This is a genomic window from Streptomyces sp. TRM70350 (assembly GCF_019219825.1).
Taxonomy (GTDB): Bacteria; Actinomycetota; Actinomycetes; order Streptomycetales; family Streptomycetaceae; genus Streptomyces.
Map to the genome: position 1 here is coordinate 286,477 of NZ_JAHUXH010000001.1, position 225,208 is coordinate 511,684.

The window sequence follows — 225,208 nt, forward strand, 5'->3', positions numbered from 1 at the left end:
GGCCGCTATCTCGCCGGCGGACACGTCGACGGCGCGCTGGTGTTCTCCCTGCACCTCGACGACGCCCTGCCCGGACTGATCCAGGGCGCCGGCGTCCCGACCGTGTTCGGCGGGCGGCCCGGCTGGAGCGACGGCAGCCTCTCCCAAGCTCCCGGCTCCACTCCAGCAGGGGCGAGCCCCACCGCGGTGTACGTCGACAGCGACAACCGGGGCGGTGCCCGCGAGGCCGTACGCCATCTCGTCGGCCTGGGCCGCAGCCGCATCGCGCACATCGCCGGGGCCCTCGACCAGACGTCCGCGGTGGACCGGCTCGACGGCTTCCGGGACGTCGTGGCCGACGCCGACCCGCGGCTGATCGTCGAGGGCGACTTCACCCCGGCCGGGGGCGAGCGGGCGATGCGCGAACTCCTCGACCGCTGCCCCGACCTGGACGCCGTGTTCGCCGCCAACGACCTCATGGCCTCGGGCGCCCTGCGCGTACTGCGGGAACGCGGGCGGCGGGTGCCCGACGACGTCGCCGTGGTCGGCTTCGACGACATGCTGCCCATCGCCGAGCAGACCGACCCGCCGCTCACCACGATCCGCCAGGACATCGAGCAGATGGGCCGCCTGATGGCCCGCCTGCTGCTCCGCCGCCTGCGCCGGGGCCCCGGCGAGGCCGGGGCAGAGGCGGCGACCGGCGTCGTCCTGTCGACGACCCTCGTACGCCGCGCCTCTGCCTAGGCTCCTGGTCCGGCGGAACACGGGACGGGAACCCGTGACCCGTGACCCGTGACCCGTGACCCGCGACCCGCGATCTGCGGTCAGTCGGCCGCGGCCTCGATGAGAGAGAAGGGTGCGGCCTCCGTGAGCGGGGTGACCGATATGAGGGACAGGCCCGCGCGGTGGCACACGTCCTCGAAGTCCTCGCGGGTGCGCTCCCTGCCGCCCACGTTCACCAGCATGTTGAGGTCGCTCAGATAGGTGATTCCGCCATCGGCGGCATGGGCTTCCGCGTCGCTGTCGACGACCTCGGGCAGCACCGGCTCCACGATCAGGACACGGCCGCCGGGCGGCAGCACCTCGCGGCAGTGGCTCAGGATCGTGACCACCTGTGCGTCCGCCCAGTCGTGCAGGACACTCTTCATCAGGTAGAGGTCCGAGCCCTTGGGAACCGAGCGGAAGAAGTCCCCGGCGATCAGAGAACAGCGTTCCGTGAGCCCGTGCCGCTCCAGCGTCCTCGGCGCCTGGGCCAGGCCCTCCTTGGTGTCGTAGAGGACACCGGTGAGACCCGGATGTGCGGCGAGTACGCCGGCCAGGAGGGTTCCGTCCCCACCACCGACGTCCGTGACCCTGGAGAACCGGCCGAAGTCGAAGGCGTACGGCAGCACGGCGGCGGTCTCCCCGGTGGCCTGGCTCATTGCCGCGTTGAACTGCGCGGACAGGTCCGGGTCCTGGGCGAGGTGGCTGAAGAAGTCCGTGCCGAAGACGGCGTCGAACGCGATGTCGCCGGTGCGGACGCTGCCGTCCAGATGCTCCCAGGCGCGTATCAGCACCGGCTCGGTGAACACCCGCACGAACGACGTGAGCGAGTCGGGGCGCCGGGGGTCGAGGAGAGCGCCCGCGGGGGTCACCGAGAAGGAGCCGGGTGTGTGTTCCTCCAGCAGGCCGAGGCCGGTCAGGGCGCGCAGCAGCCGGAGCATGGGATGGGTTTCGGTTCCGGCGTCGGCGGCCACGTCGCCGGCCCGGCGTTGTTGGTCGCCGATCAGCTCAACGACCCTCAACCGGACTGCCGCACGCAGGGTCTGCGCGGCCATGCTGCCGAAGGCGAGCCGGACGATCAGGCCGCGCTCCGCCATGCCCGCTGCTCGGACATCGGTGTTCGCCACAGTGTCTTCCTTCCTTCGTTCGTCCGGTACGTACGCGAACCGGTGTGCACGGCCGCGTGAGGGGCCGGTCTCTTCGGTGCGTGAAAGGGCTAGCCCGCGGACGTCGCCCTCCCGGCCAGGGCGCCCGGCGTGCACCCGGCGAAGGCCAGCACGTCGCGGTGGAGATGGGCCTGGTCGACGTATCCGCACGCCAGGGCGGTGCCGGCGGCGTTCTCGCCCGCGCAGAGCGCTCGGGCGGCGTGGTCGAAGCGCACCAGCATGGCGGCGCGCTTGGGCGTGAGGCCGACCTGGGCACGGAACCTGGACCACAGCCGCTTGCGGCTCCATCCGCAGGACGCGGCGAGGTCGTCGACCCGTACCCGGCCTCGACGCGCCACGATGTGGTCCCAGACGGCGGCGACCTCCGGCGTCATCGACGGTGCCCGTGCGGCTCGCCTCGTGAGGTGGTCGTCCATCAGCGTGAGGCGTTCCTGCCACGTCGTGGTGTCGGCCAGTTGCTCGCGCAGGCGTCGCTCGTGCCGCCCCCACAGGTCCTCGAGACTGGTGACGGACCCGTCCAGTTCGCGCGGGGAGACGCCCAGCAGCGCATAGGCGGCCCGGGGCGACAAGCGCATCTCGATGCACTCGACGTGCTCGCCGCGGACGCGGGCCGGACCGGGCGACAACGGGGCCACGAGGCTTCCCAAGGGCCGGTGCCCAGCGGTGCCCTCGACGGTGAACGGGTCCTCCCCGAGCCCGATGACGACGATCACGGCAGGCTGAGGGAGCACCTGCATGTCCAGCCCGGCAGCGACACGGTCGCGGAATCCGGCCATCCGGACACCGTCGAGGGACGTGCCACCGAGGGGATGGGTGACTTCCCAGCCGTTCTCGGTATCGCGGTGCGTGGGGGCGGAACCCACTTCGTACCTGCGCATGCCTTCAGCGTCGCCGACTTCGGTGGTCCTGTCTTGGACGAATGTTCCGTGCACACGACCACCCGGGTCTCACCGGCAGCGGCGGGCGGCCGCGTGTCCGAGTCGCCTGATCCGACGCGCCCTGGAGCCCGGAGCCGGTCCGGCGGCCCCAGGCATGCCGGGTTCAGCGACAGCCCCCGGGTCGTGGGCGACGGCGGGTTCGGCGGACATGCCAGGTCGTGGGCGACGGCGGGTTCGGCGGACATGCCGGGTCGTGGGCGACGGCGGATTCGACGGACACGCCGGGCCCTCGCCGAGCCGGGCTCAGCGGACACGCCGGGCCCTCGCCGAGCCGGGCTCGGCAGGACCCGGCGCTGGCCGCCGACCCCAGGCTCAGCAGGACCCACGGCCCACCTCGCCGACGCCGGGCTCAGCCCTGCGGCTGTGCGCTCGTGATCACCGCGAAGCGGGCGCCGAACGGGTCGGCCAGCTTGGCGATGCGGCCCACGTCCGGCACGTCCATGGCCTCCATCCGGACCGTCCCGCCCAGCTCCCGCGCCTTGCTCACCGCAGCGTCCGTGTCGGTGACCTCGAAGTACGGCAGCCAGTAGGCGGCATCCTCCGAGGGATCCTCGTCCAGCGGGACCAGGCCGCCGAACATGGCGTCCTCACCCTCCCCGGCCGGGTTGACGCAGGTGTACGAGCCGCCCGGGAAGTCGACCGACGACGTCTCCCAGCCGAGCAGTGCGTTGTAGTAGCCGGCGGCCGACGCGATGTCCGGCGTGTACAGCTCCAGCCAGCACAGCGTGCCGGGATCGTTCATCACGTCCACGCCCTTGTTCAGCCCCGGCTGCCAGATGCCGAACGGCACGCCCTGCTGGTCGGCCAGGATCGCCATGTGGCCCTGACCCATCACGTCCATGGGCTCCACGAGCACCCGCCCGTGCGCCTGCTCGGCCGTCTTCGCCGTGGCCTGCGCGTCCGGGCTCTGGAAGTACACCGTCCAGGACGGCGGGCCCTGCTCACCGGTGGTCTGCATCCCCCCGGCGACGGTCCTGCCGTCCAACTGGAAGAAGCCGTAGCCGCCGGCCTCGGGTCCCGCCGACCGGAACTGCCAGCCGAAGAGACCGCCGTAGAAGTGGATGGCGCCGTCGATGTCGGAGGTGCCGAGATCGATCCAGTTCGGAGCGCCGTTGACGAAACGGGTGGTGAGCATCTTTGCCTCCCGGATGGGCCCGTTGCCTGCAGTGCCGAGTCTTGCATCGCCCACTGACAATCGCGTGCCGACCGGGCCCGGACAGTCACCGTCAGTGACAGCCGGGCGCCCTTCTTGTTCCCACCGCTCCCGCGCGCCGCCGTGCGCCCCGCCCCGCCGCGCGGGCATCATCGGGGCGGCCGGGGGCCCTGGACCGAAGCGTTGAGCGGGCGTTGATCGAACGTTTTTCACGCTTCGGCACGCTCTGGGGCATGCACTTCGAAACCATCACCCCCGCGGACACCGCCTGGCAGGCCCAGGCGCTGTGCGCACAGACCGGGGCCGACTTCTTCTTTCCCGAGCCGGGCAGCTCGGTGCGTGAGGCGAAGCGCATCTGCGGCCTGTGCGAGATGCGCACCGCCTGCCTCGACTACGCCCTGGCGAACGACGAACGCTTCGGCGTCTGGGGCGGCCTGTCCGAGAAGGAACGGCTCCAGCTGCGCCGTACCTCCTACTGATCAGCGGATCATCCGTACGGCCGCCGCCCGGTGCAACTCGCCGAGCTGGGCGTCCACCTGTGCGCCGTCGACACCGGCGGGATCACCGGCGAGTACCCGGCGCCGAGGAGGCCCCGCCCGTCGCCGACAACCGCGTCGACCTGGCCACTGCCGACACCATCGCGCAGAGCCTCGCTGGCGCCGAGCACCGCCTGGTCGGGGCCGCAGCGCAGACGCCGTAGGTCAGACCGCCCCCCGCGCCGCCATCCGCGCCTTGCGTGCCGCCAGCTTCTCGTCGAACTTCAGGGCCTCCGCGTCCAGCCCGTTCATGAACAGCCCGAGTTCCTCCTGGGCCTTGAGGCCCTCGGGGCCGAGGCCGTCGATCTCCAGGACCTTCAAAAAGCGCAGCACGGGCTGGAGCACGTCGTCGTGGTGGATGCGCAGGTTGTAGACCTCGCCGATGGCCATCTGCGCCGCCGCGCGCTCGAAGCCGGGGATGCCGTGCCCGGGCATCCGGAAGTCGACCACGACGTCCCGCACCGCCTGCATGGTCAGGTCGGGCGCCAGCTCGAAGGCCGCCTTCAGCAGGTTCCGGTAGAAGACCATGTGCAGGTTCTCGTCCGTCGCGATCCGCGCCAGCATCCGGTCGCACACCGGGTCACCGGACTGGTGGCCGGTGTTGCGGTGCGAGATACGGGTCGCGAGCTCCTGGAAGGCGACGTAGGCCACCGAGTGCAGCATCGAGTGCCGGTGGTCGTGCTCGAAGCCCTCGCTCATGTGGGCCATACGGAACTGTTCCAGCTTGTCCGGGTCCACCGCGCGCGAGGTGAGCAGATAGTCCCGCATCACGATGCCGTGCCGGCCCTCCTCGGCGGTCCAGCGGTGCACCCAGGTGCCCCAGGCGCCGTCGCGGCCGAACAGGGTGGCGATCTCATGGTGGTAGCTGGGGAGGTTGTCCTCGGTCAGCAGGTTGACCACCAGGGCGATTCGGCCGATCTCGGTGACCTTGGACTGCTCCTTGTCCCATGCCTCGCCGTCCTCGAAGAGGCCGGGGAAGTTACGGCCGTCGGTCCACGGCACGTACTCGTGCGGCATCCAGTCCTTGGCGATCTTCAGATGGCGGTTGAGCTCCTTTTCGACCACTTCCTCCAGGGCGTACAGCATCCGGGCGTCGGTCCAGACGGAGGGGCTGCCGAGGTGCGGAGAGGTGATCGTCACGGGTACTCCAGGGGGACGTGGGGCAAAGGGAAGTCGGGCCGGCGGGCGGCGCCGGAACCTACGGAATCGTAGGCTACGAAGCCGTAGGTTACGAAGCCGTAGGTTAAGGGCGCTGTAAAGACCGCTGTTCAGGCCCTCTTTCCAGGGACGCATGGGCGTGCCGCAAAGCCCCGGGACTCCCAGGTCCCGGGCGGGAACGGCGGTGGCGGCAACCGGTCAGGCGTACAGCTCCCGCAGCCGTACCGAGAGGCATGTCACACACCCTTCGAGTTTCTCGAACTCGCTGATGTCCACGGCGACCGGCGTGTAGCCGAGGTCCGAGAACAGCTCGGCGGTCTTCGGGGCGCTGGCCGCCATGAGCAGCTTGTCGCCGCCGAGCAGCACCACGTGCGTGCCGGAGGCCTCCGGCACGTGCAGGAAACGCCCGAACAGGGACGGCGTGTCCATCAGCGGGATGTGCCCGATCACGGTCCCGTCGGGCAGCGCCGTGACCGCGGACTTCAGATGCAGCACCTTGCTGACGGGTACGGCGACCACGCGCGCCCCCAGCGGCTCGAACGCGGCCCGCACCTGCTGGACGCCGGCGGCGTTGGTGCGGCCGCCACGGCCGACGTAGATCGTGTCGCCGATCTTCAGCACGTCACCGCCGTCCAGCGTGCCCGGCTCCCAGATCCAGTTCACCGAGCAGCCCAGACGGGCGACGACCTCCTCGACGCCCGCGGTCTCGTCCCGGCGGGACTCGGCGCCGGAGCGCGCTATCAGGGCGACGTTCTTGTACATCACCACGGTGTCCTCGACGAACACGGAGTCCGGGCAGTCGTCGGCCGGATCGACCTCGATGGTCTCCCAGCCGTGCGTGCGCAGCGCCTCCGCGTACGCCTCCCACTGCCGGACCGCGAGCTCGGCATCGGCCTTCTCCCGCTGGATGTGCGTCACCAGGCCTTCGGCGAGGCGCGGGCTGGGGCGGCGGACGAGGGCCTTCTTGCTGGGCACGTGCGGTCTCCGTATCGGATGGGGCGTTCTTGCTGGTCGCTGATCCGGTTACCCGGGTGTGGCCGAAACCTGACGGGAGTCGGCCATATCATGCAGGGTCATTGTCGGAGACGACAGCCGCGTGAGCCCGCCCGGGGCGATCACTTCGCCGACCCCGTCGCCCTCCGCGAGTGCTTCCCCGTGCACGGCCCGTCCAAGCCCGGCACGTCACCCGGCGAGCCATTCGGACGACTTCCCCGATCCCGAAGCGCCGGTGAACACGGTCAGCTGCCTGGATGAACTCGCTCCCGCACCGGAAGCCAGGCGGGATACCCGACAGCTTCTGGCGTGGTTTCCCTGAGTGCTCCCTCCAGCAGCAGCCACCGCGTGATCCCGATCGACTCCAGGAACGGCAGGTCGTGGCTGGCCACGATCAGCGCCCCCTCGTACGACTCCAGGGCCGTGGTGAGCTGCCGCACGCTCGCCATGTCCAGGTTGTTCGTCGGCTCGTCCAGCATCAGCAGCTGCGGCGCCGGTTCCGCCAGCATCAGCGCGGCCAGTGTCGCCCGGAAGCGTTCGCCGCCGGACAGCGTGGCCGCCCGCTGGTCGGCCCGGGCGCCCCGGAACAGGAAGCGGGCCAGCCGCGCCCGGATCCGGTTGTTGGTGGCGCCCGGCGCGAACCGGGCCACGTTCTCCGCGACCGTCAGCTCGCCGTCGAGGACGTCGAGGCGCTGTGGCAGGAAGCGCAGCGGCACATGGGCCGTCGCCTCGCCCGCGACCGGCTGGAGCTCCCCGGCGATGGTGCGCAGCAGCGTCGTCTTGCCCGCACCGTTGCGTCCGACCAGCGCGATCCGCTCGGGACCGTGGAGGTCCAAACCGCCCTCGACACGGGCGCCGTACGCCAGCTCCAGGTCCCGTAGGGTGAGCACGGCGCGGCCCTGCGGTACGGCCGTGTGCGGCAGGTCGACGCGGATCTCGTCGTCCTCCCGTACCGCCTCCACCGCCTCGTCGAGCCGTTCCCTGGCCTCGGCGAGCTTCTCCTCGTGCATGATGCGGTGCTTGCCCGCCGAGACCTGGGCGGCACGCTTCCTGAGCTTCATCACGGCCCTGGGCTCGCGCTTGTTGTCGTACATCTTGTTGCCGTAGCGCACCCGCTTGGCCAACTTCGTGTGCGCTTCGACGAGTTCGCGCTTCTGCTTCTTCAGATCGGCCTCGGCCACCCGCACCATCCGCTCGGCGGCCTCCTGCTCGATCTCCAGTGCCTCCTCGTACGCCGAGAAGTTGCCGCCGTACCAGGTGATCTCGCCGGAGCGCAGATCGGCGATCTGGTCGACCAGTTCGAGCAGTTCCCGGTCGTGGCTGACCACCACCATGACCCCCGGCCAGGCCGCGACGGCCGCGTACAGCCGCCTGCGCGCGTACAGGTCGAGGTTGTTGGTGGGCTCGTCGAGCAGCAGGACGTCCGGCCGGCGCAGCAGCAGCGCGGCCAGCCGCAGCAGGACGGACTCGCCGCCGGAGACCTCGCCGATGGTGCGGTCCAGCTCGACATGGCCGAGGCCGAGCTCGCCGAGGATGGCCAGAGTGCGCTCCTCGACGTCCCAGTCGTCACCGACGGTCTCGAAGTGCTCCTCGGCCACGTCCCCGGCCTCGATGGCATGCAGGTCGGCGATGCCGAGGGCCTCGTCGACGCGCAGGGCGGTGTCCAGGGTGACGTTCTGCGGGAGATACCCCACCTCGCCCGCGACGCGGACGGCGCCGTCGGCCGGGGTGAGGTCGCCGGCGATCAGTTTCAGCAGGGTCGACTTCCCCGATCCGTTGACGCCGACGAGCCCGGTCCGGCCGGGGCCGAAGGAGGCGTCGAGGCCGTCGAACACAGGGGTGCCGTCGGGCCAGGCGAAGGAGAGGGACGTACAGGTGATCGAAGTATGCATACGGGCCTCGCGGTTGCTTGATGCGGTCAGGGGCAACGCGTGTCGAGACACCGACAAGGCGGCGACCACCGTGCGGGGCCGTGGGGCCCAGGGACGGGGGGGAGAACGAGAAGAGCCCTGCTCCGCAAGGACGGCTCGAACGCCGAGGTCGCACGCGGCGTGCACACCGGACGGGTGTGACGCGGTGTCTCAGGACCTCAGACGAGCAACGTCCTTCTCCAATCGGCGGCAACAGAACCGCTGTACACCGTACGAGGGGCGCCGGTGGCTGTCAACGGATTAACGGGCGTCCGCGTCCAGGGCTCACCGGCACGTCGGAAGCGAGCGGGTCAGCAGGCGTCCCGCATCAGCTCGGCCAGGTCGTGGTCCAGGTCGAGGTGGGCGTGCTCCAGGCCCTCGGGCACCAGCACGCGCGTCGCCTGCAGGAACTGCCTCAGCTCACCCGAGCGGACATGCACGACGGCGGTGCCCTCGGGGGCGTGGAACTCCAGCACGGTGCGGTCGTAGCCGTACGGCCGCACGCGCACGTCGCCGTGGCCCTCGGGACCGTGCAGACCCGCCGCCAGCAGCTCCCGGGAGAAGGTCCAGCAGACCTCCTCGCCCTCCAGGGTGGCCTGAGCCGGGAACGTCATACGGATCGCGAACGGATCGGTCAGGTCGTAGCTCAGCGTCGCGGGGATGCTCGGCATCCGTGGCGCGGCGGCGACGAGGCGCGCCTCGACTGGCTGCTCGATGACGGTGGACATCGCCTTGCTCCCTTGTGGCGGCCGGACGGACTTCCGGTGATGAGGCCGGGCACTGGGTGAGACGACGGAATCGGCGCATCCGTGCACACGCCCGCGGGGTGACCTCCGTCACCAAGTTCTCCGCCTCGGGCAGGGCCGCGTCGCCCGTCTGGAGAGCTGGCCGCGCCCGGATTGCCGTATTCACCCACGATGGGGGTACTCGTTCGCCCAATGTGAGAGGAAGTGAGCGGACATGCCAAGTGGTTCGAGCCCCAAACGAGAACGGCAGTATGAGCACATCAAGAAGAGTGCTCAGGAGCGGGGCGAGAGCACGGGTCGCGCCAAGGAGATCGCGGCGCGCACGGTGAACAAGGAACGCGCCCGGTCCGGCGAGTCCAGGACCGCGAGCCGTACGTCCACCCAGGACATGTCGTCCGGCAAGCGCGGCGGCCAGCGGTCCGGCAAGGGATCCCAGGGCCCCACCTACGACCAGTTGTACGAAGAGGCCAAGCGGCGCAACATCCACGGCCGTTCGGACATGAACAAGCAGCAGCTGCAGCGAGCACTCGGTAAGTGAACCGATCCCGGGCGGCCCGTCCGGACGGGCCGCCCGGCCGCGTACCCTCGTCATCACCATGACGACGACGACCGTACGCATCCCCGAAGGCTGGCCCACCACCGAGGAACAGGCCCGCGCGGTCCAGGACGAGTTGCGCCGGAGGGTGGTGCTGGACGAGCCGGGGCCGCCGCCCGGCACGGGCCACGTCACCGGGGTCGACGTCGCCTACGACGACGAGCGGGACGTGGTCGCCGCCGCGGCCGTCGTGCTGGACGCGGCCACCCTCGACGTCGTCGCCGAGGCCACCGCCGTCGGGCGGATCTCCTTCCCGTACGTGCCCGGCCTGCTCGCCTTCCGCGAGATCCCCACCGTCCTGGCCGCCCTCGACGCCCTGCCCAGCCCGCCCGGCCTGGTGGTCTGCGACGGCTACGGCCTCGCCCACCCGCGCCGCTTCGGTCTCGCCAGCCACCTCGGCGTGCTCACCGGCCTGCCCACGATCGGCGTCGCCAAGAACCCGTTCACCTTCACCCACGCCGACCCGGCCCCCGCGCGCGGGTCGTCGTCCCCGCTGCTGGCGGGCGACGAGGAGGTCGGCCGCGCCCTGCGCACACAGGAAGGGATCAAGCCGGTCTATGTGTCCGTCGGGCACCGCGTCGACCTGGACACGGCCTGCGCCCATGTACTGCGCCTCAGCCCGCGCTACCGCCTGCCGGAGTCGACCCGCCACGCCGACGTTCTGTGCCGCCGCGCCCTGCGGGAGGCCACCACCGGCTGAGTCGAGGGATACCGCCGGGACCTTCTGAGTACGCGGATGAGTACGCGTACGGATGCCGGTGCCCCGCCATGATCGGCAGGCTGGGCCGCATGACGACGCACCGTGCCCCCAAGCCCCTCGCCCACCCGAGCCGTCCCGTCGAGCGTGCCGTGACGCTGGCGCTGGCCTTGGCCGTGCTGGCCGGTCTGGGCTGGATCGGCGGGATGATCTACACGTTGACGGAGTGGGCGATGTAACGCGGCTGGGGCTACTGGCTCGCCGCCGCGTTGGTGTGGGGGGATCGGGGTTTTGCGGGTGCCTTGCCTTGTCAGTGTGGCGGGATCGGTTTCCGGGTTGCCTGTCGGGTCGGTGTGGTGGGGTCGAGGGCCTTCCGGCTGGCGGTCACGTCGGTGTACCCGGCTCCGACTCCGGCTCGCCGCCGCGTCGGTGTGGCGGATCGGGGATTGCCGGGTCGCCCGCCTGTCGATGTGACCGGACCACTGGCTGGCGGTCACGTCGGTGTACCCGGCTCCGGGACTTCCGGCTCGCGGTCACGTCGATGTAGTCAGCCCGGGAAACACCCGCTCTCCGCCATGATGCTGTAGCAGCCCCCGGAATTACCGGCTCTCCGCCGCGACGCTGTAGCAGCCCCCGGAATTACCGGCTCTCCGCCGCGACGCTGTAGCAGCCCCCGGAATTACCGGCTCTCCGCCACGATGCTGCAGCAGCCCCGCAGCTACCGGCTCGCCGCCACCCGGAACGTGATCCCCGCCGCGCGCAGTCGCTCCAGCAGCGCGTCGCCCATCGCCACCGCCGTGGTGACCTGCCCGGCGGTCGGCGGGAGGTCGTCGCAGGCCAGGGACAGTGCCCCCTCGGCGAACATCTTCGCCGTCTCGCCGTACCCGGGGTCGCCGCCCGCGACCTCGGTGAACACCTTCCGGCCGCCGCCCTCGCCCACGAAGCGCACGGAGAACCAGCTCTTCGCCCGCTTCTCGGCGCTCGGCCCCTCCCCGGGCTTGAGCCGGTCGGACAACCAGCGCCGGACGGGCGGCAGTTGGGCGGCCGCCACGACCGCGCCGAGCGCCGCGACCCCGCCCACCGCGGCCGGCAGCCGCCGTACGGCCGCGTAGTGCCGGTACCGGAAGTCGGGACCGTACCGCTGAAGCGCCCTCGCCGACCGGCGCACGATCTGCGGGTCGATGGTCGGCAGCGGCAGCGCCCAGGCGCGCACCTCGGGGACGAACCGCGGTGCCCCGTTCGGCGTCGTCGCCCGCCGCCCCACCAGCCGCGGCTCGTGCCGGTGCCGTTCCCGCGCGGCGGCCGCCAGCTGCCGGGGCCGCGCGAACTGGTTCAGCGCGGAGGCGAACGTCCCGCCCGAGAAGGCCGCGTCGGCGGTCACGAACCCGTCCACCGTCAGCGGCACGCCCTCCGGGAGCTGCTGGACGGTGTAGTACACGCCCAGGTCGTGCGGCACCGAATCGAACCCGCAGGCGTGCACCAGCCGCGCACCGGTCTCCCGCGCGCGGGCGTCATGCCGGACATACATCAGGTCGACGAACTCGGGCTCACCCGACAGGTCGAGACAGTCCGTGCCGAGGTCCGCGCAGGCGGCCACGAGTTCCTCGCCGTACGTCACATAGGGGCCGACCGTCGTCGCCACCACGCCCGCGTGCTCGGCGAGCCGGCGCAGTGAGGCCGGTTCGGTCACGTCGGCCCGCAGCACCCCGATCTCCGCACCCCCCGGCGACTGCTCCCGCAGCCGTTCACGCAGTCGCGCCAGCTCCAGCTCGCTGCGGCCCGCGACGGCCCAGCGCAGCTCCTTCGGGGCGTGCGCCGCGAGGTACTCGGCCGTGAGCGTCCCGACGAAGCCCGTGGCTCCGAAGAGCACGATGTCGTACGGACGGTCGGTCCTCTTCGGCTTGCTCATGACACCCCTCGCTCCCGCAGCCCGCGCCGCTGTCGGTGGCTGAGGCTAGCGTGAGCAGTGCTGAGCCCGACGACGAGCCCGGAGGTGGACGGTGGCCGTGCCCAGGAACGCCCTGAAGAAGTGGGAGAAAGTGCGCGAGTTCGCGCTCGGGCTGCCCGGCGCCGTCGAGGAGTTCCCCTGGGGCGAGTCCGTCGCCAAGGTCAACAAGAAGGTGTTCGTGTTCCTCGGCGTCGACGACGGCAGCTACCCGCTGGGCATCACCGTCAAGCTCAAGGACGACACCACCCACGCCCACGCGCTGACCGCCCCCGGTGCCGAGCCTGCCGCTTACGGCCTGGGCAGGTCCGGCTGGGTGAGCATCCCGATGGAACCGAAGGACGCCCCGGCGGCGGAACTCCTGTGCGACTGGGTGGAGGAGAGCTACCGCGGCATCGCGCCCAAGCGCCTGATAGCGGAGCTGGACGGACGCTGACGCCGCACCGGCGTGGTGGTGCGGCCGACCGCCTGGCACCCTGGATTGTCTAAGCGCTTGCTCGTTCAGGCCTTGTGCCCACTGAAACACGTTCCTACCATCATTGGTGTTACACCAGTTGTGTCACAGCGACAGGGGGCTGGATGACCATGGCGAAGACGCCGCCACCGCACGGGGGCCCGCTCACCGGCGTCCGCGTGGTCGAGCTGGCCGGTATCGGCCCCGGCCCGTTCGCCGCCATGCTCCTCGCCGACCTGGGCGCCGACGTCGTCCGCGTGGACCGCCCCGGCGGCACCGGCCTCGCGACCGACCCCGAGTACGACATCACCAACCGCAACAAGCGCTCGGTGATCGTCGACCTGAAGTCCCCGGACGGCCCCGCCCGCGTCCTGGACCTCGCGGCCCGCGCCGACATCCTGATCGAGGGCTACCGCCCCGGCGTCGCCGAACGCCTCGGCGTCGGCCCCGACGCCTGCCACGCCCGCAACCCGGCGCTCGTCTACGGCCGGATGACCGGCTGGGGCCAGGAGGGCCCGCTCGCCGACCGCGCGGGCCACGACATCGCCTACATCGCGCTGACCGGCACCCTCGGCGTGATCGGCCGCCCCGACGAGGCCCCGGCCGTCCCCGCCAACCTGGTCGGCGACTATGCGGGCGGCTCCCTGTACCTCGTCGTCGGCGTCCTCGCCGCCCTGCACCACGCCCGTGCCACCGGCACCGGCCAGGTCGTCGACGCCGCCATCGTCGACGGCGCCACCCACCTCGCCGCGATGATCCACGGCATGCTCGCCGCCGGCGGCTGGCAGGACCGGCGCGGCGCCAACCTCCTCGACGGCGGCTGCCCGTTCTACGGCACCTACGAGACGGCCGACGGCCGGTACATGGCGGTGGGCGCCCTGGAGCAGCAGTTCTACGACGAGTTCGTCACGCTGCTCGGCATCGCCGACCAGGCCCCGGCCCGCAAGGACATCACCCGCTGGGGCGAACTGCGCGAGATGGTCGCCGCCCGCTTCAAGACCCGTACGAGGGACGAGTGGACGGCCGTCTTCGAGGGCAGCGACGCCTGCGTGGCGCCCGTGCTGTCGCTGCGCGAGGCCCCGCACCACCCGCACCTCGCCGCACGCGGCACCTTCACCCACCACGGCGGCATCACCCAGCCCGCCCCCGCACCCCGCTTCTCCGCCACCCCGACCGCTGTCCGGACCGGCCCGGCACAACCCGGCGCCGACACCGCGGACGTGGCCCGCGACTGGGACGTACCCGGCCTGACGGAGGCGAGCCCATGACGTCCCCAGCCCCCTCGAACGCCCCTCACCGAAAGGCCCTCCAGTGACGACCGAAGCGTACGTGTACGACGCGATCCGCACCCCGCGCGGGCGGGGCAAGGCCAACGGCGCCCTGCACGGCACCAAGCCCATCGACCTGGTCGTCGGGCTCATCCACGAGCTCCGCGCCCGGTTCCCGAGCCTCGACCCCGCCGCCATCGACGACATCGTGCTCGGTGTCGTCGGCCCCGTGGGCGACCAGGGCTCCGACATCGCCCGGATCGCCGCCGTCGCCGCCGGACTGCCGGACACGGTGGCGGGCGTGCAGGAGAACCGCTTCTGTGCGTCCGGCCTGGAGGCCGTCAACATGGCCGCGATGAAGGTCCGTTCGGGCTGGGAGGACCTCGTCCTCGCGGGCGGTGTCGAGTCGATGTCCCGGGTGCCGATGGCCTCGGACGGCGGCGCCTGGTTCAACGACCCGATGACCAACCTCGCGGTCAACTTCGTCCCGCAGGGCATCGGCGCCGACCTGATCGCCACCATCGAGGGCTTCTCCCGCCGTGACGTCGACGAGTACGCGGCGCTGTCGCAGGAGCGGGCGGCGACGGCCTGGAAGGAGGGCCGCTTCGAGCGCTCGGTCGTGCCGGTGAAGGACCGCAACGGCCTGGTGGTCCTCGACCACGACGAGCACCTGCGCCCCGGCACATCCGCCGACTCGCTCGCCAAGCTGAAGCCGTCGTTCGCGGACATCGGCGACCTCGGTGGCTTCGACGCCGTGGCGCTGCAGAAGTACCACTGGGTGGAGAAGATCGACCACGTGCACCACGCGGGGAACTCCTCCGGCATCGTGGACGGCGCCGCCCTCGTCGCGATCGGCTCCAAGGAGGCCGGTGAGCGGCACGGCCTCACCCCGCGCGCGCGGATCGTCTCCGTCGCGGTCTCCGGCTCCGAGCCCACCATCATGCTCACCGGCCCCGCCCCCGCCACCCGCAAGGCGCTCGCCAGGGCCGGGCTCACCATCGACGACATCGACCTCGTGGAGATCAACGAGGCGTTCGCGGCGGTCGTCCTGCGCTTCGTGAAGGACATGGGCCTGTCCCTGGACAAGGTCAACGTCAACGGCGGCGCCATCGCCCTCGGCCACCCCCTCGGCGCCACCGGCGCGATGATCCTCGGCACCCTCGTCGACGAACTGGAGCGCCAGGACAAGCGGTTCGGCCTCGCCACGCTGTGCGTCGGCGGCGGCATGGGCATCGCCACCATCGTCGAGCGCGTCTGACCGGCCCGTCCCAGATCCCGATACGGAGAAGCAATGACCGAGAGCACCACCATCCGCTGGGAGCAGGACGAGACCGGCGTCGTCACCCTCGTCCTGGACGACCCGGGCCAGTCCGCGAACACCATGAACCAGGCGTTCCGGGACTCCCTCGCCGCGATCACCGACCGGCTGGAGGCCGAGAAGGACTCCCTCCGCGGCATCATCTTCACCTCCGCCAAGAAGACCTTCTTCGCCGGAGGCGACCTGCGCGACCTGATCCGGGTCACCCCCGAGACCGCCCAGGAGCTGTTCGACGGCGGACTGGCGATCAAGCGCAACCTGCGCCGCATCGAGACCCTGGGCAAGCCGGTCGTCGCCGCGATCAACGGCGCGGCCCTGGGCGGCGGCTACGAGATCGCCCTGGCCTGCCACCACCGCGTCGCCCTCGACGCCCCCGGCTCCAAGATCGGCTGCCCCGAGGTCACCCTCGGCCTGCTGCCCGGAGGCGGCGGCGTGGTCCGCACGGTCCGCCTGCTGGGCATTGCCGACGCCCTCCTCAAGGTGCTCCTCCAGGGCACCCAGTACAGCCCGCGGCGCGCCCTGGAGAACGGTTTGGTCCACGAGGTGGCCGACACCCCGGAGGAGATGCTCGCCAAGGCCCGCGCCTTCATCGACGCGAACCCGGAGTCGCAGCAGCCCTGGGACCGGCCGGGCTACAAGATCCCCGGCGGCACTCCCGCCAGCCCGAAGTTCGCGGCCAACCTGCCCGCCTTCCCCGCCAACCTGCGCAAGCAGACGAACGGCGCCCCCTACCCGGCCCCGCGCAACATCCTCGCGGCCGCCGTCGAGGGCTCCCAGGTCGACTTCGAGACCGCCCAGGTCATCGAGGCCCGCTACTTCGTGGAGCTGGCGGCAGGCCAGACCTCGAAGAACATGATCCAGGCGTTCTTCTTCGACCTCCAGGCCGTCAACTCCGGCGCCAACCGCCCCAAGGGCATCGAGCCCCGCCAGGTCCGCCGGGTCGCCGTCCTGGGCGCCGGGATGATGGGCGCCGGCATCGCCTACTCGTGCGCGCGTGCGGGCATCGAGGTCGTCCTGAAGGACGTGTCCTTGGAGGCCGCAGTCAAGGGCAAGGCCTACTCCGAGAAGCTGTGCGCCAAGGCCGTGGCCAAGGGCCGTACGACGCAGGAGAAGGCCGACGCGCTGCTGGCCCGCATCACGCCCACGGCCGAGGTCCAGGATCTCGCGGGCTGCGACGCGGTGATCGAGGCCGTCTTCGAGGACACGGCGCTCAAGCACAAGGTGTTCCAGGAGGTCGAGCAGGTCGTCGCGCCGGACGCGCTGCTGTGCTCCAACACCTCCACGCTCCCCATCACCGCCCTCGCCGAGGGCGTGCAGCGCCAGGCCGACTTCATCGGCCTGCACTTCTTCTCGCCGGTCGACAAGATGCCGCTGGTCGAGATCATCAAGGGCGAGCGGACCGGCGACGAGGCCCTCGCCCGGGCCTTCGACCTGGTCCGGCAGATCAACAAGACGCCGATCGTCGTCAACGACTCGCGCGGCTTCTTCACCTCTCGGGTGATCGGCCACTTCATCAACGAGGGCGTGGCGATGGTCGGCGAGGGCATCGAGCCCGCGTCCGTGGAGCAGGCGGCGGCCCAGGCGGGCTACCCGGCCAAGGTGCTGTCCCTGATGGACGAGCTGACGCTCACCCTCCCGCGCAAGATCCGGAACGAGACCAGGCGGGCCGTCGTGGAGGCGGGCGGCACCTGGACCCCGCACCCGGCGGAGGCCGTCATCGACCGCATGGTCGACGAGTTCGGCCGCACCGGCCGCAGCGGCGGCGCGGGCTTCTACGACTACGGGGACGACGGCAAGCGGACCGGGCTGTGGCCGGGACTGCGCGAGCACTTCACGCGCGCGGGCGCCGAGATCCCCTTCCGGGACATGCAGGAGCGCATGCTCTTCTCCGAGGCGCTCGACACGGTCCGCCTGCTGGAGGAGGGCGTGCTGACGTCGGTCGCCGACGCCAACATCGGCTCCATCCTCGGCATCGGCTTCCCAGGCTGGACCGGGGGCGTACTGCAGTACATCAACGGCTACGAGGGCGGCCTGCCCGGCTTCGTCTCCCGCGCGCGGGAACTCGCCGAGCGCTACGGGGACCGCTTCACCCCACCGGCACTGCTGGTGGAGAAGGCGGAGAAGGGGGAGCGGTTCAGCGACTCACCCCGTTCCTGACAGGCTCTAGGTGAGCCATTCGCCCAGCTCCTCCTTCAACGACCGCTGGAAGGTCGTCAGGAGCGCCTGCACCACCAAGGGGTGCATGCGTGCGGAGAGGGACTTCGCGTCCCGCGTCCCGCGCTCCGACACCTCGCCGCGGAAGAGCTGGGCGAGCTCGTGAGCCGCGGCGCGTGAGTGTTCGATGAGGACCTTGCGCGCCGCCAGGATCGCCTCCTGGGAGAGCGGCACGTCCAGCAGCCGGACGCCGAGCCGCAGCAGACCGAGGTCGACGTCGTACGCGTCGTTGCTCCCGGGCCGGATCACGTCCATCGCGGCCAGCCGCTCGACGTCCCCGTCGGTCAGGGGCTGCCCCGCCCGCCGTTCCAGCTCCGCGCGCGTCACCGTCTCCACCATGTCCGGCGCCCAGGAGGCCACCACCGCCCGGTGGATCGCCAGGTCGTGCGCGCTGAGATCCGGCGCCAGCTGCCGCAGATAGCGCTCGATGGCCGCCAGTGTCATGCCCTGCCGCTGCAACTCCTCGATGAGTTCCAGCCGCGCCAGATGCTGCCGCCCGTAGTGCCCGACGCGCCGGGGACCGATCACCGGAGGGGGCAGCAGACCCTTGGTGCCGTAGAAGCGGACCGTGCGCACCGTGACACCGGCCCGGGCGGCCAGCTCGTCGATCGTGAGGGTCGGCTCCTCGGCGTCGGTCGTCATGTGCAGCAGTATCGCTGTCTCACCGGTGCTGTGAAACCTCGTACGCCGTCTGTGATGAACCGAAGGTGATTGTGGGGTGGCCATGCGATGACTGTGTGAGAAGCAACGCTCTGTGACATGGGCCACCGTCTGGGGGTCGATTCGTGTGGGAAAGTGCTGCCTTGGTCTGTGCCACGTCACGAGCGGGGTGCGGACCGAGTCACGTACGGACACCCGAGCGCACGACGCTCGGGCGCACCAGAGAGTGGTACCACCCGTGAGCAAGGACGCCGTGGACACGGCCAAGGTCACCGCCGGGAACGGGGCGACCACGACGCCCGCGGACGCGGGCGACGCCGGCTACAGCAAGGACCTCAAGGCCCGCCACGTCAACATGATCGCCATCGGCGGCGCCATCGGCACCGGCCTCTTCCTGGGCGCCGGTGGCCGCCTGCACAACGCGGGCCCGGCGCTCGCGCTGGCCTACCTCGTCTGTGGCGTCTTCGCCTTCTTCGTCGTCCGGGCCCTGGGCGAGCTGGTCCTGTACCGGCCGTCGTCCGGTTCCTTCGTGTCGTACGCGCGCGAGTTCCTCGGCGAGAAGGGCGCGTACGTCGCCGGCTGGATGTACTTCCTGAACTGGTCGACGACCGGTATCGCCGACATCACCGCGATCGCGCTCTACACGCACTACTGGAGCATGTTCACCGACATCCCGCAGTGGGTGCTGGCCTTGATCGCGTTGGCCGTCGTGCTGGCGGTGAACCTGGTCTCGGTGAAGATCTTCGGCGAGATGGAGTTCTGGTTCGCGATCATCAAGGTCGCCACGCTGGTCGGCTTCATGTTCGTCGGCATCTTCCTGCTGGCCACCCAGCACGAGGTGGGCGGCCAGACCCCCGGCCTGAACGTGATCACGGACAACGGCGGCGTCTTCCCGCACGGCCTGATGCCCGTCGTCCTCGTCATGCAGGGCGTGATCTTCGCGTACGCCGCCCTGGAGCTGGTCGGTGTCGCCGCGGGCGAGACCGCCGAGCCGCAGAAGGTCGTCCCGCGCGCGGTGAACTCGATCATGTGGCGCGTGGGCCTGTTCTACGTGGGCTCGGTCGTCCTCCTGGCCCTGCTGCTGCCCGGCTCGGTCTACTCGGCCGACGAGAGCCCCTTCGTCACGGTCCTGTCGAGGATCGGCGTCCCGGCGGCCGGAGACGTGATGAACCTGGTCGTCCTGACCGCGGCGATGTCGTCCCTCAACTCCGGCCTGTACTCGACGGGCCGTATCCTGCGCTCCATGGCGATGGCGGGCTCGGCCCCGAAGTTCACCGCCCGGATGAACCGCAGCCAGGTGCCCTACGGCGGCATCCTGCTGACCTGCGCGGTGTGCGTGCTCGGCGTCGGCCTGAACTTCCTCATGCCGGCCCAGGCCTTCGAGATCGTGCTGAACGTCGCCTCGCTCGGCATCATCAGCACCTGGGTGATCATCATGGTCTGCCACCTGATCTTCGTCCACCGCGCCAAGGCGGGCCTGGTGGAGCGGCCGCACTTCCGCCTGCCCGGCAGCCCGGTCACGGAGATCGCCACGATCGCCTTCCTGCTGGCCTGCCTCGGCATGATGTGGAACGACCCCGAGATCGGCCGCAAGACCCTGCTGCTCATCCCGCTGATCGCCGTCGCCCTCGTCGCGGGCTGGTTCGGCATCCGCCGCCGGGTCTCCCAGACGGTGGACCAGGAGCTGACGAAGCTCACGAAGTAGCAGGTCAGGGCCACTGTCAGTGGCATCGCCTACGGTGGCGTCATGTCGGAGATCAGGTATGTCCGGGGTGACGCCACCGTGCCGTCGGTGAAGGGCGTCAAGCTGATCGCCCATGTCTGCAACGACATCGGCGGCTGGGGCAGGGGCTTCGTCCTGGCCATGTCGCGCCGCTGGCCGGAGCCCGAGGCCGCGTACCGCGCCTGGCACCGCGACCGCGCCTCGAACGACTTCGGGCTGGGCGCGGTCCAGTTCGTCCAGGTCGAGCCGTATGTGTGGGTGGCCAACATGATCGGCCAGCGCGGCATCCGCACGGGCAGCAAGGGGGTCCCCGTGCGCTACGACGCGATCGACACTGCCCTCGGCCGCCTCGCCGACAAGGCGGCCGAACTGCACGCCTCCGTCCACATGCCCCGGATAGGGTGCGGCCTGGCCGGTGGGACATGGTCCCGGGTGGAGCCTCTCATCGCCGAGCGGCTGGCGCGGCGGGGCATCGCCGTGACGGTCTACGACCACGGGGAGGGCGGCAGTTGAGCACCGACACGGACGTCCTCGTGCTGGGCGGGGCGGGCGTGGACACCATCGTGTACGTGCCGGAGCTTCCGCTTCCGTACGCCGACAGTTACATGATCGAGGACGGCATCCGCACCCGCGCGGGCCAGACCGGGGACTTCGTCGCCCTCGGCCTGAGCTCGCTGGGCCTGCGCACGCACCACCTCGACCTGCTCGGCGACGACCCCGAGGGCGAACTGGTTCGCGCCCTGCACCGCGAGAAGGGCATCGCCCTCACCGCGATCCCGCAGCCCGCCGGCACCAAGCGTGCGGTCAACCTCGTCGCCCCCGACGGCCGACGCCTCTCCCTGTACGACACGAGTCGCTCGCACGCCGACGACCGGCTGCCCGAGGCAACGGTCCGGGCACTGGCCGAGTCGAGCCGCCACGTCCACGTCTCCATCACCCACCCCTGCGCCCACGCCCTGCCCGCACTCCGCGAGACCGGCGTGCCCCTCTCCACCGACCTGCACGACTGGGACGGCGAGACCCCCTATCACGAGCCCTTCGCCCTCGCCGCGGACATCGTCTTCCTCTCCGCCGCCCGCCTCACCGACCCGGAGCGCACCCTGCGCCGCATCGCCGAACGCGGCCGTGCGCAGCTGGTCGTCGCCACGGCCGGTGCCGAAGGGGCGTACCTCCTCACCGATGGCGACCTGATCCGTATCCCAGCGGTCCCGCCCCTCGCCCCCGTGGTGGACTCCAACGGCGCGGGCGACGCCTTCGCCGCGGCCTTCCTCTTCGGCCACCTGGGCGGCGAACCACCGCGAAGATGCGCCCTGTACGGCGCGGTGGCCGGCGCCCATGCGTGCACGGTCCCGTCCACCGAGACGGCCGCGACAGGCCGGGACGACCTCCTTGAACGCGCCGCCGAGGTGGACCACTGAAATGCAGTGAGGGCAGCCGCCCTCCCACTTGTTCCGCCCTACTCGGCGTGCCCGTGCTCATGGTCATGCACACCATTGGTCGCCGCGATCTTCTTCCACGACTTCGGCTGCTCCGGCGCCCCCTGAGTCCCCAGCGCCCGGGCCGAGATCGAGGCCTCCCGCGCCGCCGCCGCCCCCGGCTTCGACGGCTGGAACAGCCAGGTGTCGAACAGTGCGGTCAGCCGCTTGCCGGACAGGCGCTCCGCGTACTTCTGGAAGTCGGCGACCGAGGCGTTGCCATGGGCGTACGTCCGCGGCCAGCCCTTGAGGACGGCGAAGAAGTCCTCGTCGCCGATCGCGTTGCGCAGCGCCTGCAGGGCCAGCGCGCCCCGGTCGTACACGGCCAGATGGAACTGGTTCTCCGGCCCCGGGTCCCCGGGGCGGACCGCCCAGAACGGATCGTCCGCCGGACGCGACGCGTACACGTAGTCCGCGATCTCCTGCGCCGTCCCCTCGCCCTCGTGCTCGGACCACAGCCACTGCGCGTACCGGGCGAAGCCCTCGTTGACCCAGATGTCCTTCCAGTGGGACACCGACACCAGGTCGCCGTACCACTGGTGGGCCAGCTCGTGCACGACCACGGACGTGTTCGACCCGTTCGCGAACTGCCGAGGGCTGTAGAACGGCCGGGTCTGCGTCTCCAGCGCGTACCCGGTGGTGGTGTTCGGCACGTATCCGCCGAGGGCGTTGTAGGGATACGGCCCGAAGTAGCCGGTCAGCCAGTCGGCGATCTCACCGGTCCGCTCGATGCTGGCCCGGGCCGCACCGGCGTTGTCGCCCAGGTCCTTGCTGTAGGCGTTGATGACCGGAATGCCGCTGTCCGTCGTCGCGGTCGTGACGTCGAACTTGCCGACCGCGAGCGTGGCGAGGTAGGTGGCCTGCGGCTTGCTGGACCGCCAGCTGTAGCGGGTCCACCCCGCCCGCGAACTCGTCGACTGCAGCGTGCCGTTGGAGATGGCCTGCGTGCCGTCCGGCACCTGCACCGAGATGTCGTACGTGGCCTTGTCCAGCGGGTGGTCGTTGCTCGGGAACCACCACCACGCCGACTCGGGCTCACCGGCCGCGACCCCGCCGTCCGGAGTCCGCAGCCAGCTGGTGAAGCCGTACGCCTGCTTCGACGAAGGCACCCCGACGTAGCGCACCACCACGGTGACGGACGTCCCCTTGGCCAACGGTTTGCGCGGCGTGATCTCCAGTTCGTGCTCGCCCGAGGTCGCGAACCTCGCCTTCGCGCCGTTGACCCGTACCTCCCGCACATTCAGCAGGAAGTCCAGGTTGAACCGGGACAGATCCTGCGTGGTCCGGGCCAGCAGGGTCGCCGTGCCCTCCAGCCGGTCGTTCGCGGGCCGGTACTTCAGCCTCAGGTCGTAGTGGGAGACGTCGTATCCGCCGTTGCCGTACGCCGGGTAGTAGGGGTCGCCGATGCCCGGAGCGCCGGGGGAGTGGCTCGCGGCCGAGGCTGGGATCGCCAGCAGAAGGGAGGCCGCGGCGAGTGCGCCCGGCGTGGTGAGTCTGCGGTGCACTGAAGCTCCAAGTCGTAGGGGCGGGAGGACCGTGCCGGGCCCATTCACGCCCAGGCGTAACTGCCCTGTCCACAACAACCGCTGTCACGAGATCGCCATTCGGCCGACATACACCCGGACGCCCCAACGTCGCTTTCCAGCCATCAGCACAGAATGTGAGGGTCCCTCAGTCGACCCCTTCTGCACAGGAGTTGCGGACGGTACCGTCCGGCGCATGCCGAAACGCATGCGCTTCACGACCTGGAGACCGCTCGCGACGGCGGCCACCGCCGCCCTGACGGCCACCCTGCTCACCCCCGCCACGGCGCACACCGCGCCCCGCACGAGCCAACCCGTCCACTCGTACGACAACGCCGTCCGCGAGGCCGTCTGGGTGGACACCGGCCTCGACGGCGACGGCGACGGCAGGACCGACCGCGTCGCCGTCGACATCGTCCGCCCGCGCGAACCCGCCCAGCAGGGCCGCAAGGTGCCCGTCATCATGGAGGCCAGCCCGTACTACTCGTGCTGCGGCCGGGGCAACGAGAGCCAGCGCAAGACGTACGACGCCCAGGGCGATGTCGTCCAGATGCCGCTCTACTACGACAACTACTTCGTGCCGCGCGGCTACGCCTTCGTCGCCGTCGACCTCGCCGGCACCAGCCGCTCCGACGGCTGTGTCGACGTCGGCGGCCGCTCAGACGTCCAGTCCGCGAAGGCCGTCGTCGACTGGCTGAACGGCCGCGGCCAGGCCTACACCACCCGCACCGGCACGACCCGGGCCAAGGCCGCCACCTGGACCAACGGCAGAACAGGGATGATCGGCAAGAGCTGGGACGGCACCATCGCCAACGGCGTCGCCGCCACCGGCGTCGAGGGCCTGGAGACCATCGTGCCGATCGGCGCCATCTCCTCCTGGTACGACTACTACTTCGCCAAGGGCGCCCCGCTGTACGACTCCGGCCCCGACTGGCTGTCGAACTACGTCAACAGCCCCGACGCCCGCGCCAAGTGCGCCGCCGTCCAGCAGCGACTCGTCGACGGCGCCCCGCGCACCGGCGACTGGACGCCGCTGTGGACCGAGCGCGACCACGTCAGGGCCGCGAGCCGGGTCAGGGCGAGCGTCTTCCTGGTCCACGGCATGCAGGACCTCAACGTGCGTATGCAGCATGTCGGCCCGTGGTGGGACGCCCTCGCCAGGAACGGCGTCGAACGCAAGATCTGGCTCTCCCAGACCGGCCACGTCGACCCGTTCGACTTCCGCCGTGCCACCTGGGTCGAGACCCTGCACCGCTGGTTCGACCACGAACTCCTCGGCTATGACAACGGCGTCGACCGCGAGCCCATGGCCGACATCGAACGCCACCCCGACCAGTGGGTCACCTCGAAGGTCTGGCCGCCACGCGGCACCGACACCGTCCACCTGAACCCCGCCAAGGGCGACCAGCCCGGCGTCGGCACCCTCGGCCTGCGCCCCGGCAAGGGCACCGAGACCTTCACCGACGACCCGCGGCACAGCGAGACCGACTGGGCCTCGCAGATCGACCACACCACCCCCGACAAGGCAGGTTTCGTCACCCGCCCCCTCACCCGCGACCTGCGCCTGTCCGGCTCCTCCGAGGTCACCGTCACCGCGACCCCCACCACCCCCACGGCCCACCTCTCGGCCGTCCTCGTGGACCTCGGCCCCGCCACCATCCGCGACTACGCCGACGCCGCCGAGGGCATCACCACCCTCCCCGACCGCACCTGCTGGGGCCCGTCCACCACCGGCGACAGCGCCTGCTACAAGGAGACCCGGGCCAGGACGGCCGACGTGGGCCACACCATCGTCAGCCGCGGCTGGGCCGACCTCGGCCACCACGCCTCCGACCTGACGGGCCGCCCGCTCACCCCGGGCAAGCGGTACACCATCACCCTCGACCTGGCCGCGACCGACCACGTCGTCCCGGCGGGACACCGGCTGGCCCTGATCGTCGCGGGCACCGACAAGGACCTCATCGACCCTCCGGCCGACACCCCGACGCTCACCCTGGACCTGTCCCGCACCTCCGCCCGCGTCCCGCTCGTCGGCGGCACGGCGGCGTTCGCCCGAGCCACGGCAGGCAGCGCAGGCACCGGGACGGCCGGGACCCCGGCGCCGTACGAAACGCTCGAAGGGGTCGACGCCCCGCGCTCCGCCGAGCGCGTGCCCGGCCCCCGCACCACCGACTGACTCACCCGGAGGCGGCCGGATCGCACAGCCCGGCCGCCTCCTCCGCACACCCCCACGCCACGGTCACGCCCGCGCCCCCGTGACCGTAGTTGTGCACCAGCACCCGCCCGTCCGGCAGCGGTTCGCGCTCCAGCCGCACCGCGTCCCGCACCGGCCGCAGCCCCACCCGGTGGTCCAGCACCCGCGCGTCGGCGATCTCCGGCCGCAGCGCCGCGCACCGCCGTACGATCGCCTCGGCCACCGCCGGATCCGGCTCCCGCGACCAGACGTCCTCCTCCGAGGTGCCGCCCAGCACCAGCCGCCCCGGATGCGGGAAGACATACGCCATCTCGCCGGAGGCGTCCTTGGAGACGACCCAGGTGCGGATCCCGGGGTTCTCCACCACGACCAACTGCCCGCGCACAGGGCGTACGGACGCGTCCGGCACCAGCTCCCGCGCTCCCAACCCCGTGCAGTTGACCACCACCGGCGCGTCCGCCTCCGCGAGCGCCGACACCGTGCGCTCCTCCATCACGCCGCCTGCGGCCGCCAACCGCTCCCGCAGCCACGGCAGATGAGTCGACATGTCGACCAGCGGCAGCCGTGCCCACAGCCCCACGGGCCCGGTGTACTCCTCGGGCGTCGCCGCCCGCAGCCCCGTCAGCGGGCCCGCCGCCCAGGAGCGCGTCTCGTCCAGGTCCGTTTCGCCCATGACCCCTTCGACCAGGCGTACGCCGGTCACCTCGGGTCGTTCGGCCAGCTTCTCGTAGACGTCCAGCGAGCGCAGCGCCCACCTGCGCGCCGCCTCGGGCGGCTCGATGTGGTACGGCCACCACAGCGCGCCCGCAACCGCCGAGGTGGTCCGCTCGACGGGGTCCCGCGTCCACACCCGTACCCGCCGCCCACGCTCGGCCAGCACCACCGCCGTGGTCAGCCCGATGACACCCCCGCCGACGACGATCACATCGTCCTTCGTGTCCTTGTCCATGCCGGGACGGTAGCGGAATGTGTCATGCCGCGATCAGAGCGCCGTAACGGTGGGGATACTCTCCGTATGTCTGCCGCGTACGCGACCTTCGGCCTGGCACCGGCGATGCGGGCCGGTGGAGTTCTCGCAGACGGTGGCTACCAGGTGCACCGGGACTTCGTGGACTTCATCGTCGACGGGCGCCCGCTGCTGTTCCAGCTCTCGGACCTGGACGCCGTCTCCCCGCTCGCCTCCGACGTCCCGCCCGCCATCTTCACCGCGCAGGTGCGCAGCCTGTTACTGGAGGCCGAGGCGCCGCTGTCCGGCGGGCGGTACGTCATCTACGGCTGCCCCGAGTGCGCGGACCTCGCGTGCGGCGCGGTCACCGCGGTGATCGAGCGGGCCGACGACGACTACGTGTGGCGGGACTTCGCCTGGCAGACCGGCGAACGGGTCGACCTGGAGCTGAACGGCTACCAGGGCATCGGTCCGTTCCGCTTCCACGGCGACGAGTACCGCACGGCGCTGAACTCCCTCCTGGACGCCGAGGGCCCCGGCCGCCGCCGCGTCCTGCTGGTCGGCGCCCGCGTCGCCCTGCTCGCCAGGCTCGCCGCCGCCCTGCGCACCATCGGCATCGGCGCCGACATCACCCGCGACGCCGACCGAGTCCCCGCCGACGAACTGCGCGGCTACGGCGCCGTCGCCTTCGGCCGCGGGGTCGGTGAGGCGGAGCGCGCGGCCGTACGCCGGGCCTTCGAACGCGCCGGGGTGGAGGTGGCGTACGTCGACGGACTCGCCCCGATCGTCCCGTTGCTCGTCGCCCAGATCGAACACGCCCTCGACCGCAGCCCGGTGGAGCAGCGCCGCCTCACCCGCCTGGTCACCGCCGACGGCGAGGCGGGCGTCGAGGTCACCTCGACCTGCCGGGTACAGCTCACCGCGTACCGCCTCGACCGCCTCTCCCGCACCCACACCCACGAGCTCTTCGACGGCCTCCTGGAACCGGGCCACCACCGCATCCCCCTGGATGCGAGGGCCGTGAAGGGGAACGTGTACGTGGTGGCCAGGACGGCGGGGAGTGTCCTGGTGGAGGCAACGAGACGGTGAGAACCGGGCCCTGCGGCCAGGTCGGCCGGTGGGGCGCCGGTCCGGTTGTCGTGTGGGGTGGTGGGGGCTTCTGGGGGTGGCGGGCGCTGGTGGTGGTGATGACGCGTTGAAGGCCGTCCGGTCGTCGTGTGGTGGCGGGGACGTCTGGGGGTGGCGGTGGTGTGGTGGAGCCCGGACCGATCGTCGTGTGGGGTGGGGGCTTCTGGGGTGGCGGTGGGGTGTGGTGACTGCCGGTCCGGTCGTCGTGTGCGGGGGCGTCTGGTGGTGGTGGTGACGCGGCGAAGGCGGACGATCGTCGTTTGGGTGGTGGCGGTGGAGTGTGGTGACCGCGGGTCCGGTCGTCAGGTGCGGGGGCGTCTGGTGGTAGTGACGAAGCGATGAAGGCGGGCCGGTCGTCGTATGGGGCGGCGGGGCCCCTGGTGGGGGCGTTGGCGCGGTGAAGGCCGATCCGATTGCCATCCCCGCTGGCCGCAAGCGTGCTGGTAGGGACGGTGACGCCATGAACACCGGCGCGACCGCCGGGCCCGGCGGCCACTAGGATCGGCGGTCTGATGACTGCCACCCTCGTCGCCAAGAACCTCGCCGCCGGTCACGGCGACCGCGCGCTCTTCACCGGCCTCGACCTGGTCGTCGCCCCCGGCGACGTGATCGGGCTGGTCGGTGCCAACGGCGCCGGGAAGTCCACGCTGCTGCGGATGCTCGCCGGGCTCACCGCTCCCGAGCAGGGCGAGCTGCGCCTGTCCCCGCCCACCGCCACCGTCGGGCATCTGCCGCAGGAGCCCGAGCGGCGGCCGGGCGAGACGGTACGGGAGTTCCTGGCCCGCCGCACCGGCGTCGCCGAGGCCCAGCGGGCCATGGACGAGGCCACCCAGGCCCTGGTCGACGGGGCACCCGGCGCTGACGACGCGTACGCCACCAGCCTGGAGCGCTGGCTCGGCCTCGGCGGCGCCGACCTCGACGAACGCGCCGAGGAGGTCGCCGACTCGCTGGGCCTCGCCGTCGGCCTCGACCAGCCCATGACGTCCCTCTCCGGCGGCCAGGCGGCCCGCGCGGGCCTCGCCTCCCTCCTGCTCTCCCGCTACGACGTCTTCCTGCTCGACGAGCCCACCAACGACCTCGACCTCGACGGCCTGGAGCGCCTCGAACGCTTCGTCGGCGGCCTGCGCGCCGGCACGGTCGTCGTCAGCCACGACCGCGAGTTCCTCACCCGCACGGTCACCAAGGTCCTCGAACTCGACCTCACCCAGCAGCAGATCAACCTCTACGGCGGCGGCTACGCGGCCTACCTGGAGGAACGCGAGGTGGCCCGGCGCCACGCGCGCGATGAGTACGAGGAGTACGCCGACAAGAGGGCCGCCCTGAAGGACCGGGCGCAGATGCAGCGTGCCTGGATGGACAAGGGCGTGAAGAACGCCCGGCGCAAGGCGGGCAACGACAATGACAAGATCGGCCGCAAGTTCCGCAGCGAGGCCAGCGAGAAACAGGCCGCGAAGGCCCGGCAGACCCAGCGCATGATCGAACGGCTGGAGGTGGTCGACGAGCCGCGCAAGGAGTGGGAGCTGCGCATGGAGATCGCCTCGGCGCCCCGCTCCGGCGCGGTCGTGGCGACCCTGCGCGACGCCGAGGTCCGGCGCGGCGACTTCGTGCTCGGCCCGGTGTCCCTCCAGATCGACTGGGCGGACCGGGTCGCGGTCACCGGCGCGAACGGCGCGGGCAAGTCGACCCTGCTCGGCGCCCTGCTCGGCCGCGTCCCGCTCGACGCGGGCCACTCCGCCCTCGGCTCCGGCGTGCTGGTCGGTGAGGTGGACCAGGCCCGCAAGCTGTTCCACGGTCCTGAGACCCTGCTCGACGCGTTCTGCGCGGCGGTGCCCGACACCGAACCGGTCGAGGTACGCACGCTCCTGGCCAAGTTCGGTCTGAAGTCGGACCACGTGCTGCGCCCGGCGGCCACCCTCTCCCCGGGCGAGCGCACCCGCGCCGCCCTCGCCCTCCTCCAGGGCCGGGGCATCAACCTGCTGGTCCTCGACGAACCGACCAACCACCTCGACCTGCCCGCCATCGAGCAACTGGAGTCGGCCCTCGACGCCTACACCGGCACCCTGCTCCTGGTCACCCACGACCGCCGCATGCTGGACGCGGTCCGCGTCACCCGCCGGCTGGAGGTCGCCGACGGCAAGGTGACCGAGCGCTAACGAGGCGTCAGCCGCGTCGCCAGCTGCGGGTAGTCGACGACGAGGCCGTCCGCGTCGATGTCCAGCTCGCTGCGGAAGTCGCCCGAGGCGAAGCGCACCCGCCCGCCGCCGTCCGTGCGGGCGAGATGCGTGTAGGTCTGGACCGAGGGCCGTACGGCCAGCTCGGGCACCGACACCCAGGCCATCAGGAACTCCCGCTCACCGGCGCTCCGGTGCAGATCGTGCCGGAGCACGGGCATGGTGTTGGTCAGGGGACACAGCCCCAGATCGCAGTCGAGCGCCCCGTGCACCTGCGGCACCGGCTCCCCGTCGGCCATCCACTCACCCCGCCCGTCGTGCCGCAGATCGAGCGTCCGCGTCAGCTCCGCGGTCTCGGCGGTCACCCGGAGCCGCCGCGTCACGTAACCGTCGCCGGTTTCGAGTTCGTACGACACCCAGTACGGCTCCGGATCCGTCCCCACCGCCCGCCCCCGCGCCCGCAGGGTCTCCCCGTCGAACGCGGCCCAGGCGGTCTCGTACCCATGGCTCGCCATGACGTCCCAGGTCACTGCACGCGAAGTGGTCATTTCGCCACCCTACGGCGGGACGGGCGCCGGGCGTCTCGCCATGACACGGGCGCCCCACGGCACCCACCGGGCCCGGACCCCCGCAGCCTCGCGGAAGCCCGGGCCCGGCCGACGTCAGCCCCGTCCGCCCTTCTTGGGGTCGAGCAGGCCCGCGCGCCGCAGGGCGTCGGCCATCGCGCTGTTCGCCGGAGCCGGTGCCTGGCGCGCTCCACCGCCTCCGTGGCCACCGCGCCCGCCCTGCCGCTGCTGCGGCGGGCGGGCGCCCCGCTGCGGGCGGCGTTCGCCCGAACCCCGCTCCTGGGGCGCGGCCTCGTCGTCCAGCCGCAGGGTGAGGGAGATCCGCTTGCGCGGAATGTCGATGTCGAGGACCTTCACCTTCACGATGTCACCCGGCTTGACGACGTCCCGCGGGTCCTTGACGAACGTCTTCGACATCGCGGACACGTGCACCAGACCGTCCTGGTGAACGCCGACGTCGACGAACGCCCCGAACGCGGCCACGTTGGTGACCACGCCCTCCAGGACCATCCCCGCCTCGAGATCGGAGAGCTTCTCGACGCCCTCCTTGAAGGTGGCCGTCCTGAACGCCGGACGGGGGTCGCGCCCCGGCTTCTCCAGTTCCTTGAGGATGTCGGTGACCGTCGGCAGACCGAACGTCTCGTCCACGAAGTCCTGCGGCTTCAGCGAGCGCAGCACCCCCGTGTTGCCGATCAGCGCGGCCACCTCCTGGCCGGTGGTCTTCACCATCCGCCGTACGACGGGGTACGCCTCCGGGTGCACGCTGGACGCGTCCAGCGGGTCGTCGCCGCCCCTGATGCGCAGGAAGCCCGCGCACTGCTCGTACGCCTTGGGCCCCAGCCGCGCCACCTTCTTCAGCTCGGAGCGGGACTTGAACGGGCCGTTGGCGTCCCGGTGCGCCACGATGTTCTCCGCGAGCCCGGAGGAGATGCCCGACACGCGCGCGAGCAGCGGGGCGGACGCGGTGTTGACGTCGACCCCGACGCCGTTCACACAGTCCTCCACCACCGCGTCCAGCGAACGCGACAGCTTCACCTCCGACAGGTCGTGCTGGTACTGACCCACTCCGATCGACTTCGGGTCGATCTTCACCAGCTCGGCCAGCGGATCCTGGAGGCGACGCGCGATGGAGACCGCGCCACGCAGCGACACATCGAGCTCGGGCAGCTCCTGCGAGGCGAACGCCGACGCCGAGTACACCGAGGCGCCCGCCTCGGACACCATCACCTTGGTGAGCTTCAACTCCGGGTGCCTGCTGATGAGTTCACCGGCGAGCTTGTCGGTCTCGCGGGAGGCCGTGCCGTTGCCGATCGCGATCAGCTCGACCGCGTGCTCCTTGGCGAGCCGGGCCAGCTTGGCGATCGCCTCGTCCCACTTGTGGGCCGGGACGTGCGGGTAGATGACATCGGTGGCGACGACCTTGCCGGTGGCGTCGACGACGGCCACCTTCACACCCGTGCGGAAACCGGGGTCGAGACCCAGCGTCGCGCGCGTGCCCGCCGGGGCGGCCAGCAACAGGTCGCGCAGGTTCGCCGCGAACACGCCGACCGCCTCGTCCTCGGCCGCCGTACGCAGCCGGAGGCGAAGGTCGATGCCGAGGTGGACCAGAACGCGGGTCCGCCAGGCCCAGCGGACGGTGTCCGTCAGCCACTTGTCGGCGGGCCGCCCACGGTCGGCGATCCCGAACTTCCCGGCGATGATCCCCTCGTACGACGAGGGCCCCTCCGTCGGCTCCTCCGGCTCCAGGACGAGGTCGAGGACCTCCTCCTTCTCGCCGCGCAGCATCGCCAGGATCCGGTGCGAGGGCAGCTCGGTGAACGGCTCGGCGAAGTCGAAGTAGTCCGCGAACTTGGCGCCCTCCTCCTCCTTGCCCTCCCGCACCTTCGCCGCGAGCCGCCCACGCACCCACATGCGCTCACGCAGCTCACCGATCAGGTCGGCGTCCTCCGAGAACCGCTCGGTGAGGATCGCCCGGGCACCGTCCAGGGCGGCCTGCGGATCGGCCACGCCCTTGTCGGCGTCCACGAACGCGGCGGCGGCCGCGAGGGGCTCGACGGTGGGATCGCCGAGCAGCCCCTCGGCCAGCGGCTCCAGACCGGCCTCACGGGCGATCTGGGCCTTTGTGCGCCGCTTCGGCTTGTACGGCAGGTAGACGTCCTCCAGGCGCGCCTTGGTCTCCGCGCCCCGGATCCGCGCCTCCAGTTCGTCGGTGAGCTTGCCCTGCTCACGCACCGACTCCAGGATCGCCGTCCGCCGCTCCTCCAGCTCCCGCAGATAGCGCAGCCGCTCCTCGATCGTGCGCAGCTGCGCGTCGTCGAGCATCTCGGTCGCTTCCTTGCGGTAGCGGGCGATGAAGGGCACCGTCGAACCGCCGTCGAGCAGCTCCACGGCAGCCTTGACCTGCCGCTCCCGTACGCCGAGTTCCTCGGCGATCCTGCCTTCGATGGACCCTACTCCCAGGGACCCGGGTGTCGTCACGATTCCCGTACCGCCTTCTCACTTCGGGTTGCGCGGCAATTGTGGCAGGTGGCACCGACAACGGGGGACCAGGGCGGGAACCGGCGGGGCGGCGTGCGGGGCGGCGGCTCTCAGACCCGGCGCGCACCGCGCCGGCCGGACCCGGAGGCGCCGCCGAGCAGGCGGGCCACGGCCCGGAACGGCAGCGTCACGACCGTGGCGACGGCACCGCCGATCTGCCGCAGGACATCCGCGATGGCACGGAACACGTCAATCCCCTTTCGTCTTGCTCTTCGTCTCCCTGTGGACCAGGTGATCCGCGGGTACCGCGCCCGCCGCCGCTCATGCCAGGCGATGGCAGGAAAGGTGGGGAACCCGTCATTGCAGCCATGCCCGGGCTCGCGAAGAATCGCTCGTATGGCGCAGCGAACCGTTCTGGTCGTGCTCTTCGACGGCGTGCAGAGCCTCGACGTCTCCGGCCCGGTGGAGGTCTTCGCCGGGGCCGAGACGTACACCCCGGGGACGTACCGCATCCGTACGGCCTCCCTGGACGGCGGTCCCGTCCGCAGCTCCAGCGGGCTGACCCTCGTACCGGACGAGGCCCTCGCCGACGCACCCGACCCGCACACCCTCCTGGTCCCCGGTGGCAGGGGCACCCGCCGGCCGGACCCCCGCCTGACCGACTGGCTGCGGGAGCACGGGCCGCGTGCCCCGCGCCTGGTCTCCGTGTGCACCGGGTCGCTGCTGCTCGCCGAGGCGGGCCTGCTGGACGGCCGCCGCGCGACGACCCACTGGATGTTCTGCGACAAGCTCGCCCGCGACCACCCGGCCGTGGCGGTCGACCCCGACCCGATCTATGTGCGCGACGGACACATCGCCACGTCCGCCGGTGTCACCTCCGGCATCGACCTCGCCCTCGCCCTGGTCGAGGACGACCTGGGGCGGGAGGTCGCCCTCACCATCGCCCGCCACCTCGTGGTCTTCCTGCGCCGGCCCGGAAACCAGGCCCAGTTCAGTGCGCAGCTCGCCGCCCAGACGGCCTTCCGCGAGCCGCTGCGCGAGGTCCAGCGGTGGATCACCGAGCACCCAGCCGACGACCTGACCGTCGAGTCGCTCGCCGCCCGCGCGCGGCTCTCCCCACGCCACTTCGCCCGCGCCTTCCGGGCCGAGACCGGCATGACCCCCGGCCGCTACGTCGACCGGGTCCGCCTCGAACACGCCCGCCGTCTCCTGGAGGACACGGGCGACGGAATCGAGGAGATCTCCCGCGCCAGCGGCTACGGCACGCCCGAGGCCATGCGCCGCGCCTTCGTCAACGCGCTGGGCACACCCCCGGCCGATTACCGGCGCCGCTTCCGTCCGGCTCCCACCCCTTGAAGGGACAACCGATGCAGATCGCCATCGTCCTCTACGACGGCTTCACCGCTCTGGACGCCGTGGGCCCCTACGAGACCCTCGGCCGCCTCCCGGACGCCGAGACCGTCTTCGTGGCCGAACGCACCGGCCCCGTCCGCACCGACACCGGCAACCTCGCGCTCACCGCCGACCGAACCCTGGCCGACGTGCCGAGTCCCGACATCGTGGTGGTCCCGGGCGGCCCCGACCAGGCCCCGCAGCTGGCGAACGACACCCTGCTGGACTGGCTGCGCACCGCAGACGCCGGCACCACCTGGACGACGTCCGTGTGCACCGGCTCCCTGATCCTGGCCGCCGCCGGACTCCTCCGGGGACGCCGGGCGACCTCCCACTGGCTCACCCTGGAGCAGCTGAAGCCCTTCGGGGCCGAACCCACGGGAGAGCGGGTCGTCCTCGACGGAAAGTACGTCACCGCCGCCGGGGTCTCCTCCGGCATCGACATGGGCCTCACGCTGCTCGGCAGGATCGCCGGCGACACACACGCCCAGGCCGTCCAGCTGATGACCGAGTACGACCCGCAGCCGCCCTACGACGCCGGGTCGCCGCAGAAGGCTCCCGCGCACCTCGTGGAGATGTTCCGCGCCCAGGCCGCCTCAGCCTGACGCGGTCCAGGTGAAGCGCGGCTGCCGCCGCTCCAGGAACGCGGCGACGCCCTCCGCGGTGTCGCCGCCGTCGCGCATCTGCTCGGCCCAGTACGCGTCCCGGTCGGTGTGCCCGTCGGCGAACTCCTTCGCCGCGGCCTGCGTCAGCTGCGAGCGGCACACCAGCACCCGGGTGAACTCGGCGACCCGCTTGTCCAGTTCGCCCGCGGGCAGCACCTCGTCGACCAGCCCGGTGCGCAACGCCCGGTCGGTGCCGATCAACTCGCCGGAGAACAGCAGGTACTTGGCCGCGGCCGGACCCACCAGCGACACCAGCCGCCGGGTCGCGGAGGCCGGATACACGATCCCGAGCTTCGCCGGTGTCACCCCGAACAGCGCGCCCTCCTCCGCGAACCGCAGATCACAGGCCGCCGCGAGCTGCGCCCCGCCGCCCACGCAGTGCCCCCGGACCGCCGCCAGCGTCGGTTTCGGGAACGCGGCGAGCGCCTCCTCCGCCCGTACGGCCAGCCCCTGCGCCTCGGCGGGCGAGGCCCGCAGCGTGGAGATGTCGGCGCCCGCGCAGAACGTGCCGCCCTCACCCGTCAGCACCAGGGCCCGTACCCCGGGATCGGCCGCCAGGGCGTCCAGCAGCGGGGGCAGCGCCCGCCACATCGCGGCCGTCATGGCGTTGCGCTTCGCCGGATGGGCGATGACGACGGTGGCCACCGAGTCGGCGACGCGGTGCAGCAGCTGGGGCTCCATGCGCGGGATGCTAGCCGCACCGCCCGCTCCGTACGATCGACGAGAGGCCCCGTGAGAGGAGGCGGCCCGATGGCCGGACCCGCGAAGGACGAGAAGGCGAAACTGCGACGCGGCTTTGCCCGGCTGGTCGCGCTGGGCGTGCTGCTGGTGGTCGCCGGTCTCGTCGGGCTCGTCTACACGGGCGTCGCCACGCTGACGTCCATGCTGTTGTTCGGCTGGCTGCTGCTGATCGGCGGCGTGGTAGGCCTGCTGCACGCCATCGAGGGGCGCGGCAGCAACTTCTTCTGGCTCGCGGTGATCGTCGCGGCCCTGAACATCGCGGCGGGTGTCGTGATCCTGAGGAGCCCCGACGCGGCCGCCGACGCCCTGGCCATGTTCGCCGCCCTGCTCTTCCTGACCGCCGGGCTCTTCCGTCTGGTCGGCAGCCTGGTGGTGCGCGGCACGCAGTTCGGCTGGACCCTGCTGCTGGGCGCCTTCGACCTGCTGCTGGGCATCCTGGTGCTGGGCTCCTGGCCGAGCAGCAGCCAGTACGTCATCGGCACGTTCTTCTCGCTGGCGCTGCTCTTCGACGGCCTCGGCCTGATCGCCACCGGCTTCGGCGGGCGCCGGATCGTCGGCATGGTCGAGGACGCCACGGGAGTCGGCGACGCCGCGAACGGGGACGCCTCGAAACCCGTACAAGCCGAATAGTTCGCAAAGTCGGCATCGGCGGGACAGGATGCAGTCCCACACCTGACCGTGTCATACGCCAACGGTCAGAAGCGCTCGATAATCGCTGACTTGTGTTCAGCTCTCCGGCAGGGAGCGGCGCGTTACCAACACTCGACGTGTGGTGACAACCGAGCACAAGGGTGGCGACCTGACGATGGACGACCACGGGCGCGGGCCCGCCCCACGCCCCGAAGGCGGCACAGACGCACCCGTCGTGCCGAGCACGCGCGCTCCACTGCCGTACGAGGGCGTATGGCGGTTCACCGCCCCCGCCGTCGACGCCTCGGTCCCGCAGGCCCGGCACGCCGTACGGGATCTGCTCCTGCGTCAGCGGGTACCGGTCACGGACGACGTGGTCCAGGGACTGCTGCTGATCGTCTCGGAGCTGGTCACGAACGCCGTGCGGCACGCGGCGGTGCTCTCGCCGATGCTCGCCGTGGAGGTCGCCGTCGGCGCCGAGTGGGTGCGGGTGTCCGTGGAGGACAACCACCCCTACCGCCCGACCGCCCTGGAGACCGACCACGGCCGGACCGGCGGCCGGGGACTGCTGCTGGTGCGGGAGATCACCCGGGAGGCCGGCGGGGTGTGCGATGTCGAGCACACGACGAGCGGCGGCAAGGTGATCTGGGCCGCCCTGCCGCTCAACCCCGCCCGGCTGCCCTGAGGCTCACCAGCCCTCGGACGGACCGGTCAGCTCCCTGATCGCGGGACGGGCCGCGTCCAGCACCGTCATGAACCACGCCGAGAAGATGTCCTTGGCGTGCCGCTCCGCCAGCTCGTCCGGGGTGACGAACGCCGTCGCGTGCACCTCCTGCGGGTCCGGCCCGAGCGGGGCCTGCACCAGTCCGACGAAGAGGTGGTTGTACTCCTGCTCCACCAGGCCCGAGACGGGGTCCGGGTGGTTGTAGCGCACGGTGCCCGCCTCGGCGAGCAGCGAGGGGGAGACGCCGAGTTCCTCGTGCGTCCGCCGGGCCGCCGCCGCGAACGGGGCCTCGCCCGGGTAGGGGTGGCCGCAGCAGGTGTTGGACCACACACCGGGGGAGTGGTACTTGCCCAGCGCCCGCTGCTGGAGCAGCAGCCGGCCGTATTCGTCGAACAGGAAGACCGAGAACGCCCGGTGCAGCTGACCCGGTGGCTGGTGGGCGGCGAGCTTCTCAGCCGTGCCGATCGTCACGCCGTTCTCGTCGACCAGTTCCAGCATGATCGCTTCCGCGGTGCCGTTCGACGAGCTGTGCGTCGCGGTGGCAGGTGTGATCGGCATACCCATCCTTCGCCTCGTTCCTCGCGCCCCAGTCTGCCGTACGAATCCGGCACTCCCGGCACTTCCCGGCGCGTCGGCACCGGAAGAGGGGCCCGGTAGGTGATCGTGCCCGGCACGCACAGCCGGGAACCGTCCGGCACGGGCTGTGCGGGAAAGGACGGGGGCGCGCGCGGCACCGTTGCGCTCCGGGGCGCCAAGCCGGTCACACGCGGCCTCGACACGCGCCGCGTCGGCCCTCAGAAACCCTGCCCGGCGTCGGCACCTGCCGGTTTCGTGCGAGCCGTGTCGGCCCTCAACGCTCGCGCCCGGTGTGGGGGCTCGCCGGTTTCTCGCGCGCCGCGCAAGCCCTCGGCGGTCATGCCGCCCTTGGGCACGCCGGTTTTCTGCGCGGCACCCCGGCTTTCAGTGGTCGTGCCCGGCCGCGGCGTCCGCTGCATCCTTGCGCGCCGCGTCGGCCCTGAAGTGGTCGTTCCGGCCCGGCGCCAGCGGCCCCGTCGCACGCGACGCCAGCTTTCAATGGTCGTGCCCGGCCGCGGCGTCCGCCGCATCCGGCCTGCCGTAACAGCCTCAAGCGATCGTGCCCCGCCACGGCGTCGACGGCGGTCCGTCGCGTGCCATGTGGTGCCCTCAGTGGCACAGGCCCGCCTCGTGCTCCGCATGCCCGCCCGGCTCCAGCTGGAAGGTGCAGTGCTCCACGTCGAAGTGGTCGCCCAGGCAGCCCTGGAGCTCGTGGAGCATCTTCTCGTGCCCTGTCGCGTTCAGGACGTCGGAGCGGACGACGACGTGCGCGGACAGCACCGGCATACCCGAGGTGATCGTCCAGACGTGCAGGTCATGGACGTCCTCCACGCCGTCGAGCGCCAGCATGTGGGCACGCACCTCCGCCATGTTCACGCCCTTGGGCGCCGACTCCAGCAGCACGTCCAGCGTCTCGCGCAGCAGTTTCAGCGTGCGCGGCACGATCATCAGGCCGATGACCAGCGAGGCGATCGGGTCGGCGGCCTGCCAGCCGGTGGTGAGGATCACCACCGCCGAGACCAGCACCGCCACCGAGCCCAGCGCGTCGGCGGCGACCTCCAGGAAGGCGCCGCGCACGTTCAGGCTCTCCTTCTGGCCGCGCATCAGCAGCGTGAGCGAGACCATGTTGGCGGCCAGACCGATCAGAGCGAACACCATGGTCAGCCCGCCCTCGGTGTCGGCCGGCGTGACGAACCGCTGGATCGCCTCGTACAACACATAGCCGCCGACCCCGAGCAGCAGCAGACAGTTGGCGAGCGCGGCGAGGATCTCGGCGCGCGCGTACCCGAAGGTGCGGTTCGCGCTGGCCGGGAGGTTGGCGAAGTGGATCGCGAGCAGCGCCATGCCGAGACCGAGCGCGTCGGTCGCCATGTGCGCGGCGTCCGCGATCATGGCGAGGGAGTCGGCGAGCACACCGCCGACGATCTCGACCACCATGACGGTGAGCGTGATGGACAGCGCGATCCGCAGTCTGCCGCGGTACGCCGCGGCCGCCGTACCGGTGACCGGCGCGCCGTGCGCATGCCCGTGATCATGCCCAGCCCCCATGAAAAGCCGCCTCCTGTTGATCGGGTCCGGACCTCAGTGAACTACGGGTGGGGGGTATCCGGCAACGCGGCACTGAACACCGTTGTCATGTGCCCTGACCTGCGGAAATGAAGCGCAGGTCAGGGCATCGGGGCAATCACCGGCCGATCACCGGCCGTGGTGCAGCAGCCACCCCCGCCACGCCGACTCGACCATCTCGCGCACCCCCCGCCGGGCCGTCCAGCCCAGCTCCTCGGCGGCCCGAGCGGCCGAGGCGACGGCGCGCGGCGCGTCCCCGGGGCGGCGCGCCTCGACGACGGCGGGGCGGGTGTCGCCGGTCACCTCACCGATCAGCGTGACCAGCTCACGCACCGAGACGCCCTCGCCGCGGCCGATGTTCACGGTCAGATCGCCCGACGCGTCCGGGGCGGACAGCCGCCGGGCCGCCGCGAGGTGCGCCTCGGCGAGGTCGGCGACATGGATGTAGTCGCGAATGCAGGTGCCGTCCGGCGTCGGGTAGTCGGCGCCGAAGATCCGGGGGGCCTCGTCGCGGGTCAGCCGGTCGAAGACCATGGGGACCACGTTGAACACGCCGGTGTCGGCCAGCTCCGGCGCGGCCGTGCCCGCCACGTTGAAGTAGCGCAGGCACACCGTGGCGACGCCGTGCGCCCGGCCCGCCGCGCGCACCAGCCACTCACCGGCGAGTTTGGTCTCGCCGTACGGGCTCATCGGGGCGCACGGCGTGTCCTCCGTGATGAGTTCCACATCGGGGTTGCCGTAGACGGCCGCGGAGGAGGAGAAGAGGAAGCGCCTGATCCCGGCCCCGGCGACCGCGTCCAGCAGCGCCGCGAGACCGCCGACGTTCTCCTCGTAGTACCGGGTCGGCTGCTCGACGGACTCGCCGACCTGCTTGCGCGCCGCGAGATGCACCACGCCCGTCACCGCATGCTCGGCGAACAGCCGCTTCAGCAGTTCGCCGTCCCCGGCCGACCCCCGCACCAGGGGTACGTCCGCCGGGAGCCGCGCGGGCACCCCGGCCGAGAGGTCGTCCAGCGCCACGACGCGCTCCCCGGCCTCGGCCATGACCCGCGCCACATGCGCCCCGATGTATCCGGCACCGCCGGTGATCAGCCATGTCATGGTGGCCCACCCTAATCCCGGCGGGCCCCGGGGCCGACCCAGTCCTGAGTCCCGTATGCCGCGATTGCCCGCATCGGAAAGTGTGATTTTGTACGTCGGCCCCGGCATCCCCGATGATGATCACCGCGGAGGCCCCGGCAGACCGTGTGGAACCGGACTGTGAACGGCCGGTGAACACGAACTTCCTGACATCCGATAGCCTCTGCCGACATGCCGCCCGCCGGGTGCAGCCCGCCTGCTCCACGGGGCGCCCCACCATGCACACGACCGGCGCGGAAACGTCGGCCCCCAGGGAGTGAGTTCGGTTGTCGACCGCCATCCTCACCGGTCAGCCGGTGCCCGGATCGTCGATCGAGGGCGATCTGCGGTCGCTCGGCTTCGAGGTGCGCATCGCCACCGACCCCGCCGACGCCGAGTCCCTCATCGCCGAGGTGCCGGGTGACCAGCGCGTCGCCGTCGTCGACGCCCGCTTCGTCGGTCACCTGCACGCCCTGCGTCTCGGCCTCACCGACCCGCGCTTCCCGCTCGCCGCGATACCCGGCGCCGTGACCGCCCAGCCCGCGGGCCGCCCGGCGCTCACGCGTGCGCTGGCCCGCGACACCGCCACCCAGGGCACGCTGCTGGTGGACAGCCTCGCCGACCGGATCACCGGCGCGCTGGACGTCGAGGTGCACCGGCCCGAGCTCGGCAGCCTGGTCGCCGCCGTCCCCACCGACCCGCAGGCCCGCAACGAGGCACGCCAGGCCGTCGCCGCCGTCGACGACGAGGCCGTACGCCTGAAGTCGGCCGTCAAGGCCCGCGACGGCTTCTTCACCACCTTCTTCATCAGCCCGTACTCCCGCTACCTCGCCCGCTGGTGCGCCCGGCGCGGGCTGACGCCCAATCAGGTCACCACCGCCTCCCTGCTCACCGCCCTGATCGCGGCGGGCTGCGCGGCCACCGGCACGCGCGGCGGGTTCGTCGCGGCCGGCGTGCTGCTGATCGCGTCCTTCGTGCTGGACTGCACCGACGGCCAACTGGCCCGCTACTCCCTGCAGTACTCCACCCTCGGCGCCTGGCTGGACGCCACCTTCGACCGAGCCAAGGAGTACGCCTACTACGCGGGCCTCGCCCTGGGAGCCGCCCGGGGCGGCGACGACGTGTGGGCCCTCGCCCTGGGCGCGATGGTCCTGCAGACCTCCCGGCACATCGTCGACTTCTCCTTCAACGAGGCGAACGCCGGAGACCCGGCCGCCACCGCCAACACCAGCCCCACTGCCGCACTTTCCGACAAACTGGACAGAGTCGGCTGGACGGTGTGGCTGCGCCGCATGATCGTCCTGCCGATCGGCGAGCGCTGGGCGCTGATCGCCGTCCTCACCGCCGTCACGACCCCGCGCATCACCTTCTACGCGCTGCTCATCGGCTGCGCCTTCGCCGCGACCTACACCACGGCGGGGCGCGTCTTGCGGTCGCTGACCCGCAAGGCGGTGGGGGTCCCCCCAGGTGTCGAGCGCTGGGGGAGCACCGACCCCGCGGCCCGGGCGCTGGCCGACCTCGCGGACAGCGGGCCGCTGGTGGAGCTGCTCGGGCGCAAGGTGCCCGTCCCGGCGCCGCTCTGCGCCGCCGTCGGCGCTCTCCTCGTGGTGATCTCCGCCGCACTCTGGGGCGGGACCTGGCCGACCCTGCTCGCCGCGTTCGCCTACGTCGCGCTGTCCGCGGCCGCCGTCTCACGCCCCCTCAAAGGCGCGCTGGACTGGCTGGTTCCGCCCTTCTTCCGGGCCGCCGAGTACGGGACCGTGCTGATCCTGGCAGCTGAATCGGAGGTGAACGGAGCACTTCCCGCTGCTTTCGGGCTGGTTGCGGCTGTCGCCTACCATCACTACGACACGGTCTACCGCATCCGCGGCAACGCGGGTGCGCCCCCGCACTGGCTGGTGCGGGCGATCGGGGGGCACGAGGGCCGGACGCTGGTGGTCGTGGCGCTCGCCGTGGTGCTGACCGCCGCGCAGTTCCAGGTCGCGCTCACGGTCCTCGCCGTGGCCGTGGCCCTGGTGGTGCTCGTCGAGAGCATCCGCTTCTGGGCGTCCGCAGGGGCACCCGCCGTACACGACGAAGGAGAACCCGCATGATCGGCCTCGTGCTGGCGGCCGGCGCCGGCCGGCGTCTGCGCCCCTACACCGACACCCTGCCCAAGGCACTGGTACCGGTGGGGCCCGCGGGCGACGAGGACGGGACCGACGGGATCACGGTTCTCGACCTGACCCTCGCCAACTTCGCCGAGATCGGCCTGAGCGAGGCCGCGATCATCGTCGGCTACCGCAAGGAGGCCGTGTACGCGCGCCAGGACGAGCTGGAGAAGAAGTACGGCCTGAAGCTCACCCTGATCGACAACGACAAGGCCGAGGAGTGGAACAACGCCTACTCCCTGTGGTGCGGCCGTGACGTGCTCAAGGACGGCGTGATCCTCGCCAACGGCGACACCGTCCACCCGGTCTCCGTGGAGCGGACCCTGCTCGCCGCGCGCGGCGACGGCAAGAGGATCATCCTCGCCCTCGACACCGTGAAGTCGCTGGCCGACGAGGAGATGAAGGTCGTCGTCGACCCCGAGCAGGGCGTCCGCAGGATAACCAAGCTGATGGACCCCGCCGAGGCCACCGGCGAGTACATCGGCGTCACCCTCATCGAGGGCGACGCCGCCCCCGACCTGGCGGACGCGCTGCGGACCGTCTGGGAGACCGACCCCCAGCAGTTCTACGAGCACGGCTACCAGGAGCTCGTCAACCGCGGCTTCAAGATCGACGTGGCGCCGATCGGCGACGTGGCGTGGGTCGAGATCGACAACCACGACGATCTGGCCCGGGGGCGGGAGATCGCGTGCCAGTACTGACCCGGCTCATCCCGTCACCGGTCGTCGTGGACATCCGCCCGGGTGCCCTCGACGACCTGGCGGGCGTGCTCGCCGACGAGCGCATATCCCACTCGGGCAGGCTCGCCGTCGCCGTCAGCGGCGGCTCCGGCGCCCGGCTGCGCGCCCGCGTCGCCCCACAACTGCCCGGCGCCACCTGGTACGAGGTGGACGGCGGCACCCTCGACGACGCCGTCCGGCTGGCCGCCGAGATGAAGGCGGGCCACTTCGACGCGCTCGTCGGGCTCGGCGGCGGCAAGATCATCGACTGCGCCAAGTTCGCCGCGGCCCGCGTCGGTCTCCCGCTGGTCGCCGTCCCCACCAACCTCGCGCACGACGGCCTGTGCTCCCCGGTCGCCACCCTCGACAACGACGCGGGCCGCGGCTCCTACGGCGTGCCCAACCCGATCGCCGTCGTCATCGACCTGGACGTCATCCGCGAGGCCCCGGTCCGCTTCGTCCGGGCCGGTATCGGGGACGCCGTCTCCAACATCTCCGCGATCCGCGACTGGGAGCTCGCCCACCGCGTCAAGGGCGAGAAGATCGACGGCCTCGCCGCGGCCATGGCCCGCCAGGCCGGCGAAGCGGTGCTGCGGCACCCCGGCGGCATCGGCGACAACGACTTCCTGCAGGTACTGGCCGAGGCGCTGGTCCTCAGCGGTATCGCCATGTCGGTGTCGGGCGACTCCCGCCCGTCCTCCGGCGCCTGCCACGAGATCAACCACGCCTTCGACCTGCTCTTCCCCCGGCGCGCGGCCGCCCACGGCGAGCAGTGCGGGCTGGGCGCGGCCTTCGCGATGTATCTGCGCGGCGCGCACGAGGAGTCGGTGTACATGGCCGAGGTGCTGCGTCGGCACGGCCTGCCGGTGCTGCCGGAGGAGATCGGCTTCACCCCGGACGAGTTCGTCCGGGTCGTGGAGTACGCCCCTCAGACCCGGCCCGGCCGCTACACGATCCTCGAACACCTCGACCTTCAAACCCACCAGATCAAGGACATCTACGCCGACTATGTCAAGGCCATCGGTAGCTGAACTCCGCCCCGTCGTCCACCCCGCCGGGGTGAAGGACCGGCGCAGCGGTGAGCACTGGGCGGGACGCCTCTACATGCGTGAGGTGTCGCTGCGGGTCGACCGCTATCTGGTGAACACCAGGGTCACGCCCAACCAGCTCACGTACCTGATGACCGTCTTCGGCGTGCTCGCGGCCCCCGCCCTGCTGGTGCCGGGCATCCCGGGCGCCGTGCTCGGCGTGGTCATGGTCCAGCTGTATCTGCTGCTGGACTGCGTCGACGGTGAGATCGCCCGCTGGAAGCAGCAGTTCTCGCTGGGCGGGGTCTACCTGGACCGGGTCGGCGCCTACCTGACCGACGCGGCCGTCCTCGTCGGCCTCGGTCTGCGCGCCGCCGACCTGTGGGGCTCCGGGCGGATCGACTGGCTGTGGGCGTTCCTCGGCACCCTGGCCGCCCTCGGCGCGATCCTGATCAAGGCCGAGACCGACCTCGTCGGCGTCGCCCGGCACCAGGGCGGCCTTCCGCCGGTCAAGGAGGCCGCGTCCGAGCCGCGCTCCTCCGGCATGGCGCTGGCCCGCCGGGCCGCCGCCGCGCTGAAGTTCCACCGGCTGATCCTCGGCATCGAGGCATCCCTGCTGATCCTGGTCCTCGCCGTCCTGGACGCCACCCGCGGCGACCTGTTCTTCACCCGGCTCGGCGTCGCCGTACTCGCCGGGATCGCGCTGCTGCAGACGCTGCTGCACCTGGTGTCCATCCTCGCGTCGAGCAGGCTCCGGTGAGCCCCGGCATGCGGGTCGGGGCGGTCATCATCACGATGGGCAACCGCCCCGAGGAGCTGCGCGCGCTGCTGGAGTCGGTCGCCAAGCAGGACGGCGACCCGATCGACGTGGTCGTCGTCGGCAACGGCTCACCCGTGCCCGAGGTCCCCGCCGGAGTGCGCACCGTCGAGCTGCCCGAGAACCTCGGCATCCCGGGCGGCCGCAACGTCGGCATCGAGGCCTTCGGCCCCAGCGGCCGCGACGTCGACATACTGCTGTTCCTCGACGACGACGGCCTGCTCGCCCGCACCGACACCGCCGAGCTGTGCCGCCGGGCCTTCGAGACCGACCCGAAGCTCGGCATCATCAGCTTCCGCATAGCCGACCCGGACACCGGCGTCACCCAGCGCCGCCACGTCCCCCGGCTGCGCGCCTCCGACCCGATGCGCTCCTCGCGCGTCACCACCTTCCTCGGCGGCGCCAACGCGGTCCGTACCCGGGTGTTCGCCGAGGTCGGCGGCCTGCCGGACGCCTTCTTCTACGCCCACGAGGAGACCGACCTGGCCTGGCGGGCCCTCGACGCGGGCTGGCTGATCGACTACCGGTCCGACATGGTGCTGTACCACCCGACGACCGCGCCCTCCCGGCACGCGGTCTACCACCGCATGGTCGCCCGCAACCGCGTCTGGCTGGCCCGCCGCAACCTGCCCGCCCCCCTCGTCCCCGTCTACCTGGGCATCTGGCTCACCCTCACGCTGCTGCGCCGCCCCTCGTGGCCGGCCCTGCGGGCCTGGTTCGCCGGCTTCCGGGAAGGCTGGACCTCGCCCTGCGGTCCCCGCCGGCCCATGAAGTGGCGTACGGTGTGGCGGCTGACTCGACTGGGCCGACCTCCTGTCATCTGACAAGCTCGTCCCTGAGAGCATTCGGGGGCGTAACGCTCGGCTCCCGGCTCCTGCCGACCCGCACAGGCCGCGCACAAGACGAAAGTTTCGACCAGTGAGTGAGACCACACACGAGGGCACAGTCGCGGTGACCGCTCCTCCGTCACCCGACGAGGGACTGTCCGCGCAGGAACTCGCCGCCAAGTACGGCCTGTCCGTGAGCGGCGCCCGCCCCTCCCTCGTCGAGTACGTCCGCCAGCTCTGGGACCGGCGTCACTTCATCCTCGCCTTCTCGCGGGCGAAGCTGACCGCCCAGTACAGCCAGGCCAAGCTCGGCCAGCTCTGGCAGGTCGTCACACCGCTGCTGAACGCGGCCGTGTACTTCTTCGTCTTCGGCGTGATCCTGGAGGCCGACCGGGGGATGCCGCGTGAGGTGTACATCCCGTTCCTGGTCACCGGCGTGTTCGTGTTCACCTTCACGCAGAGCTCGGTGATGGCGGGCGTCCGCGCGATCTCCGGCAACCTCGGCCTGGTGCGCGCCCTGCACTTCCCGCGCGCCTCGCTGCCCATCTCCTTCGCGCTCCAGCAGCTGCAGCAACTGCTCTTCTCGATGATCGTGCTGTTCACGGTGACCTGCGCGTTCGGCAGCTATCCGGACCTGTCCTGGGCGCTGATCGTGCCGGTGCTGGCGCTGCAGTTCTGCTTCAACACCGGCCTCGCGCTGATCATGGCCCGGGCCGGTGCCAAGACCCCGGACCTGGCGCAGCTGATGCCGTTCGTGATGCGTACGTGGATGTACGCGTCCGGTGTCATGTACTCCATCCCGATCATGCTGGCGGACAAGCCGTCCTGGATCGCCAACGTGCTCCAGTGGAACCCGGCCGCCATCTACATGGACCTGGTGCGCTTCGCGATGATCGACGGCTACGGCTCGGAGAACCTCCCCGACCACGTCTGGGCGATCGCCGGCGGCTGGGCCGTGCTGTTCGCCCTGGGCGGCTTCGTGTACTTCTGGAAGGCGGAGGAGAGGTACGGCCGTGGCTGACCATACGACCGAGGAACGCATCCCCACCGTCATCGCGGACGATCTGCACATCGTCTACCGCGTCAACGGCGCCAAGACCGGCAGGGGCAGCGCCACCGCCGCCCTCAGCCGCATGCTCAGACGAGGCTCCGACGGCGACGCGCGCGGGGTGCGCAAGGTGCACGCCGTGCGCGGGGTGTCCTTCGTGGCCTACCGGGGCGAGGCCATCGGCCTGATCGGCTCCAACGGCTCCGGCAAGTCGACCCTGCTGCGCGCCATCGCCGGACTGCTGCCCGCCGAGAGCGGCAAGGTCTACACCGACGGCCAGCCCTCGCTGCTCGGGGTGAACGCGGCCCTGATGAACGACCTGACCGGTGAGCGCAACGTCATATTGGGCGGCCTCGCCATGGGCATGACCCGGGAGCAGATCAAGGAGCGCTACCAGGAGATCGTCGACTTCTCCGGCATCAACGAGAAGGGCGACTTCATCACCCTGCCGATGCGCACCTACTCCTCCGGCATGGCCGCCCGCCTGCGGTTCTCCATCGCCGCCGCCAAGGACCACGACGTCCTCATGATCGACGAGGCGCTGGCCACCGGCGACCGCAAGTTCCAGAAGCGCTCCGAGGAACGCATCCGCCAGCTGCGCAAGCAGGCGGGCACCGTGTTCCTGGTCAGTCACAACAACAAGTCGATCCGCGACACCTGCAACCGTGTGCTGTGGCTGGAACGCGGCGAGCTGCGCATGGACGGACCCACCGACGAGGTCCTCAAGGAGTACGAGAAGTTCACGGGCAAGTAGACAGCCGTTCAGGGCCCCGCCGGAACTGCTCCGGTGGGGCCCTGCGTCGTCGGCAAAGGGCACCTGTGCCGCCGGCAAAGGAAGCGTCAACTCTGGTCAGCCGTAGGAATCTTGAAGCCAATCGGTGTGTTCTTGTGATGCGCAGGACACCCCGTCGGTCCGCGCCGCGTTGTACAACGTAAGCTGTACCGGTGCCGAAAGGCGGCAAGTAGGGCGATAATGCGCGACACCCTCCGCCGGGACAGCCGCCGGAACACCGGGCGGCGTGTCCGAAATAGTGTGTATTGGGTCGGCAGTGTAGAACGGGAGATGTGACGGCAATGGCTACGGAAACTCCCCTGCTCCGCGAGGCATGTGCCGTCCCCGCCCTGGGCAGCAAACGGTGACGGGAACCACCACGACGCGCACGGACGACCCGGAGCGCGCGACCCTCGACAAGGCCACGGCCGAGAACTTCCCCGTGGCCCCGTTCTTCCTGCCCAGAGCCTGGCGCGCCGACCTCATGGCCGTCTACGGCTTCGCCCGCCTCGTCGACGACATCGGTGACGGCGACCTCGCCCCCGGCGGCGCCGACGCCCGGCTGCTCGGCGTGTCGCCCGAGCGGGCCGAGGACCGCCTGGCCCTGCTGGACGCCTTCGAGGCCGACCTGCGCCGGGTCTTCGACTCGACCCCGCGTCACCCCCTGCTGCGCCGCCTCCAGCCGACCGTCCGCCGCCGCTCGCTCACCCCCGAGCCGTTCCTCGGCCTGATCGCCGCCAACCGCCAGGACCAGCTCGTCAAGCGGTACGAGACCTACGACGACCTCCTCGCCTACTGCGAACTGTCCGCGAACCCCGTGGGCCGGCTCGTCCTCGCCGTCACCGGCACCTCCACCCCCGAGCGGATCCGCCACTCGGACGCGATCTGCACGGCCCTGCAGATCGTCGAGCACCTCCAGGACGTGGCCGAGGACCTCGGCCGCGACCGCGTCTATCTGCCCGCCGCGGACATGAAGCGCTTTCACGTCCAGGAGGCGGATCTCGCCACGCCGACGGCGGGCGCATCGGTGCGCGCACTGGTTGCGTACGAAGCGCAACGCGCCCGCGATCTCCTGAATGAAGGCGTCCCCCTCGTGGGTAGCGTGCACGGCAGGTTGAGGCTGTTGCTCGCGGGGTTCGTGGCGGGGGGAAGGGCGGCCATCGAGGCGATCGCCGCCGCCGAATACGACGTACTTCCCGGCCCGCCCAGACCCGGCAAGCTCCGGTTGCTGCGTGAGGTGGGCGTGACTCTGCGAGGAGAGGGGTGATCCGGACCGTGGAGTCAGCGCCACACGTGTCCGCACCGGTACTCGCCGCCTACAGCTACTGCGAGGCCGTCACCGGACAGCAGGCCCGTAACTTCGCCTACGGCATCAGGCTGCTGCCGACGCCCAAGCGTCGCGCGATGTCGGCGCTGTACGCGTTCTCCCGGCGCGTCGACGACATCGGCGACGGCGCGCTCACCGACGACGTGAAGTTCGCCCGGCTCCAGGACACCCGGACGCTGCTCGACCGGATCCGCGAGGACGCGCTCGGCGACGACGACACCGACCCGGTCGGCGTCGCCCTCACCCACGCCGCCCGGCACTTCCCGATCCCGCTCGACGGCCTGGACGAACTCATCGACGGCGTCCTGATGGACGTCCGCGGGGAAGCCTACGAGACCTGGGACGACCTGAAGGTCTACTGCCGCTGTGTGGCCGGCGCCATCGGACGGCTCTCGCTCGGCGTGTTCGGCACGGAACCGGGGGCGCGCGGCGCCGAGCGCGCGCCGGAGTACGCCGACACGCTCGGGCTCGCTCTGCAGCTCACCAACATCCTGCGGGACATCCGTGAGGACGCCGAGGGCGGGCGCGTCTATCTGCCCGCCGACGACCTGGCCAAGTTCGGCTGCTCGGCCGGGTTCAGCGGGCCGATGCCACCGGAGGGCTCCGACTTCGCGGGCCTCGTGCACTTCGAAGTGCGTCGGGCCCGCGCCCTTTTCGCCGAGGGCTACCAGCTGCTGCCCATGCTCGACCGGCGCAGCGGCGCCTGTGTCGCCGCCATGGCCGGCATCTACCGCCGTCTCCTGGACCGCATCGAGCGTGACCCCGAGGCGGTGCTGCGCGGCCGGGTCTCGCTGCCCGGACGTGAGAAGGCCTACGTCGCCGTGCGCGGCCTGTCCGGTCTGGACGCCCGGCATGTGACCCGACGCGCCGTCAGGAGGCGTGCCTGATGGACACCTTGGGGCAGAGTGACGCCGACGGCGAGAAGCGGCGGGCAACCCTCCGTGGCCGGGCGGCGTCCCTGACGGCAACGGCCTGCCATGGCGCGTCGACACGTCACGGCGGTCGCGCAGGGGAGGGTGCACGATGACCGACGGCATGCGGTCCGGGCCCGCACGGGACACGGTGGTGGTCGGCGGAGGGCTCGCCGGAATCACCGCCGCGCTCGCGCTCGCCGACGCCGGGGTGCGCGTCACCCTGCTCGAAGGCAGGCCGAGGCTGGGCGGCCTGGCGTTCTCCTTCCAGCGCGGCGAGCTGACCGTCGACAACGGCCAGCACGTCTATCTGCGCTGCTGCACCGCCTACCGCTGGTTCCTCGACCGGATCGGCGGCGCGGCACTGGCTCCGCTGCAGGACCGTCTGGACGTGCCCGTCGTCGACGTCACCAAGCCCGAGGGCCGGCGGCTCGGCAGGCTGCGGCGCGACGCGCTGCCGGTGCCCCTGCATCTGGGGCGCAGCCTCGCGACGTATCCGCATCTCTCGCTCGCCGAGCGCGCCAAGGTCGGCCGGGCCGCGCTCGCGCTCAGGGGCCTCGACCTCGCCGATCCGACCCTGGACGCACAGGACTTCGGCAGCTGGCTGACCGCGCACGGTCAGTCGGCGCGTGCCGTCGAGGCCCTGTGGGACCTGGTCGGGGTCGCCACCCTCAACGCGGTCGCGGGCGACGCCTCCCTGGGGCTCGCCGCGATGGTCTTCAAGACCGGTCTGCTGTCCGACCCGGGCGCGGCCGACATCGGCTGGGCGCGCGTCCCGCTGGGCGAGCTGCACGACCGGCTGGCCCGCAGGGCGCTCGACTCCGTGGGCGTCCGTACCAGGATCCGTTCACGTGTCACCTCCATCTCCCCAAACGACAACGGGCGTTGGTGCGTTCAGGTTCCCGGCGAGGTCATCGAGACGGACGCGGTTGTGCTCGCCGTACCCCAGCGCGAGACCTACGACCTGCTGCCGGGCGGCGCCCTCGACGACCCGGAACAGCTGCTGCGGATCGGCACCGCGCCGATCCTCAACATCCATGTCGTCTACGACCGCAAGGTCGTCGACACCCCCTTCCTCACCGCGCTCGGCACGCCCGTGCAGTGGGTCTTCGACCGCACCGAGGCGTCGGGGCTGAAGACCGGCCAGTACCTGGCGCTGTCGCAGTCGGCCGCACAGGACGAGATCGACGCGCCCGTGGCCGTACTGCGCGAGCGGTACCTGCCCGAACTTCAGCGCCTGCTGCCGCGCACCCGCGGCGCCGAGGTGAAGGACTTCTTCGTGACCAGGGAGCGCACCGCGACCTTCGCTCCCGCCCCCGGCGTCGGAGGGCTGCGGCCCGGCGCCCGCACCAAGGCATCCGGCCTGTACCTGGCCGGAGCGTGGACCGCCACCGGGTGGCCCGCGACCATGGAAAGTGCGGTCCGCAGTGGCATCGGCGCGGCGGACGCCGCGTTGCGTGCCCTGGGCCGGCCCCGCCCTCGCCATCTCTTCGACGTCGAGGAGGCGGCGTGAGGAACGAGCAGCACGCGGCAGGCCCCCGCACCTCCGGTACCGCAACAAGAGGAGAGACTGTGCCCACTGCGCCCCCGGCCTCGAAGGCCGCTCGAGAGACCGCGGTGGACGTGACCGCGCTCCTGGAGCGCGGCCGGACCCTGGCCACACCGGTACTGCGGGCGGCCGTCGACCGCCTGGCACCTCCCATGGACACGGTCGCCGCGTACCACTTCGGCTGGATCGACGCCGCGGGCAACCCCGCCGACGGCGACGGCGGCAAGGCCGTGCGCCCCGCCCTCGCCGTCCTGTCCGCCGAGGTCACCGGAGGCGCGCCCGAGGTCGGCATCCCCGGAGCTGTGGCGGTCGAACTGGTGCACAACTTCTCGCTGCTGCACGACGACCTGATGGACGGCGACGAACAGCGCCGGCACCGCGACACCGTCTGGAAGGTGCACGGCCCCGCCCAGGCCATCCTGGTCGGCGACGCCCTGTTCGCACTGGCCAACGAGATCCTGCTGGAACTCGGCACCGTCGAGGCCGGCCGCGCCACCCGCCGCCTGACCACCGCCACCCGCGCCCTGATCGACGGCCAGGCCCAGGACATCTCCTACGAGCACCGCGACCGCGTCAGCGTCGCGGAGTGCCTGGAGATGGAGGGCAACAAGACCGGCGCCCTGCTGGCCTGCGCCAGCTCCATCGGCGCCGTGCTCGGCGGCGCGGACGACCGCACCGCCGACACCCTGGAGAAGTACGGCTACCACCTGGGCCTGGCCTTCCAGGCCGTCGACGATCTCCTCGGCATCTGGGGCGACCCGGAGGCCACCGGCAAGCAGACCTGGAGTGACCTGCGCCAGCGCAAGAAGTCCCTGCCGGTCGTGGCCGCCCTCGCGGCCGGGGGCAGCGCCTCCGAACGGCTCGGCGAGCTGCTCACCGCCGACGCCAAGAGCAGCGACTTCGCGCACTTCTCCGAGGAGGAGTTCGCGGCCCGCGCCGCCCTGATCGACGAGGCCGGCGGCCGCGAGTGGACCGCCGAGGAAGCACGCCGTCAGCACACCATCGCCATCGAAGCCCTCGACGCCGTCGACATGCCCGACCGGGTGCGGGCCCAGTTCACGGCGCTCGCCGACTTCGTCGTCGTACGAAAGAGATGATCACTATCGGTCGAATAGCTCTCGCGTAGTCGCCGGCCGGTGTCGCGATCGGATGCGCACCGGCCGACGGCGGACCCACAGCAGACGCACCATTTGCAGCACTGCACGAAGGGGAAGCCATGACAGCGACGACCGACGGAAGCACCGGGGCGCTGCCGCCCCGTGCCGCCGCGGCCAGCGAAACCGACAGCACCACTCCGGTGGCGGCCGGGGTCCACGAGGCCGCCGTACGCGCCGTCCAGCGCGCCACCGAGTTCCTGCTCGCCCGGCAGGACGCCCAGGGCTGGTGGAAGGGCGACCTGGAGACCAACGTCACCATGGACGCCGAGGATCTGTTACTCCGTCAGTTCCTCGGCATCCGCGACGAGTCCACGACCCGCGCCGCCGCCCTCTTCATCCGCGGCGAGCAACGCGAGGACGGCACCTGGGCCACCTTCTACGGTGGACCGGGCGAACTCTCCACCACCATCGAGGCGTACGTCGCCCTGCGCCTGGCCGGGGACGCGCCGGACGCGCCGCACATGGCGAAGGCGGCTCAGTGGATCCGCGCCCAGGGCGGCATCGCGGCCGCCCGTGTCTTCACCCGGATCTGGCTCGCCCTGTTCGGCTGGTGGAAGTGGGAGGACCTGCCCGAACTGCCACCGGAACTCATCTATTTCCCCAAGTGGCTGCCGCTCAACATCTACGACTTCGGCTGCTGGGCCCGGCAGACGATCGTCCCGCTGACCATCGTCTCCGCGAAGCGCCCGGTGCGGCCCGCGCCGTTCCCGCTGGACGAGCTGCACACCGATCCGGACCACCCGAATCCGGACAAGCCGCTGGCTCCCGCGGCGAGTTGGTACGGCGCCTTCCAGCGGCTCGACAAGGGCCTGCACGCCCTGCGCAAGGTCGTGCCGAGGAAGCTGCGCACGGCGGCGATGCGGTCGGCCGCGCGCTGGATCATCGAGCGGCAGGAGAACGACGGCTGCTGGGGCGGTATCCAGCCGCCGGCCGTGTACTCGGTCATCGCGCTGCATCTGCTCGGCTACGACCTTCAGCACCCCGTCATGCGGGCGGGGCTGGAGTCGCTGGACCGCTTCGCCGTGTGGCGTGAGGACGGGGCCCGGATGATCGAGGCCTGCCAGTCGCCGGTGTGGGACACCTGCCTGGCGACCATCGCGCTCGTCGACGCCGGGGTGCCCGCGGACCATCCGCAGCTGGTGAAGGCGGCCGACTGGATGCTGGGGGAGCAGATCGTGCGGCCCGGCGACTGGTCCGTGCGTCGGCCGCAACTGCCGCCGGGCGGCTGGGCGTTCGAGTTCCACAACGACAACTACCCCGACATCGACGACACCGCCGAGGTCGTCCTCGCACTGCGCCGCGTGCGGCACCACGACCCGGAGCAGGTGGAGAAGGCCATCGCGCGCGGGGTGCGCTGGAACCTCGGCATGCAGTCGAAGAACGGGGCCTGGGGCGCCTTCGACGTCGACAACACCAGCCCCTTTCCCAACCGGCTGCCGTTCTGCGACTTCGGCGAGGTCATCGACCCGCCGAGCGCGGACGTCACCGCGCACGTGGTGGAGATGCTCGCGGTGGAGGGCCTCGGCCACGACCCGCGCACCCGGCGCGGCATCGAGTGGCTGCTCGCCGAACAGGAACCGGACGGCTCGTGGTTCGGACGCTGGGGCGTCAACTACATCTACGGCACCGGGTCCGTGGTGCCCGCGCTGACCACCGCCGGCCTCCCCGGTTCGCACCCGGCGATCCGGCGGGCGGTGGCCTGGCTGGAGAGCGTCCAGAACGACGACGGCGGCTGGGGCGAGGACCTGCGCTCGTACAAGTACGTCAAGCAGTGGAGCGGGAGAGGCGCCTCCACCGCCTCGCAGACCGCCTGGGCGCTGATGGCGCTGCTGGCGGCGGGGGAGCGGGACTCCAAGGCCGTCGAACGCGGCATCGGGTGGCTGGCCGCGACCCAGCGGGACGACGGCTCCTGGGACGAGCCGTACTTCACGGGCACGGGCTTCCCGTGGGACTTCTCGATCAACTACCACCTGTACCGGCAGGTCTTTCCGCTCACGGCGCTGGGACGGTATGTGCATGGAGAGCCCTTCACGGGTTCGGGTGTCGAGGCCAAGGGGAACGAATGACGTCCCCGACCGCTCCGGCGCCGCTGCTGATCGCCTGTGCGCTCGGCATCGAGCGGCTGGCGTTGCGGCTGGGCGAGCGGGGTGGTGCGGGTGGGCCGGTGACCGTGCTCCGGACCGGCATGGGGCCCGGCGCGGCCGAGCGTTCCGTGGCGCGGGCGCTGGCCGACCCGGCACTTGACGGGGCCGCCGTGCTGGCCACGGGCTTCTGCGCGGGGCTGGCACCGGGCATGCACCCCGGCGACCTGGTCGTCGCCGAGGAGACCCGGGACCCGCGCGGCACCACGCCCTGCGTGGGCACCGACCTGCTCGTCAGGGAACTCGGACGGGCGGTGCCCGGCCGCACCGTCCACACCGGCCCGGTCACCGGCTCCGACCACGTCGTCCGCGGTCAGGAGCGGTCCGACCTGCTGTCCACCGGCGCCATCGCGGTCGACATGGAGTCGGCCGCAACGCTTCTGAGCGCCTGGCGTGCGGGAGTACGTCCGGTTGCGGCCGTCCGGGTGGTCGTGGACGCTCCAGAACATGAACTCGTCCGTATCGGCACGGTGCGCGGTGGAATATCGGCTTTCCGCGTCCTTCGTTCCATTCTTCCCGCATTCTTTGAATGGCACCGTAATGTGCTGCTCCCCAGGAGGTGAGCCCGATGGCCATGCCGCTGCGCCAGTCCATCAAGGTCGCTACATACTTGGCTGAACAAAAGCTCCGCAGGCGCGACAAGTTTCCGCTCATCGTGGAGCTGGAGCCCCTGTTCGCCTGCAACCTGAAGTGCGAGGGCTGCGGCAAGATCCAGCACCCCGCCGGGGTGCTGAAGCAGCGCATGCCGGTCGCGCAGGCCGTGGGAGCGGTGCTGGAATCCGGTGCGCCGATGGTGTCGATCGCGGGCGGCGAGCCGCTGATGCATCCGCAGATCGACGAAATCGTGCGGCAGTTGGTGGCCAAGCGGAAATACGTCTTCCTGTGCACCAACGCCATGTTGCTGCGCAAGAAGATGGACACGTTCAAGCCCTCGCCCTATTTCGCGTTCGCCGTGCACATCGACGGCCTGCGCGAGCGGCACGACGAGTCGGTCGCGAAGGAGGGCGTGTTCGACGAGGCGGTGGAGGCCATCAAGGAGGCCAAACGGCGCGGCTTCCGGGTCACCACCAACTCCACCTTCTTCAACACCGACACCCCGCAGACCGTCATCGAGGTGCTCAACTACCTCAACGACGACCTCCAGGTCGACGAGATGATGATCTCGCCCGCCTACGCCTACGAGAAGGCGCCCGACCAGGAGCACTTCCTGGGCGTGGAGCAGACCCGCGAACTGTTCAAGAAGGCCTTCGCGGGCGGCAACCGGCGCCGCTGGCGGCTCAACCACTCGCCGCTCTTCCTGGACTTCCTGGAGGGCAAGGTCGACTTCCCGTGCACCGCGTGGGCGATCCCCAACTACTCGCTCTTCGGCTGGCAGCGCCCCTGCTACCTGATGAGCGACGGCTACGTGCCGACCTACCGCGAACTGATCGAGGACACCGACTGGGACAAGTACGGCCGCGGCAAGGACCCGCGCTGCGCCAACTGCATGGCGCACTGCGGCTACGAGCCCACCGCCGTCCTCGCCACCATGGGGTCGCTGAAGGAGTCCCTGCGCGCCATGCGCGAGACGGTCTCCGGAAACCGGGAGTGACGTCATGACCGCCGTCCCCTTGGGCGTTCCCGAAGTACCGGCGCGACCGGTCGCCGAGCGGCGCCTGTCGCGGCAGATCCAGGTCGGGCCGGTGGCGGTCGGGGGCGGGGCACCGGTGTCGGTGCAGTCCATGACGACGACCCGTACGTCGGACATCGGCGCCACCCTCCAGCAGATCGCCGAGCTCACCGCCTCCGGCTGCCAGATCGTCCGGGTCGCCTGCCCCACGCAGGACGACGCGGACGCCCTCGCGACCATCGCCCGCAAGTCGCAGATCCCCGTCATCGCCGACATCCACTTCCAGCCGAAGTACGTGTTCGCCGCGATCGAGGCCGGCTGTGCGGCCGTACGGGTGAATCCCGGCAACATCAAACAGTTCGACGACAAGGTCAAGGAGATCGCCCGGGCGGCCCGGGACCACGGCACGCCGATCCGGATCGGTGTGAACGCCGGGTCACTCGACAAGCGGCTCCTGCAGAAGTACGGCAAGGCCACGCCGGAGGCCCTCGTGGAGTCGGCGCTGTGGGAGGCCTCGCTGTTCGAGGAGCACGACTTCCGGGACATCAAGATCTCCGTCAAGCACAACGACCCGGTCGTGATGATCGAGGCGTACCGGCAGCTGGCGGCCCAGTGCGACTACCCGCTGCACCTGGGGGTGACCGAGGCGGGCCCGGCCTTCCAGGGCACGATCAAGTCGGCGGTCGCCTTCGGCGCCCTGCTCTCGCAGGGGATCGGGGACACCGTCCGGGTCTCCCTGAGCGCTCCGCCCGCCGAGGAGGTCAAGGTCGGCATCCAGATCCTGGAGTCGCTCGGGCTCAGGCAGCGGCGGCTGGAGATCGTGTCGTGCCCGTCCTGCGGGCGCGCCCAGGTCGACGTGTACCGGCTGGCCGACGAGGTCACCGCCGGGCTGGACGGCATGGAGGTGCCGCTGCGCGTCGCCGTCATGGGCTGCGTCGTCAACGGCCCCGGCGAGGCGCGGGAGGCCGACCTGGGGGTCGCCTCCGGGAACGGCAAGGGGCAGATCTTCGTCAAGGGCCAGGTCATCAAGACCGTTCCGGAGTCGAAGATCGTGGAGACGTTGATCGAAGAGGCGATGAAGATCGCCGAACAGATGGAGCGGGACGGGGCAGCGACGGGCTCCCCCGACGGCACGGGGAAACCGGCAGTGACGGTGAGCTGACGCAAGGCACGGACCGAGAGGGGGCCCTAGCGTGTCGATTCTGGAGACCATCCGGGGACCACGCGACCTGAAGGCGCTGTCCGAGGCGCACATTGGTGAACTGTCCGAAGAGATCAGGGAGTTCCTGGTGCACGCGGTCGCCAGGACCGGCGGCCACCTCGGGCCCAACCTGGGCGTGGTGGAACTGTCCATCGCGCTCCACCGGGTCTTCGAGTCACCGGTCGACCGCATCCTGTGGGACACCGGCCACCAGAGCTACGTACACAAACTCCTGACCGGACGTCAGGACTTCTCCAAGCTGCGTGGCAAGGGCGGCCTGTCCGGCTATCCCTCGCGCGAGGAGTCCGAGCACGACGTCATCGAGAACAGCCACGCCTCCACCGCGCTGGGCTGGGCCGACGGGCTGGCCAAGGCCCGCGAGGTACAGGGGGAGAAGGGCCATGTCGTCGCGGTGATCGGCGACGGCGCGCTGACCGGCGGCATGGCCTGGGAGGCGCTGAACAACATCGCGGCCGCCAAGAACCGGCCGCTGATCATCGTCGTCAACGACAACGAGCGGTCCTACGCCCGGACCATCGGCGGCCTCGCCAACCACCTCGCGGCGCTGCGCACCACCGACTCGTACGAGAAGGTGCTGGCCTGGGGCAAGGACGTACTGCTGAGCACGCCGGTCGTCGGGCACACCGTCTACGAGGCGCTGCACGGCGCCAAGAAGGGCTTCAAGGACGCGTTCGCACCCCAGGGGATGTTCGAGGACCTCGGCCTGAAGTACGTCGGGCCGATCGACGGGCACGACGTGAAGGCCGTCGAGTCGGCGCTGCGGCGTGCGAAACGCTTCCACGGGCCGGTACTGGTGCACTGCCTCACCGAGAAGGGCCGCGGCTACGAACCCGCCCTCGCGCACGAGGAGGACCACTTCCACACCGTCGGCGCGATGGACCCGCTGACCTGCGAACCGCTCGCGCCCTCCGGCGGGCCGTCCTGGACGTCGGTGTTCGGGGACGAGATCGTGAGCATCGGAGAGGAACGGGAGGACGTCGTGGCGATCACGGCGGCCATGCTGCACCCGGTGGGCCTCGCCAAGTTCGCCCAGCGGTTCCCGGACCGGGTCTGGGACGTCGGCATCGCCGAGCAGCACGCGGCGGTCTCCGCGGCCGGGCTCGCCACCGGCGGGCTGCACCCGGTCGTCGCCGTCTACGCCACCTTCCTCAACCGCGCCTTCGACCAGCTCCTGATGGACGTGGCCCTGCACCGCTGCGGGGTCACCTTCGTCCTGGACCGGGCCGGGGTGACCGGCGTCGACGGGCCCTCGCACAACGGCATGTGGGACATGTCGATCCTCCAGGTCGTGCCCGGGCTGCGGATCGCCGCGCCGCGTGACGCCGACCAGTTGCGGGCGCAGCTGCGCGAGGCGGTCGCCGTCGACGACGCGCCCACGCTCGTGCGGTTCCCGAAGGAGTCGGTGGGTCCCTGCGTTCCCGCGATCGACCGGGTGGGCGGCATCGACGTACTGCACCGGGCGGAGGCGCCGGAGGTACTGCTCGTCGCGGTCGGGGTCATGGCGCCAGTGTGTCTGCAGGCCGCCGAGCTGCTTCAAGCCCGGCGGATCGGGTGCACGGTGGTGGACCCGCGGTGGGTCAAGCCCGTCGATCCCGCGCTGCCCGGCCTCGCCGCCGGGCATCGGCTGGTCGCCGTGGTCGAGGACAACAGCCGGGCGTCGGGCGTCGGCGCGGCTGTGGCGCTGGCGCTGAGCGATGCCGACGTGGACGTGCCGGTACGGCGGTTCGGCATTCCGGAGCAGTTCCTGGCGCATGCCAAGCGGGCCGAGGTGCTGGCGGACATCGGTCTCACGCCGGTCGAGATCGCCGGGCGGATCAGCGCGAGCCTGGCCGTCCGGGAAGAGCGGCCCGCTGCGCCGACCCGGGAGGCGGTCGTACCGGAAAGGCCGTCCAAGGAGGCGGACGTACCCGAAAGGGCCTCCAAGGAGGCCGTCGTACCGGAGCAGTCCTCCAAGGAGACCGCCGCCGAGGAATCGCTGTCCAAGGAGAACCGTCCATGACCACCACGGAATCCGCGTCCCAACCCTCGGCGTCCGACGGGGGCTTCGACCTCGGCGCCCTGCTCGCCGAGCGCGGAGCCGAGCGCTACGAGCTGCACGCCCGGTACCTCAACCACCAGTTGCCGCGCATGCTGCACACCATCGGCTTCGACAAGGTGTACGAGCGGGCCGAGGGCGCCTACTTCTGGGACGCGGACGGCAACGACTACCTGGACATGCTCGCCGGTTTCGGGGTGATGGGCCTGGGCCGCCATCACCCCGTCGTCCGCAAGGCGCTGCACGACGTCCTGGACGCCCAGCTCGCCGACCTCACCCGGTTCGACTGCCAGCCGCTGCCCGGTCTGCTGGCCGAGCGGCTGCTTGCGCACAGCCCGCACCTGGACCGCGTGTTCTTCGGCAACAGCGGTACGGAGGCGGTGGAGACCGCGCTGAAGTTCGCCCGGTTCGTCACCGGCAGACCCAGGGTCCTGTACTGCGCGCACGCCTTCCACGGCCTGACCACCGGCTCGCTGTCCGTGAACGGCGAGCCGGGCTTCCGGGACGGCTTCGCCCCGCTGCTGCCCGACACGGCCGTGCTGCTCGGCGACCTCGACGCTCTGGCCCGGGAGTTGAAGCGGGGCGACGTCGCCGCGCTGATCGTCGAGCCGATCCAGGGCAAGGGCGTGCACGAGGCCCCGCCCGGCTATCTGCGTGCCGCGCAGGAACTGCTGCACCGGCACAAGGCGCTGCTCATCGCGGACGAGGTGCAGACGGGCCTCGGCCGCACCGGCGACTTCTACGCCCACCAGCACGAGGACGGCGTCGAGCCGGACCTGGTCTGCGTGGCGAAGGCGCTGTCCGGCGGTTATGTGCCGGTGGGCGCCACGCTCGGCAAGGACTGGATCTTCAAGAAGGTCTACTCGTCCATGGACCGGGTGCTGGTCCACTCGGCCAGCTTCGGGTCCAACGCCCAGGCCATGGCGGCCGGTCTGGCGGTGCTGTCCGTCATGGAGAACGAGCAGATCGTCGCCGGAGTCCGGAGCACGGGCGAACGGCTCAGGTCCCGGCTCGCCGCGCTGATCGACAAGTACGAGATGCTCGCGGACGTGCGCGGCCGGGGCCTGATGATCGGCATCGAGTTCGGGCGGCCGCAGTCGCTGAAGCTGCGCAGCCGCTGGGCCATGCTCCAGGCCGCCCGCAAGGGGCTGTTCGCGCAGATGGTCGTCGTACCGCTGCTCCAGCGGCACCGGATCCTCACCCAGGTCTCCGGCGACCATCTTGAGGTGATCAAGCTGATTCCGCCGCTGATCATCGGGGAGCGGGAGGTGGACCGGTTCGTGGACGCCTTCACGGCCGTGATGGACGACGCGCACAACGGGGGCGCGCTGGTGTGGGACTTCGGCAAGACGCTGGTGAAGCAGGCGGTGGCCAACCGCTGATCAGCTTTCAGGGTCAGTCGAGCAGGCGCTCGCGCAGCCGCTCCCGGGTCTCGGGGGCGACGCCCAGCCCCTGCTCCAGATAGGTGTCGACACCGCCCCAGGTGTCCTCGATGGTCTCGATCGCCGCCGTCAGATACTCGGCACGCGCGTCGAAGAGCGGGCTGAGCAGCTCCATGACCTCCGGGGAGTAGGCGGAGGCGGAGCTGCCGCTGCGGTGCACCTTGTAGCGGCGGTGCTTGGCGTTGGACTCCAGGTAGTCGGCGAGGATCGCGTCGCGCTCCACGCCCAGCGCGAGCAGCGTGACGGCGATCGATAGTCCGGCGCGGTCCTTGCCCGCCGCGCAGTGCATCAGCGCGGGGACGCTGTCCTCGGCGAGCGCGTGCAGCACCTGGGAGTGCTCGGCGGTGCGCTCCTTGATGATCACGCGGTACGAGGTGATCATCCGGTCCGCGGCCTTGCCATCGGCCAGAATCCCGCGCAGCTGCTCCACGTCGCCGTCCCGGACCATCTTCCAGAACTCCGCGCCGTCCGCCGGGTCCGTCAGCGGCAGGTTGACGTTGCGCACGCCCGGCAGCTCGACGTCCGGGCCCTCCAGCTGCTGGTCCGCGGCGTTGCGGAAGTCGAAGATCGTGTGCAGCCCCAGGGAGGCGAGGAACGCGGCGTCCTCCGCGGTGGCGTGCGCGAGGTGGCCGCTGCGGAACAGCATCCCGTGCCGCACCCGGCGCCCGTCCACGGTCGGCAGGCCGCCCACGTCACGGAAGTTGCGCACTCCGGCCAGTTCCGGCTCGGTCGACGGTACCTGCTGCGTCACGGGGGCTCCCTCCCATCGGCCCCGTCGGCGCGGCTCGTCGACGGGCACGTCCCCGACGATACGACACGGATTCCTCGGGCAATGAGTTGTCCACAGGCCGTCACAGGGAGTTGGAGGAGTTTTCCACAGGCATTGCCCAGCAGGCTTCCCGCCCTTGATGATGTTGGTGCTTGAGCGGAGCTGTCGGAATCTGCGAGGACGGAATGGTCGAGATCGCCGGGAACGGGCGTACGTGGTTGCTGTCCGGGCCCACCAGCAGCTATGCCGTGCACCTCACCGAGAACGACGAACTGCTGCATCTGCACTGGGGCGCCAGGATCACGCTGCCCGACGCCGAGGCCCTCGCGATGCGCCCGCTGCCGGACTACTGGCCCTTCGAGTCCCCGCTCGACGGACGGGAGGAGTACCCGATGGAGGGAGGCCCCCGTTTCGTCCGCCCCGCCCTGTCCGTGCGCACCGACGAGCGACGCGGCACCGAGTGGACCTTCGAGACGTACGAGACCGGCGACGACGAGCTGCGCCTGCGCTTCCGGGACGCGGGACTGGGCATCACGCTGCACTACCGGATGCGCGACGACGTCGTCGAGCGCTGGGTGACCCTGCGCAACGACGGCCCCGTGGTCGAGCTGCTGCGCGCCGACTCCGCCACCTGGACCCTGCCCGACCGCGACCAGTGGCGGCTGTCCCAGCTGCACGGCCGGTGGGCGGCCGAGTCCCGGCTGACCCGGTCGTCCCTCACCTACGGCGAGAAGGTCATCGGCAGCCGCCGTGGCCACACCGGGCACCAGCACCTGCCATGGGTCGCGCTGGACGCCGACGCGACCGAGGAGCGCGGCGAGGTGTACGGCTGCGCCCTCGGCTGGTCGGGCTCGTGGCGGATCGCGGTGGCCCAACTGCCGGACGCGCGCGTGCAGATCACCGGCGGCGCCGGATACGACGACTCGGGGCTGCTGCGACTGGCCGCGGGGGAGTCCTTCACCACGCCCGTCTTCGCCGGCCTGTGGAGCGACGGCGGCTTCGGCGGGGCCAGCCGCGCGTGGCACGCCTACCAGCGCGCATACGTCGTCCCCGACGCCGAGCGGGACCGGCCGGTGCTGTTCAACTCCTGGGAGGCCACCGAGTTCGACATCTCCGAGGAGCAGCAGCGGGCGCTCGCGCGGCGGGCCGCGGCGATCGGGGTGGAGCTGTTCGTCGTCGACGACGGCTGGTTCGGGGCGCGCACCAGCGACCGCGCGGGACTCGGCGACTGGACGCCCAACCCCGACCGTTTCCCGGCCGGTCTCAAGCCGCTCGCCGACCACGTGCACGCCCTCGGGATGCAGTTCGGGATCTGGGTGGAGCCCGAGATGGTCAACCCGGACAGCGATCTCTACCGCGCTCACCCGGACTGGGTGCAGTTCCAGCCGGGACGAAAGCGGACAGAGTTCCGCAATCAGCTCGTCCTCAATCTCGCGCGGGAGGACGTCCAGGAGCACCTCTGGGAGCAGCTCCACGCACTCCTCTCCAGTGCCCCCGTCGACTATGTCAAGTGGGACTTCAACCGCTGCTTCACGGACGCCGGCTGGCCCGGCGAGCCCTCTCCGCAGCGGCTGTGGGTCGACCACGTACGTGCCTTTTATGCCCTTTTGGACCGCCTGCGGGCGGCTCACCCGGGTGTCGCCTTCGAGTCCTGCTCGGGTGGCGGTGGCCGGATCGACCTCGGGGTGATGAGCCGCACCGACCAGGTGTGGACCTCCGACAACACCGACCCGCTCGACCGGCTCGCCATCCAGCACGGCTTCAGTCAGATCCATCCCGCGCGCGTGATGGCCGCCTGGGTCACCGACAGCCCCAACACCCAGCTGAACGGCCGGACCAGCACGCTGCGCTTCCGCTTCGTCAGTGCGATGGCCGGGGTGCTCGGCGTCGGCGGCGACCTCACGCAGTGGACCGACGAGGAGCTGGCCGAGGCGCGGGACTGGGTGGCCCTCTACAAGGAGATCCGGCCCCTCGTGCAGCGCGGCGACCTCTACCGGCTGCGACCGCCCACCGGCGGGCTCAGTGCCGTGCAGTACGTGCGCGGTGACGAGTCCGTCGTCCTCGCCTGGCTTCAGGCGCAAAGCTACGGGGAACCCGTCCCGGCGCTGCGGTTGCGCGGGCTCGACCCGACGGCGACGTATGAATGCCGTGAAACGGGCGAAGTGTACAGAGGGGTCGTATTGCTGCATCACGGGTTGCGTACGGGATTGCGGGGCGACCTCGATGCGACTGTTTTCCGGCTGTGTCGCATCTGAGCCTTCCGCCCGAATTGGACCCTTCGTTCCAACTTGCTCTGGAGTAAAGGAACCTGGAGCAGGGTCACGTGAGCAGCGTCATATCCGTGACCGAGCGTCGTGCGTCATGTTCACGTAATTCGCATGCCCGGCAAGGGCATTTACCGAAAACCGCGGCGCTGTACTGCACGGAGTGTGACCGGAATTCAGGTGAACGGATCACGAAAACGGCGTTCGGGCGCAACCTCTTGCTTGTCCCTTGCGTCTTGGGTCGCTTACGTTCCTCACCGATCCGGGCGGACGCCGAATCCTGCCGCCGCCCGGTGCCCGCGCAAACTCACCCGTGTTCGGCAGGAGCGGGGGACCCACAGGTAGAACCGCCTGTTCCGGTCTCCGGAACGGCTTGGGGTAAAGCCGCGTTTCGACGCGGCCGGACATCTCCAGTCCGCACCCGACAGCTCACCTCGCAGGCGCCGGAGAGGAATTCGCCATGCCCGCAAAGGGTAAGCACCGCCGTCCGAAGACCCAGCGCTTCACCCGTTCCATAGCCGTCGCCGGAACCGGTGGCGCCGCACTCGCCCTCCCGCTCATGGGGGCCGCCGGCGCCCACGCCGCCACCCCCCAGTCGGCCGCGGAAAAGGCCGTCCAGTCGGTCCCGACCGAGAAGACGGCCGTCCAGCAGAAGGTTGCCGAAAAGAAGTCCGCCGCCAAGAAGGCGGGTGTGCGGACCTATTCGGTGAAGGTCGGCGACTACCTCGCGAAGATCGCCGACGAGCAGAACGTCAGCGGTGGCTGGCAGCGGCTCTACGAGGACAACCGTGCGGCCGTCGGCGAGGACCCGTCGCTCATCCACCCCGGCCTGAAGCTCACGATCGGCAAGAAGGCCCCCGCGAGCAGCGGCAAGCCCTCGTCCGCCGCCTCCTCGCCCAAGTCGTCGGCCTCCACGAAGACGTCGCAGTCCTCCAACGCCTCTGAGTCGGCCAACGCCTCCGAGTCCGCGGCGCGGGCGTCCGAGGCCTCCGCCTCCACCCAGACGGCCGGCACCAGCACCGCCGGCGCCTTCTCCGCCCCCGTGGACGGTGCCGCCGTCGGCACCGCCTACCGCGTGGCGGGCAGCATGTGGTCCAGCGGCTACCACACCGGCGTCGACTTCGCCGTCCCGAGCGGCACCCCGCTGAAGGCCGTCGGTGCGGGCACGGTCGTCTCCGCGGGCTGGGCCGGAGCGTACGGCAACCAGGTCGTCATCAAGCTCGCCGACGGCTACTACGCGCAGTACGCCCACCTGTCCTCGCTCTCCGTCTCCAGCGGCCAGACCGTGAGCGCGGGCCAGCAGATCGGCCTCTCCGGCTCGACCGGCAACTCGACCGGACCGCACCTGCACTTCGAGATCCGCACCACGCCGAACTACGGCTCGGACATCGACCCGGTCGCCTACCTTCGTTCGAAGGGCGTCTCCGTCGGCTGACGCACGCGCCGCTCCCGCCATCGAAGGCCGACCCCGATCCCCGGGTCCGGCCTTCGGTGGCGTAGGTCACCAGGCGTTGTTCCACAGTTGACCAATCCTTTGGCCGTGGCCTTTCTCACCGTCCGTCAACCCCTTCCTACGGTCGCGTAGGTCACACTCGAAGGGGAATGATGTTCCGACGTGGCAGACGATTCGAAGAATGACAGCAGATCAGTGATCGGGTCGTACGTGGCGGTGGGGGACAGCTTCACCGAGGGTGTCGGCGACCCCGGCCCCGACGGGGCGTTCGTCGGCTGGGCCGACCGGTTCGCCGTACTGCTCGCGGACCGCCGACCCGAAGGCGACTTCCAGTACACCAATCTCGCCGTGCGCGGCAAGCTGCTCGACCAGATCGTGGCGGACCAGGTTCCGCGGGCCATCGAAATCGCGCCGGACCTGGTCTCGTTCTGCGCCGGCGGCAACGACATCATCCGCCCGGGCACCGACCCGGACGACGTGGCCGAGCGCTTCGAGCGGGCGGTGGCCGCGCTGACCGACGCCGTGGGCACCGTGCTGGTGACCACCGGCTTCGACACCCGGGGCGTTCCCCTGCTGCGGCATCTGCGCGGCAAGATCGCCACCTACAACGGGCATGTGCGGGCCATCGCCGACCGGTACGGCTGCCCGGTGCTCGACCTGTGGTCGCTCAAGTCCGTTCAGGACCGCCGCGCCTGGGACGGCGACCGGCTGCACCTCTCGCCCGAGGGGCACACGCGCGTGGCGCTGCGCGCCGGTCAGGCACTCGGCCTCGCCGTCCCCGCCGACCCCGAGCAGCCCTGGCCGCCGCTGCCCCCGCGCGGCACCCTGGAGGTGCGGCGGGACGACGTCCACTGGGCGCGTGAGTACCTCGTGCCGTGGATCGGCCGGCGACTGCGCGGTGAGTCGTCGGGCGACCATGTCACCGCCAAGGGCACGCTGTCGCCGGACGACATCAAGATGCGGATCGCCTCGGTGGCCTGAGGCCGTCCTGCGGCGACCCCGTGGCGCCGCGCCTGGAGCGGGCCGTTCCGGATGCTGATGCCGGGTCGGCCCGCGACCGGCGTGGACCACGGGACCGTATGCCGCAAAAAGGAACGAAACGGGCGACGGCTCACCGCTGCTGAGCCGTCGGCACCTCCGCCAGACCCAGTTCCCGGGCCAGTGCCTCGTTCACCCACTCCTGCGCACGCGCGCGTGACACCGCTCCCGCGTAGGACGTCATCTGCACGGCGAGCCCGTCGAGCAGGGCGGTCAGCCGCAGGGCCGCGCCCATGGGGTCGGTGCAGCGGAACTCACCGGCCGCCACCCCCTCGGCGATGACCTCGGCGATGGCCGCCTTCCACCGCTTGTCGAGGTCCCGGGTGACCTCCCGCAGCGCGGGCTCGCGCAGCGCCGCCGCCCAGCCCTCGATCCACAGCCGCCAGCCCTTGGCCTGGCCCGTCGGCGCGTACCAGCGCACGGCCGACCGCAGCCGGCGCAGAGCCGTCGTGCGCCGGCCGAGCAGCTTGCTTAGATGGGCGAGATCGTCCTCGGCCGCGTACGCGAACGCGGCGGCGACCAGCTTCTCCTTCGTCGAGAAGTGGTACAGCACCAGCGCGTTGCTCACACCGAGCGCGGAGGCCACATCGGCGATCCGCACCGCCGCCACCCCCCGCGCCTCGATCTGTTCCACGGCGGCGCGCAACAACTCCTCACGCCGCTCCGCCACGCTCAACCGCACTCTCGCCACCCCGTCACCCTAACGGGCCACACCCGTCGACGGCCGGGCGGTGACGTCCCCCCTCAGCGGTACGACCCGAAGCGCTCCGCGAGCAGTGGGAGCCGGTCCTCGGCGACGGCGTGCGCGGCGGCACGCGGCGTGCTCCCGTCGGCCTCCGCACGCGCCAGCACGAGTTCGGTCAGGGCACGCATCGCTCGCCGCGTGTACGAGAACGCCTCGTCCGCGTCCGCCCCGATGTCGCCGAACAGCGTCCACCACCACCAGGCGTTCGTTCCGGAGTTGACCACCACGTCGGGCAGGACCGTGACCCCGCGCGCGGTCAGCAGCGCCTCCGCCTCGGGTACGACGGGCATGTTGGCCGCCTCGACGATCCAGCGGGCGGTGACCCGGTCCTGGTTCACGGTGTCGACCGCGTACGACACGGCGGCGGGCACAAGCACCTCGGCGTCGGCCGACAGCCAGGCCTCGCCGGGCAGTTCGAGGTCGCCGGGCCGCAACGCGGAGCGGTCCACCGTGCCGTAGGCGTCCCGCGCGGCGAGCAGCGCGTCCACGTCGAGGCCCGCCGGGTTGGCGATCGTGCCCTTGATGTCGGCGACGGCCACGACCGTGAGACCCGCGCGCGTGAGGAAGCGTGCCGTGGCGCCGCCCATGGTGCCCATGCCCTGCACCGCGACCCGCGTGCCCGCGCGCGGCACACCGGCCCGGTCCAGGGCCGCGAGCGCCGCCTCCGCGACCCCGCAGCCGCCGACCAGCTCGCCGAGCCCGATGCCGTCCACCTCCACCGCGAACGCGTCGGCGAGCCGCCGCCGGGCCGCCGCCTCGTCGTCCAGCAGCGGATACACCGCCTGGATCGACGAGACGAGCCCCGCCTCGGCGGCCGCCCGGTCCACCAGCTCCTGGGTGAGCCCGAGGTCCTCGCCGGTGGTCCAGAACGTCTCGATGTACGGCCGTACGGCCCGCAGATAGCGCACCAGGAGTCCGTACGCCGCCGGGTCCCGGGGGTCGCAGTCGATACCGCCCTTGGCGCCGCCGAGCGGGACGTAACGGGCCTGGGGGTCGTAGTGCAGGGCCTCCTTCACGGTCATCCCGCGGGCGAGCCCGGTGACCTCGTCCAGTGTGCAGCCCGGGCGCATCCGCAGCCCGCCACTGGCGACGCCGCGCACCAGCCGGTCGACGACCAGGAAGCCCTGGCGGCCCGTGACGTGGTCGGTCCAGGTGAGCGACAGAAAGGGGGCGGTCATGGAAGCTCCTTGCGGCCGAAGGCATGCACCGAGCCGTGAGCGAGTGCACGTACTGAATCCTGAGTCAGTGTCGGACATGGGGCGGCGGGTGATGTCAGTGGGGCGGACCATAATGGAAGCCTCACTGACTCCCTTGGAGGTACCGTGGCCGGTTCCCGTTCCCTGAGCCCCGGGCTCCGCGCGCTGCAGCCCGCGGCCTTCGGCGCGGAGCCGAGCGGTGAGCGCATGGCGCGCATCCGCAGATCGCCCCACTTCCGGGACGGTGTCTTCCAGAACCCCGGCGGCCCCTCACGGATCCGCCCGTCGGGTTCGGTACTCGGCTTCGCGAAGACCTACTTCGGCAAGGACGCGCGTAACCGCCGCACCCCGCACGGCGCGGTGCCCCTGCACACCACCACGGCCGCCGACCTCGCCCGGCCGCCCGCCACCGGCCTCCGGCTGACCTGGCTCGGCCACTCCAGCGTGCTCGCGGAGATCGACGGACAGCGGGTGCTCTTCGACCCCGTCTGGGGCGAGCGCTGCTCCCCGTTCGCCTTCGCCGGGCCCAAGCGGCTGCACCCGGTGCCGCTGCCCCTGACGGCGCTCGGAGCGGTGGACGTCGTCGTCATCTCGCACGACCACTACGACCACCTGGACATGCCCACGATCAAGGCGCTGGCCGGCACGGACACGCTGTTCGCCGTGCCGCTCGGCGTCGGCGCCCACCTCGAGCACTGGGGCGTGTCCGCCGGCCGGTTGCGCGAGCTGGACTGGCACGAGTCGACGAAGGTCGGCGCGCTCACCCTGACCGCCACCCCGGCCCGCCACTTCTGCGGCCGCGGCCTGCGCAACACCCAGCACACGCTCTGGGCGTCCTGGGTCGTGGCGGGGGAGGAGCACCGGATATTCCACAGCGGCGACACCGGATACTTCGAGGGCTTCCGGGACATCGGCGCCGACCACGGCCCGTTCGACACCACGATGATCCAGATCGGCGCCTACAGCGAGTTCTGGCCGGACATCCACATGCTTCCCGACGAGGGTGTCCGCTCGCATCTGGACCTGCAGCGCGGGGATGCCGCGTCGGGTGTGCTGCTGCCGATCCACTGGGCGACGTTCAACCTGGCGCCGCACGCGTGGGCGGAGCCCGGCGAATGGACGAAGGACGCCGCCGAGGCGGCCGGAGCGGCGGTGGCGTTGCCGCGGCCGGGCGAGCCCTTCGAACCGGCCGGGAAGATCCCGGTGGACCCCTGGTGGCGCGCGGTCTCCGCACCCGTCGCCCGCCACTGGCCGCGCATCGCGAGCGCCGACGCCGTCTCGGCCGCCCAGGAGGGCGACCTCGACCTGGCGGGCGACCGGTAGCGGGCGACCGGTTGCGGGCTACTCCGCCGGTGCGCGCCAGGGCGCGCGATTGCCCTGAAGCTCCGGTGCCTCCCTTCGGCGCGTACAGCGCATCCCACGGCGAATACCGCATGTGACTGGTTCTGAGCAGGTCGGATCGATCTCTTACGACGCCTGCCTCATTGTCCCGACGCGCTTATCGGTCTGTCGTACGAGACCTCATACCAGAGCGGGACGCTTGCCGTAGGACTTTGTCAACTGCCCACCGCACCTGATGCGTTGCCGACTACTGTGAGTGTCCGCCGGGCGACGCAGGGCCGGATTCTTCGGCGTCGTCGACCGGCACCGCGCCGCCGCATGCCCGAGTCGCGCAGACCGGGCCCGCCCCGGCCCCCGACCGATGGACCAGTACGAGGACGCCCGATGTCACACCTCCGCGCACCGGCCGCACGCGCAGACCGCCGCGAGGGCGGGCGGCACGGACGGCCGGTCGCACACCCCGTTCCCTCGCTGCCCGAGGCCCACATACGGCCCCAGCTGCTGCGTCTCGCCGTACTGCCCCCGGTCGCGGTCGCCCTCAGCGCCTGCGCGGCCGTGCTGTTCACCGTCCGCTCCACCGGCGCCCGCACCAGCCTCACCCTGTGGGCCGTACTCGCCGGCGCCGTCTGTGTGACGCTCGTCGGCATCGGGATCGCCGTGATCGCCGCCGACCGGGCCGCCCGGGCCGTGCACGAGCGGGTCGGTGCGCTGCGCCGCAGCAGCGCCCGCCGCGAGGCCGATCTCCGTGCCCTCGTCGAGGCGTTGCGCCGCGGCGAGGTACCGCCGCCGCGCAAGCCGCGCGGCGGTCCGCCCGAGGACGCCGACGACTTCGAGCTGCTCGCCGCCGACCTGGCCCGCGCGCACGACGGCGCCGTCACCGCCGTCGTACAGGCGGCCCAGCTCTCCAGCCAGGCCGGCAGCGAACAGAAGCTGGAGGTCTTCGTCAATCTCGCCCGGCGCCTTCAGTCGCTGGTGCACCGCGAGATCGCGATCCTCGACGAGCTGGAGAACGAGATCGAGGACCCCGACCTGCTCAAGGGCCTCTTCCACGTCGACCACCTCGCCACCCGCATCCGCCGCCACGCCGAGAACCTCGCCGTGCTCGGCGGCGCCGTCTCCCGCCGCCAGTGGAGCAACCCGGTCTCCATGACGGAGGTCCTGCGCTCGGCCATCGCCGAGGTCGAGCAGTACTCGCGCGTCCGTCTGGTGCCGCCGATCGACGGCACCCTGCGCGGCCACGCCGTCGCCGACGTGATCCATCTGCTGGCCGAACTCGTCGAGAACGCCACGGTGTTCTCGGCCCCGCAGACCCAGGTGCTGCTGCGCGCCAACCTCGTCACCTCCGGCCTCGCCGTCGAGGTCGAGGACCGCGGCCTCGGCATGCCCGTCGCTGAGCAGAACAAGATGAACGCCCTGCTCACCGACCCCGACCAGGTCAATGTCGCCCGCCTGCTCGCGGACGGCCGCATCGGGCTGTTCGTGGTCTCGCAGCTCGCCCGGCGGCACGGCATCACCGTCCGTCTGCAGACCAACATCTACGGCGGTGTCCAGGCCGTCCTCGTCGTGCCGCAGGCGCTGCTCGGCAACCAGCCCGACGCCGCCCGCCCCGCCCCGCCCCCACAGCACCACCAGCCCGCACCCGACGCCGGGACGGCACCGGCGCCGACCGGCACCGGACCCTCGCCCCTTCCGCTCCGCGGCACCCACGAGGAGCGGCCCAACCCGGTCGAGGCCGTCCCCGGCATCCGGCCCGAAGACCGGCCGGCCGTCGAGGAACCCACCGGCGCACCGCCCACCGGCACCGTCCGCGGCACCATGGGCAAGCCCCAACTGCCCCGGCGCCGCGCCCACCAGCACATCGCACCCCAGCTGCGCGGCGGCCCCGCACCCCGCCCGGACGCCGAGCACCTCGTCGGCCACGACCCCGGCCTGATGGCGGCGTTCCAGCGCGGCATCGGCCTCGCCGAGGCCCAGCAGCAGGCACAGTCCACCCATTCGGCGTCTGCTCATTCGGCGTCCGCTCATTCAGGGTCCGTCCACTCGGCGTCGGTGCACCAGGAGCCCTCGCACCAGGAGCCCTCGCACATCGAGCACCCGCATATGGAGCGCCCCCACACGCCGCCGGGGTCCCCGCCGGACGCCCGCCACACAGACGTGACCCCTATGCCGACGCACCTCCCCATGGCCGTACCGCACATGGACGTACGCCACATGGACGGACGCCACACGGGCGGACGGTACATGAACGGGACGCGTGCGGGCGTGCCCCCGCACGCGGGCGGACGACACATGGAGGCACCGCACGCGGACGCGCCCCCGCACATCGAGGCCGCCCATATGACCCCGGACCACCCCGCCCGGCACGACGGGAGCGGACCAGCCGGATGACCACCGCAGCTGCCGCCGCCGTCGCCACCCCTACCGCAATGACCGCCGGCGCACCCACGGGCGCGCCCGCAGACCTTCGTACCCCAAGGAGTCGAACCACCATGGCGACCGATGCCCCCACCGGCCATGTATCCGATCTCGACTGGCTGATGAGCGGCCTCGTACAGCGCGTACCGCACACCACCAGCGCGGTGCTCCTGTCCTGCGACGGGCTCGTGAAGTCGGTCCACGGCCTCGACCCGGACAGCGCCGACCACATGGCCGCCCTGGCCTCCGGCCTGTACTCCCTCGGCCGCAGCGCCGGGGTCCGGTTCGGCGACGGAGGTGAGGTCCGGCAGGTCGTCGTCGAACTCGACTCGACCCTGCTGTTCGTCACCACCGCCGGCTCCGGCACCTGCCTGGCCGTGCTGGCCGGCCGCGAGGCCGACGCCGCGGTGCTCGGCTACGAGATGGCGATGCTGGTCAAGAGCGTCCGCCCCTACCTGGTGACCGCTCCCCGGCAGCAGTCCGCCGAACCCACGGCGATGAGGCCTTGAGCGTGACGGCGGCCGGCGACGGGCCCTGGCTCGACGACGCGGCCGGGCGGCTGGTACGCCCGTTCACGGTCAGCAACGGCCGCACCCGCCCCACCGTCGCGCTCGACCTCATCTCGCAGGTGAGAGCCACCGGGGCCACCCCCCTCGGCTACCTCGGCCCCGAACACGCCCAGGCACTCGACCTGTGCCGGGCGCCCGTCTCGGTCGCCGAGGTCGCAGCCCACCTCAAGCTGCCGGCGGTGGTCACCAAGGTGCTGCTGTCGGACCTCGTCGACTGCGGGGCGCTCACCACCAAGCCCCCGGAGTTCCACCACAACCCAACGGACCGGGCCCTTCTGGAGGCAGTGCTCGATGGACTACGACGACAGCTCTGACCACGACCACGACCACGACCACGACGACGGCGCCGACCCGTTCCCCACCGCGCTCAAGATCCTGGTCGCGGGCGGGTTCGGGGTCGGCAAGACGACCTTCGTCGGTGCCGTCAGCGAGATCGCGCCGCTCAGCACGGAGGAGTTGCTCACGACGGTCAGCGCCGCCACCGACAACCTCGACGGGATCGAGAACAAGGTCGAGACGACGGTGGCCATGGACTTCGGCCGCATCACCCTCGACCCGAACCACGTCCTGTACCTCTTCGGTACGCCGGGACAGGAACGGTTCTGGTTCATGTGGGACGAGTTGTGCGAGGGCACCCTCGGCGCGGTGATCCTGGCCGACACCCGGCGCCTGGAGGACTGCTTCGCGGCCGTCGACTTCTTCGAGGAGCGCGGCCTCGGATTCATCGTCGCCGTCAACGAGTTCGACGGCGGCCACCGCTACGACCCCGAGGAGGTGCGCGCCGCCATCGACCTCGACCCGGAGATCCCCGTCGTGTGCTGCGACGCCCGGATCTCCGCCTCCGGCGTCCAGACCCTGCTCACCCTCGTACGCCATCTCATCGCCCACGCACCCGTCACCCCCGCGCCGAGCCACGGCGCCCACATGTGACACCCGCACACACCGCACCGGAGCCGCATATGACGTACGCCCACAGCGACGGGACCCGGCCATGAGGTACGACCCGCCGCGCCCGGCCGGTCGGCTGCTGCTCACCCCCGAGGACAAGGAGGCACCCGCGCGAACGCGGCGACTGCGCCAACTGGGTTTGGGGCAACGTCCGGAGCCCGCCCTCGACGCCTTCACGAGTCATCTGGCGTCGCTGACCGGTGCGCCGTACGCCATGGTCAACTTCCTCGACGACAAAGGGCAGTTCTTCGCCGGTCTGCACGCGCCCGACGTCGGACTCGTCGTCAAGGAGGACGGGACCCGGCCGGTGATGGGCCGCTTCATGCCCCGCGATCACGGGTTCTGCCCCCATGTGGTGGTCCGGCGCAAGGCGCTGGTGCTGGAGGACGTCCGTGACTATCCGCGCTTCGCGGGCAACCCGGTCGTCGACGAGTACGGCATCCACTCCTACCTCGGCGCACCGCTCATCGACACCACGGGCATGGTGCTCGGCACCGTCGGCGTCGCCGATGTCTTCCCCCGCCCCTGGGGGCGGTCCGGCCTGGAGACCATCAAGGCGACGGCCGCGGATCTCGTCGTACGGCTCCAAGCTCCCGAGACCGGCGGGCTCCCGCTCTGACCACGGCGAACGCCGGACCGGGGGCGTGAAGGAAAGCTGCGGCGGCGGTTAAGAAATCCTCGATGGACCAGGGCGGCGGCGTACGGCAGATTGCTGTGCGATTCCACTCCTCTCCCCGTCCGGGGCTGCTTCGGCATGCCGGCGGCCGGGATCTCACCGTCAGGAGCCGTAGCGATGAAGGCGCTGGTCAAGGACAAGGCGGAGCCAGGGCTCCGGCTCATGGACGTCCCGGAGCCCGAGGTCGCACCCGGCGACGTACTGATCAAGGTGCTGCGCACCGGCATCTGCGGCACCGACCTGCACATCCACGCCTGGGACGGCTGGGCGCAGCAGGCGATCCGCACCCCGCTGGTCCTCGGGCACGAGTTCGTCGGCGAGGTCGTCGAGACCGGCCGGGACGTCACCGACATCAAGACCGGCGACCGGGTCAGCGGCGAGGGCCACCTGGTGTGCGGCAAGTGCCGCAACTGCCTGGCCGGGCGACGTCACCTGTGCCGGGCCACGGTCGGACTCGGGGTCGGACGGGACGGGGCCTTCGCCGAGTACGTCGTGCTGCCCGCGACCAATGTGTGGGTGCACCGCGTGCCGGTGGACCTCGATGTGGCGGCCATCTTCGACCCGTTCGGCAACGCCGTGCACACCGCCCTGTCGTTCCCGCTGGTCGGTGAGGACGTGCTGATCACCGGGGCCGGACCGATCGGACTGATGGCGGCCGCCGTGGCCAGGCACGCGGGCGCCCGCAACGTCGTCATCACCGACGTCAGCGAGGAGCGGCTCGACCTCGCCCGCAAGGTCGGCGTCAGCCTCGCCCTCAATGTGCGCGACGCGCGGATCGCGGACGGGCAGCGGGCCCTCGGCCTGCGGGAGGGCTTCGACGTGGGCCTGGAGATGTCCGGCCGTGCGGAGGCCCTCCAGGACATGATCGCGAACATGACGCACGGCGGTCGGATCGCGATGCTCGGCCTGCCCGCACAGGAGTTCCCGGTCGACTGGGCCCGGATCGTCACCTCGATGATCACGCTCAAGGGCATCTACGGCCGGGAGATGTTCGAGACCTGGTACGCCATGTCGGTGCTGCTGGAGGGCGGCCTCGACCTCGCGCCCGTGATCACCGGCCGCTACGGCTACCGCGACTTCGAGACGGCGTTCGCCGACGCGGCGAGCGGCCGCGGCGGCAAGGTCATCCTCGACTGGACCGCGTAAGTCACTGGACCGCGTAAGTCACCTGCATTCATAGGAGCTTGTTCATGTTCGACTCCGTGCGCGACGACCTGCGCGCCACCCTCGACGAGATCCGCGCCGCCGGTCTGCACAAGCCCGAACGCGTCATCGACACCCCGCAGTCCGCGACCGTCAACGTCTCGGCGGGCGGCCGCCCCGGCGAGGTGCTCAACTTCTGCGCCAACAACTACCTCGGCCTCGCCGACCATCCCGAGGTGATCGCCGCCGCCCATGAGGCCCTGGACCGCTGGGGCTACGGCATGGCCTCCGTCCGCTTCATCTGCGGCACCCAGGAGGTGCACAAGGAACTGGAGGCGCGGCTGTCCGCGTTCCTCGGGCAGGAGGACACGATCCTGTACTCCTCCTGCTTCGACGCCAACGGCGGGGTGTTCGAAACGCTGCTGGGCCCGGAGGACGCGGTGATCTCGGACGCCCTGAACCACGCCTCGATCATCGACGGCATCCGGCTGTCCAAGGCCCGCCGCTTCCGGTACGCCAACCGCGATCTGGCGGAACTGGAGCAGCAGTTGAAGGAGGCGCAGTCGGCGAGGCGGCGGCTGATCGTCACCGACGGCGTCTTCTCCATGGACGGTTACGTGGCGCCCCTGCGCGAGATCTGCGACCTCGCCGACCGCTACGACGCCATGGTCATGGTCGACGACTCGCACGCCGTCGGTTTCGTCGGCCCCGGCGGGCGCGGCACGCCCGAGCTGCACGGTGTGATGGACCGGGTCGACATCATCACCGGCACGCTGGGCAAGGCGCTCGGCGGTGCGTCGGGTGGTTATGTCGCCGCCCGCGCCGAGATCGTCGCGCTGCTGCGGCAGCGCTCCCGGCCGTACCTCTTCTCGAACACCCTCGCCCCGGTGATCGCGGCCGCCTCGCTGAAGGTGCTCGACCTGCTGGAGTCGGCGGGCGACCTGCGCGAGCGGCTCGCCGAGAACACCGCGCTGTTCCGGCGCCGGATGACCGAGGAGGGCTTCGACGTCCTGCCCGGCGACCACGCGATCGCGCCGGTGATGATCGGCGACGCGGCCCGGGCCGGGCGGATGGCGGAGCTGCTGCTGGAGCGGGGCGTGTACGTGATCGGCTTCTCGTACCCGGTCGTGCCGCAGGGGCAGGCGCGGATCCGCGTCCAGCTGTCCGCGGCGCACTCGACCGAGGACGTGGACCGCGCGGTGGACGCCTTCGTGGCGGCGCGGGCGGAGCTGGACGCCTGAGCCCTCGGAAGGGGGAATTTGTCGACAAAGGGCGTTTGAGAGAATCGGTGCCATGATCGAGGCGCGGCGGCTCCACATCCTCCGTGCGGTGGCCGACCACCGCACCGTGACGGCGGCTGCCGCCGCGCTGTATCTCACGCCCTCCGCCGTGTCCCAGCAGCTCACGGCCCTGGAGCAGGAGACGGGGCACCGGCTGGTGGAGCGCGGCGCCAAGGGGGTACGGCTCACCCCGGCCGGTGAGATCCTGCTCAGCCACACCAACGCGGTCCTGGCCCAGCTGGAGCGGGCGGAGGCGGAACTCGCCGCGTACAGTTCGGGGGCCGCCGGCACGGTCACCGTCGCGTCCTTCGCGACCGGCATCGCCCAGGTCGTCGCACCGGCCGTGGCCCGCCTCGCGCGGACCGCGCCCGGCATCCGCATCCGCGTCCGGGACGCCGAGGGGGACGCCAGTCTGCCGATGGTGCTGGACCGGCAGGTCGATGTCGCGGTCGCCGTCGAGTACCGCGGGGCCCCGCCCGCCGACGATCCGCGGCTTGCCCATGTTCCGCTGTACGCCGAGCCGTTCGACGCTGTGGTGCCGGTCAGGCACCGGCTGGCGGGGGTGGGCGAGGTGCCGCTGGCGGAGCTGGCCAAGGATCCATGGATCGGCCCGTATCCCGGCAATCCCTGCCATGACGTCGTGGTGCTGGCCTGCGAGAGCGCCGGGTTCCAGCCCCGGCTGGAGCACTCCTCGGACGACTTCCGCGCGGTCGTGGCGCTGGCTTCGGCGGACGCGGGAGTCGCCCTCGTGCCGCGCTCCGCGCTGCGCGGGATGGACCTCACCGGCGTCGTCGTACGGCCGGTGGACGGAGTGGCGCCCACGCGCCGGGTCTTCGCCGCCGTGCGCCGGGGCGCGGAGGGGCATCCGCTGATCCAGCCGGTGCTGGGGGCGCTGGAGGAGGCGGCGGCACAGGCGTGAGCCGTCCGTAACACTGCCGTCTCATATTCGGGATACTGTCCCAGATGTGAGAAATCAGGAAGTCGATGGCCCGCACCACGTCGATGCCCCGCGTGACGTCGACGCCCGGCTCGGCGCGCGGCTCGCCCAACTGCGGGCCGAACGCGGGTGGTCCCTGGGGGACTTGGCGGAGCGCAGCGGGGTGAGCCGGTCGACGCTGTCCCGCGCGGAGCGGGCGGAGATCAGTCCCACGGCCTCGATGCTGAACCGCCTGTGCGCCGTGTTCGGGCGCACGATGTCCCAGCTGCTCAGCGAGGTCGAGGGGGAGTCAGCGCTGCTGGTACGGGCGGCCGACCAGCCGGTGTGGCAGGACCGGGCCTGCGGTTTCGTACGACGGTCCGTGTCGCCGCCGCATGCCGGGCTGCGCGGCGAACTCGTCGAGGGGCGGCTCGCGGTGGGCGCGGACATCGCGTACGACCGGCCGCCCGTGCCTGGACTGGAGCAGCACATCTGGGTACTGGAGGGGGCCCTCGCGGTGACCGTGCAGGACGCCGAGCACCGACTCGGCGCCGGGGACTGTCTGCGGTTGCGGGTGTGGGGGGCGACGCGGTTCCGGTGCGCCGGGGACGAGGATGCGCGGTACGTGCTGGCGGTGGTGTTGCCATGACCGTGAAAGCGCTGGACTCGGGTGAAGTGCTGGGCTTGGCCGGGGAGTTGGCCGGGCTGCTGGTCGACACCGTCGATCACGGGGCGTCGGTGGGCTTCCTCGCCCCGCTCGATCGTGCCGAGGCCCTGGCGTGGTGGCAGGGGCGGGCTGCCGGGGTGGCCGCCGGTGAGCTGGCCGTCTGGGCGGCGTACGAGGGGACGCGGCTGGCCGGCACCGTGAGCCTCGCCTTTCCGGACAAGCCCAACAGCCGGCACCGGGCGGAACTGGTGAAGCTGATGGTGCACAGCGAGGCACGCGGGCGGGGGCTGGGGCGGCGGCTCCTGGACACCGCCGAGCGGGCGGCCGTCGCGGCCGGGGTGACGCTCCTGCACCTGGACACCGAGACCGGCAGTCCGGCCGAGCACCTCTACCGGACGGCGGGCTGGACCCGGCTCGGCGCGATACCCGACTACGCGGCGAGCCCGGCGGGGGTGCTGCGGCCGACGACCATCTACTACAAGCAGGTCGGGGCGAAGGCGGCACTCGCCGGTTGACTGTCAGTGGCAGGCGCTACCTTGCGTTGCATGCCGGATGCCGAAGACGTACGCCGAATCGCCCTGTCCCTGCCGGACACGACGGAGAAGATCGCCTGGAGTATGCCCACGTTCCGGGTCGCGGGGAAGATGTTCGCCACGCTGCCGGAGGACGAGACCTCCATCGCCGTGCGCTGCCCCAAGGAGGAGCGGGACGAACTGGTCCTGGCCGAGCCGGAGAAGTTCTGGGTGGCCGATCACGAGGCGCAGTTCGCCTGGGTGCGGGCACGGCTGGCCACGCTGGAGGACGAGGACGAACTGCGGGACATCCTCGCCGACTCGTGGCGGCAGGCCGCGCCGTCCCGAGTGCTGGAGGCCCATCCGGAGCTGGGGCTGCCTGCCGGGGGGTGACATTCCCTCCGGAGTTGTGAGTGGCGGTGGCATGATCCGAAGGGGTGGGGGCTTGGCTGCCGGTGCGGAGACCGGTGGGCCTTCTGCGGGATCCGTGGGGAGGGAGCGCGAGGGGATGGGCGGGACGCCGGACAACGTTGCCGAGGCGCGTGGGACGGGCCAGGAGAGCGGGGACAGCACAGGGGCCGGACGGGGTGCGCGGGCGGTCTGGTCACGGGACTTCGGGTTGTTCTTCGTCGGACGGGCGGTCGCCCGGCTCGGCGACACCATGCTCCCGGTGGCCCTCGCCGCCGGCCTGCTCCAGCGCGGGTACGGCGCCGGTGCGGTCGGTCTCGCCATGGCGGCGACGGCCGGGGCGTTCGCCGGGCTGGTGGTCTTCGGCGGAGTCATCGCCGACCGGTTCAGCACCCGCAAGCTGATGATCGGGGCCGACGTGGTGCGGCTGGGCACGCAGGCCCTCACGGCCGCGCTGTTCTTCACGGACCGCGTGGTGCTCTGGGAGATCTGCGCGATCGGCGTCGTGAACGGCGTCGCGAGCGCCGTTTTCCAGCCCGGCGTCGCCGGCATGGTGCCCCGGCTGGCCTCCGACATCCAGGGCGCGAACGGCGCGATACGCATCGCGGAGTCCGCGGCCCAGCTGGCCGGTCCGGCGGTCGCGGGGGTGCTGGTCGGCCTCGCGTCGGCGGGTGGCGTCTTCGCCGCGCACGCCGCCACGTACGCGGTCAGCGCCCTGTGTCTGCTGTTGCTCCGGCTGCCGCCACTGGCGCCGGGCAGCCGCTGCGCCGGGCGCGGGGCGAGTGCCTTCAGGGCCGATCTCGTGGAGGGCTGGCGGGAGTTCCGAGCACGCACCTGGCTCTGGGGAGTCATCGCCGTGTGGTGCCTGTACATGATCGCTGTCTTCGGCCCGACCGTGCCGCTGGTGGCGACGGAGGTGGTCCAGGAGCACGGCCCGCGCGCCTACGGCCTGGTCAACTCCGCCCTCGGCGCCGGCACCGTCGTCGGTGGACTCCTCGCCCTGCGGCTGCGCCCGCGCCGGATGCTGCGGGCCGGGGCGATCGCCCTGTTCGGCTTCGCCGGGTTCCCGGCGACCGTGGGGCTCGGCCTCGACATACCGGCGATGGCGGCCGGGGCGGCCGTCGCCGGGGCCGGGATGTCCTTCTGGGGCGTCATGTGGGCGACCAGCGTGCAGACCCAGGTCGAGCCCGGCGTCCTCAACCGCATCCACGCCTACGACGTGGCCGGCTCCCTCGCGATGCTGCCCGTCGGCCAGGCCCTCGCGGGCCCCGCCGCCGCGGCCCTCGGGGCCGACCGTGTGCTCCTGGTCTCCGGCGCGATGAGCTTCGTCGTCGTGATCGCCCTGCTCGCGGTGCCCGCGATACGTGGTCTGGTGCGCGTCGACACCAACCTCACGCGCGCACCGGCATCCGTGTCCCCGTCGTGAAGCCCACGATCCGCTCGCGCAGCGACCGCGCGTCGAGCCCGTGGGCGGCGACGTGCTCCGCGATCGTGCCGTACCGCCGCAGCTCACGGCGCCCCACGCCCAGCCCCAGCACCCGGTGCGGTACGTCGGCGAGGGCGTCGTTCGCGGCGGTCGTCGAGGTGCCCGCCAGACAGGGCTCGACGAGGACGACGTCCGTCCCGGCCGTCTGAGTGGCCCGGCGCAGGGCGGCCGCGTCGAACGGCCGTACGGTCGTCGCGTACAGCACGGTGACGTCGAGGCCTGCCGTGGCGTCAAGCACCGCGTCAAGGGTCGGCCCGACGGCGACGACCACGCCGGAGCGTCCCTCGCGGACGGTGTGGAAGCGCGCTCCGTCGACGGGGAGGGCCTGGGCGTTCGACTGCAGGGACAGCCGGACGTACACCTTGTCGTCACCGGCGGCCACCGCGTGCCGCAGCAGCGTCTCGGCCTCGTCCGGGTGGCCGGGCACGTGCACGGTCCAGCCGTCGAGGGTGTCGAGCAGCGCCACATCGCCGGGAGCCATGTGCGTGTAGCCGCCCGCCGGCCAGTCGAAGGACGCGGCGGCGCTCACCAGCACCGCGCCCACGCCCTGGTGGCCGAGGTCCAGCTTGACCTGCTCGAACGGCCGCTCCACCAGGAAGCCGGCGAAGGTGTGCACGATGGGCCGCATTCCGGTGAGCGCGAGTCCCGAAGCCGCCCCGATCAGGAGCTGCTCGCGGATGCCGACGTTGATCACCCGGTCGGGATGGCGGCGCCGGGCCTCGACGAAGCCGGCCACGCCGATCTCGGCGAGCACCACGGCGACGCGGGGATCCTCGTCGAGCAGCCGCAGGGCGACGGGGGCGAGACGGTCACGCATGGTATCCATGGCTGTGGTGTCCTTCCTCGGACCGGGTTGTCACTCGGACTTGGGTTCGACCTGGGCGACGACCGCATGCGGGCGGCCCGGATGCGGCGCGGTGAAGGCGGCGTACAGCGCCTCGTGGTCGCGGCCGTCGACCGTCACGGTGGACCAGCCCGCCACCTCGAACCGGGCGGCGATGCCACCGGGCCGGGCATCGCTGGCGGAAGCGTTGTCGATGACCACGGTGTGCAGCCGCTCCAGCCCGGCGGGCCCGGCGAAGGCGATCGCCTCGTGGTTGCTGCCCTCGTCCAGCTCGGCGTCCCCGGTCAGCACCCACACCCGCGGCTCGTGCAGCCCCCGGGCGCGCAGCCAGCGCCGTACCGACGCCGATCGGCAGCCCGTGGCCCAGCGAACCGCTGCCGATCTCCACGCCCGGCACCAGCATCCGGTCGGGATGGTGGCCGAGCGGCGAGTCGTAGGGGCCGAAGCCCGGCAGCCAGTCCACGGGGACGAAGCCCTTGGCGGCCAGGACGGCGTAGTACGCCATCGGACCGTGCCCCTTGGACAGCAGGAACCGGTCCCGCTCCGGATCCTCCAGCCGCTCCGGGCCGATCCGCAGCACGCGGTCGTGGAGCACCCACAGCACGTCCAGCGCGGATGTGGCCGCGGGCCCGTGCTTCTCGTCGCCGGTCATGAGCGCCATCAGGCGCGGCAGGTCGGCGTACCCGTACGTACGTTCTTCGGTGATCGTCATGCGGACGATCCTGCAACCTCAACCAAACTTGAGATCAAGCGCCGGCGTGCTCGGTGCGGCGGCCATAAACGGGTGCGCGACCACCGAGCCGAGTGCGGTATTGTTTCCATGCGCGTTCGCCCGGGGGAAACCCCAGGTCAGACCGCACCGGGACGTGGCGCAGCTTGGTAGCGCACTTGACTGGGGGTCAAGGGGTCGCAGGTTCAAATCCTGTCGTCCCGACGGTGCGAAGGGTCTTCGCAGGTGAGAGCCTGTGGGGCCCTTTTCGCGTGCATCGGCTGGAGAAGAGGACCGGCCTCAGCTCCGGCCGAACTGCAGCTCCGCCCACCGGCTGGTTCCGCCGGAATGCACTCGTACGCCGCACCGGGCCGCGAGCGTCGTGACGATGCCGAGACCCCGGCCGTGCTCGTCCGGGTCGACAGTGGACGCCGACGGGCCCGCCACGGGAACAGGCCCCATGTCGGTCACTTCGACGCGTATGGCTCTGTACCGGTCCACCTGGCTCCGCGAGAGCCTCAGCGTCGCCGGGGGCAGAGCGTGGACGATCGCATTGGTGAGCAGCTCCGAGACGACCAGCAGTACGTCTTCGGCGATGTCCGCGGCCAGGTTCCAGTCGGTGAGGACCGGGCGTATGCGGCGGCGTACGGCCGAGACGGCCCCCGGGGTGTGCGGCAGCGAAAAGACGTGTTCGACTTCCCCACGACGCGCGGCATTGAGCTGCGCTGTTGTCATGTGTTCTCCTCCTCAGGGAAGCCCTGCCGACTGCAGGCCGGGCTGAATGCACGCTATGGAGGGAAATGCGACCGGTCAACGAAGAGCGGTCGGTATTACCGAACGACAGTCCCATATCGGACTTACGAGGACTACCATCGCCTCATGGCCGGCCCAGTCCAGTCCATAGAGCGGGCGGCGGCGATCTTGCGCCTGCTCGCCGGCGGATCCCGTCGGCTGGGGCTGGGGGAGGTGGCGTCATCGCTGGGGCTGGCCAAGGGCACCGCCCACGGAATTCTGCGCACACTTCAGCACGTGGACTTCGTGGAGCAGGACCCGGCGACCGGAAAATACCAGCTCGGCGCGGCCTTGTTGCACCTCGGCACCAGTTACCTCGACGTCAATGAACTGCGTTCGCGCTCCATCAACTGGGCCGACGCCCTGGCCGCCCGCAGTGGGGAGGCCGTCCGCCTGGGCACGCCCCTGGAGGGCAAGGTGCTCGTCATCCACCACGTCTTCCGGCCGGACGACACGCTCCAGACGCTGGACGTCGGCGCGCTGCTGCCGTTGCACGCCTCCTCGCTCGGCAAGGTCCTGCTGGCCTTCGGTGCCGCGCCCCTCGACCCCTTGATGGAGACCGAACTGGAGGCGTACACCCGGCACACCCTGGTCCACCGCGATGAGCTCAACCGGGCGCTCGGCGAGATACGGGAGATCGGCTGGGGCGCCGAGGTGCAGGAAATGAGCATGGGCGAAGCCGGGATCGCCGCACCGATCCGAGGACAGGGCGGTCTCGTGGTGGGCGCGATCGGAGTGTCCGGCGCCGTCGAGCGGATCTGCGACACCAAAGGCCGGCCTCAACCGGCCCTGATCACCGTGCTGCGGGAGGCGGCACGCGCGATCTCCAGAGACCTGGGCGCGGCCCGCTGGTAGGCCCCCAGCACCTCCGCGACACATCGGAAGGCAGGGCCGATCATGGTTGAACGGTATGTGATGTCCATCGACCAGGGCACCACCTCCACGCGATGCATCCTGTTCGACCACGGCGGGCGGCTGGTGTCGGTCGCCCAGCGGGAGCACCAGCAGTACTTCCCCCGGCCCGGCTGGGTCGAGCACGACGCCGTCGAGATCTGGCGCAACCTTGAGCGCGTTGTACCTGAGGCGGTGTCGAACGCCCGCATTGACGCGGCACAGATCTCGGCCATAGGGATCGCCAACCAGCGCGAGACGACGGTTCTGTGGGACCGTCGGACAGGAGCCCCGCTGGGCAGGGCGATCGTCTGGCAGGACACCCGCACCGCCCCGCTCGTCGAAGACCTGAGGAAACAGCCCGGAGACGAGTTCTTCCTCGAGCATTGCTGCCTGCCCCCATCGACCTACTTCTCCGCGCCGCGTATCCGCTGGCTGTTCGACCACGTTGACGGGCTGGAGCAGCGGGCCCGGGACGGCGAGGTGCTGTTCGGCACGATGGAGAGCTGGCTCATCTGGAACCTCACCGGTGGCACGGACGGCGGTCTGCACATCACCGACGCCACCAACGCCAGCCGCACCATGCTCATCGACATCCGCAGGCTGACCTGGGACGAAGCGCTCATGGACTTCTTCGGGGTTCCGCGCCCGATGCTGCCGGAGATCCGGCCCTCGGCCGAGACCTACGGTGAGGCCCGCTCGGTGCTCCCCGGCGTGCCCATCACGGCCGCCCTCGGCGACCAGCAGGCGGCTCTGTTCGGACAGACCTGCTTCTCGCCCGGCGAGGCGAAATGCACCTACGGGACCGGCAGCTTCCTGGTGATGAACACCGGCACCGACCTCGTACGTTCCCGGCACGGGCTCCTCACCACCGTCGCGTACAAGATCGCCGATCAGCCCACCGTCTACGCCCTGGAAGGCCCGATCGCCGTGACGGGCGCGCTCGTCCAGTGGTTCCGCGACCGTCTGGGCCTGATCAACAGCGCGCCCGAGATCGAGACGCTGGCGCGCACCGTCGAGGACAACGGCGGCTGCTACATCGTCCCCGCGTTCTCCGGTCTGTTTGCCCCCCACTGGCGCAGCGACGCCCGAGGCGTCATCGTCGGCCTCACGTCGTACATCACGAAGGGCCACCTGGCCCGAGCCGTCCTTGAGGCCACCGGCTGGCAGACACGAGAGGTCGTCGACGCCATGAACGCCGACTCCGCGCTCGCCCTGAAGCAACTCAAGGTGGACGGAGGCATGACGTCCGACAACCTGCTCATGCAGTTCCTGGCCGATGCGCTCGACGTCCCCGTGGTGCGGCCCCTGGTCGCCGAGACGGTGTCGCTGGGTGCGGCCTACGCCGCGGGCCTGGCAGCCGGCTACTGGTCGGATCTTGAGGTCCTGCGCCGCAACTGGCACCGGGCCGCCCAGTGGCTGCCGGACATGGACCCCGAACGGCGAGAGTGGGAGTACGCATGTTGGAAGCGGGCCGTCGAGCGGTCCCTGGGGTGGATCCAACCGCCGAAGCGCTCATGACGTGCCGCCCTTGGGCTGGATGCACGGGCTCCTTTACTGCTCTCCCCCGGGAACGACCGAGGCCGTCCGGGCCGGCCCCCGTCGGGTGCCTGCCTGGACGGCCTCCTGTCTGACTCAGGTCAGTCTCGGGCCAGGTCGAACCGGTCCAGGTTCATGACCTTGTCCCACGCGGCGACGAAGTCCTTCACGAACTTCTCCTGCGCGTCGTCGCTCGCGTAGACCTCCGCGAGCGCGCGCAGCTCGGAGTTCGAGCCGAAGACGAGGTCGGCGCGGGTGCCGGTCCACTTGACCTCGCCCGTGGCGGCGTCGAAGCCCTCGAACGTGGTCTGGTCCTCGGAGGTCGACTTCCACGTCGTACCCAGGTCGAGCAGGTTGACGAAGAAGTCGTTCGTCAGCTTGCCGGGGTTGTCGGTGAGGACGCCGTGCTTCGACTGCTGGTGGTTGGCGCCCAGGACGCGCAGGCCGCCGACGAGCACCGTCATCTCGGGGGCGCTCAGCGTCAGCAGGTTCGCCCGGTCGAGCAGCAGGTACTCGGCGGGAAGGCGGTTGCCCTTGCCGAGGTAGTTGCGGAAGCCGTCCGAGGTCGGCTCCAGCGCGGCGAACGACTCGGCGTCGGTGTGCTCCTCCGTCGCGTCGACCCGGCCCGGGGTGAAGGGCACCTCGATGTCGTACCCGGCGTCCTTGGCGGCCTTCTCCACGGCCACGCAGCCGCCGAGCACGATCAGGTCGGCCAGGGAGACCTTCTTGGCGGAGCCCGCGTTGAACTCCTGCTGGATGTTCTCCAGGGTGCGCAGGACCGTCGCGAGCTGGTCGGGGTCGTTGACCTCCCAGCCGCGCTGCGGCTCCAGGCGGATGCGGGCGCCGTTGGCGCCGCCGCGCTTGTCGCTGCCGCGGAACGTCGAGGCCGACGCCCACGCCGTGCTGACCAGCTGCGAGACGGTCAGGCCCGAGTCGAGGAGCTTGGCCTTGAGGGCCGCGATCTCCTCGGCGCCGATGACCTCGCCCTCGGCCTCGGGCAGCGGGTCCTGCCACAGCAGGGTCTCCTCCGGGACCTCCGGGCCGAGGTACTGCGACTTCGGGCCCATGTCACGGTGGGTCAGCTTGTACCAGGCACGGGCGAAGGCGTCCGCGAACTCCTCCGGGTTCTCGTAGAACCGGCGGGAGATCGGCTCGTAGATCGGGTCGAAGCGCAGCGACAGGTCGGTGGTGAGCATCATCGGGCGATGCTTCTTCGACGGGTCGTGCGCGTCCGGGACGATCTCCGGGGCGTCCTTGGCGACCCACTGGTGGGCGCCGGCCGGGCTCTGGGTGAGCTCGTACTCGTACTCGAAGAGGTTCTTGAAGAACCCGTTGCTCCACTGGGTCGGGGTCGTGGTCCAGGTGACCTCCAGACCGGAGGTGATGGTGTCCGCGCCCTTGCCGGTGCCGAAGGTGTTCTTCCAGCCCAGGCCCTGCTCCTCCATGGAGGCGGCCTCGGGGTCGTTGCCGACGTGGTCCGCCGGGCCGGCGCCGTGGGTCTTGCCGAAGGTGTGGCCACCGGCGATGAGGGCGACGGTCTCCTCGTCGTTCATCGCCATCCGGCGGAACGTCTCACGGATGTCGCGGGCCGCGGCCAGCGGGTCCGGGTTGCCGTTCGGGCCCTCGGGGTTGACGTAGATGAGGCCCATCTGGACCGCGCCGAGGGGGTTCTCCAGCTCGCGGTCGCCGCTGTAGCGCTGGTCGTCGAGCCAGGTGGTCTCGGGACCCCAGTAGACGTCCTCCTCCGGCTCCCAGACGTCCTCACGGCCACCGCCGAAGCCGAAGGTCTTGAAGCCCATCGTCTCCAGGGCGACGTTGCCGGCGAGGATCATCAGGTCGGCCCAGGAGATGTTCTGGCCGTACTTCTTCTTCACCGGCCACAGCAGACGGCGGGCCTTGTCCAGGTTGGCGTTGTCCGGCCAGCTGTTCAGCGGCGCGAAGCGCTGCTGGCCGGCGCCGGCGCCGCCGCGGCCGTCGCTGATGCGGTAGGTGCCCGCGCTGTGCCACGCCATCCGGATGATCAGCGGGCCGTAGTGGCCGAAGTCGGCGGGCCACCAGTCCTGCGAGGTCGTCAGCACCTCGGCGATGTCCCGTTTCACGGCCGTGAGGTCGAGCGCCTTGAACGCCTCGGCGTAGTCGAAGTCCTCACCGAGCGGGTTGGACACGGGAGGGTTCTTGGCGAGGATCTTCAGGTTGAGGCGCTCCGGCCACCACTGGCGGTTGCCACCGCCCTGCGTGGGGTGCGGGGCGCGCCCGTGCGCGACCGGGCAGCCGCCTGTGCCCTCCGTCTTGGGGTCAGTGACGATTGCATCAGGGTTCTCAGCCATGGGAATCCTTCTTCCGGACTTCGTGGATCACGGTGCTCAGGAACTGCGGGTGGAACAGTCGGGGCACAGGCCCCAGTAGATGACCTCGGCCTCGTCGATCGAGAAGCCGTGGTTGTCGGACGCGGTCAGGCAGGGAGCCTCGCCGGTGGCGCAGTCGACGTCGGTGACGGTGCCGCAGGACCGGCACACGAGGTGGTGGTGGTTGTCCCCGACGCGGCCCTCGTAGCGGGCCGGGCTGCCCGCCGGTTCGATCCGGCGCACGAGTCCCGCCGCGGTCAGCGCGTGCAGGGCCTCGTACACCGCTTGCAGGGATATGTGGCCCACGCGATCGCGCACCCCTGATGCGATCGCCTCGACGCCCAGGTGGTCGCCCTCCCGGACGGTTTCGAGCAGTGCGACGCGGGCGGCCGTCACCCGCAGGCCGGCACCGCGCAGCTCGTCGGCGGTGGCCGGGTTCTGGGATGCGGTCATGCCGCCGAACCTATCGCGATAAACACGAACGGTTCAAGAAAACGAACGGTTAAATTTGGAGCCGCCCCAGGTGATGTCCGTCGCCCCGGTCTGGGTGCGGGTGGGCGGAGCGGTGGCAGCCGGCCGTGCGTCACCGCGCCGCGAGGGAGACCTCCGTCGCCTTGATCAGGGCGACTACGGGGGATCCGGGGGCAAGTCCCAGGTCGTCGACCGCGTCCCTGGTGATCGCGGACGTCAGCTCGCCGCCCTCCACGGAGACCTTGACGGAGGCCATCGCGCCGCCCGTGCCGACCCCCAGCACCGTGCCGCGCAGCCTGTTGCGGATGGACAGTCCGTCCACCGTGCCGGTGGCGAGGGCGACCTCCGTTGACTTGACGAGGGCGCGTACGGCGGACCCCTCCGCCAGCCCCAGGTCCCGTACCGCGTCCACGGTGATCGCCGCGGTGATGTCCTGCCCGCCGTCGAGACGGACCACGACGGCCGCCATGACCTCGCCGGGCGTGATGGCGGTGACGGTGCCGGGCAGCTGGTTGCGGATGCTCAGGGCCATGGTGAAACACCTCAAAGGGGGAGAAATCGTGCTCGCTGCGCGCCCTACCGTAGCCCGGGGCACCCCGCAGTGTGACCCGCCCCACACCGGTGCCGTGGAACTCCGCCCGCACCGCACCCGACTCCTGAACCGGCACGGCGTGAACCGAGTGACGCCGTGCGACGCGCGTCATGAGCCTGCGCGACGGTGCGACTCACGCGTTTCGAGTAGCCGACCAGGTCATCGTGGCGAATGGCCCGGGCGCCAAGTACTTGGAGCAGCAGTACGTCAAGTACGACCAGGCCCGCTCCGCGGTCATCGAGACGGGCCCGGCCCCGGACGCCTCCGAGGGGCGATCGGCCACGACCGGCTCCGCGGACAGGACGATCAGAACACCGGCATCGGCACCAGGGGACGCTCTTCAACATCCCCTGGTCCAATTGCAGGGCCAGGATCCCCGCACGCCGCAAGAAGGCCCAGGCTGAACACCAGCGCCTGACCGGGGTTCGGACAGACGTCGCGGCAGATGAGCTCGTACGGCGGCAGGTCGGCGTGCGTCTCGGCGGCGGGTGCGAAGGACCGTCCCCTGGCCTGCATGGTCTCCGCCTCGCAGTCCTCGAAGAGCTGCGCAGGTCCTCCGGGCGTCGGCCCGGGTCGTGGATCCGGTTGATGAGGGCATTCGGGGCGGGGCGGTGGGCCCACAGGCCGGGCACAGCTCCAGCCAGACCCCGGTCATCGCCGGTCCCTTCCAGCGCAGCAGCAGCTCCTGTGCGCACCGCGAGCAGGGCACTAGCGTCCTCTTGAGGCGGCAGAAGGAACCGTCGGTGCGGACCGGTCGCCCTGCCCGCTACAGCGGGATGCGCAGGTCGAGGATGGGCCCGGTGGCGTCGGCCGGCGTCGCGTGCAGTCTCTGCAGGACGTGGAGCATCGGCTTGTTGCTCGCAGCCACCGCGGCGGTCAGTGTGTGGTGACCCTCGCGGCGGGCCACGGTGGCCGCGTGTTCGGCGAGCGCGGTGCCGAGCCCCTTGGCCTGCCACGCGTCCTCGACCAGGATCGCGAGTTCTCCCACCCCTTGACGATCGGTGCGCATGACGTTGGTCATGGCGATGACGTGGTCCGCACGCTCGGCCGGAGTGGTCACCAGGGTGGTGCCGCTCTCCGGGTTGGACAAGTGGCGCCATTCGGCGGCTGAGAGCTGGGACTTGCCCGCGTGGTAACGCAGGGCTCGGCTGCCAGGTGAGCAGCGGCGGTGCAGTTGCTGGACCGGCCCCAGGTCGACGGGGGTTGCCTCCCGAGTCCGGGTGGCGGTGCCGTCGGTCAGGGTGATCGAGTGTGTGGCGTCTCGACAGCCGGCGTCGGGCATACGACGTTCTCCTCACATTGCGATCGTGACTGCTGTGCCGCGGGTCCCGGGACGCAAGTGCGGCCTTGCTGCCGCAGAAGTCTTTTGCCTCCTCCGGGTCGGCTCAAGGGGGCTTTGCGTCATGTCGATCGCGCCCCGCTTATGTTGAATCACGCAGAGAAACGGAAATGTGAAGGAGTCGTGGCCGCTGTCGCCGCCGATGCTGAGCATGGCTGACGCCGCCGCCCAAGGACTTACACGAAAGGCCGCCCGGTCCTCGCAAGCAGGACAGGCCGAAGAACGTCCGCGCTTTGCGTAAGTGACCAACTTCTCCGCGCGGGTGGGCACATCCCTCGATCCGCTGGTGCACGGCATGAGGAGTTCTTCGACGCCGGTGCCGCCCGGGCCGGGGTCCGGGCCGGCTCCGCAGGGAGTACGTCGTCGCCCTCAGGAGTCGGCCCGCATGCCGTGCTCGTTCCGGCATATGCGTGTGGTCTGTATCACGCGTCTCGGATTGAGTCAGCGACACCACCGTTTTCCGTACCCACCGTTGACGACCGGACGCCGGATGCAAGGATGAGGGCCGTCATGACTGTTGGGTGGTGTTCTCGCACGGTTCGGGCCGCGGTGTTCGCGGCCGTCTGTGTGCTGCTCGCCGCCCTGGGGCACGTGCTGATGTCCGGCAGTCATGTGCCGTGGTGGGTACTGGCGACCGGCGCCGCCGTGACCGGTGCCGCGGGCTGGGGGCTGGCCTGCCGGGAGCGCGGGCTGCCGTTGATCGTGACCGTCGTGGTCACCGCCCAGACGGCACTGCACACCGCCTTCTCGATCGCCCAGTCGGCGGCCGCGGAGCAGGACGTGGTCCACACCCACACGGGTGCCATGGGGCACGGCATGTCGGCGTCGCACATGGGGGCCGCGCACATGGCGTCGATGCCCATGGGCTCGACGCACACCCACTCCATGGATGCCATTGATGTGGGCCATATTGGCGGCATGGGCCCCGTCATGGACGGCTCGTCCTCGTTCGGCATGCTCGCCGCCCACCTGCTGGCCGCGCTGCTGTGCGGCCTGTGGCTCGCACACGGCGAGCGCGCCGCGTTCCGCATCCTTCGCGCCGTGGCCGGATGGCTGGCGGCACCGCTGTGGCTGCCGCTCGCCGTGCCCGCCCCACCGCACCGCCCGCGACCCCGCCCGCGGCGCCGCAGGCCGGCGCGGTCACCGCGACGGCTGCTCCTCGTCCACGCGATCACCTCTCGGGGCCCGCCCCTGGGGACCGCTGTCTGACGACAGCCGGTAACCCGAGGCAGCCGTACGCGCCTCGGGCCACGGTCGTACGCCCGCGCAGGCCCTCCGACGCCGCGCAGGACGCCGTACGGCCGACTCCCCACTCACCGGATCCCGGACCGCACGCGCGCCCACGCGCCGCCGGTCGGGATCCCGGATGACCGAGAAGGACACCAGGTGATCACTTCTGCCCTGCCCGCCCCACGGGAGAGAACCGAGGGCGACGGGAAAGCCGCCGACCACGCCGACGACTCGATAACGGCCTGGGCGCTGGCCGCCCGCGCCGGTGACCCGGACGCCGTCGACCACTTCGTCCGCGCCCTGCATCGCGATGTCCTGCGCTACGTCGCCCATCTGTGCGGCGATCCGCAGGCCGTCGACGACCTGGCGCAGGACACGTTCCTGCGGGCGCTCGGCAGCCTGCACCGGTTCGAGGGCCGCTCCTCCGCGCGGGCCTGGCTGCTGTCGATCGCGCGCCGCGCGGTGATCGACAGCTATCGGTACGCCGCCGCCCGGCCGCGCCCGAGCGACGTACCGGACTGGCGGCTGGCCGTGGAACTGGCCCAGCCGCGCGACCTGCCCGGCTTCGACGACGGCATCGCCCTGCTCGACCTGCTGGCCGCTCTGCCCGAGGAGCGCCGGGAGGCCTTCGTCCTCACCCAGCTGCTCGGGCTGCCGTACGCGGAGGCCGCCGCACTGAGCGACTGCCCGGTCGGCACGGTCCGGTCCCGCGTGAACCGGGCCCGCGCCACGCTCATCGACCTGCTCGCGGCGGCGGACGAGCCGGCCGTGCTCGTCGCCTGACCGACGGAAGGGTGCCGGACCCGGCCGGCACCCTTCCGTTCGCACCCCGAAATCGGCCTGCTGACCCGGTCAGGGAAGCCGTACGAGACTGATCCGGTACTTCTCCACCTGCGGCAACCGCTGCTCCGCGAGGCCGCTGAGCATCTCCTGGTGGGCGGCGGGCAGTTCGTCGAACATCGCGGCCGGGAGGCTGCTGAGGGTGTGGGAGGCGAGGAGGCGGGCGCCCGGCCGCCAGTCGGTGAGTTCGGCCGGGTCCGCGCAGGACCACTGCATCCGCGCGTCGACCTTGCTCAGCGCGTCGTGCTGGTCCTGGGTGGCGACGAGCTCGGGGCCGGCGGTGTCCAGGGCCAGCAGGGAGCCGGGGAAGCGGTCGGCGAGCAGGTCGACGACCGCGCGGACCTGCTCCGCCGTCAGGAAGGGCAGCACCGCCTCGGCGGCGAAGAAGTACGGTCGGTCCGACCGCGCGGCCACGGCGTCGGCCCACGCCTCGTCCGTCACCGACGCGGCGAGCATCGTGCGGCGCGGGGTGTCGGTGAAGAGGGCTCGGCGCAGCTCGATCACGTCGGGCAGGTCGAGGTCGAACCAGCGGGCGCGGCCGTTGTCGACGCGCTCGTACCGGGTGTTGAGGCCCGTGCCGAGCTCGACGACGGTGCCGTCGGGATGCTCGGCCAGGAAGTCGGCCACCCACCGGTCGAACAGACTGGTGCGCAGCACCGTGCCGATCAGGCTCGGCAGGTTGTCGAAGCGGGAGAAGTCGTAGTCGATCGACGCGACGATCTCCTCCGCCCGGGCGTCACGCAGCGCGGCGTCCTTCTTGCGGTTCTCCACCGCCCGGCCGTACAGCGGGATGAGCAGGGTCTCCTGGACCGTGCCCAGACGTACACCGTGCTCTGTCATGACAGCCTCCCCATTCGGTGTCCGTACCGGGTCGGGCGGCGCCGTGGCTGCGTCCGCCGCCCGACCCGGGGTCTCAGGCCCCGGCCGCCGCCGCGGGGTGTTCGTGCTCGCAGGTGTCGTCGATGCCGTAGGTGTCCCAGGCCGGGAACGGGTCGTCGGACGGCGGTTCCTCGCCCTCGCGCAGCAGACAGGCGGCCAGCGCCGAGTGCAGGGCGTCGGGCTTCAAGTCCGTGCCGATGAAGACCAGTTCCTGGGCGTACGGGGCGTCGTGGTCGCGTGCGGCGGACGGTTCGAAGCGGGCGACGGAGCCCGCCTGCGACCACAGGCCCGTCACCCGCGGGCGGCTGGCCAGGGTGAAGAAGCCCTTGGAGCGCAGGACGCGGCCGTGGTCGCCGCCGTCCAGCCGCTCTGTCACGAAGGTCCACAACCGGCCGGGGTGGAAGGGCAGTTCCGCACGGAAGACGGTGGAGGAGATGCCGTACTCCTCCGTCTCCGGAACGTGGTCGCCGTTCAGCTCCCGGACCCAGCCCGGCGCCTGCTGGGCGCGGTCCAGGTCGAACAGGCCGGTGTCCAGGACCTCGTGGAGGTCCACACGGCCGTGCGTGGCGGGGACGACGCGGGCGGCGGGGTTGAGCCGCGCGAGGGTCGCCCGCAGCCGGTCGGCGGTGGTGGCGTCGACGAGGTCGAGCTTGTTCAGCACGATCACGTCCGCGAACTCGACCTGGTCGATCAGCAGATCGCTGACGGTGCGTTCGTCGTCCTCGTACTGGTCGAGGCCGCGCTCCACCAGTTCGTCGCCGCTGTCCAGCTCGGTCAGGAAGTTGGCGGCGTCGACCACGGTGACCATGGTGTCGAGGCGGGCGAGGTCGCCGAGGGTGGCGCCGTCGTCGCGGGCGAAGGCGAAGGTGGCGGCGACGGGCATCGGTTCCGAGATGCCCGAGCTTTCGATGAGGAGATGGTCGAAGCGCCCCTCACGGGCCAGCCGGTCGACCTCCTCCAGCAGGTCGTCGCGCAGGGTGCAGCAGATGCAGCCGTTGGTCATCTCGACCAGCCGCTCCTCCGTCCGCGACAGGGCGGCCTCGCCGCCGCGCACCAGCGCCGCGTCGATGTTGATCTCGCTCATGTCGTTGACGATCACGGCGACACGCAGCCCCTCGCGGTTGGCGAGGACGTGGTTGAGCAGCGTGGTCTTGCCCGCCCCGAGGAATCCGGACAGGACGGTGACGGGCAGTCGGTCGTACGGCATCCGCTGCTCAGCCCTCGGGGCGCAGCAGTCCGCGCTCGTACGCCTTGACCAGGTGCTGCGGCACGAGGTGGCGGATGCCCTCGATCGTGAGCGGCACCAGCTGCGGGGTGCTCGCCTTCCACTGGGCGCGGCGGTGACGGGTGTTGCTGCGGGACATCTTCCGCTTGGGGACAGCCATGGAACGTCCTTCCTCGGTGCGCTTGCACCGCAGACGCTACATGAAAACGGATCCCATTACTAAATGTCGGCTCGCGCCGGGTTGAGGAACCCTTGACCGTGACGTGGGTGTGCGATGGGGGCGACAAGGAGCAGGATTCAGTCAGCGGCGCAAAAGCGTCGAACGCGGCCGGCCGACTCGGCGAGAAGAGGTATCCATGACCACCGCGCACGCATCTCACCCCGATCACACCCACCAGCACGGCGAGGGCTGCGGCCATGTCGCGGTCCCGCACGCGGACCATGTGGACTACGCGCACGACGGCCATCTGCACCGGCTGCACGACGACCACGTCGACGAGTGCGAGCCCGCGGAACACGCGACCCACGACGACCACCCCCACGAGCACGGTGAGGGCTGCGGCCATGTGGCCGTGCCGCACGGTGACCACGTCGACTACGTGCACGACGGCCACCGCCACGCCACGCACGACGGTCACTGGGACGACCACTGAGTCGCCGCCCCGCCGTCGGCCTCACCGGCGTACGCGAGCCCGTTTCTCGCGCGGTGGGCGGATGAACTGCAGCTGAAGCGCCACCGCCGGCTCGGCCAGGCCGGGCCCGCCCGCGGCGGCCCAGTCGATCAGGTCGCCGGTGCAGTCGTCGTCCATGGCGAATCCCACCCAGACCGCGCGGGCTCCGGCCCGCCGTGCGGCGGTCGACGGCTGTACGACGACCACGTTGGCCTGGTCGCAGGGGCCGAGGCAGTCCGTCGTACGGACGGCGAACCCACCTCCCGAGTCCGCGGCGGCGGCCCGCAGCCGGTCCAGCTGCCAGGCGTGGTCGGTGCCTGGGTGCTTGCGCCCGTTGCCGCAGCAGCAGCCCCGGCACACGACGAGGGTGCAGGGCTGTTGCGTGGTTCGCAGCACGGAGCGGGGGCCGGGGACCGGCGCTCGGCGCTTCGGCGCGGTCACGTCGGACTCCACTGGAGGGCAGCCGCCCCGCCGAGGCCGACGTCGTGGAGCACTGGGTCGGCCGGATCGCCGCCGACACCGCAACCACCGCCGTCGAAACGCATCCTCACAACGCCAGCCCCACATGCGCCAGTGCCTGCTTCAGCAGCACCCCGTGCCCGCCGGGCATCTCGCTCTGCACCGCGTCCGACGCCGCCTCCTGCGGGCTGAACCACACCAGGTCCAGCGCGTCCTGCCGGGGCCGGCAGTCGCCGGTCACCGGCACGACGTAGGCGAGGGACACCGCGTGCTGACGCGGGTCGTGGTACGGCGTGATGCCCTGGGTCGGGAAGTACTCGGCGACCGTGAAGGGCTGGAGTGAGGCCGGGATCCGGGGGAGTGCCACGGGGCCGAGGTCCTTCTCCAGGTGCCGCAGCAGGGCGTCCCGGACCCGCTCGTGGTGCAGGACCCGGCCGGAGACCAGGGTGCGACTGACCGTCCCGTCCGGTCCGATGCGCAGCAGCAGGCCGATGCTGGTGACTTCACCGCTGTCGTCGACGCGCACCGGCACTGCCTCGACGTACAGGATCGGCATGCGGGCGCGTGCCATCTCCAGTTCGTCGGGGGTCAGCCAACCGGGCGTGGTCTCGGTCATGTCAGACATTGCTTGATCATACTTTCAGACGTCGTCGGAAAACCGATAGACCCGGCGGGCGTCGTCCCGTCCCGCCCACCGCAGGCTCCGCAGCGCGTCGGGACCGATGTCGACGCAGAAGACCTCGGTCCCGGCGGCGGACAGGAAACGGCGGTTCACCGCGTCCGTGCCGAACTCGGCCCGGCGGGCCACCGGAACTCGGCGACGGCCTCCTCCTCGGGCAGTGGTGTCGCCGCCGCGAGGCCGTCCAGTCCCATCCCACGCCGTGCACACGCAGGCCCACTGCTCCGGCCCCGGGCCTCGCCGTCGGTATCGTCTTCACCTCACCGGGGCGGCCGCCGGGGACGGGGTCGGCAAGGGTCGTCATACGTCCTCCTCGGCGGGCTCGGCGGGCTCGGCGGGCTCGGCGGCCGGGTCGGTGCCGGTGTCAGGGTTTCGCGGCCACCGCGCCGTACTGCGGTACCACGACGGGGGCGTGCAGCTCGGCGCGCCAGGCGGAACACGACACCAGGCCCGGTTCGAGCATGTCCAGACCGTCGAAGAATGATGCGATCTCGGCGCCACTGCGGGCGGTGACGGGCGGGGTGGCGTTCTCGTTCCAGAACTTCATGGCCGGGATCTGGCCCTCGCCGCCCAGCTCGGCGTCGTGCGTGGGGTGCGTCATGACCAGGAAGCTGCCCGACGGGACGGCGGCCATGACCCGGCGCACGATGTCCCGGGCCTCGTCGGTGTCCAGGACGAAGTTGAGGATGCCCAGCATCATCACCGCGACCGGACGCGTGAAGTCCAGGGTGCGCCGGGCACGTTCGAGGATGGCGTCCGGGTGGTGCACGTCGGCGTCGATGTAGTCGGTGACGCCCTCGGGAGTGCCGGTCAGCAGGGTCCGGGCGTGGATCAGCACGATGGGGTCGTTGTCGACGTACACGATCCGCGACTCGGGCGCGATGCGCTGCGCGATCTCGTGGGTGTTGTCCGCCGTCGGCAGCCCGGTGCCGATGTCCAGGAACTGCCGCACTCCGCGCTCATCGGCCAGGAACGACACCGCCCGGCCCAGGAACTCGCGGTCCGCCCGGGCGATGTCCCGGACCAGCGGGAACATCGCGGCGACCTGGTCGCCGACCTGGTGGTCGACCTCGTAGTTGTCCTTGCCGCCGATCCAGTAGTTCCAGACCCGTGCGTTGTGCGCCACACCGGTGTTCAGGCGTGCCGTTCCCTCCGCCGGGGTGGGAGCCTCGCTCACGTCTCTTCCTCTCCTCGCCCGTACCGCAGTCGCCGCCATTGTGCCGGGTCCAAGATCAGCGCGTGCTGCGAATCGGGGGACTCGGGGTCCCACCCGCACGGGGCATTGTCCCCGGTAGGGTTGACGGTCGCATCCGGAACGACAAGCGGCGCGGCCGAGCGCCCCAGGAAACAGGACATGCCCTACTCCCACGCGCCCCTGCCCACCACCTACGACTCCTCGGCACCGCACGGCCCCGCCGACATCCGGCTCGTCGTGACCGACATGGACGGCACGCTGCTGGACGACGACAAGCGGGTCCCGGCCGGGCTGTGGGAGGTGCTGGAGCGGTTGCGGGAGCGCGGGGTGCTGTTCAGCCCGGCGAGCGGTCGCCAGTACGCCACGCTGGCCCGGGAGTTCGCCCGGGCGGCCGAGGGCATGGTGTTCATCGCGGAGAACGGCACGTACGTCGTCCGGGACGGCGTGGAACTGAGCTCCGACCCGCTGGACCCGGCCGTCGTCACGGACGTCGTCGGGGCGGTACGGCGACTCGCGGCCGACGGCGTCGACGTGGGCGCCGTCGTCTGCGGCAAGCGGTCCGCGTACGTGGAGCGCACCGACGAGCCCTTCCTGGCCGAGGTGCGCAAGTACTACGTCGAGCACCGCACGGTCGAGGACGTCACCGCGGTCGACGACGACATCCTCAAGGTCGCCCTCTACGACTTCGGGCCCGCGGAACGGACCACCGCCCCGGCCCTCGCCCGATTCGGCGCCACTCACCAGGTCGTCGTCTCCGGCGAGCACTGGGTCGACATCATGAACCGCACCGCCCACAAGGGCGCCGCCGTCCGCCGCCTCCAGCGCGAACTCGGCATCACGCCCGCGCAGACGATGGTGTTCGGCGACTACCTCAACGACCTGGAGATGCTCGACACGGCGGAGTGGTCCTTCGCGATGGCGAACGCCCACCCGGAGGTCATCCGCCGCGCCCGCCACTTGGCTCCGGCCAACACGGAGAACGGTGTGCTGCGCACGATCACGGGGATGCTCGGTTTGCCGACGGCGGAGCGCTGACGGGCAACGGCGCGCTCCGCACGGTCGTGGGCGGCCGGGTCGGATCACGCGGAAGGGGTCGGCGGCGGCGTTGTGGCGCCGCAGTCGTCGTCGGTGAGCATCACGATGCCGCCCGGGGGATGACGCGAGGTCGTTGCCGAGCGTGACGCCGACCGGCTCCCCGCCGGTGTTCTCCACCTTGCGGGCGCGCTCGCCGCCGACCATCTGCCGGAAGCGGCCGATGAGTGAGCTGCTGGAGACGACCGACAGCTACCGCCGCACCTTCCGTTCGCGAACCCACCCCGGCCCGAACGACGGCGGACAACACCACCGGCGCCTGAGCCATGAGGACGTCGACACAAACGGCACCACCCGGTGGGACGCCACAGGCCGGGAATGCCGAGATCACCGGCTGAACGCCGGTGCGGAACGGGCCCGTCCGGGAGTCAGAGTTCCTGGGTGGGCCAGTCCAGCAGCCGGGCGCCGATCACAGCCGTCTGCAGGGTGTAGCGGTGCATCGGGTCGGCCGGATTGGCGCCGGTCAGCTCGTGGATGCGCTCCAGACGGTAGGTCAGGGCGCGCACGCTCAGCGTGAGCCGCCGGGCCGCCTCGGCCGCGACGCAGCCCGACTCGAAGTACACCTCCAGCGTCCGCAGCAGCGGCTCCGCGCCGCCGCGGGCCCCGCGCAGCGGCCCGAGGGCGCTCAGCACGAGGTCGGCCATGGCCTGCCGGTCCCGGGTGAGCACCGGATACACCAACAGCTCGGCGGCACGCAGCACCGGCTCGTCGAGCGCCAGCCGCTGCGCGAGCTGCAGGGTGCTGAGGGCCTCTTCGTACGAGTGGACCACGCCCCCCGCGCCGGGCTGCGGCCGCCCGATGGCCACGCGCCCCGCGTCGGTCACCGCATGGGCCTGCTTGGCGAAGAACGCGAGCACCTCGTCCTGGTCGCCGGGGGCGATGCAGATCAGCTGCCCGTTCTTGGTGGTGAGCAGGATGCGCCGGTCGCCGAAGCGGCTTATCAGGGCGGTCTCCACGCGGCGGGTCACCGGGTGGGTGTCCGCGTACGCCTCCGGGCCCTCGGCGACCGCGACCGCGTGCGCGCGGGACAGCACCAGCCCGAACCGCTCGGCCCGTTCCGCGAGCCGCCCCAGATCGCTGCGCCCGTACAGCAGGTCGTCGATGAACTCCCGCCGAGCCGCCTCCTCCTGACGCACCGCCAGATGCTGTGCCCGCTCGTACCCCTCCGCGAAGGCGTCGACGGCCTGGGACACCGCGGCCAGCACACTGTCCGCCGAGCCCGGTGCGCCGGGCCAGCAGGCGCGGGTGGCGTCGAGATGCCGACGGACGAGCATCCGCAGGCTGTGCCCGGCCTCCGCGGCCCGTTCGCCGAGAGCGCGACGCTCGTCCAGTTCGTCGCGGGTGGGGCGACGCCCGGTGGCGGAGACCTCCGTCAGCATGTCGGCGTACCCCCGCAGATACGACTCCTCGGTCGCCGTCCCGGCCACTCCGCCCCCTGCCCTTCCCCGATGCCGTCCAGGCGCCTTTCTCGCGGCTGACGGCACCCGGAGCGTAGTCAACATTGCCGGAACACGGCAATGCGGACTGTCCCTCGGCCCGGCCATCATGGCCGTGGGGAGCCGCGGGGCTCCGGTGCCGCACACCCGCGACGGGCGGGGGCACCGGGCCCCGCACGGTTTCGAACGGACTCCCACGGTGCCGAGGCGCGTTCGGCTGGGCAGGGTCCCAGTGCCCATCGGCCACCCGAGCGGTGGCGCGCGTCGATGAGTGGGAAGGAGCCATGTCATCGGTACCGTCTGCCCCTGGCCGGCCGCAGCCGGTGCTGTGCCCGTTGCCGAGCGCCCGGTCTTTCTCGTGGTCACCGTCGGTCCGGGCGGGGAGGCCGTGGCCCGGGAGGTGCTGGCGGGACTCGCCGCCCGGGAGCGGGCCCTCGCCTTTCCGTATCCCGACGGCGGTCTGTCCTGCGTGGCCGGGGTCGGGGCCGACGCCTGGGACCGGCTGTTCGGCGCTCCCCGTCCGGCCGCGCTGTACCCGTTCCGCGAGCTGACCGGGCCCCGGCACCAGGCCGTGGCCACACCGGGCGATCTGCTCTTCCACATCCGGGCGATCCGGCTCGACCTGTGCATCGCGCTGACCGCGGAGATCATGAAGGGGCTGCGCGACGCGGCCACCGTCCAGGACGAGGTGCACGCCTTCGCCTACTACGACTCGCGCAACCTCCTCGGCTTTGTCGACGGCACCGAGAACCCGGTCGGGTCCGACGCCGCCGACGCGGCACTCGTGGGCGACGAGGACCCCGGCTTCCGTGGCGGCTCCTACGTGGACGTACAGAAGTACCTGCACGACATGGACGCCTGGGAGCGGCTGCCGGTCGAGACCCAGGAGAAGATCATCGGCCGCACCAAGGCGACCAACGTCGAACTGGACGCGCTCGGTTCGCACAAGGACGTCACCAGCATCACGGCCCCGGACGGGACCGAACCGCGCATCCTGCGCGCCGCGATGCCGTTCGGCAGGCCCGGGCACGGGGAGTTCGGGACGTACTTCATCGCGTACGCCCGCGATCCCCAGGTGACCGAGACCCTGCTGGAGCGGATGTACCTCGGCACCACGACCTCGGGGCCCGATCCGCTGCTGGACTACTCGCGGGCCGTCACCGGCACCCGGTTCTTCGTGCCCTCGGCCGACTTCCTGCGGTCCATCCCGAGGGGGTAGAGCCGTCCGAGGGGCTGGAGCCGTCCGAGGGATGGGAGTCAGTCGTCCCCGTCGTCCCCGTCATCGCCTTCGTCGTCCGTGTGACGCCGCCGCTCGCGTTTGTCGTCCTTGGCCTTCTCGCTGGTCCTGGCCGCCACGGGAGTCGGGGACGTCTCGGCGGCCGGGGTGGCGGACGCGTCGGACGGAGTCGGCGACGGGGTGGGCGTGGTGGTGGCCGCGGGAGTGGTGGTGCCGGGGGAGTCCTTGGAGCCTTCTGCCGCCGTGTGGTCCGGCGAGAACCACAGCATGCCGGCGACCATCGCCGCCAGGAACAACGCCACCGCCGCGGCGGTCCCCATCACGCGCGGCCGCATGAGCACCTCCCGCGACCCCGGCCGACTGCGGCGCCGGGCCCCGGATCTCGGGAGGGACGGCAGCATGTACGTCGTCGCCGGGCCGGTCTCGCCGACGCGGGTCGGCTGCGGGGCCGCGGGCGTCGGCGCGGTGGGCGTCGGTGCGGTGGCGGGCAGCGGCTCGGGGCGGCCCTGCCAGGCGCCTGCCGCGAACCAGTCGGCGACCTGCGCGGCACTGGGCCGGTGCTCGGGCTGCTTGGCCAGCAGACCCAGCAGGTAACTCTCGAAGGCGGGCGGGAGTTCGGCGCCGAGCTGCCGGGGCGGTACCGGGGTGGCGTCGAGATGCTGGTGGAGGATGGCGATCGGGGTGTCGGCCTGGAACGGCGGGCGCCCGGTGAGGAGTTGGTACAGCACGCAGCCCAGCGAGTACACATCACTGGCCGGGCCGGCGGGCCGGCCGAGCGCGCGTTCCGGGGCGAGATAGAGGCTGGTGCCGACGATCTGGCCGGTCGCGGTGAGCGCGGCGGCCGGATCGTCGAGGAAGCGGGCGATGCCGAAGTCGCCGATCTTCAGGGTGCCGTCGGCGTCGAGCAGCAGGTTGGCCGGCTTGATGTCGCGGTGCACGATGCCCTGCTGGTGGGCGGCGGCCAGCCCGGCGGCCGCCTGCGAGGCGATCCGGGCCACGCGCTCGGCGGGCTGCGGGCCCGCGTCGGCGAGCACCCGGGCGAGACTGTCGCCGTCGACCAGCTCCATCACCAGGAACAGCCGGTCCTCCTGCGCGCCGAAGTCCAGCACGCCCACCACGTACGGGTGATGCAGCCGCCCGGCGGTCTGCGCCTCCAGCCGGAAGCGTGACGCGGCCGTCGGGTCGGAGTCCTGGGGCAGCAGCAGCTTGACGGCGACCGGCCTGCCGAGCGTCTCGTCGTACGCCCGCCAGACCTCTCCCATCGCGCCCCGCCCGATCGGATCCTGCAGCTGGTACCGGCCCGCTATGAGCACCTGTGATTCATCCTCATGGTGTGTGATTTTCGGCGCCGCAGGCCGTAACTCACCACGGGTGCGGGTGAGGTGGGGGGATTGCCGCAGCTGCCACAGCGTACCGGCCGAGGGGCGGCGCTCATGATCACCCGTACGGATGGCCTCACGAACGCGTCTGCGCGTACCCGTTCCGCCAGGCCCACGCCGCGATCTCCACCCGGTTCCGGGCGGCCAGCTTGAGCTGGACGCTGGACAGGTGCGTCTTGACCGTGGAGAGCGAGACGTAGAGCTCGGCGGCGATCTCTGCGTTGGTGCGGCCGAGGGCGACCTGGCGGACGACGTCGAGCTCGCGCTCGGTGAGCGGTTCCGGCAACGGTGCGGGGCGCGGGGGCTCCGGCGGCTGCTGGGCGGTGGCCGTGACGTGCTTGAGCAGGCGGACGGTGACCGACGGGGAGACCAGGGAGGCACCGGCCGCGGCGGCCCTGACCGCCTCCGCGAGGAGGGTCGGCCCGGAGTCCTTGAGCAGAAACCCGCAGGCACCGCCGCGCAGCGCCCCGTACACGTACTCGTCGAGGTCGAACGTCGTCACCACGACCACCCGAACGGGTCGGCGACCCCCGGCCCGGCCGGCAGCCGCGTGGCCTCCAGCCCGTCCAGCTTCGGCATCCGGATGTCCAGCAGACATACGTCCGGCCGCTCCCGCCGCGCCAGCGCCACGGCCTCCTCCCCGTCGGCGGCCTCGGCGACCACGGTGAGGTCGGGCTGCGCGTCGAGGAAGAACCGGAAGCCGGTACGGACCATGTCCTGGTCGCCGGCGATCAGCACCCGGATGGGCTTGCTGGGCGGGGCGGGGGTGGTCATGGGTCGATCATCCCTCACCCGCGGTCAACGGCGGGCCGCCCACCGACGGCCCTCTCTCGACGGGCTGGAGGGGCGCCGCGCCCGCTCGACAGCCTGTTTGCGCGAAACGCCCTCCAGCATCAGGGGCAGGGCGACGTCTTCCTCGGCGGGCAGCTCGGGCAGCAGCCGGCCGGACTGGAACACGAATCCGAAGCGGCTCCGGCGCAGGGCGCTGAGCCGGTTCTCGCCGAGCGTGTCGATGCGCTCGCCGCCCAGCAGAACCTGTCCGCCGTCGGGGAGATGATCCCGGCCAGGGTGTGCAGCAAGGCCGACTTGCCGGAGCCCGAGGGACCCGTGATCGCCAGCGAGCCGCGCTCGCCGACCGCGACGTCCACCCCGGCCAGCGCGGTGGTGGACCGTCGCCCGTCCTGCCCGTACCGGTAAGGGTGGCGCCGGCCACGGCCTTCAGGCCGGTCGGGCAGGTCACGCCGTGACCTTGGTGCCGACCCAGGGCAGCGGGTGGTACTTGCTCTGGGCGCGGCCCGCGATGATCCGGCCGGACAGGGACTTGTGGCCGTCCACCGACACCGTGCTGGTGTCGTCGAGCCGGGTGGTCGACTCCGTGCCGGACAGGATGTAGGTGCCGACTGCGCCGAGCGCGACCCCGGCGGTCGCGCCGCCGACCAGGCCGACGAGGAGCGTGCTCTGCATGACGTGCTCCGAGATCGCGAGGAACGATGTGGCTTCAGCCTCGCCCGCGAGCACGCCCGCCCGCCTCGGCCGTCCGGCCAGGGTTCACGGCCCGCCCCTCGGCCCTTCGGTCGATCCCGCAGGTCCGCTCGCCTACCGTGATCCTCAGTGCGGAGGCGTCCGGTGCGGGCGCCGGTGGTGGTCGGCAGGACGAGGGCGCGCCCTCGAACATGCCGCCGACCCGGCCGCCGTTCGCCCGGACTTCATCGATGACCTGCTGGTTCAGCTCAGCCGCGGTGACGGCCGTTGTGCAGGCATGGCTCAGGACCCTCCGATAGCATGAGGGAGGCACCTATTTTGCTTCGAAAGCAAATAAACTTTGTCAGCAAAAGTGTTGAGGGGGTGGTTGGCCCGTGTCAACCGAACCCGCGGACCCAGGAGTCCGCGACGGCACCGGCCCGGACGTCGACGACGCGGTCCGCGCGCTGCTCCTGCTGATGCCGCGCATGGCCGGGCGGGCGAAACGGATCCCGGTCCCGCCCGAGTTCCAGTCGCTGTCCCTCGCCCCGCGCCATCTCTCCCTGCTCGCCTACCTCCTCTTCGACGGCCCGATGAGTGTCAACGAACTGGCCGCCCACCTGGAGGTGGCCCCGACGACGGTGAGCCTGATGGTGGGCGAGCTGAGCCGGAAGGGCATCCTGGAGCGGCGTGAGGACGACGAGGACCGCCGCCGCAAGATCGTCAGCATCGCCGACACGCACCGCGACGCGATCAGCGGCTGGCTGGGCCGGGGCGCCGGTGCCTGGCGCAAGGCGCTCGCCCCCCTGACGGCCGAGCAGCGCCGCATGTTCATCGACACCCTGGCCGCCTACGAGGCCGCCCTCGGGGAGGACTGACCGGCCGCGCGAGCACGCGGCAGGATGACACCGCAGCCCCCGCCCCAACACCCGCACGCGACGCCCGTTGCTGAGCGTGCCCACGTCGGAGGAGAAGGAAGCAGCATGAGCGAACCGGCCGCCGCAGCACGCCTCACCCTCGAACTCACCGCCGGCCTCAAGCCCGACGGCCTGGAGGATTTCTATCGCGACCTGCACCGCCACCCCGAACTCGCCTTCCAGGAGCACCGCACCGCCGCCCAGCTGGCCGGCCGGCTGCGCGCGGCGGGATACGAGGTGACGGAAGGGGTCGGCCGTACCGGCGTCGTCGGCGTGCTCGCCAACGGGGACGGCCCGGTCGTCTGGCTGCGCGGCGACATGGACGCGCTGCCCGTGCGGGAGGCGACGGGCCTGCCCTACGCCTCCACCGTCGACGGCGTGATGCACGCCTGCGGCCACGATCTGCACGTCACCTGGCTGACCGGCGCCGCCGAGGCGCTCGCGGCCGGCCGGGAGACCTGGTCGGGCACGCTCGTGGTGGTCGGGCAGCCCGCGGAGGAGTCCGGCGGGGGAGCGGCGGCGATGGTCGCGGACGGGGCGCACGAGCGTTTCCCGCGCCCCGATGTGCTGTTCGGCCAGCATGCCGCGCCCGGTCTCGCCGGGTTCTACCCGCACACCCCGGGCCTGATCATGTCGGCCTCCGACGACATCGACGTCGTCGTGCACGGCCTCGGCGGCCACGGCTCACGCCCCGAGTCGACCGTCGACCCGGTGGTGACCGGCGCGTACATCGTCACCCGGCTGCAGTCGGTGGTCTCCCGCGAGGTCGCGGCGGCGCAGTCGGCGGTGCTGACGGTGGGACAGTTCCACGCCGGTACGCGGGCCAACATCATCCCCGCCGAGGCCCGGCTCGCCCTGAACCTGCGCACCCAGGACCCGGAGGTGCGCGAGCGTGTCCTGGCCGCCGTGCGCCGCATCGTCACCGGCGAGTGCCAGGCAGCCGGATGCCCGCAGCCACCCGAGATCACCGTCCACCCCGGCTATCCCAACACCGTCAACGACGCCTCCCTCGACGAGGAGATCGCGTCCGTGCACCGCGAACTGTTCGGCGCCCCCTCGGTGTTCGACTTCGGCCCGGCGATGGGCAGCGAGGACTTCTCCCTGCTGGCGCCGGCGGGAGTGCCGTACGACTACTGGTACGTCACGACGACACCGGCCGATGTGTGGGAGGCGGCCCCGGGCGAGGGCCTGTTGGAGCGGCTGGGAAACGTCCCCAGCAACCACAGCCCGCTCTTCGCGCCGGACCTCTCGGTGCTCGTGCCGGGCGTGCAGACGCTGGTGTCGGCGGCGTTGAGCCGGTTCAGCTAGCCCGCTTCCGGCCGACCCCTCCGTACAGTGAGACCGGCCCCGGGCCGATGTCCGACTCGCCCTCCGCCAGTTCGGGGCGCCAGTCCGCCACCGACACGATCCCGGGGTCGACGAGCTCCAGCCCCTCGAAGAAGCGGCCCATCTCGGCGTGGGAGCGGGCCACCAGTGTCACCCCGCCCTCGGCGTAGGCGGCGATGCCCCGGCGGACGTTCTCCGGCTCGAAGTCGGCGGTCATCGCGGACAGGACCAGGCAGCTGCCCGGCGCCAGCGCGTCGACGAGGGTGGCCACCAGGTCGTGGGCGCCGTCCTCGTCGGCGATGAAGTGCAGCAGCGCGATGAGGGACAGGGCGACCGGCCGGTCGAAGTCGAGGACTTGGGCCGCCTGTTCGAGGATGGCGTGCGGCTCCCGGGCGTCCGCCTGCACGTAGTCCGTGGCGCCCTCCGGAGTGCCGCGCAGCAGGGCGGTGGCGTGGGCGAGGACGATCGGGTCGTTGTCGACGTAGACGACCCGCGCGTCCGGCGCGGTGGCCTGGGCGATCTGGTGCAGGTTGGGTTCGGTCGGGATGCCGGAGCCGATGTCGAGGAACTGGCGGATTCCCGACTCCCGGGCCAGCAGCCGCGTGGCCCGCTGCATGAACCAGCGGTTGCTGCGGGCCGCCCGCGGGGCGCCGGTGTCGATCGCCATGATCCGTTGGCCGAGCTGCTCGTCGACCGGGTAGTTGTCCTTGCCGCCCAGGAACCAGTCGTACACCCGGGCCGGGTGCGGCTTCGTCGTGTCGATCCGCCGGACTGCCGACTCGGTCCCGGTCACACGCAGCTCCTCCACTCGACGGCCCGGGTGTGATCCCGGGCATGACGAGCGGCAAGTCTGACACGATCACGCGGCGCGGCGGAGGCTGTCTTCGGCCACCTCCTTGTCCAGCGCAGCCCGCACCAACGCGGCGGCGAGCACGGCCGGTTCGGCGTCACCGGCGAGCTTCAGCAGGCGGTCCGGATCCTTGGGCAGGCCGAGCCGCTCCGCCCCGGACAGCGCCTTGGCGTCCAGGTACGGAGCGGCTTCGGGCCATACGCGCTGGGCCTCGCGCAGGAAGATGTCGGCGCCCGTGGGCCCCACGCCGGGGATCTCCTGGAGCAGCCGCCGCAGTATGGGCACCTCGCCGCCGGCCTCCTCGCGCAGCCGTCGCAGATCGCCGCCCCATCGCTCGGTCAACAGCTCGGCGCCGTCACCGAGTTGGGTGGCGGTGCGCTCGTCGTAGCGCCGGTAGCCGCCCCGGCCCAGGGCGTCCACCCGGTCCTGCCAGTCGGCCGCGGCCATCCGCCGCGGGTCGCGCAGCCCCGCCTCGTACAGGGCACGCGCGGCCGCGACGGCGACCGAGGCCCGGATCCGGGCGCTGAGCAGCAGCGACAGCACCTGGAGCCGGTACAGCGGCTGCGGCGTGTTCCGCAGCCGGATGCCCGCCTCCTCGGCGTACGTCCGGCCGTGCGCGGTCAGCAGTTCGCGTACGACGCGCTGCTCATGGCCGCTCATGGCTTCAGCGGGTCGTGGCCCAGCGTCATCAGCCGGTGCCGGTGGCGGGTCTGCTCGGGCTCGGGCTCGTTCTCCACGTCCGCCTGGGCGTTGACCGTGTCCACCACCTCGTACATCACCCGGATGTCGTCGTCGGTGAGATCGGTGCGCCGCTTCTGCAGGATCGCGAGCACGTGCTGCCCGGTGGGTGTGCCGGCCTGGTCCGGCAGCGGCTCCGCGTCCTCGTCGGCGTCGCGGACCCGCAGCCAGGCGGCCAGCTCCTGCGAGGTCATGTTCACCGCGCGGTGGAAGTCCTCCCACAGCGCGTCGAGTTCGAGGGCGTCGGTCATGGGCCCTCCCTTCGTACGAGGGTGCTGCGGGGCGGTCAGTCGCGCGGGGCGTTCTCCGCCTCGAACATCCAGCGCTGCTTCTCCAGCTCCGCGGTGATGGAGATCAGCAGGTCCTGCGTGACCGGATCCGGCTTCTCGGTCGCCTCGATCCGGGACCGCAGCCCGCCGATCGCCGCTTCCAGCGCCTCCGCCATCACCTGGACGACCTCGTTGTCACGCAGCCAGCCGTCCTTGGGGCCGGGCAGCGAGAAGCGGGCGGCGATGGTCTCCGGGCGGCCGTCCGGCGGGGTGCCCAGCGCCGCGGCGCGCTCCGCCACCGTGTCGGCGAAGCCGCGGGCGGCCGCGACCACCTCGTCCAGCTGGAGGTGGATCGAACGGAACCGGGGCCCCACGATGTTCCAGTGCGCCTGCTTGCCGGTGAGAGACAGTCCGAGCAGGTCCACCAGGGTCTCCTGGAGCGCGTCGCAGGCGACCCGGCGGGCGTCGTCGGGCAGAGTGCTCCTTACGACGGTCATGGTGCGTTTCTCCCTGTCATGTCGTCCCTGGTCCTTGACGTACGGAGCAGCGCGGCGCGTTCGTGCTCGCCGGTCCCGCCCCACACACCCGAGGTCTGCCCACTGCTCAGCGCGTAGTGCAGACACTGGGTGATCACCGAGCACCGGGCGCAGACGCGCTTGGCGGCCGCGATGTCCCGGAGCGCCGGTCCCGTCGTGCCCACGGGGAAGAACAGTTCGGGGTCCTCACCCACGCAGGCGGCTCGCCGCAACCACTCCATGCGGGCGCGGGTGCCCCGGGCGAACCGGTGCAAACGGCGTGTCTCAGCGTGCGAGCGCCTTGTCCAGGAATCGGGTCACGTCGGTGAGGACCTCCGCCTTGTTCGTCTCGTGGAAGACCTCGTGCCGTGCGCCGGGATAGATCCGTTCGGTCAGGGTGTCCCCGCTCAGCCGCTCCACACCGACCCGGCTCCCGGCGAGCGGCACCAGCCGGTCGTCGTCCCCGTGCAGCCACAGCACCGGCAGCCCGCCCACGTCCCCGCCCTCGGCCACGTCCTGAAGGGTCCGGGCGAACGCCTCCAGCGTCGGCCGCTTCATCGGGCCGTGCCACACCAGCGGGTCGGTGGCATAGGCGGCCCCGACGGCCGGATCGCGGGACAGCGCGGCCGGGTTGATCGGGATGTCGGGGACCACGTCCTGGGCGAGCAGCCGTCCCGGTGTCTCCCAGGCGCCGATCACGGGCCCCGACAGGACGAGCGCGGCCAGTTCGTCACCGTGCCGCTGGGCGTAGCGGGCCGCGATCAGGCCGCCCATGGAGTGCCCGATCAGCACGAGCGGCAGATCCGGGTACGCCGACCTGGCCAGCTCGGCGACCGCGTGCAGGTCGGTGACGACGTCCTCGAAATCCTCGATCAGCACCCGCTCACCCGCGGACCTGCCGTGCCCCATGTGATCCGGGCCGAGAACGGCGGCCCCGTGCGCCAGCAGGACCTCGGCCACGCCCTCGCACCGGCCGATGTGCTCGCCGTAGCCGTGCGCGACGAGGGCCAGGCAGGCCGGATCCGGGTGCGGCCACTCGCGGGCGGTGAGCGTGCCCCGGGTTCCGGTGAGGACCTGCTCGCGGGCGTCGGCCATGGTTCCTCCGGCTGCGTCGGTGAAGGCTTCCGGGGATCTTCCCGGTCCCGGGGATCTTCCCGGTCTCGGGGATCTCCCCGGTCCCAGGGATCACCCCGCTCCTGCGGATCTTCCCAGGGCGGGGCCCGGCGGTCTATAGTTCGAAACTAGCAGCGCTAATTAACCTTCGGAGCCGCTGATCCGGCTCCCGGTCAGGAGTCCTGTCGTGCGTCCCGTCCACTTCGCGGCCGCCCGCCGCACCCCCATCGGCAAGCTGCGTGGAGCCCTGTCCTGCGTACGGCCCGACGACCTCGCCGCGACCGTGATCCGCGGCCTCGTCGCCGACGTGCCCGCGCTCGACCCGGCCCGCATCGACGACGTCTACTGGGGCGCCGCCAACCAGGCCGGCGAGGACAACCGCAACGTCGCCCGCATGGCCGCCCTGCTCGCCGGACTCCCCGAGTCCGTCCCCGGCGCCACCGTCAACCGCCTGTGCGCCTCCGGCCTCGAAGCGATCACCCTCGCGGCCCGCACCATCGCCGCGGGCGAGGCCGACATCGTGCTCGCGGGCGGCTCCGAGTCGATGAGCCGCGCCCCCTTCGTGCTGCCCCGCCCCGACGAGGCCCTGCCGCACCGCATCGAGACCGCCGACACCCGCCTCGGCTGGCGCCTGGTCAACCCGGCGATGAAGGAACTGCACGGCCTGCTGTCCATGGGCGAGACCGCGGAGGAGGTCGCCGAGCGGTACGGCGTCCCGCGCGAACGCCAGGACGAGTTCGCGCTGCGCAGCCACCGGCTGGCCGCCGACGCGCGCAAGAACGGCCACTTCGACGACGAACTCCTGCCGGTGCAGCGCCCCGACGGTGTGGTGGTCGACAGCGACGAATGCGTCCGTGAGGACACCTCGTACGAGAAGCTGGCCCGGCTGAAGCCCGTCTTCCGCGAGGGTGGCACGGTGACCGCGGGCAACGCCTCCCCGATGAACGACGGTGCCGCGGGGCTCCTCCTGGTCGGCGAAGAGGCGCTGAACGAGCTGGGACTGGAGTCGCTGGGCCGGTACGTCGCCGGGGCGTCGGCCGGCGTCCACCCGGACGTGATGGGCATCGGCCCGGTCCCCGCCACGCAGAAGGCGCTGGCGCGCGCCCGGTGGAGCGTCGGCGACGTCCAGGAGGCCGAGTTCAACGAGGCGTTCGCCGCCCAGGCCCTGGCCTGCGTGGACCGGCTCGGCATCGACCCCGACCTGGTCAACCCGAGCGGCGGCGCGATCGCCCTCGGCCACCCGCTCGGCTGCTCCGGCGCCCGCATCCTGACCACCCTGCTGCACCGGATGCGCCGCACGCGCGCGGGGCGCGGGTTGGCGACGATGTGCGTGGGGGTGGGACAGGGGAGCGCGGTGCTGGTGGAGAGGCGCTAGGTGCGCGGAGGTCGAGCACGGCCTGCGGGACAGCGGCGCGACGCTGCTGCTGTGCCACCCGGCGCAGGCGCAGACGGGCACCGCCGCCGCGCGGGCCGTAGGCGTCCAGGTCGTCACCCTGGGCGCCGACTCCAGCGGCACCTGTGCGCGGTCGTCGTACCGGCCCCGGGCGTGGAACCCGACGCCGCCGGGATCAGCGAGCGGCTCAAGGAGCACCCCGCGGGGGCCACCTGGCGAGACACTCCTTACGGCGCCCGATGCATGGACATAGCATCGGTGCCCGCATGGACACGATGACGCTCTGGCACATCACCGGCTGGGAGTTCGCCGCCCTCGCCTTCGCCGCGCTCCTGGTCGGCTTCTCGAAGACCGCCGTGAGCGGGGCCAACACGGTCAGCCTGGCCATCTTCGCGGCGGTGCTCCCGGCTCGCGCCTCCACCGGGGTGCTGCTGCCGGTCCTGATCGCCGGGGACGTGCTCGCCGTCCTCACCTACCGGCGGCACGCCCACTGGCCCACGCTGTGGCGGCTGTTCCCGGCGGTCGCGGCGGGGGTCGTGGTCGGCACGCTGTTCCTGGTGTGGGCCGACGACGAGGTGGTACGGACGTCGATCGGGGCGATCCTGCTGCTGATGGCGGGCGTGACGGTGTGGCGCCGACGTGCGGGGGAGGCGGCGGCGGAGCCGGAGTCGGTGACCAGCAGGGCGGGCCGGGTGAAGGCTCGTTCGTACGGCGTCCTCGGCGGCTTCACCACGATGGTCGCCAACGCGGGCGGCCCGGTGATGTCGATGTACCTGCTGTCGGCGGGCTTCCGGAAGCTGGGGTTCCTGGGCACGTCGGCGTTCTTCTTCCTGATCGTCAACGTGTCCAAGGTGCCCTTCAGCGCGGGGCTCGGGTTGATCGACGGGCGGTCGCTGCTGCTGGACGCGGCGCTCGTGGTGTTCGTGGTGCCCGGCGCGCTGATCGGCAAATGGGCCGTGAGCCGAATCAACCAGCGGTTGTTCGAGCAGCTGGTGATCGCGGCGACGGTGGTGGGCGGCGTACAACTGCTGCTGCGGTAGCCGCCCTCAGCGCCTCTTGCTCAGCCCCAGGAGCGACGGTACGTCGGCGAAGGAGTCGACCACATGATCGGGCGTGCCCCCGGCCGCCCGGTGCGTCTGCGGCAGATACTTGCCGGTCTTCACCAGCACCCCCGTCACCCCGGCCCGCTGGGCGGCGAGTACGTCGGACTCGATGTCGTCCCCCACCATCACGGCGTCCGCCGCGCTCACGCCCAGTCGGCCCAGCGCAGCCTCGAAGAACGCGGCCGACGGTTTGCCGGTCACCTCGGCCTCGGTACGCGCGGCCTGCTCCAGCCCGGCCAGGAACGCCCCGGTGTCGAGCTGCAGGCCGTCCTCGGTACGCCAGTACAGATTGCGGTGCATGGCCACGAGCCGCGCCCCGCGCTGAAGGTGCCCGAACGCCCGGTTGAGCGCCGTATAGGTGAACTCGGGCCCGGCGCCACCGACGACCACGACATCCACCGACGCGTCGGCACCCTCGGTACCCTCGGCCTCCTCCGCGTCCGTGTCGTCCACCAGGCTCACGCCCTCCAGGTCCTCCCGGATGTCCCCGCTGTTCAGCAGCGCGCACCGCGCCCCCGGGAAGCGCTCGGCGAGATGGGCGGCGGTGACGGCCGGTGCGGTCAGAATGTCCTCGGCCGCCACCGGGAACCCCACGTCCGCGAGCGTCCCGGCGATGGACGCGCGCGTACGGGACGTCGTGTTGGTCACCAGGGCGACCGGCAGTCCGGCGTCCCGGATCTCCCGCAACGCCTCGACCGCACCGGGCAGCGGCTGCCACGAGACGGTGAGAACGCCGTCGATGTCGATGAGCACGGCCCGCACCGAGTCCATGCCTGGACGATAGCCACTCGAGTGCGGCCCGTCCGGTCCCGGCGGATGATGGAGGAGGTGCTGTGGCCCGATCGGTCCCACCGGGCGACGCCCCCGCGACGGGAGACAGGTGATGGCAGGCGAACCGTCCTTCTTCGAAATCGGCGTGGCCGACCCCGAGCGCGGGCGCGCCTTCTACGCAGCCCTCTTCGGCTGGACCCTCGAACCCGCGCCGAGCGGACGCGGGTTCACCGTCGGCACCGACGGGCTGCCGGGCGGGATGCACGGCGGTGACGAGGGCGCGTCCCCGTATCTCTTCTTCCGCGTCGACGACATCGAGGCCGCGACCGCCAAGGTGCGTGAACTGGGCGGCACGGTCCAGGACATCGGCGAGGAGGGGGAGGAGGACCCTGAATCCGTCGCCCGGTTCGGCCGGTTCAAGCTGTGCCGTGACGACCAGGGCTCGTCCTTCGGCCTGCACCAGCCGCCGGGCGGGTGACCCGGCAGAGTCACGGCGCCCAGTGCGCCAGCCGGCCCAGCGCGGACGCCGTCCGAGCGAACCCCCGGTCCCCGAGCAGCGCGCGCAACTCACCGTTGAAGCGATCGATCTCGGGCTGGGCGGCAGGCAGCGCGGCCGACCCGGCAGCCGTCAGTTCCAGCACCACGGCACGGTGCTCCCGCGGATGCGCCCGCCGGGTGACGACACCATCGACTGCCTGCGGCCCGCCGTCGGCACAAGGTGACCCGGCGCGGGCTCCTGCGGGAGGGGCGGCGGCTCTTCGCCGCGCGGGGTTACGCGGCGGTGGGCCTGTCGTGCAGTGCGGCGACGCGGGCGGGCCGCCGCACCTCGTACTCTCGACGCCATGTCCCGTCACGTCCTGATCCTCGGCGGCACCACCGAGGCCCGCGAACTCGCCGCCGCACTGGCCGCCCGCGCGGATGCACGGGTCACGACGTCGTTGGCGGGGCGGGTGTCGCGGCCGGGGGCGGTCGAGGGCGACCTGCGGATCGGGGGGTTCGGCGGAGCGGAGGGGCTGGCCGGGTGGCTACGCGTCCACGACGTGTCCGCTGTCGTCGACGCCACGCATCCCTTCGCCGAGGCGATCACCGCGAACGCGGCCCGGGCCGCCGCCCTGACCGGCGTCCCGGCCGTCGTGCTGCGCCGGCCGGGCTGGCGGCCGGGGCCGGGGGACGACTGGCACCCGGTCGCCTCGCTGGACGCGGCCGCGGAGCTGCTGCCGCGACTCGGCCGCCGGGTCCTCCTCACCACCGGCCGCCTGGGCCTCGCCGCCTTCGCCCATCTGGCGGAGCTGTGCTTCGTCGTACGGTCCGTGGAACCGCCCGAACCCCCGATGCCGCCGGCCTCCGAACTCGTCCTCGCCCGGGGCCCGTTCACCGTCGCCGAGGAGTCGGCGCTGCTGCGGGAGCACCGGATCGACGTGATCGTCACCAAGGACAGTGGGGGAGAGGCGACGGCCGCCAAGCTCACGGCGGCCCGTGAACTCGGCGTGCCCGTCGTCGTCGTACGCCGCCCACCGCTGCCGTCCGGCGTGACGGCGGTGGCCGACGTACCAGGGGCCCTGGCGTGGCTCGGGTCCGGCTGACGAGGGGCTTGCGGCACCTGGCGTGGCTCGGTACGGCCCACGAGGCTCACAGCACCTTGCGGTGCACCAGCGCCGACAGCACCAGCGCGCCCGGCAGCAGCGGCAGCCACACCGTGATCACGCGGTAGGCGATGACGGTCGCCGTCGCCAGGCCCACCGGCGCGCCGAACGCCGCCATGGTGAACACCAGCGCCGCGTCCACCGGCCCGATCCCGCCCGGCGCGGGCACGGCGCCGACCGCCGTGCTGGAGATCAGCAGCGCGAAGACGACCTGTGCCCAGGACAGCTCCAGCCCGAGCGAGAAGCCGACGGTGGCGATCACGCTGCCCTGGAGCAGCGGGGTGGCGGCCGCGCCGCCCCAGAGAGCGAGGACGCGGCTGGGCCGGGTGTGCAGGATGCGCGCGTCGGTCAGCGCGGTGCGCAGGAAGCAGACGGCCGGGCGGCGCAGGGCGGGGACGACGGCCAGCAGGCAGCCGGCCACGACGAAGGCGACGCCCACGCCGCCGGCGACCAGGAGCAGGGTCCGGTCGTCCGGGACGAGTTCGCCGAGCCGGAGCATGCCGGGGAGGGCGACGAGGAAGACGATCAGCACCGCCGTCTTCGCCACCGGCCTGACCAGCGAGTACAGGGCGAGCGACGCGGTGCCCCGGGCCAGGGGTATGCCCTGGCTCTGCAGGAAGCGCAGGGTGACCGCGTGGGCGCCGATGCTCGCGGGGAGCACGTGGTTGGCGGCGCCCGCGGCGAACTGCGAGGCGACCAGCAGTCCCGGCGGCAGCCGTTCGGGGATGGCACCCTGCCGCACCACCGCGGCGGCCAGCCAGCCGAGGCAGGTGAAGAACAGCGCGGCGAGCAGCCAGCCGGGGTCGGCGGCGGCCAGCCGGGCGGCGCCGTCGCGCACGGAGCGCCAGTCGACGACGGCCCACCCGCCGATGAGCAGCAGCGGCAGCACCGTGAGACCGTGCCGGGTGAGGCGGGAGAGGCGTTCGACGGAGGGGGAGCGGACAGGGGCGGCGGTCGGGAGCGCGCTGGGGAGAGCGGCGGCCGGCGGAAGCAGGGACACGGCGTACGTCGTCCTTCCGCATCGCGCCCGGAACGAGCGGGGCGGACGGATGCAAGGCGAGACAGGTGGGGACGGCCGAAACGTGCCCGCCCGGTATGACGCTCGGGTGTCCTGCAGCCGAAGCGGCGCCAGCGCGCAGCACAAGAAAGCGGCCGTGGTGGTGTCAGACCGGCGCGTTCACGCCCTGCGGGAGTGACGGAGGCGTGCGCACCCGCACCGTGCGCCCCCTTAGGGGTCCTTGCACTATGCCCGCCCGGGTCGCGCGGCCTGGCACCGCACCTCGCCACGTTGCCGAACCGCCCAGGTAGCTCCGCTACCAGGGCGCTCCGGCGCCTTGCGATGCACGGCACCAGACCACGCGACCTGATCGGACGCTCATAGTGCAAGGACCCCTTAGTGCCGGCGCAGCAGATACGTGTCCATGATCCAGCCCTTGCGCTCCCGCGCCTCGGCCCGCAGCCGCTCGATGCGCGGCGCCGCCTCGGCGATCGGGCCGGAGGCGAGGATCTCGTCCGGCGTGCCTATGTAGGCACCCCAGTAGATGTCGATGTCCTGATCGGCGTACTGCCGGAACGTCTGGTGGGCGTCGAGCATCACCACCACGTCGTCCACCCCCTCGGGGAAGCCCTCGGCGAGCCGCCGGCCCGTGGTGATCTGCACCGGCCCGGCGACCCGGTTCAGTCCCGTGCGATGCCGGGCGACCAGGGCGGAGACACTGCTGATGCCCGGCACGACGTCGTACGTGAAGTCCACGGTGCCCCGCTGGAGCACCTCCTCCAGAATGCCGAGCGTGCTGTCGTACAGCGCGGGGTCGCCCCACACCAGGAACGCGCCGCTCTCGTCCTCGCCCAACTCCTCGGCGATCAGCCGCTCGTAGATGTCGGCACGGGCGCTGCGCCAGTCCCCGACCGCCGGTGAGTACGCCGCGCCGCCCGCGCCGCGGTCCCGCTCCGGATCGCGCGCCTCGACCAGGCGGTACGTCCCCTCCGGTAGGTGCGCGTCGAGCATGTCCTTGCGCAGCTGGGTGAGGTCGGACTTCACCTCTCCCTTGTCGAGCAGGAAGAACACGTCCGTGCTCCGCAACGCCCGGACCGCCTGGAGGGTCAGCTGCTCGGGGTCGCCCGCGCCAATACCGATGACATGAATCTTTCGCACACCCAGAGTGTGCCGCACCGCACTGACAGCGAGCCCACCGCCTCATCCGCGGCGGCTTGGAATCGACTCGGGCCCCCGATCCCGCCGCTCACCCGCCGCGCAGCCCAGGCGCTCGCGCTCCCGCGTCGACCACCGACCCGCCCTCCACGTCTCCCGCCAGCCCCCGCGCCCACTCCGTCAGCCCCTGCACGTCCAGGTCGTACGGGCGCTTCCGCCCCGTCCGTGCCGCCCACTCCTCGATCGCGGCCGCCCCGCGCCGCAGCAGCCGGGCGCCCCCCGTCGCGTTCCCGCGGGCCGCGTGCGTCAGCCCCACGGCCAGCTGGGCCAGGCCGCGCCAGAGGGTGCGTTCCTCGTCGGGGCCCGATTTCCAGGCGTCCTCGAAGACCTCGTGGGCGTGGAACGGCTTGCCCGCGTTCAGGAGGGCCTGGGCCTCGGCGACCGTCTCCTGCGGTGTCCGTACGACCCCCTCGGGCTGCCGGGGCACGCCCCGCGCGTCGTACGGCAGGGGGCGTCCCAGGCCGTCGCGCGGGCGGGCGCTGCGGGCGCGGCCCTCGCTGTCGCGGTCCCGTGGGCCGGGCTGACGTCCTTCCGGCATGCTGGTACTGGCCATACGGCGATTGTCCCGCTTCCGGTCCCGCTGCGGCGCGTCCGGGGGTGTGGGGTAGAGTATTGTCCGCGATCACGCGGTTCTCCGCGGTGAGGCGCATCGGGACGTGGCGCAGCTTGGTAGCGCACTTGACTGGGGGTCAAGGGGTCGCAGGTTCAAATCCTGTCGTCCCGACGGTTCGGCGAGGGGCCATCTGTTCGATGGCCCCTTTTCCGTTGGTCTGCGGGGCCGGATGGTACAAGCGGGGCATGACCAACGAGTTCACTCCGATCATCGCCGGTGTCGACACCCCGGACCGCCGCGGCCGTACCGGGCTCGACCAGGTGGGCCGGGATCTGACCGGCAACCCGCGCGTGAAGGTGCGGGACGTGAAACTGCTGTCCAGCCACTGGTACGTCGAGCGGACGACCACCTTCGACTTCCAGCACGCCGACGGCACCTGGAGCACCCAGGAGCGCGAGACGCACGACCGCGGCAACGGCGCCACGATGCTGCTGTACGACACCACACGCGAGACCGTGCTGCTCACCCGCCAGTTCCGCTTCCCCGTGTATGTCAACGGGCACCCCGACGGGATGCTGATCGAGACGCCCGGCGGGCTGCTCGACGACGATGACGAGCACCCGGAGGAGGCGATCCGGCGGGAGGTGACCGAGGAGACCGGGCACACCATCGACGCCGTCCAGCACCTCTTCGACGTCTACATGAGCCCGGGCTCGGTCACCGAACGCGTCAGCTTCTACGCCGCCGCCTACGGACCCTCGACCCGCACTCACGAGGGCGGCGGGCTCGGCGAGGAGGGGGAGGACATCGAGATCCTCGAACTGCCCTTCCGCAGGGCCCTGGAGATGATCCGCACCGGCGAGATCGCCGACGCGAAGACCATCATGCTGCTGCAATGGGCCGCACTCGAAGGGCCGTTCGCGCAGCGCTGGTCACCACTGCCTTGACTTGAAGCGCACTTCAGGCTGAAGACTCCCGTGCGTGCCCGGACAACCGGGCGCGCACGGGAGGGAACACCATGAAGTACCGCACCATCGGCACCGCCCCGGACACCCGTCGCGAGGTCAGCGTGCTGGCCCTCGGCGCCATGCTCTTCGGCTCGCGCACGGACGAGCGGACGTCCTTCGCCGTCCTCGACCGCTATGTCGAGGCCGGGGGCACCTTCATCGACACCTCGGACAACTACGCCTTCTGGGTCGACGGCAGCCAGGGAGGCCAGAGCGAGGAACTCCTCGGCCGCTGGCGGCGCAGCCGTGGTATCGGCGACGAGGTCGTCATCGCCACCAAGGTCGGCGCCCGCCCCCTCGCCCCCGGCACCGGCTTCACCGACAATCCGGAGGGCCTGTCGGCGAAGGTGATCCGCGAGTCCGCCGAGCGCAGCCGCGAGCGGCTCGGCGTGGAGAAGCTGGACCTGCTGTACGCCCACATCGACGACCCCACCGTCCCCCTCCAGGAGACCGTCGAGGGGTTCGCCGCCCTGGTCGCGGAGGGCACGGTCGGACTGCTCGGCGTCAGCAACCAGGCGATCTGGCGGGTGGAGCGCGCCCGCGCCCTGGCCGCCGCGGCCGGACTGCCCGGCTACGAGGTGCTCCAGTACCAGCACAGCCATCTGCGTCCCCGCTACGACGTCCCCAGCGACCTCTTCCCCGACGGCAGCCTCGGTCACGCGGGCGCCGAACTCCTCGGCTATCTGCGGGCCGATCCGGCGCTCACGCTGGTCGCCTACTCGCCGCTGCTGGGCGGGGCGTACGGACGCGCGGACAAGCCGCTGCCGGGCGACTACGACCACCCCGGTACGCAAGCACGGCTGGCCGTGCTGCGGGAGGTGGCGCGGGAGACCGGGGCCACCGTGGGCCAGGTGGTGCTGGCGTGGCAGACAGGCGGGGAGCTGCCGGTGATTCCGCTGGCCGGGGCCTCGTCGGTGGCGCAGCTGGAGGAGAATCTCGCCGCCGTGGAGCTGGAGTTGACGGCGGATCAGCGGGCCCGGCTGGACGCGGCGCACTGACGTCAGGGCCGTACCAGGAGCTGGAAGTCGAAGGCGTACCGGGACGCGCGGTAGACGTGCGTCCCGTACTCGACGGCCCGGCCGGTGTCGTCGTAGGCCGTGCGCTGCATGGTGAGGAGCGCGGCGCCCTCCTTCTCGCCGAGGCGGGCGGCCTCCTCGGCGGTGGCGCAGCGGGCGCCGATGGTCTGGCGGGCGCTGTGCAGGGTGATGCCGGTGGCGCGCAGCACGCGGTACAGGCCGGTGGCCTCCAGCCGGTCGGTGTCCAGGGGGAGCAGGCCCGCCGGCAGGTAGTTGCACAGGAACGCCACCGGGTGGCCGTGGGTGAAGCGGAGCCGTTCCAGGACGGTGACCTCGTCGCCCTCGGGCGTGCCGAGGGCGGCCGCGACGTCGGCGGCCGCGGGGACGGTCTCGTTGCGGAGCACCCGCGTGGAGGGCTGCTGCCCGGCCGCCTCCAGGTCGTCGTAGAGGCTGCTCAGCTCCAGCGGGCGCTTGACCTGTCTGTGCACGACCTGGGTGCCCACGCCGCGGCGGCGGACCAGCAGTCCCTTGTCGACCAGGGACTGGATGGCCTGGCGTACCGTGGGGCGGGACAGGCCGAGGCGGACGGACAGGTCGACCTCGTTGCCCAGCTGGTTGCCCGGCGTGAGGATCCCGTTCGCGATGGCCGCCTCCAACTGCTGGGCGAGCTGGTGGTAGAGCGGCACGGGGCTGGTGCGGTCGAGTGCGAAGCGCACGGCGGCGAGTCCGGAGGCGGTACTGGTCATGGCGTCCCTCCCGGCCCACACCGTAGCACTTTGTTCTTACATTAGGACCTGCTTGTGAAATGATGTCTTAACAAAGTATTGACAGCGGGCGCGCCAGGGGATTTGATCCCGTCCCAACGACAGCCTTTCCCCCCATCGCACAGTGAGGTGCAGGAAAGATGGACCGCTCTCGCAGAATCACTTCCGCCCTGGCCGTGGCAGCGGCGGCGGCTCTGGTCCTCGCCGGCTGCTCCAGCAGCTCAGGCGGGAAGAAGGCCGAGGAGGGAGCGGACGGTGCCTCGGCGGGCAAGGCCACCACGCCCCGGATGACGGTCGCGCTGGTCACCCACCAGGCGCCCGGCGACACCTTCTGGGACATCGTGCGCAAGGGCGCCGAGGCCGCCGCCGCCAAGGACAACATCAAGCTGGTCTACTCCGCCGACCCCAACGCCGGCAACCAGGCCAACCTGGTGCAGAACGCCATCGACCAGAAGGTCGACGGCATCGCCGTCACCCTCGCCAAGCCGGACGCCCTCAAGGACGTCCTCGGCAAGGCCGAGCAGGCGGGCATACCCGTCGTCGGCCTGAACTCCGGCCTGAGCGACTGGAAGCAGCTCGGCCTGCTGGAGTTCTTCGGGCAGGACGAGAACGTGGCCGGCGAGGCGCTCGGCAAGCGGCTCAACGAGGAGGGCGCGAAGAAAGCCGTCTGCGTGATCCAGGAGCAGGGCAACATCGGCCTCACCCAGCGCTGCGACGGGGTGAAGAAGACGTTCGAGGGCACCACGGAGACCCTGAACGTCAACGGCACCGACATGCCGTCCGTGAAGGCGACGATCACCGCCAAGCTGAAGCAGGACAGCGCCATCGACTACGTGGTCACCCTCGGCGCCCCCTTCGCGCTGACCGCCGTGCAGTCGGTGTCCGAGGCGGGCAGCAAGGCCAAGGTCGCCACCTTCGACCTCAACAAGGACCTGACCGGTGCCATCCAGCGCGGCGACATCCAGTTCGCCGTCGACCAGCAGCCCTACCTTCAGGGGTACCTGGCCGTCGACGGGCTGTGGCTCTACAAGAACAACGGCAACTACAGCGGCGGCGGTGAGCAGCCGGTGCTGACCGGTCCGGCGTTCGTCGACCGGTCCAACGTCGAGCGGATCGCCGAGTTCGCCGCGAAGGGGACCCGGTGATGAGCATGACCCAGCAGGCTGCGCCGACGGTGACCACACCGCCGGCGCCCGGCGCCAAGCAGACCGACGGACGCACCCGGGAGCGGTCCCTGGCGCTGAGGCTGCTCGCCCGGCCCGAGGTCGGCGTCTTCCTCGGCGCGGTCGCCGTGTTCGTCTTCTTCCTGATCGCCGCGCCCTCGCTCCGCCAGGGCAGTTCGATGGCCACGGTCCTCTACCAGGCGTCCACCATCGGGATCATGGCCCTGCCGGTGGCCCTGCTGATGATCGGCGGCGAGTTCGACCTGTCGGCCGGTGTCGCCGTGATCACCTCGGCGCTCACCGCCGCCATGCTCAGCTACCAGCTGACCCTGAACGTCTGGACGGGCGTGATCGTCGCGCTCGTGGTGTCGCTGGCCGTCGGCGCGTTCAACGGCTGGATGCTGGTGAAGACCGGGTTGCCGAGCTTCCTGGTCACCCTGGGCACCTTCCTGATCCTGCAGGGTGTGAACCTCGCGGTGACCAAGCTGGTCACCGGCAACGTCGCCACCGACGACATCAGCGCCATGGACGGGTTCGACCAGGCCAGGGCCCTGTTCGCCTCGTCCTTCGACGTCGGCGGCGTCCAGGTGAAGATCACCGTGGTGTGGTGGCTGGCCTTCGCGGCCCTGGCCACCTGGGTGCTGCTGCGCACCAAGTACGGCAACTGGATCTTCGCCGTCGGCGGCAACAAGCACAGCGCCCGCGCGGTCGGTGTCCCGGTCACCTTCACCAAGATCACCCTGTTCATGCTGGTCGGCTTCGGCGCCTGGTTCGTCGGCATGCACCAGCTGTTCTCCTTCAACACCGTGCAGTCCGGCGAGGGCGTCGGCCAGGAGCTGATCTACATCGCCGCGGCGGTCATCGGCGGCTGCCTCCTCACCGGCGGGTACGGCTCCGCCATCGGCCCCGTCTTCGGCGCCTTCATGTTCGGCATGGTCCAGCAGGGCATCGTCTACGCGGGCTGGAACCCCGACTGGTTCAAGGCCTTCCTCGGCGTGATGCTGCTCGGAGCCGTCCTCATCAATCTGTGGGTGCAGCGCACCGCGACCCGGAGGTGACCGCCATGACAACCACCCACGGAGCAGTGCTCCAGGACGCCGTCCCCCGGCCGGACGGGGCCCTCGTCGAACTGCGCAACGCCGGTAAGTCCTACGGCAACATCCGCGCCCTGCACGGCGTCGACCTCGCCGTCCACCCCGGCAAGGTCACCTGCGTGCTCGGCGACAACGGCGCCGGCAAGTCCACCCTCATCAAGATCATCTCGGGTCTGCACCAGCACACCGAGGGCGAGTTCCTCGTCGACGGCGAGCCGGTGCGCTTCGCCACCCCGCGCGAGGCCCTCGACAAGGGCATCGCCGCCGTCTACCAGGACCTGGCCACCGTGCCCCTGATGCCGGTGTGGCGCAACTTCTTCCTCGGCTCCGAGCTCACCAAGGGCCGCTGGCCGATCCGGCGCCTCGACATCCCCCGCATGAAGCAGACCGCGGACGAGGAACTGCGCGCCATGGGCATCGTCCTCGACGACCTGGAGCAGCCCATCGGCACCCTGTCCGGCGGCCAGCGCCAGTGCGTGGCGATCGCCCGCGCCGTGCACTTCGGCGCCCGCGTGCTCATCCTGGACGAGCCGACCGCCGCGCTGGGCGTGAAGCAGTCGGGTGTGGTGCTGAAGTACATCGCCGCCGCCCGCGACCGCGGCCTCGGCGTCATCTTCATCACCCACAACCCGCACCACGCGTACATGGTCGGCGACCACTTCAGCGTGCTGCGCCTGGGCACTCTGGAACTCTCCGCCGACCGCAGCGAGGTCAGCCTGGAAGAGCTGACCAACCACATGGCCGGCGGCGCCGAACTCGCCGCGCTCAAGCACGAGCTGGCGCAGGTGCGGGGTGTCGACGTGGAGGAACTCCCCGAGGAGGAGGGCCTCACGGCACCCTCGAAGGCGACGTCCGCTTCTCCCGCCTCTTCCGAAGGGACCTCCTGACATGGCCGACACCCCCGCCCTCGACCGCATCCGGGTCGGCTCGGCGCCCGACTCCTGGGGCGTCTGGTTCCCCGACGACCCCCAGCAGGTCCCCTGGGAACGCTTCCTCGACGAAGTCGCCGAGGCCGGATACTCCTGGATCGAGCTGGGCCCCTACGGCTATCTGCCGACCGACCCGGCCCGGCTCACCGACGAGGTGAACAAGCGGAACCTGAAGGTCTCGGCGGGCACGGTTTTCACCGGCCTGCACCGCGGCCCGTCCGTCTGGGAGTCCACCTGGGAGCACGTCAGCCAGGTCGCCGCCCTCACCCAGGCCATGGGCGCCAAGCACCTGGTGGTCATCCCGTCGTTCTGGCGCGACGACAAGACCGCCGAGATCCTGGAGCCGCCGGAGCTGACGGCCGGACAGTGGGCGTACCTGACCAAGGGCATGGAACGCCTCGGGCACGAGGTCAAGGAGCGTTACGGCCTCGACATCGTCGTGCACCCGCACGCCGACACCCACATCGACACCGAGGACCACGTCGAGCGCTTCCTCGACTCCACCGACTCCGAGCTGGTCAACCTCTGCCTGGACACCGGGCACTACGCCTACTGCGGCGGCGACAGCGTCAAGCTGATCGAGACGTACGGTGAGCGCATCGGCTATCTGCACCTCAAGCAGGTCGACCCGGAGATCCTCGCCGACGTGGTCGCGAACGAGGTGCCGTTCGGACCGGCCGTGCAGCGGGGCGTGATGTGCGAACCGCCGTCCGGTGTGCCGGAGCTGGGGCCCGTGCTCACGGCGGCCCAGGGGCTGGGCGTGGAGCTGTTCGCGATCGTCGAGCAGGACATGTACCCCTGCGAGCCGGACAAGCCGCTGCCGATCGCGGTCCGCACCCGCAAGTTCCTGCGGTCCTGCGGAGCCTGACGGCCCGGGAAGGGTGGGGCGGCGGTCACCGCTCGTCCGCGGGCTGCCTCCGCCCTCGTATCACCAGCACCGCGCCCAGGACGGCGAGGACGAAGCCCGTGGCGGCCGCGCCGATCGGTACCGTCCGGCCGACCGCGCGCAGCTGTGCGCTGTCCGCCTTCGCCTTGTCGACCGCGAACTTCTGCGTGGCCGGGGTGTGGCTGAGCTTCTTCACGTCCAGCAGCACCACGGCGTCCTTCTCGGCACCGGGGGCGCGCAGGGTCTGGCGGGGTCCCAGCTGGGCGTACAGGACACGGCCCGTGGCCTGGTCGACGACCAGCTTGATGCCGTGGTTGGAGTACCACTCCTCGGCGAACACCTGCGAGGCCCCGGGCCGTCCGACGAGGGCGCCCGGCACCTGGCGGGTGCCGACCTTCGTGGGCGGGACGGTGCCCGTGAAGACGTACCCCTGGTAGCCGCGGATCTTCTCGGTGCCCCGGTAGGAGAGGGTGACCGTCGAGCCGAGCTGGCTGTCCCACCAGCGGTACGGGCGTTTCTGCACGTCGAACGGGAACTTCAGGTAGGCCTCACCCTCGTGGTACGGCTGCTCCTGGCAGCAGTGCGCGGGCCGGTTGGTCCTGCGGTCGGTGACCCAGCGGGCGGTCGAGAAGTCCAGCGCGTCGTGCGGGTCGGCGGCGGGCAGCGACTTCTCCGTGTCGACCGTCGTGACGACGTCCCACACCGCGTGACCGCTGCGCTCGCTGTCGCCGACGTCGCCGCGCACCCGCTGGGTGACGGTGACGGTCCGGTCGTGGACCGTCTCGGTCTCCTCGACGTCGAAATAGCTGCCCGTGCCCTTGTAGACGGCGGTCACGTCGATGTCGACCGGGTTCACGGCCGCGCGCGGCTTCACGTACCACGCGAGCATCGGCGCGAGGACGAGCAGGAAGACACCCAGGCCCAGCAGGACCAGGGAGAGGGGCGAGGCGCTACGGCGCATCCGGCACTCCAGGGCTTGGCTGCTCCGGGACCGTAGGCCCTGGCGACACACCGCGTCTACGCACCTGCGTGACAAACCAGTTGCGGGCACCGCTCATCGGCACACGACAATGGCGCACACCCCGCGCCGACCCCGGAGGCCCCGTGATCTTCCGCACCCTGGCCGAGCCCGACCTCCCCCGCGTCCTCGCGCTGCTGCCCGCCCGCCAGGTCGGCGTCTGGACCCCTGCGGACGCCTACCGGGAGGGGCTCGCGAAGGGTGAGTACCGGCCGGAGTGGACGTGGGTCGCGGAAGAGGCCGGTGAGCTGCACGCCGTGGCGCTGTGGTGGGGCAATGCCGGTGACGTGCGGCCCGGCGCGCTCGACACCCTGAACGCCGTCGCGTCCGCCGGGCGGACGGACCTCGCCGCCGGTCTCCTCGCCGCGGCCCACACCGCCTTCGAGGGCACGCCCCCGGACTTCCACCTACTGCTGCCCGCCGACTGGCGGGAGCGGCCGGACGCCGTCGCCGAACTCGGCTGGCGGCAGGAGGCGGCCCGGCGCACCGGGCTCACCACGGCGGTCGAACGGCTGCGCTACGAGTGGACGCGTGACAGCGGCGTCCCCGAGCCGCCCCGCCGGTTGCGCTTCCGGCGCGAGCCCGACGACGAGGTCTTCGTCGGCCTGTTCCGCCGGGTGCTCGACGGCACGCTCGACGCCGCGTCGCGTGCGCAGGCCGCGGCAGGGGGAACGGAGGCGCAGGCCCGGGCCGACGTCGCGTTCTACCGGGACTCGATGCGGGGCGAGCGCTCCTGGTGGCGGGTGGCCGAGGACACCGAGGGGCGTACGGTCGGCTTCGCGCTGCCCTCCCGGAACACCGGCTCGCACGTCGTCGGCTACCTCGGCGTCCTGCCCGAGCAGCGGGGCCACGGGTACGTCGACGACCTGCTCGCCGAGATCACCCGCATCCTCGCTCAGGAGGCGGGCGCGGAGGTCGTCCGGGCGGACACGGACCTGACGAACCGGCCGATGGCCGCCGCTTTCGACCGCCTCGGGTACCGGAACTTCGCCCGGCGGCTGGTGCTGTCGGCGCCGTGAGGTGCTGGGGCCGGGTAGTCCGGATGCCGTCATCCGGGTGCCTTCGGCGGGCGCGGGCGCGTGCCGTGTGCGAGATTGCCGACTGAGGGAGGCCGGGCGCGAGTCGCTGTCCCCACATGTGCTGCTCGGGTACGCGCCCCGGCCTTCCCCCCGTGCCGTCCCGCGCCCCACGGGTTCGACTCGATGGCCCTGCACCGGACCAGCTGCCCGGCGCCCGAGGTGCACCAGCTCTACGACGGCCGCGCCGGCGGGCGTGGCGCAGCAGCCCGCGTCCCACCACTGGGTCAGGCGGCGCGGACCTCCTCGATGCGAACGGGCCGGTGCTCCTGCAGCGACAGCGTGCACGCCTCCGCGATCCAGCCCGCCTCCAGCGCGTCCGCGACCGTGCACGGCGAGGGGCGGCTGCCCGCGACGACCTCGGTGAACGCGGTGAGTTCGGCGCGGTAGGCCGCGGTGAAGCGGTCCATGAAGAAGTCGTGCGGGGTGCCCGCAGGGAAGCTCACCCCGGGCTCCACCGACCGCAGTGGAAGCTTGTCCTCCAGGCCGACGGCGATCGAGTCCGCAAAGCCGTGCAGCTCCATCCGTACGTCGTAACCCCGGCCGTTGTGACGGCTGTTGGAGATCACCGCGATCGTGCCGTCGTCGAGGGTGAGGATCGCTCCGGTGGTGTCGGCGTCCCCCGCCTCCGCGATGTACTCCGCTCCCCGGTTGCCGCCGACGGCGTACACCTCGGTCACCTCGCGGCCCGTCACCCAGCGGATGATGTCGAAGTCGTGCACGGAACAGTCGCGGAAGATGCCGCCGGAGGCGGCGATGTACGCGGCCGGGGGCGGCGCCGGGTCCAGGGTGGTCGACCGTACGGTGTGCAGCGTGCCCAGCTCTCCGGCGAGCACGGCGTCCCGAGCGGCGACGAACCCGGCGTCGAAGCGCCGGTTGTAGCCGATCTGCACCGGCACGTCCCGGCCCTCGACGGCCTTCAGCACCGCGACGCTCTCGGCGATGGTGCGGGCGACGGGCTTCTCGCAGAACACGGGCACGCCCGCGTTCACGGAGGCGAGGATGAGGTCGGGGTGGGCGTCGGTCGCGGCGGCGATCACCACGCCGTCGATCCCGGCGGCCAGCACGGCCTCGGGCGAGTCGGCGACCTCGGCCCCGAACCGCTCGGCGGCGGCCTTGGCCGCGTCCGCGAACGGGTCGGAGACGACGAGCGACTCGACCGCGTCGAGTCCACAGAGGGTTTCGGCGTGGAAGGCGCCGATGCGGCCGAGGCCGAGGATTCCGATACGCATGAGGGGGGTCGCTCCTTGAGTGCGGATCTTGCGAGGGGGGTGTGGGGGAAGGCTCCGGTGCGAGGGGGGTGGGGGAAGGCTCTAGTCGAGTCCGCCGAGCACGTTCTGATCCCAGTCGATCACCGAACCGGTGACCACTCCGGACCGGTCCGAGAGCAGCAGGACCACGAAGTCCGCGATCTCGTCCGGTTGGCCCAGCCGGCCCATCGGCAGCCGCGCGGCGGCCTGTTCGCGCCAGTCGTCCTCGGCGCCGTGGAAGGCGCGCTGCGTGGCGTCCTCGCCCTCCGTCGCGGTCCAGCCGATGTTGAGGCCGTTGATCCGGATCCGGTCCCAGCGGTGGGCATGCGCGGCGTTCCGGGTCAGCCCGGCGAGTCCGGCCTTGGCGGCGACGTACGGGGCGAGGAACGGCTGGCCGCCGTGCGCCGAGGACGTGATGATGTTGACGATCGTGCCGGGCGCCCCGCGCGCCCGCATGTCGGCGACGGCGGCCTGCATCGCGAAGAACGGTCCCTTGAGGTTGATCGCGATGTGCTGGTCGAACAGCTCGGGCGTGGTGTCCAGCAGCGTGCCCCGGGAGGTCAGGCCCGCGGAGTTGACCAGGCAGTCGATCCGGCCGTACTCGGCGACGGTCCGCGCCACCGCGTCCTTCGCCTGCCCGGCGTCCGCGAGGTCGGCCCGGAGGAACACGGCCTTGCCGCCGGCGGAGGTCAGCTCCGCCACCAGTGCCTCACCGGGCTCGGCGCGCCGCCCGGTGACGGCCACGACCGCCCCTTCGCGCACCGCGGCCCGCGCCACGGCCGCGCCGACGCCCTGGCTGCCGCCGTTGACCAGGACGACCTTGTCGTCGAGAAGTCCCATGCCGTGCCGTTCCTCTCAGCTCTCGCGCCGCTCGGCGCCGACCCGCAGCGCCGCGCGGAGCGCCTCGGGAGTCCAGTCCTCGCGCAGCGCCCGCCGGACGACATCCGCCTGGGACGGCGGGGCCAGACCGTCGACCGGCGGGTCACTGTCGAGGTTGGTGGGGAAGGGGTAGCCCTCGGCGCTCGCGGCGATGACGTGGTGCAGGCGGCGCTCGTCCCAGCCCTCGGCCCGGCGTTTCAGCAGCACCGGGAAGACGGCGTTCGCGACGGCCTCCCGGTCCACCGTCTCCATCGCGCGCCCGAACGCCGAGGACACCTGGAGCAGGTTGGCCATGCGCCGCACCTCCCGCGAGCGGTTGGTCCCGGCGGCGTGGAACACCGCGGGATTGAAGTAGACGGCGTCGCCCTTGGCGAGCGGGAGCTGGACGTAATGGTCCTCGAAGTAGGCCCGGAAGTCCGGGCGCCGCCAGGCCAGATAGCCGGGCTCGTACGTCTGCGAGTACGGCAGGTACATCGTCGGCCCGGTCTCCACCGGCATGTCGCAGTGCGCGACGGCGCCCTGGAGGGTGAGCACGGGGGAGAGACGATGCACATGCGCCGGGTAGGCCGCCGCGGCCTCGTTCGACAGGAACCCCAGGTGGTAGTCGCGGTGCGCGGTCTGTGCGGCGCCGCCCGGGTTGACCACGTTGACCTGCGCGGTGACCTGGTAGCCCGGGCCGAGCCAGGCCTGCGACACCAGGGCGAGGACATCGTCGGCGTAGTAGTCGGCGAACGCCTCCGGGTCGTACAGGGCCGCCTTCTCCAGCGCGTTCCACACCCGGTCGTTGGCGCCCGGCTTCGCGAAGTGGTCACCCGCGGCGGCGCCCGAGGCGCGCTGCTCGGCGATCAGCGCCTCGAACACGGCCGTGACGGCGTCCACGACCGCCGGGTCCGGGAAGGCGCCCCGGAACACCACGACCCCGGGGCCGTCGGAGAGCGCCCGGACCAGCTCGGCCTGGATCTCCCGCAGGTCCGGGGCCGTGCGCAGCCGCTCGCTGTCGTAGACGAGGACGTTCCGCTCGACGGACGAGGCGTGCGGGTAGTCGGCGGCGTCGGTCGTCCGCTCGACGTGGGTCCGGAAGGCGTCGAGGTCGCAGTCCCGCTCGGACAGCCGGGCACCGCGGTGTGCGGAGGTGAAGGACATCGGCGTCCTCTCGGTGACGGGATGGCGCAGCGCTGTCATTTCGGTGACGGGGTGGCGCAGCGCTGCCATTCTTGTCAGTACAAACCCCTCGAACAACCAGCAGCAACCCATCAAAAATCCCTCAAGGAGCCGTCCGTGGGCCATCCCTTCCCCATCCGGGAGATCGCACGTCAGGCCGGTCTGAGCGAGGCCACCGTAGACCGGGTCCTCAACGGGCGGGGCGGCGTGCGCGAGAGCACCGCGCAGGAGGTGCGCCGCGCCATCGCCGACCTGGACCGGCAGCGCACCCAGGTCCGGCTGGTCGGCCGTACCTTCATGATCGACATAGTGATGCAGGCGCCGGAGCGGTTCTCCACCGCCGTACGCGCCGCCCTGGAGGCGGAGCTGCCGTCGCTGCATCCGGCCGTCGTGCGCTCACGGTTCCACTTCCGGGAGACCGGGCCGGTCGAGGAGCAGGTGCGGACCCTGGACCGGATCGCCCGGCGCGGCTCGCAGGGCGTGGTCCTCAAGGCCCCGGACGTCCCCGAGGTCACCGCCGCCGTGGCCCGGCTGGTCGCGGCGGGCATCCCGGTCGTCACCCTGGTCACCGACCTGCCCGCGAGCGCCCGCCTGGCCTACGTCGGCATCGACAACCGGGCGGCGGGCGCGACCGCCGCGTACCTCATGGGCCAGTGGCTCGGCGACCGGCCCGGCAATGTCCTCACCAGCCTCAGCAGCGGCTTCTTCCGCAACGAGGAGGAGCGCGAGATGGGCTTCCGCGGCGCGATGCGCGCCCGGCACCCGCAGCGCGCCCTCGTCGAGATCGCCGAGGGCCAGGGCCTGGACGCCACGCAGTACGACCTCGTCCGCGCCGCCCTGGAACGCGACCCGGACATCCGCGCGGTCTACTCGATCGGCGGCGGCAACATCGCCACCCTGCGCGCCTTCGAGGATCTCGGCCGTGACTGCGCGGTGTTCGTCGCGCACGACCTCGACCACGACAACACCCGCCTGCTGCGCGAGCACCGCCTGTCCGCCGTACTCCACCACGACCTGCGCCAGGACATGCGCGAGGCCTGCCACCTGGTGATGCGCGCGCACGGCGCGCTGCCGCCCGCCGGGCCCACGCTTCCGTCGGCGATCCAGGTGGTGACGCCCTACAACATGCCGCCGCAGACGGCGGCCGTGTGACACTCGCGCATCGCGCGCCGCGCCGACCGGCCGTCACGCGTGTGCGTCGACGGGGACCCAGCCGCCGCTGTCCGCGGACCGCGCCATCGCGTCCAGTACGACGGCACTGTGCACGGCGTCCGGCAGCGTGGCCCCGTGCGGGGTGCCCTCGGCGACGGAGCGCAGGAAGCGGTACGCCTCGATGACCTTCAGGTCGTCGTAGCCCATGGCGTTGGCGGCGCCCGGCTGGAAGGCGGCGAACTCGCCGTGCCCCGGGCCGACGTACACCGTGCTCACGGGCTGGTCCTGGTAGGCCTCGCCCCGGCTGATCCCCAGCTCGTTCATGCGCCGGAAGTCCCAGAACACCGCGCCCTTGGTGCCGTGCACCTCGAAGCCGTAGTTGTTCTGCTCGCCGACCGAGACCCGGCAGGCCTCCAGGACGCCCCGGGCACCCGAGGCGAAGCGCAGCAGACAGCTCACGTAGTCCTCGTTCTCGACCGGGCCGAGTTCGCCGCCGACGGCACGGGAGTGGCCGGCGGTGGCACCGGTGGGGCGGGCCCGCTCCGGGACGAAGATCGCCGTGTCGGCGGTGAGCGACGCGATGTCGCCGAGCAGGAAACGGGCCAGGTCGGCGCCGTGCGAGGCCAGATCGCCGAGCACTCCGCTGCCGCCGCGCTGCCGCTCGTACCGCCAGGTCAGGGCGCCCTCGGGATGCGCCGCGTAGTCGCTGAACAGCCGGAACCGGGCATGCGTGACGGCGCCGAGCTCACCGGAGGCGATCAGCTCGCGGGCGGTCTCGACGGCGGGCGCGTTGCGGTAGTTGAAGCCGACCGCGCCCTGCACGCCGGCCGTGGCCACCGCGTCGGCGACCGCGCGGGCGTCCCCGGCCGTGAGGCCGACCGGCTTCTCGATCCAGATGTGCTTGCCCGCCTCGGCCATGGCCACGCCGATCTCGCGGTGCAGGAAGTTCGGCGCGGTGATGCTGACCGCCCGCACGCGCGGATCGGCGGCCACCGCGCGCCAGTCGCGGGTCGCCGCGGCGAACCCGAACTGTTCTGCGGCCTGCTCGGCCCGGCCCGGCACCTCCTCGGCGACGGTCACCAGCTCCGGACGCAGGGGCAGCTGCGGGTAGTGGTGCGGGAGGCGGGCGTAGGCCTGGGTGTGGACCCGGCCCATCCAGCCGAATCCGACGACGGCGACGCCGAGCGTGTCCACCATGAGAGCCCCTCTTTGGACCGTTCCAGAACTGTTCCAGGCCACCCTGAGTGCGCCCCCTGCCGGGTGTCAACCCTTCCACCTGCCCTCGACCACACTTCGACCACCCTTTGACAAGCCGAGGCACCTCATGGAACGGTCCATGCCATGAGACCGCCGACGATCCGTGACGTGGCCGAGCACGCCGGTGTCTCCAAGTCGCTGGTCTCGCTGGTCCTGCGCGGCTCCGACCAGGTGCGGCCCGAGAAGCGGCAGGCCGTTCTGCGGGCCGTGCGCGAGCTCGGCTACCGGCCGAACGCCGCCGCGCGCAGCCTCAGCGAGCAGCGCACCCGCACGGTCGGCGTCCTCCTGCACGACCTGCGCAATCCCTGGTACGTCGACCTGCTCGACGGTCTCAACTCCCTGCTGCACGCGGGCGGTCTGCACATGCTGCTCGCCGACGCCCGCCTCAACCGCCGTACCGGCCAGGACCCCACCGGCCCCTTCCAGGACCTGGGTGTCGACGGCCTGGTCGTGGTCGGCACGCTGCCCGATCCCGCGGCACTCGGCGCGGTCGCCGAGCGGATACCCGTGGTGCTGGCGGGCGCCCGCGAACCCGTACCGCCCGGCGTGGACGTGGTCGCGGGCGACGACGAGAAGGGCGCGCGGCTCGTCACGGAGCACCTCATCGGCCTCGGCCACCGCCGCATCGCCCACATCGCGGGCTACGGCGCCGTCGGCGACCTGCGGCGGCGCGGCTTCGAGGCGACGATGCGCGAGCACGGCCTGGCCGACCTGGCCGTGGTGGAGCCCGGCGACATGACGGAGGAGGGCGGCTACCGCACCACCGTCCGGCTGCTCAGCCGCCCCGACCGGCCCACCGCCGTCTTCGCGGTCAACGACATCGCCTGCGTCGGCGCGCTGTCGGCGGCCGGGGAGCTGGGGCTGCGCGTTCCGCGCGACCTGTCGGTGGCCGGTTACGACAACACCAGCATCTCCCGGCTGCGGCACCTGTGGCTCACCACCGTCGACAACGCCGGCCACGAGGTCGGCCGCCGCGCCGCCCGCTGCCTGCTCGACCGGCTGGAGACGGCCGGGGGAGAGGGGCGGCTCCAACTCGCGGTGCCGACGCTGGAGATCCGCGGCACGACGGGCGCCGTCACTGACTGACCGCGCAGGCCTTGCGCAGCGTCGCGTGCACCGTCCACGTCGTGCGGTCACCCTCGCGCAGCACCGCCATGTCGCCGGGGCCGACGTGCAGCGTGAGCCCGCCCGCCACCTCGATCGTCGCCGACCCGCTGATCACGAGACGATGCGGTATCGCGCTCGCGGGCGGACACCTCGTCGCGGGCGCCGGGAGGGCCGCGGAGAGCTCTCGACGCCCGTCCGAGCACCGGAGAGCAGGCCGAACAGCTCGCGCTGACGCAGCTGAGGCAGGCGATCCTGCGCGGCGAGATGGCACCGGCACAGCGGCTGGTGGAGAACGAACTCGCCGAGCAGTTCGGTGTGACCCGGGCGAGCATCCGGGCGGCGCTGATCGATCTGGACGCACAGGGAGTGGTCGAGCGGATCCGCAACCGCGGCTCGCGGGTGCGGGTGGTGACCGTGGACGAAGCGGTCGCCACCACGGAGTGCCGCATGGTCCTGGAAGGGCTGTGCGCGGCGAAGGCGGCCGTCGCGGCCGACGATCGGCGGCCCGGCCGGCGACCAGCAACAGCGCCCAGACCATGATCTACGCGACGGTGTCGATCCTTTCCGCCCCGGAGAACCGGGCCACGGCGGTCGGCTGGACGTCCGGCATGGGCCGCTTCGGCGCGGTGTTCGGGCCCTGGCCGGGCGGCCAGTTGCTCGCCGCGGACCAGGGCGACTGGGGTTTCACGGCCGTCGCGCTCGCCGGTGTCTCGTCGATGGTCTTCATCGGTGTGGCGGCGCTGCGCGGCGGACGGAAGTCGTCGGGCACCGGGGCCCAGCAGGAGCTGGTCACGGCTCACTGAGGGATCTCCGACGACCGGGGAGGTGGTGGGGCGCCCCACCACCTCGACCGGTGCTCAGGTGCGCGCCAGCTCCGCCGCCCCGAACGACACGTCGAACCGGTCGCACCAGATGCTCACGCTGGTGAAAGCGGCCGGATCGACACCCGCCGGGATCGCGTAGTTCTGGTCACCCTTGTTGCCCTTGAGCCGCCCCAGGCTCTCGTACGCCCCGTCGTCGAACACATGCCACCCCGCCCGGCCCTCCTTCACCGGCGCGTCCGTCAGCCACACCCGCAGGTCCGGGCCGTTGCTGGTGTTGAGGTCCGTCAGCCGCAGCACATGGGAGCCGTCGGGGAGCCGCAGCAGGCTCACCGTGCCGGACGTGGCGTGCTCATGGCTGATCAGTTCCCCTTGGGCGACCGTCACCGGCTCCGCGGGAGTGGGCGTCGCGGAACCGCTGTCCGCGGCAGGCACATCGGGAGCGCCGGACGCGACCGGCGGCGCCGCGGGCACCGCCTCCTGCACGGTCTCGTCCACCCACAACTTCCACGGCTGGAACCAGTACAGCCCCACCGCGACGACCGCCAGCGCGACCACCGCACTCACCGGCACCCAGAACCTGCGCCCCATACCCGACTCCTTCCGTTCGTGATCGAGGCAATTCAAGTCACACCCACCGGCGGACCGCGACCCTCAAGCGGATGACGGAACTCTTACGGCCGCCCCGGGGCTGGTGGCCCTGCTGCTGCCGCTCAGTCAGGCGAGCGCCTGGGGCTGGGGCTCGGCGCGGGTCGTCGGGCTGTTCGCCGCCGCCGTCGCCCTGTTCGCGCCGTGGCTGTTCGCGGAGGCCCGCTCCCGCACCCCGCTCACCGACCTGCGCGTGATGCGCCTGCCTGCTGTGCCGACCAACCAACACCGCCGCGCTGCTGTGCGAAGACACTGCTCACCAGCGGTGCCGCGCTCGGCGCGCCGGCTGTGGCTTCCTCACCCTGTGGCGCGACCGGCCGTGGCAGGTGGCCGTGGTCGCCGGTGTGTTCGGCTTCGGCATCGGACTCGCCTTCGCGCGGCTTCGCGCTGCCGGCGGTGCTGTGCCCGGCCTCGGGGACCGCGCCGGAGCCCCGCCGTACCCGCTGCGCAAGGCTGACGCCGCGACGGGCGCCACGTTCGCCCGGTCCGTGCCCTTCGAGGGCTGTCGCGACCATGGGGTAGGGTTTACCTGCACGTTCACGCGGTCGCCGCGAGTACGTGCATCGGGACGTGGCGCAGCTTGGTAGCGCACTTGACTGGGGGTCAAGGGGTCGCAGGTTCAAATCCTGTCGTCCCGACGCTGTGGACCAGCGGGTCTGCCGATCACGGCAGGCCCGCTGGTCGCGTTCGGGCCCGTTCGATCCGGTCCTCCGACAGCCGGCGGGTGCTCGCCCGTCAGCGTCCCGTGGCGTGGTCGGAGCCCGTCACCCTCCCCCGAAGGCGACGGGCCCCGACCGCTCCCCCGGTGCCGGAGTGTGGTCCAGGCGTCCGTGCGGTCACCAGCACATGACCGCTGTCTCGCCCGGACCCCACGAGGAGTACAGGCGCACACGGACGAAATAGCGGCGGCCCTTGACGAGCCGGGCCCGGATGGTGGCGTTGCCCGGGGTGCCTCCGTCGTCCTGTCCGGTCAGGTAGCGGGGTTCGCCGTCCCGCTCCTCGAAGACCACGACGACGGTGTCGCTGTCGCCGAAGGTGCCCACCGTGTACGTGCGGGTCTGAGGCGGCTCGACGGTGAAGTCGGCCTGCTCGCCCGGCCCGAGACGCAGCGGCGCCGAGCGGAACGGCACCAGCGTGGGCGGCCGCACCGGCTCGGCCGACGGGTACCAGCGCAGTACGAACTCCTTGTCCAGGGCGGAGAGCGTGCCGGGCGGGTTCAGTCCCGCGCGGAACTGCTCGGGCTCCAGGATCAGCCCCGACGGGAACGGGTACTCCATGATCGACTGCGGGTCCCACACCGAGCCGTTGACCTCGTCCGGGTCGAGCTTGCGCAGGACGTTGAAGAAGGTCCGGTCGCGGTTCCAGAAGTTCGGCGGGCCCGCCAACTCGTCGTAGACGGCCTCGTCGTCCCAGTGGATACCGGCGAACGGGCTCTGGTGCTCGTGCAGCATCCCGAGCGCGTGCCCGATCTCGTGCAGGGCCGTGCCACGCTCCCCGGGCTCGGTCAGATCCCAGCCGAAGTTCATCGTGCGTTCGTTCAGGCCGACCCGGAGCGCGTCCCTGCCCACCATCGACCACGAGCCGTCGCCCAACTGGAAGCCGATCCGCAGCTCGGCCTCCGTCCGGTCGTCGACCTCGGTGAAGGTGAGGCCGATGCCCAGGCCCTGCCACTCCTCGAAGCACTCGCGGACGACGTCCTGCTGCTCCTTGGCGCCACCCCACGACACCCGCCGGGTCTCCCCGGTCCCCGGGACCGGGATGACGGAGCCGTCGGCGTCGCCGTCGAAGAAGTAGTAGTGGAGCACGGTGCCGTTGACCCACATCCGGCGGCCGCCGACGAGCGCACTGAGCCGCTCGGCGGTCAGCCCCGGGGCGAAGACGGGGGCCGACGCCTGCGCGAGGGAGCAGTAGCGTCCGGGCATGCGCACAGACTGCCGTCGGCCGCCCCCGGGGCGCCTGAGTCGGGGGCTACTCAAGTCGCCCTGTATCAAGACTGAGTAGGAGCGCTCTTGCTCACGTGATGACTTACGAACAGGAAGCGAAGACCCTGGAGCTGCCCTGGCCGTTCACCGGGCGGGAGGACGAACTCGACCTGGTGCGCCGCTCGCTCACCGCCGGCCGGCCCGGCATCGTGGTGACCGGGCCCGCCGGGTGCGGCAAGACCCGCCTGGTCACCGAGGCCGTCCGCGGCACCGACTGCGCCAGGGCCGCCGGAACACCCGAGACCCGGGAGATCCCCTTCGCCGCGTTCGCCCACCTGCTGCCCGAGCGGGTCACCCTGCACCGGGCGGTGCAACTGCTGTCCGGTGTACGGCTGTTGCTGGTCGACGACGCGCACGTGCTCGACGACGCCTCGGCCGCCCTGGTGCACCAGCTCGCCGTGCACGGCCGCACCCGCCTGCTGGTCGTCGCCACCGACGGCACACCCGTGCCCGGGGCGATCTCCCGGCTGTGGACCGGCGAACTGCTGCCCCGGCTCGCCCTGGAACCCCTGCCCGCCGAGGAGACGGCACCGCTGCTCACCGCGGGCGCGGGCGGCCCGCTGGAGCCGCTCACCGCCAACCGGCTGCACCGCCTGTGCCGGGGCGACCTGCGGCTGCTGCGCGACCTGCTCGGCGCGCTGCGCGACAGCGGGCTGCTCACCCGCGTCGAGGGCACCGACGAGCGGGCGTGGCGCGGACCGGCGCCGGTCACCGCGACGGTCCGCGACCGCATCGCCCCCGCCCTCGAGCGCATCGCCCCCGAGGAGCGCGAGACCCTCGACCGCCTCGCCTTCGCCGAGCCCCTCCCGCTGCTCATGGACACCCTCGACCTCGGCATCCTCGAACGGCTCGAACAGGACGCCCTGATCCACATCGACGACCAGGGCACCGTCCACCTCGCCCACCCCCTGCTCGGCCCCGCCCTGCGAGCCACGGCCGGAACGCTGCGCGCGCGGCGCCTGGCGGGCACGCCGGACCGGTGCGATGCCGCCCTGGCCGCCGAACAGGCGGCACTGCTGCGGCGCATCGAGGAGGCCGACGTACGACCGCTGCCCACGCCCGTGGGGGAGTGGCTCGCGGCCGAGGGCGCCCCGGTGCCGGCCGGGTACGCCGCCGTGCGGGCGCGGTTCGCGCGGTTGCGCGGAGAGCTGCGGGAGGCCGGGGCGTGGGCGCGGGAGGGTCTGCGCGACACGGCCGACGACCCGTCCTGCCGTGCCGAACTCGCCCTCTCCGCGGCCCAGTCGGGCGATGTGACCGCCGCCGGGGACGCGGAGGTGAGCGGTGCCGTGGCCGTCTGGGCGGCGGCCGCGCGCGGCGACCTCGACAAAGCGCTCGCGGCGGTCGACGCGGACCGTGCCTACGACGCCGTACGCCTCGGTGCGCCGGAGCACGCCACCGGGCGCCTGCGGGGCGTGTTCGCCGAGCACGCCGACGCGCTCGCCCGTGGCGACGGGCCCGCCCTGGACCGGGCGGCCGAACGGCTTCAGGAGCGCGGGTTCCTGCTGTTCGCCGCCGAGGCGCACGCCCAGGCGGTACGGGCACACCGCGACCCGCGCGCGGCGCGAACGTCACGCACGCGCGCGGCGGCCCTGGCCCGACGCTGCCAGTCCCCCCGTACCCCGGCTCTCTCCGGCCTCGCCCTCGGCGAACTCACCGCCCGCCAGCGCCAGATCGTCACCCTCGCCGCGGCCGGTCTGAGCAACCGCCAGATCGCCGAACAGCTCACCCTCTCCGTCCGCACGGTCGGCAACCACCTCTACAGCGCCTACGCCCGCCTCGGCGCCGGCGACCGGACCGCCCTGCCCTGGCTGGTGGAACAGCCGGCGTGAACGCCGGGCCGTCCTCACGCCGCCCCGAACGCCGTGAACGCCCACCCCGTCGCCTGGTGGACCGCGTCGCCGGGCAGTGCGGCGCGGGCGTCGCGCAGGGCCTCGGCCAGGGAGAGACCGGTGGCCAGGCCCTGGTGGAGGGTGAGCATCAGGGGGACGACGGCGGCGTCGTTGACGGGCGCGCTGCTCGCGACGACGCCCGCCGTGCCCAGCGGGAGCAACGCGGTGACCAGGCCGAGGAGTTCGTCGGCGCCGACCGAGGCGAGGCGGGCGGTGTCGCAGCTGGAGAGGATGATGCGGTACGGGCTGCGGTCCAGGCGTTCGAAGTCATGGACGATGAGCGGGCCGTCGGCCATCCGCAGCGCCGAGAACAGCGGGCTGTCCGCGCGGAACGTGCCGTGCGCGGCGATATGGGCGAGGGCGGCCCCGTCGAGTTCCTCCAGGACGCGCGGGACGCGGGCCTCGTCGTGCTCCAGGACGGTCGGCCTGCCGTACCGGTCGGCGACCTCGGGCACCTCCGCGCCACCGGTCGCCAGCCCGGGCCCGCGGACCAGGACGTGCCGCCCGCCCGGCGGCGGCACGGTCTCCCGGGCCCGCAGCCAGCTGCTCGCCGACGGCGACACGCTGAGCACCCGCTCCCGCAGCGACGGCAGCAGCGCCCACGGCACCCGGTGCAGCCGCCCCGGCGGCACCACCACGACCGGCCCGGGCCCGAGATGCGCGGCGGCCGGACCCAGCAGCAGCTCCTCCAGCCGCCGCCCCGCCGCCTCCACCACCGGCAGCCGCCCCTCCGCGCCGGGATGCGCGAGCCGCCGCAGCCCCGCCTGGACGTGCTCCGCCTCGGCCTCCGCCTCCGCGAGGAGCCCCGCCTCGAACCGCCGTACCCGCCCCTGAGCGCACAGCAGCACGTGCACGCGCCCGTCGAGCACGGCCAGTTCCACCAGCCGCGTCTCACCCAGCCGCGCCAGCAGCCGGCCCACGTCGAACCGGTCCCCGTCGCCGGGCGAGTCGCCCCGCATGTGCAGGGTCCGCGAGCGGACCGCACGCTCCAGGCGCCGCTGCTCGCGCTCCAGCGCCGGCACGGGACGGCCCTCCATGCGGGCGGCCTCGGCGCGGGCGGCGATCTCCCGGAACGCGGTCAGGGAACGCACCAGCGCCGGGTCGGCCGGCGGCCGGGTGGGCGGCGCGGACAGCACCGTGGCCCGCCACCGCTCGCTCCACATCAGCAGTCGCCGCGGCCCACCGCAGGCGAGGCTGGCCCGCTGCGCCAGCGCCGCCAGCTCCGCGCCCTGCTCGGTGGCGCGCGCCCGCAACTCCGAGGCGCCGAGCGTCATCCGGTGGTCGTCCAGGACGTCGAGCCCGCGTCGGCACGCCTCCAGCACCCCGCGACGCGAACCGGCGGCACGCGCGCGCAGGGCCTGCGCCGCCCAGCCCGTCATCCGCGCGTGCGGCGGTCCCGTGTGCCTGCTGCGGGCGGCGACCGCGAGATGCCGCTCGGCGTCCGTGCACCAGCCCAGGGCCAGCGCGATCCGACCCGCGAGCAGCGACGCCTCCGGCGCGGCCGGCGCGCCGAACGCGGCCAGCTTCTCGGCCACCGCGGCAGCGTCCGCGACCAGTCGGCCCGAACGGCGCCCGGCGGCCACCCGGGCCTCGATCAGCACCAGCCGGGCGTGCGTCTCCCACCAGGTGCGCCGCTGCGCGGCGAACAGCCGGACGGCCAGCGCCGCCCGGGCGATCGCCGTGTGCGGATCGCCCGCCAGCCGGGCCGCGCGGGCGGCGACGAGCAGCAGCTCCGCCTTGCGCGTCGACTGCCCGCCGATACCGTCCAGCACCCCTATGGCCGCGTCCGCCTCGGCCAGCGCCTCCGGGGCCAGCCCGGCCGCCATCAGCACCTCGCAGCGCCGGATGTCGAGCATGAAGGAGGGCGTGCCGAGCTTGGCGTACCGCTCCTGCGCCTCGTCCAGCAGCCGCAGCGCCGCCGGGATGTCGCCCGACCGGAACGCGGCGAGGCCACGGCTCTCCACCGCGTCGGCCTTGTCGTGCTCCTGCCCGGTGGTGTCCCACAGCCGCTCGGCCGCCGTGAAGTCGGCGTCGGCCCGCTCCACCGAGCCCAGCGCCAGATGCACCGTCGCCCGCAGGGTCAGCGCCCGGGCCGTCCAGATCACGTCGTCCGCCTGCCGCAGCACGGGAATCGCCCGGCGTACGTCCTCCAGCGCCTGCCGGTGGTGGCCCAGCACCCACCACACATAGGCCCGGCGATACAGCACCCGCGCGCGGGTGTGCCCCGAACCGCGCAGCACGCCCCGCTCGAACGCGGCCAGCCCCTGCCGGGTGCGGCCCGCGTGCACCAGCGCCACACCGAGCGTGCCGAGGACGTCCGCCTCCCGCTCGGCCGACTCCGCGCGCGCGGCGAGATCGCGGGCGCGGCGCAGATGGTCCAGGGCGATCCGCAGATCGCCGAAGTCCCGCTGCCAGATGCCGATCACCTGGTGGGCGACGGAGGCGTGCAACGGCGGCGGATCGGTGTCGAGCACCCGCCGAGCCCCTGCCAGCGCGTCGTTCGGAGCGGCGAACACCATCGGCAGCAGTTCGAGAACCGAGTCGCTTCCCGCTGTCACCCCTCGGATGGTAGTGGCCCCGGGACCATGTCACACCGGTTTGTCTCTGTATCAATCAGCCGCCCGGCTGCTCTAGTTGTCGACCAAGGCTCCAGTGGGAGGACACGCCATGGCACCACAGCGATTCCGCGAGCAGTTCGACCAGATCCAGCGCTCGATGCCCGACGTCCCCCTGGCGATGGGGCCGGACGACTCCGCCGAGTTCATGTACGAGAAGGGTGTCGTGCTCGCCCGGGACGGCGAGGAGGCCCGGCTCGTCGAGGACACCGTGCGGGCCCACTTCACCGAGACCGCCGGTCTGGTCGGGGAGCGCGTGCGCCGGGCGAGCCCCGAGACCAACCGCTCCGGAATCACCCGTATCCAGGTCGGCGACCCCGGACAGGGCGACCGCCGTGGTGACCGTGCCGTCGCGAACGCCCTGCGCGCGCTGCGCGCCGCGGAGGGACGCGCCGGACGCAGGCTGGTCAGCCGCAACCACGTGGTGCACATAGCGGTCAACGCCTGCCCCGGCGACGAGCCCGTGCCGGCCCAGCCCACCGAGCAGCCCAACCCCGCGCCCGCCGAGGGCCTCTACGACCCCGACACCGCCGTCGGCGTGCTGGTGATCGACACCGGCCTGATGCGGGACTACCGCTCCTACCCGCTGCTGGCCCGCGCCCAGGGCGACCTCCAGATCAAGGAGTGCGACGACGACGGCGTCCTCCAGCAGTACGTCGGCCACGGCACGTTCATCGCCGGACTGGTCGCCGCCGTCGCGCCCAACACCGACCTCACCGTCAGCAACACGCTGAACGACGCGGGCGCCATCCTGGAGTCGGAGTTCGGCGACAAGCTCTTCGAGGCCGTCGACCACAGCGGCTGGCCCGACATCCTGAGCCTCTCCGCGGGCACCTCAAACGGCCGCACCGACGGCCTGCTCGGCGTGCAGGCCTTCATGGACGAACTGCGCACCCGGCGCACCCTGCTGGTCGCCGCCGCCGGCAACAACGGCAGTGCCACCCCCTTCTGGCCCGCCGCCTACGCCGACCTGCCCGAGTACGCGAGCACCGTGCTGTCGGTCGGAGCGCTGCGCAGCGACGGCGAGTTCGGCGCCTGCTTCAGCAACCACGGCGCCTGGGTCAAGGTCTACGCCCCCGGCGAGCGCCTCACCAGCGCCCTCACCGGGTTCGAGAAGCCCGTCCCGTACGTCTACCAGCACTCCACGTACGAGACCTGCCGCTACGGCTTCAGCTACGCCTGCACCTGCCAGTCCCCCCGGCACACCGGCGTGCTCAGCGACGACCAGGCCGACCCGGACAAGCCGGACCAGGTGATGTTCGAGGGGCTCGCCAACTGGAGCGGCACCTCCTTCGCCACCCCCGTGGTGGCCGGGATGATCGCCTCCCACATGGTCGCCCACAAGGAGACCGACCCGCGGGCCGCCCGGCAGCAACTGCTCGCGGGCAACATCGAGTTCGCGGAGGTACGCGGCGCCGTCGTGCCGGCCCTGCGCCCGCCGACCTGGCGCCCGGGGCCGGTCGGCACCGCGGGTCCCGGGGCATGAGGGCCCTGACCGTCCCCGCCACCGCGTACGATGACGTGCCGTACACGAGGGGTGGGGCCGTGGATCGTGCAGATGTCGGCGCGCTCGTCCAGTCCGCCGTCGACGGTGACGCGGCGGCCTGGAAAGCGCTGGTGGAAGGGCTGAGCCCACTGGTGTGGTCGGTGGCGCGCGCCCACCGGCTCTCCGACGCCGACGCCCACGAGGTCTACCAGACCGTCTGGTTCCGCTTCGCCCAGCATCTCGGGCGGATCCGGGAACCGCAGAAGGCGGGAGCGTGGCTGGCGAGCACCGCGCGGCACGAGAGCCTGAAGGTGCTCAAAAGCCTCCGCCGGATGACACCGACCGACGACCCACAGCTGCTGGACCGGGTCAGCGAGGACCGCACGCCCGAGCAGTCGGTGATCGACTCGGAGGAGGCGGCCGCCGAGAGCGAGCGCATCCGGCGGCTGTGGCAGGAGTTCGAGGAACTGGGGGAGCGCTGCAGGCAGTTGCTGCGGGTCCTGATGGCCTCGCCGCCGCCCAGCTACCAGGAGGTGTCCGCCGCCCTGGGCATCGCCGTCGGCAGCATCGGGCCGCTGCGCCAGCGCTGTCTGCGCCGTCTGCGGGCCCGACTCGACGCACGGGGAGCACTGTGAACGCCCAACACGAGGACGACTTCGACGGCAGCGAAGACGTCCTGCACGACGAGGAGTTCGACGACAGCGGCCCGCTGGAGGAGGAGCTCCGTGGCGCCGTCGCCGTCCTGGACCCGGTGCCGGCCGAGCTGCGCCGTATCGCCGTCGACGCCTACGCGCTGTACGACCTGGACGCCCGGCTCGCCGAGCTGACCTTCGACTCGCTGGTCGACGCCATCCCCGTGCGGGGGGTGACGGACGCGCCGCGGATGCTGACCTTCCGCAGCGGCGAACTGACCGTCGACGTCGAGGTGACCGCGCACGGCCTGATGGGGCAGGTGCTGCCGCCCCAGCCGGCCCGCATCGAGGTGCTCGGCGGTCCCCAGCCGGCCGCGCCGGACACGCTCACGGCCGATGCCATGGGCCGCTTCGCCGGTGACGTGGCGCCCTCCGGCCCCTTCGCGCTGCGGCTGCGGACCGGCGGGGAGGTGGTCGTCACGGAGTGGCTGCGGGCCTGAACCGGCCCGCGGGCCTCACCCGAACCGGGTCCCCTCCAGGTCCAGCGTCGGCCATTGCCGTACCGGCGACCGCGCCTGCCTCGTCAGCGTGGTGGTCTCCTCGGGTCATGCCCTCGCCACTGCGGGGCCGCCTGTCGCGCCGGAACGCCCCGTCCGGCGGTCACCGGGTGACGTCGTCCACCAGCCGGGCCAGCGCCCCGGCGAGCCGGGTCAGTCCCGGTCCGGCGGGTCCGCCCGGCTCGGTCATGTACGTGTCCCGGCGGATCTCCACCATCAGCGCGGACACCCGAGGCTCGGTCCGGTAGAACTTCATGGGTACGTACGTTCCGCTGAACGGACTGTCGAGCCCCACCTCCCCGACCGGCGCGAACACCTCCCGGGCCGCCGCGAGCAGTGCGGGCGAGGTGTGGAAGGAGTCGGTCCCGAGGCAGACGGCGGGCCGCGCCCCGTCCCCGTGCAGCTCGTACGGCAGCCGCGCGGACGGATAGGAGTGCACGTCGATGATCACGACCCGCCCGGCAGTGGCCAGCCGCTCGGCGACCGCGTCGGTCATCGCCTGCGCATAGGGCCGGAAGTACCGCTCGACGAGGGGCCCCGGATCGAAGCCCTCGTCCCGCAGCACAGCCCGGTGCGTGGTCTTCGTGTATACGGCACCCATGCCGACGGCGAGCATCTCCTCCCGCTCGTCCGGGAACCGCTCGGGGTCGACGACCAGCCGCGACAGCCGGTTGACGAACCGCCACGGCGTGACACCGGCCGCCCCGGCCGCCTCGGCCGCGATCCGCTCGGTGTGCGCGTCGGTGATGTGGTCCAGCTCCCGCTCCAGCGTCGCGTCGTCCAGCACGATGCCGCCGCGCACGTCCCCCGGTATGTCCCGGGCGGAGTGCGGCACGTGCAGGATCACGGGGGAGGCGTCGGCGCCGGGCAGCAGCGCGAAGGAGGACGGCGTGGGGCGGGTCATCGGCGGCTCCGGGCGTGGTCGGTGGCGTACGGAACGAAAGGCAGGCGCGGGAGTGTACGGAAGGAAAGGCAGGCGGTGGGGGTGTGGCAGGGCGGGCAGGCGGCGGGGGTGTTGGGCAGGCAGGGCGGGCAGGCGGTGGGCGTGTGGCAGGGAGGGTAGGAGGCGAAGGCTGTGGCAGGGCGGGCAGGCGGCGGGCCATGTGGCGGGGAGGGCAATCGGTGGGCAGCGTGGCCGGGCGGGCAAGCGTTGCATTCGTGGCTTGGCGGGCAGCCGTGGGCCATGTGGCTCGGGCAGGCGGTGGGCCGTGTGGCCGGGCGGGCGAGCGTTGGCAAGCGGGCAGCGGTGGGCCGTGTGGCAGGAGGGCACGCGGTGGGCCCTGTGGCAGGGAGGGCAGCTGGCGGGGCGTGTGGCAGGGCGGGCAGGCGGTGGGGCGTATGGCAGGAAGGGCAGTCGGCGGGCGGCGCCCGCCGTACACGGCTCCGCCCCGGCCGGACGGTGCACCGGTCGGGGCGGAGACGGAAACGGGCGGCCCTTCGAGGCGGGGGCGTCAGCTCAGGGACGCGAGGGCCTCGTTCCAGGTGGCCGACGGGCGCATGACCGCCGCGGCCTTGGCCGGGTCGGGCTGGTAGTAGCCGCCGATGTCGGCCGGCTTGCCCTGCACGGCGATCAGCTCGTCGACGATCTTCTGCTCGTTCGCGGTGAGCGTCTCGGCGAGCGGCGCGAAGGCCTTCGCCAGCTCGGCGTCGTCGGTCTGCCTGGCCAGCTCCTGCGCCCAGTACAGGGACAGATAGAAGTGGCTGCCGCGGTTGTCGATGCCGCCGACGCGCCGGGTCGGGGACTTGTCCTCGTTGAGGAAGGTCGCCGTGGCGCGGTCGAGGGTGTCGGCCAGGACCTGGGCGCGGGTGTTGCCCGTGGTCTGCGCGTACTGCTCCAGGGACGGCACGAGCGCGAAGAACTCGCCCAGCGAGTCCCAGCGCAGGTAGTTCTCCTTGACCAGCTGCTGGACGTGCTTGGGGGCGCTGCCGCCCGCGCCCGTCTCGAACAGGCCGCCGCCCGCCATCAGCGGCACGACCGACAGCATCTTGGCGCTGGTGCCCAGCTCCAGGATCGGGAACAGGTCGGTCAGGTAGTCACGCAGCACGTTGCCGGTGACCGAGATCGTGTTCTCACCGCGGCGGATGCGCTCCACCGACAGCTTGGCCGCCTCGACGGGGGACAGGATGCGGATGTCCAGGCCCTCGGTGTCGTGCTCCGGCAGGTAGGCGTTGACCTTCTCGATCAGGTTGGCGTCGTGGGCGCGGGTGGCGTCCAGCCAGAACACCGCCGGGTCGCCGGTGGCGCGGGCGCGGGTGACGGCGAGCTTCACCCAGTCCTTGATCGGCGCGTCCTTGGTCTGGCAGGCCCGGAAGATGTCACCGGCGGAGACCGTCTGCTCGATCACGGCGTTGCCGTTCTGGTCGACCAGGCGAACCGTGCCCGTGGTCGGGATCTCGAACGTCTTGTCGTGGCTGCCGTACTCCTCGGCCTTCTGCGCCATCAGGCCGACGTTCGGGACGGAGCCCATGGTCGACGGGTCGTAGGCGCCGTTGGCCCTGCAGTCCTCGATCACGGCCTGGTAGACGCCCGCGTAGGAGGAGTCGGGGATGACCGCGATCGTGTCGTGCTCCTGGCCGTCCGGTCCCCACATGTGGCCGGAGGTGCGGATCATGGCCGGCATGGAGGCGTCGACGATCACGTCGGACGGCACGTGCAGGTTGGTGATGCCCTTGTCGGAGTCGACCATCGCCAGCTGAGGGCCCTCGGCGAGCTCGGCGTCGAAGGAGGCCTTGATCTCGGCGCCCTCGGGCAGGGACTCCAGGCCCTTGAAGATGCCGCCCAGACCGTCGTTCGGGGTCAGTCCGGCCGCGGCGAGCTTGTCGCCGTACGTCGCGAACGTCTTCGGGAAGAAGGCGCGCACCACGTGGCCGAAGATGATCGGGTCGGAGACCTTCATCATCGTGGCCTTCAGGTGCACGGAGAACAGCACGCCCTCCTGCTTGGCGCGGGCGACCTGCGCGGCCAGGAACTCGCGCAGCGCGGCGACCCGCATCACGGAGGCGTCGACGACCTCGCCGGCGAGGACGGGTACGGACTCGCGCAGGACGGTGGTGGAGCCGTCGTCGCCCTTGAGCTCGATCCGCAGGGTGCCGTCCTCGGGGATCACCACGGACTTCTCGGTGGAGCGGAAGTCGTCCACGCCCATGGTCGCCACGTTCGTCTTGGACTCGGGGGTCCAGGCGCCCATGCGGTGCGGGTGGGTCCTGGCGTAGTTCTTGACCGACGCCGGGGCGCGGCGGTCGGAGTTGCCCTCACGCAGGACCGGGTTGACCGCGGAGCCCTTGACCTTGTCGTAGCGGGCGCGGATCTCGCGCTCCTCGTCGGTCTTCGGGTCGTCCGGGTAGTCCGGCAGCGCGTAGCCCTGGCCCTGCAGCTCGGCGATCGCGGCCTTCAGCTGCGGGATGGACGCCGAGATGTTCGGCAGCTTGATGATGTTGGCCGCGGGCGTCTTGGCCAGCTCGCCCAGCTCGGACAGGGCGTCCGGGATGCGCTGGTCCTCGGTGAGGTACTCCGGGAACACGGCGATGATGCGGCCGGCCAGCGAGATGTCCCGCGTCTCCACGGCGACACCCGCCTGCGAGGCGTACGCCTGGACCACCGGCAGGAAGGAATACGTCGCCAGGGCGGGGGCCTCGTCAGTGTGCGTATAGATGATGGTCGAGTCAGTCACCGGGTGCTCCGCTCCACGTCTGCAACATTGCTCGACATCAAGATATCTCGTGCCGAGGGCCTCCTCGACAGGGGTCCGCCTCCGATGCGCTCAGTCGACACGGACGGACGCCACGTCCTGCGCCTCCTCCGCGCCCCGCTGCTGCGGAATCACCACCGCGCCCTGCTGCAACGACACCGTCCGCGTGGGCGCCGGGATGCGGATGCCCTCGGCCCGGTACCGCTTGTGCAGCCGCTTGATGAACTCGTGCTTGATCCGGTACTGGTCGCTGAACTCACCCACCCCCAGGATGATCGTGAACCCGATCCGGGAGTCGCCGAAGGTGTGGAAGCGGACCGCCGGCTCGTGGTCCGGGACGGCGCCGTCGATCTCGTTCATCACCTCGGCGATGACCTCCAGGGTCACCCGCTCGACGTGCTCCAGGTCGCTGTCGTAGGCCACCCCCGCCTGGACCAGGATCGTCAACTGCTCCTCGGGCCGGTTGTAGTTGGTCATGTTCGTCCCCGCGAGCTGCCCGTTGGGGATGATGACCAGGTTGTTGGAGAGGTTGCGGATGGTGGTCTGCCGCCAGTTGATGTCCGTGACGTAGCCCTCCTCGCCGCTGCTCAGCCGGATGTAGTCACCGGGCTGGACGGTCTTCGAGGCGAGGATGTGGATGCCCGCGAAGAGGTTCGCGAGGGTGTCCTGCAGGGCGAGGGCGACGGCCAGACCGCCGACGCCGAGGGCGGTGAGCAGCGGCGCTATGGAGATGCCCAGCGTCTGCAGCATCACCAGGAAGCCGATCGCCAGGACCGCGACCCGGGTGATGTTGACGAAGATCGACGCCGAGGCGGCGACTCCGGAGCGGGACTGGGCGACCGTACGCACCAGCGCGGCGACGGCCCGGGCCGCGGACACCGACACGACGAGGATGAACAGCACGGTCAGGGACTGGTTGACGTGGTGCTGGACGGTCCGGGTCAGCGGCAGCACCGCTCCGGCGGCCGCCGCGCCGCCCACGATCGCCGCCCACGGCACCACGGTCCGCAGGGCGTCGACGATGACGTCGTCGCCGCTCCAGCGGGTCCGCAGGGCGTGCTTGCCCAGCCAGCGCAGCAGCATCCGCAGCAGGAACGCCGCCAACAGGCCCGCCGCCAGCGCGATTCCGGCGAGGATGAGGTCGTCCACGGTCAGCGCGCGGGTCACCGGTCACCTCCGGAGAAACGGTTTGTGGCGTACCGGATGTGAAGTCGCGTCACGTTCTCACCTGCTCGAAGACGGGATGTGCGATCGCGCCGGCCACCACGCGGGTCGGCGCGATCGCTCATCCTGCCGTATCCGGCACGCCGGTTCGTACCTGGCCCGGTGGCCGGATCGCGCGGCTCAGACGATTCCCTCGGCCATTTCGGCCTGTTCCCGGTCCGATCCGTACGCGGCGGTGGTGGGTGTTCCGTACGAACGGCGGGCGACGTACCACCACGCGGTGGCGAGGACGAGTACGACGACCAGGGCCACGGAGGCGTAGTTCATCGTGTCGACCGTCACCGGAGAGGACTGCGGCAGGCAGAACAGCACGGTCACGCAGGCCACCCACCCGACCGCGATCCAGCCGATCGGCCTGCTCCACCGGCCCAGGTGCCAGGGCCCCGGCCGGAACCGGTCGCCCGCGCGCAGCCGCAGGAACACGGGGATGACGTAGGCGGGCGTGATCCCGATGACGTTGATGGCGGTGACCGCACCGTACGCCGTCGCCGAGTACAGGGACGGCAGCGCGAGCAGGCAGGCGACGCCCACCGACAGCCAGACGGCGGCCACCGGGGTCTGGGTGCGGCGGCTGACCTTGCGCCACAGGTTCGAGCCGGGCAGGGCCCGGTCGCGGCTGAACGCGAACACCATCCGGCTGGCCGCGGCGACCTCGGCGTTGCCGCAGAACAGCTGGGCGACGATCACGACCAGCAGCAGCGCGCTCGCGCCGTCGGTGCCGAGGCCGTCGAGCAGGATCTGCGCGGGCGGCACCCCGGTCTCGCTGGCCCGCGTGGCGGCGTAGTCCTGGATGGCGAAGGTCAGACCGGCGAGCAGGACGAAACCGGCGATCCAGGAGACCCAGATGGCCCGGACGATGCCGCGTGCCGCCGACACCGAGGCGTTGGCGGTCTCCTCGGAGAGGTGGGCGGAGGCGTCGTAGCCGGAGAAGGTGTACTGCGCGAGCAGCAGGCCGATCGCGGCGACGTAGACCGGGTTCTCCCAGCCGGTCTCGTTGACGAACTCGGTGAAGACGAAGGACGGCGACTGGTGGTGGTCGGGGACGATCGCCAGCGCGCCGACGATCAGCGCGACACCGGCGAGGTGCCACCACACGCTGATCGAGTTGAGCACGCTCACCAGGCGGACGCCGAACAGGTTCAGCGTGGCGTGCAGCAGCAGGATCACCAGGAAGATGAGGAACGTCTTCTCCGGCGTCGGCTCGAAGCCCCACTGGAGGTTCAGGAACGCGCCCGTGAACAGGGCGGCCCCGTAGTCGATGCCCGCGATCGCGCCGAGCAGGCCGAGCAGGTTCAGCCAGCCCGTGTACCACCCCCAGCGGCGGCCACCGAGCCGGTCGGCCATGTAGTACAGGGCGCCCGACGTGGGATACGCGCTGGTCACCTCCGCCAGTGCGAGCCCCACGCACAGCACGAACAGACCGACCCCGGCCCAGCCCCACAGCATCACCGCGGGACCGCCCGCGCCCATGCCGAAGCCGTACAGGGTCATGCAGCCGGACAGGATCGAGATCACCGAAAAGCTGATCGCGAAGTTGCCGAAGCCGCCCATACGGCGGGCGAGCACCGGTGTGTAGCCGAGTTCGCGCAGGCGCTGTTCCTCGTCCTGCGGCGGGAGGGCGTTGCTGGACATGCGCACCCTTCGGGTAGGCAAACAGAAAGAAATTCAGGGGCGGTGGGCCGCCGAGCGGCTGCGGGCCTGCAGGAACACGTCCACGGCCTGGGTGTGGTCGGACGGGCCGGACGTGCGATAAACCCAGGGCAGGGGCGCGTAGTACGGGCCGATCGCGTCGAACACCCGGGCCGCCTCCGGGAACTGCAGGGCGCCCCACAGCGCGTGGGCCAGGTGGTTGAGGTCGAGCGGGGAGCGCTCGGCGGCGGTGGTGAGCTCGAACCAGCTGTGGAACGCCCGGCGCGCCTCCCGGGTCGCGTCCTCGGCGACCCAGTGCAGGTCGAGGGCGGCGTCGTGGCCGCCCGCCCGCCGGTAGCGCTCGACCCGTACGTACAGCGGCAGGACGTGCAGCGCGGAGCCCGGCGGCGCCCCGTCGGCCGCCCACTGCGCGAAGCCGACCGCCTCCGCGAGCCGACCCGAGGCGACCCGTGCGAACAGGAACTGGAGCATGCGGTGGTGGGCCTCGCGGTTGTACGGGTCGCGCTTGCCGGCCTCCGCGAGGAGCCCCCAGGGGCCGGGCGGCAGCATCGGCTCCGGCGCCGGAACCCGGTGCTCGTCCCAGCGCTGCCCCCGGTCCAGCCGGGCCAGCGCCAGCAGGCAGACCCACGGCACCGGGTCGTGCGGGGAGGCGCGGGCCGCGGCGTCCGCGGCCAGCCAGGCCTCGTGCCACAGTTCCTGCGTACGGCGATGCTCCCCGCGGGCGGCGCGCAGCGCGCGTTCCACCGCGACCCGGGCGTGCATCACCACGGCCGGGACGCTGTCCGGTTCCTCGGCGAGCCAGGCCCGCACCACGTCGGTGCCGGCCGCCGCGGCCGCCAGGACCTGGGTGCGCTGGGTCCACTGCCACCAGGACGAGGTCTCCGCGAGCAGCGTGCGCATCGACATCCAGCGTCCGGTGCGCACCTCCTGAAGGGCCGTGCGCAGCGCGGCGTCGGGTCCTGCCGGGTCGTAGGCGGGTCGTGCTCCGTCTCTGGCCATCATCCGCCCGCCCCCTGCGACGGGTGGACGGGAACGGAAGGCTGGAGTAACAACAGGGCTCCCCCGAGCGGCGGTTGACAAGGTCATGTCTGGTCGGCGGTCACTATAGAGGCGGAGCTTCCGCGTTCTCCCCATGGTTTGGCGATCCATGAGCGCTTCCTCGTGTCACCGGTTCACCATGTGAACTGACCGTCCGTCAGCGGCGCTTGACGCGGTGTGGCGGCCGACGGCAGGCTGTCGAGCCGTGATCGCCCAGGAGCCGAAGGGGGCTCGATGACAGGTCCGGTGCTCGCCGTCGACCAGGGCACGTCCGGCACCAAGGCCCTGGTGATCTGCCCCGAACGCGGCGTCATCGGCACCGGGTTCGCCGCCGTGCGCCCCCGCCCGCTGCCCGGCGGCCTGGCCGAGGCCGACCCTGCCGAGCTGTACGACTCGGTGGTCGAGGCGGGTCACCAAGCCCTCGCCGAGGCCCGCGAACCCGTTCTCGCCCTGGGCCTGGCCAACCAGGGCGAGACCGTGCTCGCCTGGGACCCGGTGACCGGCCGCCCGCTGACCGACGCGCTCATCTGGCACGACCGCCGCGCGGAATCCGTGTGCGCCGAACTCGCGGTGTCCCAAGACGAGTTGAGGCACCTGACGGGCCTGCCGGTCGACCCGTACTTCGCCGCGCCCAAGATGGCCTGGATACGACGGAACCTCACCCGCGAGGGAGTCGTCACCACCAGCGACGCCTGGCTCGTGCACCGGCTCACCGGCGCCTACGTCACCGACGCCGCCACCGCCGGCCGCACCCAGCTGCTCGACCTCGACCGCACGCAATGGTCGCCGCGCGCCCTCGACCTCTACGGCCTGACCGGCGAACGGCTCCCCGAGGTCGTCGACAACGCCGGTCCCGTCGGCACCACCACCGCCTTCGGCCCCGAGATCCCGCTCACCGGCCTGGCCGTCGACCAGCAGGCCGCGCTGCTCGCCCAGCAGATCACCGAACCGGGCGGCGCCAAGTGCACCTACGGCACCGGCGCGTTCCTCCTCGCGCACACCGGTGACACGCCCCGGCGCGGCGACTCCGGCCTGGTCAGCTGTGTCGCCTGGCGGCTCGCCGGACACGCCCGGTACTGCCTCGACGGGCAGGTCTACACGGCCGCCTCCGCCGTCCGCTGGCTCACCGACCTCGGCGTGATCACGGGCGCCGCCGACCTCGACGCCGTGGGCACGGCGGTCCCCGACAGCGGCGGGGTCACCTTCGTCCCCGCCCTCGCGGGCCTCGCCGCCCCCTGGTGGCGCGGCGACCTGCGCGGCTCGCTCACCGGACTCGGCCTCGACACCGGCCCCGGCCATCTGGTCCGCGCCCTGTGCGAGGGCATCGCCGCCCAGGTCGTCGAACTCGCCGACGCCGCGGCCCGGGACCTCGGCGCCCCCCTGGACACCCTGCGCGTCGACGGCGGCCTGACCCGCTCGACGCTCCTCATGCAGACCCAGGCCGACCTGCTGCAACGCCCGGTCGAGGTGTCCGCGCTGCCCGACGCGACCGCCCTCGGCGCCGGCGCGCTGGCCCGGCTGGGCGCGGAGCCGGGGCTGACCGTGGAGGCGACGCTGCCCGACTGGAAACCGACCGCCGTGTACGAACCCCGGATCAGCGCCGAGCAGGCCGCGGAACGCCTCGCCGCGTTTCGCCGTGAGGTCATCGCGCTGCTCGACCGGACGGCCGGATGACTCGGACGTATGACGTGGCGGTGGTCGGCGGGCGAGTGGTCGGTTGTGGGATCGCTCGTGAATTCGCCCGGTGTCCGCGGCTGCGTATGGCCCTTGCTGAGGTGCGGGAGGATGTCGGTCGGGGCAGTTGCGAGGCCGACATTGTGGTTCGCCGGTTGCTCGGCGGGGCGTTCGTATGACTTGGACGTGTGACGTGGCGGTGGTTGGCGCGGGGGTGGTCGGTTGTGCGATTGCCCGGGAATTCGCCCGGTGTCCGCGGCTGCGTATGGCCCTTGCCGAGGTGCGGGAGGATGTCGGTCGGGGCAGTTGTGAGGCCGACATTGTGGTTCGCCGGTTGCTCGGCGGGGCGTTCGTATGACTTGGACGTGTGACGTGGCGGTGGTTGGCGCGGGGGTGGTCGGTTGTGGGATCGCTCGTGAATTCGCCCGGTGTCCGCGGCTGCGTATGGCCCTTGCTGAGGTGCGGGAGGATGTCGGTCGGGGCAGCTGCGAGGCCGACATTGCGGTTCATCGGCTGTTCGCCGGGATGCCCGTATGACCCGGACCTATGACGTGGCGGTCGTCGGCGCCGGAGTCGTCGGTAGCGCGATCGCCCGTGAACTCGCCCGGCACCCACAGCTGCGCGTCGCCCTTGTCGAGGCGCAGGACGACGTCGGTCAGGGCAGCTCCAAGGCCAACACCGCGATCCTGCACACCGGCTTCGACGCGGTCCCCGGCTCGCTGGAGGCACGGCTGGTGCGCGAGGGGGCGCACCTGCTCGCCGCGTACGCCGCCGAGTCCGGCATCCCCGTCGAACCCGTCGGCGCCCTGCTCGTCGCCTGGGACGAGGAACAGCTCGCCGCCCTGCCCCGCCTCGCCGAGAAGGCCGAGGCCAACGACTACCACGCCACCCGCCTGCTCGGCCCCACCGCACTGTACGAGCGCGAACCCCACCTCGGCCCCGGCGCGCTCGGCGCCCTGCACGTACCCGGAGAGTCGATCATCTGCCCCTGGACGACGACCCTGGCGTACGCCACCCAGGCCGTCCGGCACGGAGTCGACCTCCACCTCGACTCCCGCGTGGAGGGGGTCACTCGTCAGGACGGCACCCATGTGCTGACGACCAGCGGCGGCACCCTGCGGGCCCGCTGGCTGGTCAACGCGGCCGGACTGCACGCCGACACGCTCGACGCGCGCCTCGGGCACCGCGACTTCACGGTCACCCCGCGCCGCGGCCAGCTCATCGTCTTCGACAAGTTCGCCCGCACGCTGGTCAACCACATCCTGCTGCCCGTCCCCACCGCACTCGGCAAAGGCGTCCTGGTCGCCCCCACCGTCCACGGCAACGTCCTGCTCGGCCCCACCGCCGAGGACCTGGACGACAGACGGGCCACCGGCTCCACCGCCGACGGACTCGCCGCCCTGCGCGCCCAGGGCCGCCGCATCCTCCCCGAACTGCTCGACGAGGAGGTGACCGCCGTCTACGCGGGCCTGCGCGCCGCCACCGAGCACGACGACTACCGCATCCGCGCCCACCCCGCCCAGACGTACGTCACCGTCGGCGGCATCCGCTCCACCGGCCTGACGGCGTCGCTCGCGATCGCCTCGCATGTCACCGGCCTGCTGACCGAGGCAGGCCTCGACCCGGGCCCCGTCCGGGAGTTGAAGCCGGTGGAGATGCCCAACCTCGGCGAGGCCTTCCCACGCCCCTACCAGCGCCCCGACCTCATCGCGGCCGACCCGCAGTACGGCACCCTCGTCTGCCACTGCGAGCGCGTCTCCCGCGGCGAGATCCGCGACGCCCTCGCGAGTACCATCCCGCCGCGCACCCTCGACGGACTGCGCCGCCGCACCCGCGCCCGGGCGGGCCGCTGCCAGGGCTTCTACTGCGGGGCGGCGGTACGGCAGCTGCTGGAGGAGGCCCGGCCATGACGGACGTACGGCAGGTCGACGTGCTTGTCGTCGGCGCGGGCCCCGCCGGACTCACCACCGCCGCCCGGCTGGCTGCCGCCGGGGCGGGCCGGGTGGAGGTGCTGGAGCGGGAGCAGCGGGCGGGCGGAGTGCCACGGCACTGCGCGCACGGCGGCTTCGGCACCTGGCTGCGTCCGCTGACCGGTCCGCAGTACGCCCGCCTGCTCACCGCCGCCGCCGTACGCGCCGGAGCGGTCGTCCGCACCGGCGTGACCGCTCTGGACTGGGCGGGCCCGCTGACCCTGGCGACGGTCGGCCCGCACGGCCCCGAGACGATCACCGCGAGGGCGATCGTGCTGGCCACCGGTGCCCGTGAACGCCCCCGCAGCGCGCGGCTGGTGCCCGGCACCCGCCCGGCCGGTGTCTACACCACGGGCGAACTCCAGCAGGCGGTCCACCTGTACGAGCAGCCGATCGGCAGCCGGGCCGTGGTGGTCGGCGCGGAGGACGTCTCCTACGCGGCCGCGGGCACCGTACGGGCCGCCGGTGCCCGGGTCGTCGCCATGGTCACCGACCTGCCCGCCCCACGGACCGCGCCCGCCCGGACCCTCGACGCCCGCCTCCGCCGGGGCATCCCGCTCCTCACCCACACCGGCGTCACCGAACTCCTCGGCCACGGCCGCCTGTCCGGCGTCCGGGTGCGCCACCGCGACGGCCGTACGACGGTCCTGCACTGCGACACCGTGGTGTTCACCGGCGACTTCGTCCCCGACCACGAACTGGCCCGGCGTGGCGGCCTCGCCCTGGACCCCGCCACCCGCGGCCCCGCCGTCGACGGCGCCCTGCGCACCTCACGCCCCGGCGTGTTCGCCGTCGGCAACGTCGTGCACGCCGTGGAGCGCGCCCCGGCCGTGTCCCGCGAGGGCGTGCGCGCGGCAACCGCGATCTTGTCGGACCTCGGCCTCACTGCTCCGTGAACATGCCGTGCCGCCCGGCCCTCGCGGTGAAGCGGGCGGCACCGTGCAGGCGGTCGGCTGGCGCGCCGGTGTCGTGGCCTGCGAGGGCGTGTGCGTGACCGCCGGCGTGCTGTCGGATGGCGGGTCTCATGGGTCCGTGAACGTGCTGTGCCGCCGGGTCGCCGTGGTGAAGCGGGTGGCGTCGTCCAGGCTCTCGACCGGTGTCCTTGTGCCGTGGTCGGGTCTCGGTCTTATTGGTCCGTGAAGGTGTGGTGCTGCCGGGTCGCGGTGGTGAAGCGGGTGGCGTCGTCCAGGTTCTCGACCGGTGTCCTTGTGCCGTGGTCGGGTCTCGGTCTTATTGGTCCGTGAAGGTGTGGTGCTGCCGGGTCGCGGTGGTGAAGCGGGTGGCGTCGTCCAGGTTCTCGACCGGCGCTCCGGTGCCGTGGTCAGACCTCGGCCTCATGGTCCGTGAACGTGCCGTGCCGCCCGGCCCCCGCGGCGAAGCGGGCGGCGCCCTCCAGGCTGTCCGTCAGCACGCCCATGCCGTGGCGGAGTTCGCCGCGCATCGCCGCCCGCTCGTCCAGGCCGTCCTGCTCCCGGACCGAGGCGCGGTCGGCGCGCACGCAGGCCTGGGGGAAGCGGGCGATCGTGGCGGCGAGTTCCTCGGCCTCGGCGCGGGCGCGGCCGGTGGGGACCAGGCGGTTGGCGAGGCCGATGGCGTAGGCCTCGCGGGCGGGCACCGGACGTCCGGTGAGGATCATGTCCAGGGCGCGGCCGGTGCCGATCAGCCGGGGGAGCCGCACCGTACCACCGTCGATCAGCGGGACGCCCCAGCGGCGGCAGAACACCCCGAAGACGGCGTCCTCCTCGGCGACCCGCAGATCGCACCACAGCGCCAGCTCCAGGCCGCCCGCGACGGCGTGCCCCGCCACGGCGGCGATCACCGGCTTGGTCAGCCGCATGCGGGTCGGCCCCATCGGCCCGTCGCCGTCCTCGGCGACCCGGTTGCCGCGCTCGGTGCCGATCGCCTTGAGGTCCGCCCCCGCGCAGAACGTGCCGCCCTCACCCCACAGCACCGCCACCCGCGCCTCGTCGTCGGCCTCAAACTCGCGGAAGGCCGCGGCGAGTTCGGCCGCCGTCGGGCCGTCCACCGCGTTGCGGGCCTCGGGGCGGGCGAGGACGACCGTGGTGACATGCTGCTGACGCTCGACGCGGACCGGCATGGTGGAGCCCCCTTCGTTTCCTCGGGGCAGCACGCTACTGGCTCAGATCACCTTCAGCCGGACCAGCGCCCCCAGCGTCAACGCCCCCGGCAGCAGCGGCAGCCAGACGGTGATGATGCGGTACGCCAGGACCACCGCCGTGGCCACGGCGGCCGGGCTGCCCGCCGCGACCAGCGCCACGATCAGCGCCGCCTCGACCGAACCGAGCCCGCCCGGCGTGGGCACCACGGCGACGGCGACGGTCGCGGCCAGATACGCGACGACCATGTGCCACAGGGGTATCTGCAGTCCCAAGGCCAGCCCCACCGCGACCAGCCCGGCCGCCTGCAACGCGGGGAACGCCAGCGAACCGCCCCACAGGGCGAGCGCCCGCGACGGACGGGTGTGCACCGAGCGCGCCTCGCCCAGTGCCGTGCGCAGGAAGGAGAAGACGGCCGTGCGCAGCCGTCGTACGAGCAGCAGTACGGCCGCCGCCACCAGCGCGACCGCGGCCAGGACGAGCAGCAGGGGCCCGGCCGCGTTGTCCGGCAACAGGGTGCCCAGCCTCAGCGCGCCCGGGAAGGCGATGAGCAGCACGGCCAGCATGCCGACCCGCGCGATGCTCTCGGCGAGCAGATAGAGCGCCACCGCGGCCGAGGAGCGGGCCAGCGGCAGCCCGCACACCGTCATGAACCGCAGGTTGACCGCGCTGGAACCCAGCCCCGTCGGCAGCATGTGGTTGGCCGCCATCGCCGCGACCTGCGTGACGAGCAGCCGGAAACCCGGCAGCCGCTCGACGACCGCGCCCTGCCGGGTCACCGCCATCGCGACCCAGGTCAGGCAGGTGGCGCCGCCCGCGGCCAGCAGCCACGGCCACTTGGCCGTCGCCAGGTGGTGGAAGCCCTCGGCGAGCACATCGAGGTGCCGCACCGCGAGGTACGCCACGAAGGCGAGTGGAAGCAGGCCCAGGATCAGCCGGAAGGGAAGGCGTCCGGGGTGCCGTCCCGCGGGTTGGTGTTCGACCGGTGTCACACTTCGAGAGGTTTTCCGTGCCGCCTCAACTGCGGGTTGCGCAAGCGCGGACGGCGGATTACGTACCGGGAGCGAGCCGACAACGATCTTCCCGAAGCCCTGCACGGGGACGCTTGACCTAAAGTTTGGTCGAGGTTCTACCTTCGACTGCATGAGCATGGAGACCACGGCGTGGACGCAGCTGTACAGCGTCATGAACGCCCAGCAGGAACGCCGCCCCTTCGCCCGCGCCACACTGCGCCGCATCGCCGCGTTCGCCCGCCCGCACCGCCGCCGGATCGCGCTGTTCGTGCTGCTCGGGGTGGCGACCGCGCTGCTCGCCGTCGCGACCCCCGTCCTCGCCGGACGTGTCGTCGACGTGATCGTGACGAACGGCGACGCGCGGACCGTCGTACGGCTGGCGCTGCTGATCGCGCTCATCGCGGTGGTGGAGGCGGCCCTCGGCATCCTCGGGCGCAGGCTCTCGGCGGCGCTGGGGGAGGGGCTCATCCTCGATCTGCGGACGGCGGTGTTCGACCATGTGCAGCGGATGCCGGTCGCGTTCTTCACCCGCACCCGCACCGGAGCGCTGGTCAGCCGGCTCAACAACGACGTGATCGGCGCCCAGCGGGCGTTCAGCAACACCCTGTCCGGCGTGGTCAGCAACCTCGTCACGCTGGTGCTCACCCTCGCCGTCATGCTCACCCTCTCCTGGCAGGTCACGCTGCTCGCTCTGGTGCTGCTGCCGGTGTTCGTGATCCCGGCCCGGCGGATGGGCAGCCGGATGGCCCGGATGCAGCGGGAGGCGGCGACGCTGAACGCGGCCATGGGCACCCGGATGACCGAGCGTTTCTCGGCGCCCGGCGCGACGCTGGTCAAGCTCTTCGGGCGGCCGGAGGAGGAGTCGGCGGAGTTCGCCGTCCGGGCCCGCCGGGTGGCCGACATCGGCATCCGCACGGCGACCGCCCAGTCGGCGTTCATCACCTCGCTGACCCTGGTGTCCGCCCTCGCCCTGGCCCTGGTCTACGGCCTCGGCGGCTGGTTCGCCCTGCGCGGCACCCTGGAACCCGGAGCCGTGGTGGCCCTTGCCCTGCTCCTGACCCGCCTGTACGCGCCGCTCACCGCGCTCGCCGGGGCGCGCGTCGAGGTGATGAGCGCCCTCGTCAGCTTCGAGCGCGTCTTCGAGGTGCTCGACCTCAAGCCGCTCATCGCGGAGAAGCCGGACGCCGCCGAGGTCCCCGACGGGCCGGTGGCGGTCGAGTTCGACGACGTCCGCTTCGGCTACCCTGCCGCCGACAAGGTCTCCCTCGCCTCCCTGGAGGAGGTGGCGGCCCTCGACGGCCGGGGCGGCGCCGAGGTTCTGCACGGCGTCTCCTTCCGCGCCGAACCCGGCCGGACCGTTGCCCTCGTCGGCTCGTCCGGCGCGGGCAAGTCGACGATCGCGCAGCTGCTGCCGCGTCTGTACGACGTCGACGGGGGCGCAATCCGGGTCGGCGGCGTCGACGTCCGCGACCTGAGCGCCGACTCCCTGCGCGCCACCGTCGGCATGGTCACCCAGGACGGCCACCTGTTCCACGACACGGTCCGCGCCAACCTGCTGCTGGCCCGCCCCGACGCGACCGATGACGAGCTCTGGGACGCCCTGCGCAGGGCCCGCCTGGACACTCTCGTCCGCTCCCTCCCCGACGGCCTCGACACCGTGGTCGGCGAACGCGGCTACCGCCTCTCCGGCGGCGAACGCCAGCGCATGACGATCGCCCGCCTGCTCCTCGCCCGCCAGCGGGTGGTGATCCTCGACGAGGCCACGGCCCACCTCGACAACACCTCCGAGGCGGCCGTGCAGGAGGCCCTCACCGAGGCACTCCAGGGCCGCACCGCCCTCGTCATCGCCCACCGGCTGTCCACCGTGCGGGCCGCCGACCTGATCCTGGTCCTCGAAGACGGCCGCATCGTCGAACGGGGCACGCACGAGGGGCTGTTGACGGCGGGCGGACGGTACGCGGAGCTGTACCGGACGCAGTTCGAGGAGCGGGCGGGGGAGATGGCGGAGGTGGCGGCGTAGGCGGGACCGCGCGTGGTGCCGCGGAGTTCGCCGCGGCGACGGCGACGGCCAGGCCCCTGTTCCTGTACCTCACCGGGTCACGGCTCCGGGCCCGGCCGAACGACCTGGCTTGCGGGGCCGGGCTGTGGCCATGGTCACGCCTGTCCTCGAAAACCGGCCCATAGGCCTGGCGACGGAACTCGTCATATGGTGTCACCAGCCCTTGACCTGCAAGAGCGCAGGCAGGGAGCCGTCATCCAGGAGGACCCAGTGCTCCGCACCATGTTCAAGTCCAAGATCCACCGCGCCACCGTCACCCAGGCCGACCTGCACTACGTGGGATCGGTGACGATCGACGCCGACCTGCTCGACGCCGCCGACCTGCTGCCCGGCGAGCTCGTGCACATCGTGGACATCACCAACGGCGCCCGGCTGGAGACGTACGTCATCGAGGGCGAACGCGGGTCGGGTGTCGTCGGTATCAACGGGGCCGCGGCCCATCTGGTCCACCCCGGGGACCTTGTGATCATCATCAGCTACGCTCAGGTCACCGACGCCGAGGCGCGGGCGCTGAAGCCGCGCGTGGTGCATGTGGACCGCGACAACCGGATCGTGGACCTGGGCACCGACCCGGGCGAACCCGTGCCGGGTTCGGACCAGGAGCGCAGCCCGCACGCCGTGCGGGCGTGAACCGTCGACGAGGGGCGCCCATGAGCGAGACCGAGATCCGCGACGACCGGGCGGCGGGCCGCCTGGAGGCCGTCAGTGGCGGGGAAGTCGTCGGCCGCATCGAGTACTTCGTGCTGGACGCCCCGAGGCACGCGCTGGTGCCCGTGCACACCCTCGTCGAACCGGCCCACGAGGGCAAGGGCATCGCGGGCTCCCTGGCACGCGAGCTGTACGCCGTCGCCGAACGCGAGGGCGTCCCCGTCGCCCCGCTCTGCCCGTACGTCGTCCAGTGGGCCGAACGCCATCCCGACCGGGCCCCCGCCGCCGACCCCGCGCTGCTCGACGCGGCGAAGGAGTGGCTGGCGGCGCGTCCCGGACGGTTCTGAGCGTGCTCGCCCTGCTGCACACCTCACCCCTCCACATCCCGGTCTTCGACGCCCTGCGCGACCAGGACCACCCGGGCCTGGAGCTGCGGCACCTGGTCCACGAGGACCTGCTGACCCGGGCGGGGCACGACGGTCCCGAGTCGGTCGCGGACGACGTGCGGGCCGTACTGGACCGGGCCGTCACCGACGGCGCCCGGGCCGTGCTGTGCACCTGTTCGAGCATCGGTGGCGTCGCGGAGGCGGCCGCCGCCAAGGCCGGGGTGCCGGTGCTGCGCGTGGACCGTCCGATGGCGGCCGCCGCGGTGGCCGCCGGACCGCGGATCGTCGTCCTCGCCACCGTGGCGAGCACCCTCGCACCCACGGTGTCGCTCATCGAGGAGGAGGCCCGGCGCGCCGGCCGCCCCGCCTCGGTGCGCACCCTGCTCGTCGAGGACGCCTGGACCCACTTCATGGCGGGCGACACACGCGCGTACGCCCGCCGGATCGCCGCCGCGGCCGACACGATCACCGACGCCGACGCGATCGTCCTCGCCCAGGCCTCCATGACCCCGGCCCAGCAGCTGACCTCGACCACCGTCCCGGTCCTGTCCAGCCCCCGGCCAGGTCTGGCGGCGGGCGCACGGGCGGTCGCCGGGCCGTCGGGCAAGGAGCCCAACCGGGCCACGGAGTGACTCCGGCGGGTGACTGGCGTCGTACGCCGCCGGGTACGCGGGGGAGTAGTCCAGAGCCGACGTTCACCGACTGGCCGGAGGACACCATGACCACTCCGCCCCCCGACCCGGCCCCCCCGACCCCGGGCCCGGATCCCCAGCCACCCCAGCCGCACCCGGTGCCGCCCCCGGAGCCACCCCCGGCTCCGCCCCCTCCACCGCCCCCGGCCCCCCAACCGCCGCCGGGCCCCCGCCCGGTCCCGGACCCCAGCCCGTCCCCGATCCCCCCGGGCCCGGAACCGGTCCCGAACCCGGAACCGGGACCACCCCTCACTTGAGAATTGGTGGTGAGCGACAAAGAAACAGCGGTGGGCGACACACAACGCCGCCCACCGCAACGCCCTCAGGGGCGCGGGGAACTGCGCGACCAGCCCCCCCACACCCACACCCGCACCCGCTCCAGGACGGAACCGCCCGGGACCCTAGGCGGACACCTCCGCCCGGTCCCCACCCCACAGCGTGTGGAACGACCCGTCCCGGTCCACCCGCCGATACGTGTGCGCCCCGAAGAAGTCCCGCTGCCCCTGCGTCAGCGCCGCGGGCAACCGCTCGGCCCGCAGCGCGTCGTAGTACGCCAGCGCCGCCGCGAACCCCGGCGTCGGCACACCCTGCCGTGTCGCCGCGATCAGCACCTCACGCCAGTCGTCCTGCGCGTCGGCGATCTCCCGCGCGAACGTTTCGTCGGACAGCAGGCTCGGCAGGTCCGGCCGGGCGTCGTAGGCGGCACGGATCCGGTCCAGGAACGCCGCGCGGATGATGCAGCCGCCACGCCAGATCGAGGCGACCTGGCCCAGGTCGATCCCCCAGCCGTACTCCTCACTCCCCGCGGCGATCTCGTGGAAGCCCTGCGTGTACGACACGATCTTCGAGGCGTACAGCGCCTGCTCGACGCGGTCGGCGAAGGCCCCCGCCTCGGACGAGCTCAGCGGCGACGCCTTCGGCCCCGCCAGCTCCCGCGAAGCGGCCCGCAGCGGCGCGTGCCCGGACAGTGAGCGCGCGAAGACCGCCTCCGCGATCCCGGACACCGGAACACCCAGGTCCAGCGCGATCTGCACCGTCCAGCGGCCCGTGCCCTTCTGCTCCGCCTGGTCCACCACCACGTCCACGAACGGCTTGCCCGTCGCCGCGTCCACGTGCGACAGCACCTCGGCCGTGATCTCGATCAGATACGAGTCCAGTCGGCCGGTGTTCCACGTACGGAAGATCTCCGCGATCTGCGCGGGCTCGTACCCGGCGACATCACGCAGCAGCTGGTACGCCTCGCCGATCAGCTGCATGTCGGCGTACTCGATGCCGTTGTGCACCATCTTCACGAAGTGCCCGGCGCCGTCCGGACCCACGTGCGTCACACAGGGCGCCCCGCCGGCCGCCTTGGCGGAGATCTTCTCCAGCATCGGGCCCAGCGACTGGTACGACTCCTTCGAGCCGCCCGGCATGATGCTCGGCCCGTGCAGCGCACCCTCCTCGCCGCCGGAGATGCCGGTGCCGACGAAGTGGATGCCCTGCTCGCGCAGCTCGCGCTCGCGGCGCCGGGTGTCCGCGAAGTGCGCGTTGCCGCCGTCGATGATCATGTCGCCGGGCTCCAGCAGCGGGGCGAACTCCTGGATCACCGCGTCGGTCGGCTCTCCGGCCTTGACCATGACGACCAGGCGGCGGGGTCGTTCCAGGGCCGCCACGAAGTCCTTGGCGGTCTCGGCCGCGACGAACTCACCCTCGCTCCCGAACTCCTCGACCAACGCGTGGGTCCGCGACGCCGTCCGGTTGTGCACCGCGACCGTGTAGCCGTTGCGCGCGAAGTTGCGGGCGAGGTTGCGGCCCATGACCGCGAGACCCGTGACGCCGATCTGGGCTGAAGTGCTCATAACCGACTGCTCCTCAAGGGATCCGGGGATCCCATAGATCGTGTATCGGTGGTGCCGATCCGAAGTATCGTCCCCCGGCCATCCTGACGTGCCGCAACGCCGACCGCACGTCCGGACCGGACAGGGCTGAGTACGTACGGAAGGGGCCCGGTGCCTCAGTGCTCGTCAAGCCGGTGCCCCGGTGCGCCCGAAGCCGTCCGTCAACGGGGGTGCGATCCAGGCCACTTGACCCGGCCAGGCGGCCGATTGCCGTCTTGCCATGGCCTGTTCGCGGCGCATACTTTTGGCCCTCCTGACGCTTGTCGAGGGGGCTCCTTCATGGCCGTACGCGGCCGGCACCGCCGGTATCAGCCGAACAGGATCAACCGCGCCTCGCTCACCGTCACGGCGGGCGGCGCCGGAATGGCCCTCCCGTTCGTCGGCACCGGTGCCGCGCACGCGGCCGACGTGGCCACCTGGAACAAGGTCGCCGCCTGCGAGTCGAGCAACGACTGGAACACCAACACCGGCAACGGGTACTACGGCGGGCTGCAGTTCAGCCAGTCCACCTGGGAGGCCTACGGCGGCACCGCGTACGCGGCCCGCGCGGATCTGGCCACCAAGGACCAGCAGATCGCCGTCGCGGAGAAGGTGCTCGACGGGCAGGGGCCGGGCGCCTGGCCGGTGTGCTCGCAGCGCGCCGGGCTGACCCGGGGCGGCGAGAGCCCGGACATCAGACCGGCCGGCACCTCGACGCGGCCCGCGAAGTCCACCGTGGCGGACGTCCAGCCGCAGACCACGCCCCAGTCGCGCGCCGGAACCGCCGAGATGTACACCGTCGTCCGCGGCGACACGCTCTCCGCCATCGCCGACGAGCGTGATGTCGAGGGCGGCTGGCAGGGCCTGTACGCCGCCAACCGCAGGACGATCGGGGCCGACCCCGACCTGATCCTGCCGGGCCAGCGGCTGAACCTGCGCGCGAAGGCCTCGCCCACCACGACCGCCCCGGCCACCCCGAACACATCGACCACGACCCGGCAGGCACCCAAGTCGCCGCCGAAGAAGGCCACTTCGGGCGACGACAACCGCGACGACCGGCGCGCTGCCTCGCTCGTCGCCCCGGTCAGCGCCCCCATGGGCACCGCCTACCGCGCGACGGGCTCCAGCTGGTCCAAGGGCTACCACACCGGCGTCGACTTCCCCGCGGCCACCGGCACCTCCGTGAAGGCGGTCGGGCCGGGCCGGGTCGTCGACGCCGGGTGGGGCGGCTCCTACGGCTACCAGGTCGTCATCCGGCACACCGACGGCCGCTACACCCAGTACGCGCACCTGTCGGCGATCTCGGTGAAGGCCGGGCAGGCGGTCGGCGCCGGCCAGCGCATCGGACGGGTCGGCTCCACCGGCAACAGCACGGGCCCGCATCTGCACTTCGAGGTGCGGACCGGGCCCGGTTTCGGCACGGACGTCGACCCGCTCGCGTATCTGCGGGCGGGCGGGGTCAGGATCTGACCCGGACGCGGCTGCGGTCCAGGGCCGGGAAGGGGACGTACGGCGCGCCGTAGAGGGCGTAGTACGGCGGCGTCGACTCCTCGGGAGCGGCGGGCGCGCCGTTGTCGTACCCGCCCTCCGTGAGCGGGCTCGGCAGGAAGACGCCGTCCGGCAGGGAGAGGGCCGCCTGCTTCTCGGTGGGGACGAGGTCGGGCTCGGGCAGCGGCGCCTCGTCGGGGGCGCGTTCGCCGCGTTCCGCCGTCAGCAGGATCAGCCCGCCCGCCGCCACCACACCGCAGCTCAGGGCGAGCACGGTGCCCGTGGTGCCGTAGCGGAAGCTCTCGCCGAACATCGTGATGCCCACCGCGGCGGCCACGACGGGGTTCACGACCGTCAACGTGGCCAGCGGGGCCGCGAGTCCGGCGCCCCGGTAGGCGGCCTGGGACAGCAGCAGACCGGCGACGGCGAACACGCCGATCGCGGCCAGGGACGGCAGCACCGCCGACGTCACCCCGCCGGTCCAGTCGACCGCGACGGTCTTCGTGAACACGGAGGACATGCCGAACGCTATGCCGGACGCGGTGGCGAGCACCATCGCGCGCACCGTCGGGTGGCGGTGCGCCGCACGGCCCGCCAGTATCAGCGTGGCGACCACACCGGCCGTCACCAGGAACACGCCGGTCTGCTGAGTCCCGTCCAGCGACCGCGAGTCGGAGGTGCCGACCAGCGACAGCAGGCCCGCCAGGCCGACGGTGGCCATGACGGCGCCCCGCCAGGCCGTCGACCCGGCCCTGCGGCCCACGAACAGCGCCGCCATGGGCAGCGCGAACACTATGGTCAGCGCCCCCAGCGGCTGCACCACGCTCAGCGGGCCGTAGGCCAGGGCCGCCACGTGCAGCAGGCCGCCGAATCCGTTCAGCGCCACCGCGGCCCACCAGCTGGGCCGACGCAGGGGTGCGTACTGCCCGTCCGACTCCGCCACGCGCTCCTGCACGATCGCCCCGCCCGCGTAGGCCACGGCAGAGACGAGCGACAGCAGCACGGACAGCGCGAGGGCGCTCATGGCCTGCTCCTCTGCGGGCGGCGGGGGCGCTGGGCCCGGCGCGGCGAACGGTCGGCTTCCATAACCAACACGATGCCTTCTCGCGCTGTTCCCGTCGTCGTACCTGAGCACGCAATAGGCCCTACTGCCGATGGAGTACGACCGGCTCTTCGTCATCCCCAGGGTGGGCTACCAGAGGGGGACACCCGCACGCCCGGGCCCCCGGCGCAGCAACTGCCGAACCTCGCTCAGGTGTACGACGGTACGGCATCGGCTGTTCACAGGGATCCCCTGACGTTTCCCGGGCCTCGCGGCCCGGCTGTGGTCGGCCATCCCGTGGTCTTCCGCGCGCGGCGCATCTGGGTGACCATGAAGGGACCAGCCGTTGAGACAGGGGGTTCCGGGTGCGAGTGGGACTGCTGACCCGGGAGTACCCGCCGGACGTGTACGGCGGCGCGGGCGTCCATGTCGAGTTCCTCGCCCGGGAGTTGCGCCCCCTGGTCGACCTGGAGGTGCACTGCTGGGGCGAGGGCCGCAGCGAGGGCGTGGTCCGCCACCGCCCCTGGCCCACCCTCGACGGCGCCAACGACGCCCTGCGCACCTTCTCCGTGGACCTCTCCGTCGCGGCCGCCCTCCAGGGCCGCGAACTCGTCCACTCCCACACCTGGTACGCCAACCTCGCCGGCCACCTCGCCAAGCTCATGTACGGCATCCCGCACGTGCTGACCGCCCACTCCCTGGAGCCGCTGCGCCCCTGGAAGGCCGAGCAACTCGGCGGCGGATACGCCCTGTCGAGCTGGGCCGAGCGCACCGCGATCGAGGCCGCCGACGCGGTGATCGCCGTGTCGGGGGCGATGCGCGAGGACATCCTCGCCTGCTATCCGGCGCTGGACCCGGCCCGCGTCCACGTCGTGCACAACGGCATCGACACCGAGCTGTACCGACCGGATCCGGCCACCGACGTCCTGCACCGTCTCGGGATCGACCCGGCCCGCCCCTATGTGCTGTTCGTCGGCCGCATCACCCGGCAGAAGGGCGTCCCCCATCTGCTGCGCGCGGTGCGTGACATCGACCCGTCGGCGCAGGTCGTGCTGTGCGCGGGCGCGCCCGACACGCCCGAGATCGACCAGGAGTTCCGCGACCTGTACCAGGAGCTGAGCCGGGTCCGCGACGGCGTGCGCTGGATCCCCCGGATGCTGCCCCGCCCGGAGGTGATCCAACTCCTCACGCACGCGGCCGTGTTCGTCTGCCCCTCGGTGTACGAGCCCCTGGGCATCGTCAATCTGGAGGCGATGGCCTGCGGCACCGCCGTGGTGGCCTCCCGGGTCGGCGGGATCCCGGAGGTCGTCGCCGACGGCAGGACCGGCCTGCTGGTGCCCGTGGACGACGACTTCGTCACCGGCCTCGCCCGCGCCCTGGACGCGGTGCTCGCCGACCCGGAGGGCGCCCGGCGGATGGGTGAGGCGGGGCGGGAGCGGGCGGTGGGCGAGTTCGGCTGGGACACGGTCGCCCGCCGTACGGCCCGGCTTTACGAGGAGATCCTCGGGCGGACGGACGACCGGGGGATCCTCGAACAGGCTTAGTCCGCCCTGCTCAAGGGCAGGCATGGGTCAACCACGGTGAGGGGAGCGGCTATGCGGCGTGGTGGTCCTTCGGTGCTCGGAATCGTACTGGCGGGCGGAGAAGGCAAGCGCCTGATGCCCCTGACCGCGGACCGGGCGAAACCCGCGGTGACCTTCGGCGGCACCTACCGCCTCGTCGACTTCGTCCTGTCCAACCTCGTCAACGGTGACATCCTGCGCATCTGCGTCCTCACGCAGTACAAGTCGCACTCGCTGGACCGGCACATCACCACCACCTGGCGGATGTCCAGCCTGCTCGGCAACTACGTCACCCCGGTCCCGGCCCAGCAGCGGCTCGGCCCACGCTGGTACCTGGGCAGCGCGGACGCCATCCTGCAGTCCCTGAACCTGATCTACGACGAACGGCCCGAGTACGTCGCGGTGTTCGGCGCCGACCACGTGTACCGCATGGACCCGCGGCAGATGCTCGCCCAGCACATCGAGTCCGGCGCGGGCGTGACCGTGGCCGGTATCCGCGTCCCGCGGTCGGAGTCCTCGTCCTTCGGGGTGATCACCCCGGGTTCGGACGGCAGCACCGTCGAGCGGTTCCTGGAGAAGCCCGCGGACCCGCCGGGCCTGCCGGACGACCCCGACTGCGTCCTGGCCTCGATGGGCAACTACATCTTCTCCACCAAGGCCCTCATCGAGGCCCTCCAGCGGGACGCGGAGGACGCGAACTCGGTGCACGACATGGGCGGTTCGATCCTGCCCCAGCTCACCGCGCGCGGCGAGGCACACCTGTACGACTTCGGTGACAACCACGTGCCCGGCGAGACCAGCCGCGACCAGGGCTACTGGCGGGACGTCGGCACGCTCGACGCGTACTACGACGCCCACATGGACCTCATCGCCGAGCGCCCCGCCTTCAACCTCTACAACCGCAGCTGGCCCATCTACACCCACTCCAACCAGCTCTCACCGGCCCGCTTCAACGCCGGTGGCATCGCCGGGGAGTCGATCATCAGCGCGGGCTGCCTGATCCGGGGGCAGGTCACCCGGTCGGTGCTGTCGCCCGGTGTGGTGGTCGACCCGGGAGCGGTCGTCCAGGGCTCGGTGCTGCACGACAACGTGCACATAGGGCGGGGCGCCGTGGTGCGGGGCGCCGTCCTGGACAAGAACGTGGAGGTGCCCCCGGGGGCGACGATCGGCGTCAACCCGGAGCGGGACGCGGAGCTGTACACGGTGTCCAAGGGCGGGGTGATCGCGCTGGGGAAGGGGCAGCGGGTGCCCTGAGGGGGCGGGGTCGATTACTCGTTCGACCCCAGGCGCGGGCGCCGCTGCGCGCGGCGTCCGGAGGTTTCCGTGTCGTGCCCGGAGGTCTCGGCGCGGCATCCGGAGGTCTCGGTGCAGAGCCCGGCGGTCTTCGCGTCGCGCCCGGAAGGCCCGGTGTCGGATCGGGCGGTTTCCGTGTGGCCTGCGGCAGAGCCCGTGTCGCGCCCCGGAGATTCCCCTGTCGCGCCCCGAAGGCCCCGTGTGGCGCCCGCCGCGTCTTCGTGTGACGCTCCTTACGTCTCCGTGCCGCCCTGCCCCCTTGTTCGTGACCACTTCTGTCACATGAGCCCCGTGAGTCCCACAGCTTTCGCATGCGTCGGGACTTAATCTGCTGTTAACTGTGCGTAGCCTGATCGTACTTGACCGTAATCGCGCGTGGGCGATTGACTGCTGGCCCACCCGTCGTCGACGCGAGGCAAGCCATTGACTTCTGACGACCTGCTCGCTCCCCTTGACCTGGCGTTCTGGAACATCGAGTCCGACCGGCACCCCATGCATCTGGGGGCGCTCGGCGTGTTCACGTCCCACTCGCCCGCCGCGGGCGCCCACGCCGCCGACCTGCTCGCCGCGCGTGCCGCCGCCGTGCCCGGGCTCCGGATGCGGATCCGGGACGTATGGCGGCCCCTGGACCTGCGACAGCCGCTGGCCTTCGGCGGCGCGGCCCGTGAACCCGCGCCGGACTTCGACCCGCTCGACCACGTCCGGCTGCACGCCCCGACGGCCGATTTCCAGGCGGTGGCGGGCCGCCTGATGGAGCGTCCGCTGGAGCGCGGCCGGCCCCCGTGGGAGGCCCATGTGCTGCCCGGGGAGGACGGCGTGTCGTTCGCCGTGCTCTTCAAGTTCCACCACGCCCTCGCCGACGGCCTGCGCGCCCTGACCCTCGCGGCGGCGGTCCTGGACCCCACGGACCTGCCCGCGCCCCGCCCCCGCCGGGTGGAGCCGACCCGCCGCCAGCTGCCCGACGTGCGCAAACTGCCCGGCCTGGTGCGCGGCGCCCTGTCCGACATGGGCCGCGCCCTCGACATCGGCGCCTCCGTCGCCCTGTCCACCCTGGGCGTGCGCTCCTCGCCGGCGCTGACCTCCGAGCCCTCCGGAACCCGCCGTACCGCCGGAGTGGTCCTCGACCTCGACGACGTCCACCGCGTCCGCAAGGCCGTCGGCGGCACCGTGAACGACGTCCTGATCGCCGTCGTCGCCGGCGCCCTGCGCGGCTGGCTCGACGAACGCGGCGACGGCAGCGACGGCGTCGCACCCCGCGCCCTGATCCCGGTCTCCAAGCGCCGCCCGCGCACCGCACACCCCCAGGGCAACCGGCTGTCGGGCTACTTGATACGGCTTCCGGTCGACGACCCCGACCCGCTCGCCCGCCTCGCCGCGGTCCGCACGGCCATGGACCGCAACAAGGACGCCGGCCCCAACCGGGGCGCGGGTGCCGTCGCGCTGCTCGCCGACCACGTCCCGGCGCTCGGCCACCGGCTCGGCGGCCCGCTGGTCAGCCAGGCCGCGCGGCTGTGGTTCGACATCCTGGTCACCAGCGTGCCGCTGCCCGGCCTCGGCCTGAAGCTGGGCGGCAACCAGCTCACGGAGGTGTTCCCCTTCGCCCCGCTGGCCGCCGGCCAGTCCCTCGCCGTCGCCGTCTCGACGTACCGGGGGCGGGTCCACTACGGGCTCGTCGCCGACGCGGCGGCCGTACCGGACCTCGACCGGTTCGCCCAGGCGGTGGCCGACGAGCTGGAGACGCTGATCAAGGCCTGTGCGGCCTGATCATGACGGGTTTGGTGGTGCGGCCCGGCGCTCCGTAAAATCTGCCGTTCGAATGCGGACGCGACCTTCAGCGCCGCGACGGCGGAGATTCAGGGAAACGGCAGCGGCGATGACGGTGACAGAGGACAGCTCGGCGACCACGGACGAGGTGGTGTACGGGCCCGGCATCGACCCGGAGCGGCTCGCCGTCTGCCTGAGCGTGCTGGAGGAGCTCGACAAGCTCGACGTCGACCACCCCGACGCGATCCTGGTGCGCCGGGCCACCTCGCACATCTACCGCACCGTCAAGCAGCGCCGCCGTCAGGAGCGCCGGGCCGCCAAGACCGCCCACGACAAGGCGGTCACGGAGGCCACGGCGACCGGCTCCGCCCAGCGCATCGACGACGAAACGGAGGGCATCCTGCCCTCGTCGCGGACCGCCGAGGGCCAGATCGCGGGGATACTCCAGCGTCCCCGCTCCTGCTACATCTGCAAGCAGCGGTACGTCGAGGTCGACTACTTCTACCACCAGCTCTGCCAGAAGTGCGCCGCCGAGAACCGCGCCAGGCGTGACGCCCGCACCGACCTCACCGGCAAGCGCGCGCTGCTCACCGGCGGCCGCGCCAAGATCGGCATGTACATCGCGCTGCGGCTGCTGCGCGACGGCGCGCACACCACGATCACCACGCGGTTCCCGAACGACGCCATCCGCCGCTTCAAGGCGCAGCCCGACAGCGACGAGTGGATCCACCGGCTGAAGATCGTCGGCATCGACCTGCGCGACCCTGCCCAGGTCGTCGCGCTCGCCGACTCGGTGGCCGCCGAGGGCCCGCTGGACATCCTGATCAACAACGCCGCGCAGACGGTACGCCGCTCCCCGCAGGCCTACAGCGAGCTGGTCGCCGCCGAGTCCGCCCCGCTGCCCGCCGGTGAACTGCCCGCCTCCGAGGTGATCGGCACCTTCGGCTCCGGCGCGGTCGCCGCGCTGCCGGTGGCCGGGGGCGGCGCGCTGACCGCGCAGGACGTCACGGACCTGGCGCTGGTGTCGGGCTCGGCGTCCCTGGAACGCATCGCGGCCGGTACGGCGATCGACGCGGGTGGCCTGGTGCCCGACCTGCACGACACCAACAGCTGGATCCAGACGGTCGAGGAGGTCACGCCGGTGGAGCTGCTGGAGGTGCAGCTCTGCAACTCGACGGCGCCGTTCATCCTGATCAGCCGCCTGCGCCCGGCGATGGCGGCCGCGCAGGCCCGCCGCACCTACGTCGTGAACGTCTCGGCGATGGAGGGTGTCTTCGCCCGCGGCTACAAGGGCGCCGGGCACCCGCACACGAACATGGCCAAGGCCGCGCTGAACATGCTCACCCGGACCAGCGCGCAGGAGATGTTCGAAAAGGACCGCATCCTGATGACGGCCGTCGACACCGGCTGGATCACGGACGAGCGCCCGCACCCGGACAAGGTCCGCCTCGCCGAGGCGGGCTTCCACGCCCCGCTCGACCTGGTCGACGGCGCGGCCCGCGTCTACGACCCGATCGTGCGCGGCGAGGCGGGCGAGGACCTGTACGGCGTCTTCCTCAAGGACTACGCGCCCGGCAAGTGGTGAGCCGCGCTCACCTGCTCTGGCGGGTGTTCTCGACGAGGTCCATCCAGGCGATGCCCATGAGCAGCGCGGCCACGCCGAACAGCAGTGCGCTCACGGCCAGGGCGAAGAACAGGACGGTGCGGGACAGGCCCCCGAGATCCGGGGTGCGCCGGGGGCGCGGGGGCGGCGTGGTGTCGCTCATGTGTGCCACCTTCTTCACGGCGTCCTGCCGGAACGTCCCGGCCCGACTGCCGAGGCGTACCGGGCGACAGGTGCCATCTCCATGATCCCACCAGGCCGCCGGACACGCCTGTCTACCGGACGCCACGATCATCCAGGTCTCCCGGCCGGCTGCGGCCCGGCCGCCAGCGCCGTGTTGGCCACCGGTGTGTGCGGTCGGTCGGCGGTTTGGGGCCGGGGGCCGGGGGTGCGATCAGCTGCGATTGCATCTCGGCTGCCGGTGGCTGTGGTCGGTTGGCGGTTTCGGGTCGGCTGCCGGGGGTTGCGATCGTCCGAGGCTCCGGGCCGGCTGCGGGTGGTGGCGATCGTTCGAGGCTCCGGGGTGGGCTGCCGGGGGTTGCGCTCGGTCGGGCTTCGGGGGAGCCTTTGGACCGCGTCCGCCGCGTGGTCCGCGTGCCCCGCGTCGTCGCCGGGCCGCAGCAGATGCCCGAGGTCGTGCACCAGGCCCGCGACCTGGAGTTCCTTGTCGGCGGGGCGACTTGGGCGCAGCAGCGCGGCCGTCTGCAGCGCGTGGTCGTGCAGGTCGACCGGGTCGCCGCTGCCCTCAGGGGTGGCCCAGGCGCCGCGGCAGGCGTACAGCAGATCCGTCAGCTCTTCGACACTGCGCAGCTCCATGCGTCAGTCCTCCCCCCCCCGGACAAGCCGTTGCCGTGCGCGCCAGCAGACCATGGCAGGCTTGCGAATCGGCCAACGGGACCTGAACTGCGTGACGCCACGACAGCGGTCGGTCGCGGGCCTCCCCGCGGTAGACCGGTCGGGTGAGTCACTATGGGTCCATTTCGTTACAAATGCCCGCAGAATTCGCCTGGTCGCACACGCGATGACTCGCGATCGTTACCCGCAGTTTTCAGCCCTATCGAGCGGGCCCCCGCTCATTTGGTTAATCTGGTCCTGACGGACAAGCAGCAACGGGTCCCTACCCACACCCATCGTCCGTCCCGGGACAAGCCGGTGCACAACGGCCTGCTCTCACGCAAGTTACCGACGCCACCGCGTCCAACAGCACCACGTCAGACCCGAACGGGCGTCGGGCAGCGGACCCAGGCCGCCGGCGCGCCCCGAGGGTGACCCGACACATAAGGAGTGCGCGGTGACACCGGAGAAGACGAATCGCGAACAGCGCCCCAAGGAACGCACGGAGCGCGCGGGCCGCCGGCCCGGCGAGATCGGCAGCCTCGACGTGTGGGCCCGGTCCGCCCCGATCCGCCTGGCGGGCTACGAGGACGACCTCGCCGAGCCGCACATCCTGCCCAGCGTGGACTGACCGGCACGAGCCCTTCGCGATCGCCGACCGCATGGGCGTGCGAGACTCACGCCCATGCTGATCAGGGAAGCAACGGCCGACGACTGGCCGCACATCTGGCCGTTCTGGCACCGCATCGTCGCCGCCGCCGAGACCTACGCCTGGGATCCGGACACCACCGAGGACGCGGCCCGCGCCCTGTGGATGAGCCCGGCCAAGCGGGTGTACGTCGCCCAGGACGACGACGGAGCCGTCATCGGCTCCGCCTACCTCACTCCCAACTACGGCGGCCCGGCCGCCCGGGTCGCCAACGCGGGCTTCATGGTCGACCCCGACCAGGCCGGCCGTGGCATCGGCCGGACCCTCGCCGAGCACATCCTGACCGAGGCCAAGGCCCACGGCTACCGGGCCATGGTGTTCAACGCGGTCGTCGAGACCAACCCGGCCGTACAGCTGTGGACGTCCCTCGGCTTCACGATCCTGGGCACGGTGCCGGACGCGTACGACCACCCCAAGCACGGCAGGGTGGGCCTGCACATCATGCACAAGACCCTCTAGAGAGCCCCTGACCTCAAGAGCCCGTCCAGAGACCCCCTACTCCAGCGGCGCCGTCCGCCGCCATGGCCGCGCGCTCTCCAACTGGCCCGCCAGCTCCAGCAGTTCCGCCTCCGACCCGGGCCGCCCCACGAGTTGTACGGCGCAGGGGGCGCCCGACGGCAGGGTGCCGAACGGCACGGCCATCGCGGGCCAGCCGGTGAGGTTCCACGGGGGCGTCATCGGCGAGTAGGTGGTGTTGGCGGCCACGTTGCGCAGCCAGCCCCGCTCGTGCCAGGGCCCGGCCTTGGGCGAGCGGCGCGCCAGCGCGGGCGTCAGCAGCACGTCGTACTCGGCGAAGAACGGCTCAAGGCGCCGCCGCAGTTCCTCCCGGGCGGTGCCGGTGCGCACCGTCCGCACGAACCTCCGCCCGACGGCCGCGTGGACCCGCGTGCGCCGGGCCAGCAGCCGCACGTCGAGCCCCTGGGCGTCGACGCAGGTACCCGCCGTCCAGTGGGCGAGGGAGGCGAAGCTCAGGGTGGCCGGATACGGCGGGTCGGCGCGCCGCACCTGGTGACCGCCCTTGATGAGCAGCCCGGCGGCCTCCCGGGCGGCGGTCGTATACGGCTTCCCGACGGTGACGCCGGCGATGGGGCTGCGCAGCGAGACGGCGACGCGGCGGGTGGCGGGCGCGTCCTGCCGTACGACAACGTCGGTGCCGGCCAGGACGGACAGCATCAGCCGGGCGTCCTCGACGGTCGTCGCCAGCGGTCCGTTCTCGGACATGCCGAACCAGTCGCCGTCGCTGATGCCGGCCGGGACCACCCCGCGGCCCGGCTTGATGGTGACGACACCGCAGTTGGCCGCCGGTATGCGCAGGGAGCCCATCCCGTCGTTGCCGAGGGCGATCGGCACCATGCCCGCCGCCACGGCGGCCGCGCTGCCACCGGACGAACCGCCCGCCGTACGCGTCGTGTCCCACGGATTGCGGGCGGTGCCGTGCACCCCCTCGGTCGTACCGAACACACACAACTCCGGCACGTTGGTCAGCCCCACCACGACCGCACCGGCCGAGCGCAGCCGGGCGACGGTGACATGGTCCTGCTCGGCGGGTACGTCCGGCGTCGCGGCGGAGCCGATCCGCGTGCTCTCGCCCCGCACGGCCAGATTGTCCTTGACGGCCACGGGCACGCCCGCGAGCGGCAGTTCGGCCAGGTCGTCCCGCGCTCCCACCTCGTCGGCCTCGGCGAGCGCCCGCTCGGCCCGGACGGCACGGAACGCCCCGATCCGCCCGTCCAGTTGCTGGATCCGCGCCAGATGCCCGGCCACCACCTCCCGGGGGGTGACCCGCTTCTCCTGCACGGCGGCGGCGATCTCGACGGCGGTCCGTCCGACCCAGTTGGTCACGGGCGCTCCTTGGTCGTGTGGCCGGGGTGGTGCGTGGTCTGGCCGACATCCTGGCAGAGCCGACGCCCGCCCGTACGCCCCCGCCCTCCTCACGCCCCGCAGGGCCCGGGGCTGTCCCGCTCGATCAGCCGCGGCACCGGCACCGTCCGTGCCGGGCCGCCGTCCAGCAGCGAGGTCAGCTCCTGCGTGGCCCTCCGGCCGAACAGCCCGCGCGGGGAGGGCGGGTACGTCCTGGACAACGGCCTGCTGCGGATCGAGATCGACGACCGGGGCCTTGTCGTCGGCGCGTGGCGCGTCACCCAGGTGCAGTCGCTGCCGCCGGGGGAGCGGCGGCTGGTGCTGGACACGGAGGTGGACTGGCACGAGACGGAGAAGTTCCTCAAGCTCGCCCTCCCGCCCGACGTGCACCACGGTCTGCGTCTCCCTCCTGCGCGCCCCGCGCTTCCCGGACCCGGGAGGGCGTGCACCGCTTCCGGCACGCCCTCGTGGTCGGCGCGAGCATCGGCGACGCGGTGCGGGAGGGCTGGCGGATCAACGTGCCGGAGCGGCGGGTGAGGCCGAGTTGCGCGCGCAGCCACTCCTCCACCGCGCCCACGTGCACGGCCGCCGCCGCCCTCGCCGCCTCCGGGTCACGGGCGGCCAGGGCGCGGTGGGTCGCGGCGTGTTCGCGGCGGGTACGGGCGAAGGCGCCCCGACGGCTTCCGGCAGATCAAGCTGAAGGTGGGCGCCGACCTCGACGACGACATCCGCCGCTGCCGGGCCGCCCGCGCGGTCGTCGGCCCGGACGTCCGCATGGCGATCGACGCCAACCAGCGCTGGGACGTCGACGAGGCGATCCGCTGGACCAAGGCCCTCGCCGAGTTCGACCCCTACTGGATCGAGGAGCCCACCAGCCCCGACGACGTCCTCGGTCACGCCGCGATCCGCCGGGCCGTCGCCCCGGTCAAGGTCGCCATCGGGGAACACGCGCACAACCGGATCGTCTTCAAGCAGCTCCTCCAGGTCGGCGCCATCGACGTCCTCCTAGCTCGACGCGGCCCGCGTCGGCGGCGTCAACGAGAACCTCGCCATCCTGCTGCTCGCCGCCCGGTTCGGCGTCCCGGTCTGCCCGCACGCCGGAGGCGTCGGCCTGTGCGAACTCGTCCAGCACCTGGCGATGTTCGACTACCTAGCGGTCTCCGGCACCACCGACGACCGGGTCGTCGAGTACGTCGACCATCTCCACGACCACTTCCTCGACCCGGTCCGGATCCGGGACGGCCACTACCTCGCACCCACCGCGCCCGGCTTCTCGGCCACCATGCGGCCGGAGTCCGTCGCGCGCTACACCTTCCCCGACGGCACCTTCTGGGCCGCCGACCGCGACGACACACAGAAGAAGGGGCAAGCGGCATGACCGGCTTCGAGGGCATCAGGGCCCTGGTGACCGGCGGCGCCTCCGGCATCGGCCGCGCCACCGCGGAACTCCCGGCCGAGCGGGGAGCCCGGGGCGCCGTCCTCGACCTCGACCCGTCGACGGTCGGCAAGCCCCTCCTCGGCATGCCGTACGCGCCCTCGCCGCCCTGTCCAACACCGTCTGCAAGCTGTCCGGCCTGGTCACCGAGGCCGACCTCGCCACCTGGACCGTCGACGACCTGCGCCCGTACGCCGATGTCGTCCTGGACGCCTTCGGCCCGCACCGGCTGATGTTCGGCTCCGACCGGCCGGTGTGCACCCTGGCGGCGACGTACGGTGACGTGCTCGCCGTGGCAGCGGAGTTGATCGCCGGTATCGGCCCGAGCGACCGCGCGGCGGTCTTCGGGGGCACCGCCACCCGCGTCTACGACCTCTGAGCAGTCTCCGCCAGCCGCGTCGGCGGCAGATACTCCCGCACATACGTCCGGTCCCAGCACGCGCCCGTCTCCCGCAGCTCCCGCCAGGTCGTGTACCGGTAGCGGAAGAGGCGGGCGCGGACGAAGCGCGGCGGCTCGTCGGGCGGGAACGGGGAGCGGCGCAGCAGCTTCAGGGTGTCGCGGTCGTTCTCCAGCAGACGTTCCACGAGGGCGCCGAACCACGAGCCCGCGTAGGCCGGGGACAGCGCCGCGAACCACATCAGCCAGTCCAGCCGCAGATGGTAGGGCGCGAACTGGCGCGGCCAGTGCCGTGGATCACCGGGCTTGCCCTTGAACTCGTACTCCCGCCAGTCGGAGTCCTCGCGCGGTACGGCGTCGGCGGTGCCCTCGATGACCACCTCGTAGCGGACCCGGCTGACGCTGCCGAAGGCGCCGTAGGTGTTGACCAGGTGGAGCGGGTCGAAGGAGCGGTTCATGACCTGGCGGCGGGAGACCATGTTGGCGACCGGGCGGTAGCTGAGGAACACGATCAGCGCGGCCACGGCCAGCACCACGACCACGTACCAGAGCGGGGCGTCCGGGACGGACGGCGGGTCGGTGGGGAACCGGATCGCCGAGAGGGCCAGCACGATGGTGATCCAGTTCAGCCAGGAGAAGTTGCCGGACAGGACCAGCCACAGCTGGGTGACGATCATCAGCGCGGCGGCGGCCGTGGCGATCGGCTGCGGGGCGAAGAGGAGAAACGGCACGACGAGTTGGGTGACGTGGTTGGCGGCCACCTCCACGCGGTGCAGCGGCCGGGGGAGATGGTGGAAGAACCAGCTCAGCGGGCCCGGCATCGGCTGGGTCTCGTGGTGGTAGTCCAGACAGGTCAGCTTGCGCCAGCAGGCGTCGCCGCGCAGTTTGATCAGGCCCGCGCCGAACTCCACCCGGAACAGGATCCAGCGCAGCAGGAACAGCACCACGATCGGCGGCGCCACCTCGTCGTTGCCGAGGAGGATCGCGAGGAAGCCGACCTCCAGGAGCAGGGACTCCCAGCCGAACGAGTACCAGGTCTGGCCGACGTTGACGATGGACAGATACAGCAGCCAGGGCAGCACCCACAGCAGCATCCCGGCCCACAGCGGCACCATCGAGTCCACGCCCGCCAGCAGCGCCGCCGACACCGCGCAGCCCGACCAGGCGCACACCGCGAAGAAGCGGTCGGAGTAGTGGAGTTGGAAGAGGCTGGGGGCTCGTTTGAACGGCACGTCCGCGGTGTAGTGCGGGACCGGGAGCATGCCGCGTGATCCGATCAGCGCCCGGAACTGCAGGGCCGCCGTCAGGAACGCGACCAGATAGACGGCCGCCAGGGCCCGCTGGAAGACCAGCCGGGTCAGCCAGTAGTCGGGTGCGGTGAACCACTCCACGGTCGTGCGCTCCTCTCCTTCATTCTGGTGCCGTCACTCCGGGCTCCGGCCCTGCTGTCACTGTTGGTAGTCGTGCTCTCCGTTCGCGTGGCCCGAGAGAGTGAAGCAGACAATAGTGTCGAAATGCTCATGGCGAGGCGGGCGAGGCGGGCGAGGCGGGAGAACGTGGTGCGCATACCCACCGGGACCTTCGTCACGGCCTGCGCCCTCTCGCGGCCCTGCTCGTCGCCGAGCCGGTCAAGGACCAGGGCCCGGACCCCTTCACGGACTCCTCGGCCGTCTCCTCGGCCACCCCGGCCGCCGTCACCCGAACGCCGCAGCCGGACCCGGCGGCCCGCTCGGGTCCCGGCGTCACCGCCCCGGCGACCCTCACCGGCGTGCGCTCCTACTCCGGCCGGACGCCCGGTCTCTACGGCGGCAGGGCACGGGCCGGCAGCTGTGACGTCGACCGCCAGATCCGCCTGCTCACCGCCGACCGGGGCAGGGCGAACGCCTTCGCCGGGGCCATCGGCGTCTCCCCGGAGTCCGTCCCGGGCTGTCTGCGCGGGCTCACCTCGGCCGAACTGCGCGCCGACACCCGGGTCACCCCGTACGGATACAGCGACGGCCGCGCCACCGACCGCCAGTCGGTCCTCCAGGCGGGCACCGCCGTGCTCGTGGACGACCGGGGCGTCCGCCGCGTCCGCTGCGCCTGCGGCAACCCGCTCGGCGCACCCGTCGCCCTGCGGGGCACGCCGGGCAGCAGCGGCCGGGCATGGGTCGGGTACCGGCCCACCGAGGTGATCGTGGTGACTCCGGCGCCCCAGGTGATCACCGACATCACCCTCGTCGACGTCGTCGACCACACCTGGATCGAGCGGCGGATCGGGCACGACGTCCGCCACGACAAGGTCGTACCGAAGCCGCAGGGGCAGCCGGACCGGCCGAACCCGTCGCGCGCGCAGCCGCAGGTGACCGAGTCCGGCGGCCTCCCGAGTGACGGCGCATCCATGGCGGAGGGCGGCGAGGACGCGGCCCCGGCGCTGGAGGAGCCCGCGACCGAGACGGCCACGCCGGTGGTGGACAGCGACACCCCGCTCCTTGTGCCGGAGGCGGGCAGCACGGCCCCCTCGCTGCCCGGCGAGCCGACCCTGCCAGAACCCGCGGAGCCCCCTGGACCCCTCCGCCGAGATCGGCCCCGAGACCGTCCCGGAGACCCCCGGCCTGCCCGACGGCGGCGCACTCATCCGGATGACACGGACGCCCCGGACGCCCCCGAGACCGCCGACGAAGGAATTCAGCCAAAGAACCTGAGCTGATCCGGTCGAAGAATCGGTCGAATCCTGGCAAGGTGGGCCCATGGTTGATCGGGGAGCGAGCGCCCTGTCACTCCCGGACGACTGGCCCGCCCACCCGGACCCGATCCTGGCGCTCAACCAGATGGGCAGCTTCGACTGGGACCTGGACAACGGTCTGTTCCACATGGACGCCCAGGCCCACGAGGTCTTCGACCTGCGCCCCGGCGAATACGACGGCCGCCCGGAGTCCCTGACCGTGCGCGTCCCGCCGGCCGAGGGGCGGCGCCTGGACAGCCTGGTGACCCAGGCCATCAAGGACGGCAGCGAGAACTACGGCGCCTACTTCCGCATCCGCCGCCGCGACGGCACCCTGCGCTGGACCCACACCCAGGGCTACATCCGCCGCGACGAGTCCGGCCGCCCGCGCCGGATCATCGGCATCGTCCGGGACGCCACCCGCGAGCTCAACGAGTCGGTGGCGCGTCGCGACCAGACCGCCTGGAACCTGGCCGGTCGCCGGGAGCAGACCAACGTCGTGCAGCTCATCACGGCCGCCCTCGCCAACGCCCGCACCGTTCAGGACGTCATCGACGTCCTGAAGGACACCCACGGTGTCACCCATCTGGGCGCGACCAGCCTGGTCATGGGCCTGGTCGAGGCCGGGCGCATCCGGCTGGTCGCCGAAGGTCCGGAGGGCAGCTTCGTACCCGGCACCCTGATCACCCGCATCGACGAGCCGTATCCGATGAGCGAGGTCGTCCGCACGCTCAGCCCGCGCTTCATCGAGTCCCCGGAGGAGTTCGCCGAGGGCTACCCGATCCTGTGGCCGCACATCACCGACCTCGACATCACCTCGGCCGCCTACCTGCCGCTCATCGTCCAGGCCCGTCCCATCGGCGCGATGGGCCTGCTCTACAACGACCGCCACGGCTTCACGACCGAGGAACGCGACATCCTGGTCGCCCTCGGCAGCAGCATCGCGCAGAGCCTGCAACGCGCGATGTTCTACGAGCAGGAGAAGGACCTCGCCAGTGGCCTGCAGCAGGCCATGCTGCCGCGCACCATCCCCAGCGTGCGGGGCGCCGACGTCGCCGTCCGCTACCGTTCGGCCTCCCTCGGCCGGGACATCGGCGGCGACTGGTACGACCTGATCCCGCTGCCGGGCGGCCGGGTCGGCGCGGTCATCGGCGACGTCCAGGGCCACGACACGCACGCCGCGGCCGTGATGGGCCAGCTCCGTATCGTCCTGCGCGCCTACGCCGCCGAGGGCCACACCCCGGCCACGGTGATGGCCCGGGCCTCCGTCTTCCTGCACGAACTGGACACCGACCGCTTCGCGACCTGCCTGTACGCCGAGGCCGACCTCGCCACCGGAGTCGTCCAGGTCGTCCGGGCCGGCCATATCGATCCCCTGATCCGGACCCCCGACGGAAGTTGCCGCCGCGTTCCCCTCCAGGGCGGCCTGCCGCTCGGTCTGTCCGCCGAGTTCGGGCGCCTGGCCTATCCCGTCGGCACCATCGAGCTCGACCCCGGGCACACGCTGATCCTGTGCACCGACGGCCTGGTCGAGCAGCCCGGCGCCGACCTAGACGACGGCATGAAGGTCCTCACCGCGCTCGTCGCCTCCGGCCCGCAGGACGTGTGGAAACTCGCCGACCTGCTCATCGACGTGGCCGAGGAGCGCGGCGGCGACGACGACGTGGCGCTGCTCCTGCTGCGCCGCCGCGGCGTGGACGCCCCGCAGAGCGGCGGCCGCCTCCAGCAGCACGTCGCGCCCGGCGACCCGGAGGCGCTGAGGCAGGCCCGGCACATGATCCGCGCCGCCGTGCGCGCCTGGGGCGCCGCCGACCGCTCCGACGAGGTCGAACTCGTCGCCGACGAGCTGATCACCAACGCCCTGATGCACACCGAGGGCGCCGCGATCGTCACCCTGCGGGTGCTGACCGACACCGACCGCCGACTGCGCGTCGAGGTCGAGGACTCCTCCAGCGCCCTGCCCCGCCGCCGCGAGGCCGGTGACTGCGGCGTCTCCGGCCGCGGTCTGCTCCTCGTCGACCTGCTCACGGACGTGTGGGGCGTGGAGGCGCGGGGCGGCGGCAAGTGCGTGTGGTGCGAGTTCGTCGTGCCCGACCGGGACTGAACCCCCGATGCCCTGCCCGGGGCCCCGCCGGCAGTGTCGGTCCCGGATGGCACTCTGGACGTATGCCGGAACTGCCCGAGGTCGAAGCGCTCAAGGACTTCCTGACCGACAACCTGGTCGGTCACGAGATCGTGCGCGTGCTGCCGGTCGCGATCAGTGTGCTGAAGACGTACGACCCACCGCTCTCCGCCGTCGAGGGCCGTCAGGTCGTGGCCGTGCACCGGTACGGCAAGTTCCTGGACGTCGAGACGGACGGTGGCCCGCATCTGGTGACCCACCTGGCCCGCGCGGGCTGGCTCCAGTGGAAGGACCGCCTCCCCGACGGCCCGCCCCGCCCCGGCAAGGGCCCCCTGGCGCTGCGCGTGGCCCTGGAGACCGGCGCGGGCTTCGACCTCACCGAGGCCGGCACGCAGAAGCGGCTCGCGGTGTACGTCGTGCCCGATTCGCGGCAGGTGCCCGGAGTCGCCCGGCTCGGCCCCGACCCGCTCGCCGACGACTTCGACGAGGCCCGCTTCGCCGCCCTGCTCCAGGGCGAACGCCGGCAGCTCAAGGGCGTCCTGCGCGACCAGAGCCTGATCGCCGGCGTCGGCAACGCCTACAGCGACGAGATCCTGCACGCCGCGAAGATGTCCCCGTTCAAACTGGCCGCGTCCCTCACCCCCGACGAGACCCGAAGACTGTATGAGGCTCTGCGCACCACGCTCACGGAGGCCGTCGAACGCTCGCGGGGCCTGGCGGCCGGACGGCTGAAGGCCGAGAAGAAGAGCGGCCTGCGCGTGCACGGCCGCACCGGCGAGCCCTGCCCGGTGTGCGGCGACACCATCCGCGAGGTCTCCTACAGCGACTCCTCACTGCAGTACTGCCCGACCTGCCAGACCGGCGGCAAGCCGCTCGCCGACCGCAGGCTGTCCCGGCTGCTCAAGTGACCGTTCAGCGGGTCGGCGGCCACCACTCGACCAGCAGGATCGTCGCGTCGTCCTGAAGCCGGCCCGGCTGGGCGTCGAGGATCGAGTGGATCAGCTTGCGCAGCGTCTCCGGCGCCAGCTCGCCCGCGGCGGTGGCCCGGATGACATAGTCGGCGAACCGCTCCAGACCGAACTGCTCGCCGTCCCGGGTCCGCGCCTCGGTGACCCCGTCGGTGTACAGCAGCACCCGGTCACCGGGCTGCAGCGCGACCTCGTGCACCTTCCGCCCCCGCTCGGCCAGCAGCGACGGCACCCCCATCGGCGGATCGGCCTCCCGCTCCAGCGCGTCGACGAGCAGTCGCTGGTCGCGGATCAGCAGGGGCGCCGGATGCCCGCAGTTGACCCAGCGCAGCACGCCGCTCGCCAGGTCCAGCTGGGCGAGCACGCCGGTGCAGAACTGGTCCGGCAGCCACTGGGCCAGTGCGTCGTCCACGCTCTGCACCAGCTCCGGCAGATCGGCGCCGGTGCGCCGGGCGTTGCGGCAGGCGGCCAGCGACACGGCCGTGGTCAGCCCCGATGCCAGGTTGTGGCCCATGGCGTCGAGGACCGCGGCGTGCAGCGTGGTTTCCGTGAGGGCGTGGTCGAAGGCGTCGCCGCCGAGTTCGTAGGCGGGCTCCAGCACTGCCGTGGAGATGACGTGCGCGGTGCCGATCGTGCGGGGCGGCAGAAAGGCGCGCAGCATCTCGGCGGGCAACTGCATCGGTTCGGTGCGGGTCCGTCGTACGAAGGACTCCCTGTACGCCCGCACGGACGTGAGCATCATGGCCAGCAGGGCGGCGAGGGCCCGGCTGCTGCGCAGCGAGGCGGGGCTGAGCACCGGGCAGTGCACCGCGAGCACGCCGAGCCGCTCCGCCCCGTCCAGCAGCGGGAGCCACGCCGTCATGCCGCCGGTCTCGGACTCCGCCACGCGCAGGGACTGGGTGCGGTAGGTCCAGCCCGCGAGGGAGCCGTCGACGGGCAGCGCGGAGGTGACGTCGGTCAGCGGGACCAGCTGGCGCTGCTGGAGGTCGGCGAGGTAGACCACGGAGTGCTGCAGGCCGAGCGCCTTGGAGCAGCGGGCCACGGCGGTGGACAGGTCGAGCGCCGCGTTGTCCGGATCGGCGAGGAACTCCTCCAGTCGGCCCTCGCCCGGGTCCGCCGTCGTCACCTCGTCTCCCCTCGTCGGGACCGCGCCGCGGTCGGGTCGCGTCGTTCAGCAGTCTCACACCGCCGCCCGGGGTGTGCTCGGTGACCGGGGCGGGCGGGGGCAACGAGGGGGCGAGGGCACCGCCGGAAGGGTGAGCGGTCACTCATGGGGGTCCAGTGTCACCAGCCGCTCCCCGGCCGTCGTGCGCACCTCGTAGCGGTCGATCTGGTCGGGGTGCAGGGCGGTGGCGCCCTGCATGGTGTTGGGGCGGGCGTCGTGCCGGGGGACGGTCCAGTTGGTCGCCGTCTCCTCCGAGCCGTCGCCGCCGATCACGACCAGTCGGCAGGCCCGGGGCCCGGCCGCGTCCTTGACCTCCAGCACCACCTTGCTGCCCCAGGGCGCGTCCTCGGTCGTGACCTGCGCCCACACACCCGAGCGCTCGTCGGTCGCCGAGATGCTCACCGCCTGCTCCCCGCGCTCGGCCACGATCGCGATCGCGGGTCCGGCCACGGCGCACACCACCGCGACGGCCACCGCGAACAGCCGCAGCCGGCGCCCGGCCCGACGCCGCGCCGCGACCTCGCCCAGCAGCCGGTCCAGCAGCCGCGGCCCGGGCCCCGCCATGGGGTGCACCGAGCGCGGGGTGGCCCGCCGGTAGAGCATCAACTGCCGTGCGGTGGGGCCGAATTCGGTGACCCGCAGGGAGCACTGAGGGCACTCCATGAGGTGGTCCTCGAAACGGAAGGCGTCCGCCTCGTCCAGCACGCCGAGCGCGTACGCGCCGACGTCGCGATGCCTCTCCAGGGACCTCATGCCGAATCCTCGTGCCGTTGGGTGCGGGTGGTGTCACTCCTTGCTCCCACCGGTACGCACCAGGCCGCGGAATCACTCAAGCCGTCTACAGAATCGCAACCAAGGGATTCGGAGCGGCCCACCCCGAGGATTGGTCGGATTCCCGACGCATCCCGGAAGGATCCGGAGGACGAGCCAGAAGGATCCGGAGGGCGAGTCCCGGAAGGATCTAGAAGAGGTGGATGGCCAGGTGCCCCAGCGGCAGCCCCAGCTGCCACGCCGGCGTCCACACCTTCGGTCCGTCGTCCTCGCCCACCAGCGGACCGCCGCCCGGGACCGCGTTCAGGTCGGGCGCGAGCAGCTCGGTCTCCTGCAGCCAGCGCCAGGCGGCCTCCGCCAGCTCCAGGTCCGGCGCGGGGCCGCCGGACTGAGCCGCCTCGGTGGCCACCTGCGCCATCCGCTCCCGTACCCAGTCCTGCCACGGCTGGTCGTACGCCGTCAGCGACAGCCAGGTCTCCAGCTGGGAGACGACCCGGATGCCGGACAGCTCACCGTCGGTGTCGGACAGGAAGATGGTCAGCGCCAGGGCGTCCCGCCCGGCGCGGAACTCGAAGGACGTCGGCGGCATCAGGTCGCCGGTCCGCAGCAGTTCGTCGGCGATGTACTCGGCGTACAACCAGGCCATGGGGACGGCGAGTTCACCGCCACCGGTGCCGCCCCTGCTCTGGTGACCTCTGTGCTGCATCCCTTCCTGCCTTCCTCCGGTGGTGCGCATCGCCCGACCCGGGTCCGTGGGCTCCGGCCCGATCCGGAACACGGATGAGGACAGCCGATTACTCAACCGGGGTCCTCAGCAAGGCGCTTTACGGAGGTTTGACTCGGCGGTTGGTTTCACCGCAGGTCGGCCGCGTATCCCGGAAGCACCCGGCGCAGGGCGCGCAGCGCGTAGTACGCGCGGGACTTCACGGTACCGGGCGGGATGCCCAGGGCCTGCGCCGCTTCCGCCACAGTCGCCCCCTGGAAGTACACCAGCACCAGAACTTCACGGTGTTCCGGCGTGAGTGTCTTCACAGCCTCGCGGACGTCGACGGTGGCGGCCGACCGTTCCGCGTGATCGGCGCACACGCGCGCGTTCTCCAGGATCGCGTCGCCGACCTCGGGCGGGCGCGCCTGGCGGGCCCGTCGGGCGTCGATCGCGAGCCGCCGGCCCACGGTCAGCAGCCAGGGCCGTACGGACTCGAAGGCGTCGGCGCGCAGCGCCTCGGGGTGTTGCCAGGCGCGCACGAGGGTCTCCTGGACCAGGTCCTCGGCGCGCTGCCGGTCGCCGTCGCAGAGCCTGAGCAGCAGCGCGAAGAGCGGTCGGCCGTGCTCCCGCTGGAGCGCGGCGAGCTCGTGCTCGGCGGTCGTCCCGCTGGTGATGGTGGTTCCGGCCGTCATGGCCGTATGGCATCGCAGGGTGCGGTTTCAGGACAGGGAGCGCACACGGTGGTGCGACGGACGGTCGAACGCGTCGGCGAACGGTACGACGAACGGTCCGCCTCGCCCGCTCGCGCGGCGCGGACGGGTTAAAGGGGCCCCTGGGGCTGTTTGCGACTGTGTTCAGCTTCGTACCTATTTGTGGGTAAGTACGACCACACCTGGGGTGAGCTGATGATCGTACGCATCGCACGCAGTCGACAGGTGGCCCTGGCCCTGACAGCTCTGCTCGCCGCGGCTGCCGCCTGCCAGGCCCGCGACGAGGAGTCCATCGCCCGCACGGGCCCGCAGGCCGCCACCGCGGCCACCGCCGTCACCGCCGGTCCCCGCGCCTTCACCCTGGTCGCCTCCGGCGACGTCCTGCCGCACACCTCCGTCAACGAGCAGGCCCGCTTCGACGCGGGCGGCGTGGGCCATGACTTCCGGCCCATGTTCGCCGCCGTGGCACCCGTGGTCTCCGGCGCCGACCTGGCGCTGTGCCATATGGAGACGGTGTACGGCGAGAACGGCGACTACTCCGGCCAAGCCGAGTTCACCTCCCCGCCGGAGATCGCCCAGGGCCTCGCCGACACCGGCTACGACGGCTGCTCCACCGCCTCCGAACACAGCCTCGACGACGGCGCCCGGGGCATCCGCCGCACCCTGGACGCCCTCGACCGGGCCGGCGTCCGGCACGCCGGGTCGGCGCGCACCGAGGAGGAGGCGGGCACGGTCACGATCCTGCCCGCGGGCACGGCGCGGGTCGCCCACCTCGCCTACACCTTCGGCACGGAAGGTCACCCGCTCCCCGCCGGGCAGCCCTGGGCCGTCAACCTGATCGACGAGGGCCGGATCCTCGCCGACGCCCGGGCCGCCCGGCAGGCGGGCGCCGACGTGGTCGTCGTCTCCCTGCACTGGGGCACCGCATGGCAGGAGGAGCCCGACCGGCGGCAACTGTCCCTGGCCCGGACGCTCACCGCCGCCGCCACCGGCGGCCGCCCCGACATCGACCTGATCCTCGGCACCCACGCCCATGTCCCGCAGGCGTACGAGAAGGTCAACGGCACCTGGGTTGTCTACGGCATGGGCGACCAGATCGCCGGCGAGATGACCAACTACCGAGGCGCCCCGGACCCGCGCGCCAACCAGTCCACGATCGGCCGCTTCACCTTCGCCCCGCCCGCCCGTCCCGGCGGCCGCTGGGAGGTGCGGAAGGCCGAGTTCATTCCGCAGTTGTTCGACATCGACGCCGGCCGGGTGATCAACCTCAACACCGCCCTCGCCCAGGGCGCCGACGTGGCCGGTGTGCGCGACCGCATCCAGCGGGTCGTCCTCAGCCGGGGCGCGGCACAGCACGGGCTGGTGATGGGGGAGTAGGGGGTGGTCAGTTGACGTCGACGTGGTCGAACAGCTTCAGCATCTCGCCGGGCACCCGCACGCACGTCCGCACGTCGGCGTCCGTCAGATCGCCCCCGGGCGTGAGCCGGATCAGCGACGACCGTTGGTGTGCCGGGTTCGGGATGCTCTCCACCAGGCCGCGCGCCGCGGCGTCGTTGACCATCCGCTGCACGAACTGCCGGCTGATGGCCTGCGCGCGGCCCATCTGCGGGACGGTCATCGGCCCGTGCTTGTGCAGCAGGTCCGGTACGGGGCGGACGCCGACGGACAGGCCCTCGATGGCCTCGCCCTGTTCGACCTTGCGCTGCACGCGCCGGTAGAGCGGGCCCACCGGGTCGAAGACCTCGGTGAGGCGGTGGCCGAGTTCGTCCGGGGGAAGCGGCTTGGCGATTCGGGCCTTCGCTTCTTCCCGTCCGCCGACGGCGACCTCGCACCGGGTCCGGAACGACCAGATCCCGGCCCTCGCCGCCGAGTACCGCGTGATCGCCCCGGACGTCCGCGGCCACGGCTCCTCCGCCAACGCCACCCGGCCGTTCCGCTGGGCCGACGACCTCGCCGCCCTGCTGCGTCACCTCGACGCAGGGCCCGCGGTCCTCGTCGGTTCGTCGACGGGTGGGGTGATCGCCACCGACACGCTGGTGGAGCACCCGGAACTGGTCCGCGCGGTGGTCACCTGCGCCGCCGTGACCGGCGACGTCCACTACACGGATCCCCGGCACAAGGAGATCCAGGCCGAGTACGCCCGCGCACTGGGCGCCGGCGACATCGCCTGCACGTATACCACCGCCGGCAGCGCGTGCTGCCGCCGGGCCAGTCCACCGGCGTAGGCCGCGGCCCGCAGCGAGGAGTCGGAGCCGTCCACTCCGACCACGATGACCTTCGGCCCGTCCGTGCCCCGCTCGAACTGGTGCGAGTGCTGTTCCGCCACGGCCCGAGGCTGTCGGAAGCGGTACCTCCGCCCACCGGGCGACAGCGCTCGACGGGCGGAGCGCGGGCGCTGTTCCTACAGTCGAACCATGAGTGCCACCGTCGACGCCACGACGGCCCGGGACACCCCGGGCGGCCCGATACGGCGGCCCGGCACCGGCCTCCTCGGCAGGGTGCCGGAGGCCTTCGCGGCCTTCTTCGGTGCCCTCGGCGTGCTCTGTGTGCTGCTGGCCCTGATCCCGCCGCTGCGCACCGCGCTGCAGCCCGTCGTCCGCTTCCTCGAACTGCTCATCGTCCCCGTCAGCGCCAACCTGGCCTACGCCGTCTTCCTGTTCCTGCTCGCCGCCGCGACCGCCGCCCGCAAGAAGGTCGCCTGGTGGCTGGTCGTCGTCTATCTGGGCCTGCTGGTCCTCACCGACGTCCTCGGGGTCGCCCTCGGCTACTACGCCGACTCGCTCCCCTCCCTGATCGTGTGCGCCCTCGCGCTGGTGCTGCTGATCGTCGCCCGCCACGAGTTCTACGCCGCCTCCCGCCCCGGCGCCGTACGGCGGGCCGTCGGCGTCCTGCTGGCCGGTCTGGTCGTGGGCATCCTGCTCGGCCGGGGGCTGGTCGAGCTGTTCCCGGGCACGCTGCCGCGCGAGCAGCGGCTGGCGTGGGCCGCCGACCGGGTGTGCGGCGGGCTGATCCCCGGCGGCGCCTTCGACGGGCGGCCGCCGCACTTCCTGTTCCTCCTGCTCGGCCTGTTCGGCGCGCTCGCCCTGCTGAACGCCGCCGCGACCCTCTTCCGCTCGCAGCGCATGGAGGCCGCCCTGCACGACGACGAGGAGGCCCGCATCCGCGCCCTGCTGAAGGCGTACGGCGAGCAGGACTCGCTCGGCTACTTCGCCACCCGGCGCGACAAGGCCGTCGTCTTCTCACCCAGCGGCAAGGCAGCCGTCACCTACCGCGTCGAGGCCGGCGTCTGCCTCGCCGGCGGCGACCCGGTCGGCGACCGCGAGGCCTGGCCGCACGCCGTCGCCGCCTGGCTGGACCTCGCCCGCCGGCACGCCTGGGCGCCCGCCGTGATGGGCGCCTCCGAGGAGGGCGCCAAGGCCTTCGCCCGCGCCGGACTCGGCGCCCTCCAACTCGGCGACGAGGCGATCGTGCACGTTCCGGAGTTCGACCTCGACGGCCGCGACATGCGCGTCACCCGGCAGGCCGTCCACCGCGTCCGCCGTACCGGCGCCACCACCCGCATCCGCCGCCACGCCACCCTCACCGCCGAGGAGATGGAGGAGGTCGCGGGCAAGGCCGACGCCTGGCGCGACACCGAGACCGAACGCGGCTTCTCCATGGCCCTGGACCGGCTGGGCGACCCGGCCGACGGCGACTGCCTCCTCGTGGAGGCCCTCGGCGCGGACGGCCGCCTGCTCGCGCTGCTGTCGTTCGTGCCGTGGGGCAGGGACGGCGTCTCCCTGGACCTGATGCGCCGGGACCGGCAGACCGCGCCCAACGGCGTCATGGAGTTCATGGTCGCCGAACTGTGCGCCGCCGCCCCCAAGCTGGGCGTACGGCGGATCTCCCTCAACTTCGCCGTCTTCCGCTCCGTCTTCGAGGAGGGCGCCCGCATCGGCGCCGGGCCGGTGCTGCGGCTGTGGCGGCGCCTGCTGCTGTTCCTCTCCCGCTGGTGGCAACTGGAGGCGCTGTACCGCTCCAACGCCAAATACCACCCCGAGTGGTATCCGCGTTTCCTCTGTTACGGCGACGCCGCCGCCCTCGCCCGGATCGGCCTGGCCTCCGCCATCGCCGAGGGCTTCGTCTCCGTACCGTCGCTGCGCACACTCCGGAAGAAAGGGCACCCGAACGGCCGGCACCGGCCCGCGACCACGCAGGGCCTGCCGTCGCTGTCCGCGCTCGGCCTCGCCGGAGGGGACGAGGCCGGGCCCGCTGATCCGCTCGCCGCACTGCCGGAACAGGTCCGCGTCCGGCACCACAAGCTGGACCGGCTGCGCGCCGCCGGAACCGACCCGTACCCGGTGGGCGTCCCGCCGCCCACCCACACCCTCGCCGAGGTCCGCGAGGGCGAGCGGGTGACGGTCGCCGGGCGGATCACGCTGGTGCGCGACTTCGGAGGCATCGTCTTCGTGCTGCTGCGCGACTGGTCGGGCGACCGCCAACTCGCCCTCACCCGCGAGGACCTGGGATCCGACGCGCTGGACCGCTTCACGGCCGACACCGACATCGGCGACCACATCACCGCGAGCGGCCGCGCGGGCGTCAGCGACAAGGGCGAACCGACCGTCTTCGTCACCTCCTGGCAGCTCGTCGGCAAGTGCCTGCGCCCGCTGCCCGACAAACGCCGGGGCCTGGCCGACCCCGAGGCCCGGGTACGCCGCCGCTATCTCGACCTGGCCATCAGCCCCCGGGCCCGCGAGGTGATCCGGGCCCGCTCCACCGCCGTACAGGCGCTGCGGCAGGGCCTGATCGACCGTGGCTACCTGGAGGTCGAGACACCGATGCTCCAGCAGATCCACGGCGGCGCCAACGCCCGGCCCTTCACCACCCACATCAACGCCTACGACCTCGACCTCCATCTGCGCATCGCGCCCGAGCTGTATCTGAAACGGCTGTGCGTCGGCGGCATGGAGAAGGTCTTCGAGATGGGCCGCACCTTCCGCAACGAGGGCGTCTCCTACAAGCACAACCCCGAGTTCACGATGCTGGAGGCGTACCAGGCGTTCGCCGACTACGAGGTGATGCTCGACCTGACGCGGGAGCTGATCCAGGGCGCGGCGACCGCGGCCTTCGGCAGCCCGGTGGTGCGCAAGGACGGCCGGGAGTACGACATCTCCGGGCCCTGGCCGGTCAGGACCGTGTACGGGGCGATCTCCGAGGCGCTGGGGGAGGAGGTGACTCCGGACACGGACCTGCCCGCCCTGAAGCGGCTGTGCGACCGCGCGGGCGTCCCCCACACCGCCGACGACGGCTCCGGCGACGTCGTGCTGGAGATGTACGAACGCCTTGTCGAGGAGCGGACCCAGCTGCCGACGTTCTACAAGGACTTCCCGACCGACGTCTCCCCGCTGACCCGGCAGCACCGCACCGACCCGCGGCTCGCCGAACGCTGGGACCTCGTCGCCTTCGGCACCGAACTCGGCACGGCCTACTCCGAACTGACCGACCCGGTCGAACAACGCCGCCGCCTGACCGCCCAGTCCCTGCTCGCCGCGGGCGGCGACCCCGAGGCCATGGAACTGGACGAGGACTTCCTGGACGCCCTCGAATACGCCATGCCGCCCACGGGCGGCCTCGGCCTCGGCGTCGACCGCCTGATCATGTTCCTCACGGGCCTGACCATCCGGGAGACACTGCCGTTCCCGCTCGTGCGGCGCCGCTGAGGGGCCGGCCGCGGGATCCCCCCGGACATCGGCCGCCCGGGTGTTTTCCCACCGCCGCGCCGGTGTCGCTGTGGTGCGCCGGGGCCGGGTGGGGCGACTGATGAGTCATGAAGAAGGATCAGTTGCTCACGCGCCGCCGGGCGTTGTTCGCCGGTGTCGGTGCCCTGGGCGCGGCCGGTGCCGCCGGTCTGCTGACGCCGGGGACGGGGGGTGAGGCCGGCCCGTCCGCCGCCCCCGCCCCGGGGCCCCCGGCGCGCCGCCCGCTCAAGCCCTCCGCCTACCGCCTCCAGCCCCTGGCCGGATACGGCCCGCCGTCCGCCTCCGGCCGCACTCCGGTCCGCCGCGAACCCCTGCTGCGCATGTCCGGAATCGGCCGCAGCATGGTGCTGACCTTCGACGACGGCCCCGACCCGCGCTACACCCCGGACATCCTGCGCACCCTGCGCGAGTACGACGTACGCGCGATGTTCTTCGTGTGCGGCGAGATGGCCACCGAGCACCGGGACCTGCTCGCCGAGATGGCCGAGGACGGCCACGTCGTCGGCAACCACACCTGGTCCCACCCCCTGCTCACCCGGCTCACCCGCGCCCGCATCCGCGTCGAGATGGAACGCACCAGCGAGGTCATCGAGGAGGCGTACGGCGAACGCCCGCTGTGGTTCCGCGCCCCCTACGGCGCCTGGAACCGCGCCGCCTTCCAGCTCGGCGCCGAACTCGGCATGGAACCGCTCGCCTGGACCGTCGACACCCTCGACTGGACCGAGCCCGGCACCCGCACCATCGTCGACCGGGTGGAGGACGGCGCCGGTCCCGGCGTCGTGGTCCTCGCGCACGACGCCGGGGGCGACCGGTCGCAGAGCGTGTGGGCGCTGCGCGACTATCTGCCCCACCTGCTCGACGCCGGGTACCACATCACCGTGCCGCGCCGGTACCAGGTGTGACCGGCGGCCGTCCGCCGGGTCGGGGCACGCTCAGCGGACCTCGACCAGGCGGGCGAAGACGACGACGTTCCCGTCGTACCCGTTCTGCTTGGAGAAACCACCGCCGCAGGTGATGACCCGCAGTTCCGGGACGCCCTTGGAACCGTAGACACGGTCGCCTGGGAAGTCGTTCTTCGCGAAGACCTCGACGCCGTAGATCTCGAACACGGCCGTCTTTCCGTCCTGCCGCACCACCTCGACCCGATGTCCGCGCTTGAGCGCGCCGAGCCCGTAGAACACGGCGGGACCGACCTGGTTGTCGACATGGCCGACGACCACGGCGGTGCCCTTCTCGCCGGGGGACACGGCACCGGTGAACCAGCCCGCCAGATTGGGATCCTCGGCGGGCGGTGCGTCCACCCAGCCCTCCGTGTCCAGACCGACCGGTGTGATGGGCGCGTCGACCTGGATCGCGGGAATCCTGATCCAGTCGGGCAGGGAGTACGGCAGCGCCGGCGGCGTGTTCGCGAACGTGCCCGGGGTGGAGCGGCTGTCCGCGGCCGCCGCCGACGCGGGCTGCGGTGGACCCACGTCGAACTCTCCCGAGCCATTCCGAATGAGCGCGAGTCCGGTCAGCAGAACAAGCGCTATCACACCCCATGGGGCACGCTTCCTCCGCGGCTCCTCCTCTTCCTCCAGTTCGGAAAGGTACATGGTGTCATCCCCTCTCGACGCGGCCGTCGCCACGTCATTCAGCGCATGGGAGCACGCTAAGACCGTGGCGGGAAACCGGCGACGGGAGAGATACGAATGGGTGGTCCCGGCCAAGGGACGGTGAGCCATCCGAGTTGCCGCGCGCAGGATTTTTCTGACGGTCCGTGACCTGCGGCAATATCTGATTGTGTGGTGTACCTCCGGCGTGTTGCCTCACCAGGACGGACCAGCGCCGAAATGCGGGTTTTTGCGCGGCAACTGAGGGTTTTGCTGGGAGACGCTTTCTCGCCGACAGACCGGGGACGGGCCCCGGGGCGTCTTCCGCGGAGGATGACATGCGAAATTCTCGTGCCCTGGCGGTCTCCGCCGCGGTGGCCGCCGTAGTCGGGGTCGCGGCCCCGGCGGCCGTCGCGGGGAACACCCCGAGCAATATCGTCGCCCTGCCCAGCGTCATCGCCCGTGGGGGCCAGATGACGGTCACCGTCGACGGCTGTCCGAGGGGTGGCACCATGAACTCCGACGCCTTCCGCACGGCCACCCTGGTGCCGGTCAACGGTGCCAACCAGACCTCCAGGGGCTACGCGACGATCGACACCAACGCCCGCCCCGGCACCTACGACATCTTCGTCCACTGCTCGGGCCGGCGGCTGATCCGCCCGAACGCCTTCACCGTCATCGGCGGTGTCCGGGGCGGCCTCGGCGGCAGCACCTCCACCGGGGCGACACCGACCGACATGGCCATCGGCGGCGGACTGGTCGCGACTGCCGTCATCGGCGGCGGCGTGTTCTGGATGCGCCGCCGCTCCGAGAAGCGGCTCTGACGCGCCGCCCCGCGCCTGGAGACCTGATCGCACGTACGGGCGTTGGCCCCGGAGCCCAGGAGGTTCCGGGGCCGACGTCATGTGCAAGGTCTGGTGCGCGCATGTGGATCCTCCGGTCCCCGAGGAGCAGCTGCAGATCTTCATTCCGATCGCGCCGGAAATGCTCCTCGCTGACCGAAACGCTAGGAACGGGAGTGCCCGCGCGCGATCGCAGTCGTGCGAACGGGGCAACCCTGTGGGCCGACCGGGGTACGCCGTTGCTGTGGCCGGGGGACGGCGGCGGCGTGCCACACGCCCCCCGACGTCAGCGCCTGGCGTCCGGGAAGAGATCCAGGAACGGCTCGGACGAGGCCGCGACGCCCCGGCTGTAGGGCGAGTCGAAGTCCCAGATCAGGAAGAGCAGGAAGGCGATGAGCGCGGAGAACAGCACGGCGAGGACCAACTCGCGCGGGGTGCGCCGGATCTGCAGGGCGAGGATCATCCCGATGGTGACCACGGCCCCGCTGATGAGCCCGAACCACACCACGCCCGGCATGGTCGGCCCCGTCGAGTCCGCGCGCGCATGGCGTGCCCGGTCCGCCTCGGCCACCTGGTCGACGAGCGGCTGGTAGGCCTGGGCCTCGAAGTCGGTCCGCGGCTCGTAGTCCGTGACGGTCGCGCGCACCTGGTCCAGCAGCTCGGTGCCGCGCTCGGTGACCCTGCCCTCGTCGGTCATCGCCTTCCACTCGGTGGTGACGACGTGTCCGACATAGGTGTTGACATCCTCCCGAATGCGGTCACGTACCTCGGGCGGATAGACCCGGACCCGTTCCGTGATCTCGTGCAGCGCCTGGGCCTCCGCCCGCACGTGATCCTGCGCGACGCCGCGCGCCTCCCAGACACCGGCGATGGCCAGGCCGAGCACGATGGCGTACACCACGCCGATCCACATCGTCATGTACTCGATGACGTCCGGCGTCTCGGAGGGATCCTCGTCCTCGGACGCGGCCCGGTGCCGTAGCAGGGTGATGACGACCACCAGGGCGCAGGCGGCCAGCATCGCGAGGGTGAGAACAAGCCATTCCGGCAACGGATGCCTCCAGGGTCAGCGTGGACGCAGCGCGGCGACGGCGAGCAGCGCGGGCACGGTGATGAGCAGGACGTAGGTGACGGGCGACCGACCGCCCTGCGACGGCCGGTTGCGCGGCGGGGTGCGATAGCGCGGGTAGCTCACCGGGGCCACGGTCGGACGGGGGGTGGTCCTGACGTGCGGGGACGGCGACGGTGACGGCGTGGGGGTGGGTGTCGGAGTCGGCGCCGGAGGTGGGGGAGGCGTGGGAGCCGGGGCCGGGGGGAGCGCGGGAGCAGGTGGCGGCGGTGCGGGCCGGGGCGGTGGCTCGGGCCGCTGGGTGGGCGTCGGTTTCGGCGGTGGCGGTGGCGGTGGAGGCGGTGGTGGCGGTGGTGGTGGCGGTGTCGGGGTCGGCTTCGGGGTCGGGGTCGGGGTCGGCGTGGGGCTGGGCGTGGGGCTGGGGCACGTCGGGGGAGTGGGCCACGTCTGGCTCCCCGCGATCGCCACCGCCTCCGTGCCGCCCGGTCCGCTGGACGCGTACGCGCAGGAGTCGGCCACCGCCGCACCGGCCGGGGCGCCGACGAGCGCCGCGGTCAGCGCCACCAGGACCAACATCCGTACGCCGATGGACGATTGGGTCGGTTCGGAACCATGCACGTTTCGAGATCATGAGGCTTCTCGGGCCACCACAGGCCCGGGCGCCGGGGGATTGCCCCGAACGGGGGAAGCGGGCGCTGCGGGGTTTGAACGGCGGACGGAGCGCCCGGACGCGCAGACGCCCCCGATCACAGGTTCCGGAAAGAAATCTCCGATCCGGTTGAACACAACCGGCGTCCGCGTGCGTACCCATGGTCGTGCGGCGGCACAGCAGGGCGCTGCAATCCTTGTCATTATGGGGAGTTGACGATGAAGACCTCCTGGCGGAGCGCCTCGCTCGTGGCGAGCGCCGCGGCCGTACTGGCGCTGACGACGGCGTGCGGTCAGGAAAGCGGCACCCCGTCGGCCAGTCAGAACGTGGGCGCGACGGCCCCGGCCGGCGGATACGGAAGCGCGGGGCTCGGCACCAGCGCCGGTACGGGTACCGGCACCGGCGCCGACGCGGGTGCCGCGACGGACCAGCAGAACGCCGGGGCCCAGGCCGCCGCCGCGGGCAAGCTGTCGGTCTCGGCCAACGCCGAACTCGGGCAGGTGCTGACCGACAGCGCCGGCCGGACCCTCTACCGGTTCGACCAGGACACGGCCGAACCGCCCAAGACCAACTGCGAGGGCGACTGCGCGACCGCCTGGCCGCCCGTCCCCGCGGACGACGCCACCGCGGGCGAGGGCATTGACGAGTCGCTGCTCGGCGAGGTCACCCGCCCCGACGGCACCAAGCAGCTGACCGTCGGCGGCTGGCCGGCGTACCGCTACGCGAAGGACGTCAACCCTGGTGACACCAAGGGCCAGGGCGTGGGCGGCACCTGGTACGCGCTGGCCCCCGACGGCAAGAAGGCCTCGCTGGAGGACCTGCCCGGACTGTCCACCCGCAAGGACCCGGAACTCGGCGAGATCGTCGTCGACAAGAACGGCCACACGGTGTACCGCTTCATGAAGGACTCGCAGTGGCCGATGAAGACCGCGTGCACCGGCGAGTGCCTGGAGAAGTGGCCCGTCGTCGCGCCGGTCGACGCGAAGGACACCAAGGGCATCGACCTGCAGGGCTCCACCCCCAACCGGGGCTACGTCGTCTTCGACCGCCCCGACGGCATCAAGCAGCAGACCATCGACTGCGTACCGATCTACACCTTCGCCGGCGACAAGAAGCCCGGTGACACCAACGGTCAGGGCGTGGGCGGCACCTGGTTCGCCGTGGCCCCCGACGGCAAGCCGGTCGGCGCACCCGCGCAGTAGCAGAACAGACTTCCCGGTTCCGCACGACCCAGCGGTCCGCTTCCCCGCAACCACGCGGCAGGCGGACCGCTTTGCCGTGGTTCACGTAGGTCGATTCGGCACGTGCCACAGGCAGTGACCGGGAACGGATGGTCAATTTCCGTTTCCGCTCGCTCCATTGGCGGGCGATCAGTAGCCTCTGCTCGAACACCGGATCGCCTACGTCTTGGAGAGATAGATGGAGCGTCCCGCCTGGGCCCCACGGAGCATCGACATCTCGGTGCCCAGTGTCGCGCGGATCTACGACTACTACCTGGGCGGTTCGCACAACTTCGAGGTCGACCGGGAGGCGGCCCGCAGGGCCATGGAGTTCATGCCGGGACTGCCGAAGATCATGCAGGCGAACCGGGCGTTCATGCGCCGCGCGGTGCGCTACGCGGCCGGTGAGGGCATCACGCAGTTCCTGGACATCGGCTCGGGCATCCCGACGTACGGCAACGTCCACGAGGTGGCCCAGACGGCCAGCCCCGGCGCGCGGGTGGTCTACGTCGACCACGACCCGGTCGCCGTCGCGCACAGCCAGGCCGTTCTCGAAGGCAACGAGAACGCGGGCGTGGTCGCGGCCGATCTGCGCAAGCCCGAGGACATCCTGTCGAGCCCGCAGGTGGAGCAACTGCTCGACCTGAAGCGGCCGGTGGCGCTGCTGCTCGTTGCCATACTGCACTTCGTGGAGGACGCGGACGACCCGTACGGGGCGGTGGCTCACCTGAGCGACGCACTGGCGCCCGGCAGCATGCTGGTTCTCACACATGCCTCGTACGAGGGAATCCCGCTGCCACCCGAGCGGGCGGGTGGCGCGGTCGACGTATACAAGGACCTCCGCAACCCGCTGATCATGCGCTCGCGCGAGGAGATCGCGCGGTTCTTCGAGGGGTACGACATGGTGGAACCGGGACTGGTGCCGATGCCCGTCTGGCGACCGGACACCGCGCCGGAGGACGAGGATCCCTATGCCTTCTCCGGTTTCGCGGGCGTGGGGCGTACGGCGTGATCGCGGAGCCGGACGGGCCGGAGGACAGACTGCGGCGGTTCGCGACGATCTGGAGCCGGGCGGTCTACCCGGCCACCTCGACGTCGCTGACCAGACCGGAGTTCGAGGAGCTGCTGCTGCCGCTGGCCCGGAGGCTGAGCGCGGCGCTGCGCGCCCGGACCTTCGACGCGGCCGAGGGCCGCGCGGTCGGCGCCGCCCTGGTCGACGCGCACTGCACCGACCCGGAGGCGCTCAGCCGGGCCCTGGACTGCGTCGACGCCTACCTGGTGCTCTACTGCGGCGACGACGGCCCCCAGGAGGACCTGCGGGCCCGGTCGGCCCGGCTGCAGCACGCCATGGCCGCCGGGTTCGCCCAGGCGCTGCGCGTACGCACCCTGGCCGAGCAGGAGTCCATCGCGCAGGCCGCGCTGCGCGCCCAGGGCGTGGTGGCGCAGGCGCTGCACGCCAGCGAGGCCCGTTTCCGCGCGGTGTTCGAGGGCGCGGCCATAGGCATCGGCATCGCCGACCTCGACGGCAACGTCCTGGAGGTCAACGGCGCGCTGACACGCATGTTCGGCGGCTCCGAGCAGAACGTGCGCGGCCGCAACGTCCGGGAGTGGACCCACGCCGACGACGCCCCCCAGGTCTGGCGGCTCTACGAGGAGCTGGTGCGCGGCGAACGCGAGCACTACCACGTGGAGAAGGCCTTCTACCGGCCCGACGGAACGGTCCTGTGGACCAACCTCACCGTCTCCCTGCTGCGCGACCCCGACGGCAACCCGCAGTACCAGCTCGCGCTGATGGAGGACACCACCGAACGGCGGCTGCTCAACCTCCGGCTGCGCTACGAGGCCACCCACGACGCCCTCACCGGACTGCCCAACCGCACCCTGTTCTTCGAACGCCTGGAGAAGGTGCTGAACGCGGGCGAGGGGCAGCGCTTCGGGCTGTGCTATCTCGACCTCGACGGCTTCAAGACCATCAACGACAGCCTCGGCCACGCGGCCGGCGACCGGCTGCTCGTCGAGGTCGCCGACCGGCTTCAGGCCTGCGCCACCGCGCCCGGCGAGATGGTCGCCCGCCTCGGCGGCGACGAGTTCGTGGCCCTCACCACCGGCCCCGACACCCAGCGCGAGGTCGACGAGCTCGCCGCCCGGATCATGAACGCGCTGGTCGCCCCGATCAGCGTGGACGGCCGGGAGCTGACCGTGCGCGGCAGCATCGGCGTCGTCGAGGGCGCGGCGGGGGAGCGCAGCGCGGCCGAGGTGCTGCGCAGCGCCGACATCACCATGTACCGGGCCAAGTCGGCCGGCGGCAACCGCTTCGAGGTGGCCGACGCCGAGGCCGACGCCCGCGCCATCACCCGGCACGGGCTCACCACGGCGCTGCCGACCGCGCTGGAGCGGGGCGAGTTCTTCATCGAGTACCAGCCCCTGGTCCACCTCGGGGACGGCAGTGTGCGCGGCGCCGAGGCCCTGGTCCGCTGGCTCCACCCGCAGCACGGCGTCCTCGGCCCCGACCGGTTCATCCCGCTCGCCGAACACACCGGGCTGATCGTTCCGCTGGGCCGCTGGGTCCTGGAGCAGTCGGTCCGCCAGGCCCGTGACTGGCGGGAGCGCTACGCCGGGACGCCCTCCGCGCCGCTGCGCATCAACGTCAACCTCTCCCCGTGCCAGCTCACCCACCCCGGGCTGGTCCAGGACACGGTCGAGATCCTTCAGGCCGCGGGCGTCGCGCCCGACGCCCTGTGCCTGGAGGTCACCGAATCCGCCCTGATCGGCGCCGACGACGACCTGCTCAAGCCGCTGCGCCGACTGGCCGAGATGGGCGTCGACATCGCCCTGGACGACTTCGGCACCGGCTACTCCAACCTGGCCAACCTCCGCCGCCTCCCGGTGAGCGTCCTCAAGCTGGACCGCTCCTTCACCCAGAGCATGCAGCAGTTCCCGGCCGACCCCGTCGACCTCAAGATCGTCGAAGGCATCGTCTCCCTGGCCCACAGCCTCGACCTCGCGGTCACGGTCGAGGGCGTGGAAACCGGCGCCCAGGCCGAACAGCTCCGCATACTCGGCTGCGACACGGCCCAGGGCTGGTACTACGCCCGCCCGGGCCCACCGGAACGGTTGCACGAACTGGCGCTGGCAGACGCAACGCCCTGAGCTGCAGCGCCCTCAGGGGCGCGGGGAACTGCGGGACCAGCCACATCGAACCCGCACTCCCGAACGGCGCTGCAGCAGAACGGCGCCACCGGCGACAGGGCACCCTCACCGCTCCAGCAACATCCGCTGCAACTCCCGAGCGGCCCGAGGCGGAGCCACATCACTCCGGTGCGCCAGCGCAATGGTGCGATGCAGTCCGGGCAGGGCCAACGGAGTGACCCGCAGCCCGTGCCCGGACCGCGCGGCAACCATCCGAGGCACCACAGCCACGCCCAACCCCGCCCGCACAAACCCCAGCACCGCGTCCATCTCCCCACCCTCCACCGCGAAGTCCGGCTCGAACCCAGCGGAGCGACACGCCGCGACGGTCAGCTCCCGCAGGTCGTACCCGTGCCGGAACATCACCAGCCGCTCCCCCTCCAGATCCGCGATCCGCACGGTCCGCCGCCCCCCACCCGGCCGCGGCGCCTCCGGCGACGACACCACCACCAGGTCCTCCCGCAGCAGCTCCACCGTCGTCAGCGCCGGCGACGGCGTCGGCAGCGGAAGGACGACCAGCGCCAGGTCGAGCGCGCCGCGCGCAAGGTGCCGTACGAGATCGTGCGAGCCGCCCTCCTCGATCAGCAGCCGGATCCCCGGATAGCGGTCGTGGAAGGCGCGCAGCACATCCGGCAGCAGGCCGGTGCACAGACTCGGCGTGGCGCCCAGCCGCACCCGCCCCCGCCGCAGTTGCGCCAGCTCCTGCACCTCGTGCCGCGCGGTGTCCGCGTCGGCCAGGATGCGCCGGGCCAGCGGCAGCAGCGCCTCGCCCGCGTCGGTCAGCGTGATGTTGCCGCGGGCCCGCAGGAACAGATCCGCGCCGAGCTCCCGCTCCAGCGCCTTGATCTGCTGGGACAGCGACGGCTGGGCGACATGGACGAGATCGGCGGCCCGGGTGAAGTGCCGGGTCTCGGCCACCGCCACGAAGTACTGGAGCTGCTGGAACTGCACCCATCCAGCATAGGCCGGAGCTATTGAATCAAGCCGGACCATGTCTTGGACCGATGAGGTGGCGCACGCATAGCGTGCCTTCCATGGCTCTGGCAACGCGGACGGACCGACGGCCGTCCATGGCGCGCACGATGTGGGACAGCTCCGTCGGCAAGAAGACAGTGATGGCGGTCAGCGGCCTGATCATGCTGCTGTACCTGGTCGTCCACATGATCGGCAACCTGAAGATCTTCTTCGGCGCCGGCGAGTTCAACCACTACGCCCACTGGCTGCGCACGCTCGGCGAGCCCTTCATGCACTACGAGTGGACGCTGTGGCTGGTCCGCGTCGTCCCCGTCGTCGCGGTCGTCGCCCACGCCGTCTCCGCGTACCAGCTGAGCCGCCGCGACATCAAGGCACGCCCCAGCAAGTACGTCCACAAGAAGCCGCGGGCCTCCTACGCGACGCGCACCATGCGCTGGGGCGGGATCATCCTCGGCCTGTTCATCGTCTGGCACATCCTGGACCTGACGACCGGGACCGTGCACCCCGGCTTCCAGCCCGGCCACCCGTACCAGAACGTCGTCGACACCTTCTCCACCTGGTACGGCAACGTCATCTACATCGTCGCGATGCTCGCCCTCGGCCTGCACGTCCGGCACGGCTTCTGGAGCGCCGCCCAGAGCCTCGGCGTCGGCAGCCGCACCCGCGACCGCGCCCTGAAGACCGTCGCCAACGTCCTCGCGCTGCTGCTCACGGTCGGCTTCATCGCCGTGCCGGTGGGTGTCATGACTGGAGTCGTGAGCTGAGATGACCTACACCGACTACGAGACCGGCGTACCGGTCGTCGACACCAAGGCCCCCACCGGGCCGATCAACGAGCGCTGGGACAAGCGCCGCTTCGAGGCCAAGCTGGTCAACCCCGCCAACCGGCGCAAGCACACCGTCATCGTCGTCGGCACCGGCCTCGCGGGCGGCTCCGCCGGGGCCACGCTCGCCGAACAGGGCTACCACGTCGTCCAGTTCTGTTACCAGGACTCCCCGCGCCGCGCCCACTCCATCGCCGCGCAGGGCGGCATCAACGCGGCGAAGAACTACCGCAACGACGGCGACTCCATCCACCGGCTGTTCTACGACACCGTCAAGGGCGGCGACTTCCGGGCGCGCGAGTCCAACGTGCACCGGCTCGCGCAGATCTCCGTCGAGATCATCGACCAGTGCGTGGCGCAGGGCGTGCCGTTCGCGCGCGAGTACGGCGGTCTGCTCGACACCCGCTCCTTCGGCGGCGTCCAGGTGTCGCGGACGTTCTACGCCCGTGGCCAGACGGGACAGCAGCTCCTCCTCGGCGCCTACCAGGCGCTCAGCAGGCAGATCGCCGCCGGGAACGTCGAGATGCACCCCCGTACCGAGATGCTCGACCTGATCGTCGTCGACGGGCGGGCGCGCGGCATCGTGGCCCGGGACCTGGTCACCGGGAAGATCGACACGTACTTCGCGGACGCGGTCGTCCTCGCCAGCGGCGGTTACGGAAACGTCTTCTACCTGTCGACCAACGCGATGAACTCCAACGCCACCGCCATCTGGCGGGCACACCGGCGGGGCGCGTACTTCGCCAACCCCTGTTTCACCCAGATCCACCCCACCTGCATCCCTCGCACCGGCGACCACCAGTCGAAGCTCACCCTCATGAGTGAGTCGCTGCGCAACGACGGCCGTATCTGGGTGCCGAAGGCCAAGGGAGACCAGCGGCCCGCGCACCAGATCCCCGAGGGCGAGCGCGACTACTACCTGGAGCGGATCTACCCGTCCTTCGGCAACCTCGTCCCCCGCGACATCGCCTCCCGCGCCGCGAAGAACGTCTGCGACGAGGGCAGGGGAGTGGGGCCCGGCGGGCAGGGCGTCTACCTCGACTTCGCGGACGCCATCAAGCGGATGGGCCGGGGGGCCGTCGAGGCCAAGTACGGCAACCTGTTCGACATGTACCAGCGGATCACCGACGAGGATCCGTACGAGGTGCCGATGCGGATCTACCCCGCCGTGCACTACACGATGGGCGGCCTGTGGGTCGACTACGACCTGCAGACGACCATCCCGGGCCTGTTCGCGATCGGCGAGGCCAACTTCTCCGACCACGGCGCGAACCGCCTCGGCGCCTCCGCGCTGATGCAGGGCCTCGCCGACGGCTACTTCGTGCTCCCGGCGACCATCAACGACTACCTCGCCCGCCACCCGCACCACGACCCGGTCACCGACGAACACCCGGTGGTCCAGGAGGTGCTGGCCGAGACCCAGGACCGGATCAGCCTGCTCCTCGCCGTCGACGGGGACCGCACGCCCGACTCCTTCCACCGCGAGGTCGGCGAGCTGATGTGGGAGTTCTGCGGCATGGCCCGCACCGACTCCGGGCTGCGCAAGGCCCTGGAGCGGATCCCGCAGATCCGTGAGGAGTTCTGGCGGCGGATCAAGGTGCCGGGCACCGGCGAGGAGTTCAACCAGTCGCTGGAGAAGGCCAACCGCATCGTCGACTACCTGGAACTCGCCGAGCTGATGTGCCTCGACGCGCTGCACCGCACCGAGTCCTGCGGCGGCCACTTCCGCGAGGAGTCGCAGACCCCGGACGGCGAGGCGGCCCGCAAGGACGACGAGTTCTCCTACGCGGCCGCCTGGGAGTTCACCGGCACCGGCGAGGCGCCCGTCCTGCACAAGGAAGACCTGGTCTTCGAGTACGTCCACCCCACCCAGCGGAGCTACGCATGAAGCTCACCCTGCGCGTCTGGCGGCAGCGCAACGCCGACGCCGACGGCGCCATGTCCACGTACGAGGTGGACGGCATCTCGCCCGACATGTCCTTCCTGGAGATGCTCGACACGCTCAACGAGGAGCTCATCCTCAAGGGCGAGGACCCCGTCGCCTTCGACCACGACTGCCGCGAGGGCATCTGCGGCGCCTGCTCCCTCGTCATCAACGGCGACGCGCACGGCCCCGAGCGCACCACCACCTGCCAGCTGCACATGCGGTCCTTCCAGGACGGCGACACGATCGACATCGAGCCGTGGCGGGCCGCCGCCTTCCCGGTGATCAAGGACCTGGTCGTCGACCGGTCCGCGTTCGACCGGATCATCCAGGCCGGCGGCTACATCACCGCGCCGACCGGCTCCGCGCCCGAGGCGCACGCCACGCCGGTGCCCAAGCCGGACGCCGACTTCGCCTTCGAACACGCCGAGTGCATCGGCTGCGGCGCCTGCGTGGCCGCCTGCCCGAACGGCGCGGCGATGCTGTTCACCTCCGCCAAGGTCAACCACCTCAACGTGCTGCCGCAGGGCGCGCCGGAGCGCGAGACCCGCGTGCTGAACATGGTGGCGCAGATGGACGAGGAGGGCTTCGGCGGCTGCACCCTCACCGGGGAGTGCGCCACCGCCTGCCCGAAGGGAATCCCGCTGATGTCCATCACCGGCATGAACAAGGAGTGGCTGCGCGCCACCCGCAAGGCGGCCAAGAGGTGAGGCCGCCCAGGTGGAAGAGACGTTCGCCGTAAAGGTGCGGACGGGCGGGACCGGGAGTGGTGCTCATCCCCGGTCCCGTCTCGCTTCCCGGCCACCCCGGGCATTCAACATCCGCACATCCCCGCTCCGGCCACAGGTCACGCGCACGCCAACCGGCGTAGGAAGAACTGTGGCGGCAGGCCGAACGACCCGGCCCGCCCGCTGCCGTCGTCGAACCGGCCCGTGACCAGGAGTGTGCCATGACCGGCGTTTCCACCCTCGACCGTCCCCCGCAGCCAGCGGCACCCACCCGCTACACCGTCACCCTCGCCCGCGACGAGGACGACGTGCGAGCGGCGCAGAAGCTGCGGCACGACGTCTTCGCCGGTGAGATGGGCGCGATGCTGTCCACCCCGCAGCCGGGGCTCGACATCGACTCCTTCGACGCGTACTGCGACCATCTGCTGGTCCGTGACACGCTCACCGGCGAGGTCGTCGGCACCTACCGCCTGCTGCCGCCCGAGCGTGCCGCCGTGGCCGGCCGGCTCTACTCCGAGGGCGAGTTCGACCTGACCCGCCTCGACGCGATCCGCCCCGGCCTCGTCGAGGTGGGCCGGTCCTGCGTGCACCCGGACCACCGCGACGGCACCGTCATCGGCCTGATCTGGGCGGGGATAGCGCGCTACATGGTCGACCGCGGCCACGAGTGGCTGGCCGGCTGCTGCTCCATCCCGCTGGCCGACGGCGGCGCCCTCGCCGCCGCCACCTGGGACCGGGTCCAGGCCAAGAACCTCGCCCCCGAGGAGTACCGGGTACGGCCGCTGCTGGCGTGGTCCGCGGACGGCGTCGCCCGCCCCGCCGGGCGCACCGAACTCCCGCCGCTGCTGCGCGGTTACGTCCGCCTCGGCGCCTGGGTGTGCGGCGAGCCCGCCCACGACGCCGACTTCGGCGTGGCCGACCTGTACGTGCTGCTGCCGATGCGCCGGGTCAACCCGCGCTATCTGAAGCACTTCCTCTCCCTCGTCCCGGCCTGATGAGCGTCTGGCTGCCCAGCGCGCCCTGCACCCCCAGGGCGTGCGTGGAGCCCGCGGGGCGGGGCGCGGCCGCGCTGTGGGCCGTGCTGCGGCTCACCGCGGTGCTGGTGCTGCTGCTCGGCGGGATCACGCTGCTGCCGCTCGGCCGGCGCGTCCCCGCCCGCTGGGTACGCCGGTGGGCCCGGACGATCGCGTGGGCCGCGGGGGTCCGGGTCCGCATCACCGGCTCCGCCGCCCCCACCGGTGGCCTGCTGCTGGTCGCCAACCACATCTCCTGGCTGGACATCCCGCTGCTCGCGTCGGTCCGCCCGGCCCGGATGATCGCCAAGACGGAGATACGGAAGTGGCCGGTCGCCGGTCCGCTGGCCGCGAGCGCCGGGGTCGTGTTCATCGAACGCGACCGTCTGCGTGCCCTTCCGGACACGGTCGCGCACATCGCCGAACTGCTGCGGTCCGGGGCCGCGGTCGGCGTCTTCCCCGAGGGCAGCACCTGGTGCGGCCGCGCCCAGGGCACCTTCCGCCGGGCCGTCTTCCAGGCCGCGCTGGACGCCGAGGTCCCCGTCCAGCCGGTCCGCATCCACTACCGCCTCGCCGACGGCCTCGCCAGCACGGCCCCGGCCTTCGTCGGCGAGGACTCCCTGCTCGCCTCCCTGTGGCGGGTGACGACGGCTCGCGGCCTGGTCGCCGAGGTGGACGTCCGGGACCCGATCCCGCCGGGCACCTTCGCCGACCGCCGGTCCCTGGCCCGCGCCGCCCAGCCCTCCGCGACACCGGAGCCGGGATGGACCCACGCAGTGCTGGCGTCCTAGCCGCTCGTACCTGGCCTTTCCGGCCGCCGGACGCCCACCGGCGGCCGGAGGCCTTCTTCCGGACGGCCGACGGACGCTTCAGGTACGGGCGCAGCAGCAGCCGAGCTATGAGCGGACGATCCCGGCCAGCCGCCGGTACGAGTCCAGCAGCGCCTCGCGGTCGTACGTGCTGGTCGTGACGAGCACCTCGTCGGCGCCCGTCTCCTTCAGCACCGTCTCCAGCTCGTGGGCGACCTGCTCCTCGGTGCCTGCGATGTGGCCGGTCAGGCCGGACTCGTAGAAGCCGCGCTCCTTGTCCGTCATCCGCAGCTCATCGACGCGCTCGGCGGGCGGCAGCGGCGGGAAGGTGCCGTGCGTGCGCGAGTACGCCATCGACCAGGCCTCGGGCATCAGCAGCCGCCGCGCCTCCTCGGGGGTCGCGGCCACGGCGATGGTGCCGGAGATGACGACGTACGGCTCCCGCGCCCACGGAGACGGGCGGAAGTGCGTGCGGTAGTGGTCGATGCCGCGCTGCGTCTTCTCCCGGTTGCGGAGGTCGCCGATCACCATCGGCAGGCCCGCGCGGGCCGCGATCGCGGCGCCCTCGCCCATCGCGAGCACGAAGGGCGGCACGGTCAGGCCCTCCGCCGGACGGGCGTGGACCCGCGTCGGGGAGGTGCCGCGGAACCAGCCCAGCAGTTCCTGGAGCTGGGCGGCGAAGTCCTCGGCATCGTCCTTGCCCCGGCCCAGCGCCCTGCGCACGCCGTCGGTGAAGCCCACCGAGCGGCCGAGCCCCATGTCGATCCGGCCCGGGAAGAGGGACTCCAGCACGCCGAACTGCTCGGCGACGACCAGAGGTTGGTGGTTGGGCAGCATCACCCCGCCGGTGCCCACCCGGATCGTCCGGGTCGCCCCGGCCACGGCGGCGGCCAGCACGGTCGGCGCGGAACCGGCGACGCCGGGCACGCCGTGGTGCTCCGACACCCACAAGCGGTGGTAGCCGAGCTCCTCCAGCTCCCGCGCCAGCCGCACGGTGTCACGCAACGCCTCCGGTGCCGGATGCCCCTCGCGGGTGCGGGAGCGGTCGAGCACGGAGAACGGGGTCGAGGCGATCACGGAGGTCACATCAGGGTTCAACGCCTGGCGGGGCTCGGCATTCCCACCGTGTCCGGTCCGCGCGGATGCCGGGCGCGGCACGCCGGAGCTACGACGTCAGTAGTCGATGCGGTCGGGGTGCAGCTTGGGCAGCGTGTCGTCGTGCGCGGCCCGCTCCGGATCGGTGATCGGCTCCAGCACCTCGTAGTCGACCACGGTCTTCGCCGGCGCACGCCGGGCCGTACACGTACCTTGAGCGTTCCGTCCGGCCGCGGTGGGCTGTCGCCGATGCCGCCGGAGATCGCCTCCTTGAGGTCCTGCGGGCCCACGCCACAGGAACGCGTCTTAGGGTGGGCCTGTGACAGCTCGTGACGAACGCCCGGTCGCCGTGTTCGACCTCGACAACACCCTCGCCGACACGGCCCACCGGCAGCGCTTCCTGGAACGCAGGCCGCGTGACTGGGACGGCTTCTTCGCCGCCGCCCCCGCGGATCCGCCGCTGGCCGAGGGCATCGCGATGGCGCGGGCGAGCGCCGAGGAGTGCGAGGTCGTGTACCTCACCGGGCGGCCCGAGCGGTGCCGGCGGGACACGCTCGACTGGCTCACCGCCCACGGGCTGCCCGAAGGGCGGGTCTACATGCGGCGGGACGCCGACCGCAGGCCCGCCCGGCACACCAAGCTGGAGATCCTGCGCCGGCTCGCCCGGACCCGGGAGATCCGGGTGCTCGTGGACGACGATGAACTGGTGTGCGAGGACGCGGAGCGGGCCGGGTTCGCCGTCGTGCGGGCGCGCTGGGCGACCCCCTCCGCCGAGCTCAAGGTCGCGCAGGAGCGCGAGGGGCGGACCTGACGGGGCAGGTCCTCATTCCGCGTCCTCCAGGCGGAAGCCGACCTTCATGCTCACCTGCCAGTGCGCGATCTGCCCGTTGTCGAGCTGGCCCCGCACTTCCGTCACCTCGAACCAGTCGAGGTTGCGCAATGTCTGCGAGGCGCGGTTGATGCCGTTGCGGATGGCCTGGTCCACGCCCTCGGGCGAGGTGCCGACGATGTCCGTGACCCGGTAGGTGTGGTTCGTCATGCGGGTGCTCCTCTCCGCGCGGTGACGACGGCGTCCTGTGTGTCCCGCGTCACTCCACCGTGCCCCAAGCGGCAGCGGAGCGCGAGGCGTCGCCCGCCTTCCCCGGAATCCCTTGACCTCCCGTATTGGTCCATACCAAAATCCAGCACACCCGTACGAGCCCACGGCTCGTTCCCCCCACGTCGGGCCCTTTCCCCCTGTCCGCCAGACAGAACAGGACCGCCGTGAAGCTTCGCCTCCTCGCCCTCGCCTGCGTGTCCGCCTCCCTCCTCGGCGGGTGCGCGCTCGTCCCGTCGAGCGGGACCGAACGGCGCACGGTCACCGTGTGGCTGATGAAGGACAGCGCCTCCTCGGAGTTCCTGGAGCGGTTCACCGAGGAGTTCGAGCGCACGCACGGCGCCCTCGACCTCGACATCCGCATCCAGGAGTGGACCGGCATCGGCGAGAAGGTGCAGGCCGTGCTGGAGGCCGACACCCCTGACGGGCCCGATGTGATCGAGGTCGGCAACACCCAGGTCCCGCAGTACGTCGACGGCGGCGGCCTGCTCGACCTGACGCTGGAGTCGCTGCGGGACTGGGGCATGCGCGACTGGCTGCCCGGCCTCGCCGAACCGGGCCGCCAGCGGTCGACGCAGTACGGCATCCCCTGGTACGCGGCGAACCGCGTCGTCATCTACCGCAAGGACCTCTTCGAGCAGGCCGGGATCGCCGACCCGCCGAAGACCCGCGAGGAGTGGCTCGCCGCCACCGAGAAGCTCAACTCCGGCGGCACCCAGGGGATCTACCTGGCCGGACAGGACTGGTACACGCTCTCCGGCTTCATCTGGGACGAGGGCGGCGACCTCGCGCAGGAGAGCGGCGGCGTCTGGACCGGCACCCTGGACACCCCGGCCGCCCTGCGCGGCATGGACTTCTACCGCCGGCTCCAGGCGCTCGGCGAGGGCCCGGTCGACGCCGACGAGGAACACCCGCCGCAGGCCGGGGTGTTCGCCGAAGGGAAGGTCGCCCAGATCGTGGCCGTACCGGGCCAGGCCCGGGCGATCGTCCAGCAGAACCCCGAACTCGACGGCAAGCTGGGCTTCTTCCCCGTCCCGGGCAAGTCCGCCGACAAGCCCGGCGCGGTCTTCACCGGCGGCTCCGACCTCGTCGTACCGAAGAACACCGACCAGCGCGACGGCGCCATCGCGGTCGTCGAGGAACTCACCGGCGCCAAGTGGAACACCGAACTGGCCCGGACCATGAACTACGTCCCCAACAAGACGACCCTCGCCGGGGCCGTCGCGGGCGAGGAGGGGGTCGCCGCCATGGCGGCCGGTGCCGCGCAGGGGCGGGCGACCCCCAGCACGCCCGAGTGGGCGGCCGTCGAGGCGGACAACCCGATCAAGGAGTACATGACCCGGGTGCTCACCGGCGCCGACCCGCAGGCGGAGGCCCGCCGCGCCTCCCGCCGGATCACGGAGGCGCTGGCGGTCCCCCTCGGCTGATCAGCCGACGGTGCTCAGCGAGAGCGCGAAACGGCCCTCGCCGTCCGTCCACCAGTGGGACAACTCCAGCCCTGCAGAGGCCAGTTCGGCGCGCACCCCCTCCTTCCGGAACTTCGCCGACACCTCGGTGCGCAGCTCCTCGCCCGCCGCGAAGTCGACGGCGAGATCGAGCGAGGGAATCTTCACGGTCTGCGCGGTACGGGAGCGCAGCCGCATCTCGATCCACTCGTTCCCGGCGTCCCACAGGGCCACATGGTCGAAGGCGCCGGGATCGAAGTCGGCGCCCAGCTCACGGTTGACGACCGCCAGGACGTTCTTGTTGAACGCCGCCGTCACCCCGGCCGCGTCGTCGTACGCCCGGACCAGCACCTGCTCGTCCTTGACCAGGTCGGTGCCGAGCAGCAGCGCGTCGCCGGGGGAGAGCAGGGCGCGGACCGCTGCCAGGAACACTGCGCGCTCGTCGGGGAGCAGATTGCCGATCGTGCCGCCGAGGAACGCCACCAGCCGGGGGCCCGGCGTGTCGGGCAGTTCGAGCGCCACGGTGAAGTCGGCGATCAGCGCGTGCACGTTCAGGCCGGGCCGCTCCGCGATGAGCGCGTGCCCGGCCTGGGTGAGGGCGCTGTCGCTGACGTCGACCGGGACGTACGTGTGCAGCCCGGTCAGCGCGTCGAGCAGGTACCGCGTCTTCTCCGAGGAGCCGGAGCCCAGCTCGACGAGGGTGCGGGCGCCGGTCGCCACGGCGATCTCGGCGGCACGGGCGACGAGGATCTCCCGTTCGGCGCGCGTCGGGTAGTACTCGGGCAGTTCGGTGATCTGTTCGAACAGATCGCTGCCGTGGGCGTCGTAGAACCACTTCGGCGGCAGCGTCTTGGGCGAGTTCGTCAGGCCCTGCTGGACGTCGGCGCGCAGCGCGGCCTCCGTGGCGTCCTCGGGCAGGGTGCGGGTGAGCAGGAACGGACTCACGTGTGGGGCTCCTTCAACGGTGCGGCCGCCGAGGTGTCGCTCGGCTCCTTCAGCGGGGTGAGCTGCACGTCGGTGCCGCTCGCCGCCAGCAGGGTGCGGTCGGGCACCTCGTGCCAGCGCGGATCGTCGTCGTACGGTTCCGAGGCCACGACCGTTCCGCCGCCCGGCCGGGGGAGATACCACAGGGTGTCGCCCCAGGCCGTCGCGGCGATGGACTCGCCGTCGGTCAGCAGCAGGTTGAGCCGGGAGTCCGGGGCCGCCGCGGCGATCTCCGGGACCGTGTCGGCCAGCGCCCGGCCCAGGTCGTCGCCCGCGCGCAGCCGGGCGAGGACGAGCGCCCACACGAGCGCGGAGTCGTTGCGGGCCTCCAGGGACAGCAGGTCCACCGGGGGCAGACCGTGGGCGAGCCCGGCGAGTGAGTGCGGCCAGCCCGTCACGGCGCCGTTGTGGCTGAACAGCCAGGATCCCGCGGCGAACGGCGCCGCCGCGGCCTCCGCGTCGGCGCCCGCCAGCGTCGCGTCCCGCACCGCGGCGAGCAGCGTCCGGGTGCGCACGACCCGGGCCAGATCGGCGAAGGACAGGTCCGCCCAGATGGGCCCGGCCCGCCGGTAGCGCGCCGGCAGCGGATCGCCCTGCGCGTACCAGCCGACCCCGAAGCCGTCGGCGTTGACGGTGCCGTACCGCTGGCGGCGTGGCGCCCACGACTGCCGGTACAGGCCGAACGGGGGCTCCACCAGCAGCCTGCCGAGGGTTTCCTCGGGCCCGGTGTACGCCAGGTGACGGCACATCAGACGTCCCCCGAGCGGGCGGTGCGGAAGCCGGAGAAGATCTGCCGCCGGATCGGATAGTCCCAGTTGCGGAAGGTGCCCCGGCAGGCCACCGCGTCCACGGCGAACGAACCGCCGCGCAGCACCTTGTACTCGGGCCCGAAGAACACCTCGGAGTACTCCTTGTACGGGAACGCCTGAAAACCGGGGTACGGCAGGAAGTCGCTGGCCGTCCACTCCCACACGTCGCCGATCAACTGCCGTACGCCCAGTGGCGACTCACCGGCCGGATAGCTGCCCGCCGGTGCCGGGCGCAGATGCCGCTGGCCCAGGTTGGCGTGCTCGGGCGCCGGGTCGGCGTCGCCCCACGGGTAGCGCGTCGAACCGCCGGTCGCCGGGTCGAAGCGGGCCGCCTTCTCCCACTCCGCCTCGGTGGGCAGCCGCCGCCCGGCCCAGCGGGCGTAGGCGTCGGCCTCGTACCAGCACACATGCAGTACCGGCTCGTCGGGCGGCACGGCCTCGGTGACACCGAAACGCCGCCTGAGCCACTGGCCGCCGTCGCGCCGCCAGAACAGCGGGGCGTGGATGTTGGTGCGGCGGATGTGCGCCCAGCCGTCCGCCGTCCACCAGCGCGGGTCGTCGTAGCCGCCGTCCTCGATGAACGCGAGATACGCACCGTTCGTGACCGGTGTGGTGTCGATGTAGAACGAGGCCACCTCCCGCCGGTGCGCGGGCCGTTCGTTGTCCAGCGCCCACGGCTCGGTGGAGGTGCCCATGGTGAACGGGCCGCCGGGCACCAGGACTTCGGCCGGACCGGTGAACAGCGGCACGGGCTCCGGGTCGGGGGCGTGCAGGGCCTGCGGACCCTTGCGGAGCTGATGGGTGATCAGCATGGTCTCATCGTGCTGCTGTTCGTGCTGTGCGATCATCCCGAAGGCGAAACCCGCCTCCGTCAGCCGCGTTCCGTGAAAGGCGGTGTCCGCCAGTACGTCCAGGGCCCGGCCGCGCACCTCGGCCGCGTACCGGCGGGCCTCGGCGGGCGGCAGCAGCGGCAGCGACGGGCGCTCCGCGCGCGGGTGCTCGAAGGCGTCGTACAGGCTGTCGATCTCGGGCCGTATCGCCTCCTGGCCGGCGACCGCGCGCAGCAGCCAGAGCTCCTCCTGGTTGCCGATGTGCGCGAGGTCCCACACCAGCGGGGACATCAGCGGCGAGTGCTGGGCGGTCAGGTCGGGTTCCTCCACGCAGCTGGTCAGCAGGGTGGTGCGGTCCCGCGCGGTGGTGAGCGAGGTCAGGGCGCGCTCACGGAAGGCCTCGGTGTCGGTCTCGGTGTCGGTCTCGGTCTCCGTGTCGGTGGCGGGGTCGGTCATGTGCGCAGGTCCTTCCCGTGCGCGCGGCGGTCCTCGCCGCGCGGGCTGTCGAGCAGGTCGTCGGCGGGGCAGCGGCCCCGGATGACATAGCGGTCCATGTACGCGGCGACGGCGTCCGTGACCTCGGTGGACGCGCCGAGCCGGGGCAGCGCCCGCAGCGCCGTCGCGAAGCACTCGACGGCCACCTCGTGCAACTCCCGGTCGGCCAGCCCCTGCCGGGCCGCGTCGAGCCACAGCGGGTTGTGCGGCGCGGGCCGTGCCCCGGTGCGCTCGGTCAGGGGTTTCACCGCGCGGTACGCGGTCTCCGCGGCCTCGGGGTCGTCGAACAGGGCCGTCGTCACGGCGAGCGGCACGATCCACCCGTTCTCGCCGGGCTGCGCGTCGATCATGCGCAGCTCCAGATGGCCGCGCGGCCGGACCGGCGGGAACAGCGTGGTCATGTGGTAGTCGAGGTCGTCCCAGGTCGGTGGCCTGGGCGCCCCCGATCGGGTCCAGTCCCGGAAGGTGACCCCGTCCGGCACGTGCCAGGGGCCGCCGTCCTGCCGCACGCACATCACCGGGGCGTCCAGCACATGCCGGGCCCAGGCGCCCCGGGGATCGGCGTCCAGGACGGGCGCACCCGCCCGGTCCGCGCCGATCTCCACCCAGCGCAGCTGCCGGGTGGACCGCCAGCCGGTGGGCTGGTGACCGGCCAGCGGGGAGTTGGCGAACGCGGCCAGCAGGACCGCGCCCAACTGGTGCGCCAGCCACCAGCGCCGCACATGGCCGAGCGGGCCCGGCTCCTCGTACCCGGCGTCCAGGCACACCTGGACCGAGGCCGAGGTGCACATCATGGCGCGACCGGCCGGGCCGGTGCGGTCGAGGCAGGTCTCCATCGCCTCGTAGCGCGGCTCGCGCAGGAACCGGCGGGGGGCGTGCCACGGGTCGTGGCCGATGCCGAGGAGGCCGAGATCGTGCTCACGCAGTTCGGCGCGAACGGCGTCCAGGTCGGTGGAGACGGTGTCCACGCACTCCATCAGGGAGGCGGCGGGCGGGGAGCTCAGCTCCAGCTGTCCGCCGGGTTCGACGGTCAGCGCCGACCTCAGAGGGACGGTGCGCAGTGCGGCGTAGGCCGCTTCGAGTCGTTCGGGTGTCATGGGGAGCTGCGGAGTGCGCAGCTCGTGGACGAGCCATTCCACTTCGACGCCGACGGTGCGCGGCGGCCCGGTCTTGAAGCAGATGCCCCGGACCAGGGCCTCCACTTCCGGTTCTGTGACGGCTGTACGGGGCGCCGTACAGCCGTTGACTGATTCGGACATGTCGGGATCCTCCTGAGATTCCACCATGCCGCCGATCCGGCGAAGGGCAAGCCGGACCGGCACACCCGTCCCACCCAAGACCCTCGCGTCGCTTCGCACAAGGGTGCACACCGGGACTTTGCGGACCGGATGCCCGCGCCCGGGGGTCCGGGAAACTCTGTTGCACCGCAGGACCAGCGTCGCTCACGATGCGTTCATGAGCACGACGGGGGAGATCGCGGGGCGCGCGGTCGTGGCGCCCACGGGGGTGGCGCCATGAGCGCGCGCCTGCGAGCCATCGCGCGGGAGACCGAGCAGATCGTGGCCACGGGCGCCTATCAGGCGTCGAACGGGCGTACGATGTCCATCGCCGAGGCGGTCGAGGCCGCGCGCGCCGGGACCCGGATGTACGGCCCGGTGCCGGTGCCGGTGGCGCCCGCGCCGCCGGTGGACACCCTCGTCGAGGTCACGGGCGAGAGCAGCCTGGAGGCGGCCCGCCGGATCGGTGACGCGGCGGTCCTGAACTTCGCCTCCGCCCGCAACCCCGGTGGCGGCTTCCTCAACGGCGCCCAGGCCCAGGAGGAGGCCCTGTGCCGCGCCTCCGCGCTGTACACGTGCCTGCTGCGGGTCCCGGAGTTCTACGACCATCACCGCGCCCACCGCGACCCGTTCTACTCCGACCGTGTCATCCATTCGCCCGCCGTGCCCGTCTTCCGCGACGACCGCGGCCGCCTGCTGGACGAGCCGTACACGGCCGGGTTCCTGACCGCGGCGGCTCCGAACGCCGGGGTGGTGCGCCGTACGGCGCCGGAGCGGGCGGCCGAAGTCCCGTACGCCCTCGCCGTACGCGCCGAGCGCGTCCTGGAGACCGCCGCCTGCCACGGCTACCGCCGGCTGGTCCTGGGTGCCTGGGGATGCGGGGTGTTCCAGAACGATCCGGCGCAGGTCGCGGGCGCCTTCCGGGATCTGCTGGGGCCGGGCGGACGGTTCGCGGGACGGTTCGGGCAGGTGGCGTTCGCGGTGCTGGACCGGACGCCCGGGGCGGTGACCCGGGAGGCGTTCGTCCGCGCGTTCCCGGAACGTCAGCTCCAGCCGTAGCGCTCGCGCAGCCGGTGCCGGACCAGGTTGAAGCGCATCCGGTCCAGGGCGCACGCCTCCCGCCGCATGCCCTCCTCGTGCAGCCGCAGCACCCGGTCCACGTCCACCCAGGAGTCCCGTCCCGACCGGTCCCACGGCCCGTTCCCGATCGGCACCCACCGGGCCGAGCCCCGGCTCCCCTGGAGCGGCTTGGCCGCGCCCCTTGTCTCACCGTCATGCCGCTTGCTCGACAACTGCACGGCGAGGAACGTACCCGCCGCCTCCCGGGCCACCACCAGCACCGGGCGGTCCTTGCCCCGCCCGTCGTTCTCCTCGTAGGGCACCCACGTCCACACGATCTCCCCGGGGTCCGGGTCGCCGTCGTGCGCGGGCGAGTACTCGGTGCGCACCCGGCCGACCTCGCGCGGGTCGGCCTCGGTGGTCGCGGTGGGGCCGAAGCGGCCGGGGGCGGTCTCATCCGTGAAGGCAGTCACGGGGGTCACGGTAACGGGCGGCGAAAACCCTTGTGCCGCAGGGGACTGAGAGGCGACCGGCTCCGGCGGGCGCAGCTCGTGCCAGCGCAGGTCCGCCTCCAGTTGCGCGGCGAGGGAGACGAGCAGCGGCTCGCTGTGCGCGGGACCCAACAGCTGCGCCCCGACCGGGAGTCCGCCGCTGACGAAACCGGCCGGAACGTTGACGCCGGGCCACCCCAGCACGTTCCACGGCCAGGCATACGGGCAGGCCGCGATCACCGCCCGGTCGGTGGCCAGTCCGCCGAGCCTCAGCATGGCGCCGATCCGGGGCGGGGGAGCGGCCGTGGTCGGCGCGACGATCACGTCGTACGACGTGAAGAACGCGCCGATACGGCGGTGCAGGACCGCCTCCGCACGCCGTGCCGCCCGCAGCGGCGCCCCGCCGAGCAGCCGCCCGAGCCGTGCCGCGTCCCTGGTGCGCGGGTCGAGCAGCGCGGGGTCGGGGGCCTCGCGGACCCGCTCGGCGACACCGACCGTGGCGCGCGGGACGAAGGTCAGCCCGATCTGACCGTAGGGCGGGTCGGCCTCCTCGACCGTGTGGCCCAACGCGGCCAGTTTCTCGGCGAGTTCGACGACCCGGGCCCGGATCTCCGGATGCAGCCGGGCGGGCAGCGCGGTGAACGGCGGCTTCAGCGCGAGGGCGATGCGCAGTCGGCCGGGGTCGCGGCCCACCGCCTCGGACACGTCGAGCGTGGGCGGCCGGTGCGGGTCCAGGTCGTGGTTGCCGCCGGCCGAGTCCAGCAGCAGCGCCGCGTCCGCGACCGTACGGGCCAGGGTGCCGTTGACCGTGATGCCCTGGAACGACTCGCCGCGCGGCCAGGTCGAGATGCGCCCGCGCTGCGGCTTGATGCCGATCAGATGGGTCCAGGACGCCGGGATGCGCACCGAACCCGCGCCGTCCGAGCCGAGCGCGGCCGGCACCAGGCCCGCCGCGACCGCCGCCGCCGAGCCGCCCGACGAACCGCCCGGCGTGTGCTGGGGGTTCCACGGGTTGCGGGTCGCGCCGAACGCGGGCCCCTCGGTGAACGGCCACTGTCCCAGTTCGCAGGTGTTGGTCTTGCCGACGATCACCGCGCCGGCCGCGCGCAGCCGCCGTACCGCCTCGCAGTCCTCGGCGACCGGCGCGAACGACCCCGGGCAGCCGAACGCGGTCGGCTCACCGGCCACGTCCATGTCGTCCTTGACGGCGACGGGCACGCCGAGCAGCGGGCGGCGCGCCCCGGCGGCCAGTTCCCGGTCGGCGACCTCGGCCTCGGCGAGCGCCGCCTCGGCCCGGACGATCCGGAAGGCGTTCAGCGTGCCCTGCGTCGCCTCGATCCGGGCCAGGGCCGCCTCGGCGAGGGCGCGCGAGGTCACCTCGCCGTCGGCGAGCGCACGGGCGGTCTCCGCCAGGCCGGCGGAAGGGGCGGGCGTCATGCGGGACACCTCCGGAGCGGGTGGTCTACCGAACGGTAACGTCAGCAGGGCTTCGGGGGAACGGGCTTGAAAGAAAGCCGGTTGCGTGCTCCGGTCCGCCACATCGACCAGGACTTTCCCGCATGCCTCGTTCCATCGTGCGCGAAGCATTGACGCCCTGCGACCCCACCTCTACTTTCTGACCGACTTGCCGAACTTTGTTCGGAATACCGAACCCTGGGTCAGAGGAGAGCCGCGCATGACCCCACCCCGCCCCGCATCCCCGTCCCGCCGCACCCTGCTGCGCACCCTCGCCGCCCTGCCCGCCTCGGCGCTCGTGCTCGGCGAACTGCCCGGCACGCTCGGCACCGCCGCGGCCGCCGCCCCGCCCAGCGGCTCCGCCACCCGCTACACCATCGTCCCGTTCCTCAACAGCAACGACGGCACGGTGAACGTCTACCAGTCCGACGACGCCACCGACTTCCGGCTCGTGCGCTCGTCGGCGTACACCCCGCCCAGCAACCGGATCCGCGACGCCGCGATCTTCCGGCACACCGACGGCTACTACTACATCACCTACACCACGCACACCTGGCAGGACACCAGCACCACCATCGGCTTCGCGCGCAGCACGGACCGCGTCAACTGGACCTTCCTCTACGACTATCCAGTCCCGATCGCCAACCTGTCGCGCGCGTGGGCGCCGGAGTGGTTCGTCGACAGCGACGGCAGCGTGAACGTCATCGTGTCCTGCTCCACCACCGACAACGAGTGGATCTTCACCCCGTACCGGCTGCGCGCCACCGACTCGGCGCTGTCCGCGTGGACTTCACCGGTCGCCCTGTCCGGCATCGGCGCCAACCACATCGACACGTTCATCGTGCGGATCGGCTCGACCTACCACGCCTTCCCGAAGAACGAGACCACCAAGTACATCGAGTACGCCACCGCCTCCAGCCTCACCGGCCCCTACACCATCCACCGCACCGGCGACTGGGCGGGCTGGGGCAGCTACCGCGAGGGCCCGGCGCTGGTGCAGCTCGACAACGGCGCCTGGCGCATCTTCTTCGACGGTTACGGCGACGGCACCTACTACTACAGCGACAGCTACGACACCTTCGCGACCTGGACCGCACCGCGCGCCCTGCCCGGAATCTCCGGCACGGCCCGCCACTTCACGGTCCTCAAGGAGACGGTGCCGGGCGGCGTGACCCTGGCCAGGAACGTCACCCGCTCCTTCCGCTCGGCCAACTACACCACCCGTTACTGGCAGAAGCAGTCCACCCTGCTCAACCTCCCCGTGGTGACCGCCTCCAGCACCACCGCCGAGCGGCAGGCCGCCACCTTCACGGTCGTCCCCGGCCTGGCCGACGCGGGCGCGTACTCGTTCCGCGACTCCACCGGCAACTACCTGCGCCACTACGGCTTCCGCGGCCGCTTCGACCCGAACGACGGCACGACGACGTTCGCCCGCGACGCCACGTTCATCGCCCGTACCGGCACCGCGTCGGGCTCGATCCGCTTCGAGTCGTACAACTTCCCGGGCCGCTACCTCCGCCACTACGACTACCAGCTCCGCGTCGACCTGCCGGACGGCACGGACCTGTTCCGCCAGGACAGCTCGTTCGTCCCGGTGACCGCCTGGGCCTAGCCTGCGAGACAGCCGACCAGGCCCTGCGGAACGACGGAGACCTCGAAGAACCGCTGGGCTGATCAGCGATTCACTCACGATCAGAGCGCGGCCCGTCCCGCCTCCAGTCGGGCGACCGGGACACGGAACGGCGAGCAGGAGACGTAGCCCAGGCCGGTGGCGTGGAAGAAGTGGATCGAGTCCGGGTCGCCGCCTGCTCGCCGCAGACGCCGATCTTCAGGCCGGGGTGTGCGGTGCGGCCCGTGGCGGTGGCGAGTGCGACCAGTCGGCCGACGCCCTCGCGGTCGATCGTCTCGAACGGGGAGACCGGGAAGACGCCCTTGTCGAGGTAGGCGGAGAAGAACTCGGCCTCGGCGTCGTCACGGGAGAAGCCCCAGGTGGTCTGCGGCAGGTCGTTCGTGCCGAAGGAGAAGAAGTCTGCCTGCTCGGCGATCCGGCCCGCCGTCAGCGCGGCCCGGGGCAGCTCGATCATGGTGCCGACCGGGCAGCTCACGGGGACGCCGGTCTCCGCGGAGACGTCGGCCGGCACCCGTTCCACCTCGTCGCGTTCGAGCCGGAGTTCCTCGACGGAGCCGATCAGCGGCACCATGATCTCCGCGATCGGGGTTCCGCCCGTTCTGGTGCGCTCCACGACCGCCTCCGCGACGGCCCGCACCTGCAGGGCGACCAGGCCCGGGACCACCAGGCCGAGGCGTACGCCGCGCAGGCCGAGCATCGGGTTCGCCTCGTGCAGGCGGCTCACCCCTGCGAGCAACTCCACGTCGTGCGGGTCGGGCAGGCTGCCGCGGGCCTCGGCGGTCGCGATGCGCACCGCGAGGTCGGTGCGGTCGGGCAGGAACTCGTGCAGCGGCGGGTCGAGGAGGCGGATGGTGACCGGAAGGCCGTCCATCGCCTCCAGGATGCCGATGAAGTCCTGGCGCTGCAGCGGCAGCAGCGCGGCCGGCGCGCGGTCGCGGCGGGCGGCCGTGCGGGCCAGGACGATCTCCTCGACCAGCTTGCGGCGCTCGCCGAGGAACATGTGCTCGGTGCGGCACAGACCGATGCCCTGAGCGCCGAACCGGCGGGCGCGTGCGGCGTCCTCGGAGGTGTCGGCGTTGGCCCGCACCTCCAGCCGCCGTACGCCGTCGGCTCGTTGCAGTGCGGTCGCCACGGCGTCGGCCACGTCGCCCGAGAGGGGAGAGGTGATGAGGATGGAAACGCGCTGCGGGCGCACGATCAACGTGACCCGATTCGCGCCGCACGGCCTGCCCGCCCCCATGGGACGCGTCGTACTGGACACCTCGTGCGCGCCCCACGACGAGGGCGAGTTGTGGGCGTCCCTCACGGCCGAGGAGGCCCGGCGCCTCGCGGGACCGCTGCTCTGCCAGGCCGCGGCCGTGGACCCACGAGCCGCCGCCCTGCCCGGAGAGGTCGAGGCGGTGCCCGTGGCGGGCGACGCCTTCGAGATACGGACCCGTGGCCACGTCCTGATGGCCGACCAACCGCAGTCCGCCAGGGGAACGGACACCGCACCCACGCCCGTGGAGCTCTTCGTGGCGCCGGTGGCCTTGTCCGTGCCGGCGGAGTTCCGGAAGGCCGACGACCGGCCCGCCCGGGTCGCCGCCCTCGCGCTGACCGTCCGGGCGCCCTCCCTGCCGTCCGAACGGCTGGCCGCGCTGCGTGCGGTGGTCTCGCACTGCACGGTGACCAACGTGAGCTGCGGCGAGGACGAAACGATCAGTGCGCCGGGTCCTGGTCCTGCCGGACGATGACCACGGGGCACGCCGCGTGCTGGGCGCAGCGCTGGCTGACCGATCCCAGCATCGCCCGGGCGAAGCCACCCCGGCCGCGGCTGCCGACGACGAGGAGCTCGGCTCCTTGCGAGGCCCGGATCAGCGCCTCCGACGGGTCGCCCTCCACGAGCTCCTCGCGCAGCCCGGCCGGGTGCTCGTCCTTGAAGACGGTGCGCAGCTCCTCCGTGAAACGCTCTCGGGCCTGCTCCATGTCGAACGCCGGGTCGATCGCGGGTCCGCTCCAGCCGACGGACGACGGTGTGTCCCAGGCGTGTACCGCCTCCACGACACCGCCGACGGACTGCGCGTACCGGGCCGCCCAGCGCAGCGCCGCGTACGACGACGGGGAACCGTCCACGCCCACGACCACCCGCGGTACCGGCTCAGAGGTATGCATGGCCACCTCACTCAGCAGTCGATGTCTTCAGCTCCACGCTGCCCGCACACGCAGCGCCGCGCCAGCCGGGGCATCCCGCAGGCGGCGCGACGCCGGGCTTCGTCGGGTGTTCATATCCGGCTCCCGCTGCCGTACGGGGCGTACAGATCCAGCAGCCGGATCCGGGCCGCGTGCAGCCGGTCGGCGACCACATGGCCGACCCATTCGGCGATCGCCCGGCCGAACTCCGCGTCCTGTGCGCACAGGGCCCGTACGGCCTCCGCGTCGAACTCCCAGGCCCGCACGGGGCTCAGGGCCTCGGCGCCCAGATACCGGGGGTACGGCCGGAAGTGCCAGGACCAGCCGGCCAGTTGGGCGGGCCCCGGCGACTCGATGACGGCGGCGCGGCGGCCGGGTACGTACAGGTCGAGCGTGACCATGCCGGTCCGGATGATCCAGAACCGGTCGGCGCGCCGGCCCTCCGCGAACAGGCGGGTGCCCTCGTCGAAGGAGACCTCGCGGGCGGTCCGCATCAGCCGTTCGCGGTGCTTGGCCGGGAGGCTTCCGGCCGAGGTGGTGGTGGAGGTCACCGCTCCGTTCCTTTCGTTCCGGCCGCCGCGACCGGCCCAGGATCGACCGGTCGTCGTGCTCTCCGGGAGCGGTGGGGCCTGCTGATGCCAGGCTCTTCCCGCCCGGGCGGGAGCACCACGGGCCGCACGGGCCCTGAGCGTGGGTCCTTCGGCCCAAAAGGGGCGGGAGAACAGCGCCTCGGCCTGAGGGACGGGAAGGACATCCACTTCTCGCGGATCCTGATTGCGCGGTGCGCGGTGAGGGCCGCTTCCCCGCGTCTTTCTCTGGTCCTTCCCGTCCCCCTACAGCACACCACGCGGACCGCGCGGGCGCCAGGGCCGTTCGGTCCCGGGCCGACGCCCTACCTGCCGCGAGCGTGGGATGCGACCGTGACAGGAGGACCAGGTCGCTGCCGGTGAAAGGCGGTGGGGACGATGGAACTGCCCCTGGTCGTGGGCGTCGACGGATCGAACGGCAGTCTCCACGCGGTCGACTGGGCGGTGGACGAGGCCGCCCGGCACGGTCTGCCGCTGCGGCTGATCTACGCCTCCTTGTGGGAGCGCTACGAGGGCGTCGTCCCGGCGACAAGCCCCGAACGCCCCTCGGAGCAGGCGCTGGCGGAGTACATCGTCGGCTCTGCCGCCGAGCGCGCCCGACGGCGCAACGCCGACGCCAGGATCGCCACCGACACGATCCCCGCGGACGCGGTGTCCGCCCTGCTGGAGGAGGGCCGTCGCGCCACCGCCCTGGTGACCGGCTCGCGCGGTCGCGGTGAACTGACAGGACTGCTGCTCGGCTCGGTCGGCCTGGCCGTCGCGGGCCGCGCGCCCTGCCCGGTGATCGTGGTCCGGGGTGACCGGGCCGGTCTGGCCGGCACCCACGGGCGGATCCTGCTCGGCGCCGGGGAGCCCGAGGCGTGCGGCGAGGCGGTGCGGTTCGCCTTCCGGGAGGCCGAGGCACGCGGATGCACCCTCGACGTCGTACGCGCCTGGCGCCGCCCGGCGTACGAGCCCCCCGGCCATCGGGCGGCGGCCCAGGAGTCGGCGCGGCAGTACGAGGAGCGGGCCTCCGCCGTGCTGGACGCGCTGCTCGCCGGGGCGACGGCCGACCACCCGGCGGTGCGGACGAGCCGTACGACGGTCGAGGGCCCGGCCCGCAAGGTGCTCGTGCACCGCTCGGCCGCCGCCGACCTCGTCATCCTCGGGGCGCGGCGCAGGTCCGGCCACTTCGGCCTGCAACTCGGCCGGGTGAGCCACACCCTGCTGCACCACGCGGCGTGCCCGGTGGCGGTGGTGCCGCAGCCGGGATGACCGGCCGGAGCGTGCGATGACGGGCCGGTGTGCCACGATGAACGCCGGTCACCGCAACCCGGACCTTCCCGGCGGGCCCGCCGCCCCCTGTGCCCGTCTCCGCCGTCACGTGCGGAGCGGACCCGCCAGCTCGATGATGTCGTCAGCGGCCACGTCGTGCAGCCGGATGGCGAGATCCTCCAGGGCACGGCTGGCGGCGAGTTCGTCGCCGATCTCGGGAACGGGCCGGTCGACCGGGTTCCGCCGGGCGACGCCCCTGCCGATGACGGTCGACGTCTCGCCGGTGGTGAGCACCGCACGTGCGCGCGTGTCGTCACCGTCCTCGGTGATGTAGATCTGCACGGTCCACTGCTTGGCTTCCATCGTGATCACTTCCGTACGACGGTTCTTCCCCGCCACTCCCCACCGTGCGCCCGAAACGGCCGTCGCGCCAGCGCCGCGCCTTGGGTCACTGGCTGGTTTGCCGCGGCAGGCCGGACGGCAGAGACTGATACACAACGAACCAAGGGGCTTCCGGTGGAAAATCAGTTGCAGATCCTCCTGTCCGAGGAGGGGGCGGAAGCGGAGCACGTCGCGAGACTCACCGGATATCTGCGCGAGGAACTGCTCCAGCTCGACCTGGCCGACGTGACGGCCGTCCCCGGCCCACCGGTCCCGCCCGGCGCACGGGCGGAAGAGACCGCTCTGATCGGCGCCCTGATGGTGAACCTGGGCACGGGCGCCTCCGGGCTGAGCGAGGTCCTGAACGTCGTCCGCGAGTGGTGGGGCCGGTGCCACGGCAGGCACCCGTCGCTGCGCCTGACGCTGGGCGACGACGTGCTGGTGATCTCCGGGGCGACGGACGAGGAGGTCGGGGAGGCGTTCGACCTGTTCCTCCGCCGCCACTCCACGGTGGGGACCCAGTGACCTGCTTTTTAGATTTCCTAGACCATTTGTTCATCTTCTCCGGGTGGTAGTGATCAAACAGCCGGGCAACGCTGGCGATTCCTCACCAGCGCCTGGAGTACCACCCTATGAAC

The 225,208-nt window shown here is 72.0% G+C and carries 206 protein-coding genes, 3 tRNA genes, 14 pseudogenes and 1 riboswitch (2 of these 224 running past the window's edge); of the genes and pseudogenes, 124 read left to right on the forward strand and 99 right to left on the reverse strand.

What is annotated here, in order from left to right:
• On the forward strand, positions 1-723 hold the 3' portion of the coding sequence (locus KWI83_RS01255; RefSeq protein WP_218512334.1) for a LacI family DNA-binding transcriptional regulator. Its footprint begins 351 nt before the window's first position; the window shows 723 of its 1,074 coding nt (coding positions 352-1,074); its start codon lies beyond the left edge, outside the window; its stop codon occupies positions 721-723.
• Positions 724-803: 80 nt separating this feature from the next.
• On the opposite strand, the gene KWI83_RS01260 is transcribed toward KWI83_RS01255, so the two are convergent.
• The 3 genes from KWI83_RS01260 to KWI83_RS01265 all read right to left on the reverse strand — a co-directional run bounded on the left by KWI83_RS01260 (position 804) and on the right by KWI83_RS01265 (position 3,980).
• A complete protein-coding gene (locus KWI83_RS01260) occupies positions 804-1,868 on the reverse strand; it encodes a methyltransferase (RefSeq protein WP_308121964.1) in 1,065 nt (354 codons plus the stop codon).
• A gap of 89 nt (positions 1,869-1,957) precedes the next feature.
• Positions 1,958-2,785 (reverse strand): AraC family transcriptional regulator, encoded by an 828-nt coding sequence (locus KWI83_RS38040; RefSeq protein ID WP_256361606.1) that lies wholly within the window; start codon positions 2,783-2,785, stop codon positions 1,958-1,960.
• 409 nt (positions 2,786-3,194) lie between these two features.
• Positions 3,195-3,980 carry a VOC family protein gene (locus KWI83_RS01265; RefSeq protein WP_218512336.1) on the reverse strand — a complete coding sequence of 262 codons (786 nt, stop codon included), beginning with the start codon at positions 3,978-3,980 and terminating at the stop codon, positions 3,195-3,197.
• A gap of 251 nt (positions 3,981-4,231) precedes the next feature.
• On the opposite strand from KWI83_RS01265, the gene KWI83_RS01270 reads away from it, so the two are divergent.
• On the forward strand, positions 4,232-4,477 hold the full coding sequence (locus KWI83_RS01270; protein ID WP_141307291.1) for a WhiB family transcriptional regulator: 246 nt from the start codon (positions 4,232-4,234) through the stop codon (positions 4,475-4,477).
• A gap of 222 nt (positions 4,478-4,699) precedes the next feature.
• Here KWI83_RS01270 and KWI83_RS01275 read toward each other — a convergent pair whose 3' ends face one another.
• From KWI83_RS01275 to KWI83_RS01290, 4 genes are all read right to left on the reverse strand, one after another.
• Entirely contained in the window at positions 4,700-5,674 is a 975-nt protein-coding gene (locus tag KWI83_RS01275) for an acyl-ACP desaturase (RefSeq protein ID WP_218512337.1), read from the reverse strand.
• A 216-nt stretch (positions 5,675-5,890) separates the two neighbouring features.
• Positions 5,891-6,667, reverse strand: a complete 777-nt coding sequence (gene ddaH, locus KWI83_RS01280; RefSeq protein ID WP_218512338.1) for a dimethylargininase — start codon at positions 6,665-6,667, stop codon at positions 5,891-5,893.
• 263 nt (positions 6,668-6,930) lie between these two features.
• Positions 6,931-8,577, reverse strand: a complete 1,647-nt coding sequence (locus tag KWI83_RS01285; protein WP_218512339.1) for an ABC-F family ATP-binding cassette domain-containing protein — start codon at positions 8,575-8,577, stop codon at positions 6,931-6,933.
• Between the two features lie 329 nt (positions 8,578-8,906).
• Positions 8,907-9,323: an SsgA family sporulation/cell division regulator gene (locus tag KWI83_RS01290; RefSeq protein ID WP_218512340.1), complete on the reverse strand. Its 417-nt coding sequence runs from the start codon at positions 9,321-9,323 to the stop codon at positions 8,907-8,909.
• Between the two features lie 232 nt (positions 9,324-9,555).
• Here KWI83_RS01290 and KWI83_RS01295 point away from each other — a divergent pair, with 232 nt between their 5' ends.
• The 3 genes from KWI83_RS01295 (at position 9,556) to mmpA (ending at position 10,872) form a co-directional block, all read left to right on the forward strand.
• Entirely contained in the window at positions 9,556-9,879 is a 324-nt protein-coding gene (locus KWI83_RS01295) for a plasmid stabilization protein (RefSeq protein ID WP_218512341.1), read from the forward strand.
• A 58-nt stretch (positions 9,880-9,937) separates the two neighbouring features.
• Positions 9,938-10,636, forward strand: a complete 699-nt coding sequence (locus tag KWI83_RS01300; protein WP_218512342.1) for an endonuclease V — start codon at positions 9,938-9,940, stop codon at positions 10,634-10,636.
• An 89-nt stretch (positions 10,637-10,725) separates the two neighbouring features.
• Positions 10,726-10,872 (forward strand): morphogenic membrane protein MmpA, encoded by a 147-nt coding sequence (gene mmpA, locus KWI83_RS01305; protein ID WP_218512745.1) that lies wholly within the window; start codon positions 10,726-10,728, stop codon positions 10,870-10,872.
• 479 nt (positions 10,873-11,351) lie between these two features.
• Here mmpA and KWI83_RS01310 read toward each other — a convergent pair whose 3' ends face one another.
• Positions 11,352-12,542 carry a trans-acting enoyl reductase family protein gene (locus KWI83_RS01310; protein WP_218512343.1) on the reverse strand — a complete coding sequence of 397 codons (1,191 nt, stop codon included), beginning with the start codon at positions 12,540-12,542 and terminating at the stop codon, positions 11,352-11,354.
• Positions 12,543-12,633: 91 nt separating this feature from the next.
• Between KWI83_RS01310 and KWI83_RS01315 the strand changes: the two genes are divergently transcribed.
• The 4 genes from KWI83_RS01315 to KWI83_RS01330 all read left to right on the forward strand — a co-directional run bounded on the left by KWI83_RS01315 (position 12,634) and on the right by KWI83_RS01330 (position 17,775).
• On the forward strand, positions 12,634-13,014 hold the full coding sequence (locus KWI83_RS01315) for an MmcQ/YjbR family DNA-binding protein (protein ID WP_218512344.1): 381 nt from the start codon (positions 12,634-12,636) through the stop codon (positions 13,012-13,014).
• A 149-nt stretch (positions 13,015-13,163) separates the two neighbouring features.
• A complete protein-coding gene (locus KWI83_RS01320; RefSeq protein WP_218512709.1) occupies positions 13,164-14,300 on the forward strand; it encodes a CaiB/BaiF CoA-transferase family protein in 1,137 nt (378 codons plus the stop codon).
• A 43-nt stretch (positions 14,301-14,343) separates the two neighbouring features.
• Positions 14,344-15,558: an acetyl-CoA C-acetyltransferase gene (locus tag KWI83_RS01325; RefSeq protein WP_218512345.1), complete on the forward strand. Its 1,215-nt coding sequence runs from the start codon at positions 14,344-14,346 to the stop codon at positions 15,556-15,558.
• A gap of 33 nt (positions 15,559-15,591) precedes the next feature.
• Positions 15,592-17,775 (forward strand): 3-hydroxyacyl-CoA dehydrogenase NAD-binding domain-containing protein, encoded by a 2,184-nt coding sequence (locus KWI83_RS01330; RefSeq protein ID WP_218512346.1) that lies wholly within the window; start codon positions 15,592-15,594, stop codon positions 17,773-17,775.
• A 6-nt stretch (positions 17,776-17,781) separates the two neighbouring features.
• On the opposite strand, the gene KWI83_RS01335 is transcribed toward KWI83_RS01330, so the two are convergent.
• Positions 17,782-18,474 carry a MerR family transcriptional regulator gene (locus KWI83_RS01335; protein WP_218512347.1) on the reverse strand — a complete coding sequence of 231 codons (693 nt, stop codon included), beginning with the start codon at positions 18,472-18,474 and terminating at the stop codon, positions 17,782-17,784.
• Positions 18,475-18,730: 256 nt separating this feature from the next.
• Between KWI83_RS01335 and KWI83_RS01340 the strand changes: the two genes are divergently transcribed.
• Genes KWI83_RS01340 through KWI83_RS01350 form a run of 3 tightly spaced genes read left to right on the forward strand, consistent with a single transcriptional unit; the run spans position 18,731 to position 21,633 of the window.
• Positions 18,731-20,197 carry an amino acid permease gene (locus tag KWI83_RS01340; RefSeq protein WP_218512348.1) on the forward strand — a complete coding sequence of 489 codons (1,467 nt, stop codon included), beginning with the start codon at positions 18,731-18,733 and terminating at the stop codon, positions 20,195-20,197.
• A gap of 42 nt (positions 20,198-20,239) precedes the next feature.
• Positions 20,240-20,728, forward strand: coding sequence for a macro domain-containing protein (locus KWI83_RS01345; RefSeq protein ID WP_218512349.1), 489 nt, complete (start codon positions 20,240-20,242; stop codon positions 20,726-20,728).
• Entirely contained in the window at positions 20,725-21,633 is a 909-nt protein-coding gene (locus KWI83_RS01350) for a PfkB family carbohydrate kinase (RefSeq protein WP_218512350.1), read from the forward strand. The genes KWI83_RS01345 and KWI83_RS01350 overlap by 4 nt, the downstream gene beginning before the upstream one ends.
• Before the next feature lie 38 nt (positions 21,634-21,671).
• On the opposite strand, the gene KWI83_RS01355 is transcribed toward KWI83_RS01350, so the two are convergent.
• Entirely contained in the window at positions 21,672-23,195 is a 1,524-nt protein-coding gene (locus KWI83_RS01355) for a M1 family metallopeptidase (protein WP_218512351.1), read from the reverse strand.
• A 214-nt stretch (positions 23,196-23,409) separates the two neighbouring features.
• Here KWI83_RS01355 and KWI83_RS01360 point away from each other — a divergent pair, with 214 nt between their 5' ends.
• A complete protein-coding gene (locus tag KWI83_RS01360) occupies positions 23,410-25,389 on the forward strand; it encodes a Xaa-Pro dipeptidyl-peptidase (protein WP_218512352.1) in 1,980 nt (659 codons plus the stop codon).
• 1 nt (position 25,390) lies between these two features.
• Here KWI83_RS01360 and KWI83_RS01365 read toward each other — a convergent pair whose 3' ends face one another.
• Entirely contained in the window at positions 25,391-26,356 is a 966-nt protein-coding gene (locus tag KWI83_RS01365; protein ID WP_218512353.1) for an FAD-dependent oxidoreductase, read from the reverse strand.
• 66 nt (positions 26,357-26,422) lie between these two features.
• Here KWI83_RS01365 and KWI83_RS01370 point away from each other — a divergent pair, with 66 nt between their 5' ends.
• Both KWI83_RS01370 and KWI83_RS01375 read left to right on the forward strand, forming a co-directional pair.
• Entirely contained in the window at positions 26,423-27,442 is a 1,020-nt protein-coding gene (locus KWI83_RS01370) for an oxidoreductase (RefSeq protein WP_218512354.1), read from the forward strand.
• 551 nt (positions 27,443-27,993) lie between these two features.
• Positions 27,994-29,634, forward strand: a complete 1,641-nt coding sequence (locus KWI83_RS01375) for an ABC-F family ATP-binding cassette domain-containing protein (RefSeq protein WP_218512355.1) — start codon at positions 27,994-27,996, stop codon at positions 29,632-29,634.
• On the opposite strand, the gene KWI83_RS01380 is transcribed toward KWI83_RS01375, so the two are convergent.
• From KWI83_RS01380 to KWI83_RS01390, 3 genes are all read right to left on the reverse strand, one after another.
• A complete protein-coding gene (locus KWI83_RS01380) occupies positions 29,631-30,200 on the reverse strand; it encodes a putative glycolipid-binding domain-containing protein (RefSeq protein WP_218512356.1) in 570 nt (189 codons plus the stop codon). The genes KWI83_RS01375 and KWI83_RS01380 overlap by 4 nt on opposite strands.
• 114 nt (positions 30,201-30,314) lie before the next feature.
• On the reverse strand, positions 30,315-32,696 hold the full coding sequence (locus KWI83_RS01385; RefSeq protein WP_218512357.1) for a Tex family protein: 2,382 nt from the start codon (positions 32,694-32,696) through the stop codon (positions 30,315-30,317).
• Positions 32,697-32,806: 110 nt separating this feature from the next.
• Positions 32,807-32,944 (reverse strand): LPFR motif small protein, encoded by a 138-nt coding sequence (locus KWI83_RS01390; protein WP_218512358.1) that lies wholly within the window; start codon positions 32,942-32,944, stop codon positions 32,807-32,809.
• Positions 32,945-33,092: 148 nt separating this feature from the next.
• Between KWI83_RS01390 and KWI83_RS01395 the strand changes: the two genes are divergently transcribed.
• Together KWI83_RS01395 and KWI83_RS01400 are read left to right on the forward strand one after the other, a co-directional pair.
• Positions 33,093-34,052, forward strand: coding sequence for a GlxA family transcriptional regulator (locus KWI83_RS01395; protein WP_218512359.1), 960 nt, complete (start codon positions 33,093-33,095; stop codon positions 34,050-34,052).
• A gap of 11 nt (positions 34,053-34,063) precedes the next feature.
• Positions 34,064-34,693 (forward strand): DJ-1/PfpI family protein, encoded by a 630-nt coding sequence (locus KWI83_RS01400; protein ID WP_218512360.1) that lies wholly within the window; start codon positions 34,064-34,066, stop codon positions 34,691-34,693.
• Here KWI83_RS01400 and KWI83_RS01405 read toward each other — a convergent pair.
• A complete protein-coding gene (locus tag KWI83_RS01405; protein ID WP_218512361.1) occupies positions 34,685-35,434 on the reverse strand; it encodes an enoyl-CoA hydratase/isomerase family protein in 750 nt (249 codons plus the stop codon). The genes KWI83_RS01400 and KWI83_RS01405 overlap by 9 nt on opposite strands.
• A gap of 69 nt (positions 35,435-35,503) precedes the next feature.
• Here KWI83_RS01405 and KWI83_RS01410 point away from each other — a divergent pair, with 69 nt between their 5' ends.
• Together KWI83_RS01410 and KWI83_RS01415 are read left to right on the forward strand one after the other, a co-directional pair.
• Entirely contained in the window at positions 35,504-36,124 is a 621-nt protein-coding gene (locus KWI83_RS01410) for an HdeD family acid-resistance protein (RefSeq protein WP_218512362.1), read from the forward strand.
• Positions 36,125-36,299: 175 nt separating this feature from the next.
• On the forward strand, positions 36,300-36,809 hold the full coding sequence (locus tag KWI83_RS01415) for an ATP-binding protein (RefSeq protein ID WP_218512710.1): 510 nt from the start codon (positions 36,300-36,302) through the stop codon (positions 36,807-36,809).
• 3 nt (positions 36,810-36,812) lie between these two features.
• Here KWI83_RS01415 and idi read toward each other — a convergent pair whose 3' ends face one another.
• The 3 genes from idi to galE all read right to left on the reverse strand — a co-directional run bounded on the left by idi (position 36,813) and on the right by galE (position 40,091).
• Positions 36,813-37,406 (reverse strand): isopentenyl-diphosphate Delta-isomerase, encoded by a 594-nt coding sequence (idi, locus tag KWI83_RS01420; protein ID WP_218512363.1) that lies wholly within the window; start codon positions 37,404-37,406, stop codon positions 36,813-36,815.
• A gap of 627 nt (positions 37,407-38,033) precedes the next feature.
• Complete coding sequence (locus KWI83_RS01425) at positions 38,034-38,972, reverse strand: cation diffusion facilitator family transporter (protein WP_218512364.1); 939 nt, start codon at positions 38,970-38,972, stop codon at positions 38,034-38,036.
• 147 nt (positions 38,973-39,119) lie between these two features.
• Entirely contained in the window at positions 39,120-40,091 is a 972-nt protein-coding gene (galE, locus tag KWI83_RS01430; RefSeq protein ID WP_218512365.1) for a UDP-glucose 4-epimerase GalE, read from the reverse strand.
• A 305-nt stretch (positions 40,092-40,396) separates the two neighbouring features.
• Here galE and KWI83_RS01435 point away from each other — a divergent pair, with 305 nt between their 5' ends.
• The 18 genes from KWI83_RS01435 to KWI83_RS01515 all read left to right on the forward strand — a co-directional run bounded on the left by KWI83_RS01435 (position 40,397) and on the right by KWI83_RS01515 (position 60,803).
• On the forward strand, positions 40,397-42,202 hold the full coding sequence (locus KWI83_RS01435) for a DUF5941 domain-containing protein (RefSeq protein WP_218512366.1): 1,806 nt from the start codon (positions 40,397-40,399) through the stop codon (positions 42,200-42,202).
• The gene (locus tag KWI83_RS01440; RefSeq protein WP_218512367.1) at positions 42,199-42,960 is read left to right on the forward strand and encodes a sugar phosphate nucleotidyltransferase; all 762 of its coding nucleotides are present in this window, start codon (positions 42,199-42,201) and stop codon (positions 42,958-42,960) included. Before KWI83_RS01435 ends, KWI83_RS01440 begins: the two co-directional genes overlap by 4 nt.
• Entirely contained in the window at positions 42,948-44,009 is a 1,062-nt protein-coding gene (locus KWI83_RS01445) for an iron-containing alcohol dehydrogenase family protein (RefSeq protein ID WP_218512368.1), read from the forward strand. Before KWI83_RS01440 ends, KWI83_RS01445 begins: the two co-directional genes overlap by 13 nt.
• Positions 43,987-44,766 carry a CDP-alcohol phosphatidyltransferase family protein gene (locus tag KWI83_RS01450; protein WP_218512369.1) on the forward strand — a complete coding sequence of 260 codons (780 nt, stop codon included), beginning with the start codon at positions 43,987-43,989 and terminating at the stop codon, positions 44,764-44,766. The genes KWI83_RS01445 and KWI83_RS01450 overlap by 23 nt, the downstream gene beginning before the upstream one ends.
• An 8-nt stretch (positions 44,767-44,774) precedes the next feature.
• A complete protein-coding gene (locus KWI83_RS01455) occupies positions 44,775-45,647 on the forward strand; it encodes a glycosyltransferase family 2 protein (RefSeq protein ID WP_218512711.1) in 873 nt (290 codons plus the stop codon).
• 94 nt (positions 45,648-45,741) lie between these two features.
• Entirely contained in the window at positions 45,742-46,671 is a 930-nt protein-coding gene (locus KWI83_RS01460) for an ABC transporter permease (RefSeq protein ID WP_218512370.1), read from the forward strand.
• Complete coding sequence (locus KWI83_RS01465) at positions 46,664-47,452, forward strand: ABC transporter ATP-binding protein (protein ID WP_218512371.1); 789 nt, start codon at positions 46,664-46,666, stop codon at positions 47,450-47,452. The genes KWI83_RS01460 and KWI83_RS01465 overlap by 8 nt, the downstream gene beginning before the upstream one ends.
• Before the next feature lie 382 nt (positions 47,453-47,834).
• Positions 47,835-48,737 carry a squalene synthase HpnC gene (hpnC, locus tag KWI83_RS01470; protein WP_218512372.1) on the forward strand — a complete coding sequence of 301 codons (903 nt, stop codon included), beginning with the start codon at positions 47,835-47,837 and terminating at the stop codon, positions 48,735-48,737.
• Positions 48,734-49,684 (forward strand): presqualene diphosphate synthase HpnD, encoded by a 951-nt coding sequence (gene hpnD, locus KWI83_RS01475; RefSeq protein WP_218512373.1) that lies wholly within the window; start codon positions 48,734-48,736, stop codon positions 49,682-49,684. The genes hpnC and hpnD overlap by 4 nt, the downstream gene beginning before the upstream one ends.
• Positions 49,684-49,824, forward strand: coding sequence for a DUF6380 family protein (locus KWI83_RS40175; RefSeq protein WP_374106259.1), 141 nt, complete (start codon positions 49,684-49,686; stop codon positions 49,822-49,824). The genes hpnD and KWI83_RS40175 overlap by 1 nt, the downstream gene beginning before the upstream one ends.
• Positions 49,821-51,221 carry a hydroxysqualene dehydroxylase HpnE gene (gene hpnE, locus KWI83_RS01480; protein WP_218512374.1) on the forward strand — a complete coding sequence of 467 codons (1,401 nt, stop codon included), beginning with the start codon at positions 49,821-49,823 and terminating at the stop codon, positions 51,219-51,221. The genes KWI83_RS40175 and hpnE overlap by 4 nt, the downstream gene beginning before the upstream one ends.
• A 59-nt stretch (positions 51,222-51,280) precedes the next feature.
• The gene (locus KWI83_RS01485; protein WP_308121965.1) at positions 51,281-52,354 is read left to right on the forward strand and encodes a polyprenyl synthetase family protein; all 1,074 of its coding nucleotides are present in this window, start codon (positions 51,281-51,283) and stop codon (positions 52,352-52,354) included.
• A gap of 119 nt (positions 52,355-52,473) precedes the next feature.
• Positions 52,474-54,480: a squalene--hopene cyclase gene (gene shc, locus KWI83_RS01490; RefSeq protein WP_218512376.1), complete on the forward strand. Its 2,007-nt coding sequence runs from the start codon at positions 52,474-52,476 to the stop codon at positions 54,478-54,480.
• Entirely contained in the window at positions 54,477-55,118 is a 642-nt protein-coding gene (locus tag KWI83_RS01495) for a 1-hydroxy-2-methyl-2-butenyl 4-diphosphate reductase (RefSeq protein WP_218512377.1), read from the forward strand. Before shc ends, KWI83_RS01495 begins: the two co-directional genes overlap by 4 nt.
• Before the next feature lie 5 nt (positions 55,119-55,123).
• Entirely contained in the window at positions 55,124-56,146 is a 1,023-nt protein-coding gene (gene hpnH, locus KWI83_RS01500) for an adenosyl-hopene transferase HpnH (protein ID WP_218512378.1), read from the forward strand.
• Between the two features lie 4 nt (positions 56,147-56,150).
• Positions 56,151-57,326, forward strand: coding sequence for a flavodoxin-dependent (E)-4-hydroxy-3-methylbut-2-enyl-diphosphate synthase (ispG, locus tag KWI83_RS01505; RefSeq protein ID WP_218512379.1), 1,176 nt, complete (start codon positions 56,151-56,153; stop codon positions 57,324-57,326).
• 31 nt (positions 57,327-57,357) lie between these two features.
• On the forward strand, positions 57,358-59,385 hold the full coding sequence (gene dxs / locus KWI83_RS01510) for a 1-deoxy-D-xylulose-5-phosphate synthase (protein ID WP_218512380.1): 2,028 nt from the start codon (positions 57,358-57,360) through the stop codon (positions 59,383-59,385).
• Positions 59,382-60,803: an aspartate aminotransferase family protein gene (locus KWI83_RS01515; protein WP_218512381.1), complete on the forward strand. Its 1,422-nt coding sequence runs from the start codon at positions 59,382-59,384 to the stop codon at positions 60,801-60,803. Before dxs ends, KWI83_RS01515 begins: the two co-directional genes overlap by 4 nt.
• 13 nt (positions 60,804-60,816) lie before the next feature.
• On the opposite strand, the gene KWI83_RS01520 is transcribed toward KWI83_RS01515, so the two are convergent.
• On the reverse strand, positions 60,817-61,614 hold the full coding sequence (locus KWI83_RS01520) for a tyrosine-protein phosphatase (protein WP_218512382.1): 798 nt from the start codon (positions 61,612-61,614) through the stop codon (positions 60,817-60,819).
• 203 nt (positions 61,615-61,817) lie between these two features.
• Between KWI83_RS01520 and KWI83_RS01525 the strand changes: the two genes are divergently transcribed.
• The 3 genes from KWI83_RS01525 (at position 61,818) to KWI83_RS01535 (ending at position 66,330) form a co-directional block, all read left to right on the forward strand.
• Positions 61,818-63,887 carry an alpha-galactosidase gene (locus KWI83_RS01525; protein ID WP_218512712.1) on the forward strand — a complete coding sequence of 690 codons (2,070 nt, stop codon included), beginning with the start codon at positions 61,818-61,820 and terminating at the stop codon, positions 63,885-63,887.
• A gap of 270 nt (positions 63,888-64,157) precedes the next feature.
• Positions 64,158-64,352, forward strand: a riboswitch (cyclic di-AMP (ydaO/yuaA leader).
• A 4-nt stretch (positions 64,353-64,356) separates the two neighbouring features.
• On the forward strand, positions 64,357-65,331 hold the full coding sequence (locus KWI83_RS01530; protein WP_218512383.1) for a LysM peptidoglycan-binding domain-containing M23 family metallopeptidase: 975 nt from the start codon (positions 64,357-64,359) through the stop codon (positions 65,329-65,331).
• A gap of 213 nt (positions 65,332-65,544) precedes the next feature.
• Positions 65,545-66,330, forward strand: a complete 786-nt coding sequence (locus KWI83_RS01535) for an SGNH/GDSL hydrolase family protein (RefSeq protein WP_218512713.1) — start codon at positions 65,545-65,547, stop codon at positions 66,328-66,330.
• 130 nt (positions 66,331-66,460) lie between these two features.
• Here the strand turns inward: KWI83_RS01535 and KWI83_RS01540 are convergent, their stop codons facing one another.
• The gene (locus tag KWI83_RS01540) at positions 66,461-67,078 is read right to left on the reverse strand and encodes a TetR family transcriptional regulator C-terminal domain-containing protein (protein WP_218512384.1); all 618 of its coding nucleotides are present in this window, start codon (positions 67,076-67,078) and stop codon (positions 66,461-66,463) included.
• 53 nt (positions 67,079-67,131) lie between these two features.
• Positions 67,132-68,310, reverse strand: a complete 1,179-nt coding sequence (locus KWI83_RS01545; RefSeq protein WP_218512385.1) for a glutamate dehydrogenase — start codon at positions 68,308-68,310, stop codon at positions 67,132-67,134.
• 144 nt (positions 68,311-68,454) lie between these two features.
• Here KWI83_RS01545 and KWI83_RS01550 point away from each other — a divergent pair, with 144 nt between their 5' ends.
• The 13 genes from KWI83_RS01550 to KWI83_RS01610 all read left to right on the forward strand — a co-directional run bounded on the left by KWI83_RS01550 (position 68,455) and on the right by KWI83_RS01610 (position 80,629).
• Positions 68,455-69,651 carry an MBL fold metallo-hydrolase gene (locus KWI83_RS01550; RefSeq protein WP_218512386.1) on the forward strand — a complete coding sequence of 399 codons (1,197 nt, stop codon included), beginning with the start codon at positions 68,455-68,457 and terminating at the stop codon, positions 69,649-69,651.
• 402 nt (positions 69,652-70,053) lie between these two features.
• A complete protein-coding gene (locus KWI83_RS01555; RefSeq protein WP_218512387.1) occupies positions 70,054-72,057 on the forward strand; it encodes an ATP-binding protein in 2,004 nt (667 codons plus the stop codon).
• Positions 72,058-72,158: 101 nt separating this feature from the next.
• A complete protein-coding gene (locus KWI83_RS01560; protein ID WP_218512388.1) occupies positions 72,159-72,593 on the forward strand; it encodes a roadblock/LC7 domain-containing protein in 435 nt (144 codons plus the stop codon).
• A 2-nt stretch (positions 72,594-72,595) separates the two neighbouring features.
• A complete protein-coding gene (locus KWI83_RS01565; RefSeq protein WP_218512389.1) occupies positions 72,596-72,967 on the forward strand; it encodes a DUF742 domain-containing protein in 372 nt (123 codons plus the stop codon).
• Entirely contained in the window at positions 72,945-73,583 is a 639-nt protein-coding gene (locus tag KWI83_RS01570) for an ATP/GTP-binding protein (RefSeq protein ID WP_218512390.1), read from the forward strand. The genes KWI83_RS01565 and KWI83_RS01570 overlap by 23 nt, the downstream gene beginning before the upstream one ends.
• 61 nt (positions 73,584-73,644) lie before the next feature.
• Entirely contained in the window at positions 73,645-74,220 is a 576-nt protein-coding gene (locus KWI83_RS01575) for a GAF domain-containing protein (RefSeq protein ID WP_218512391.1), read from the forward strand.
• Positions 74,221-74,394: 174 nt separating this feature from the next.
• A complete protein-coding gene (gene tdh, locus KWI83_RS01580) occupies positions 74,395-75,423 on the forward strand; it encodes an L-threonine 3-dehydrogenase (protein WP_218512392.1) in 1,029 nt (342 codons plus the stop codon).
• Positions 75,424-75,467: 44 nt separating this feature from the next.
• Positions 75,468-76,661, forward strand: coding sequence for a glycine C-acetyltransferase (locus KWI83_RS01585; RefSeq protein ID WP_218512393.1), 1,194 nt, complete (start codon positions 75,468-75,470; stop codon positions 76,659-76,661).
• A gap of 52 nt (positions 76,662-76,713) precedes the next feature.
• On the forward strand, positions 76,714-77,619 hold the full coding sequence (locus KWI83_RS01590) for a LysR family transcriptional regulator (protein WP_218512394.1): 906 nt from the start codon (positions 76,714-76,716) through the stop codon (positions 77,617-77,619).
• Positions 77,620-77,665: 46 nt separating this feature from the next.
• Positions 77,666-78,265: a helix-turn-helix domain-containing protein gene (locus KWI83_RS01595; protein ID WP_218512395.1), complete on the forward strand. Its 600-nt coding sequence runs from the start codon at positions 77,666-77,668 to the stop codon at positions 78,263-78,265.
• Complete coding sequence (locus KWI83_RS01600) at positions 78,262-78,798, forward strand: GNAT family N-acetyltransferase (protein WP_218512396.1); 537 nt, start codon at positions 78,262-78,264, stop codon at positions 78,796-78,798. The genes KWI83_RS01595 and KWI83_RS01600 overlap by 4 nt, the downstream gene beginning before the upstream one ends.
• 30 nt (positions 78,799-78,828) lie before the next feature.
• On the forward strand, positions 78,829-79,188 hold the full coding sequence (locus KWI83_RS01605) for an MmcQ/YjbR family DNA-binding protein (protein WP_218512397.1): 360 nt from the start codon (positions 78,829-78,831) through the stop codon (positions 79,186-79,188).
• 115 nt (positions 79,189-79,303) lie between these two features.
• Positions 79,304-80,629: an MFS transporter gene (locus KWI83_RS01610; protein ID WP_218512398.1), complete on the forward strand. Its 1,326-nt coding sequence runs from the start codon at positions 79,304-79,306 to the stop codon at positions 80,627-80,629.
• Here the strand turns inward: KWI83_RS01610 and KWI83_RS01615 are convergent.
• On the reverse strand, positions 80,595-81,515 hold the full coding sequence (locus tag KWI83_RS01615; RefSeq protein WP_218512399.1) for a transketolase family protein: 921 nt from the start codon (positions 81,513-81,515) through the stop codon (positions 80,595-80,597). The genes KWI83_RS01610 and KWI83_RS01615 overlap by 35 nt on opposite strands.
• Before the next feature lie 30 nt (positions 81,516-81,545).
• Positions 81,546-82,245 (reverse strand): annotated as a pseudogene (locus KWI83_RS01620) (transketolase).
• A 148-nt stretch (positions 82,246-82,393) separates the two neighbouring features.
• Here KWI83_RS01620 and KWI83_RS01625 point away from each other — a divergent pair.
• Positions 82,394-82,467, forward strand: a tRNA-Pro gene (locus KWI83_RS01625).
• A 75-nt stretch (positions 82,468-82,542) separates the two neighbouring features.
• On the opposite strand, the gene KWI83_RS01630 is transcribed toward KWI83_RS01625, so the two are convergent.
• Positions 82,543-82,977 carry an ATP-binding protein gene (locus KWI83_RS01630; protein WP_218512400.1) on the reverse strand — a complete coding sequence of 145 codons (435 nt, stop codon included), beginning with the start codon at positions 82,975-82,977 and terminating at the stop codon, positions 82,543-82,545.
• A 144-nt stretch (positions 82,978-83,121) separates the two neighbouring features.
• Here KWI83_RS01630 and KWI83_RS01635 point away from each other — a divergent pair, with 144 nt between their 5' ends.
• A complete protein-coding gene (locus KWI83_RS01635) occupies positions 83,122-83,889 on the forward strand; it encodes an IclR family transcriptional regulator (RefSeq protein WP_218512401.1) in 768 nt (255 codons plus the stop codon).
• A 42-nt stretch (positions 83,890-83,931) separates the two neighbouring features.
• A complete protein-coding gene (gene glpK / locus KWI83_RS01640) occupies positions 83,932-85,446 on the forward strand; it encodes a glycerol kinase GlpK (protein ID WP_218512402.1) in 1,515 nt (504 codons plus the stop codon).
• Between the two features lie 119 nt (positions 85,447-85,565).
• Here the strand turns inward: glpK and katG are convergent, their stop codons facing one another.
• The 4 genes from katG to KWI83_RS01660 all read right to left on the reverse strand — a co-directional run bounded on the left by katG (position 85,566) and on the right by KWI83_RS01660 (position 90,154).
• Entirely contained in the window at positions 85,566-87,791 is a 2,226-nt protein-coding gene (katG, locus tag KWI83_RS01645) for a catalase/peroxidase HPI (protein ID WP_218512403.1), read from the reverse strand.
• A gap of 36 nt (positions 87,792-87,827) precedes the next feature.
• Positions 87,828-88,262, reverse strand: a complete 435-nt coding sequence (locus KWI83_RS01650; RefSeq protein WP_218512404.1) for a Fur family transcriptional regulator — start codon at positions 88,260-88,262, stop codon at positions 87,828-87,830.
• Between the two features lie 130 nt (positions 88,263-88,392).
• Positions 88,393-88,812: a molybdopterin-binding protein gene (locus KWI83_RS01655; RefSeq protein ID WP_218512405.1), complete on the reverse strand. Its 420-nt coding sequence runs from the start codon at positions 88,810-88,812 to the stop codon at positions 88,393-88,395.
• Positions 88,813-89,638: 826 nt separating this feature from the next.
• Positions 89,639-90,154 (reverse strand): GNAT family N-acetyltransferase, encoded by a 516-nt coding sequence (locus KWI83_RS01660; RefSeq protein WP_218512406.1) that lies wholly within the window; start codon positions 90,152-90,154, stop codon positions 89,639-89,641.
• A 567-nt stretch (positions 90,155-90,721) separates the two neighbouring features.
• Here KWI83_RS01660 and KWI83_RS01665 point away from each other — a divergent pair.
• Both KWI83_RS01665 and KWI83_RS01670 read left to right on the forward strand, forming a co-directional pair.
• Positions 90,722-91,420, forward strand: coding sequence for a hypothetical protein (locus KWI83_RS01665; RefSeq protein WP_218512407.1), 699 nt, complete (start codon positions 90,722-90,724; stop codon positions 91,418-91,420).
• A gap of 177 nt (positions 91,421-91,597) precedes the next feature.
• Positions 91,598-92,224, forward strand: a complete 627-nt coding sequence (locus tag KWI83_RS01670) for a sigma-70 family RNA polymerase sigma factor (RefSeq protein WP_218512408.1) — start codon at positions 91,598-91,600, stop codon at positions 92,222-92,224.
• A 69-nt stretch (positions 92,225-92,293) separates the two neighbouring features.
• Here KWI83_RS01670 and KWI83_RS01675 read toward each other — a convergent pair whose 3' ends face one another.
• The 3 genes from KWI83_RS01675 to rpmF form a co-directional block, all read right to left on the reverse strand.
• Positions 92,294-93,121 (reverse strand): class I SAM-dependent methyltransferase, encoded by an 828-nt coding sequence (locus tag KWI83_RS01675; RefSeq protein WP_218512409.1) that lies wholly within the window; start codon positions 93,119-93,121, stop codon positions 92,294-92,296.
• Positions 93,122-93,194: 73 nt separating this feature from the next.
• On the reverse strand, positions 93,195-94,367 hold the full coding sequence (locus KWI83_RS01680; RefSeq protein WP_218512410.1) for a GTP-binding protein: 1,173 nt from the start codon (positions 94,365-94,367) through the stop codon (positions 93,195-93,197).
• A gap of 7 nt (positions 94,368-94,374) precedes the next feature.
• Positions 94,375-94,545 carry a 50S ribosomal protein L32 gene (gene rpmF, locus KWI83_RS01685; RefSeq protein WP_218512411.1) on the reverse strand — a complete coding sequence of 57 codons (171 nt, stop codon included), beginning with the start codon at positions 94,543-94,545 and terminating at the stop codon, positions 94,375-94,377.
• Between the two features lie 196 nt (positions 94,546-94,741).
• Between rpmF and KWI83_RS01690 the strand changes: the two genes are divergently transcribed.
• Positions 94,742-95,038: a hypothetical protein gene (locus KWI83_RS01690; protein ID WP_218512412.1), complete on the forward strand. Its 297-nt coding sequence runs from the start codon at positions 94,742-94,744 to the stop codon at positions 95,036-95,038.
• Between the two features lie 21 nt (positions 95,039-95,059).
• Here the strand turns inward: KWI83_RS01690 and KWI83_RS01695 are convergent, their stop codons facing one another.
• The 4 genes from KWI83_RS01695 to KWI83_RS01710 all read right to left on the reverse strand — a co-directional run bounded on the left by KWI83_RS01695 (position 95,060) and on the right by KWI83_RS01710 (position 97,371).
• Positions 95,060-95,452, reverse strand: a complete 393-nt coding sequence (locus KWI83_RS01695) for a (2Fe-2S) ferredoxin domain-containing protein (RefSeq protein ID WP_374106269.1) — start codon at positions 95,450-95,452, stop codon at positions 95,060-95,062.
• Positions 95,453-95,603: 151 nt separating this feature from the next.
• The gene (locus tag KWI83_RS01700) at positions 95,604-96,131 is read right to left on the reverse strand and encodes an NUDIX hydrolase family protein (protein ID WP_218512715.1); all 528 of its coding nucleotides are present in this window, start codon (positions 96,129-96,131) and stop codon (positions 95,604-95,606) included.
• A gap of 24 nt (positions 96,132-96,155) precedes the next feature.
• Positions 96,156-96,323, reverse strand: coding sequence for a hypothetical protein (locus KWI83_RS01705; RefSeq protein WP_218512413.1), 168 nt, complete (start codon positions 96,321-96,323; stop codon positions 96,156-96,158).
• Between the two features lie 235 nt (positions 96,324-96,558).
• Positions 96,559-97,371, reverse strand: a complete 813-nt coding sequence (locus tag KWI83_RS01710; protein ID WP_218512414.1) for an SAM-dependent methyltransferase — start codon at positions 97,369-97,371, stop codon at positions 96,559-96,561.
• Positions 97,372-97,548: 177 nt separating this feature from the next.
• On the opposite strand from KWI83_RS01710, the gene KWI83_RS01715 reads away from it, so the two are divergent.
• Entirely contained in the window at positions 97,549-98,424 is an 876-nt protein-coding gene (locus KWI83_RS01715; protein ID WP_218512415.1) for a Cof-type HAD-IIB family hydrolase, read from the forward strand.
• Positions 98,425-98,849: 425 nt separating this feature from the next.
• Here the strand turns inward: KWI83_RS01715 and KWI83_RS01720 are convergent, their stop codons facing one another.
• A complete protein-coding gene (locus KWI83_RS01720; protein ID WP_256361680.1) occupies positions 98,850-99,860 on the reverse strand; it encodes a CdaR family transcriptional regulator in 1,011 nt (336 codons plus the stop codon).
• A gap of 341 nt (positions 99,861-100,201) precedes the next feature.
• On the opposite strand from KWI83_RS01720, the pseudogene KWI83_RS01725 reads away from it, so the two are divergent.
• A pseudogene (locus tag KWI83_RS01725) lies at positions 100,202-101,136 on the forward strand (Dyp-type peroxidase).
• A 38-nt stretch (positions 101,137-101,174) separates the two neighbouring features.
• Here KWI83_RS01725 and KWI83_RS01730 read toward each other — a convergent pair.
• The 4 genes and pseudogenes from KWI83_RS01730 to KWI83_RS01745 all read right to left on the reverse strand — a co-directional run bounded on the left by KWI83_RS01730 (position 101,175) and on the right by KWI83_RS01745 (position 103,997).
• Positions 101,175-102,467, reverse strand: coding sequence for a serine/threonine-protein kinase (locus tag KWI83_RS01730; protein ID WP_218512418.1), 1,293 nt, complete (start codon positions 102,465-102,467; stop codon positions 101,175-101,177).
• A 142-nt stretch (positions 102,468-102,609) separates the two neighbouring features.
• A pseudogene (locus tag KWI83_RS01735) lies at positions 102,610-103,307 on the reverse strand (response regulator).
• Positions 103,308-103,367: 60 nt separating this feature from the next.
• Positions 103,368-103,690: pseudogene (locus KWI83_RS01740) on the reverse strand (ATP-binding cassette domain-containing protein); the annotation flags it as partial.
• Positions 103,691-103,769: 79 nt separating this feature from the next.
• A complete protein-coding gene (locus tag KWI83_RS01745) occupies positions 103,770-103,997 on the reverse strand; it encodes a hypothetical protein (protein ID WP_218512419.1) in 228 nt (75 codons plus the stop codon).
• A gap of 476 nt (positions 103,998-104,473) precedes the next feature.
• On the opposite strand from KWI83_RS01745, the gene KWI83_RS01750 reads away from it, so the two are divergent.
• Positions 104,474-104,872, forward strand: a complete 399-nt coding sequence (locus tag KWI83_RS01750) for a MarR family transcriptional regulator (RefSeq protein WP_218512716.1) — start codon at positions 104,474-104,476, stop codon at positions 104,870-104,872.
• A gap of 105 nt (positions 104,873-104,977) precedes the next feature.
• The gene (locus KWI83_RS01755; protein WP_218512420.1) at positions 104,978-106,219 is read left to right on the forward strand and encodes an amidohydrolase; all 1,242 of its coding nucleotides are present in this window, start codon (positions 104,978-104,980) and stop codon (positions 106,217-106,219) included.
• Here the strand turns inward: KWI83_RS01755 and KWI83_RS01760 are convergent.
• The 6 genes from KWI83_RS01760 to KWI83_RS01785 all read right to left on the reverse strand — a co-directional run bounded on the left by KWI83_RS01760 (position 106,212) and on the right by KWI83_RS01785 (position 109,704).
• Positions 106,212-107,030, reverse strand: coding sequence for an SAM-dependent methyltransferase (locus KWI83_RS01760; protein ID WP_218512421.1), 819 nt, complete (start codon positions 107,028-107,030; stop codon positions 106,212-106,214). The two genes, KWI83_RS01755 and KWI83_RS01760, sit on opposite strands and share 8 nt — an antisense overlap.
• A 66-nt stretch (positions 107,031-107,096) precedes the next feature.
• Positions 107,097-107,747, reverse strand: coding sequence for an endonuclease (locus KWI83_RS01765; protein WP_218512422.1), 651 nt, complete (start codon positions 107,745-107,747; stop codon positions 107,097-107,099).
• Positions 107,744-108,076 carry a DUF3140 domain-containing protein gene (locus KWI83_RS01770; RefSeq protein ID WP_218512423.1) on the reverse strand — a complete coding sequence of 111 codons (333 nt, stop codon included), beginning with the start codon at positions 108,074-108,076 and terminating at the stop codon, positions 107,744-107,746. Before KWI83_RS01770 ends, KWI83_RS01765 begins: the two co-directional genes overlap by 4 nt.
• Positions 108,077-108,111: 35 nt before the next feature.
• Complete coding sequence (locus KWI83_RS01775) at positions 108,112-108,591, reverse strand: Dps family protein (RefSeq protein WP_218512424.1); 480 nt, start codon at positions 108,589-108,591, stop codon at positions 108,112-108,114.
• Positions 108,588-108,851 (reverse strand): WhiB family transcriptional regulator, encoded by a 264-nt coding sequence (locus tag KWI83_RS01780; RefSeq protein WP_218512717.1) that lies wholly within the window; start codon positions 108,849-108,851, stop codon positions 108,588-108,590. Before KWI83_RS01780 ends, KWI83_RS01775 begins: the two co-directional genes overlap by 4 nt.
• A gap of 43 nt (positions 108,852-108,894) precedes the next feature.
• Positions 108,895-109,704 (reverse strand): alpha/beta hydrolase, encoded by an 810-nt coding sequence (locus tag KWI83_RS01785; RefSeq protein ID WP_218512425.1) that lies wholly within the window; start codon positions 109,702-109,704, stop codon positions 108,895-108,897.
• A 205-nt stretch (positions 109,705-109,909) separates the two neighbouring features.
• On the opposite strand from KWI83_RS01785, the gene KWI83_RS01790 reads away from it, so the two are divergent.
• Together KWI83_RS01790 and KWI83_RS01795 are read left to right on the forward strand one after the other, a co-directional pair.
• Complete coding sequence (locus tag KWI83_RS01790; RefSeq protein ID WP_218512426.1) at positions 109,910-111,097, forward strand: thiolase family protein; 1,188 nt, start codon at positions 109,910-109,912, stop codon at positions 111,095-111,097.
• A 284-nt stretch (positions 111,098-111,381) separates the two neighbouring features.
• Positions 111,382-112,155: a sulfite exporter TauE/SafE family protein gene (locus KWI83_RS01795; protein ID WP_218512427.1), complete on the forward strand. Its 774-nt coding sequence runs from the start codon at positions 111,382-111,384 to the stop codon at positions 112,153-112,155.
• 6 nt (positions 112,156-112,161) lie between these two features.
• On the opposite strand, the gene KWI83_RS01800 is transcribed toward KWI83_RS01795, so the two are convergent.
• Positions 112,162-112,989 (reverse strand): HAD-IIA family hydrolase, encoded by an 828-nt coding sequence (locus KWI83_RS01800; RefSeq protein WP_218512428.1) that lies wholly within the window; start codon positions 112,987-112,989, stop codon positions 112,162-112,164.
• A gap of 112 nt (positions 112,990-113,101) precedes the next feature.
• Between KWI83_RS01800 and KWI83_RS01805 the strand changes: the two genes are divergently transcribed.
• On the forward strand, positions 113,102-113,467 hold the full coding sequence (locus KWI83_RS01805) for a VOC family protein (protein WP_218512429.1): 366 nt from the start codon (positions 113,102-113,104) through the stop codon (positions 113,465-113,467).
• 10 nt (positions 113,468-113,477) lie between these two features.
• Here the strand turns inward: KWI83_RS01805 and KWI83_RS01810 are convergent, their stop codons facing one another.
• Positions 113,478-113,633 (reverse strand): hypothetical protein, encoded by a 156-nt coding sequence (locus KWI83_RS01810; protein WP_256361610.1) that lies wholly within the window; start codon positions 113,631-113,633, stop codon positions 113,478-113,480.
• Positions 113,634-113,831: 198 nt separating this feature from the next.
• Here KWI83_RS01810 and KWI83_RS01815 point away from each other — a divergent pair, with 198 nt between their 5' ends.
• On the forward strand, positions 113,832-114,572 hold the full coding sequence (locus tag KWI83_RS01815) for a cobalt-precorrin-6A reductase (protein ID WP_218512430.1): 741 nt from the start codon (positions 113,832-113,834) through the stop codon (positions 114,570-114,572).
• Positions 114,573-114,618: 46 nt separating this feature from the next.
• Here the strand turns inward: KWI83_RS01815 and KWI83_RS01820 are convergent, their stop codons facing one another.
• From KWI83_RS01820 to KWI83_RS01830, 3 genes are all read right to left on the reverse strand, one after another.
• On the reverse strand, positions 114,619-115,632 hold the full coding sequence (locus tag KWI83_RS01820) for a lysylphosphatidylglycerol synthase domain-containing protein (protein ID WP_218512431.1): 1,014 nt from the start codon (positions 115,630-115,632) through the stop codon (positions 114,619-114,621).
• Positions 115,633-116,025: 393 nt separating this feature from the next.
• Positions 116,026-116,787 (reverse strand): precorrin-6A synthase (deacetylating), encoded by a 762-nt coding sequence (cobF, locus tag KWI83_RS01825; RefSeq protein ID WP_218512432.1) that lies wholly within the window; start codon positions 116,785-116,787, stop codon positions 116,026-116,028.
• Between the two features lie 88 nt (positions 116,788-116,875).
• Positions 116,876-117,397: a DUF309 domain-containing protein gene (locus KWI83_RS01830; protein WP_218512433.1), complete on the reverse strand. Its 522-nt coding sequence runs from the start codon at positions 117,395-117,397 to the stop codon at positions 116,876-116,878.
• 97 nt (positions 117,398-117,494) lie between these two features.
• Here KWI83_RS01830 and KWI83_RS01835 point away from each other — a divergent pair.
• The 3 genes from KWI83_RS01835 to KWI83_RS01845 all read left to right on the forward strand — a co-directional run bounded on the left by KWI83_RS01835 (position 117,495) and on the right by KWI83_RS01845 (position 119,402).
• Positions 117,495-117,568, forward strand: a tRNA-Pro gene (locus KWI83_RS01835).
• A gap of 74 nt (positions 117,569-117,642) precedes the next feature.
• Positions 117,643-118,344: an NUDIX domain-containing protein gene (locus KWI83_RS01840; protein ID WP_218512434.1), complete on the forward strand. Its 702-nt coding sequence runs from the start codon at positions 117,643-117,645 to the stop codon at positions 118,342-118,344.
• Positions 118,345-118,415: 71 nt separating this feature from the next.
• Positions 118,416-119,402, forward strand: a complete 987-nt coding sequence (locus tag KWI83_RS01845; RefSeq protein WP_218512435.1) for an aldo/keto reductase — start codon at positions 118,416-118,418, stop codon at positions 119,400-119,402.
• A gap of 2 nt (positions 119,403-119,404) precedes the next feature.
• Here the strand turns inward: KWI83_RS01845 and KWI83_RS01850 are convergent, their stop codons facing one another.
• On the reverse strand, positions 119,405-120,166 hold the full coding sequence (locus KWI83_RS01850) for a GntR family transcriptional regulator (protein WP_218512436.1): 762 nt from the start codon (positions 120,164-120,166) through the stop codon (positions 119,405-119,407).
• A gap of 158 nt (positions 120,167-120,324) precedes the next feature.
• Here KWI83_RS01850 and KWI83_RS01855 point away from each other — a divergent pair, with 158 nt between their 5' ends.
• Genes KWI83_RS01855 through KWI83_RS01870 form a run of 4 tightly spaced genes read left to right on the forward strand, consistent with a single transcriptional unit; the run spans position 120,325 to position 124,238 of the window.
• Positions 120,325-121,329 (forward strand): sugar ABC transporter substrate-binding protein, encoded by a 1,005-nt coding sequence (locus tag KWI83_RS01855; protein ID WP_218512437.1) that lies wholly within the window; start codon positions 120,325-120,327, stop codon positions 121,327-121,329.
• Positions 121,329-122,405: an ABC transporter permease gene (locus KWI83_RS01860; protein WP_218512438.1), complete on the forward strand. Its 1,077-nt coding sequence runs from the start codon at positions 121,329-121,331 to the stop codon at positions 122,403-122,405. Before KWI83_RS01855 ends, KWI83_RS01860 begins: the two co-directional genes overlap by 1 nt.
• Positions 122,406-122,410: 5 nt before the next feature.
• Positions 122,411-123,328 (forward strand): ATP-binding cassette domain-containing protein, encoded by a 918-nt coding sequence (locus KWI83_RS01865; RefSeq protein ID WP_218512439.1) that lies wholly within the window; start codon positions 122,411-122,413, stop codon positions 123,326-123,328.
• Position 123,329: 1 nt separating this feature from the next.
• A complete protein-coding gene (locus tag KWI83_RS01870; protein ID WP_218512440.1) occupies positions 123,330-124,238 on the forward strand; it encodes a sugar phosphate isomerase/epimerase in 909 nt (302 codons plus the stop codon).
• A 25-nt stretch (positions 124,239-124,263) separates the two neighbouring features.
• Here the strand turns inward: KWI83_RS01870 and KWI83_RS01875 are convergent, their stop codons facing one another.
• Positions 124,264-125,217, reverse strand: coding sequence for a DUF3068 domain-containing protein (locus tag KWI83_RS01875; RefSeq protein WP_218512441.1), 954 nt, complete (start codon positions 125,215-125,217; stop codon positions 124,264-124,266).
• A gap of 143 nt (positions 125,218-125,360) precedes the next feature.
• Here KWI83_RS01875 and KWI83_RS01880 point away from each other — a divergent pair, with 143 nt between their 5' ends.
• Complete coding sequence (locus KWI83_RS01880) at positions 125,361-126,293, forward strand: GNAT family N-acetyltransferase (RefSeq protein ID WP_218512442.1); 933 nt, start codon at positions 125,361-125,363, stop codon at positions 126,291-126,293.
• Between the two features lie 284 nt (positions 126,294-126,577).
• On the opposite strand, the gene KWI83_RS01885 is transcribed toward KWI83_RS01880, so the two are convergent.
• The 3 genes from KWI83_RS01885 to KWI83_RS01895 all read right to left on the reverse strand — a co-directional run bounded on the left by KWI83_RS01885 (position 126,578) and on the right by KWI83_RS01895 (position 129,622).
• A complete protein-coding gene (locus tag KWI83_RS01885; protein WP_218512443.1) occupies positions 126,578-127,582 on the reverse strand; it encodes a Gfo/Idh/MocA family oxidoreductase in 1,005 nt (334 codons plus the stop codon).
• 81 nt (positions 127,583-127,663) lie between these two features.
• Positions 127,664-128,440, reverse strand: a complete 777-nt coding sequence (locus KWI83_RS01890) for an SDR family oxidoreductase (RefSeq protein ID WP_218512444.1) — start codon at positions 128,438-128,440, stop codon at positions 127,664-127,666.
• 15 nt (positions 128,441-128,455) lie between these two features.
• The gene (locus KWI83_RS01895; protein ID WP_218512718.1) at positions 128,456-129,622 is read right to left on the reverse strand and encodes a phytanoyl-CoA dioxygenase family protein; all 1,167 of its coding nucleotides are present in this window, start codon (positions 129,620-129,622) and stop codon (positions 128,456-128,458) included.
• Positions 129,623-129,757: 135 nt separating this feature from the next.
• Between KWI83_RS01895 and KWI83_RS01900 the strand changes: the two genes are divergently transcribed.
• Complete coding sequence (locus tag KWI83_RS01900) at positions 129,758-130,792, forward strand: LacI family DNA-binding transcriptional regulator (RefSeq protein WP_218512445.1); 1,035 nt, start codon at positions 129,758-129,760, stop codon at positions 130,790-130,792.
• Between the two features lie 33 nt (positions 130,793-130,825).
• On the opposite strand, the gene KWI83_RS01905 is transcribed toward KWI83_RS01900, so the two are convergent.
• The gene (locus KWI83_RS01905; RefSeq protein ID WP_218512446.1) at positions 130,826-131,989 is read right to left on the reverse strand and encodes a Gfo/Idh/MocA family protein; all 1,164 of its coding nucleotides are present in this window, start codon (positions 131,987-131,989) and stop codon (positions 130,826-130,828) included.
• Between the two features lie 144 nt (positions 131,990-132,133).
• On the opposite strand from KWI83_RS01905, the gene KWI83_RS01910 reads away from it, so the two are divergent.
• Complete coding sequence (locus tag KWI83_RS01910; RefSeq protein ID WP_218512447.1) at positions 132,134-133,135, forward strand: LacI family DNA-binding transcriptional regulator; 1,002 nt, start codon at positions 132,134-132,136, stop codon at positions 133,133-133,135.
• Here KWI83_RS01910 and KWI83_RS01915 read toward each other — a convergent pair.
• A pseudogene (locus KWI83_RS01915) lies at positions 133,125-133,274 on the reverse strand (cupin domain-containing protein); the annotation flags it as partial. The gene KWI83_RS01910 and the pseudogene KWI83_RS01915 overlap by 11 nt on opposite strands.
• A 110-nt stretch (positions 133,275-133,384) precedes the next feature.
• Between KWI83_RS01915 and KWI83_RS01920 the strand changes: the two are divergent.
• Positions 133,385-133,654, forward strand: a pseudogene (locus KWI83_RS01920) (GntR family transcriptional regulator); the annotation flags it as partial.
• A gap of 38 nt (positions 133,655-133,692) precedes the next feature.
• The gene (locus KWI83_RS01925) at positions 133,693-133,959 is read left to right on the forward strand and encodes a hypothetical protein (protein WP_374106260.1); all 267 of its coding nucleotides are present in this window, start codon (positions 133,693-133,695) and stop codon (positions 133,957-133,959) included.
• Positions 133,960-134,013: 54 nt separating this feature from the next.
• On the opposite strand, the gene KWI83_RS01930 is transcribed toward KWI83_RS01925, so the two are convergent.
• Entirely contained in the window at positions 134,014-134,568 is a 555-nt protein-coding gene (locus KWI83_RS01930) for a DM13 domain-containing protein (protein ID WP_218512448.1), read from the reverse strand.
• 236 nt (positions 134,569-134,804) lie between these two features.
• Positions 134,805-135,140 carry a hypothetical protein gene (locus KWI83_RS40180; RefSeq protein ID WP_218512449.1) on the reverse strand — a complete coding sequence of 112 codons (336 nt, stop codon included), beginning with the start codon at positions 135,138-135,140 and terminating at the stop codon, positions 134,805-134,807.
• Between the two features lie 49 nt (positions 135,141-135,189).
• Here KWI83_RS40180 and KWI83_RS01940 point away from each other — a divergent pair.
• Positions 135,190-135,263, forward strand: a tRNA-Pro gene (locus KWI83_RS01940).
• Positions 135,264-135,461: 198 nt separating this feature from the next.
• Here KWI83_RS01940 and KWI83_RS01945 read toward each other — a convergent pair.
• Positions 135,462-136,547, reverse strand: a complete 1,086-nt coding sequence (locus tag KWI83_RS01945; RefSeq protein ID WP_218512450.1) for a M12 family metallopeptidase — start codon at positions 136,545-136,547, stop codon at positions 135,462-135,464.
• Between the two features lie 98 nt (positions 136,548-136,645).
• Here KWI83_RS01945 and KWI83_RS01950 point away from each other — a divergent pair, with 98 nt between their 5' ends.
• A complete protein-coding gene (locus KWI83_RS01950; protein WP_218512451.1) occupies positions 136,646-138,436 on the forward strand; it encodes a LuxR C-terminal-related transcriptional regulator in 1,791 nt (596 codons plus the stop codon).
• 14 nt (positions 138,437-138,450) lie between these two features.
• On the opposite strand, the gene KWI83_RS01955 is transcribed toward KWI83_RS01950, so the two are convergent.
• On the reverse strand, positions 138,451-141,054 hold the full coding sequence (locus KWI83_RS01955; RefSeq protein WP_218512452.1) for a CHAT domain-containing protein: 2,604 nt from the start codon (positions 141,052-141,054) through the stop codon (positions 138,451-138,453).
• Positions 141,055-141,163: 109 nt separating this feature from the next.
• Between KWI83_RS01955 and KWI83_RS01960 the strand changes: the two genes are divergently transcribed.
• From KWI83_RS01960 to KWI83_RS01970, 3 genes are read left to right on the forward strand one after another with little or no spacing between them, the layout of a single operon-like run.
• On the forward strand, positions 141,164-142,597 hold the full coding sequence (locus KWI83_RS01960) for a S8/S53 family peptidase (protein ID WP_218512453.1): 1,434 nt from the start codon (positions 141,164-141,166) through the stop codon (positions 142,595-142,597).
• Positions 142,598-142,656: 59 nt separating this feature from the next.
• Positions 142,657-143,232 (forward strand): RNA polymerase sigma factor, encoded by a 576-nt coding sequence (locus KWI83_RS01965; protein ID WP_218512454.1) that lies wholly within the window; start codon positions 142,657-142,659, stop codon positions 143,230-143,232.
• Positions 143,229-143,729, forward strand: coding sequence for a hypothetical protein (locus tag KWI83_RS01970; RefSeq protein WP_218512455.1), 501 nt, complete (start codon positions 143,229-143,231; stop codon positions 143,727-143,729). Before KWI83_RS01965 ends, KWI83_RS01970 begins: the two co-directional genes overlap by 4 nt.
• A 160-nt stretch (positions 143,730-143,889) precedes the next feature.
• Here KWI83_RS01970 and KWI83_RS01975 read toward each other — a convergent pair whose 3' ends face one another.
• The 5 genes from KWI83_RS01975 to KWI83_RS01995 all read right to left on the reverse strand — a co-directional run bounded on the left by KWI83_RS01975 (position 143,890) and on the right by KWI83_RS01995 (position 151,348).
• On the reverse strand, positions 143,890-144,690 hold the full coding sequence (locus KWI83_RS01975; RefSeq protein WP_218512456.1) for an N-formylglutamate amidohydrolase: 801 nt from the start codon (positions 144,688-144,690) through the stop codon (positions 143,890-143,892).
• Between the two features lie 547 nt (positions 144,691-145,237).
• A complete protein-coding gene (locus tag KWI83_RS01980) occupies positions 145,238-147,457 on the reverse strand; it encodes an NADP-dependent isocitrate dehydrogenase (RefSeq protein ID WP_218512457.1) in 2,220 nt (739 codons plus the stop codon).
• Between the two features lie 90 nt (positions 147,458-147,547).
• Positions 147,548-148,642, reverse strand: coding sequence for a mechanosensitive ion channel family protein (locus tag KWI83_RS01985; RefSeq protein WP_218512458.1), 1,095 nt, complete (start codon positions 148,640-148,642; stop codon positions 147,548-147,550).
• Positions 148,643-148,819: 177 nt separating this feature from the next.
• The gene (locus tag KWI83_RS01990) at positions 148,820-150,331 is read right to left on the reverse strand and encodes an amino acid permease (RefSeq protein WP_218512459.1); all 1,512 of its coding nucleotides are present in this window, start codon (positions 150,329-150,331) and stop codon (positions 148,820-148,822) included.
• A gap of 33 nt (positions 150,332-150,364) precedes the next feature.
• Positions 150,365-151,348: a hypothetical protein gene (locus tag KWI83_RS01995; protein WP_218512719.1), complete on the reverse strand. Its 984-nt coding sequence runs from the start codon at positions 151,346-151,348 to the stop codon at positions 150,365-150,367.
• 273 nt (positions 151,349-151,621) lie between these two features.
• Between KWI83_RS01995 and KWI83_RS02000 the strand changes: the two genes are divergently transcribed.
• The 3 genes and pseudogenes from KWI83_RS02000 to KWI83_RS02010 all read left to right on the forward strand — a co-directional run.
• Positions 151,622-153,061, forward strand: coding sequence for an FGGY family carbohydrate kinase (locus KWI83_RS02000; protein WP_218512460.1), 1,440 nt, complete (start codon positions 151,622-151,624; stop codon positions 153,059-153,061).
• Positions 153,062-153,594: 533 nt separating this feature from the next.
• Entirely contained in the window at positions 153,595-154,971 is a 1,377-nt protein-coding gene (locus KWI83_RS02005) for an NAD(P)/FAD-dependent oxidoreductase (protein WP_218512461.1), read from the forward strand.
• A pseudogene (locus tag KWI83_RS02010) lies at positions 154,968-155,909 on the forward strand (NAD(P)/FAD-dependent oxidoreductase); the annotation flags it as partial. The gene KWI83_RS02005 and the pseudogene KWI83_RS02010, both read left to right, overlap by 4 nt.
• A 443-nt stretch (positions 155,910-156,352) precedes the next feature.
• On the opposite strand, the gene KWI83_RS02015 reads toward KWI83_RS02010, so the two are convergent.
• Together KWI83_RS02015 and KWI83_RS02020 are read right to left on the reverse strand one after the other, a co-directional pair.
• The gene (locus tag KWI83_RS02015) at positions 156,353-157,129 is read right to left on the reverse strand and encodes a crotonase/enoyl-CoA hydratase family protein (protein WP_218512463.1); all 777 of its coding nucleotides are present in this window, start codon (positions 157,127-157,129) and stop codon (positions 156,353-156,355) included.
• A 42-nt stretch (positions 157,130-157,171) separates the two neighbouring features.
• Entirely contained in the window at positions 157,172-158,140 is a 969-nt protein-coding gene (locus KWI83_RS02020; RefSeq protein ID WP_308121966.1) for a flippase-like domain-containing protein, read from the reverse strand.
• 157 nt (positions 158,141-158,297) lie between these two features.
• Here KWI83_RS02020 and KWI83_RS02025 point away from each other — a divergent pair, with 157 nt between their 5' ends.
• From KWI83_RS02025 to KWI83_RS02040, 4 genes are all read left to right on the forward strand, one after another.
• The gene (locus tag KWI83_RS02025) at positions 158,298-160,181 is read left to right on the forward strand and encodes an ABC transporter ATP-binding protein (RefSeq protein ID WP_218512721.1); all 1,884 of its coding nucleotides are present in this window, start codon (positions 158,298-158,300) and stop codon (positions 160,179-160,181) included.
• A gap of 249 nt (positions 160,182-160,430) precedes the next feature.
• A complete protein-coding gene (panD, locus tag KWI83_RS02030; protein ID WP_218512464.1) occupies positions 160,431-160,850 on the forward strand; it encodes an aspartate 1-decarboxylase in 420 nt (139 codons plus the stop codon).
• Positions 160,851-160,870: 20 nt separating this feature from the next.
• Entirely contained in the window at positions 160,871-161,215 is a 345-nt protein-coding gene (locus tag KWI83_RS02035; RefSeq protein ID WP_218512465.1) for a GNAT family N-acetyltransferase, read from the forward strand.
• Positions 161,216-161,217: 2 nt separating this feature from the next.
• Entirely contained in the window at positions 161,218-161,886 is a 669-nt protein-coding gene (locus KWI83_RS02040) for an aspartate/glutamate racemase family protein (RefSeq protein WP_218512466.1), read from the forward strand.
• A gap of 461 nt (positions 161,887-162,347) precedes the next feature.
• Here KWI83_RS02040 and gndA read toward each other — a convergent pair whose 3' ends face one another.
• Positions 162,348-163,787 (reverse strand): NADP-dependent phosphogluconate dehydrogenase, encoded by a 1,440-nt coding sequence (gene gndA / locus KWI83_RS02045; protein WP_218512467.1) that lies wholly within the window; start codon positions 163,785-163,787, stop codon positions 162,348-162,350.
• 318 nt (positions 163,788-164,105) lie between these two features.
• On the opposite strand from gndA, the gene KWI83_RS02050 reads away from it, so the two are divergent.
• Positions 164,106-165,275, forward strand: a complete 1,170-nt coding sequence (locus KWI83_RS02050) for a peptidoglycan DD-metalloendopeptidase family protein (RefSeq protein ID WP_218512468.1) — start codon at positions 164,106-164,108, stop codon at positions 165,273-165,275.
• On the opposite strand, the gene KWI83_RS02055 is transcribed toward KWI83_RS02050, so the two are convergent.
• Entirely contained in the window at positions 165,265-166,317 is a 1,053-nt protein-coding gene (locus KWI83_RS02055) for a DMT family transporter (protein WP_218512469.1), read from the reverse strand. The two genes, KWI83_RS02050 and KWI83_RS02055, sit on opposite strands and share 11 nt — an antisense overlap.
• Before the next feature lie 383 nt (positions 166,318-166,700).
• Here KWI83_RS02055 and glgA point away from each other — a divergent pair, with 383 nt between their 5' ends.
• The 4 genes from glgA to KWI83_RS02075 all read left to right on the forward strand — a co-directional run bounded on the left by glgA (position 166,701) and on the right by KWI83_RS02075 (position 172,539).
• Positions 166,701-167,879 (forward strand): glycogen synthase, encoded by a 1,179-nt coding sequence (gene glgA / locus KWI83_RS02060; protein WP_218512470.1) that lies wholly within the window; start codon positions 166,701-166,703, stop codon positions 167,877-167,879.
• Positions 167,880-167,930: 51 nt separating this feature from the next.
• Positions 167,931-169,151 carry a glucose-1-phosphate adenylyltransferase gene (glgC, locus tag KWI83_RS02065; RefSeq protein ID WP_218512471.1) on the forward strand — a complete coding sequence of 407 codons (1,221 nt, stop codon included), beginning with the start codon at positions 167,931-167,933 and terminating at the stop codon, positions 169,149-169,151.
• Positions 169,152-169,613: 462 nt separating this feature from the next.
• A complete protein-coding gene (locus KWI83_RS02070; protein ID WP_218512472.1) occupies positions 169,614-170,954 on the forward strand; it encodes a wax ester/triacylglycerol synthase family O-acyltransferase in 1,341 nt (446 codons plus the stop codon).
• Between the two features lie 109 nt (positions 170,955-171,063).
• Positions 171,064-172,539 (forward strand): SDR family oxidoreductase, encoded by a 1,476-nt coding sequence (locus tag KWI83_RS02075; protein ID WP_218512473.1) that lies wholly within the window; start codon positions 171,064-171,066, stop codon positions 172,537-172,539.
• 7 nt (positions 172,540-172,546) lie between these two features.
• Here KWI83_RS02075 and KWI83_RS02080 read toward each other — a convergent pair whose 3' ends face one another.
• On the reverse strand, positions 172,547-172,720 hold the full coding sequence (locus KWI83_RS02080; RefSeq protein WP_218512474.1) for a hypothetical protein: 174 nt from the start codon (positions 172,718-172,720) through the stop codon (positions 172,547-172,549).
• Between the two features lie 128 nt (positions 172,721-172,848).
• On the reverse strand, positions 172,849-173,373 hold the full coding sequence (locus KWI83_RS38055) for an inositol oxygenase (protein WP_256361612.1): 525 nt from the start codon (positions 173,371-173,373) through the stop codon (positions 172,849-172,851).
• A gap of 475 nt (positions 173,374-173,848) precedes the next feature.
• Here KWI83_RS38055 and KWI83_RS02090 point away from each other — a divergent pair, with 475 nt between their 5' ends.
• Together KWI83_RS02090 and KWI83_RS02095 are read left to right on the forward strand one after the other, a co-directional pair.
• Positions 173,849-174,022, forward strand: coding sequence for a hypothetical protein (locus tag KWI83_RS02090; protein ID WP_107082809.1), 174 nt, complete (start codon positions 173,849-173,851; stop codon positions 174,020-174,022).
• Between the two features lie 54 nt (positions 174,023-174,076).
• On the forward strand, positions 174,077-174,559 hold the full coding sequence (locus KWI83_RS02095) for a GNAT family N-acetyltransferase (protein WP_218512475.1): 483 nt from the start codon (positions 174,077-174,079) through the stop codon (positions 174,557-174,559).
• 36 nt (positions 174,560-174,595) lie between these two features.
• Here KWI83_RS02095 and KWI83_RS02100 read toward each other — a convergent pair whose 3' ends face one another.
• The 3 genes and pseudogenes from KWI83_RS02100 to KWI83_RS38060 form a co-directional block, all read right to left on the reverse strand.
• The gene (locus KWI83_RS02100) at positions 174,596-175,942 is read right to left on the reverse strand and encodes an amidase (protein ID WP_218512476.1); all 1,347 of its coding nucleotides are present in this window, start codon (positions 175,940-175,942) and stop codon (positions 174,596-174,598) included.
• An 89-nt stretch (positions 175,943-176,031) separates the two neighbouring features.
• Positions 176,032-176,145 (reverse strand): annotated as a pseudogene (locus KWI83_RS02105) (LacI family transcriptional regulator); the annotation flags it as partial.
• A 353-nt stretch (positions 176,146-176,498) separates the two neighbouring features.
• Positions 176,499-176,633 (reverse strand): annotated as a pseudogene (locus KWI83_RS38060) (GntR family transcriptional regulator); the annotation flags it as partial.
• A 2-nt stretch (positions 176,634-176,635) separates the two neighbouring features.
• Between KWI83_RS38060 and KWI83_RS02115 the strand changes: the two are divergent.
• Both KWI83_RS02115 and KWI83_RS02120 read left to right on the forward strand, forming a co-directional pair.
• A pseudogene (locus tag KWI83_RS02115) lies at positions 176,636-177,338 on the forward strand (enolase C-terminal domain-like protein); the annotation flags it as partial.
• Positions 177,339-177,480: 142 nt separating this feature from the next.
• Positions 177,481-177,774 (forward strand): annotated as a pseudogene (locus tag KWI83_RS02120) (amidohydrolase); the annotation flags it as partial.
• Here KWI83_RS02120 and KWI83_RS02125 read toward each other — a convergent pair.
• Entirely contained in the window at positions 177,762-179,183 is a 1,422-nt protein-coding gene (locus KWI83_RS02125; protein ID WP_218512477.1) for a lipase maturation factor family protein, read from the reverse strand. The pseudogene KWI83_RS02120 and the gene KWI83_RS02125 sit on opposite strands and share 13 nt — an antisense overlap.
• Positions 179,184-179,560: 377 nt before the next feature.
• Between KWI83_RS02125 and KWI83_RS02130 the strand changes: the two genes are divergently transcribed.
• The 3 genes from KWI83_RS02130 (at position 179,561) to KWI83_RS02140 (ending at position 183,526) form a co-directional block, all read left to right on the forward strand.
• Positions 179,561-180,481 carry a DUF6777 domain-containing protein gene (locus tag KWI83_RS02130; RefSeq protein WP_218512478.1) on the forward strand — a complete coding sequence of 307 codons (921 nt, stop codon included), beginning with the start codon at positions 179,561-179,563 and terminating at the stop codon, positions 180,479-180,481.
• A 40-nt stretch (positions 180,482-180,521) separates the two neighbouring features.
• Entirely contained in the window at positions 180,522-182,600 is a 2,079-nt protein-coding gene (locus tag KWI83_RS02135; protein ID WP_218512479.1) for a SpoIIE family protein phosphatase, read from the forward strand.
• A gap of 62 nt (positions 182,601-182,662) precedes the next feature.
• Complete coding sequence (locus KWI83_RS02140) at positions 182,663-183,526, forward strand: Fpg/Nei family DNA glycosylase (protein ID WP_218512480.1); 864 nt, start codon at positions 182,663-182,665, stop codon at positions 183,524-183,526.
• A gap of 4 nt (positions 183,527-183,530) precedes the next feature.
• On the opposite strand, the gene KWI83_RS02145 is transcribed toward KWI83_RS02140, so the two are convergent.
• From KWI83_RS02145 to KWI83_RS02160, 4 genes are all read right to left on the reverse strand, one after another.
• The gene (locus KWI83_RS02145) at positions 183,531-184,712 is read right to left on the reverse strand and encodes a PP2C family protein-serine/threonine phosphatase (protein ID WP_218512481.1); all 1,182 of its coding nucleotides are present in this window, start codon (positions 184,710-184,712) and stop codon (positions 183,531-183,533) included.
• Between the two features lie 138 nt (positions 184,713-184,850).
• The gene (locus KWI83_RS02150; RefSeq protein WP_218512482.1) at positions 184,851-185,504 is read right to left on the reverse strand and encodes a zf-HC2 domain-containing protein; all 654 of its coding nucleotides are present in this window, start codon (positions 185,502-185,504) and stop codon (positions 184,851-184,853) included.
• Positions 185,505-185,712: 208 nt separating this feature from the next.
• The gene (locus KWI83_RS02155) at positions 185,713-186,228 is read right to left on the reverse strand and encodes a hypothetical protein (RefSeq protein WP_218512483.1); all 516 of its coding nucleotides are present in this window, start codon (positions 186,226-186,228) and stop codon (positions 185,713-185,715) included.
• 146 nt (positions 186,229-186,374) lie between these two features.
• Positions 186,375-186,920 carry a sigma-70 family RNA polymerase sigma factor gene (locus tag KWI83_RS02160; RefSeq protein ID WP_218512484.1) on the reverse strand — a complete coding sequence of 182 codons (546 nt, stop codon included), beginning with the start codon at positions 186,918-186,920 and terminating at the stop codon, positions 186,375-186,377.
• A gap of 213 nt (positions 186,921-187,133) precedes the next feature.
• Between KWI83_RS02160 and KWI83_RS02165 the strand changes: the two genes are divergently transcribed.
• Positions 187,134-188,315: a CapA family protein gene (locus KWI83_RS02165; protein ID WP_218512485.1), complete on the forward strand. Its 1,182-nt coding sequence runs from the start codon at positions 187,134-187,136 to the stop codon at positions 188,313-188,315.
• A gap of 7 nt (positions 188,316-188,322) precedes the next feature.
• On the opposite strand, the gene KWI83_RS02170 is transcribed toward KWI83_RS02165, so the two are convergent.
• Positions 188,323-188,727: a MarR family transcriptional regulator gene (locus KWI83_RS02170; protein WP_218512723.1), complete on the reverse strand. Its 405-nt coding sequence runs from the start codon at positions 188,725-188,727 to the stop codon at positions 188,323-188,325.
• Positions 188,728-188,815: 88 nt separating this feature from the next.
• Between KWI83_RS02170 and KWI83_RS02175 the strand changes: the two genes are divergently transcribed.
• Positions 188,816-189,163, forward strand: coding sequence for an alpha/beta fold hydrolase (locus tag KWI83_RS02175; RefSeq protein WP_374106264.1), 348 nt, complete (start codon positions 188,816-188,818; stop codon positions 189,161-189,163).
• Here KWI83_RS02175 and KWI83_RS02180 read toward each other — a convergent pair.
• Positions 189,082-189,264 (reverse strand): annotated as a pseudogene (locus KWI83_RS02180) (universal stress protein); the annotation flags it as partial. The gene KWI83_RS02175 and the pseudogene KWI83_RS02180 overlap by 82 nt on opposite strands.
• A gap of 88 nt (positions 189,265-189,352) precedes the next feature.
• Between KWI83_RS02180 and lysX the strand changes: the two are divergent.
• Both lysX and KWI83_RS02190 read left to right on the forward strand, forming a co-directional pair.
• On the forward strand, positions 189,353-192,640 hold the full coding sequence (gene lysX, locus KWI83_RS02185) for a bifunctional lysylphosphatidylglycerol synthetase/lysine--tRNA ligase LysX (RefSeq protein ID WP_218512486.1): 3,288 nt from the start codon (positions 189,353-189,355) through the stop codon (positions 192,638-192,640).
• 107 nt (positions 192,641-192,747) lie between these two features.
• Entirely contained in the window at positions 192,748-193,581 is an 834-nt protein-coding gene (locus KWI83_RS02190) for a polysaccharide deacetylase family protein (RefSeq protein WP_218512487.1), read from the forward strand.
• A 30-nt stretch (positions 193,582-193,611) separates the two neighbouring features.
• Here KWI83_RS02190 and KWI83_RS02195 read toward each other — a convergent pair whose 3' ends face one another.
• Positions 193,612-194,274: a class F sortase gene (locus KWI83_RS02195; RefSeq protein WP_218512488.1), complete on the reverse strand. Its 663-nt coding sequence runs from the start codon at positions 194,272-194,274 to the stop codon at positions 193,612-193,614.
• 335 nt (positions 194,275-194,609) lie between these two features.
• Here KWI83_RS02195 and KWI83_RS02200 point away from each other — a divergent pair, with 335 nt between their 5' ends.
• Positions 194,610-195,095 (forward strand): hypothetical protein, encoded by a 486-nt coding sequence (locus KWI83_RS02200; protein ID WP_218512489.1) that lies wholly within the window; start codon positions 194,610-194,612, stop codon positions 195,093-195,095.
• Between the two features lie 304 nt (positions 195,096-195,399).
• On the opposite strand, the gene KWI83_RS02205 is transcribed toward KWI83_RS02200, so the two are convergent.
• A complete protein-coding gene (locus KWI83_RS02205; protein ID WP_218512490.1) occupies positions 195,400-196,164 on the reverse strand; it encodes a DUF4239 domain-containing protein in 765 nt (254 codons plus the stop codon).
• Positions 196,165-196,179: 15 nt separating this feature from the next.
• On the reverse strand, positions 196,180-196,308 hold the full coding sequence (locus KWI83_RS38065) for a hypothetical protein (RefSeq protein ID WP_256361613.1): 129 nt from the start codon (positions 196,306-196,308) through the stop codon (positions 196,180-196,182).
• A 741-nt stretch (positions 196,309-197,049) separates the two neighbouring features.
• On the opposite strand from KWI83_RS38065, the gene KWI83_RS02210 reads away from it, so the two are divergent.
• The 3 genes from KWI83_RS02210 (at position 197,050) to KWI83_RS02220 (ending at position 201,201) form a co-directional block, all read left to right on the forward strand.
• Entirely contained in the window at positions 197,050-198,033 is a 984-nt protein-coding gene (locus tag KWI83_RS02210) for an SCO0930 family lipoprotein (RefSeq protein WP_218512491.1), read from the forward strand.
• 217 nt (positions 198,034-198,250) lie between these two features.
• A complete protein-coding gene (locus KWI83_RS02215; protein WP_218512492.1) occupies positions 198,251-199,063 on the forward strand; it encodes an SAM-dependent methyltransferase in 813 nt (270 codons plus the stop codon).
• Positions 199,060-201,201, forward strand: coding sequence for a bifunctional diguanylate cyclase/phosphodiesterase (locus KWI83_RS02220; protein ID WP_218512493.1), 2,142 nt, complete (start codon positions 199,060-199,062; stop codon positions 201,199-201,201). The genes KWI83_RS02215 and KWI83_RS02220 overlap by 4 nt, the downstream gene beginning before the upstream one ends.
• 105 nt (positions 201,202-201,306) lie before the next feature.
• On the opposite strand, the gene KWI83_RS02225 is transcribed toward KWI83_RS02220, so the two are convergent.
• Positions 201,307-202,191, reverse strand: a complete 885-nt coding sequence (locus KWI83_RS02225) for a LysR family transcriptional regulator (RefSeq protein WP_218512494.1) — start codon at positions 202,189-202,191, stop codon at positions 201,307-201,309.
• A gap of 119 nt (positions 202,192-202,310) precedes the next feature.
• On the opposite strand from KWI83_RS02225, the gene KWI83_RS02230 reads away from it, so the two are divergent.
• The 5 genes from KWI83_RS02230 to KWI83_RS02250 all read left to right on the forward strand — a co-directional run bounded on the left by KWI83_RS02230 (position 202,311) and on the right by KWI83_RS02250 (position 207,495).
• Positions 202,311-202,979 carry a succinate dehydrogenase gene (locus KWI83_RS02230; RefSeq protein ID WP_218512724.1) on the forward strand — a complete coding sequence of 223 codons (669 nt, stop codon included), beginning with the start codon at positions 202,311-202,313 and terminating at the stop codon, positions 202,977-202,979.
• A gap of 1 nt (position 202,980) precedes the next feature.
• Positions 202,981-204,927: a fumarate reductase/succinate dehydrogenase flavoprotein subunit gene (locus KWI83_RS02235; RefSeq protein ID WP_218512495.1), complete on the forward strand. Its 1,947-nt coding sequence runs from the start codon at positions 202,981-202,983 to the stop codon at positions 204,925-204,927.
• Complete coding sequence (locus tag KWI83_RS02240; RefSeq protein ID WP_218512496.1) at positions 204,924-205,673, forward strand: succinate dehydrogenase/fumarate reductase iron-sulfur subunit; 750 nt, start codon at positions 204,924-204,926, stop codon at positions 205,671-205,673. The genes KWI83_RS02235 and KWI83_RS02240 overlap by 4 nt, the downstream gene beginning before the upstream one ends.
• A gap of 239 nt (positions 205,674-205,912) precedes the next feature.
• A complete protein-coding gene (locus KWI83_RS02245) occupies positions 205,913-206,686 on the forward strand; it encodes a GNAT family N-acetyltransferase (RefSeq protein ID WP_218512497.1) in 774 nt (257 codons plus the stop codon).
• Positions 206,686-207,495 (forward strand): 1-acyl-sn-glycerol-3-phosphate acyltransferase, encoded by an 810-nt coding sequence (locus tag KWI83_RS02250; protein WP_218512498.1) that lies wholly within the window; start codon positions 206,686-206,688, stop codon positions 207,493-207,495. The genes KWI83_RS02245 and KWI83_RS02250 overlap by 1 nt, the downstream gene beginning before the upstream one ends.
• 105 nt (positions 207,496-207,600) lie before the next feature.
• Here KWI83_RS02250 and KWI83_RS02255 read toward each other — a convergent pair whose 3' ends face one another.
• Positions 207,601-208,599 (reverse strand): LLM class flavin-dependent oxidoreductase, encoded by a 999-nt coding sequence (locus KWI83_RS02255; RefSeq protein WP_218512499.1) that lies wholly within the window; start codon positions 208,597-208,599, stop codon positions 207,601-207,603.
• A gap of 328 nt (positions 208,600-208,927) precedes the next feature.
• On the opposite strand from KWI83_RS02255, the gene KWI83_RS02260 reads away from it, so the two are divergent.
• On the forward strand, positions 208,928-209,419 hold the full coding sequence (locus tag KWI83_RS02260) for a hypothetical protein (protein ID WP_218512500.1): 492 nt from the start codon (positions 208,928-208,930) through the stop codon (positions 209,417-209,419).
• Positions 209,420-209,431: 12 nt separating this feature from the next.
• Here the strand turns inward: KWI83_RS02260 and KWI83_RS02265 are convergent, their stop codons facing one another.
• Positions 209,432-209,647 (reverse strand): dodecin, encoded by a 216-nt coding sequence (locus KWI83_RS02265; RefSeq protein ID WP_141306938.1) that lies wholly within the window; start codon positions 209,645-209,647, stop codon positions 209,432-209,434.
• Between the two features lie 224 nt (positions 209,648-209,871).
• Here KWI83_RS02265 and KWI83_RS02270 point away from each other — a divergent pair, with 224 nt between their 5' ends.
• On the forward strand, positions 209,872-211,131 hold the full coding sequence (locus tag KWI83_RS02270; protein WP_218512501.1) for an extracellular solute-binding protein: 1,260 nt from the start codon (positions 209,872-209,874) through the stop codon (positions 211,129-211,131).
• Here the strand turns inward: KWI83_RS02270 and egtD are convergent, their stop codons facing one another.
• From egtD to egtA, 4 genes are read right to left on the reverse strand one after another with little or no spacing between them, the layout of a single operon-like run.
• Entirely contained in the window at positions 211,132-212,094 is a 963-nt protein-coding gene (gene egtD / locus KWI83_RS02275; protein ID WP_218512502.1) for an L-histidine N(alpha)-methyltransferase, read from the reverse strand.
• Positions 212,091-212,882: an ergothioneine biosynthesis protein EgtC gene (egtC, locus tag KWI83_RS02280; RefSeq protein WP_218512503.1), complete on the reverse strand. Its 792-nt coding sequence runs from the start codon at positions 212,880-212,882 to the stop codon at positions 212,091-212,093. The genes egtD and egtC overlap by 4 nt, the downstream gene beginning before the upstream one ends.
• Entirely contained in the window at positions 212,882-214,228 is a 1,347-nt protein-coding gene (gene egtB, locus KWI83_RS02285) for an ergothioneine biosynthesis protein EgtB (RefSeq protein ID WP_218512504.1), read from the reverse strand. The genes egtC and egtB overlap by 1 nt, the downstream gene beginning before the upstream one ends.
• Positions 214,225-215,526, reverse strand: a complete 1,302-nt coding sequence (egtA, locus tag KWI83_RS02290; RefSeq protein ID WP_218512505.1) for an ergothioneine biosynthesis glutamate--cysteine ligase EgtA — start codon at positions 215,524-215,526, stop codon at positions 214,225-214,227. Before egtA ends, egtB begins: the two co-directional genes overlap by 4 nt.
• Before the next feature lie 255 nt (positions 215,527-215,781).
• Between egtA and KWI83_RS02295 the strand changes: the two genes are divergently transcribed.
• Complete coding sequence (locus KWI83_RS02295; RefSeq protein ID WP_218512506.1) at positions 215,782-216,603, forward strand: TIGR02452 family protein; 822 nt, start codon at positions 215,782-215,784, stop codon at positions 216,601-216,603.
• On the opposite strand, the gene KWI83_RS38070 is transcribed toward KWI83_RS02295, so the two are convergent.
• Both KWI83_RS38070 and KWI83_RS02305 read right to left on the reverse strand, forming a co-directional pair.
• Positions 216,588-217,085: a type II toxin-antitoxin system PemK/MazF family toxin gene (locus KWI83_RS38070; protein WP_308121974.1), complete on the reverse strand. Its 498-nt coding sequence runs from the start codon at positions 217,083-217,085 to the stop codon at positions 216,588-216,590. The two genes, KWI83_RS02295 and KWI83_RS38070, sit on opposite strands and share 16 nt — an antisense overlap.
• Positions 217,086-217,109: 24 nt before the next feature.
• A pseudogene (locus KWI83_RS02305) lies at positions 217,110-218,531 on the reverse strand (amidase); the annotation flags it as partial.
• 238 nt (positions 218,532-218,769) lie between these two features.
• Between KWI83_RS02305 and KWI83_RS02310 the strand changes: the two are divergent.
• Complete coding sequence (locus KWI83_RS02310; RefSeq protein ID WP_218512507.1) at positions 218,770-220,161, forward strand: glycoside hydrolase family 43 protein; 1,392 nt, start codon at positions 218,770-218,772, stop codon at positions 220,159-220,161.
• Positions 220,162-220,241: 80 nt separating this feature from the next.
• Here KWI83_RS02310 and KWI83_RS02315 read toward each other — a convergent pair.
• Positions 220,242-221,323: pseudogene (locus tag KWI83_RS02315) on the reverse strand (putative PEP-binding protein); the annotation flags it as partial.
• Between the two features lie 28 nt (positions 221,324-221,351).
• On the opposite strand from KWI83_RS02315, the gene KWI83_RS02320 reads away from it, so the two are divergent.
• Positions 221,352-221,912: an OsmC family protein gene (locus KWI83_RS02320; RefSeq protein WP_256361616.1), complete on the forward strand. Its 561-nt coding sequence runs from the start codon at positions 221,352-221,354 to the stop codon at positions 221,910-221,912.
• On the opposite strand, the gene KWI83_RS02325 is transcribed toward KWI83_RS02320, so the two are convergent.
• Positions 221,878-222,330 (reverse strand): universal stress protein, encoded by a 453-nt coding sequence (locus KWI83_RS02325; RefSeq protein WP_218512508.1) that lies wholly within the window; start codon positions 222,328-222,330, stop codon positions 221,878-221,880. The two genes, KWI83_RS02320 and KWI83_RS02325, sit on opposite strands and share 35 nt — an antisense overlap.
• 110 nt (positions 222,331-222,440) lie before the next feature.
• On the reverse strand, positions 222,441-222,899 hold the full coding sequence (locus tag KWI83_RS02330) for a Crp/Fnr family transcriptional regulator (RefSeq protein ID WP_218512509.1): 459 nt from the start codon (positions 222,897-222,899) through the stop codon (positions 222,441-222,443).
• A 414-nt stretch (positions 222,900-223,313) separates the two neighbouring features.
• Here KWI83_RS02330 and KWI83_RS02335 point away from each other — a divergent pair, with 414 nt between their 5' ends.
• Positions 223,314-224,189, forward strand: a complete 876-nt coding sequence (locus KWI83_RS02335; RefSeq protein ID WP_218512510.1) for a universal stress protein — start codon at positions 223,314-223,316, stop codon at positions 224,187-224,189.
• Between the two features lie 105 nt (positions 224,190-224,294).
• Here KWI83_RS02335 and KWI83_RS02340 read toward each other — a convergent pair whose 3' ends face one another.
• Positions 224,295-224,552, reverse strand: coding sequence for a DUF1876 domain-containing protein (locus tag KWI83_RS02340; RefSeq protein WP_218512727.1), 258 nt, complete (start codon positions 224,550-224,552; stop codon positions 224,295-224,297).
• Between the two features lie 153 nt (positions 224,553-224,705).
• On the opposite strand from KWI83_RS02340, the gene KWI83_RS02345 reads away from it, so the two are divergent.
• Both KWI83_RS02345 and KWI83_RS02350 read left to right on the forward strand, forming a co-directional pair.
• The gene (locus KWI83_RS02345) at positions 224,706-225,095 is read left to right on the forward strand and encodes a hypothetical protein (protein ID WP_218512511.1); all 390 of its coding nucleotides are present in this window, start codon (positions 224,706-224,708) and stop codon (positions 225,093-225,095) included.
• Between the two features lie 107 nt (positions 225,096-225,202).
• Positions 225,203-225,208: the 5' end (the start) of a TerC family protein gene (locus tag KWI83_RS02350; RefSeq protein WP_218512512.1), read on the forward strand. It continues 963 nt past the right edge of the window; only the first 6 of its 969 coding nucleotides appear in the window; the start codon lies at positions 225,203-225,205; the stop codon falls past the right edge of the window.

Excerpts from the sequence above, each read along its gene's own strand:
- KWI83_RS01555 (WP_218512387.1), top strand. The coding sequence starts at position 70,054 with ATGTCACACCTCCGCGCACCGGCCGCACGCGCAGACCGCCGCGAGGGC.
- KWI83_RS02055 (WP_218512469.1), bottom strand. The coding sequence starts at position 166,317 with ATGAGCGCCCTCGCGCTGTCCGTGCTGCTGTCGCTCGTCTCTGCCGTG.
- KWI83_RS01495 (WP_218512377.1), top strand. The coding sequence starts at position 54,477 with ATGACGTCCCCGACCGCTCCGGCGCCGCTGCTGATCGCCTGTGCGCTC.
- KWI83_RS01845 (WP_218512435.1), top strand. The coding sequence starts at position 118,416 with ATGAAGTACCGCACCATCGGCACCGCCCCGGACACCCGTCGCGAGGTC.
- KWI83_RS01400 (WP_218512360.1), top strand. The coding sequence starts at position 34,064 with ATGCAGATCGCCATCGTCCTCTACGACGGCTTCACCGCTCTGGACGCC.
- KWI83_RS01770 (WP_218512423.1), bottom strand. The coding sequence starts at position 108,076 with ATGACCGACGCCCTCGAACTCGACGCGCTGTGGGAGGACTTCCACCGC.
- KWI83_RS01590 (WP_218512394.1), top strand. The coding sequence starts at position 76,714 with ATGATCGAGGCGCGGCGGCTCCACATCCTCCGTGCGGTGGCCGACCAC.
- KWI83_RS02245 (WP_218512497.1), top strand. The coding sequence starts at position 205,913 with ATGACCGGCGTTTCCACCCTCGACCGTCCCCCGCAGCCAGCGGCACCC.
- KWI83_RS01930 (WP_218512448.1), bottom strand. The coding sequence starts at position 134,568 with ATGGGGCGCAGGTTCTGGGTGCCGGTGAGTGCGGTGGTCGCGCTGGCG.
- egtB (WP_218512504.1), bottom strand. The coding sequence starts at position 214,228 with ATGACCGACCCCGCCACCGACACGGAGACCGAGACCGACACCGAGACC.
- KWI83_RS01545 (WP_218512385.1), bottom strand. The coding sequence starts at position 68,310 with ATGACCGCCCCCTTTCTGTCGCTCACCTGGACCGACCACGTCACGGGC.
- KWI83_RS01785 (WP_218512425.1), bottom strand. The coding sequence starts at position 109,704 with ATGGCCGACGCCCGCGAGCAGGTCCTCACCGGAACCCGGGGCACGCTC.
- KWI83_RS01335 (WP_218512347.1), bottom strand. The coding sequence starts at position 18,474 with ATGACGACCGACGCCGAGGAGCCGACCCTCACGATCGACGAGCTGGCC.
- tdh (WP_218512392.1), top strand. The coding sequence starts at position 74,395 with ATGAAGGCGCTGGTCAAGGACAAGGCGGAGCCAGGGCTCCGGCTCATG.
- KWI83_RS01290 (WP_218512340.1), bottom strand. The coding sequence starts at position 9,323 with ATGTCCACCGTCATCGAGCAGCCAGTCGAGGCGCGCCTCGTCGCCGCC.
- galE (WP_218512365.1), bottom strand. The coding sequence starts at position 40,091 with ATGACATGGCTGATCACCGGCGGTGCCGGATACATCGGGGCGCATGTG.
- KWI83_RS01265 (WP_218512336.1), bottom strand. The coding sequence starts at position 3,980 with ATGCTCACCACCCGTTTCGTCAACGGCGCTCCGAACTGGATCGATCTC.
- KWI83_RS02240 (WP_218512496.1), top strand. The coding sequence starts at position 204,924 with ATGAAGCTCACCCTGCGCGTCTGGCGGCAGCGCAACGCCGACGCCGAC.
- KWI83_RS02165 (WP_218512485.1), top strand. The coding sequence starts at position 187,134 with ATGATCGTACGCATCGCACGCAGTCGACAGGTGGCCCTGGCCCTGACA.
- KWI83_RS40175 (WP_374106259.1), top strand. The coding sequence starts at position 49,684 with ATGGACACCTTGGGGCAGAGTGACGCCGACGGCGAGAAGCGGCGGGCA.
- KWI83_RS01905 (WP_218512446.1), bottom strand. The coding sequence starts at position 131,989 with ATGGTGGACACGCTCGGCGTCGCCGTCGTCGGATTCGGCTGGATGGGC.
- KWI83_RS01440 (WP_218512367.1), top strand. The coding sequence starts at position 42,199 with ATGATCGGCCTCGTGCTGGCGGCCGGCGCCGGCCGGCGTCTGCGCCCC.
- KWI83_RS02190 (WP_218512487.1), top strand. The coding sequence starts at position 192,748 with ATGAAGAAGGATCAGTTGCTCACGCGCCGCCGGGCGTTGTTCGCCGGT.
- KWI83_RS02095 (WP_218512475.1), top strand. The coding sequence starts at position 174,077 with ATGCTGATCAGGGAAGCAACGGCCGACGACTGGCCGCACATCTGGCCG.
- KWI83_RS02135 (WP_218512479.1), top strand. The coding sequence starts at position 180,522 with ATGGTTGATCGGGGAGCGAGCGCCCTGTCACTCCCGGACGACTGGCCC.
- KWI83_RS01945 (WP_218512450.1), bottom strand. The coding sequence starts at position 136,547 with ATGCCCGGACGCTACTGCTCCCTCGCGCAGGCGTCGGCCCCCGTCTTC.
- KWI83_RS01375 (WP_218512355.1), top strand. The coding sequence starts at position 27,994 with ATGACTGCCACCCTCGTCGCCAAGAACCTCGCCGCCGGTCACGGCGAC.
- KWI83_RS01330 (WP_218512346.1), top strand. The coding sequence starts at position 15,592 with ATGACCGAGAGCACCACCATCCGCTGGGAGCAGGACGAGACCGGCGTC.
- KWI83_RS01860 (WP_218512438.1), top strand. The coding sequence starts at position 121,329 with ATGAGCATGACCCAGCAGGCTGCGCCGACGGTGACCACACCGCCGGCG.
- KWI83_RS01425 (WP_218512364.1), bottom strand. The coding sequence starts at position 38,972 with ATGGGGGCTGGGCATGATCACGGGCATGCGCACGGCGCGCCGGTCACC.
- KWI83_RS01925 (WP_374106260.1), top strand. The coding sequence starts at position 133,693 with ATGATCTACGCGACGGTGTCGATCCTTTCCGCCCCGGAGAACCGGGCC.
- KWI83_RS01295 (WP_218512341.1), top strand. The coding sequence starts at position 9,556 with ATGCCAAGTGGTTCGAGCCCCAAACGAGAACGGCAGTATGAGCACATC.
- KWI83_RS01840 (WP_218512434.1), top strand. The coding sequence starts at position 117,643 with ATGACCAACGAGTTCACTCCGATCATCGCCGGTGTCGACACCCCGGAC.
- KWI83_RS02155 (WP_218512483.1), bottom strand. The coding sequence starts at position 186,228 with ATGCAGCACAGAGGTCACCAGAGCAGGGGCGGCACCGGTGGCGGTGAA.
- KWI83_RS01850 (WP_218512436.1), bottom strand. The coding sequence starts at position 120,166 with ATGACCAGTACCGCCTCCGGACTCGCCGCCGTGCGCTTCGCACTCGAC.
- KWI83_RS01800 (WP_218512428.1), bottom strand. The coding sequence starts at position 112,989 with ATGGACTCGGTGCGGGCCGTGCTCATCGACATCGACGGCGTTCTCACC.
- KWI83_RS01570 (WP_218512390.1), top strand. The coding sequence starts at position 72,945 with ATGGACTACGACGACAGCTCTGACCACGACCACGACCACGACCACGAC.
- lysX (WP_218512486.1), top strand. The coding sequence starts at position 189,353 with ATGAGTGCCACCGTCGACGCCACGACGGCCCGGGACACCCCGGGCGGC.
- KWI83_RS02325 (WP_218512508.1), bottom strand. The coding sequence starts at position 222,330 with ATGCATACCTCTGAGCCGGTACCGCGGGTGGTCGTGGGCGTGGACGGT.
- KWI83_RS01830 (WP_218512433.1), bottom strand. The coding sequence starts at position 117,397 with ATGGCCAGTACCAGCATGCCGGAAGGACGTCAGCCCGGCCCACGGGAC.
- KWI83_RS02215 (WP_218512492.1), top strand. The coding sequence starts at position 198,251 with ATGGAGCGTCCCGCCTGGGCCCCACGGAGCATCGACATCTCGGTGCCC.
- KWI83_RS01875 (WP_218512441.1), bottom strand. The coding sequence starts at position 125,217 with ATGCGCCGTAGCGCCTCGCCCCTCTCCCTGGTCCTGCTGGGCCTGGGT.
- KWI83_RS01715 (WP_218512415.1), top strand. The coding sequence starts at position 97,549 with ATGCCCTACTCCCACGCGCCCCTGCCCACCACCTACGACTCCTCGGCA.
- KWI83_RS02265 (WP_141306938.1), bottom strand. The coding sequence starts at position 209,647 with ATGACGAACCACACCTACCGGGTCACGGACATCGTCGGCACCTCGCCC.
- KWI83_RS02050 (WP_218512468.1), top strand. The coding sequence starts at position 164,106 with ATGGCCGTACGCGGCCGGCACCGCCGGTATCAGCCGAACAGGATCAAC.
- KWI83_RS01615 (WP_218512399.1), bottom strand. The coding sequence starts at position 81,515 with ATGGATACCATGCGTGACCGTCTCGCCCCCGTCGCCCTGCGGCTGCTC.
- KWI83_RS01950 (WP_218512451.1), top strand. The coding sequence starts at position 136,646 with ATGACTTACGAACAGGAAGCGAAGACCCTGGAGCTGCCCTGGCCGTTC.
- KWI83_RS40180 (WP_218512449.1), bottom strand. The coding sequence starts at position 135,140 with ATGGTCGCGACAGCCCTCGAAGGGCACGGACCGGGCGAACGTGGCGCC.
- KWI83_RS01865 (WP_218512439.1), top strand. The coding sequence starts at position 122,411 with ATGACAACCACCCACGGAGCAGTGCTCCAGGACGCCGTCCCCCGGCCG.
- KWI83_RS01365 (WP_218512353.1), bottom strand. The coding sequence starts at position 26,356 with ATGGACAAGGACACGAAGGACGATGTGATCGTCGTCGGCGGGGGTGTC.
- KWI83_RS01270 (WP_141307291.1), top strand. The coding sequence starts at position 4,232 with ATGCACTTCGAAACCATCACCCCCGCGGACACCGCCTGGCAGGCCCAG.
- KWI83_RS01300 (WP_218512342.1), top strand. The coding sequence starts at position 9,938 with ATGACGACGACGACCGTACGCATCCCCGAAGGCTGGCCCACCACCGAG.
- KWI83_RS02000 (WP_218512460.1), top strand. The coding sequence starts at position 151,622 with ATGACAGGTCCGGTGCTCGCCGTCGACCAGGGCACGTCCGGCACCAAG.
- KWI83_RS01410 (WP_218512362.1), top strand. The coding sequence starts at position 35,504 with ATGGCCGGACCCGCGAAGGACGAGAAGGCGAAACTGCGACGCGGCTTT.
- KWI83_RS01745 (WP_218512419.1), bottom strand. The coding sequence starts at position 103,997 with ATGCAGAGCACGCTCCTCGTCGGCCTGGTCGGCGGCGCGACCGCCGGG.
- KWI83_RS01575 (WP_218512391.1), top strand. The coding sequence starts at position 73,645 with ATGAGGTACGACCCGCCGCGCCCGGCCGGTCGGCTGCTGCTCACCCCC.
- KWI83_RS01780 (WP_218512717.1), bottom strand. The coding sequence starts at position 108,851 with ATGGAGTGGTTGCGGCGAGCCGCCTGCGTGGGTGAGGACCCCGAACTG.
- hpnE (WP_218512374.1), top strand. The coding sequence starts at position 49,821 with ATGACCGACGGCATGCGGTCCGGGCCCGCACGGGACACGGTGGTGGTC.
- KWI83_RS01995 (WP_218512719.1), bottom strand. The coding sequence starts at position 151,348 with ATGGCCAGAGACGGAGCACGACCCGCCTACGACCCGGCAGGACCCGAC.
- glpK (WP_218512402.1), top strand. The coding sequence starts at position 83,932 with ATGGTTGAACGGTATGTGATGTCCATCGACCAGGGCACCACCTCCACG.
- KWI83_RS01345 (WP_218512349.1), top strand. The coding sequence starts at position 20,240 with ATGTCGGAGATCAGGTATGTCCGGGGTGACGCCACCGTGCCGTCGGTG.
- KWI83_RS02005 (WP_218512461.1), top strand. The coding sequence starts at position 153,595 with ATGACCCGGACCTATGACGTGGCGGTCGTCGGCGCCGGAGTCGTCGGT.
- KWI83_RS01680 (WP_218512410.1), bottom strand. The coding sequence starts at position 94,367 with ATGCCGTACGACCGACTGCCCGTCACCGTCCTGTCCGGATTCCTCGGG.
- KWI83_RS02080 (WP_218512474.1), bottom strand. The coding sequence starts at position 172,720 with ATGAGCGACACCACGCCGCCCCCGCGCCCCCGGCGCACCCCGGATCTC.
- KWI83_RS01415 (WP_218512710.1), top strand. The coding sequence starts at position 36,300 with ATGGACGACCACGGGCGCGGGCCCGCCCCACGCCCCGAAGGCGGCACA.
- KWI83_RS01585 (WP_218512393.1), top strand. The coding sequence starts at position 75,468 with ATGTTCGACTCCGTGCGCGACGACCTGCGCGCCACCCTCGACGAGATC.
- KWI83_RS38055 (WP_256361612.1), bottom strand. The coding sequence starts at position 173,373 with ATGGAGCTGCGCAGTGTCGAAGAGCTGACGGATCTGCTGTACGCCTGC.
- egtA (WP_218512505.1), bottom strand. The coding sequence starts at position 215,526 with ATGTCCGAATCAGTCAACGGCTGTACGGCGCCCCGTACAGCCGTCACA.
- KWI83_RS01610 (WP_218512398.1), top strand. The coding sequence starts at position 79,304 with ATGGGCGGGACGCCGGACAACGTTGCCGAGGCGCGTGGGACGGGCCAG.
- KWI83_RS01405 (WP_218512361.1), bottom strand. The coding sequence starts at position 35,434 with ATGGAGCCCCAGCTGCTGCACCGCGTCGCCGACTCGGTGGCCACCGTC.
- KWI83_RS01635 (WP_218512401.1), top strand. The coding sequence starts at position 83,122 with ATGGCCGGCCCAGTCCAGTCCATAGAGCGGGCGGCGGCGATCTTGCGC.
- KWI83_RS01310 (WP_218512343.1), bottom strand. The coding sequence starts at position 12,542 with ATGAGCAAGCCGAAGAGGACCGACCGTCCGTACGACATCGTGCTCTTC.
- egtC (WP_218512503.1), bottom strand. The coding sequence starts at position 212,882 with ATGTGCCGTCACCTGGCGTACACCGGGCCCGAGGAAACCCTCGGCAGG.
- KWI83_RS01395 (WP_218512359.1), top strand. The coding sequence starts at position 33,093 with ATGGCGCAGCGAACCGTTCTGGTCGTGCTCTTCGACGGCGTGCAGAGC.
- glgC (WP_218512471.1), top strand. The coding sequence starts at position 167,931 with ATGCGGCGTGGTGGTCCTTCGGTGCTCGGAATCGTACTGGCGGGCGGA.
- mmpA (WP_218512745.1), top strand. The coding sequence starts at position 10,726 with ATGACGACGCACCGTGCCCCCAAGCCCCTCGCCCACCCGAGCCGTCCC.
- gndA (WP_218512467.1), bottom strand. The coding sequence starts at position 163,787 with ATGAGCACTTCAGCCCAGATCGGCGTCACGGGTCTCGCGGTCATGGGC.
- KWI83_RS01605 (WP_218512397.1), top strand. The coding sequence starts at position 78,829 with ATGCCGGATGCCGAAGACGTACGCCGAATCGCCCTGTCCCTGCCGGAC.
- KWI83_RS02035 (WP_218512465.1), top strand. The coding sequence starts at position 160,871 with ATGAGCGAGACCGAGATCCGCGACGACCGGGCGGCGGGCCGCCTGGAG.
- KWI83_RS01650 (WP_218512404.1), bottom strand. The coding sequence starts at position 88,262 with ATGACCGCATCCCAGAACCCGGCCACCGCCGACGAGCTGCGCGGTGCC.
- hpnH (WP_218512378.1), top strand. The coding sequence starts at position 55,124 with ATGGCCATGCCGCTGCGCCAGTCCATCAAGGTCGCTACATACTTGGCT.
- KWI83_RS01795 (WP_218512427.1), top strand. The coding sequence starts at position 111,382 with ATGGACACGATGACGCTCTGGCACATCACCGGCTGGGAGTTCGCCGCC.
- KWI83_RS02025 (WP_218512721.1), top strand. The coding sequence starts at position 158,298 with ATGGAGACCACGGCGTGGACGCAGCTGTACAGCGTCATGAACGCCCAG.
- KWI83_RS01765 (WP_218512422.1), bottom strand. The coding sequence starts at position 107,747 with ATGAGCGGCCATGAGCAGCGCGTCGTACGCGAACTGCTGACCGCGCAC.
- KWI83_RS01805 (WP_218512429.1), top strand. The coding sequence starts at position 113,102 with ATGGCAGGCGAACCGTCCTTCTTCGAAATCGGCGTGGCCGACCCCGAG.
- KWI83_RS01450 (WP_218512369.1), top strand. The coding sequence starts at position 43,987 with ATGTCAAGGCCATCGGTAGCTGAACTCCGCCCCGTCGTCCACCCCGCC.
- KWI83_RS01515 (WP_218512381.1), top strand. The coding sequence starts at position 59,382 with ATGACCACCACGGAATCCGCGTCCCAACCCTCGGCGTCCGACGGGGGC.
- rpmF (WP_218512411.1), bottom strand. The coding sequence starts at position 94,545 with ATGGCTGTCCCCAAGCGGAAGATGTCCCGCAGCAACACCCGTCACCGC.
- KWI83_RS01600 (WP_218512396.1), top strand. The coding sequence starts at position 78,262 with ATGACCGTGAAAGCGCTGGACTCGGGTGAAGTGCTGGGCTTGGCCGGG.
- KWI83_RS01750 (WP_218512716.1), top strand. The coding sequence starts at position 104,474 with ATGCCGCGCATGGCCGGGCGGGCGAAACGGATCCCGGTCCCGCCCGAG.
- KWI83_RS01960 (WP_218512453.1), top strand. The coding sequence starts at position 141,164 with ATGGCACCACAGCGATTCCGCGAGCAGTTCGACCAGATCCAGCGCTCG.
- KWI83_RS02140 (WP_218512480.1), top strand. The coding sequence starts at position 182,663 with ATGCCGGAACTGCCCGAGGTCGAAGCGCTCAAGGACTTCCTGACCGAC.
- KWI83_RS02250 (WP_218512498.1), top strand. The coding sequence starts at position 206,686 with ATGAGCGTCTGGCTGCCCAGCGCGCCCTGCACCCCCAGGGCGTGCGTG.
- KWI83_RS01660 (WP_218512406.1), bottom strand. The coding sequence starts at position 90,154 with ATGCCCGACGCCGGCTGTCGAGACGCCACACACTCGATCACCCTGACC.
- KWI83_RS01775 (WP_218512424.1), bottom strand. The coding sequence starts at position 108,591 with ATGACCGTCGTAAGGAGCACTCTGCCCGACGACGCCCGCCGGGTCGCC.
- KWI83_RS01870 (WP_218512440.1), top strand. The coding sequence starts at position 123,330 with ATGGCCGACACCCCCGCCCTCGACCGCATCCGGGTCGGCTCGGCGCCC.
- KWI83_RS02295 (WP_218512506.1), top strand. The coding sequence starts at position 215,782 with ATGAGCGCGCGCCTGCGAGCCATCGCGCGGGAGACCGAGCAGATCGTG.
- KWI83_RS01700 (WP_218512715.1), bottom strand. The coding sequence starts at position 96,131 with ATGACCGAGACCACGCCCGGTTGGCTGACCCCCGACGAACTGGAGATG.
- KWI83_RS01285 (WP_218512339.1), bottom strand. The coding sequence starts at position 8,577 with ATGCATACTTCGATCACCTGTACGTCCCTCTCCTTCGCCTGGCCCGAC.
- KWI83_RS01815 (WP_218512430.1), top strand. The coding sequence starts at position 113,832 with ATGTCCCGTCACGTCCTGATCCTCGGCGGCACCACCGAGGCCCGCGAA.
- KWI83_RS01360 (WP_218512352.1), top strand. The coding sequence starts at position 23,410 with ATGCCGAAACGCATGCGCTTCACGACCTGGAGACCGCTCGCGACGGCG.
- shc (WP_218512376.1), top strand. The coding sequence starts at position 52,474 with ATGACAGCGACGACCGACGGAAGCACCGGGGCGCTGCCGCCCCGTGCC.
- KWI83_RS01890 (WP_218512444.1), bottom strand. The coding sequence starts at position 128,440 with ATGGGACTTCTCGACGACAAGGTCGTCCTGGTCAACGGCGGCAGCCAG.
- KWI83_RS02160 (WP_218512484.1), bottom strand. The coding sequence starts at position 186,920 with ATGACGGCCGGAACCACCATCACCAGCGGGACGACCGCCGAGCACGAG.
- KWI83_RS01720 (WP_256361680.1), bottom strand. The coding sequence starts at position 99,860 with ATGCTGACGGAGGTCTCCGCCACCGGGCGTCGCCCCACCCGCGACGAA.
- KWI83_RS01885 (WP_218512443.1), bottom strand. The coding sequence starts at position 127,582 with ATGCGTATCGGAATCCTCGGCCTCGGCCGCATCGGCGCCTTCCACGCC.
- KWI83_RS02075 (WP_218512473.1), top strand. The coding sequence starts at position 171,064 with ATGACGGTGACAGAGGACAGCTCGGCGACCACGGACGAGGTGGTGTAC.
- KWI83_RS01975 (WP_218512456.1), bottom strand. The coding sequence starts at position 144,690 with ATGACCCGCCCCACGCCGTCCTCCTTCGCGCTGCTGCCCGGCGCCGAC.
- KWI83_RS01320 (WP_218512709.1), top strand. The coding sequence starts at position 13,164 with ATGGCGAAGACGCCGCCACCGCACGGGGGCCCGCTCACCGGCGTCCGC.
- KWI83_RS01675 (WP_218512409.1), bottom strand. The coding sequence starts at position 93,121 with ATGACAGAGCACGGTGTACGTCTGGGCACGGTCCAGGAGACCCTGCTC.
- KWI83_RS02335 (WP_218512510.1), top strand. The coding sequence starts at position 223,314 with ATGGAACTGCCCCTGGTCGTGGGCGTCGACGGATCGAACGGCAGTCTC.
- KWI83_RS02210 (WP_218512491.1), top strand. The coding sequence starts at position 197,050 with ATGAAGACCTCCTGGCGGAGCGCCTCGCTCGTGGCGAGCGCCGCGGCC.
- KWI83_RS02235 (WP_218512495.1), top strand. The coding sequence starts at position 202,981 with ATGACCTACACCGACTACGAGACCGGCGTACCGGTCGTCGACACCAAG.
- KWI83_RS01530 (WP_218512383.1), top strand. The coding sequence starts at position 64,357 with ATGCCCGCAAAGGGTAAGCACCGCCGTCCGAAGACCCAGCGCTTCACC.
- KWI83_RS01455 (WP_218512711.1), top strand. The coding sequence starts at position 44,775 with ATGCGGGTCGGGGCGGTCATCATCACGATGGGCAACCGCCCCGAGGAG.
- KWI83_RS01630 (WP_218512400.1), bottom strand. The coding sequence starts at position 82,977 with ATGACAACAGCGCAGCTCAATGCCGCGCGTCGTGGGGAAGTCGAACAC.
- katG (WP_218512403.1), bottom strand. The coding sequence starts at position 87,791 with ATGGCTGAGAACCCTGATGCAATCGTCACTGACCCCAAGACGGAGGGC.
- KWI83_RS02340 (WP_218512727.1), bottom strand. The coding sequence starts at position 224,552 with ATGGAAGCCAAGCAGTGGACCGTGCAGATCTACATCACCGAGGACGGT.
- KWI83_RS01525 (WP_218512712.1), top strand. The coding sequence starts at position 61,818 with ATGGTCGAGATCGCCGGGAACGGGCGTACGTGGTTGCTGTCCGGGCCC.
- ispG (WP_218512379.1), top strand. The coding sequence starts at position 56,151 with ATGACCGCCGTCCCCTTGGGCGTTCCCGAAGTACCGGCGCGACCGGTC.
- KWI83_RS02320 (WP_256361616.1), top strand. The coding sequence starts at position 221,352 with ATGGAAACGCGCTGCGGGCGCACGATCAACGTGACCCGATTCGCGCCG.
- KWI83_RS01910 (WP_218512447.1), top strand. The coding sequence starts at position 132,134 with ATGAGACCGCCGACGATCCGTGACGTGGCCGAGCACGCCGGTGTCTCC.
- KWI83_RS02230 (WP_218512724.1), top strand. The coding sequence starts at position 202,311 with ATGGCGCGCACGATGTGGGACAGCTCCGTCGGCAAGAAGACAGTGATG.
- KWI83_RS01655 (WP_218512405.1), bottom strand. The coding sequence starts at position 88,812 with ATGGCCCTGAGCATCCGCAACCAGCTGCCCGGCACCGTCACCGCCATC.
- KWI83_RS01755 (WP_218512420.1), top strand. The coding sequence starts at position 104,978 with ATGAGCGAACCGGCCGCCGCAGCACGCCTCACCCTCGAACTCACCGCC.
- KWI83_RS02310 (WP_218512507.1), top strand. The coding sequence starts at position 218,770 with ATGACCCCACCCCGCCCCGCATCCCCGTCCCGCCGCACCCTGCTGCGC.
- KWI83_RS01665 (WP_218512407.1), top strand. The coding sequence starts at position 90,722 with ATGACTGTTGGGTGGTGTTCTCGCACGGTTCGGGCCGCGGTGTTCGCG.
- KWI83_RS02150 (WP_218512482.1), bottom strand. The coding sequence starts at position 185,504 with ATGAGGTCCCTGGAGAGGCATCGCGACGTCGGCGCGTACGCGCTCGGC.
- KWI83_RS01380 (WP_218512356.1), bottom strand. The coding sequence starts at position 30,200 with ATGACCACTTCGCGTGCAGTGACCTGGGACGTCATGGCGAGCCATGGG.
- KWI83_RS01895 (WP_218512718.1), bottom strand. The coding sequence starts at position 129,622 with ATGTCCTTCACCTCCGCACACCGCGGTGCCCGGCTGTCCGAGCGGGAC.
- idi (WP_218512363.1), bottom strand. The coding sequence starts at position 37,406 with ATGCCGATCACACCTGCCACCGCGACGCACAGCTCGTCGAACGGCACC.
- KWI83_RS01370 (WP_218512354.1), top strand. The coding sequence starts at position 26,423 with ATGTCTGCCGCGTACGCGACCTTCGGCCTGGCACCGGCGATGCGGGCC.
- KWI83_RS02195 (WP_218512488.1), bottom strand. The coding sequence starts at position 194,274 with ATGTACCTTTCCGAACTGGAGGAAGAGGAGGAGCCGCGGAGGAAGCGT.
- KWI83_RS38040 (WP_256361606.1), bottom strand. The coding sequence starts at position 2,785 with ATGCGCAGGTACGAAGTGGGTTCCGCCCCCACGCACCGCGATACCGAG.
- KWI83_RS01560 (WP_218512388.1), top strand. The coding sequence starts at position 72,159 with ATGGCGACCGATGCCCCCACCGGCCATGTATCCGATCTCGACTGGCTG.
- KWI83_RS01855 (WP_218512437.1), top strand. The coding sequence starts at position 120,325 with ATGGACCGCTCTCGCAGAATCACTTCCGCCCTGGCCGTGGCAGCGGCG.
- KWI83_RS01990 (WP_218512459.1), bottom strand. The coding sequence starts at position 150,331 with ATGTCCAGCAACGCCCTCCCGCCGCAGGACGAGGAACAGCGCCTGCGC.
- KWI83_RS02015 (WP_218512463.1), bottom strand. The coding sequence starts at position 157,129 with ATGCCGGTCCGCGTCGAGCGTCAGCAGCATGTCACCACGGTCGTCCTC.
- KWI83_RS02200 (WP_218512489.1), top strand. The coding sequence starts at position 194,610 with ATGCGAAATTCTCGTGCCCTGGCGGTCTCCGCCGCGGTGGCCGCCGTA.
- KWI83_RS01690 (WP_218512412.1), top strand. The coding sequence starts at position 94,742 with ATGACCACCGCGCACGCATCTCACCCCGATCACACCCACCAGCACGGC.